The following is a 230,686-nucleotide window of genomic DNA, read 5'->3' on the forward strand; positions in this document are numbered from 1 at the left end:
TCAATTTAAAGTTTTTGATTCCCTAAATAAATAGGGAGAGGCTCAACGAATACTGACTTCAAAACTCATCCTTACTCGAAAGTAAGAAGTAATTTTAAAGCTATTATCATTCCAACAGAATGATAATGAATTGACTGTGCCAAGTCCGAAGACTTGATTGGTCACTCAGTTCATTGAAACCTAATTTGAAACCGCTCTTTATTAAGAGAAATTTCTAATTGGATTATCATCAACGAGTGCCCACACAGATTGATAGGTCTATATTTTTAAAGAGCTTGCTTCGTAAGCTTTGCTATCGAAGCGGAGGCGTATTCTAAGGAATTAATTCTTAGTGTCAAACACTTTTTCAAATTAATTTTTAGAAACTTTTCTTTCGCCTCATTGCCAACCACTTTTGCGTTTCCGCTTTGCCCTGACAACGGAGGCGCATTATAGGGAGATGATTTTTCTTGGCAACCCTTTTTTAGAAAAAAACTTAAAAAAAAGCGTCGAGTGATGAAATCTCACTCAAACGCTTATTTTTAGCACTTAGTTGTTAACTTAACGTAGCAAATAGGCAATCAATATGTGTCTATCCAAGACTCTTCAAAGCTTGTGATATCAAGATCCAGAGACTTCGCCGCTTCGATTTGCTCAATAGCCTCTAATTCTTTATTTACACTGCTCATCGTCAATGTGTTGTTATCTAGCTCAAACACCTGACTTTGAGTCGTATAGTAGAACTTAAGTATCGTCAGTGCTTTTACATCGTGCTCAGTAGAAGCGGCTTTAATACTTTTCAGTTTGCGAAAGATCTTGTTGTGCAGCTGCTTGAGTTTCCAGACATACAACACTTCTTCCATATAAGGGCGTGTTTTGAATTGGTTCAGCAAAGACAGTGAAGTGACTAAGGCGAGCACAACACCAATTAAGTTCCAATGAAAGTTCCCCGTCGACTGTTCAGGTACTACATCTGTATTACCGAACAAGACAATTAATAAAGTACTAAAAGCAAGAGAAGAAATAGCAAGCAAGGCAACAAAGCAACCAATCACTAAGTTGACCTTCTTTCTATAAACTTGTTTGTTTATTTTTTTGATTTCCATATACCGCTCCTAACAGGTTGCCTCTATTCTAACCAGCACACTCCGCACGACAATCGAAGCTTTGTAAGTAAGTTCACATTTGCTATTAAACTCGCATCCCTTCCCTGCTTGGGTATATACTTCCGCGCATTCACTCTTCCTATATAGAGGCTAAATTCATGCGCTCTTTTGTTTTACGAGCTCGCGCGGCACCAACCACCAGCAAAGCACTGTTAGAAGGTGTTGGTAATGAAGCGCATACAGAGATTCTTGCTCATACCATGATGAACACTATGTTCGTTGCTCAATCGCACCGTGAAGATGTGGTTGTGCACTTGGTTTTAGAAAGCACAAAAGATTTCTCACGCACCATTACTATTCGCTCCAACGACATCACCAACATTGGAGGCTTTCATGAGTCAACCTTGATTGCAGCAGTGGCTCGCGCTTTGGATGCTTCGGTTGGTATGGGCAAAGAGCAACTTCGTGAAGTCGAACCTGGTATCACCGTTCGTACCGTCAGTTTTGAACGCCTAGTGCAAGAACTGGCAGAAGATCACCAACTATATATGTTGGATAAAAAAGGCGAATTTGTTCGTGATGCAGAAATCGGTGGAAACCCATGTTTCTTGCTAACTGACCATATTCCTATGCCGAAGAAGTCTTTTAACAGCTTGAAACGCCTTGGCACAGAGAAGATCAGCTTAGGTCCTAAGATGCTTTTCGCTTCTCAGTGTGTGGTATTGATCCACAATGAACTGGACATCCGCGAATTTTAATTCTCACGAGTTAATCACTCCATAGTAAGAAAGAGGACTCGATTGAGTCCTCTTTTTGTTTCTATAGGAATGCTGGGGTTATTTACCACCAATGCTCAAGCGAGCAAAACGCACGTCTGGAGCAAAGAAGGTGCGACTATCGCTAATAAGCTGAGTATCACCTACCGCCTCAACTTCTTGCAGCATCTTGTAGAAGTTACCCGCTACAGTGATACCACGCACTGGTTGAATGCGCTCACCATCACGGCACAAGAAGCCACTCGCACCAAATGAGAAATCACCACTCACTGCATCCGCACCAGAATGGACACCTTGAAGTTCGACTAACTCTAGGTACTCACCCGCTTTTACTTCTGATGCACTGCTGCCGCCGGTCGAAATCACTTTATGATTCGCTGAAACGTCTAGACTCGATTTTGCACCGCGAGCGGCACTTGCTGTCGAGACTGCGCCCAAATAACTCGCAGTCTGGCTGTTGTGTAGCAAGGTTTTCAATTCACCATTGGCAATCATTACATTGTCTTGAGTAGCAAAACCTTCACTATCAAAGCCCGAAATTGCCATACCATTTGGCATGTAAGCCGTATCAGTAAAGGTAATCAAGTCACTCGCAACACGTTGACCAAACTTGTCACCCAGTGGCGTAATGCCTTTCATCGCGCTTACGCCGGAGAAAGCACTGCCAAAAGCACCGAACAAACTTGCTAGCGCATTGATATGGAAGATTGCTGGGTAGTTACCCGTAGCCACTGGTGCGCCTTCAAGAAGATCACGAGCAAGGTTGTAACCGCCTTCAATGCAGTAAGTTGGGTTCAACTCATCAAAGCGACGACCCAGTGACATTCTACCCGCCATCGACTGTTTACCGTCTTTTTCAAACAAGGTATAAGCGTAACAAGTAAACGAGCGTTCGAAGTGTTGGCACAACGAGCCTTGTGTATTGGCAATAATTAATTGCGTTTCGCCATCACTATAACCATTGTAAGGTGCGCTAGAAGCGTGAGGTAGCGCTATTACGCCTTGCTCAAGTGCGAGAGACATTTCAATCTTTTCATCAACCGAAGTTGTGTCTTCTTGAGCAATCTCAGCGAAAGCAGTCGTGATTTCGCTGTTCACGCAGCTAATCGTCTGATGTTCATCTTGCTTGGAAAAACGAGCGCTTTGCAGTGCATTAGTCAGCATCAAATCTAAGCTTGGTTGCTCTAAAGACTCAGAGTAGCTCGTTGCAACGCGCGCATCTTTCACAACACGAACACCCAGAACTTGGCTTGAGCTTACTTTGTACTCATCCAGCTTTCCTTGGTTCGCTTTCAAAGAAAAGCTACTGTTGCGGTTTACAATGACGTCCGCTTCTGCACCTTGGCGTTTTGCTTCTGATAGGACGTAATCAACCGCATTAAGAAGTTGTTGTTCTTGGCTCATTAGTTACCGCCTCCTACCAGAATGTTATCTACTTTGAGCGTTGGCTGACCGACTGTTGTTGGTACTGAACCACTGACTGAACCACACATGCCCGGCGCAAGCGCCATGTCTTTGCCGACCATACTGATTTCTTTCAACACTTTTGGCCCCGTACTGATCAGCGTTGCTGTTTTCAGAGGCTTGGTGATTTTACCATTTTCAATGAGGTAAGCTTCACGAACGGCAAAGTTGAACTCGCCCGTTCCCGGTTGAACCGAACCACCGCCCATCTTCTTCGCATAGATGCCGCGTTCGATGCCAGCAAGCATGTCATCAAGAGAATGCTCGCCTTCTTCGATAAATGTGTTACGCATACGCGAGGTTGGTGCGAACTTGTAGTTTTGACGACGACCTGACCCCGTAGGCTCATAACCTGTTTTCATACCACCCATTTTATCGACCATGAAGCTAGTTAGCTTACCGTCTTTGATCAATTGAGTGCGCTGAGTCTTCATGCCTTCGTCATCAACATGAATCGAGCCCCATTCGTTGGTCATGGTGCCATCATCGACTGCATTCACTGCGGTGTGAGCAACCATTTCGCCCATCTTGTCGTGGAAGACTGATGCTTTCTTCGCAACTGAAGTAGTTTCTAGCAAGTGGCCACAAGCTTCATGGAAGATTACGCCACCAAAGCCGTTACCAATTACCACTGGCATTTCACCCGATGGACAAGCATCTGCGCCAAGTTTTACCAACGCTTGTTGCGCGATAGTTTGACCTAGCTCTTTCGCATCAAGCTGCTCACTGAACTCCCAACCAGCAAGAGCGCCAGGACCTTCCATACCAGAAGACTGCTCATTACCTTTTTGAGCGACAGTATTACCAGCAACTCGGATGTAGTGACGAGTATCGTCAACGTGTAGACCTTCTGAGTTGAAGATAGACACTTGCTGCTCGCGCTGAAGCACGCTGCCGATGAACTGGCTGATATGTTCACTCTCAGCACGTGCTGCTTGGTCAACTTGCAATAGGAAAGCAATTTTAGAATCTAGGTTAGCGTCTTTGCCAAGTGGCATACGACAACCATGTTGAATTGGGTAGCGGTTCAGGTTGAGAGAACCTGCTGAGGCGATTTGCTCACGCTTGTCTTTTGCTGCAAGCAGTGAGGTTACGCGTTTTAGTTCCGTTTCATTCGTGCTGTTGGTGTAACCGTAAAGCACTTTATGACCGAAGAAGAGACGAATACCGATACCAAAATCGATACCCGAGTTAACCTTATCCACTTCACCAGATGCGACCTGGACAGTGTTGGTTTGATGGTGTTCAACGAATAGCTCGGCGAAATCAGCCCCTAAAAAGAGGGCATGATCGATCACCGCTTTCGCTGTTACAGAATTAAGCATGAAATCTCCTTGCTCGTTGATCGTCCTAGCCTTCCCCACCTTTGAGTTAGACCCTGTTTATTAAAGTCATGACCTAAATCGAATGACTCAAAGACATATTGGCAACGCGTTAAATATTAACACTTTTTTAACCTTGTTTTGTGCTAATCCTTGCTAAATCAAAGAACGATTCGTTACGTATTATGTCGATATCTCACTATTAGATAGTGTCTTGAACTACTACTTTCAATGCAGCACGTCATTTATACCCAAGTGACTTCAAGATGCAGGATTCAGAGCGTTGTCATTGATTCGAGTGCAAGGAAAACAACGAAGCGGAATAGCACGCTCTTTCCAAGTTGTTTGACGTAGCAATCGGGTCAATGACACGCTCCCAGAGGGCACTCTTTGCAAATAGTAAGGGCCTTGGCTTGTATACTTTGTTGCCGATTCTTGATTTAGACCCACTAAGCCTTCAAATCGCCGCCGCGTCTACAAACCAAGTCATTCTCGCTGAACCAAGCATCTCGAGGTTACTTGGGTATACACTAAATTCTGTTCTCTCATTACCGCTATCAAGTCTCATATTTAAACGATTACTATCCCTTTACAGGAAAAAACACGTGCACCGTAACTGAGTGAACTGCTATTATCTTGGCGAAATAGTCGGGGGGCCCATGCATTGAATGCGTCGGCTGAGATCGAAATCGAGACCCGTTGAACCTGATTCAGTTAGCACTGACGTAGGGAACTATCATCACTTTGCCACTAGCCTGCTTGAGTCTCTATTAGTACAGCTAGTCTCAACGGATCCGATCACCGATCTTCCCTTGCGATGGCCAAGTCAGTTCCTGTACGTCTGTAATAGGAGCGACCATGGCGCAGCAGTCAAACCAAGAAAAACCATCAACACAGCCAAAAGCAGCAACTTCAATAGACACACCGATTGTGTTGACGATTGCAGGTTCTGATAGCGGTGGCGGCGCAGGCATTCAAGCCGACATCAAAGCGATGTCCGCAACTGGCAGTTATGCTTGTTCGGTAATCACGGCGATTACTTCGCAAAATACCCAAGGCGTTTCTGCGATTTTCCCAATTCCTCTCGACCACGTAGAGAGCCAACTCGATGCGGTATTTACCGACCTTAACATCGTTGCAGTCAAAGTGGGCATGTTGGCCGATTCCAACATCATTAAGGTCGTTGCCAACAAAATTAAACAATACCAGCCAAAACACCTCGTGATTGACCCTGTAATGGTGGCCACCAGCGGCGATCTATTACTGGAACAGTCAGCAATCAGCACTTTAAAAGAAGAATTGATTCCGCTCGCAGACATCATTACCCCTAACCTACCAGAAGGCGCAGCCTTGACGGGTAAGCCAGTGCCTCAATCAGAATCTGAAATGAACGATATGATTGCTGATTTACGCGCGCTCGGTGCAAAAGCGGTGCTGTTAAAAGGCGGCCACTTAGAAAAAGACGAAAACAGCAACGATCTGCTGATCATGCAAGACAGCGCCGAGTTAATCAGCGCTAAACGCTTTCCAACCAAAAACACCCATGGCACAGGCTGCACGCTGTCTTCTGCTATCGCGTCTTACCTTGGCCAAGGCAACAACCTGCACAAAGCGGTGCACCTTGGTAAGCAGTACATCAGCCAAGCTATCGCGCACGCTGACGAATTGGATGTCGGTAAAGGTCACGGCCCTGTGAACCACTTTTTTGCAGGTCACACGCATGTGCGCTAACGCACTCGGCATTCAGCTTACCGAAGCAAGTCTGCAATACAAAGACAGCCAAACGCCAACATTAGCAGGGTTGAGTATGACCATCCCTGCCAATCAATGGACTGTGTTACTTGGCCGTAGTGGTTGCGGAAAAACGACGATCCTTCGTTATCTAGCGGGCTTGTTAGACGACAAAGTCGAATGGCATGGTGAATTAACCACCACGGATGGCATCGCCCTACACGAACGTATTGCCTACATGGCACAACAAGACTTGTTGCTACCATGGCTAAATGTGTTAGACAACGTCTGTCTCAGTTCTCGATTTTCTCAAGACCAAGCACCAGAACAAGATAAACAACGTGCACTGACTTTACTCAACCAAGTGGGACTCGCCGATTACGCGGATGCTAAGCCAGCTCAGCTCTCTGGCGGCATGAGACAACGTGTTGCCCTTGCTCGCACTCTGATGCAAGACAAGCCTCTGGTTCTGATGGATGAGCCCTTCTCTGCGCTGGACGCGGTTACTCGCCATAAGTTGCAAACCTTGTCTGCCGAGTTACTGAAAGATAAAACCGTTGTTCTTATTACCCACGACCCACAAGAAGCGGTGCGATTAGCCCACCAACTCTATGTACTGCAAGGCACGCCTGCGCAAGCCCAGCACTTAGTCGTTCCGAATTCCAAGCCGCCGCGAGTTCTCGATGGAGAGTGCGCGGCGCTACAACAAGCGATTTTGGATCAATTGGAGAAAGACTATGAGTGATATGACTCAGTACAACTCCGTTTCGGCACGCATTAGTAAAAAAGAACGCGTGACCCATCCGGCTCTGCGCTTGGTCATTAGCACAGCGGTGATCTTGGGATTGTGGCAGTTGGTTGTTGTGGTATTCGACATGCCAAGCTTCATCTTACCTTCACCAATTGAAGTGCTGGATAGATTGGCCACTCGTTACGATGTCTTGCTCAAACATACTTGGGTTACTGCGCAAGAGATTTTACTTGGCTTGGCGCTTGGATTATCAATGGGTTTGCTGTTCGCACTGCAAATGCTGATGTTCGAGCCGCTGAAGCGTTGGTTATTGCCAATTCTGATTGCTAGCCAAGCGATCCCTGTGTTCGCCATCGCGCCAGTACTGATGCTTTGGCTGGGTTACGGCATTGCATCGAAAGTCGTCATGGCGGCGATCATCATCTTTTTCCCCGTCACGACATGTTGCTACGACGGTTTGCGCAATACACCAACAGGTTACCTAGATCTTGCCAAGACTATGGGTGCGTCTAAATGGCAGCTACTTCGTCATATTCAATTGCCAGCCGCACTACCAACTTTAGCCTCAGGTATTCGTGTTGCCGTCGTTATTGCGCCAATTGGAGCAGTGGTCGGTGAGTGGGTAGGTTCAAGTGAAGGCTTGGGTTATCTGATGCTCCAAGCCAACGCTCGCATGATCATTGATGAGATGTTTGCAGCGCTGTTTATCCTCGCTGTGCTGTCTATCTCACTCTACTTCATCACCGATAAATTATTGAAAAAAGCCATCCCTTGGGAAAGCAAGTAATTGCCGAAAATAACCAAAGGAAATTGGGAAAGAAAAGGAAGAACCCCGTGAATAAAAACAAACTTATGAGCGCTGCTGCTCTACTCGCTTCAGTGGTATCAACCAACGTACTTGCTGCTGAAAAAGAGATGACACTGATGTTGGATTGGTTCGTCAATCCAAACCATGGTCCTATCGTTATTGCCAAAGAGCGTGGTTACTTCAAAGAGCAAGGTTTGAAGGTCAACATTCAAGAGCCGGCAGATCCAAGTACACCACCTAAGTTGGTCGCGGCGGGTAAAGTCGACATGGCGATTTCTTACCAACCAAGCCTGACCATCGATGTCGCGGCTGGTTTGCCACTAATCCGCTCTGCGACTTTGATTGCTACGCCACTCAACACGCTGATGGTGTTGGACAACGGTAAGAATGAAAACCTTGGCGACTTAAAAGGCAAGAAGATCGGTATTGCGATCGCAGGCAACGAAGAAGCGACAATCGGCACCATGCTTGCGCAAGAGAACGTGAAGTTTTCTGACGTACAAATCATCAACGTAGGTTGGGCGCTGTCTTCGTCCCTTGCGTCTGGCAAGGTGGATGCGATTTGGGGCGGTCTACGTAACTTCGAAACCAATCAACTGGCACTAGAAGGTTATAAAGCTAAAGCCTTCTTCCCTGAAGAACACGGCGTGCCAACGTATGACGAGTTAGTCTTCGTAGCCAATGCAAAAACCTACGACAAAGAAGCTATCAAGGCATTCAACAAAGCGCTAGAGCAAGCAACCACTTACATCGTTAACCATCCAAAAGAGTCGTGGAAAGAGTTCGTGGCTTATTCACCAGACACCCTCAACAACGAGCTTAACCAACGCGCTTGGAACGACACGCTAACTCGTTTCGCTCTTCGCCCATCTGCAGTAGATCTGAAACGCTACGATGATTATGCCGAATTCATGTATTCACAAAAAATCATCGAAACACTACCAAAAGCGAAAGATTACGTACCGAACTTTGACTAATGCTACTGACCTTAGGATCTAAGCCTAGGGTCTTTTGATAACGAGATACTCATAATGAAATACCAAGATTTGATCGACGCTTGCCGCCAAGATTGGCAAGAATACACTGAGCATGCTTTCGTGCAGCAATTGGCACAAGGCACTCTGGCTCAGCCTTGTTTTCTGCATTACCTAAAGCAGGATTTTCTTTTCCTAAAACAGTACGCACGAGCTTACGCATTAGCGATCTACAAAGCACGTACTTTGGATGACATGCGCCGTGCCCTACCAAGCGTACATGCATTGCTAGATTCTGAAATCGCCCACCACGTGACTTACTGTGAGCAATGGGGGTTGACAGAATCCGACTTAGAAAACGAGCCAGAAGACTTCGGCACGGTAGCTTATACCCGTTACGTATTAGATGCTGGCATGACCGGCGATCTTGTTGATCTATACGCGGCACTGGCGCCATGCTCTATCGGCTATGCTGTTATCGGTAAGATGCTGATTGAAGATGAAAAGACAGTAATCGAAGGCAACCCATACGCAAGTTGGATCAACCTCTACGGTGGTGAGGAGTTCCAATCTGGTGTCGCAAAAGGTGCAGAACACTTTAACCAGTTATTGGCGGAAATCGACATCAATAGCCAGCGTGGTCAAAACCTGATTCAGGTATTCAAAACTGCAACGCGTATGGAAGTAGCATTCTGGCAACAAGGTCTGAATGCTCAGCAAGATTAATCGGAGAGTCTCATGTTAATTGAACAAATCACCCAAGCATTAACCGCAGTACGCCAGCAAAAGCCATTAGTCGTTAACATCACTAACTACGTGGTGATGAACAACACGGCAAACGCGCTATTGGCTATCGGCGCTTCTCCAATCATGGCGCACTCCAAACAAGAGATGGCAGAGATGATGTCGTTCGCGGGCTCACTGGTTATCAACATTGGTACCTTAGACAGCGTTTGGACACCGCGTATGAGCTATGCCGTAGAGCAAGCCAATGCCAATGGTAAAATCGTTATACTCGACCCAGTCGGTTGCGGAGCAAGCTCACTACGTACAGAGACATCACGTGAAATCGCACGCCTTGCAGATAAGTTGATCATTCGTGGTAACGCCTCAGAAATCATTGCACTCGCTGGCGAGCAAGCACAAAGCAAAGGCGTCGATGCGTTAGACAGCAGTGACGCAGCACTTGGCGCAGCGAACTTCTTAGTCGCAGAGTATGGTGCAAGTGTGGTGATTTCTGGCGAGACTGATTACATCGTCACTAAAGAGCAAACTGTACAGCTAAACAACGGTCACGAGATGATGCCATACGTAACCGGAATGGGTTGTACGCTAACGGCTCTTACAGGCGCTTTTGCTGCTGTTGGTGATAACACCGGACTTGCTGCAGCGGCGGTACTAGGCGTTGTTGGCGAGATTGCAGCGGAACAAGCTCGCGGCCCAGGTAGCCTGCAAATGAACTTGTTGGATGAGCTTTACCAGTTGGATGACGAAACGCTGGCCAAACGCCTAAAACTGCAAGTGAGCTAAGCTTTTCTCTAACAAATACCGGCCTCTCATTCCATCTAGATGAGAGGCCCAAAGGAAACAAAATGAACGCCTATCGTTTATATTTGGTCACCGATGACCAACAAGATTTAGCCACACTAAAGCGTGTTGTGAGAAAAGCCGTGGAAGGTGGCGTGAGCATGGTACAAGTCCGCGAAAAACACGGCGATGTGCGTGCGTTTATCGAACGTGCTCAAGCCGTCAAAGACATCCTTAAAGATACCGATGTGCCTTTGATCATCAATGACCGCGTTGACGTCGCACTAGCTGTCGATGCTGACGGGGTTCACCTCGGGCAATCAGACATGCCCGCAACTATCGCTCGTGAGTTGATTGGACCAAACAAAATCCTCGGCTTATCTATCGAAAATGAAGAGCAGCTTGCAGAAGCAGACTCTCTTCCGATTGATTACATCGGTTTGAGCGCAATCTTCGCGACGCCGACCAAAACCAACACCAAAAAACATTGGGGTATTGATGGTTTGAAGGTGGCGTTAGAGACAACTTCACTGCCGATTGTTGCCATTGGCGGCATTAACGAAAATAACATTCCGCTGCTCAGCGCCACTGGTGTTCACGGCTTGGCTTTGGTTTCAGCGATTTGCCACGCAGAAGATCCCAAAGCGGCATCGGAATATTTATTAGGGTTGATGAGCTAACCTTGCTCACTCCAGAATAAAGCGCTTATGGATGAGCACTTTGATCTCGTATTTCGCTACGCTAAAAGACCGAGTGAAAACCAAAGCAGAAGTGGACTCTTCTCCTGCACCGAGATATTCATCACACTAATCATTCTGACAGAATCTCACACTTTCCCTATTCTGCACCTGAACGTCAAAACCTTGCTCCCTAAAGGAAATACTTTCCTTCACCTCCAGAGTCATACTGCGCCAAACAACAAAATAAAAGGCAATAACGATGAAAACCTCTGGAAAAAACCTCTTAGTCTTTGCGCTGCCTCCCCTACTCATTAGCGGTTGCGGATCAGATTCAGAACAACTCACTATACCAACATTGGAAACCAAAACGCTCAATCTTCTCACGGTCGATGGGCTAACCTTTAAGGATCATAATAAGAATGGCGAATTAGACGCTTATGAGGATTGGCGACTGAGCCCAAAACAACGCGCAGAGAATCTTACTCAACAAATGAACAACGCCGAAAAGGCAGGCTTGATGATGCACGGAACATTCGTACTCAGCAGCGATAGCTCAAGACTCGTTTTTAAAGGCGATGGCATAACCAACACCACATTAATTCAAGAACGTTTCCTCAATACCTTTATAACTCGCCAAGAAGGCGATGCCACTCTGATGGCAGAAGATAATAATCACGCTCAAGAATTAGCGGAGCACACTCGCTTAGGAATTCCCGTTTCTATTTCAACCGACCCACGCAACCACTTTAATGCCGCATTAGGAACTTCAGTCTCTTCTGGCGATTTTTCACAATGGTCGGAAACACTCGGCTTAGCCGCGATTGGCGATGCTGAGTTCACTAAAACCTTCGCCGATGTCATTCGTCAAGAGTACCTAGCCGTCGGCATCAACCAAGCACTCCATCCAACCGCTGACCTCGCTACTGAACCAAGGTGGGGGCGAGTGAACAGTACATTCGGTGAAAACGCTGAGTTATCACGAGAAATGACCAAAGCCTATGTCCAAGGTTTACAACACAACAATACCGAGCTGACGAAAGATGGAGTCTGGGCAGTCGTAAAACATTTTGCAGGTGGTGGTCCGCAAGAAAATGGCGCGGATGCACACTACTTCGCTGGCCGCTATCAGATTTATCCGGGCAACAACTTTGACTACCACCGCATTCCATTTAAAGGTGCTTTTGAGGCTGGCGTTGCGGGCGTGATGCCTTATTACGGAATTCCCTATGAGCAACTACCGGAAAGTGAAGGTAATGTTGGCTTTGGTTACAGCAAATACATCATGACAGATATTCTTCGAGGCGAAGAAAACTTCGAAGGCGTGTTGCTATCAGATTGGTTAGTCGCTAACGATTGTGTCGATACATGTCGAACCGGGATCATCACACATGAAGATGCAGAGAAGAATCCGTTCACTTACTTAGGTATGCCTTGGGGTAAAGAAGACGAAGACTCAACAGAGCGTTTCGCTGCTTCTGTCGATGCGGGTATTGACCAATTTGGGGGTATCGATGACCCTGCTTTATTGCTTACGAATATTGAGAGCGGGCGTCTTACCCAAGAGCGCATCGACTTATCGGTAAATCGAATCCTGACGAATAAGTTCAAACAAGGTTTGTTTGAAGACCCATTTGTTGATGTCGCCAAGGTCAATGATGTGGTCGGTAAAACAGAGTTCCAAGAGCTGGGTATTGAATCTCAAGGACGCTCCGTTACCTTGTTGAAAAACGACAACAACACATTGCCTTTATCAGTAGAGGAGTTAGGTAACGTGTATGTCTACGCCAACTATGGCGGTACAGAGCAACCAAGTATTGTCGACAACGCACAACAATATGGCTTAAACGTCGCAGAAAACATGGCAGATGCTGACACCATCATTATTCGTACGCAAACCCCCGCCACTCTCGCCACGGCATGGTTCCCATTTGGGGTCGCTATGCCGTCTGGCGAGCTTGGTTTTGTAGCACAGGAAGACTTCCAATTACGTCCTTACGAAACGCAACCTGACCGTGAACCGGGAGAATCTGCACAACTTTGTTATGAGGGTTTGACCGACAACCTAGGAGCTTGTATTTACAATAGTGGCAATGTCTATAGTGTCATTAATCAGGCTATCAACTCAGGTAAGCGAGTAATTTTTGATGTATTCATGATTCGTCCAGCAGCCCTAGGTAATATCAACGATCAGTTGCCAATCATTCTGGCGAACTTCGGTACATCGGACGCTGTCTTTTTTGATGTCATCACCGGTAAAGTGAAACCAGAAGGTAAGTTACCTTTCGGCCTTCCAAAGTCGACCGATGAGGTGGTTGCCAAAGGTAAAGAAGATGTTCCTTCTTATGAAGAAGATCCGTCAATCACGCTATACCCATTTGGATATGGTCTTAGCTACTAACTTTCGTTGCTACACTAACGTCATGAATAGGTAGCAACGCAATAAACACAGCATGGCTTGCGATCAAATTACGCGCCAAGCCATGCTGCATTGAACTGTATGAAATATATCCACCATCATGTTTACACTCGGCTCTACACTTATCTCGCGCAACACAAACATATTGAAGGGATAAGTGATGAATTATCCAAATTAAATCATCGCTTGGATAAGGTTCAGCACGTCTCAGAGAAGCACTTTCAAGAGCTGTGTTATATTGTCGCGAAATATGAAATTCCTCTTCCCGCTCATGATATTTCAATCTCTGAACTATTGAGCACTTATCCCGAATTTGCCTACGTCCTCAATGCACCAAACGCAATAGAAGTCATCCATCGCCACGTCCAATTTAAACCCGTCATGGGCTCCCGTGATCGGTTGTATTATCGGATAGCACCGCAAGGTGATGTTGTTGTCCATTACGTACAGGATGATGGCGTCGTCGATATTTATGGCCCTATTCTTAATCTATGCTTTGTTGCTAAAGCATTAACGGCATTGGCGATTCCCGCCGAGTCCATGCAAATTCAATCCAACAAGTTCATCCCTAATATCAAAGACTTTGAACAAACGAGTGGTATCTCTATCTACACCGGCCCACAAAACTTACTCATATTGAAAGCTCCCTTTGCTCAGCGCCAACTCAACACCAACAACCCCTTGTTAGATCAGCACCTCAAACGTCAACTACAACACTCTCTTTCTCAATTGGAGCTGTTGAATGATTTAAGCACCACAGAACTCGTGATGCTGACATTGGAGCGCCTGTATCATCATGATTCTCTGGTCCGTGCATCGAACAAGCTACTCAATCTAATGGGTTACTCTCGTTGGACGCTTGCCCGCAAACTCAAACAAGAAGGGCAAACTTTTGATGAATTGCTAAACCAATTCAAACAAAAGAAGTGTTACGAGGTCTTGTCCTACACCTCCATTCCTCTTGTTACTTTGTCTGAGCGGTTAGGCTTTCAATCTCAATCCTCACTCAATCGTTTCACGATGCGCAACTTCGGCCTCTCCCCAATGGAGATCAGAAGTAAAATAAACAAGACCGAATTGACAGAGCGTTGATAAGTTTTTCACATCGATTGTCGTAAGATAGCCGCCTATTTTCGACTGCTGTATGACTTTTCATGAAAACTAAAAAATACGGTTTGATGATGCTCGCCTTGTTCATTCTTGGCATCATCCCACTTTCGCTGTTTGCCTCGTATCACGATCTTACTTCTCACGTTTCTGATGGCACTGGTATTCTCTTTACTCTGCTAACCGATTCTGCGGGCAGTAAAGGCTTTTTGATCACTCTCACGCTGTTGGTGTTGTCGCTTTACCGCTACAAACCTAGCCAGTCTGATTGGATGCAAAAACTCTCCATGCTGGGATTGTTACTGGTGATTGGTTTTGCCAGCAAAACAGGCTTGAAGCTAATGACAGAAAGCCCACGTCCCTACACCGAATTGCTTGCTGCAGAGCAATTGATTGAGCATCCAGAAGCGTTTTATCAACTAGAAACAGCTCAGCAAGCGAGTGTGATTGGTGAGATCTCCGAAAAAGTCAGTGAATGGCGCACTCGCCACTGGCAAGGTGAAAAAGACTATTCCTTTCCATCTGGGCATACGATTTTCGTTTCTATCTGCTTAGCTTTCTTTGGTGGTTTGTTTTTGCAGAATAAGTGCTACTTCTCTGCCGCTACTCTATGGGTCTGGGCAATGGGCGTGGCGTACAGTCGTTTGTGGTTAGGTATGCACAGGATTGAGGATTTGATTGGTTCAGTGGTATTTGTCGCCATCGTGTTTACTTTGCTGCCAACATTTCAAATTACTAAAAAAGCGCCTTTCGTTGCCTTAGCGACCAAGTAAAGATCTGAAAAATAGATAAAAGAGAAGCCAGCAACTTGCTGGCTTCTTTAGTTTTGTATCTTAGGTTCTAGACCATGCTTAACCGTTCTTAGGCGGTGTGAATGCCGTTAGTTCTAGCACTGGACCTTCGTACTTCTCGATACGAACCAATGCAGAGTTAGCCGCACAACCGTTCGCAAGGCGAGAGGTTGGAATATCGAGCGTTAGAACGTTACAGCCACCGTTTTTACAGATGCCTGTTTTCGGGTCTAGATCTGGCCAACCACCTTCGTGAATACAAACAGAACCTTGCTTGATGCCATCGGTAACCAATGCACCAACCAGAACTTGACCACGGCCATTGAAGGCACGAACAAGATCGCCGGTCTTAATGCCACGCGCTTTTGCGTCTTCTGGGTGGATAGAAATCGGCTCACGGTCAGCAATCGCGTACTCTTCACGAATCTTCGCGTAGTTGAACTGGCTGTGCAGACGGTGTGCTGCGTGTGCTGTCATTAGCTGAAGCTCGCCATCCGTTGCATTACCTGTGTACTCTGTTGGCTCCATCCATGTTGGGTGTGGAGGACAGTCTTCTAGCTGGTAGCCTTCAATCGTCTTAGAGAAGATCTCGAACTTGCCACTTGGCGTACCTAGTGGGCTCATGATTGGGTTTTCACGGAATTCTGCGTAACGAACGAACTGAGCGTTCTTCTCGTTCCACTTCATTTCGATCAACTGGTTATCTTCCCAGAATTTGCTGAAGTTTGGCATTGCGATGCGTTGGCCACGACCGCCTTGTTGCGCCGCTTTGTAGAAGCCGTACAACCATTCCATTTCAGTCTTGCCTTCGGTGTAAACATCACGACCACCCGGAGCTAGAAGCTCTGACATATCCGCAAACACATCAAAGTCGTTACGCGCCTCGCCCTGAGGCTCAACCACTTGCTTCATTGGCACTAGGTGTTGGTTACTGTAGTCACCTGTCATGGTCATATCGTTACGCTCGAACGATGTGGTGATCGGTAGAACAATATCCGCGTGCTTCGCTGCCGCTGTCCAGTATGGTTCAGAGATAACGATAAGCTCTGGTTTTTGCCACGCTTTGATCAGACGGTTAGTGTCTTGGTGGTGAGTAAAGTTCGCACCGCCTGCCCACCAAATCATCTTGATCTCAGGGAACGTTAAGTCATGGCCATTGTGGTGGTAGCTCATGCCCGGATTTTCTAGTGCTTCAACAATACGTGCCACAGGGAACGCGTTAACAGAACCAGAAACAGCCCAGTCGTTACCTGCAGAAGAACCGCCGCCTAGAGACGCAGAAATAGCAGGAAGTACACCCGCATCACGTGAAGGGTTACCGCCGTTTGAGTAGTGGTAAGAGAAACCAAAACCACCACCCGGCAGACCAACTTGACCCAGCATGGTTGCTAGTGTTACCAGCATCCAGTGACGTTGCTCACCGTATTGCTGGCGCTGCATACCCCAGCCCGCCATTAGCATTGTGCGGTTTTTGCTGAAGATGTCTGCAAGCAGCTCAAGTTGCTTAACTGGCACGCCACAAATCTTAGATGCCCACTCTGCTGATTTCTCAACGCCGTCTTCTTTACCCATTAGGTAAGCTTCGAATACGTCGTAACCTGTGGTGTATTTTGCTAGGAATTCTTTGTCGTGCTTACCTTGTTTCACAAGCGTATGCGCGATACCCATCATCATCGCCACGTCCGTCATTGGGTGCGGAGCAATCCACTGTGCGTTGTCACCGAAGAACTCGATGGTTTCTGAACGCATTGGGTCGATAGCAATAACCGTCTTACCTGACTTCTTAAGCTGATGGAAGAACTCAAGGCCCGCACAGTCTGTTGAGCTCCAAGCGATTTTCAGTGTGTTGATTGGGTTAAGACCCCAAAGCACCACAACGTCACTGTGCTCAAGAACCACAGGGTAAGTCGTTTGCTGTTCGTAAACTTCAATAGAACCTACCACGTGCGGCATGATGACCTGTGCAGCACCTGTAGAGTAATCACCAAGGTGACCTGAGTAACCGCCCGCCATACTCATGTAACGTTGTAGAAGCGTTTGTGCTTTGTGCAACACACCACTTGAACGCCAGCCGTAAGAACCAGCAAACACAGATTCAGCACCGTGCTCTTTACGAATGCGCATGTGTTGTTCGTGAATCAGTTTGTAAACTTCATCCCAAGACACGCGAACGAATTCATCGCTACCACGCACGCCTTCTGGCGCTGATGGGTTTGCCAAGTAGCCTTTACGTACCATTGGGTACTTAACACGAGCTTTAGTATGAACTTGGTCAGGGCCCGTAGTTTGAAGACTGTTTGGTACCGTTTGTGGCAATGCGTTCGTGGTTGAAACCAGCTTACCGTCTTTTACTTCACACAGCATTGGACCCATGCGACCCGCTGTAAGTACACCTGAACCACGCTTATCAGACGCTAGTGCGCTCATTGGCGTCAATGAAGTGAAAGCCAGAGCACCAGCAGTTAGACCAGTGCCTTTTAGAAATCCGCGACGAGTTAAATTAGTCATAATCTTATCCTTCTATTTCTCTATTAGTGACCAACCACATCTTTCGCGTGGTGCTGGAAGAACTTAGTCAAAATTTCTAGGTTTTCTGCTGAAATATCAGTGCGATCACCCATACTCTTCGCTACAGGACCCCATGCGTTCACAGTAAAGTGATTTGAAGGAATTTTCGCGTGACAAGTTGCACAGTAAACATTGTCCAACTCTTCTGCGTATGACCAAACCGGCTCTAGCGTATCAACCACCGGAGAATCGATCGTTGCCGTTAGAGAAACAGGACGCCACTCGTTGCCGTATACGTCTGCTTTGAACTCGCCAGCTTCAACTGCTTGTTGGCCTTGTTCAGATAGTGTTGCAACAATCGCGCGTTGACCTTCACCCATGTAAAGCACTTGCTCAGCGCCTTTCATTTGGAATGCATTGATCTTAACGGTGCGGTTGTCACCTTCCGCTTTCACAACGTTCAGTTTGGTTGTTGGGTTCACTGTACCAAAATCACCCATGCTGATAGACGTCACTGGGTAAACCACTTTCGCGTCGGCTGCTGTTTTGGTTGTGAAGCTCATCAGTGTTTCAAACGCTTTGCTATCAAGTTCCGCTTCTGGAGCGAAGTGCGCTACACCTTTGTGACAGTCGATACACGTTTGGTCATTCGCTTTGCCGTATGCGTGCATCTTCGCCGCATCACGTGATTGCTCGAACTCTTCCATTGCATCGAAGTCGTGACAAGAACGACAGGTTGCCGAATCGTTTTCACGGAACTGCTCCCAAACCATCTCTGCAAGTTCAGTACGGTGTGCTTCGTACTTCTCTGGAGTGTCGATCTTACCTGTTACAAACTCATGGTAGATGTCTTTTGAAGCGCGGATCTTAGTGACCAAGTAATCCATTGGCTCTTTCGGAATGTGACAGTCCGAACATTCTGCGCGAATACCTTTGGCGTTACTGAAGTGCACTGAGCCTTGGTACTCTTTGTAAGGGATTTCCATAGAGTGACAAGAGAGACAGAACTCAGTGTCGGATGTGTAATGCATCACTGCTGCGGTGCCACCTAAAGTTAGCCAGCCCACACCAATACCCACTGCCACCATTGCGGCGATATAACGTTTTTTAATTGACATAATTAGAAATAAATACTCACAAATTCACATGCTTTGTCGCATATTTACCTCTTTAGTAGTATCTGGTAATTGATCTGAGTCATACGTACACCCTAGGTGGTGACTTATTTTTCGTTATTGAGAGACTCCTTGGCATATTCCATTTTTCTGAAAAATCTTTCTTGACCGAACCTATTCGCCATAACGATAGATGTTGTTTATCAAAGCACTTTTGATATGTTTGTGTGAGATATGAAAACTTGATCACATGGAGGCGATTCAAACGTGTTATCTCTACCCATTTCTACCCCAAGAACTGAGCTTAAACCGCTAACGAAAAGTGATTGGGATCTGTATCGCCGCTTAAGTAGCGAACCACAAATCATTGCACTTTGTTTTGACCCGCCGACCGAAGACGAAATGCGCCAAAAGTTCGAATCACGGCTACCTACATGGACACCGCAAAGCGAGCATTGGTTGTGTTTGGTGATTTATGAAAAACAAAGTGCACGACCAATCGGCATCACTGGCTTTGTATTGCAAAATGGTATTGCAGAAGTCGGGTATTTATTACTGCCAGAATTTTATGGCCAACAGTTTGGTACGGAATCCCTTACCGGTGTGATTGAGTGGGCGTTTGAGCAGCACAAGATTTCTCAGTTTTCCGCCACGGTCACAGAGGGCAATATTGGCTCTGAACGAGTGCTGGAAAAATGTGGCTTCACACTCACCGAGACCATCCCCGAAGCCTATGAAATAGGTGGGAGAAAGTACGCAGATAAGCTCTATTCATTACAAAAATAATATTCACGACAAAAATAAGGACGTGTTTTGCAGAAAGTAGTCATCATCACAGGCGCAAGCCGAGGCATCGGAGCCGCAACCGCCAAATTACTCGCCAAGCAAGGCTATGCCGTATGCGTTAACTATCGCGCGCAAACCAAGGCTGCCGCGCAAGTTGTTCGTGAGATTGAGGAGGTTAGCGGTAATGCCATCGCCATCAAAGCGGATGTTTCCGATGAGCAGCAGGTACTCTCATTGTTTGAACAAACCGAACAAGCTCTCGGAAAGGTCACTCATCTCGTCAACAATGTTGGCATCTTATTCACCCAATCTCGTCTTGCGGACATGAGCCTTGAGCGATTCCAAACTGTTATGAACGCTAATGTGACGAGCTGTTTTCTTTGTTGCCGAGAAGCAGCAAAACGATTTGAATCTGGCAATGCAATTGTTAATGTTTCTTCTGCTGCATCCCGCTCTGGTGCGCCATTTGAGTATGTTGATTACGCAGCCTCGAAAGGCGCAATGGATTCGCTCACCAAGGGATTATCTTTGGAGTTAGCAGAGCAAAACATCCGCGTAAACGGGGTTCGCCCCGGCTGCATTTATACCGATATCCATGCCGATGGCGGTGAGCCGAATCGAGTCGACAGGCTCAGTGAAAAAATCCCTCTTAAGCGAGGAGGCACGGTAGATGAAGTGGCCAATGCCATCGCGTGGCTACTCAGTGATGAAGCATCTTATGTCACAGGTTCGTTTATCGATCTAGCTGGCGGAAATTAAGGAACAGTAATGAAAATTAGATCAGCGACACCCGACGATCTCAATGCGCTCTTTGTATTAAACACGCAAATTAGCGAACTTCACTTTCGTCATGCGCCACACACTTTTGTTCCACCTTCTGAAGAAGACAGAGCCTTTCTCGCAGATGCGCTGGCCGATGATGCTCGATTGGTGCTCATAGCCGAAGAAGGTCAACAGGCACTTGGCTTTATCACTGCGACCATTACCCAAAATGAAACTATCAGCTTTTTAATCAAAGACCCGATTTGCCGTATTGGCACCATCGTCGTCGATGAAAATCAGAAGTCAAAAGGTGTTGGCCGAGCCTTAATGACGGCCGTTGAGCAGTGGGCACGCGAGTCAGGTGCAACTCAAGTCCGCTTGGAAGTCATGGAGTTTAACCACAATGCGCAGCAGTTTTACGACAAACTGGGCTTTGTTCCCAACTCCCGTCTTATGATGAAATGTTTGTAACGATCACGGCATTTAAGCGAATTTCACCGTTAAAGCTAACGTGAATCGCATTTATCTTTCGCGCTTCCCTTCCCTTTTCGAAAAGACGATATGATGTACGGATATACCCAAGTGACTTCAAGATGCAGGATTCAGAGCGAGTTGACTTGGGTATAAAGGAGATTCGAACATGATTTATCTTTTCGATTGGGGAAACACCTTGATGGTCGATTTTCCTCACGCACATGGAAAAATGTGCGATTGGGAACACGTTGAAACCGTTCCTCAAGCCAAAGAGACTCTGGCTCAACTCACACAACATCACCAAGTTTATATCGCGACCAGCGCATCAGATTCCGCGATGGAAGATGTGCAAAAAGCCTTTCAACGAGTCGGGCTCGACCAATACCTTTCTGGCTACTTTTGCTTTGCCAACCTTGGGATTGCCAAGAATCAGCCTGGTTTTTATCTTGCGGTCGCAAAACAATTGGGCGTTGAGCCGAGCCAACTTACTATGGTTGGCGACTTGCCAGAAAAAGACATTTACCCAGCAATGGACGCAGGGTTAAACGTCATTTGGTTCAACCCTAAAAACCTCCCTGCGCCAAGTAAACCAATCCCAAATCAAATACGTTGTTTGTCCGAGTTGCTAAGCACCTAACCGACATACGCACAAATACACTTGAGCCACTAAACTTTATGCACCAATCAAGGAAGATGAATGCAGATTAGACCGATTACCGTCAACGACATTGACCACTTTATTTCGCTCTGGAATCGCGTTTATGAGGAAGGAGAATACTTACGCTCGCCAGCGCCAGACAAAACGATGCTGAGTGAGGTGATCACTCGTGTAGAAAAAGAATCCATTCCCCAGTTTGTGGCCTTCGATGGAAAACGCCTAGTTGGCAGCGTTGAAATCTTTCCAGCCGAAATGTGTGGCTATGAAGGAGGAGAATTCGCTAAGACGGGCATTCTTGGCATCCATATTGACCGCCACTATCGAAACCAAGGGTTAGGAAAGAAGCTACTTACCACCGCCATTCAAAGCGGTTGGCAATATGGCTATGACACTATTGCGTTGAATGTTTACAAGACCAACCACCCTGCGATTGCTCTGTATGAGAAGTTTGGCTTCGGGCATTGTGGCGAATTAGGTGAAGTGCTGCTGCCCAATGGGAAATATCTAATGAGCCAAAAAATGGTGTTGAAACGCACATAGACTGACAGAAAATTCTTTTTCATCTAACCGTTCGCTATACTAAATAAGTTGACCAATTTCACTGAGCCGATGATGATTACATTCCAAACTTTAGCGCCCAACCAAATTCCAATGGCTTTATTGCTAGAGGCCGATCCAGACCAAGATAACGTCAAGCATTATCTAGAAGAATCACTGGGATTTGTCGCGTTAGAAGGAAAAAAGATCATTGGTGCTTGTGTCGTTTTGCCTTTATCTGGATCTTCTATTCAAGCTGAAATCATGAATGTATCTGTAGAACCAACACATCAACAGCAAGGGATTGGCACTCAATTATTGCGTACTGTGATTGATGAACTGAAGATGCAATCATACGAAAAGTTGGTGCTGGGCACAGGAACCTTTGGTTATCAACTGACTTACTATCAACGCTTGGGTTTCAGGGTAGAGAGCGTGGATAAAGATCACTTCTTACTCCACTACCCAGAACCAATTTGGGAAAACGGTATCCAGCACAAAGACATGCTACGTCTGTATCTAGACCTTTAAACATAAAGGCTTAGTTAGCTTTTCATATCCAACTTTTTACCCAAGTATTCAATTTCAAAAATCGCATACCCAAGCTGTACCGCTTCAAAAGAGTACATAAGGTTTTGCGCCTGCTGGGCATCTTTCGCCAATACGGCAACGGAGTAAATCGGACGCTCAACACCATTCTCCAACACTTGGGTATTGATGTAAGACGACGTGACTAAGCCAGAGTTGTTCAAGCTGATCACTCGCTGCAAATCGACACCCAATACACGGTCCATTTCTAACGCCTCAATGCCCTCTTTCCAACGTAACGTCACACTGTAGTTATCACTTTCTGGCGTGTTATCTAACCATTTGGCACCTAGTGGTTGAATGCTCGCGATCTTCACCAAGTCTTGCTGGTACATAGGTAAGTCCTGCAATTTAGTGGCAACTTCCGCTTCGTTATCTGCCGACAACACGAAACGCAGGATCTGTACTGGTTTACCATCAATACTGCTTGGTAAAACAAACATGTCTTTCACATCACCTTGTTCGATCAGTTGGCTAAAAGCGGCTTTCTGCTCTGGCAGTGTTTTGAGAACCTGTTCCGAATCATTAGTGTTCCAAGCCAGTTCCACACCGTAATCAGCAGCAAAGCTAGAGAAAGAAGCCACAGTCAGCGTGCTTAATAGAATGAGTTTTTTCATAAGGTTACCTTTTCACTTAACGATTTTCTTTTTTGCTTCAATATAAATTCAATGTTGTGGATCGCTTGATTACCAACGACTGCGGTATGCACGATGGCAGCTTCGGCAAGTGCTCTGAGCCTGCTTAAGTCCTGCCTCAGCCGATGAAATTTGTTGGTTCTGCGCAGCTTGATACAACTGTGCAAACCCTTCATCCATTTGAAGCATCAAGCGATTGAAGTTATCTGGTTTGCTCCACACTTCTTTCTTCGCTTTGCTCTCAGCTTGGCTTCCCTCTGGAAACGCTTGTTGCAGCTGTACGCTATGACGAGTGAGTTCAAGACCAATCTGCTCTAGTGCGTGCCAATCGGTATTGCTGCCTTTCAATGTCTTGCCGGCTTGTTTCGACAGGGACTCTATTTGCTCAAATGCATTCTGACGCGATTCAATTTGAGCGCTGAAGTCTTGGGCAAGCACTGTTGTTGATACAAAGATGGTCGGTAAAAGTGCAATCAGTGCCAATGTCTTTTTCATTTCATACTCCTGGTTTTTCGTTCTTGCTGTGTGGCTGCGAATAAATTTACACAACAATCATTGCGTGCGCAACTGTTGTTGTGTAAGTTACTGTAAAGAAGATCATCACACCGAGAAAAGATCGAGGTAATTATGAAAATTTGGGATTTAGCAACGCGACTTTATCACTGGGCTCAAGCCTTACTGTTTATAGCCTTGATGGCATCTGGATTGTCTGGCAATGGGCCCCATGTTCAATTGGGGTTAGCGTTATTCACTTTGTTGTTATGGCGATTGACTTGGGGAGTTATCGGCAGCGAAACCAGTTTGTTTCGACAGTTTCTCCGCTCGCCTAAAGGTGTCATTACTTACTTAAAAGGTAAATCGGCGGCGACTGTGGGTCATAACCCTGCTGGCGGCTGGATGGTGGCAGCACTGCTGACGACATTGCTGCTTCAATGCATCTCGGGAATGGCGCTTGGCGGCTTATTCGATACGTGGCCGTATTCCGATGTTTGGCTTAACGACAACATCTTTGCAGGGCTCGAGTGGTTACACCTGACCTTGGCCGATCTTTTGCCTTTACTGATCGCCTTACATGTTGGTGCGATCCTTTTCTATAAACTAAGAGGTAAACCCTTGTTGAAAGCGATGATCACAGGTAAACAAACCCAAATGAACAAGCAGGCGCTCATCACCGAACAGAAAATTATCTATCTCGCGCCGCAAAGCCGTGCTTTAGGGGTGCTAGTTGCTGCAACATTGGTTACCATGGCAATCGTTGCTTTATCATAAGAGTAAGAAAATGAGCGAACAGTTTGACAGACAAGACAGCTTTGGCTGGATGATCAATGTCGTTGCACATGATGCAGCGAAGCGATTTGAAGCCGAGCTCAAAAAGCACGGACTTACCGTTGCACTTTGGCCGACCATGATGTGTTTGTGGGAAGAAGAAGGCGTGACGCAGCGCGATATCGCAGCGAAATCTAAGGTAGAAAACTCGACCACGACTCGTACCTTAGACAAGTTGGAGAAGTTAGGTTTGGTAGAGCGCCATCCCGATCCAAACAGCCGCCGCTCGTTCCGTATTTATCTAACGGAAGAGGGACGAAGCCTCAAAGAAACCTTGTTGCCAATTCCACTGGCCGTCAACAAAGAGTTGATGAGTCCATTAGAGCCAGCAGAGCAAAAAGAGATGCTTCGCTTGCTAAAAAAGTTGGTCGCAGATATTTAGCGCTTCGCTAAGTTTTTCCAACCTAAAAATAAACAAAGCCCTAAGTTCTGCACTTGGGGCTTTGTACTTTTCTGCTCGCGTCAGTTTGCTTGATGTCTAGCAACCTTCTGTAACATGGCCTCGTATCACCGACTGCGTCGACGCTTGATTAACATAATAGAAATAGCACGCTTCACGTTTCAAGGTGTACCCTTGCGGCCAAATATACACCACACGATCTAATCCCGAATGATCAGCGAACTGATACTCCGGAATCGCGACAAAATGGGCACTGTTTGGGAATTGATTCCCCATGATGCAAAAATCGCTGCCTTTACACGGCTTATCAATAGGTGAATTGCCTTTGGCAGGCAGACCAACCTCTAACAACGCTCGTATGCTATTTGCACTGGCTTCTGGCATCCCACCGAGCATGTTCACTTGATGATCAATGTACGTCATTTGTCGGCGCTCCTGCGCATCATCAATCATCACTTTGGCATGGAAGAACTTAAGAGACGTCCCCAGAGAAGACTGCGAACTGTGCAGCATAGAAACGTAAGCTTGGCGGTGAATATCGAGCAGAATTGGCAAGGCAGCGAGAGCGATGGAACCTAAGGTTGCTAAGACGATGGTGATTTCCATCAACGTAAATCCTTTTGTTTTCACTTTCGACTCTCAGCATACAGACAGATTATAGGGGTTCGCTCCCACATCCATGTGAGAACCGAGCCAATATATCGCTGAAATTACGCAGAGAAACGCACAAATGATAAGAAAAAACGGGGGAATCAAGAACTTGAGAGTGACCGCCAAATTACATTGAAACGAGCGGCTAAAGTAACGTAAAAATTCGACTGAATTCAAAACCTTGAAGCACACCAAAAACCAATAAGTGTCTGTTTCTAAAATAAGAATTCAGCTCAGTTAATACTTTTTATGTATTCAAAAATGTCATTTACTTGCTTTTCACTCAGCACAGATTTGAATGGTGGCATTGCACCGCTTTGACCATTCTCCCCTTCCAATACCATCCCTATTAACTCCACTTTTGTTCCGAATGGATTGGTCAGTTCATCAAAAATATTATCAGGTTTGATGTTCATCGCCTTAGCCACCAATCCATCACCATGCCCTTTATCACCATGACAAGAGACACAGTAAGATTCAAAGTGCTGCTTACCCGCAGCAAGATCCTCTTAGCCATATTGGTGGTCAGCAAACCATTTGTAACCCGCAAAACCAGAACAGGAAGCCAGTAATAACAAAGCTGCAGAGAAAAAGAATTTGCGCATGAGAGCCCCTTGCCTTCGTTTAATCAATGAAGACAAGGTAACGAGGGAGATGTCGAAAAAGTGTTGATTAGGCGTTGAGCAACGGCACGTTATTGCGGATTAAACCTCGGCGTACGCTGGTGCACATTTTGCCAAATCGACGGATTTCATCAAATTGAGGCGTGATACCACGGTCCATTGCAGATTCCCAATAGCTCAGTTCAGAATCGACCATTTCCAACAGTTTTTTAGGGCAACCAATGCATTTACCCTCAGGGCCGCAAACAAAGGTCTCCGATTCATAAATCGGCAATTCTGCTTTCACTTGTTCAATGATATTGCGCATCGCGCTCATTCGATCTGGCTTGACGGTCATCATCCGACTCCACAAACATTTAAGGAGCCGGATTGTACTCTCTGGCACGCAAATATCCCTACCTAATTTAGGTATATTTTACGTTTCTGCTTTGCAACCTTTGATTTAAACATTGGTAGCTCAGGCTTTTTCACCACTAAGTAGACCGCCGTCGCCGCTAATACAAAGCCAATAATGCCCATCCAATCAAACGACTCACCGAAGGCAAACCAAGCTTGAAGCGCCGTGGTCGGAGGCACAAGGTAGAACACAGAAGCAACACTCGATGCCGCGCCATTCTTCACCATGTACAGCAGCAACAGAATCGCCACACAAGACAGCACGACCACAAGCCAGATTAAGGTGAGAATGAATTCCGTCGTCCATTGCACCTGCATGGTTTCAAACTGTATCGCGATTGGCAGGAACATGGCCAATGCCGCTAAATACTGCACGGTCGCGCCGCCTACCATATCCACTTGTTGGCAATATTTCTTTTGATACAAAGTGCCAAGCGTAATACCAAACAATGACGACAAGCACACACCAATCGCTAAGGTTTTGTGCAAATCGGATTGCCACTCCATCTTACCCATAAGCACCATAGCAATACCGACAAAACCCAAGGACAAACCAATCCACTGTGATGGTTTGAACTGCTCAGAAGCAAACGCCACCAGCAATACGGCCGTCAAAATAGGTTGTATCCCGACGAGTAGCGAACTTAAGCCCGCAGGCATTCCCAAACTGATGGCGAAGTACGTTCCACCGAGGTAAAAGCCGTGAATCAATATCCCGACAACGCAGCTGTGCCAAAAGTCTTTTCCCGTTGGAATACGACGGCGCAGAAAGGCAACAATCACCAGAAACAGCAGGACATTAAACGCCATGCGAATCGACAACAAGGTCGCAGGCTCGGCATACTGCAAACCAAATCGCGCACCAACAAATCCAGAAGCCCAAAGGATCACGAACACAAAAGGAATGGCTCTGATTAACATGATTCGCCCTCACTCTACTTACTTTTAAATCTTGAATGTTTTTAATCTCGAATGTTGCTAATGTAGTTAGGTACAGTGTTTTCAAAAAGTGACAGATGGAAGTGTTTTTATGGGTACAGATTTAGCAAGTACACTTGATGCCAATAAGTATTTGATCGTCGAGAAGCATCTCAAACAAGCGATCAGCAATGGGGTTTATCAGCCAGACGACAAGTTGCCCTCCATCCGTCAATTGAGCACTGAACTCAAGGTAAGCAAGAACACGGTGATCCGCGCTTATCAGGAACTAGAAGCACAAAGCATGGTTTACTCGGTGCCAAAATCCGGTTATCGAGTAAAGCCAACCGAGCGACATGAAGCCAAGATTGCTAAGCCTACGCGTGTGGATTTGCTCTCGGTGTGCAAACAAATCCTTACCTATCCCGAGTATCAAGAGCTGCTTCCGACTGGCTCAGCACACCCGAACATCGACGCGCCAGCCATCAAAAGCCTGTATGCCGAAATTGGCCGCCAGAGCCGCCAACAAAGTCATATTTCCAGTCATTATCAACTGCCACCGGGTGATGACTTGTTGGTCAAACAGCTGGCGAAGATCACCCAAGATCTGGGAACGCCGGCAAACGTGGATGATCTTTTGGTTACCCATGGAGCACAGCAAGCGATCAGTCTTGCCCTTAGAGCAACAACACAGACTGGAGATATTGTGGCGGTAGAATCGCCCTGCTATTTCGGCAACTTGTTGATGCTCGAATCTCTCGGTTTACAAGTGGTCGAGATCCCTAGCTGCCCTCGTGATGGTATGGATCCAGACGCGCTGGAAAAAGCCATGGCAACGTGGGAGATCAAAGTCATTATTGTCACGCCAAACTTCACCAACCCAACAGGCTCAATGATGCCCCTTGAAAGGCGAGAGCGACTGCTTAAGGTTTCTGGAGATATTCCAATCATTGAAGATGACGTGTTTGGCGCGTTGAGTTACGACGAACCCTTGCCAAGCTTGCGCAAATTGGACGAGAAACAACGGGTGATTTACGTCAACTCGTTATCGAAAACGCTCGATTCACGCCTTCGTATTGGTTGGATGCTAGCGGGACGTTATCGCGCTCAAGTCGAGCAATACCTGTTATGTGAAAACATGGGCAGTTTGAACTTGATGCAATCGGCGGTGGGCACTTTCCTAACCTCAGGCAAATACCGCACTCACACTTCGCGTATGTGCCGTGTTTACCAAGCCAACGTGAGACGATATTTGCAGATGCTCAACCAATGCTTAGATGCACACTTTGAACTAAAAAACCGCTACCAAATCAATGCAGTACAAGGTTCATTCTTGCTTTGGTTACGCTTGCCACCCAAAACTGACAGCTATGCGCTTTATCAAGCCTGTAACGAACACAAAATCAGTATCCTGCCCGGCTCGGTATTTGGCACTCAGGGACAGTATCAAAACTGCATTCGTCTCAGCGTCGCGAACTTTGGAGCGGAGAAAAACTGGATCCCTGCGATGGAAACGCTAGCAACACTGATTGCTCAACACGCTAAATAGTCGCTCCAGACAATTCGTTCCAAGCATTCCGTTCCAAACATTCAGCACCAGAAACAACAAAGCCTCCGCAATTGGGAGGCTTTGATTTGAGTTCTCTGAGCTAGTTGCTCAACCAAACACAGAGTGTTAGCGAGGTAATTGCCACAATCTGGCTACGTTTTCAGCCAAGTTCGCAAGGTTCACGTCGGCTTCTTCCATAGCTTCTGGCAAACTCATTGCGCGTGGTACACATACAAATACTGCGTCAATGCCGCACTCGTAGACTGCTTGGAAGTTATCACCTGTGCAACCAGCTAGGGCAATGACAGGCAAACCATATTCTTTCGCCACTTTCGCCACACCCATTGGTGTCTTGCCATGCACAGTTTGGTGATCAATACGGCCTTCGCCAGTAAAGACAATATCAGCGTCTGCTACGTGCTCTGCGAGCTTTACGGTTTCTAGCACAATCTCAATACCCGGCTTAAGTCGTGCAGGTAGGTAACCAAGTAACGCCGCGCCCATACCACCGGCGGCTCCTGCGCCTTTTTGAGTCAGCACATGCTTGCCTGTCACTTGCTCTGTCAGTTCACCGTATTTGCTTAGAGCAGAATCTAACAGCTCCACATCCGCCGGCGTCGCACCCTTCTGTGGGCCAAAAATCGCTGACGCGCCTTTCTCGCCACACAATGGGTTGTCCACATCGCATGCCACCAGCACTTCGCAGTCCGCTAAGCGAGCGTCAAGCCCAGACACATCAATGCTTGCTAGCGCAACTAAACCGCCACCGTTAGGAGTGATTGGCTGACCTGCACTGTCTAGAAACTTAACACCTAAAGCCGCCAGCATACCCGTGCCGCCGTCATTGGTTGCGCTGCCACCCAAGCCGATGATCAAGCGTTGAATACCGCGATCAAGCGCATTTAGAATTAACTGACCGGTACCAAAGCTGCTGGTGTTTTTCGGGTCACGTTGCTCACTTGGCACAAGGTGCAAACCACTTGCCTCTGCCATTTCGATTACTGCGGTTTCACCGTCACCTAGAATGCCATAAAACGCCTCGACATCATTGCCAAGTGGGCCTTTTACGGTCACGAAAACCTGCTCGCCCTCAGTCGCATCAATCAAAGATTGAACTGTCCCTTCACCGCCATCAGCAACAGGTACCGTAACGAATTCTGCATCGTGCCAAACACGAGACAAACCGCTCTTGATCGCGTCACTCACTTGTTTGGCGGTCAAGCTCTCTTTAAACGAATCTGGGGCAATCACAACTTTCATTTCATTCTCCTGAAAACAGCACGCTGCGAGCGACAAGTCGCAGGTCATCAATGTGGCTATTCTCACTTAAAAACTTGGCATATTCTTTAGTCAAACATCCAAACAATACTGACTATGCTTGAATTATTTTGTGCATTTGCACAACTAGCTAATTTAGCTTTCTTAACTGGCTTGCGATATACAGCTCGGTCAATCCCGTAAAATCTTGCGTCGAGATACCCGTCACTTCACTGATTCTATCCAGACGATATCTCAGGGTATTTCTATGAATATACAATGCCTTAGCGCAGTCATTGGCGTTACCATTGGCTTGAAAATACGCCTCTAAGGTTTTTATCAACTGTCCAGATTTGTCTGCCGAAACCAAAGCTGCCATCGCTTGAGCGAGTTGTTCACCTTGCCAAGAATCGGCTAAAGGGGCGAGTAACACAGGTAAGCGATATTCAGAGAAGCTAAGCATAGTTTTTTCTGGATGAGAGCGACGACCGACAGCAAGCACCTGCTTGGCACTTTGGTAAGAGAGAGGAAGCTGCTGTGCGCCATCAAAACGTTGCCCAATCGCGAGACGGACATCATCAATCTGATTGGCCGTTAAGCGGCGCTGAATACTCTCCAGCACACTTTGGTCGCTATTCGAAGAAGAGGAACGTAAAGACTTGAGAACAACAATTTCATTCATCGACATGATCGCCACCAACGGCTTATCTTCAGAGCGATACAACACGTCAACAACGCCGCGCACGCTGTTCAAACTAACAGGAGCATTCTCTGCTTTAAGCTCGATCACGACAGCAACTCGTGGTGTTGTTAAATCGATGGAAAGACGCTGCGCCCAATCGTGGTGCTCAGAATCACTAAGTTGTTGGTTCAACCATGCTGAGACACACTCTTCTTGATGGCGGCGGTCCCATTGCAATTGCTCCACCAGCGAAGCTTGTTCAATCGTCAGTTCTGCTGTCATCTTCACTAACTGAGCGAACGCTCGGATGTGTTCAGGGTTGCCAGTCACACCCACCACGCCCACCACTTCACCTTTAAAGTGCAGCAGCATATTGATGCCCGGTTTCACGCCTTGTAATGATTGGCAACTTTGCTCATCCAACTCTAACGAGTCACCATGATTCAGCGCCAGCACTGCACCATCGTGCTTTTGACCAATACGCTCAGCATCGCCGCTGCCAATAATGGTTCCTGCCGCGTTCATTACATTGATGTTATGACCAATGATCGACATGGTGCGATCGACGATTTGCTGCGCGAGTGTGTGGTCGAGAATCACCATTTCCGTTCCTAAAATCTCCACGATTAAGGCGTCAATAAATCACACTTTGTCTTCTATCGCCATGATATTGAACTGATATCGACGCCAAAGTGTTATACCGACCAATTAACCTTAAATAAACTATGGTTATTAACCCAAAAAGTCCTTCATCACTGCTTATACTTATAACCGAGCCACCCAAGTTTTTGTGCTTGGCGCGACTTGAACCGACAACCAAACAGTGACCGGAGGGAAACCATGGAACTGCGGAACAAGGCGGGCGACATTGCCAAAATTGCTGACAACCTCACCCTGAAAGAAATTACCGAGATGGGCTACACCGTTGATCTATGCGATGAAGCTTTTGACCCAGGCGAGCATTGGAAAGCAGAAGGGCAAACGCAAGGTATGGGCGAATACCCTGAGCAATAGTCTCTAAATACGCTTCAAAAAGACAATATACCCAAATGACTTCAAGATGCAGGATTCAGAGCGTTGTCACTGATTCCCTATTTACCGAAAGCAAGCAAGGAAAACAACGCAGCGTAATAGCAAGTTGTTTGACGATGAAATTGCGTCAGTGACACGATCCCAAAGGGCGAGTTGCCTTGGTTCGTATGCTTCGTTAACAATTTTTGATTTAGAACCACTAGATCTTCAAATTGTTGCCTCGCCTTCAAACCAAGTCATTCTCGCTGAACCTAACACCTTGAAGCTACTTGGGTATAACCTTTCAGCCGAGTGAGTCATCGCTCGGCTTATTCATCATCTAGTTGCTCGTAGACCACTTCCCCTCTCAACACCGTCATGAGGACGCGACCTTGGGCGATGTCTTCCGCTTTCAGTTGGGTGATGTCTTGATCCAATACAGCAAAGTCTGCCGATTTCCCGATATCGATTGAGCCAATTTCCTTTTCTAAACCCAAGCTGTAAGCCGGATGAATCGTGTAGGCATCAATCGCAGCTGAGACGTTTGGCAATCCGGTTTCGCCCATCACCAAGCTATTGGAGATGCCAACCAATGGATTCAAATCATGCACATTCCAATCGCTGCTTAACGTCACGTTAGCTTTGGCATTGTAAAGCGCACGCAGGTTCATTAAGGCTCTGGCTCGCTTACCGCCTAAGAAGGCTTCTGCCCATTGGTGATCGTGATAAGCCACATAATCGGAGCCAACTTGAAAGTCTGCCGTGACACCTAACTTGGCGAACCTTGGCACGTCTTTGCTGTTGACCAATTCGACATGCGTCAAAGTGTAACGTCTCTGATTGCCCTGACTGCGCACCTTCTCAATTGCATCGAGTGATTCACGAATACCACCATCACCGATAGCATGAATGTGCGCGCTGTAACCGAGTTTATCGAGCTTGCTTAGCCATTCGGGCATTGCTTGTGGCGAAATGTAATTCAGCCCATAGGGAGAATCTGGCAGGTAAGTATCAAGATAAGGCGCAAGGGTTTTTGCTGTACCATTGATGAAGATGCCATCACTGTACATTTTGACTTGGTTCACCAGCAATAAGCGAGAAGTATCGTCGGACTGAATGCCTTTCAAATACGACAGCTGAGAGTCCATGCTGTCAGTCGGATAAATCCATGGTCGCAAAGAGACGCGAGCGGTCAGATCACCTCGTTTTTCACTCTCCTTCCACACTTCATACCAACCTCGCTTCCAGTACATTCGCCCATCACCAATTGTGGTAATGCCGTAAAGCGCGGCTTCTTCTAAACCAGTCAACAAACCTTGGTAGCTCACCGCAAATTGCGCACTCATGCTGTTCCAAGCCAGTTCCATCACTACATCACCGGCGTTATCCAACAAGATTCCATTCAACTCGTCTGTATCCGGATCTTTGAGAATACGACCGCCTTGCGGATCGGGTGTGCTTTTATCAATATTCGCCGCTTTCAGCGCAGCCGAGTTCACCCACATCGAATGAGAGGTTTGCTCCATTAACACCACCGGCGTCTCAGGAAATACCTCATCGATCACTTCGAGAGGCGTGCGTTGGTTTTCTTCCGATAAGGTCGCATCAAGCGTAAAACCGTATCCCATCAACCATTCGCCATCTTGGACAAACTCTTTACAGTCTTGCAGTTGTGGGATTTGCTCATCCAACAAGGTGCCAGCTTGCAATAAGCACGTACCGCCTGCTTCGGAAGCCGCCTCAAACACATGATTGTGGTTATCGACAAAACCTGGCAACAAGTAGGTATCAGTCAAATCCACCACTTCCGTGCCTTCACCAACCCACATTTGTGCCTTAGCTTTATCGCCAACAAAAGCAATCCGTCCATGATGCACGGCAACAGCGTCTGCTTTTGGATGACCATAAATACCAGCGTTGATGTACACCACGTCTGCGGTTTGCTCAGCAGCATTCGCCCACGCGCTAAATACAGGCAGCAACGCAGCACCAAGAATCAGTCTATGAGGAGTTAACATGACACCTTCCGTTGTATTCGCTAACACATTGAGTATATGCAAATTGGTTTAGTTTGCTGATGATGTCGTAATTTCTGCGGGGTTGGTTTAAAAGTACAAAACAACAGACCGTATAATGAAAAGGTGAACAATGCGACGATACGACCAAGGCGATTTATGTCCTCATTGTGGTTTGATCATCATGATGCCAACCGACCTCTCAAACCAATGTTTAGGGTGTGGTAAAGAGATCAATCAGCATCAAGAATCGGATGAAGACGAGTAAGGCGCAGGTCTTACTCTGATTTGCTCGCTTGTGTTTCCTTCACAAATAAGTACATCTCTTCAAGGTAATTGCCATTTGCGCAGCCCCAGTCACTCACTTCAATAAATTCTTTGAGTAACTGATGACTCTCATCGCGAATCAGTTTTTGGCGAAATGAGTTCCATCGAGCCAATTCCAAGCGGTTCTTATCAGATACATAGTGGTCGCCATAGCTTTCAATAAGCTTGTTGTAGGCGCTCCAACGTTCTTCTGGCGTCACTCCTTCACTCATAATGACGGCGCAGTTTTCCTCGATATTAAAAACTTGGTCATTGGTTGGTGTTGTCGCTGAACATCCCACCAAGGTTAGCCCCATTGTTAGAGCTGCGATTCTTGTTTTCATTATTGTTTTCCTTACTTTCAGCACCACTGCGAAAGACCGAATTTTATAAATAGAGAACGGCCATTACTAATCAAAAACGGAAAAATTTTGTGACTGACGTCTGCACATGTAAAAAGTGCGGTAAATTCCTGTTTACAAGCCATAAACATGACAAATGGATTTCGCATTCCTTTCTGCTGCTCATGCGTGCCATAATCAATGACGATAAAAACCTCAATAAAGCAAACATTTGAAGGATCAAAATGACTGCAACGGAATACCTAAACGACCTAAACCAACGTTACCTCGCTATCCATCGCACCAAAGAAGATTTCTTTTGGGAGACGTACATGGGCATCAGCGACGACCACGATGGTTCGACAAAAGCACAAACCGCTTGGACCAATTTCTTAAGCAACGCCGAACAAATCTCAGCTATCAAAGCGCAACTTGAAGCAGCTGAAACAATCACAGATCCACAAGAGAAACAGCAAACGCAAATTGGTCTGCAAGGCTGGTTAGCAACGTTTGAGTCGCATGCAATTGAAGGCGAACAAGCTCAAGCGCAAAAAAATGATCTGATTGCATTTGAAGCCGAGTTGTTCGAGAAAAAGCAAAATCACGTTCTGACGTTTACCAATGAAAACGGTGAACAAACCGAGGGCTCTTTGCCAGTATTGTCGTCGACCATTCGCGCCAATAATCACGAAGAAGTGCGTCAGTCCGCGCACCAAACGCTGCTCGACCTTGAGCAATGGTTGCTACAAAACGGCTTTATTGAGCTGATCAAACTGCGTAACCAATTCGCACGTTCTTTGGGCTACGAAACCTTCTTTGACTACTCAGTGAAGAAGACAGAAAAGATGAGCTCAGAGCAACTGTTCAGCATCTTGGATGACTTTGAACAACGCACGCGTGATGCCCACCTAAGCAGCTTGGCAAACCTTGCTGAGCAGAAAGGTCAAAGCGCACTGACTGGCTACAACTTTGTGTACTCGTTCGCGGGTGATGTCATGCGTGACTTAGACCCGTACGTACCGTTCTCAAAGTCGCTACGTCGCTGGGTGGAATCATTCGGTCGTCTTAACATCGAATACTCAGGCGCAGAGCTGACGCTAGACCTACTTGACCGCAAAGGCAAATACCCGAACGGTTTCTGCCATGGTCCTATCCCATCGTTCTACAACCAAGGCGAATGGGTTGCCGCGCAGGTGAACTTCACCAGTAACGCGAAACCAGACCAAGTGGGCAGCGGCTACGATGGCATCAATACTCTGTTCCACGAAGGCGGTCACGCTGCGCACTTCGCTAACGTTAAGATGAACGCGCCGTGTTTCTCTCAAGAATTCGCACCAACTTCCATGGCATACGCAGAAACACAATCTATGTTCTGTGACAGCCTGTTGACCGATGCCGATTGGCTAAAACAATACGCGTTGGACGCAGAAGGTAATCCAGTACCAGATGAGATCATTCAAGCGATGATCAACAGCCGTCAGCCATTCAAAGCGTACGAAGAACGCAGCATTTTGGTTGTGCCGTATTTTGAACGTGCACTTTACCAATTAAGCGATGAAGAACTGACGCCAGAGCGCATCACTAAGCTGGCACGCGATTGTGAAAAGCAAATTCTTGGTTTGGAATGCAGCCCACGCCCATTGATGGCGATTCCACACCTTCTGTCTGATGAAGCAGCATGTGCCTACCACGGTTACTTGCTAGCACACATGGCGGTTTACCAGACTCGCGCTTACTTCCTCGACAAGTTTGGCTACCTGACTGACAACCCAGAGATTGGTCCGCTACTGGCGAAACATTACTGGCATGCGGGTAACCACCTATCGCATAACGAAACTATCGTTAGCCTAACGGGTGAAGGCTTTAACGCTAAGTATCTGGCAGACGTGTGTAACCTATCGCCAGAACAAGCATGGGAAGTTCAGCAGAAGAAAATTGCCTCGCTGCAAACTCGTGAACGTGCTCCGGTAGCGTCTTTAAATGCCAGCATCAAGGTGGTAGATGGCAGCAAAGAGCTTGCGAGCAATACGGTCTCAGACGAGCAGATGTGTGAGCAGTTTGAGCGCTACATCCAAGAGACTTACGGTCGATAAGCGAAACCGAGAGCTGGGGGTATTATATACTCCTAGCTCTTTTTCTATCAGGGAAGCAACCATGTACCAAGATATCCTGACTTTCTGGTTTGAAGAACTGGAACCAAAAGACTGGTTTGTGAGTAATGCCGACGTCGATAAACAAATCGAAACACGCTTTCTCACCACCTTAGAACAAGCCGCTCAATCTGAATTGTTTGACTGGCGAGACACAGCGCAAGGCCGTCTGGCGGAGATCATCGTGCTCGACCAATTCTCTCGCAACGTTTACCGCAATACGCCAAAAGCTTTTGCTCAAGATGCCCTCGCACTTGCTTTGGCACAAGAGGCAATTCGTCTAGGCTTAGACCAAGAATTGACCGACGTTGAACGCAGCTTTTTGTACATGCCATTTATGCACAGTGAATCTAAGCGGATTCATGAAGAGGCAGAGAAGCTGTTCAAAGCACTAGGGCGAGAATCGAACTACGAGTTCGAACTAAAGCATAAAGTGATCATCGACCGCTTTGGTCGCTACCCACACCGTAATGCGATTTTAGGCCGTGATAACACCGCAGAAGAAGTGGAATTCTTACAACAACCGGGTTCCAGTTTTTAAACACAGCTAGCACAAGACTGAAGTTCGATTATCAATTTATATTTGATAATAAATCAATCATTGTGCTGTTTATCATTTAGTGATTCGCGACTAATCTTTACCTCGTCAACACGATACATCACGATCAACAGAGGATTTCCATCATGGCTAAATTGACTATCGTCGCTAACATCATCGCCAAAGCAGACCAAGTAGAATTGGTAAAAGCCGAGCTACTTAAACTGATTGATGTCACTCGTGCCGAAGAAGGTTGCATCAACTACGACCTTCACCAAGATAACGAAAACCCAGCGCATTTTACTTTCTACGAAAACTGGGAATCACGCGAATTATGGCGCACACACATGGACAACGAGCACCTAGCGCAATACATGAAAGCAACTGAAGGCGCGGTAGACACCTTCACTCTAAACGAGATGTCGCACATCGCTTAACGCCTTGTAAAACACAGCACGCACTAGAAAGCCAGCAACCATCACCTTGCTGGCTTTTTGTTATTCTCTCGCTTGTTCTCTCTTCCTTCCCCTCCGTTCGATTCAAAGCAAGCTTATGAAAACATGAGCAAGATCTGATTATCTCCCCACTAACACTGGCAAGATTTAAAGCTACTCACCCTCTGCTGTATCAAAAGGTTTTGTATGAAGTTAGACGCCGTATTGTGGGATTACGATGGCACCCTAGTAAATTCTATTCCGAAAAATATCGACATCACCAAAGCGATATTGTCCGTTGTAGCACCGCACCTGACCGGGGATAACTTACCGAAATACCTACGCAGTGAAATGGATTATCATCATGCCAATCACGCAGCGAAAAACTGGCAAGAACTGTACGTAAACTACTATGGTCTATCCCATGATGAAATGCTCGTCGCGGGCACCATGTGGGCAGAGCACCAAGAGCAAAACCAAACACCAGTGAATCTGTTCAGTGGCATTGTCGATGTGGTTAATGCGTTCGAACACCTGCCACACGGAGTCTGCTCTCAGAACTCGCAATCCAACATTCGTAACGTACTCAGCGCAAACCAAATCAATGCACTGTTTAAAGCCGTCGTGGGCTACGATGATGTGTCTAACGGGCATCAAAAACCGGACCCTTTTGGTGGCATTAAATGCATCGAGACCATCTTTGGACACTCCGATAAACAACTGCTGATGTACATTGGTGACCACGAGGCAGACACGCAGTTTGCACGTAATATCGAGCATCACTTAGGTGGCAGCTGCAAAGTGATCGCCGTAGCAGCGGCGTACAGCGGCGCTCAACCAGAGCACTGGAACGCCCAGCCAGATTATGTGGCGCATCAAGTGGACGACTTAATCGACATCATTGGTAAGTACGCTTAGCCCCTCTCTATCAACGCGAAACTAAAGCGCTTTAAATACACAGCAAGACACAAAGCCTTTTGCTCTCTTTAGGCTTTGTGTATCGTACTTGCCTTACACCGCTAATTTAGCGCGTAGACGATTTTAAATGACCCACTCCAATACTAAGGTAACGCAATGATCACATGGCCTTGTTTGCTCAAACTCGATGGCGACGACGAACTGGTGTATTTGGCTTCGCCAGAGCAGTTAAACGCCGAGTGCCAAGCCTTAATTTGGGGTCAGGATGACATTGTGATTGATACACAAGGTCACTGCTTTGCGTTAAAAACGGGTCGCAATAACACGGTGGAATTGGGTCTATTGCCACAAACCTTGAACGTGCAGCAAGTGACAGAGCTGATTCAAAAACACGAGTTTGCTCAAGCACAGCGCTGCATCATCAAAATCCATTTCACTTCCGTCCAACAAGCGATTGAGGCCTTAGCTGATTAACAATTGCGCCTTTGCTTTCGTACAACAAAAAATCGCTCCAATAACCGTTGTCAGCATCTAGAACCGTGCGTATACTCCGCGCCGGTTAGATAGGTTCCCGACTCAAATAGTTAGGAATCGAACCAGCTTTCAATCGGCTGCAAAATGGAAACTTGCCCCACGGAACAGGGCCCAGCGTAACTGTCAGCGTTTACGGGCTTTGAATTCGACTTCGGGTAAAGACAACATTTTGCACTCTCCGCAATGTTGCCTCTGCACGCGTGCGCCTAATTCTTAGCTCGCTCATTAACAGATACATAAGCAAGGTAACATAATGCAAATCATCTTCAGCTTGGCCGGCGTATTGGCCTTGTTGGCGTGTGCTTACGCACTTTCTGATAGTCGTCGCGACATCAACTGGCGCACCGTAATCGGCGCATTCTCTCTTCAAGCCGGTTTTGCGGCACTGGTGCTCTACTTCCCTCTCGGGCAATCCATGTTAGGCTCCATCAGCAACGGCGTATCCGGGCTCCTCTCATTCGCAGACGAAGGCATCGGGTTTGTTTTTGGCGAACTCGCAACGGGCAATTTCATCTTCGCAATTCGCGTTCTTCCTCTGATTATCTTCCTTTCTGCCATTATTTCATTGCTCTACTACTTGGGCGTGATGCAAGCTCTTATCAAAGTCATCGGTGGTGCTATCCATCGCCTACTGGGTACTTCTCAAGTCGAATCTCTTGCTGCAACCAGCAACATCTTCCTATCCATGTGTGAAGCCTCTTTGGTGGTTCGTCCGTTCTTAGCCAACATGACTCGCTCTGAACTGTTCGCTGTAATGGTTGGTGGTATGGCGTCTGTGGCAGGTTCCGTACTAGGCGGATACGCAGCACTGGGTATTGAACTGAAATACCTTATCGCGGCGAGCTTTATGGCGGCTCCGGGTGGCTTGTTGATGGCGAAGATCTTAGTGCCAGAACGTGAAGTATCGGCACATCAAGGCGCAATTCAGCTAGAGAAAAGCGAAGATTCCAACATCGTTGATGCCTTAGCATCTGGTGCGATGAACGGCGTGAAAGTGGCAGTTGCAGTAGGTACCATGCTGATTGCTTTTGTCAGCGTCATCGCGATGGTCAACGCAGGTTTTGAAACCGTGGGCAACTGGTTTGGTTACGAAGACGTTACGCTGCAATTGATCTTTGGCTACCTGTTCGCTCCACTGGCGTTTTTTGCTGGTATCCCGATGAATGAAATCCTAACCGCTGGCTCACTGATCGGTCAGAAAACGATTCTGAATGAGTTCGTGGCCTTCCTTGATTTCGTCAACGTGAAAGAAACCCTTTCAGCACATAGCCAAATCATCATCACTTTCGCACTGTGTGGTTTTGCTAACATCGGCTCTATCGCGATTCAGCTGGGTTCAATTAACGCGATGGCACCAGAGCGACGCCAAGAAGTGGCAAAACTTGGCTTCCGTGCCGTGATTGCTGCGACCCTTGCCAACATGATGAGTGCAGCGCTGGCAGGCTTGTTTATCGCCCTGTAATCCCCCTCTCATTCCAATTGAAGCCCACCATCGCGTGGGCTAATTATATGGTCCGCCTCACTCTCAAGCCCTACGCTTAGAGTAGGCTCTCAGAACGAGGTGAAACATATGTCTACCATTCACATCTTAGGTATCGATTTAGGCAAGCACTGCTTTCATGCGGTTGGCAACAATCACACTGGCAAAGACGTTATTCGCCGTAAGTTTAGTCGAAGCCAACTACTCCGTTTCTTATCTGTACTTGAACCTACCATCATCGCTTTTGAAGCCTGTGGTGGTGCTCACTGGCTTGCGAGAAAGTGTGAAGCCTATGGGCATCGAGTTCGACTTATCCCGCCTCAATATGTAAAACCTTACGTCAAAGGTAATAAGAACGACTTTATTGATGCGGCTGCGATAGCAGAAGCAGCGAGTCGACCAAGCATGAGATTTGTCTCTGCCAAGTCAGAGGAAGCTCAGGTAATCGCAGCTATCCATCGAGTGAGGGATGGTTATATCAAAGAACGAACGGCTTGTATGAGCCGAATTGGAGCAATACTACTTGAGTTTGGGCTGAGTTTTCCTAAAGGCCATGCCAAGATGAAAGCGCTATTTCAGTGGTTGGCCGAGCAAGATATAAAGTTACCACCGAGTCTGGTCGCTGAGTTGCTCTCGATTCATGAGCACTATAAATACCTAAATGAGCAAGTATCTACTCAAGATAGAAAACTGAAAGCGATTACTGAAAATAATGAAAATGCCGAACTTTTGAAGAGTATTCCTGGTATTGGTGATTTAACAGCAACGTTGTGTGTGGCCAATATCAGTTCTCCTTCAAACTTTGGTGGAGGTCGCGAGATGGCAGCATGGCTAGGGCTCGTTCCAAGGCAGTATTCAACGGGTGGCAAATCAAAGTTATTAGGCATGAGTAAACGAGGGAACAAACACCTTCGCGCTCTATTTATACATGGAGCGAGGTCCGTGCTATCTAGGATAGAAACAACAGGAAAAGTGTTTGGAGATTGGTTAGTCAATTTACGAGCAACAAAGCCGTTTAATGTAGTGGTAGTCGCACTTGCCAATAAGCTAGCAAGAATAGCTTGGGCGGTGTTGTACCACCGCCAAGCTTTTAAGGCTGTATAGCCATAACCAAGTTTGCAACGCCAATGAACGTGATGACAAAAACGGTCTATCGGCCAGATTAGTAACCTGATACAAAAAATAGCACCTAGTTGCTTTGGGGCTTTTAAGGATAATCTGGCGCGGATATCATCGTGGAGCTGGGAAGCTAGTGCTCCCAACAAGGACTCCGAATACATTAGCGCAAACCAACTCCGTTATTACTAAATTGTAGTTGCAATAACGGGGCGGACCATACATTTTTTGTATGACTCACCGAATACAGAACTTAAAATTCCGGGTTTATCCCATTATTCCTGAGCGTATTTTTGCTAGCCTGTTGGTGAGTGCAATTGGGATAAGGGGATGTGATGAACAAGGTCGTATTGGTATTTGGTGGATTGGGGAACGCTAAATCGTCTGTGGTTGGTTTATATGAGAACCTTCTGCACACCTTAAGCTCTCGCTTTGATGTCGTCGCCATTGACCCTGCAGTTCAACATCCCAATTCCTGTGCATCGCAGTTCCAATTCCCTTACTCCGCTCGCTACGCCGATCTTGATGCGTTTTTACATGCTCACTCACACACTGATGTTGCTGCGACCTTCATCCTAACACCAGTTGGCACACACCTCTCCATCATTGAACAAGTGAGTAGTGCACTCGACATTCAAAACCTGTTGTTTGTGGTTGAGAAACCGTCTTTTTCCTTGGCTGAAATCGACAGAGGATTTAACCAAATCATCCCAGAGCTTAAACGTCGCGGAGCGCAATTTTACTTTATTGATACTGCTTTGGTTTCTCCTTCGTTGGAAGCGCTCTTTGCTGATTCATCTGTCGCACTACCTGACTCAGCCCCGCGCAAGATCATCGCGATTGCGGGCGACAACCCTATCGACAGTCATGAAGCTATCCAAGACTTCCGTTTTGAAAACCGAATTGCGTTACTCAACGCGAGAAAGCTACTTAACTTAGCCACCAGCGGCGGCGGAGGTTATGGCTTTGATATGGGCATCCACGCGATTGCTGGGCTAGTTCGCTACCTGCATAAATTCGGCATAGAAGACTCACAGATTGAACTTAAACAAGTCCGTGCCGAACGTATTGACGAATCGCAATTGGAGTACACACAAGGCGCTGAAACTCATCTCTATGTCGAAGGCGAACTCACATCGACCGAGGGCAATATTGAAGTAGTGATTGAGGCAGGAAAAGCCTGTGATACCTGGGACAGAAGGTTGGAGCTGCACTATCCAGAGCGCGTCATTGCAATTGGTTTTGGTACACTCAAGCATCCGCCGTATCTGTGGGAGAGAAGCCCAAATGGCATCAAAAGCACCACATTTGATGTCTCTGGCTCAGGTTATGCGATGCACTTTAACGACATTCTCTACGCGCTTGGTTTTGACGCGGAGCCTTTACTCTCACAACAAGAAAGCGAAGCCTTGATGTCGCACTCCATGAACTTGCTGCGCAGCGTATTTGACACCATCGGCGATACCCATCAAGTTCGCGAACAAAACATTGCCGAGGTTGATGCACACACACCCAAATACCTATCAGAAGCAGAGCTAGAGATTCGGGCAGAGCTTAGCCAATACCTCAACAGTTTGATTGTTTAAGTGGGCAACGAGTCAGTATTTCTGGCTCAATTCAGTTAAGTGATATAGTTTCTATTCATACCCTTCAATTTGTAAGTTGAATGATAGGAATATCATGATAAATCTATCCCACTTAATCAAAAATGATATGAACCTGCTTATTTGTCTGTACGTCTTACTGCAAGAACGCAGCGTGAGCAGAACCGCAGAGAAACTATTCTTATCTCAATCGGCCGTCAGTAAACAGCTTACTAAATTGCGCCAAGAGTTTGATGACCCTTTATTCGAGCGAGAATCCAAAGGTTTATTGCCGACCCCAAAAGCGCTGGCATTAGAAAGCAAGCTGCAACAAATCCTGATGCAAATTGATCAGCTTCGTGAACCAGAAGAGTTTGACCCAGAACGCTCGACTCGCGTTTTCAGTATCGACCTTATCGAAACCGCCTACTCCACGATTTACCCGCGTTTTCTGCCTCAAGCGTTGTCTAGTGCGCCAAAGATAACCATCAAAAGTGCAGATTGGAGTAACAGCAGCATTACTCGATTACAGAGAAGAGAGATCGATTTTGGTGTCGGTATCTTTGAGTTTGATGATCGTTCGAAAACCCATGTCGATACCATCCCTGACACTCTAAATTACGCAGAACTGATGCGTGACACCTCGGCGTGCATCTTGCGAAAAGGACACCCAGCATTAGAGGAAGAATGGAATCTCGACGCATTCTTGAAGTACCGCCATATCCAAGTCATCACTGGCGGTGTGTCTAGCTGGCTATTACATGAGGTGCTCGACATACAACGCCTGCGCATCGACAACGCCGTCAACATGTCTGATATTTCCAGCGCGGTGAAACTGTGTGAGAAGAGCGACTTGATACTGACTTATCCTTACAAAAGCATCCGCGAGTTCGAAGGTAAATCAGACATTGTGATCAAACCGCTCCCAATAAAAATGGAACCTGGCGGGTTCTTTCTACTTTGGAACAAGCAACTCGACAATGACCCAAGCCACAAATGGCTAAGAGAGCTCATCGTCAGTCAGTCTTATGCCTAACTGAAAATAAAACGAGTGATGCCTAAGAAATAATGATAATAAAAAATTATTATCTTCAAAATTATTGATAATTTCATATAATCAGAATTTCTCCATATACTCACCTCCATCGAAACGAAACACGAATTAAACATCACAGTTTTTTGGAGCAGAATTATGAAAATGAATCACGTAGGCATCATGGTTGGCGATATGGACAAAGCAGTAGAGTTCTACACTAAGGCGCTTGGTCTTCGCATCGTAATGAACAACACAAAAGTTATCGAAGAGCGCGAATCAGCAATCGGTCGTATGTGTATCGCTGTATTCGGTGAGGGCTTCAAAGGCTTCAACATCGCTCACCTAGTGACATCTGACGGCATCGGTGTTGAGCTGTTCGAAATGGTTGACCGTGAAGAGCGTCATAACGTTGACTTTTCTCGTCTAGGTATCTTCCATTTCTGTCTACAACTACCAAAAGAGCAGTTTGCTTCAGCAATCGAGCGTGTAGAAGAATTCGGCGGTAAAGTACGTATGGATATCATGCGCTACCACCCAGAAGACGAGCTAAAGCAAGCACAAATGGTTTACCTAGAAGACCCGTTTGGCAACCTATTTGAGTTCTACTCACACTCTTACGAAGACACTTACGCGTCTGATTACGAATAATTGAATGCTTAAGAACCAGAAAGGGTTGGCCTAGTGCCAACCCTTTTTTGTTTATTAAACTCATTTCTTATGATCTTAATCGACATACAGAACGGCAGCCCGTTATATTATTATTGTTTTTTAGCTATTAAATATAAACAGAGGCTTAATCGTGGAATTCTTATACTTGCCACATTTCTTAATTGGCTCAATTGCAGCTCTATTCATTGTAATACTCCTTTTGATAAAGAGAGGCAGCAACGCCAAAAATCAACTTAGACTGACTCAATCTGAGCTTTCTCAAGCTAACTCTATAATTGATAACTATCGCCAAACGACTTCCGAACAAAAGAAAACCATTGAAAACAACACAATCCAGATCACCGAGGCAACCGAACGTCTTGATGAGTACAAGATAAGATTCTCGAAAATTTTTGATACTGAGGCTGAATGTCACAATATAAAAAATGCTCTGGAAATTGCTAAAGAGGAAATCGAAGCTCGAGCGAGAAAGACTCTTGAAAACTTAGAGTCTAAAAAGAATCAAACCGTTGAGGAGCAGCGATTAACTGAATTAAAAATAAATGAGTTACGTACTGACTACAAAAGCAAAAAGCTAACCTATGATGCTTTGAGCAGGCAGATTGCTATTTTTAGAGACGATATTGAACTAATAGAACTTGGCTTCTATGAACCAAAATTTGACTTCGATGCCTCAGAGAAATTCAAAGAAGAAATCAAAAAGTGCAAAGACCGACAAAAAGCTTTGATGAGAGAAAAATCATCTAGCGGTGCTATTTTTTGCTATAGAGAATGGACCGTCGACGGTTCACGTTCTGAAGGCAAGAAGATGACGGATAAGAGCATTCGACTTAGTGCTAGAGCCTTTAACAACGAATGTGAAGCAGCAATTGCTAACTGTACATGGAAGAACGTCGTCAAAATGCAAGAGCGTATTAGAAAGGCTTTTACTGCAATCAACCAGCTTAACGAGCCGAATGCCATTTCCATCACAGACAAGTACTTAAAAGAAAAGCTCAAAGAACTTCAACTGACCTATGAATATCGCGAGAAAAAACAACAAGAGAAAGTTGAACAAGCAGAGATAAAGGCACAAATGCGAGAAGAGGCTAAGGTTGAAGCCGAAATTAAAAAAGCTGAAGCAGAAGCCATAAAGGAAGAAAAACGCTTCCAAAAAGCTCTCGACACCGCGAGAAAAGAACTAGAGCAAGCCAGTGACGAACTAAAGCTAGAGCTTGAACAACAGATAGCAGAACTACAAGCCAACCTGAAGGAAGCAGAGCTCAAGCACCAACGTGCTCAATCAATGGCAGAGCAGACAAAACAAGGGCATGTTTACGTTATTTCAAATATCGGCTCTTTTGGCGAAGATATATATAAAATCGGTATGACACGTCGACTTGAACCAATGGATCGCGTCAAAGAACTCGGGGATGCTTCTGTACCATTCACGTTTGATGTACACGCAATGATTCATACTGATGATGCTCCGACATTAGAGAGGAAGCTACATGAAGTCTTCGATTCTCGCCGATTAAACATGATTAACAGACGAAAAGAGTTCTTCAATGCCACACTAAACGAAATACAGGAAGCTGCGCAATCCTTCTCAAACCATGAGATAGAGTTCGTGAAGACTGCCGTTGCTCAAGAGTATTATGAAACTCAAGCAATGAAGAAGCAGGAACAAGTGAAGGAGCACGGTGCTTCAGAAGAAGCAGAACGCGCAAACAACTTACCAAGTTTCGCCGATGCTATTTAAGTAAGCACTCTATAACATCAACCCCATCTAACCTTTCCTTGGTCTCAGCTTCGGCGATCAAAATACATCGAGAGCAAAGGGGAGGAACTGTCGGAGCGTGTTAAAACGAGATTCTTGATGTAGCCTAGGCTCGTCGAAATGACACCAAAGGACAGCCCTCCCCCTTGGACAAGAAATGCAAATGCTGAGCAAACCATGTCAATACAAGGGGGAGTTGGAGGGGGTTGCTAGTGAGAAACACATAACCCCAAGAGACTACATCAGAAAAATCCCAAGATAAGTGATAGCAACAACGCCAAGTAAAAACTCAGAAAATGGCTCTCTAACGATTGGCAATTGAATGAAACGGCTCAATCGATTCGATATTGCGAATTCACTTCCTCCCCAATCTAAACTCTTTAAGTTGAAACACAGGCTGAGGAAAAGAAGGTGACTGGCTGTCGCGATGCGGGCGTGGAAGAAATCCTCAGCACCAATTGCAATAACAAAAGACGCAATGTGGCAGATAGCCAACGTCAGTTTTGGCAACACAGAACGATATTCGACAAGCAGTAATTGCGTCAGCCACAAACCGTAAATCACTTTTAATTGCCAAGGAACAGGCTCTCCAAATAAAACGATCCTCCCCTCTCCTTGCAGTGTGGTTTGTATCCCTGAATGTACCCAGTAGGCGATCGCTGCAGCCAGTACCATCGATATAAACATCGACAAATAAGCCCGCTTTTTAAACTGCACCAATAAAAACCCCGCGGACTGGAGAACGAAAAATACGACCAAACCCTTATCAACATGTTCGATGCTGACCCATTTACTCGCCGCTAAAAAACACAACACGTTAAAACCAGTTTCTAAACAGAGGATTCGCTTTATTTCTCCTGAATTTTCGACCGGTTGCGTTAACGGCCAGAACACCACAGGTAACAGCACTGTCAATGCTAACGCGAGCCAAATCGAACTTTGCACTAGTAGATAAAAACCACTGCTGTACACCAAACACAGCAACAGAAAGAGCCCCGATGACAAGGGTGAATAAATTCGGGACTTCATTGGCACATCTCATGTTCAGAGTCTGCATACTCGGCTAAATCCGCCGAGCATAAATTAGCGGTTTCTATACATCGCTCCAACGTAACCGGTACTCGCCAAGTTTGGCGGGGATCAGATAAATACTCACCGCTTAAAAAGACGTTAGAAAAGTTTTTCACTGTTGTTGTGAGCGTATTCTGAGTGGTAGGTTGAGTGAGGGCGTGTTGCAAAACCCACTGTCGAGGCTGCCCACGCTCATTGATAAAAACATCACCATGAAAGTACTCTGAGTACAAAGTGTCTAGCTCTTGAGGTGTGACTATTTTTGCCCCAAGGCCAACTCTAAATCCTTTGTAAGCCGAATGTTCGAGTAGATCCAGTTGCCCAAAAAGCTGAAACAATAATTCATCTTTTACTTGCTCTTCAGTACAAGACAGCATTGGCTTTTGATACAAAAGCCCAAGTGCATCATCAAGCTTAGTCGCGGTTACCGATAAGCACGTCACCTCACCTCGAGATGTGTTTCTGGTGGTGACGTGATAGCTCAATCCCCAGGGAGAATCGAGGACTAAGCCAACCGTTCTATTTTTGAGTTCAGCAGGGATACGAGAAAAATAAAACTGAAAACCGTGGCTCAAGACGTAATCATAACTTAATGCTGAACTGGTTTCTGAAAGTAAAGAGTGAGTAACATGGGCCGGAAGCGCAAAGACATAATAATCGGCGAGAACGGTACAGTCATTGTGTAGTCGCACACCATCCACTCGGGTCCGTGCTTTGTTGGGATAGATGGCCTTCGCTTTGTAGCCTAAGTGAAACTGAACACCCTGCTTTTGGAGATGGTGAGTCAACGGGTTAATAAGCGCGTCACTAATGGGTTTGCGCATTCCCAAGCTGTAGGCGTCTGGTGCCAAAGTATGCAACTCGCCTTCTTTATTGTTGAGTAAATCCAAAATCGCCAATGCTGGCGTATCATCAGTCGCTCCAATCCAACCTAGCAAGACTGAACGAAGGAAAGCGGCAAGGTGTGGCCTTGAGTCGTAGCAGAAGAAATCTCTAACGGAAACACCGAGTAATTCCTCTGTAGAATACGTTTGCTGCAATCGTTGCTTAAACCAAAACGTATCCGTTAGAGGAACTTGAGCATAATGCATTGAATAGGCGGACTTTGCGTCATCCCACAGTTTTTCTAAACGCGTAAAATAACCACGCTGAAACTGTATGGTTTTGCTACTTTGTGCCCAAGAAAATTGCACGATATTCTGAGGGTAAAGCGAGTCTAAACAAGAGCCAGCCCCTGAAGGAATTTCTTTAAGAAAATTAATGAGGTTGTGGTTTTTTGCGAAGAACTGCCGATGAGTAAGTTCATGAACCCTCCCCCCTTCATCTACCGTTCCGATACACTTTCCTCCGGTGTATAGCTCCTTGTCGTAAACAGAAACCTCAAAACCTCGTTTTATGCAGTTATGAGCCACAGTTAAGCCAGAAATTCCAGCACCGAAAATCGCCACTTTGGGACGCGAAAAGCCCGTGCAAGCACAGGCCTTCTCCCCCCTTTTATTCGAAGAGTAAAAAGTCATGTTCTCTCCTCGAACTATCGATGAAAGTTGACATGATTCGCGATCTCTAATCGATATAGATCGTGGTTCGGAAGTTGATTCAACACCGTACTGATGTCGAGCTCAAATGGACTATTCGCCAGTGAACGACACATAATCAGATCGTCGCCCACAATCATCACTTTAGGTGTCGCACCTTCCCACACAAGCTGGGCTGAGAGGTTTAAGTCACTGATATTAATCCCACAGTCGTAAGTGCGAGAACGCAAAACACCATTTTCTACTTCGTACCCACCAACCAACACAATGGGATTCTGCACAGTAGGAAAGACAATCGCGTCATTTCCTCCAGCAGCTTGCTCGGTTGGGAAAGTAATCGCGTCTTCAGCGTGAACAAAAGAAGCAGCAAGAAGGGTCACGAAGCCAAGAACGTTTTTCATTATAATTTCTCCATTTTTATATTTATAGCGGGAATGTTCCCAAACGAGAATGTATATCAACTCCGCACTTACGACCATTGGCTTAAGGATTTTAATTTTGTAAGAAATACGCCATAGTCCAAAAATGCTAAATAAAAGATAAACTTAATAATTATCAGCACCTTGAATAAACAAAATTAATACTAAACAGAGAATTTTAGAAGCTAAGACAACAAATATAGAAAGCCAGATATTGGAAAGGTTTTCGAAGGTTGGACAAAAATAAAAATAAACCTGATTAATTACATAACCTTTAAATGATAAATGACACAAATAGTTGTTCAATGAGTTTACTTAGTAACACATTGAATATTAAAACTTTATAAAATAAGACAATCTCTCACCTAAACTTACGATAAGGTAACTTGACCTAAACTTTCGAAGTAGTTTTTACGAAGAAGAAAAGAGGGTGCTAGAGGCGGATTTGTTCGATGTGGATTGACCCAGAAAGGGAAGCTGCAACCGTATTGCCACAGAAAACATATGACCACCATACAAAGCGTGAAAAAAAAGGCTTGGTATCAACCAAGCCTTTTGAATTTAACGATTACTTCGTCACGCGACATGCACTTTGGGATATCTCGTTGACGATCAAAATCGCTTCGTCACCTTTGGTGTGCAGAACTAACATTTGGTCATCAGACATATATTTTGCGCCAGAGGCAGAGCGAACTTGTTTGAGTTCAATCTCTCTCCCGTCATCAACAGTGATCAGCGCTTTTTCCTGATCAAAGCTAGCAGCGAACTGATGGCCATCATCACACTGGTATCGATACTCTGGCGCGGTAGAGGCACAGCCACCAAGCGCAAGCAAACCAACTAATGTCAGTGCGATTTTTGCCTGCTTAGCAATCATTCTTCAGGTGCCCAAACGCGAATGTTCACGTCCAAATCCGCTGGCGCGTAAACCACAACAGGTAGCTTGCTGTTGTAACGGTAAAGGTCGCGTGTTGGCATTTGAACGAAAGTCTCTACCTTCTCCATGTCTTCAGGACAAGCCATTAGTGTAGAGATGCCACCTGCTGGAGAAGCGTCAACTTGGTAGTAAGTGTAACCCCAACCTTCTAGCGAGTGCGCGCTCACACTGCCGCCCAGAGAAACGCGGTTACAGTCTGTTTCCATCATTTTGCCTACCACAAGCTCAACGCGCTTATCTGCTTCGTTGCTTGCTGGGTCTACATAGAAAACGTGCTTCGTCATGTTCTCCATCTCTGGGAACATCTCTGCCGATGGGCGAGATGCATCATTTGCTGAGTTCATTGTCGAACATCCGCTCAGTGCCAATGCACCTGCGGCCAACCAAACTGCTTTCATCGTTTTTTCCTTTTTCATATGGATGGGCATATTGTAATGGGGAACGCCAGCTTATTGTGAAAGTGCGGTTTAAATTGAGGTCTACTCTCACAATTACGACGTCAATATCTTATTAGGTCATTCTAGCAAGGCTTCTCCGCAACCCTTGCAGACTATTTTCAACAAAGTTATGGTTTGAAGCCTTATTTGGTCGATGTTCAAGGAAGAGAGAATGACCACCTACCTTGCTGGCTTTACGCTTGGCATATCACTGATTCTTGCTATCGGAGCGCAAAACGCCTTTGTGCTGAAACAAGGCATCAAACAGCATCATGTCTTTCTGGTGTGCTTTATTTGTGCACTGTCAGATGCGATCTTGATTTCCCTTGGTGTGGCGGGTTTTGGCTACTTAGTGAAGCAGTTTCCGTTGATTGAAACCATCGCACGATATGCTGGTGCTGCCTTCCTAACTTGGTATGGTCTCAGCAGTTTACGCTCGGCATTGACGCAAAAACACGTGATGAATCCTGAAGGTGATGCCTCCAAAAGTGCATGGCAAACGGCTCTGATCTGCTTGGCATTCACCTGGTTAAATCCGCATGTTTACCTTGATACCGTTGTGCTTTTAGGATCAATTTCTACTCAATATGAACCGCACAAATGGCAATTTGCCGTGGGTGCGGTATCAGCTTCCTTCGTGTTCTTTTTCAGCCTAGGCTATGGCGCTAAGTTATTGATCCCCATCTTTAAGCATGCTCGCTCTTGGCAGGTTCTTGAGTTCATTATTGGCTTTGTCATGCTGGCTCTGGCGATCAGCTTGCTGGTTTAGTGCGTATACTTTTCTCAATGCTCGAAAAAGGAACACGTCATGGCAAACCAGCGCAATCCCATTGAAATCAAAGCCCTCGACCATGTGGTGTTAAGAACGGATAATCTCGATGCGATGCTCCGTTTCTATCGAGATCTATTGGGGTGTCCTATCGAGCGGGAGTTGCCCGACTTAGGGCTGACGCAGTTACGTGCAGGCACAGCCATCATTGATTTGGTGACGGTTGAAAGTAAACTCGGCAAGTTAGGCGGCAAATCGCCAAGCCAAGATGGCCGCAACCTTGACCATTTCTGCCTGCAAATTGCGCCTTTTGAAGAGTCTGAGTTGCTTGAATATCTTCATCAACATAATGTCCACGTCGAAGAGTTTGCCGAACGATATGGTGCTCAGGGCTTCGGTCGCTCCGTGTATTTAGAAGATCCAGAAGGCAATGTGGTCGAGCTTAAACCACAGAAATAACTCGTTGCTATTCCAAACTTTATTTCCTTGCCTTATCGGCTAAAAACGACTTCCAATTAAACCGTTCCGCCGTAGATTACGTATGTGTGTTCCTAAGCTTAAATAGGCATCCCTAATTAGGAACACACCATGACACTCAGCGACGACGCACTATCCAGAATCATAGAAATGGCATGGGAAGACCGAACCCCGTTTGAAGCCATTGAGCATCAATTCGGCCTGAACGAAAATGGCATTATCAGCCTGATGCGTCGCCACCTCAAACCCCGCAGTTTCAAGCTTTGGCGACAACGCGTCTCTGGGCGCAACACCAAGCACTTAAAACTACGCTCACCGGACGTCAACAGAGGCTATTGCCCAACGCAGTACAAACAACGTTGAGCCCCTCATAGAGCCTTCAATTTCAAACGCTATGTGCTTAAACCATAAAGTAAGGCGCACTGTCTCGCATAAATTCCGTCATGGAGGCAAGGTAATCCCACGTTTCTCGGTAGGTGTGGTTCATGCATTGCGTGAAGGCTTGGCACAGTGATGGATCTTCTTCCAACCACTGGCTGACGTGTTGCGCCGTGTAGGAAACTTGCCTCACCTCATCATCTAAAATCTGCTGAATGGTCGGTCGCATCTCTTTCAGATACGGGATATCCGATTGGTCGATAAAACTCAGTTGAGAAACCAATAAACACCAAGAACGAAGTTCGACGGAGTGAGCTCGGAAAAGGTGGATTTTAATGTCGTCGTAAAAGTGGCTCACATTGCTGAAATCACTCGACTTTTCTTCTTGATATACCTCAGTTTGGTAACCCGTTAATGGTATCAAACTGGCGTACATGGCTGAGTGATTTCTGTCGTTTTGGCAGTGATGCATGATTTGCTGCTTCATTTCCCCTTGCGCATAACGATTGGCGATCATTTTGAGTCGCTCTGCGCCTTCTTCTTCGTTGATGGCATTGTGCAGCAAGTAATACGCCATGGTTTGTTTGCTCTGGAATATTTCTCCGGTGAGCTTACCCATCGCTTGAGGTGTAAGTGAGGAATCGGAATGTAGGTAGCTTGCAATCGAGGCTTTGTACTCTTTAGAGGGTACAAAGTTATTGTCTTCTAGCAAGTTATAAAGGCTGGTCTGTAAACAGTTCATGTCACCTTCCTTGATGGTGCTGCATCGCAACACGTCATGCTGACTACTAAGAAAGTGAGGTATTTATCAATACGCTCCTTGGAATGAGGTGGCTTCAAGCGGAAGAGTAGAGTTTGGGAATGATTTCGGCTCGGAGCGGCTGGCCAGCGGCGAGGTTAGGACAACTCTTAATGCTTTCGTATGAATATTTAACGACCTCATTGATTTATGAAGCATATATTTTGTTACAAAACAGTTAAATGATCATTTTATAAATGTTATGTATTGAAAATAGACAGAACGAAATGCGGTGTTATTAATGATTGTTTTATAAGGAAAATCAGCGTTGTCGCGCATTTTTCCCTGCATACAAATTTTAGGAAATTACAGAAAAGTAGTGTGATAACTCTATAAAAACCGGACAGTTTTCACTACCCGGCTTGATATTATTGAGCCTAATTTGAAGAAGATTAAGCGATTGCAGATGCTAGGGGGGTCATCTGCAACGCTTAATATTTGACCGTGTTAGTGACTCACCAACAGGTGTTACTTGCCCACAAAGCCGTTGTACAGCATGTAAAGGTGCGCAGCACTCCAAGAGAAGTTGTTTGCGCCCTGCACTGCACCCGTTTCAGGATTGTAGTTTTCCTGAATTGGCGTCGTTTCCGTTAGACCTTGTGCATTTTGGAACAGCTTATCAACCATTTGACGCGCTTCTACACCGTAACCGTAGTTGTCCATGCCACGAACGCCGAAGTAGAACTGATCCAGCCATACACGGCCACGCCAGTAAATGTCTGGTCCGTAAGCAGGGTTGTCCATCGACGCCGTGCCAAGTGGGATCTTCGGTGAGTTAAACTTGCTGGTATCAAGCATGTTTTTCACCACTTTATCTGCGTGTTCTTGCGTTGCTGCGTTGTTAAATAGTGGAGACCAACCTTCCGGACCCATACCGCGCTTCACCAACATTGGACCTGCACACTGATTGCTAAGGCCATTTGGTACCACTTCAATATCGTAATAGAAGCCAGTTGTGTCGTCGTACATACAACGGTTGATGTACTCTTTGGTATCAGCGGCTTTCGCTGCGAACTCTGCCGCTTTGTCAGCTTTACCCAATACATCGGCAATTTGCGATAGGTACAGGTTGTCTGAATACCAGTACGACGCTTGGTCTACCGACTCTTGCATGAGTGAGTAACCAGACAAGTTGTTTGAGTCGTCGGTGTTCTCGTTGAACTTCACTTCCCAGTCTTTCTTCGCTTGAGCCAGTTTGTCCATGTTCTCAACCGAATCATTACGGTAAGTCACGACAGAACCGTCTTCACCCATCATCATGTCGTAGGTGTTGTCGAAGCCGTTGGTGTTATGAGCGTATCGCCCCATTTGGTCAATCACTTCCGCTTCTTCTTGCGTTGGTTGCTCAGCCATACCTTGTAGATTGTCAATCGTATCAATGAAGCCAAACACGCCTGCGTTGTCACGACCTGACTCCCAACCCGCTGCGACTTTTGCAGGGATGCTCATTGCCGTGTAGTCACCAGAAGTCAACAATTCGTTGTATTTCTCGATGCCCGTTTCTTTGATCCACTTGTCGCCATTCGCTTCGTCTTTGTATTGGAACTTCATGTCATCGACAGACGCATCTGGTCCCCAAGAACCGTCATTCACGTCACCTTCGAAAACCGTGTGGATTGGATCTTTCGCTGCACCGTATTCTGGGATACCGTTCTTATTCGTATCACGAGCACGTAACCACCAGTCGTGGAACGCAACCAGCTTCGGATACATTTCTTCTAACCATTTTTGCGCTTCTTCTGGACGGTTATGCTCATCTTTCAGTGCGGTATACACTTCCCATACCGCCCAAGCAGCAAGTGATGGCTTAGTATTACGCTCATTCCAGTTCAGACCATCCGTCGCTTGAGGGAACACTTTTTTGTATTCCGCAGACATGCCTTCCCAACGTTCTGCCGGCAAGTTGTAGGTAACTACATCAAGCAAGTAACCTTCGTCCCAAGGGCGAACAGGATCGTCAGACTGCACTTGGTATTGGAATACAGTACGAATGTTTTCCATCGCCACATCTGGGTTGAAGTGAGACATCGCATAAGCTTGTTTCCACGTATCCCACGGCCATGTCATGTTGCCCGAGAAGTAAGGCGCCGTAACCGAAGGCGTAACAGTATCATGATCAATCGCACCCGCTGCACCACGCCAGTTTGCGTTTAGTGTTTCCATCGCTTTTACTGCAACGAATTCATGCTCTTTTGAAGCAGCATCGTTCGTAAGGCCGTTTGCTAGATACTCTTCCCAACGCATTGCTGAATCGTGCATGTAGCCTTTTGGATCGGCCATTACGTCATCCAATTTTGCAAATTCAGACGTTTGTTCTTCAGTGTTTTGAACGTGCGTGTACGCCGTGTAGAGCGTGATTTCTTCGCCATCACCTAGCTCTGCCGTTTGGACGAAGCCTTTCTTGTCATCATCGATGGTAGACGTTTCTGGTTTGATAGAACGCGTCACTTCAAACTTAGAATCGCCCGAAGTTAATAACGACCAAGAGTCACGAACCGCACCAAAAGACACTTCTACGCCGTTTTCTGTCGCGGCGATTTCACGTGAGTAAGTAGGGTATGCATCTTCAACACTGCGAACAGTGCTGTCGTTGTTCTTGTAAAGTTGACCATCGTCAGCGCGGTAATCTTGCATCAACTCGCCGTCCCATTCGCCTTGAATAGCCAGCTTGTTCGGGTTCTTGATGGTGGTTTTAACAAGAGAAGTACGGTCTGTCACAAAGCGCATTTCGAGCTCCGCTTCGATGCCGTTATCGCCCGTGTATTTTTGAATCAATGCGCCGGGTTGTGAGTAAGCTTCTGTCAATTTGAGTGGCATAGGTTGGCCATCAACCGTTAGTGCCAAACGGTCAAAACGTGCAGCCATGAATGACACGTATTCTTCCGTTAGTAACGCTGTACCACCTAAAGTGATTTCACCACCTTTAGTGTCTAGTGTGTGACCATGCCACGAGCCGTTATCGAACATAGGAATGTAGCGAAGGTGACCACCATGAAGATCACGCAGTGCCACTGGCACACCCGCACGATCGATCGTGTTATGGAATTCAGCCGCTTTCAGTGGCGCATCCACATTCGAGTCATTATCACTACTGTTGCATCCACTAAGTGTTAGAGCAACCCCGACAGCAATCGCACATAAAGAAGTCTTAAAGTGCATGTTATATCCCTCATTTATTGGCTTTTGGTCCTGATCAGGAGAAAAAAGGTCGAGACGTGCCCTGCCGATTTTCGATGATGAAGACTCAGCCTTATTTATTTCACTTTTGGATGTGAGAAGAGATCGGTTAATTTGTCTCTTCTTCGTTTGACCTATTTAAATAACAGGTCATTAATTTTGGATAATAGTGGGGCTTTGATGTATTCATTATCAAACACACCCACTTAATATAAATTCTTTATTTTGTGATTAAATAATCACTATTTTTCATTCGCCATCGAGATGGCTTTTAATAATTCACCGTCAATATTCGGTATCGTATCCGAAAGGAATATCTGGTTGCCAGGCGTGTAAGTCATTAAGACGTTTCTCAGTCGCTTACTGCCTTCTCCGCTCTTGTTTTGAACATCAAACTCTATCAGTTTGTTGTAAACCTCATTCGCCAGTTTCTCTTCCTGCTCTTCAGTGATAGCAATGCGTCCCATGCAAATCGGTGGTCGCACATCATGGCTAAACACTTCATCTCGAAAGCGCTTAGCAAACAAAGTATCGAGCTTGGAGCCTTCTTCGAAAATAAAGCGACCTTGGTCTTTAAAGCGGTATTGGTCATCACCTTTTAGCTCGATGTAATCCATCATTTCCAATGCCCGGAAATAAAGGGTGATCGAGGTATGGGTCAATTGGTATTTGCTCGCAATATCTTGCGGAGACCATTCCTTCCGACGTAATAAATACAAGAAATCAAACAGGTACGGATACTGGTGAAATATTTCACTGTTAATGTCGGTGATAAATTGCTCGTTTTCTTGTTGCAGCTGTTTACCACGCATGGACAATTCGACTAAGTCAGTATCTAAATGAGTGGCATACGAGAGTATTTTGTCCAACCCTAAAGACGTATTGTGCAACTGTCTCTTAATGGTTGATAGAGGAATCCCCATTCCGACAGAGAGATCGGAATAACAAATCCCTTTCTCTTTAATTTTTTCTCGTAAAGCAGCAAGTAAATACGTTGCAGAATTATTCATCTAACAATGCCTGTTTTAATTTCTTCAGCATCCCTGATGATATATTCAAGAGAATCCTACTCTTGTGATGCTGGTTCCAATTATCACCAGCATTCTTTATCAATTAAATCGATTTCAATGATGAGACTTTTACTTATTGTCAACTGATCAAGTTTTACTCATTAAGTTCACACTTTGACCAGTTATTTTAAGCCTTATCAGTATGGCGACGAGTATAATTGTTTTGATGCGTAAAATTAAGTTCACTTAGATTTTTAGTAAAAGTTTTCTACCGAGAGATTAATTTCTTAGGTGGGAAGTATCAAAAAACTGTACTTAAAAATTTAGTCTCGCTTGAGATCACAGAATATTCGCGAGTGACTGGTATTTCATCGAGTTAGTGACCAGTAAAAAGCTTGTTATAAGGAGCAAGAAAGTTGGTTAAATTAACCGAGGTATTATTGAAGCGCCGTCATATTATACCCGTATTTTTCTAGCTTGCTCACATAATTTATTGGCCTGCCACCAACATTTATTTTTATATTCTTTTGCCACATAAAAACTCTCTCCCGCCATCGGAGTAATAAGTTCAATGTGATCGGCTTGGCAATGTTCAATCAAGTCCTCAATGGGTTCATCCCATTTGTGCGTAAACAACTCATACGTTGCCCAGTGTACAGGTAGCAACTTCTTCGCTTGCAGATCTTTGAATGCGCGTACGGTGTGATGCGCTTGCATGTGTCCCCAATTCTCAACCGGATAACCTTGGTTGCCTTTCACATCTGCCGCGACTTCCAAACAGGCGATATCAACCGGACCGCAACGCTGGGCGATTTGTGCAAAGTGACTATCGTACGCACTGTCGCCGCTGAAATAGAGGGTCTCTTGCTGACCTTTTACTACCCAAGAAGCCCATAAGGTCGAATTCTTATCCAGATAAGTGCGCCCTGAGTTGTGATTGGCTGGCGTGCATATCAACTCAACGTTGGCGTAATGAACGCTCTCCCACCAATCAAATTCCACCACGTTATCAGGTCTAACGCCCCAACGAATAAGATGCTTACCGACACCGAGTGGCACGTAAAATGTTACGGATTTATCAGAATAGTAACGTATGGTCGAAGCTTCGAGGTGATCGTAATGATCATGAGAGATCACAATGACATCCGGAATCGGCAAGTTATCACGTACGGCTGTATTGGGGATATTGCGCTCAAACCATGCCTTAGCAATCAAAGGCGACGCATAGTCGAATACAGGGTCAGTCAGAATGCGCACGCCATCTGTCTCAATCATCAAAGTGGAATGCCCGAGCCAAGTGACTCGCATCGCTTGTTGTCGCTGCTCAAACCGCGTCGAATCTATCGATGAATAAGGCAACTGGTTATCGGGACTGAGCGGCGAACGTCCGCCCATGTAGGCCCAGCACACTTGCCAAAAAGACTGAGGGCTTGGCACATTTGGCATCTTGTCTTTGACGCGTCCATGTTCAAATTGAGGTGAGAGGTTAATGCGATGCGCCAACTGCGCGTAGTAAGTGTGAGGAGTAATCAGTGATTGCGTTGCGCGCTCACGAGCCAAGTACGTGTTTTTAAGTGTCGTTTCAGACATGTCCTATCTACGTCTTGTTCACTAAACTATGGTTTTAGTTAAACCTGCTTGTATGTCTTTTTCATGACCAAAATAGGGCGTAAGATGAAGATTAGGTTTCAGAGAAGTATTTCTGTCCTTTATCGGTCTTGATAAGGAAGAGAGAAGGAGAAAAGTTATGGTGACCTGCAGCCAATACGATTTTATTGAAGTCGCCTGTATGTTTAATCTGCCCGTAGAGATCACTCTCAAAAACAGTGAAAAACATCAAGGCAGCGCATTTGATACAGGCTACGATATTGAACGACAAGAGTGCTTATTTTTGGATATCGATGGCGAGCACATTTCGTTCCCAACCGAACAATTGATTGCGATGAGAGCACTCAAAGACAATCCGCATTTCAGTGAAGTGACCTTTGGTTAATTGCTCAAAAACCGATAGAAAAGTCAGAGACAAAAAAGCGCCCTTAACTGGCTGAGTTAAGGGCGCTTTTGTTTGGCTTTAGAGGTTTACCTTGAGCGGATAAATATCAGCATCGGCATCATGATAACGAACATCACCCCGACCAACTGGAAGGTGTGCACAAAGGCCACCATTTGCGATTGCTGATGGAGCATGTTCTGGTATTGCTCCAATGCCGCAGGATCGGTAATCGACAATCCCTGCTTCGCAGCCCAGTCATGCAGCACTGGGTTATAAGGGTTAAAGCCTTCTCCCAAAGCGTGCCATTGCTGTTGGCTGTCGCGGTATTGGTATGTAGTCGCAATCGAGATACCAAACGAACTACCAATGGTGCGGAACAGGTTAAAAATACTCGCCCCTGCCACCGACTGTTCTTTTGGCAATGTCATGTACGCCAGTGTCGATAAGGTCGAGAAGGTCAAACCTAAGCCCATACCTTGAATCATACTTGGCATCACGATCCAGAACGTATCGATTTCCATGGAGTACAAGGTCATGAGGTAACTACCAATACCGATACAGGTTAGGCCAAAGACAATCTTCAACCTTGGATCGAATTGCGGGTTAATCACAATCACCAATATCAGCATACAGGCAGATGCCAAACCTCGTGGGGCCATTAACATGCCTGTGGTGGACACTGGGTAGTTCAATAAGCTTTCGAGCAGCATCGGTTGTTGAGTGGTCAAGCCGAACATGGCCATCGACACCACCGCCATCATTAAGGACGAGACCATGAGGTTTTTGTCCTTGAGGAGCCATAGAGGCGCGATGGGGCTCTTGGTCTTCCAACTGCGGTAGATCCACATGATTAAGCCCATGATCGCCAGCAGCACTGCGGTTTGGATCATGCGAGAGTTGAACCAGTCTTCGTCGTTACCTTTGTCGAGCACGAACTGCAACGCACCGACCCCTAGGGCCATATAACCAATGATCCACCAGTCGAAGTTCGGTTTGGATTTGTTGCTGATGTGGATGTAGCGATAAATCAGCGCAGTACACACTAAGCCAAATGGCAAGTTGACGTAGAAGATCCAACGCCAGTTGATGTTGTCCGTAATCACACCGCCCACTACCGGGCCTAAAATCGGACCAAGCAAGATACCGATGGAGAAGATCGCCATCGCCTTGCCTTTTTGCTCGGAAGGGTAAATCTGAACCAATGTAGATTGCGCCAGTGGAATCACCGAGGCACCAAACGCACCTTGGATAATACGGAACACTACCATCTCTTCGAGTGAACCCGCTTGTCCACAGAAAGCACTGGCAATCACAAAGCCGATGACCGCCACCAGCATGACTTTGCGCTCACCAAATCGCGATACCCAGAAACTGGTCATCGGAATGAAGATCGCCTCAGCCATGCTGTAGCCAGTTAGCACCCATGTGATTTGGTCTGCCGTTGCGCCCAACGCGCCCATCATGTGTGAAAGCGACACGTTAGCAACGGTCATGTCTATCAGCACCATGATGGCCGAAAGCATCACGGCGACGGTGGCTATTCCCCGTTTGTCGGCCGTAATCTCGTTACTCATTGTGCGTTACTTTTCAGATCAACAGTCACTTCAGAACTTGCACCCACACGTAATTGTGGTGCACCTTCAGGCACTTCAAGCGTCAAACGCACAGGGAAGCGTTGTTTGATTTTCACCCAGTTACCGGTTGCGTTTTCTGGTGGCATCAATGAGAAAGAGGTACCACTTGCTGGCGACAACTCTTCTACTTTCGCATCCCACACTACGTCTGGGTACATGTCGATCACGACTTCAGCGTGCATGCCTGCTTTGATGTGCGTTAGGTCAGTTTCTTTAAAGTTTGCGCGTACCCAGTAGCTGTCTTTCACAATCACAGGGAACAGAGTTTGGCCAATACCGACAACAGAACCAGTATGTGTGTTGATTTCACCCGCGATACCATCGACAGGAGAAGTGATGTCGGTGTAGCTAAGGTTCAACTCAGCCTGTGCGAGTTGCGCCGCCGCTTGTTGAACAACCGCAGCTTCTGCGCCTTCTTCACCGCGGTTTGCGATTGCTTTTTCAACCGTTGCACGTGCTTGTTCTAAGCTTGCTTGAGCGTTCGCGAGTTTGTTCTTCGCAGTATCCAAATCTTGGTCAGACGCTAATTTGCGCTTCACTAGCGAGTTAGTACGTTTGTACTCCAACTGCGCTTCGGTCAGGTTCGAGCGTGCTGCATCTAAACCAGCGACCGCTTCTGTGACCTGTTTATCGGCCACATCATGCTGTTGAACCGCCAATTGGTAAGCCGCTTTCGCTTGTTTGACCGCGAGCAGATAAGGACGAGAATCAATCTTTAATAGCAGATCGCCTTTGTTCACCACTTGGAAGTCTTTGGCTTCTACTGAGATGACTTGGCCTTGAACCTGAGGAGCGACAGACAGGATTTTTGCTCTTACGTATGCATCTTCGGTACTTGGGTGACCATCAGAATATTGCCAAGACCAGTACATCGCACCGAAGCCGATAGCACAAACGAGAAGGAAAAGGATTTTGGTCAGTTTGGATTTCGAAGAGGATTTCTTCGCGATATCGTCGCTCATTTATATTGTCCAAGTGTTCAATTATGTGATCAGTGTAGGATTTTTCCGCTTTCGAACAACAAGATGATCTGAAAGGTTAAGATCCGATTTTGAGCGTTGATAATTTGTTCAAATGATGCGCAAAGATATTCACACTCTTTGGTACCCAAGTAACCTCGAGATGCTTGGGTATAAATGTGCATAAAGTATAGAAGACGCTAATCATTCCGCGACTTAGACAATCACATTGGCGAATATTCCAGACAGAAAAAAGCCCCGTTAGACTTAACTCTAACGGGGCTTTATGGTTATTTATCTTTAACTATCAATGTGCTGCAGAAAGCTGCGCGGTTACTCTTCGACGTTGTAGCCAAATCACAACACCAAACAGCAACATTGCCGGAATCCACATCCACTCTTTACGATAACGCTCAACAGGCACACGAACATCGACAATTTGTTGGTCGAACTGCAATCCTGCTACCTCTGCTGGGCTAGCAAAGCTGACGATATCAATCAGGGTTTGTTCACCTTGCTGATAGGTCGCCATACCCAATGCGTCCAGCTTGTCTTGTCCGGTTTCCCCTTCAGGAACCGAAAGCAGCACCGAGAATTCACGCATCTTACCGACCGCATCTTCACCGCTGATACGCATTCTAAGCACACCGCCCTCTTCTAACGGCTCAAGCGTTTGTGCCAACTGGGCAGGATTACTCGATTGATAAGGGTCAACCACCATGTCGATCCAGAACCCTGGACGGAACAGAGTAAAGGCCACCAGCAATAACAGAACGCCTTCGTACCAACGGTTACGAGTCAGGAACCAACCTTGCGTCGCCGCTGCGAATATCAACATCGCAATGGTAGAGATAACAAAGATGGCAATGCCGTGCGCCCAATCGACATCAATCAACAACAAATCCGTATTGAAGATAAACAGGAACGGCAAAGCTGCGGTTCTTAGACTGTAGTAAAACGCGGTTAAGCCCGTCTTGATTGGATCGCCTTTCGACACCGCTGCTGCAGCAAACGAAGCCAGACCCACCGGCGGCGTTACATCCGCCATGATGCCGAAATAAAACACAAACAAGTGCACCGCAATTAACGGCACAATCAAACCGTGTTGTTGACCCAGCGTGACGATAACAGGTGCCAGCAAGCTCGATACCACGATGTAGTTAGCCGTAGTTGGTAAGCCCATGCCTAGAATCAAGCTCAATACGGCGGTGAGCATCAGCATTAGTAGCAAGTTGCCCATCGACAGCATCTCAACCAAATCAGCCAATACTAAGCCAACTCCTGTTTGCGATACCGCACCAACGATTACGCCTGCGGTAGCGGTCGCGATACCAATACCGATCATGTTACGCGCACCAGCAATTAAGCCTTCACGCAAATCAATACAACCGTCTTTGAAGTTGCCGTAATCGTGTTTGCCATCTTTACGCATCCAAGTCAGCAGAGGACGTTGAGTCAGAACGATCACCACCAGAATCACGCTGCCCCAAAAAGCAGACAACCCCGGAGACAAACGCTCGACCATCAAACACCACACCAAGACCACCACAGGCAGTAGGTAGTGCAAGCCAGATAGCAAGACCGCGCGCGTATTTGGTAACTGTTCTAACGGAGCATCTGGGTCCTCTTCTGGTAACGGCTCATTGCTTGCCGCCACTTTTAGCAGCGCCAAGTACACCACCGCAAGAATCAATGCCATTCCCGGTAGGACAAAGTCACCCAATACTGGCTTCAGCCATCCTAAGCCATAGTAGACCGCCATCGACAATCCAGAAATCAACGCCGCACCAAATACAAAACCCGTGAGTCTTGCTAACCAAGGTTTTGAGCGTGCAGCATCAATTGGCTGCATGCCCAATTTGAGTGCTTCTAAATGAACAATATAAAGCAGTGCGATATAAGAAATTGCGGCAGGTAAGAAGGCGTGCTTGATGATCTCAACATAAGGAATGCCGACGTATTCCACCATCAAAAACGCCGCAGCGCCCATAACAGGTGGCATGATTTGCCCATTCACCGATGACGCCACTTCCACTGCACCGGCTTTCTCTGGAGAGAAACCAACTTTACGCATCATAGGAATAGTGAACGTACCCGTGGTCACTACGTTGGCGATAGACGAGCCAGAAATCAAACCCGTTAAGCCCGAGGCAACGACGGCCGCTTTTGCAGGGCCACCACGCAAGTGCCCCAACATGCTAAATGCCAATTGAATGAAGTAGTGCCCTGCTCCAGCACGTTCCAACAACGCACCAAACAGAACAAACAAGAATACAAAGCTGGTCGATACGCCAAGCGCAATACCAAACACACCTTCTGTAGTGATCCACTGGTGGTTAGCTAGCGCATCCAACTGCACGCCACGGTGGGACAACAAACCCGGCATGTATGGGCCTGCCAAGCTGTAGCCGATAAACACCAACGCAATCACAGGCAAAGCTGGGCCCAATACTCGACGCGCCGCTTCTAAAAGCAGAGGCAAACCAATCAATGCGGTAATAAAGTCTTCAGTGGTTAAGCTGCCCGGACGTTGTGCTAGTGCTTCGTACATAACAAACAAGTACAGCGAAGAGGCACAAGCAATCAAACCCAACATGATGTCGAAGGCAGGAACACGGTCGCGCGGGGAGCGCTTAAAAGCGGGGAAGACAAGGAAGGCAAGCAACAAGGCAAAGCCAAGGTGAATGGCGCGCGTTTCGGTGTCGTTCATTACACCGAAGCCAACAATAAAGGGCAGCGGAGACGCTATCCAAAGTTGAAACAGAGACCAAAGTAACGCCAAACCCGCAATCAGTTTTTCCATGATTCCGGTTGGCAGGCGAGCACCCACATCTTGGGCAATCAGTTCTTCTGCCGACAGCTCACTCGGATGCGTATCAGCATGGGACGTGGAGATCGTCTTATCCATAATTTTCTCACAAACAACAGAGAAGCAAGCGCTGCGAACCGATCACAGCGCTTGCTAAAAATTGAAGGTTCTAAGAATTACAACCAGCCGCGCTCTTTGTAGTAGCGCACCGCACCTTCATGCAGTGGTGCAGACAGGCCCACTTCAATCATTTCTGATTCTTTCAGGTCTTTAAATGCTGGGTGCAGACGCTTGAAGCGGTCTAGGTTGTCGAACACAGATTTCGTCAGTTGGTACACCAACTCAGGAGCCGTCTCTGCTGTGGTTGAGAGCACCGCTTTGCCGCCAATAGATTGCGTATCGTTCGGGTTGCCACGGTACATTCCGCCTGGAATGGTTGCTTTGGTGAAGTAAGCACGCTCGGCAAGTAGCTTGTCGATTTCAGGACCAGTCACTGGTACTAGCACCGCATCCGTTGTGGTTGAGGCTTCTTGAATCGCGCCGTTTGGGTGGCCGACGAAGTAACTCATTGCATCGATGTTGTTGTCACTCATTGCGGAAGCTTGTTCTGCTGGCTTCAAATCCGACACCAAGCTGAACACATCCTGCGACCAACCTTTAGCTTGCATCACTTGCTCAAACGTGTCGCGTTGACCAGAGCCAGGGTTACCAATGTTGACGCGCTTGCCTTTCAAATCGTCGAAATTGGTGATGCCCGCGTCTTTACGCGCAAGAATGGTGAACACTTCACTTTGTAGTGAGAAAACGGCACGAATGTCCGTCATTGGTTGGTTATTTTGGAAAGGAGCCACACCTTCTAGGGCTTTGTATTGGTGATCTGACTGCATAATGCCGAAGTTGTATTCGCCACTGCGCAAACCATTGACGTTTGCCACGCCACCACCACTGGCTGGTGCATTACATTTAATGCTGTGGTCTGCCGCACCACGGTTTACAAAACGACAAACCGATTGGCCTGCTACGTAATAAACACCCGTTTGACCACCCGTGCCGATAGTAATAAATTTCTCTGCCGCACTTATTTTCTCACTGTATGAGAACAATGATACTGCCGAAGCAAATACTGCAATGAGTGTGGTTCCTTTCATTTTAAGTTCTTCCTGTCTATCGATTGAAAAATAAAGACATTTTTCTCAGCTAACGACAGCAAAACTGAAAAATACTCGCGTAAAAATTCCACGCTTTACGAGTAATTTTCCTTAGTCAGCCAATCCTTAGCTTCATTTTGTAATATTTATTTTGACGTTCGATTAATAATTAACCGAATGCTTGTCATCGAATTTATCAGAACAATTTCAAAACCTAGCTATTGTAATTTCTCGCTTTTCTCAGCAATCGAGAATTAACAGAAAATTCATTTTTTAATCGATGCGTTTACAAATAGAAAAATCCTAGATATAGGAAGAGAAAGGAGAGATTAGTAGAAGAAGAACATGAAATAAAAAAGAGGGGCAATCCCCGCAACTGCCCCTAAAAGTCATGCCAATAATATTGTTGTTCTTTTGCTACTGCTTTTTCTTAGAACTTGTAACCACCGCTGATCATGAATACCCAAGGGTTGATTTCAACGTCAGTTTTTTGTTTCGCGCCACCCGCTTTGTAGGTCGCTTCTGTTTCAATGTTTGCGTACCACGCTGATGCGTTTAGGAACCATTTATCGTTGATCATGTAGTCAACACCAACGTTTGCAGCTAGACCGAATGAATCATCCAATTTCAGATCAGAAAGGCCAGCACCTTTACCCGTACCGTTAAAGCCTTCATCAAAGAAGATGGTGTAGTTTAGACCCGCACCCACGTATGGGCGGAATTTGCTTTGTGAGTCACCAAAGTAGTACTGAACCATCACTGTTGGTGGCAGGTGTTTGGTCTCGCCGATGTCACCAAGGCCAAGTAGATCTGTAGAAATATCATGGCTAAACGGCGTTGCAGCTAGCACTTCTAAGCTGATGTTGTCGGTAAACATGTAACCGAACGTCAAGCCCAGCTGCGTGTTGGAATCCACTTTAAGCTCTTCTTGAGAACCTAGGATTTTGTCACTGCTGTCATTGGGTACAACGGATGCCGCACCAACACGTAGAATGAAGTCACCTTCACTGTGAGCGAAGACACTTGGAGACACTAACGCAGCAACCACTGCTAAACTGCAGATTGTTTTTTTCATTGTTATTTCCTTTTGTAGGGCTTTGTTTCTTTTTGTACTCAGCTGCACTCTTCCCTTTCGGGCAGTTCCTTAATGAATCCAAAACCTTGAAGCACGCGAGTATCACTATTTTCTTGAGCTGCGCGCAATCTAGCATATAGAAACCCTACTATTTTGATGGAAATCAATTTGTGAAAAATATAGCTTTTACGTATACAAAAACGCCAAATTGATCAACAAATTATGCAAATAGGACACAATCCTGTAATGCAAACTGTGCGTGTGAGAAGCGTGCGTCGCAGTTCTCATTCCGCCTCTTCTGAGAGCCTCTGTGCTCAACAAAACTTTTTTCTCGATATGCTCGGGTTATTTTCAAAAAACACCCACTTCAAATCGCCAGTTTGACCGCTTAAATTGGCGATTTTCGGCCTTTGTAAGCCACTGAAATACAACAAGTTATATTTCTGGAAAATCAGCCACTTAGGGTGTTAGTCTGCTTCCAACCGAACAAGGAAAAGATAAAAAGCCATGATTAAGAACGATCTCACTTTCGAACAAGAAGACTTTTCTCATCACGATTTGCAAAACACCACCTTTGAAAACTGTCGTTTTTATCAGTGTAATTTCGACCACGCCGATCTGAGTGATGCAAAGTTTATTGATTGCCGTTTTATCCAACCGAGCGACATAGAAGGCTGCAGTTTCCGTTATGCCAAACTGAAAGATGCCAGCTTTAGCAACTGCATGTTGGCCATGTCTCAGTTCAATGGCGCGGATTGCGTCGGCATCGAACTGCGCAAATGCGATTTGAAGGGCGCAAACTTTCAAAGTGCCAACTTCGCTAATCGCGTCAGCAACACGGTGTTCTTTTGTATCGCCTATATCACGGGCTGCAACTTGGCTTACACCAATTTTGAGCGCGCACTGCTAGAGAAATGTGATCTATTTGAAAACCGATGGAACGGTGCCAATTTGATGGGCGCGAGCTTTAAAGGCTCTGACTTATCGAGAGGAGAATTCAGTCGAGAACAATGGGGCAGCTTTAATATAGAAGAGAGCGATCTTACCCACGTCGACTTAGAAGGCTTGGACATTCGCCGCGTCTCTTTATACGGTGTTAAGATCTGCGACTGGCAACAAGAACAACTGCTCGCACCATTTGGACTGATCGTTATTTAGGAAGCATTATGAATCTGTTTAAAGACCTACCCAGTGATCTGAGTGAAGAAGTGTTCGAAGACTTACTCACACATAAACAACTGCGTATCGAGCGTATTGTCTCAAAAGGGCAAACCACGCCAGAGGGCGAATGGTACGATCAAGAAGAACATGAGTGGGTGTTGGTACTGCAAGGCGCAGGCGAACTGACTTATGAAGATGGCTCTGTAAAACGTTTAGAAGCCGGTGACCACATCAAAATTCCAGCGCATACGAAGCATCGCGTCAGTTGGACAGCCCCAGAACAAGAGACGATTTGGTTGGCAGTTTTTTATCAATAACCATCTATCATTTTAGAAATAAAAAAGGGGAAGGTATGCTCACCATTCCCCAAAAAGATACAAGTGGAATCGCTCTAGACTTGTATCAAAGCAGCCCCGATAAGAGCCTTCCTAGCTATTTTTTTTCTTTTGACGTTGTTGTTTCCTTTTCATGCTTGTAACCCATGGTGCGGATGTGCTCTCCGTGAATGGTGTTCTTCATCAACTCCCAAAGCGCCGCAAGAAAGCGCTTGTGCATCGCATGGTGGCGAATGTATTTCACGTGAATAAATAAATAGATCATTACGAACACAAGCACGGCGATGGTCACACCATAAGCTTCATAAACACTGAGTAAGTTCATTACTATTACCCTTCTTTAACCAAACAATTCATCCACTTGCGACTACGAAAGCGGTACAAACACGCTACCCACTTAAATAAGGTTTCTAAGAAGAACATCGCAAATACGACCGGTGCAGAAAAGCTGAACACAAGAGCACCAAGAGCCGCTAATGGAATACCAAACAACCATTGAGTGCATAAGTCTTGGTAAAGGCAAAATTTAACATCCCCACCAGCTCGCAACACTCCCACGACCATTAACGTAGGCAAAGAACGCAGCAAAATACCAACACACAAAATCATGTAAAACTGCTCTGCCATTCGTCTTGTTTCTGCAGATAACGCCGTAAACAGATCTAACACCGAGGATTGCAGGAACCACAAAGAAATCGACACAACCAGAGTCACACCAATGGCAATAACAGTAAATCCTTTCGCTTGGGCATAGGCTAGTTCAGGCTTATTCGCTCCAAGTTGATTCCCAACGATGACGGCAGAAGCATTCGCAATACCCGTCAAAAAACTGAGAGAAAAAGCCTCTATCGGTGTAATCACAGAAAGCACCACCAAGCCTGCCTCTCCGGTTTGCCCCATAATGGCGGTATAAGCAAACAAACCACCTGACCACGCTAAGAAATTAAGTGTTGTCGGGGTTGATAGAGCGAAAAACGATCGAACATAGCGCCACTGAACTGCATCTTTGAGTGCTTGAGTGCCAAATCTTAGAGGATGCGCCTTAACCTTTAAGAACACATAAATCACAGCCACTTCCAGCATGGAGCTCAGGACCGTTGCTATCGCAGCACCTTTTAAGCCAAGCTGAGGAAACCCTAGGTGACCAAAAATCAGCACCCAGTTAAACAACACATTTAACGCAATGCCGAGGCCACTAAACCAGGTACTTAACGCAGCTTGGTGCATAGCTCGTAAACCAGCAGCAACACTACCGACAAAGGCGACAGCGAGCAGGCTCCAACTCGATACCTGCAAGTACTGATGGCCCAACGCGATGATTTCCGGCGATTTGGTCGACAGCCCTATGATGTCATCACCATAAAAGTGAAAAGCAAACAATGGGATGAACGACGCCAATGTCGCCATTATCCAAGTCAATGCAGTACTTCGTGTCACCCCCTTCTGGTCTTTGGCCCCAAAATATTGCGCAGTCAGCATCGCTCCACCCGCGGTGACACCAGCTAAAAATATTGTTACCACAAATAGTGCGCGGCTCGCCACACCAATTGCTGCGATATTTTGTTCAGTAAGCTGCCCAATCATGACGAGATCAATCAACCCTTTGCTTGAGAACAAAATGGTTTGCAGTGTGACTGGGATTGCTACGGTCACAATAACTTTGAATAGATCAGCGCTAAATATTGGTGGCTGCACTTTGGCGTAAGATGTGGAGTTAAAGGACATCTCTCTCGCAAATTTAATAACAGAATTTGCACCAATTATGGATGGATAATTACTATCTTAAAAACCACTTATGTGGGGATATTACGTTCATAATGTAAGGAAATTCATTTGCACTCTCTCGATCAACTCTACGCTTTTGTCTCCGTTTATGAACACCATTCATATAGCGCCGCTGGACGTCACCTAGGAAAAGACCGAACGACGGTTCGTGAACTGGTAAAAGCTTATGAAGATGACTTAGGGTTCGAGTTATTCATTATTGAAGGGCGTAAAGCCCTTGCGACTCCAAGAGCTGAGCACCTATACCCACAAACCCGTCTAGTGCTTCGTCAAAATCAAAAGCTGCAAGAATTTAGTCAAGCCATGTTTGATGAGCCGAAAATGGAAATGAAGTTGGGGTACGACATGGACTTTCCAATTGAGCTTATCGCAGAGCTGGAACGGCGAAGCCTAGAGCAATTCCCTCAAATGCGTATACATTGGCTAGAGACAAATAGAGAACAAGCAATAAAAGCGGTTTCAGAGCATAAATTAGATTTCGCGATACTTCCTGCAAAAGGAAGCATTGAACCCGAGTATCCATGCGCTTATAAACATCTTGGTTATGTTGCCTATGGTCTGTTCGTCAATCCAAATAGCGACCTAGCATACAAAACTGATTTTGGCCTCGAAGATGCACAGCTTGAGGTGCAGTACCTTATGCATAACCATGTCAACGGAGAGGGGATGATTCAAGCTTTCTCGACACATACTCGAGTCGTAAGCAGCCACGCTTTATTAGTCAGATTACTAGAAAATGGTGGATGGACTCTTCTTCCACTGTCCGTTGGTCAACGCTATGCCCACAAAAAAAAGTTAAAAAAGATTAATACTTCACTTCTCGCGAATAACATAAAGGTGCCGTTTAGCCTATTTCACCCTATCGGAATGGAGCATCAAATCACGACAAAAGCGCTCGTAACATGGTGTTCAGAATTGGCAACATCTTATTTTCGCTAAAGAAAAACGGGGAAAGAAACCCTAACTTTCCCCATGTGCGCATAAAGGGTCTAGGTGAAGCGCAAAAGAAATTGAAGCCATGACTCCGAGTCAGTCTCCCAACCGTTGCTCAGAAATGAACCTAACCATCACTTCAATATTCGAGAAGATAATATGTTCAATAAATGATTATTGAATGGAGAGTGTGTTTTGCTTGCGGTTGTATTCGAATCGATGGCTTTGCTCAATGCTGTCTTTGACTTCCAATCCTTCCATCGTCGTTGTGCCTTTCTCCAGCCGAACTTGATCACTGTTCAAGTCCACTATCAGCTCATCATATTGGCTTTTTTCACCATTATCGTCGTACTGCAAACGCACCTTGTACGTGCCTTTGCTTGCATCATATTCAGCTTGATAACCTTGGTTGAATGCCTCAATCGCGATGCCTTCTGGATACACCACCATGTCAACACGCGTTGGTGCTTCGGTGAATTTATAGGTTGAGATACCAAAACGGGTTTCAGTGATCTCCGCTTCATAAAAGAAGTGTTCAATCTCGTTCGATGAGCTGACCATCACCATTTCAGGTGTTAACCGCATCAAGTGAAACTCAAAAATCAGAGAGGTTTTGTTGTCACCAACATTCGGGACTAATGCTTCTAACTCCGCGAGGGTACTCACATTAAAGTCACGCAAAATGTTTAATGAGAGTCGATCGAGCGTGTAAGTCACTTTGCGAGACAAGTTTTCAGCCTCAAAGCCCAGTAAGTCATCGCTGATGGTGTCGGTAATCGAACGATGCAGCAGATCGATACCGTCCACCTCATAGTTCGCTCTGTGATCTTTAAACTTAGGCACAGAGTCTGTCGTTATTCCTTCGCCACCACAGCCACTCAGTGCAAACATCACCGCAATACTCGCTATTGCTTTATGCATCTATACACGCTCCTTTTCCAAGACGGCGGCAGTGTAACGATTGCGGCAACGAGTTGATGTAAGCGTATGTAAGACAGGCTTATTATTACAACTAAGTAAAAGTCATTTGAATTTTTATGGGATTATCATTTTATTCGACATCAATATACTAGCCCTATTCCAAATTAACCGATGACGAACGATAACAATGAGCTGGTTTTTCTTACTTTTAGGCGTGGGCGCAGAAGCCCTTTCACACGTTGCACTTAAAGCCACTGATGGCTTTAGCAAACCGCTGCCTGCAACCCTTGTACTAGTTGGCCACTTAGCTGCCTTTGTCTGTTTGGCGCAGGCGATGAAAGGCGGCATGCCAGTTGGCATTGTTCACGCCCTTTGGGCAGGTTTGGCAATTGTATCGGTGACTTTGATCTCGCAATTGGTTTACCGCCAGCACATGGATACTAGCCTTTGGATTGGCATGGCACTTATCGCAGCGGGCGTGATGGTGATAAACTTCTCTCACGGACACGCACACTAAACCATAAGGCAGCGGATTGTCAGATAGCCAAAAGCCCTCTCTCGCACTGTTTGATTTTGATGGCACCATCACCAATGAGGATATGTTTAGCGCCTTCCTCCACTATTCTGTTTTTGGCCTGCGCAAGTGGGTCGGAAACGTTGTGATTCTGCCGTTTTATGCGCTCTACAAGGCAGGCGCCCTTCCTGCTAAGCGAATGCGCCCTATCGCCAGTTTCATCGCCTTTGCAGGAAGGGGAACGCAAGAAGTTGAAGCGCTAGGAACCCAATTTGCAAAAGAGGTGATTGAGAAACACATTCGCCCAGAAGCGCAAGCGAAACTGGAATGGCACCAAGCGCGAGGCGACACCATTGTCGTGGTCTCAGCATCACTTAACGCCTACTTAAAACCATGGAGCCAAACACACGGCTACCAATTACTATGTAGTGAATTACTCAGCGAAAGCGAACACATTAGTGGTCGTTACCAAAGTGGTGATTGCAGTTTGGAAAGAAAGGTCGAGCGTGTGCAACGTGCTTTCGACCTGAACCAATACGAAACAATTTATGCTTACGGCGATACCCACGAAGACATTCCGATGCTCAAATTGGCCGATCATGCGATGATGAACTGGCAACCTTGGCAAGGCGAAAACGGCCTGAATTAAAACAAGAAACCCTTCTCAATTGAGAAGGGTTTTGCGTATTTGGAAAGAATGAAGCTTAACGCCAAACACCCCACTCACCTGTAGTTCCAGGCTCCTCACCACGCGTCCACCACTGCGCTGTCCATTCACGGCCGTTGTGTGTCACGACGTCACCTTGGTTGTACACCGCATCTTTACTCCAAAGGTTGGTCGGCTCAACCGGCGGTGTAGTATCACCTTTAATTAATGACAACGCGTAGCTAAAGTTAGCGTTCGGAGCCAACACTTGGTTTGCGTAGATGTTGTTGGTATCGAACATATAGTGGTTCATTGCTTCGTGCCAAATACCTACGTACCAATCGCCCGTTTGCTGCGAGTTAAATTGGTCAGCTAACTCCGCAGCCCACGTTGTGGTGTTGTTTGCACTGATTGGTAGTGACAGATCGACGATCTCGCTGCCCGTTGCATTAAACGTGCGGAATCGTACCGTGTCGCCTGACTCTACCGGACCAAACCCTTGTGGGACAAAGTAACCCAGAGCAGTCAGGTTGTTTGCCGGATCGGTTGGGTCTACTGGATCGGTTGGAGGCGTTGTACCATTGCCGTTCAAGGTAATGTCACTACAGTTGTAGAAGCCCTCACCTGCCACATCAATACGTTGCCAACGAGTATAGAGAATCGCATCACCTGAACGATCGGCTGGGAAGGTTACCTGCATACGGTAGCGTTTTTCTGCATCCACATACACATCGCCAGCAGTATCAATCAGCTCTAAATCATCCCAAGTCAGTGGTTGCGCATCATCATATGTTGGCTTAGAAAGATAGAACTCCCAGTAAGACGGGTTATGCGGTGCTTTGCCGAAGAACACCAATTCGATTTGATTGTTTGCATCTGGCGTCACGTTAGTACGTTGCCAATTTGGAGATGGGATATTCAAACCTTTCTTAGCAGCATCACCCGCTGAACAAAGTTCACCGTCACGAACAATCGCTTTCACATGCGCCATATCGCGGTAGTTCGGCACGTTTGCAGCAATCTCGCTACGCTGTACGAAGGGATATGCGCCCGACTCGTCATAAGCGGCCTGACAAGCTTGATTTGGGATTTCATTGGTCCAAAAGCCGCCATCTAAATAACAAGTGTTTTGGCGAGCGCTCGGAAACTCGACCCAGCCGTGGGCACTGACATTAAAAGAGCTTAAAGCTGCAAGTGCGCCCAAGCTTGCAAGAGGAAGGGTTACGTATGATTTCATCATTCATCCTTAAATTTTCAGATCCACTGCACGCGAACCGGGCAGCGACGTAGAAAAACTAGCAGGATGAGATTATTTAGAAGGTGAGAATAAATACTGGAATTGTCAGATTGCAGACTGCTTTCCAGCATTTTATGTGGACTTTACTCATACTCGACTGACTCTTTCGAGTCACTTCAAATTGATGTGCCACAAAACAATGTTCTCTATACGAGCTATCGCTCATCTTTTGGCGTGTCCATCACCACCATGGTTGTAATGGCTTTTACGTGTTCGCATTCCCCAAGAACATCGGCATGAAACGCTTTGTACGCCGCTAGGTCTTGAGTTTCGACTCTTAATAGATACTCGTTAGAACCCGTAATGTTGTGGCACTCGACAACTTGGTCGACAAATCGAACGTGCTCTTCAAAGCCTAGTTGCGCGTGTTTAGAATGCGATGCCAAGCCTATTGACACATACGCGACAAAACCGACGCCCATTTGTTGATTATCCAGCACCGCTCTATAGCCTTTAATCACGCCTTTTCGCTCCAAATCTTGCACTCGACGCAAGGTCGCGGATGGCGATAATCCAACTCGTTCAGACAGCTCCACATTGGAGATTCTTCCGTCTGATTTCAGCGCTTGCAATATTCTTTCGTCAAATCTATCCATGATGCTCTTTTGTTGTTTAGTGAGTGAGTATTCGTCAAATAAAAGCACAAAATTGATGGCGCTTCTACCTATCATTGTTCTCGACCGGTCAGAAAACGTAATCCTTTGCCTGCTGATTCGCAGGCAAAACAGAAATGCAGGAACACATTATGGAATATCATCAACTTGGTGCGTTGGCACTGTTTGCGTTTGTCTCGACCTTCACTCCAGGGCCGAACAACATCATGCTTATGACGTCTGGCGCTAACGTCGGCTTTAAGCGCACTATCCCACACATGTTAGGCATCACACTGGGTTTCGCTGCGATGCTGATTTTGGTTGGCATTGGTCTTATGGGCTTGTTTCACGCGTATCCGATCACGCATAGCGTCCTGAAGGTAATGAGCCTGACTTACTTGTTGTACCTCACGTACAAAATAGCAACCAGCAGCAAAACGGAAGTCAAAGATGATTACCGACCAATGAGTTTTTTGGGTGCAGTGGCGTTTCAGTGGGTGAATCCTAAAGGCTGGTCAATGGCACTCACTGCCATCACCGTATACAGTAGCGGCGGATCTTGGCTAGAACTGGCTTTTATCGCCGGTATCTTCTGCTTAGCAAACCTGCCTTCTGTGACTTTTTGGACGGCGGCAGGCATGCAACTTCAACGTTGGTTGACCACGTCTAAACGCGTAAAAGGCTTCAACTATAGCATGGCGGCGCTTCTGCTTTTGTCGACTATCCCAATGATATAAATGACAAAACAATGAAAGATAAGTGTGACTTATACCAAGTTTTAGCTAATCCTTTGTTCGGTAAGTACAAATAATCGCCACTTCCACGGATGGATTGGGTCATAGTAGCAACAGCAGTGACTAAAACATGAAAACTTAATAAGCATCCGCCTGAGCTAATTTAGTGATTAGGCGCACCTCGTCACTGCTTTGTCACGACGTTGTATTTTGCCGCGACAATCGATTCACTCTGACCGACAAGCACGATGCTGACAGGTCTGTCACACAAGGAGCGTTACACAATGCGTACTCGCAAGCTCATTCTTGCTACCGCTTTTGGCTTACTCGTTTCGGGTTGTAGCCAAACCTCGACCACCACGACCGCAGAGGTCATTCCGCCAGAATATCCGGTGGAATATTTCTTCCGTAATTCAGAAGTATCGAGCTACCAAATCTCCCCTGCTGGCGATTACATTTCGATGATGAAACCGTGGCAAGATCGTAAAAACGTCTTTGTTCATCCAGTGGGCAAAGCCGATCAAGTCAAGCGCATCACATCCATAGCCGATCGCGACATCGCTTACTACTACTGGGTTGGCGATGACACCATCATCTACTCTCGCGACACGGGTGGTGATGAAAACTTCTACCTCGTTACGGTAAACGTAAAAACGGGCGAAGAGAAAACCATCACACCAACGTCCGATGTCGTGGCTTATGTTATCGACACCTTAGAAAGTCAGCCTGACGACATTCTTATCACGACTAACGAACGTAACCCGCAAGTGTTTGATGTTTATCGTCATAACTTGAAAACAGGTGAAAACACGCTGGTTGCGCAAAACCCAGGCAACGTGCGTTACTGGGGTACGGACCACGATGGTAACATTCGCGTGATTTCGACGTCAGACGGCGTAAACACCGCAGTCCTCTATCGTGACACTGTGGATGAAGAGTTCCGTCCATTGAAGAATCTCACCTTTAAAGAAGACTTCTCGCCAATCTCATTTACACCAGATAACAAGAACCTGTACGTCGCTTCACGTATCACTCGCGATAAATCAGCGATCATCGAATATGATGTGAAGGCTAACAAAGAAGTGCGCGAGATCTTCTCTCACCCAGAAGTGGACGTCACCAGTGCAAATTACTCAAACGCACTCAACAAGCTCACAACGATCTCTTATGTGACGGACAAGCGTCAGTACCATTTCCTTGATAAAGGTTATGAAGAGACTTTTGAGCGTCTGCAAGGAAAGCTTCCGGGCGTTGAAATCTCGGTGAACAACACGACTCGCGACGAGAGAAAAATGATTGTCGTGACCTACAGCGACACCGACCGTCCAAATTACTACTACTACGATCGCGATTCAGACCAACTTGAAAAGTTAGCTGCAAACGCACCTTGGCATAAGCCAGAAGACATGGCGAAGATGAAGCCAATCACTTATACCGCTCGTGATGGTGAAACCATCCATGGCTACTTAACGTTACCAAAAGGTCGTGAAGCGAAAGACTTGCCACTGCTTGTTCTTCCGCACGGCGGTCCTTGGGCTCGCGATCACTGGGGCTTCCAACCAGAAGTTCAGTTGTTTGCCAACCGTGGTATCGCAGTACTGCAAATGAACTTCCGTGGCTCAACGGGTTATGGCCGTGAGTTTTGGGAGAAGTCGTTCAAGCAATGGGGCCAATCGATGCAAAACGACATTACGGACGGCGTAAAATGGGCGATTGACCAAGGTTACGCACAAGATGGCGAAGTGTGTATCTATGGCGCATCTTACGGTGGTTACGCGACATTGGCTGGTGTGACGTTTACACCAGACCTGTACAAATGTGGCATCGACTACGTTGGCGTGTCTAACCTATTCACCTTCATGGATTCTATCCCACCATACTGGGCACCTTTCCTAGCTATGCTGCATGAGCAAGTGGGCAATCCGGAAGATCCAGAAGACGCGAAGATGATGAAAGCCTACTCACCGGTGTTCCACGTAGACCAAATCAAAGCACCACTGTTGGTTCTGCAAGGCGCGAAAGACCCACGAGTGGTGAAGAGTGAATCTGACCAAATCGTTAATGCTCTGCGCGACCGCGGCGTTGAAGTGGAGTACATCGTTAAGGAGAACGAAGGTCACGGCTTCCGTTCACTAGAAAACCGTCTCGATGGTTACCAAGCGATGGATCGATTCCTGAAGACGCATTTGTTAGAACAAACGCAGTAAACAAGCTCCATTCTTCTCTCAAGGGCACTTCGGTGCCCTTTTTTATTGTCCAGTAACTATCTTATAAAGCGGGACGACGAAGTGTTCATTTGAGCGAGGCGTACCGAAATTAAATCGCCGATTCTCAGATCAGAGTGTAAATTTAGATAAAGACACTATCTGCCTTATTGAGATGCTGTTAATCTTAGATGAGAAAGAGAATAGTTATCAAACGTAGTGAAATGTGAATTAAAATGAAAAAGAAACCACAACCAAAAAGCCTCGTTGTCATCAACACACAAGTCGTAACACCGAACATGCAGCGCATTACCCTGCAAGATGACGCGCTAGGCAACTTTCCACAAGATTGCGAAGGCAGCTACATCAAGCTGTTGTTCAACGAAACCGGCGGCACCGATATTCAAGGCTTCTCAGAAGACAGCCGCCCAGTCATGCGTACTTACACCATTCGTCGCTTCGACCCGCAAGCATGCACGATTGAAGTCGACTTCGTACGTCACATCACCAAGGACCTACAATGTGGCTTTGCGGCGCGTTGGGCGATGTCTGCAAAAGAAGGCGATACCATCAACATCGCAGGCCCGGGCAGCATCTCAAACCTAAATACAGAAGCTGATTGGTTCTTTATGGCGGCGGACATGACTGCACTGCCAGCACTGTCTGCAAAGATTCGCACTCTGCCAGAAGACGCAACAGGCTATGCCGTGATCAGTGTGATCTCGGAAGCGGATATCCAAGCTCTCGAAGCACCAGCAGGTATGGAAATCCATTGGATCACCGAGCAATCACTCGAAGATAAAGTTCGCTCGCTGGAATGGAAAACAGGTGAAGCAGCAGTGTGGTGTGCTTGTGAGTTCGACTCAATGCGCGCGCTACGCCAATACTTCCGTAACGAAAAAGAAGTGGAGCGTGAAAACCTTTACCTCAGCAGTTACTGGAAACAAGGCGTATCAGAAGACGGCCACAAGGTCATCAAGCGCGAAGATGCAGAATTAAACGAACAGTAAATGTAACTTTATATTACTTTTACTATAGATAACGCTGAGTTTGTTGGTCAAAAGCTCAGCGTTTATTTCTTATACCCTATAAATATCAATAAATTACAACCAAACTCATTTCTTCTCTCTAAAAAACCACTTCAATCACTATAACAAATCCATATAGAGTCTATCTTTTAACCTCGTTAAGCTGTCGATAATCTACCCACCATAACGACGAGGCAAGCATGAACACCGATAAAGTAAAAGCCTTTGTAAATGCCGCTGAGCTTGGTTCCTTTTCTGCCGCAGCGCGAAAGCAGGGTAAAGCGCAGTCTTGGATTAGCAATGCCATCAGTGATTTAGAGATCGATTTATCGGTCGAGTTATTCTCACGTGACGGCTATAAACCAAAGCTCACCGCAGAAGGCGATAATTTACTCGGTTACGCCAAAAGCGTGCTCGCAGCAGAGAGAAAATTTTTGCGCCATGCGGAACACTTGGCTCAAGGTGTTGAGGATAAAGTCGTGGTCGCCATTGATGACTGGTTACTGGATGACAAGATGCGACAAATCATCATTGGGTTTCAGCAACAGTTTCCTCAAGTGGAATTAGTGCTCCATAAACGCCCAACCCAAGATGTGGTTGCCATGCTCGAAGAGGATGAAGTAGACCTAGCATTGATTGTCGGAAGGCATTTTTTCGATAGTACGATCCAGTATCAAACTATTGATCACGTGAAGACCTGTTTAATTTGCGCGCCGGGTAACCCTTTGAAAAATAAAGTTGTCGTACCAAGTGATTTGGTAGGCACCACCCAAATAACGCGAAGTAGTGTATTCAATTTGGACAATCGCTTCCTCGACCTCGAAGAAGTCAACAAGATCAGAATTGACGATATTGAAACAAGCATAGAGCTTGTAAGCCAAGATATAGGTTGGGCTATCATCCCACTGGCGTTAGCGAACCAAAACTCACACAAAGTAGCTATTGCTCAAACGAGCCTTGGGGAAAAAGGGCATTTGTTTCGAGTGGACATGATTACATCAGAAATTCGAGCCAATGGTATTGCCACCGATTGGCTGAAAAAGACATTAATCACTGAATACGCATAAAGGCAGTTTAGAAAAAGAGGAGGTAATATACGAATATAGTTCTATCGTAAATCTGAAGTTTACTTTTTTATTCTGTTTATATCTAAACATCAGTTGGCTTAAATAATATTAGGAAAGGCATTAACCGTAATGTCAGGAATCACTCTTCTCTTTAAATTAAAAAATAATAAAGAGGATAATGGAATAGTAATTGAGTGTTCTTATTTTTCATCAAAACGAATTTATAATGACTAGGTAAAAATATGAAAAAAACTCTTTTGCTTGCGAGTATATTGCCATTCTTGGTTGCGTGTAATTCCTCAGACACAAGCGGTGATAATGACATTGATACTGGAGTAAGGCCGATTCAACCAATCGAACCCGCTCCTCCAGTTCACCCTATAGAACCGGGTGAGCCTGTTCATCCGATTGAACCGAGCGAACCTGTTCACCCGATTGAGCCAGAAAGACCAGAAGAGCCAGTCCACCCTATTGAACCTGGAATATCAATGTATCAAACTGTCGCCAATCATTTTAATAAAACTTATGATGAGATTTATGATCTCTGTGAATCGGATTACTCTTTAGATAATAAACCTAATGATAAATACAATATTTATTGTAAATGGAATGACCTTCATAAAAAGTTTACTGTCACTTTTGACTCTGAGTCATATAAATCAGAAAGTAAAATACCATATTCAGCTAAAATAGAGTTCGATATAACGGACCACTTCCAGTCTATTGGTTATTTTGGGTATAGAATGAATGTGAGTTTTCCTAACAACGACAGTTACCTTAATGTCTCTGAATTTGTTATTCGTCAATACTACTCTTCACCCGGCGTAGAAGAAGTAGTAGCGGAGCAATTATTTGATCCTTTGGTTTTTCAAAGTAGTGCTCTGCTATCCATTGAGAATGATTTAAGCAATGACGAGCAAAATACTATGATTCCAAAGCAACGTTTCCAAGGCTTGCCTGAAAACTATTTCCAAATAGAAACAACTTTAGAAACCAATCCGAATGGTTCAGTGACTCAGATACATAAATTCCACCAATCGCAGCCGTTCCACAAGCTAGTTACTATTTTCGGAATGTAGCATCCTGCAAGTCCCCGCCTTTGCGAATCAATAACCCCTGATAAGCAAAGTGCTGGGGACACCTTTCCTAGTTCATATTTTCAGCCAAGAAATCAATCAGTAAGCGCACTTTTGGCGACAGATTTCGGTTTTGTGGGTACAGCGCCCAAATACCTTCACGATCGTCGCGGTAATCGGTTAACACTTCCACCAGCTCGCCATTATCTAACGCCTCTTGCACGTAGTAGTCCGGCAGTTGCACCAAACCTAGACCACGTTTTGCCGCATCGACCAAAGCAAAGCCACTGTTGCATTTGATTCGGCCAGAAACACGTAAAGACTTTTCACGCTTTTGCTCTTTAAAGTGCCAGTAATCAGCAGTACCGACCAAACATTGGTGGTGACTCAGCTCAGACAAGGTATGCGGTTCACCCGAGCGATCTAGATATGCTGGACTGGCACACACGTAAAGCTGTCGAGATGACAAACGCTTGGCAATCAAACTGGAGTCTTGCAAACGTCCGAGACGAATCGCCACATCGACACCTTGCTCAATCAAATCTAACTTTTGGTTGGTCAGATTCAAATCCAGATTCACCTGCGGATATTTCTCAATAAACTGGTGTAGCAACGGCGCTAAGTTCATCTCACCATACGTCACAGGAGCGGTTACTTTGAGCAAACCTTTCGGCTCTGCTTGCATTTGCGTGACCGCTAACTCTGCCAACTCTAGACCTTCGACAAGGTGTTTACATTGCTGATAATAGAGCTGCCCCGCTTCTGTCAGTGAGACTTTTCGCGTAGTGCGGTGCAGCAATTTAACGGCTAGACGTTCTTCAAGCGCAGAGACACGACGGCTGATTTGCGCCACCGATGTTTTCAACTTGTTGGCTGCGCCAGTGAAGCTGTTGGTTTCTGCGACAGCAACGAACTCGCTCACGCCTTCCCAATTCGCCATGGTTGTGGTTCCTATGGAATTCTATTTATTGCTTATTCTCACACAAAGTTAAATGCAGAGAAAACCTGTTTAAAAAGGATAGCCGACTAAATGCACCGCTTGTTGTGGCCAAATGATATTTAGGGACAGCACCATGGTGTCTTCTGTGCTCATCCATTCGCGAGGTTTTACTTCCATCTTTAGATTGTCGGTAGGTTGGTATCCGCTCGATTGGTAAACCTGTGTTCGCCCAAACAACACAGAAAAAGCATCACCTCTCTCGAGTGCATCTTGATGAATCACTTTGAGCAACATTTTCACTAACCCTTTGCCGCGATACTCCGGTTGGACGCAAACTTCGGCAATGCCGCTGATCGGAAAAGATTGATCGTCAATCATCACCTGCTTTTCATGTACTGCAATATGAGCCGCAAGTTGAGTGTCATCCCAAATAAGGTAACGATGCCGTGGCATCTCTTGAAAATAGCGCTGAGTTCGGAAGATTTTATCTTGTTCTTTGGTAAAACAAGTAGCGAGTAACGTTCTTAGCTTGGCATCGAGTGCGGGGGTGACGTCATCATCTAATAAGTATTCGAAGCGCATGATTTACCTCATCTATTCTTCATAATTAAAGGTAAACTTTTGGCAAATAACTTACTGAGATATAGCGCAAATAAAGAAAGCGCAGACTGAGCTGCGCTTTACATTTGTTGCATATAGGCAAATCAGTGTTTGAGAATATCTCGCTTCACTTCGCCTTTTAAATCCGTCAATGTTTGCTGCTCAGTATCAATCAAGAAGTGGTCACTGGCTTGTCCCGTTGCAAACTTCTCTAGGATCACAAATAGGCTACCAAAGCGTGAGCGGAAGACTTCACCAACCGAGTATTCACCTAAGTCACCAAGTTCAGAATCGACCGTTCCCGCGAACTCAGCCAGCTCTCGACTTAACAACTCGTATTGCAATAGCTGTGCTTCTTCAATATCGCGGAAAGCCAGTTCATCGGCATTACGCAGGCGGTAGAAATCTGTTGCTAGCTCTTCACCATTCCATGCAGCAAAGTCATCAAGATTAAAGCCTCCCTGTTGAGCAATCGCTTGAGCTTGTTGCGTCGCCGCCTGCCAATCTTTCTGGAATTGCTCATAATCTACGACCGCGTTTTCATCACAATTAACAATGTCGTACCCTAGCTCTTTCGCTAACTGACACACGGTAAATTGAGTAGAAAGCTGAGACATGATCAACATATCATCACCATCCATGTGCAAAAGCATTTCACGCATTTCCAGTGGCCAATCACTTGGTAGGAAGCGCAGACGCGTCAGTTCTCGGATGTGCCAATCAGTCAGAGCATAATAGCTTTCAGCTTCAAGAATCTCTTTATTCCAAATGCTCGCCTTTGCAGTTTCATCATCACCTGCTTGTTCAGTCAGGTGTTCATGCTCACGTGCATAGTGCTCAAACAACTCGTTGTAGCCTTCAACTTTGTCGATCACGACAGTTTCCACTTCGATTTGATGATCAGGACGGATATTCAATAGCTTATAAGCTGGAATGTAGCCCGCCAGAGAAGGGGCTTGAATGTTGAAAAGCGTGTGTTGCACACCGTCAATCACATAGCTCTTCTTACCGGTATCGTTAAAGTGCATGTGGCCACCAACGTGAATGCTCAACCCCGTCGCTGCAAGTGCTTTACTGGTGTCGTCATTTGGCTCACGAGATAACTGATGGCTTCCTTCTCCGAACAAGTCTTCAATGTCTTCGGATGCACCATTATAGAAATCCGTCATTGGAAAATGGCTGAACGACACAAGTGTTTTGTTCTGCTCTTTTGCCGCTTTAACGACCTCACTGATCCACTCAATCACGTGCTGTTTGTGGGTCAGCATCATGTTGTAGCCTGCACTGCTGGAGCCATCGAAGTCATCGCCGCTGATGGAATCTTCTACCAAGGTGTCTTTTGGCTTGTAGACGTTCGCATCTATCGCCAACAACCATAAGCCTTTTACTGGCTCTACCAAGTAGCTGGTATCTGGCACCACCGCACAGTTGGTGTAACCGTCTTGTTTGTATTCACCGCCCGTCCCTTGGTGGCAAATCTCAAACATGCGCTTATCATAAGCGGCTTCTTCGGCGGCAAGTTCATATGAATAGTTGTTACGAGCTTCTTCACTGCTGTAGGGCGTTTCGAAATACAAATAATCTTCTTGAGGATAGAAACCGTGCGTACCAAGGATATCCATGATCTCTTTGTAGCCCCACTCTTGTACCTCTTCCGTACAGATGGTGTCTAAATTGTCGCCTTCACCGGGAATGATCCCCCACTCGCCTTCGTAATCAACACACTCATCCTTACCTCGGCTAAATATGCGTTGTTTCTTGCCGCCCTCACCAAGGTAATCAGATTTGCCCGCTGCCACGGTAAAAGGTTTGTTGGGATCATGGTTGCCCGGTGCAGCAAAAAACTCAAGACCATAAGTCTCACGATAATGGTCAAAGATTTTCACTAACCCACGCATGTGCACAGGTTGGCCGTCATCACTGAAATCCCCTGGTAGCGCAACATATTTAATTCCGCGCTCTACCACGTCATCCAGTGCAGCGATCATCGCGAAATAGTTTTCGTTAAACAACCGCGTCGATTCCATCTGCGACTGCATGGTACGAATCGTCGCATATTTACCGCTGGCATTGGTGTAGAGACCTTGGAAAGAGCCGTCTTGGAAGTCACCATATACATCGTGGAAGTGGATGTCTGGCATAAACGCCACCTGAACTGGCGCTTCGAGCTCGGGTGTATCACTGCTTGAAGAGTCTGAATTACAACCAACTAGAGTAGCTGCAATCAGACCGGAGAGTACGGTCAATGTACTGCGTTTCATTTTTCCCATCCCGATAAAGAGTAATAATTTGAAATCGGGCGAGGAGCTTAGGTGGAAAAAATGACAATTAAGTTGCGACTTTCTTACAACTTATCGTAACTAAATAGAATTTGTGACTCTCGTTCACACTCTTTTTAATCAACAACTTAAACCAATAATCGACGTATCATAGACTGATTTAAACCATTGATGTTCACTATACTTCCAACTAAACATCAATGGCTCAGTCATTCAGAATCGTTATAGCTGAGGTAACGGTTTTAAGTCTTGGTACTCGGCATCTAGCTCAATACCAAAATGCGCTTTTAATGCCGATAGATACTCAGGGCCTCCGTTAAGCTCTACCTCGACCACTTTGTCATTTTCTCGATACTTTAACGTATGATTTGCCAGTGTGATGATCCCCGATTCCGTAGGCAGCGTGGCTACGCGACTAGACGTAAAGCGCGACGTGGGTGACGTAGAAGCAAAGTGATTACCGCAAACAATGTCGCCATCAAACACATGTTCAAAATCCAAGCTATACATATCAAGCCACTGGTTTTCATTGTCATATGGTTGCACTTGCAACATATAGCCAACGCGCTCGTCTTCAATAAAGCGGAATGTTTGAATATCGGTATGAATAGCTTGGTTAAGTACGAATGGCAATGGTGCTCTCGGCGTATTCGAGCCAAAGCCAGCATCGACAATCCATTTTTCATCGCCCATTGTGACCAAAGTAAACTGATGCGTTCTACCTGAGGGCGTACCGGATAAGTGCACGCGACCTAAAAGCGGTCTAGCATCAAATCCCACCTTTTGCAGTACTCTTAAAAGCAATCCATTCAATTCAAAGCAATATCCCCCACGGTTGTGATAGACCAGCTTGTCGATAATGTCTCGCTCAGAGATAGATACGCCTCTCCCCAATGCAATATCAAAGTTCTCAAATGACAAACGGCGATGCTGCGCATTATGCAGTACAAATAGCGTATCAACGCTGACGTCCAATTGCTGCGTTACGCCAATCTTGTTTAAGTAAGCCTGTAAATCTGTGTTGTTCATTGTGATCCTAAATCGATATTTCTTCGCAATGGCCGACACAATAAAACCTCAACCATGCTTGAGGTCAAACCCCAAAACGAATTTTCTCGTCCTTACTTTGTTTTTCTCCAACTTACCCTGTTTCGCTCGCATAAATCATTGCACCTTTTTGTTGATTATTACGTATGCGTAAAAATCATTTTCAATTTAACCGGATTATCATTTTTCGTGAAACGCCTAAAATGGGCACCAACAAAACGACGCAGCGCAGTGAGCAAACCTCAACTACGCTTATGACGTCACTCCATATACTGAGAATATAAAGGAAACATCCAATGTCGCTTGAAATCAAACCTGGTCAAACTCACATTAAATCAAAAGCAATGGTTGCATGGGCTGCTGGCGAGCCACTTAAAATGGAAGAAGTTGATGTACAACTTCCAAAAGCTGGTGAAGTGCTAGTACGCATCGTAGCAACTGGTGTTTGTCACACTGACGCATTCACATTATCAGGTGACGATCCAGAAGGTATCTTCCCTTCAATCCTTGGTCACGAAGGTGGCGGTATCGTTGAAATGGTTGGCGAAGGCGTAACAAGCGTTGAAGTTGGCGACCACGTTATCCCACTTTACACAGCTGAATGTGGTGAGTGTAAGTTCTGTAAATCTGGCAAAACTAACCTATGTCAGGCAGTTCGTGAAACTCAAGGTAAAGGCCTAATGCCAGACGGCACAAGCCGCTTCTCTGTAAACGGTGAGACAATCTTCCACTACATGGGTTGTTCTACTTTCTCTGAGTACACAGTACTTCCAGAAATCTCACTAGCGAAAGTAAACAAAGAAGCACCACTTGAAGAAGTTTGTCTTCTAGGTTGTGGCGTAACCACTGGTATGGGTGCGGTACTTAACACAGCTAAAGTTGAAAAAGGCGACACAGTTGCTGTATTCGGTCTTGGCGGTATCGGTCTTTCTGCAATCATCGGTGCACGTATGGCTGGTGCAAGCAAAATCATCGGTGTCGACATCAACGAAAGCAAGTTCGAGCTAGCAAAACAACTTGGCGCAACTGATTGCATCAACCCAATGAAATTCGACAAACCAATCCAAGACGTTATCGTTGAGATGACCGACGGTGGTGTTGACTACTCATTCGAATGTATCGGTAACGTAAACGTGATGCGTCAAGCTCTTGAGTGTTGTCACAAAGGTTGGGGTGAGTCGGTAATCATCGGCGTTGCGGGCGCAGGTCAAGAGATCTCAACTCGTCCATTCCAACTAGTAACTGGTCGTGTATGGCGTGGCTCTGCTTTCGGTGGTGTTAAAGGCCGCTCTGAGCTTCCAGAAATCGTAAACCGTTACATGGCTGGCGAATTCGGTCTCCAAGAATTCATCACGCACACTATGGGTCTACAAGACGTGAACGAAGCATTCGAATTGATGCACAAAGGTGAATCTATCCGTACTGTTCTTCACATGGATAAATAATCCAAGATACAACTCACGTAATGTGATTGATATTTGAAAATTTGAAATAAGCTCTCTTCTCTCTGGACACGTTTTCCTCGGGAAGAGAGCCATCCACTGTCTTAACGGTCTTGTCCGCCGTTAGAAAATCATTGTTTTAAATACTCACTGTTTTTAAATAAACATTGTTTTATCGAGAGATTATCCATGACCATTGAAAGCCTAAGCCAAGCCAAAGTATTCGGTGGTTGGCATAAACAGTACACGCACGAATCTCGCACACTCAATTGCAACATGCGCTTTGCGATTTTCTTGCCACCTAATGCAACAAAATCAAACCCAGTTCCAGTGGTTTACTGGTTATCTGGCCTGACTTGTACCGACGAGAATTTCATGCAGAAAGCCGGTGCATTTCAAATGGCAGCAGAGTTGGGTATCGCGATTGTAGCGCCAGATACAAGCCCTCGCGGTGACGACGTTGCAGACGACGAAAACTACGATCTGGGTAAAGGCGCAGGTTTCTACCTAAACGCGACGCAAGAACCGTGGTCACGTCATTACCATATGTACGATTACATCACCAAAGAGCTGCCTGCGATCATAGAAAGCAACTTCCCTGTTTCAGATGTGAAGTCGATTTCCGGTCACAGCATGGGTGGTCACGGTGCAATCACGATTGGTTTGAAAAACGCGAGCCAATACCGTTCAATTTCAGCGTTCAGCCCAATCAGTAACCCAATGCAATGTCCTTGGGGCCAAAAAGCGTTTACCGCTTACCTAGGCACGGATATTGAGAGTTGGAAACAATACGATGCGAGCGAATTACTTAAGCAAAACAAATCCCCATTGCCGATTTTAGTCGACCAAGGTGATGCAGATAACTTCCTTGCTGAGCAATTGAAACCAGATGCGTTACTGGCGGCAGCAAAAGCTCATGATTCTGAAGTTGAATTGCGAATGCAATCAGGTTACGACCACAGCTACTTCTTTATTTCGAGCTTTATTGTTGAGCACTTAAACTTCCATGCGAAGCACTTATTTGCGTAGTACTTGCTGGTGATAAAACAAAAAGCGATGAAAAACCAAACGGTTTAATATCTTGTCCTATACAAAGCCACTCATTCATTGGGTGGCTTTTTGTGTTCTAAAAACACTCACCTCCCCTTTACACAGCCCCCATTGCAATTTGCCGAAATGACGTCTAACTTGTAATTGAACATCATTCAATTATCGCTAACACTGTATGAAAAAACCAACGTCAGCCCTGTTAACCTCGACTTGCTTCGGGTTGTTAGCAACCTCTCCTATTGCCGAGGCAATAAGCTTCTTCGATCCCATCGATGGGCAATTAGATATGGGCGAATACCTTGCTGAAAACGCCTATGGCTTTCTACCTGTTCCGATTGTGATTACTGAGCCTGCCGTCGGCTACGGTTTGGGCTTTACTGGCGTGTTCTTGCATGAATCCGATGAGCAACGAGAGAAAAGACGTGAGTTAGCCGAAACGTCTCTCGATGGAGGCGCTCAACTGTTAACACCTGCAATCACCGCGGTAGGTGGGTTCGCGACTGAAAACGGCACTTGGATGGGCTTTCTTGGTCACCGCCGGACCTGGGCGCAAGACTCGGTTCGTTACCTTGGTGGCGTTGGATATGGCGACTTTAATATGACCTTCTATCCACAATCCTCCTTACCTGGGCTAGACAACGTATTTAATGGTAAGGGGTTAGATTTCGAGATTACTGGCGGCGGCATGCTCAACCATCTTCAATACCGAATTATTGATGCCCCGTTGTTTATCGGTGTGAAACAACTCTATTTCGTCACCGATCAGAAAATCACTAACTCCCCTGTTGCAGATAAGCTGCTGCAAACCTTGACCAATACCTCACCCACCACTTCTGGATTGGGCTTAACAGTGGAATGGGACAGCCGAAACAACTTCTTTAGTCCAACCGAGGGCTACAACTACAAAGCGGAGTATCTTTGGTACAACGACGCCATTGGCAGTGATTACGAATACGAGCAGTTGGATGTAGAGGGGATTAATTATTGGGAACTGGCAGACGATTGGTCGTTGGCACTGCGTGGACAATACAAGGCACTCTACACTGACGAGCGCTTTTTACCACCAGCGTCTTACCCAGACATTGAACTGCGTGGCGTGGCGAGAAATCGCTATCAAGGTGACGAAACCTTATCAGTAGAATCTCAGCTGACTTACCAATGGAATACCCGCTGGTCGACCAATATCTTTGGCGGTTTTGGTTACGCATCAACAAATGAGCCGTTATTCGAAAATGATGCCGAATACGCTTATGGCGTCGGCTTTCGTTACCTCATCGCTCGTCGTTATGGGTTACAAGCAGGTATGGACTTTGCCTTCAGCGATGAGGACAGTGCGGTTTATTTCCAAGTGGGCTCAGGCATGTAAACCCACTCGGTTCTCATCATCATGATTGATATTTAGGGTTCGCACCGTATTGGTTCGAGCCTTCTTCACTGTCTTGAATCAAGAAGTACAACAGCACCAAAATACCTATAATTGGAACAAAGGCGATAAGGGCCCACCAACCTGAGCGTCCTGAATCATGTAAGCGACGCACGGTGACCGCTATCGACGGTATCATAATAAACAGCGCATAAATCACACCGAAAAAACCAAAATTATCCATTTGCATCAGGCTACCAATCACCCTATCGATGATAGCCATGACTAAATTGACCAACACATTCACCAACGTAAAGTACCAATACTCTTGGCGTCTTGCTCTACCACTAAAGTTGGTGTAATTGAGGATAACCTTGTAATACCAATCAAACATATCGCATCTCCGATTGAGTTGAATGTGTCGCGAAAGTTAGACAACGTGGTGCAAGTTGCACATAAAATGAACGAAATGATATATTCATCCAATAGTTCTATTTTTAACTCTCTCATTAACCTTGACGTATATTCCACCAACGGTTACTTTTCACCCATAACGTATTATATAAAACCATCAGGTTGGCTCTATTATTAATAAATATATGACCGAGATTTTAACTGGCGATGTTCGCTCTAGTTGCAATGCCGGCAATAAAAATCAAAGGGCACAAGATGAGAAAAACACTAGCACTCGCTTTGCTTTTGTTTGCACCAATACTTTTTGCAAACACAATACAGTTTAGCAGTCCTGAGAAACCCAATGTCGTTGTGGCACTAAAAGACTTAGAGTCCTTGCCTCAAACCACTTACACCACACAACTTCCTTGGCTAGACAGCCCAGCAGAATTTGACGGTGTAAAACTTAGCACCCTCCTACAACATGCCTTTGGCAAAGTACCTGAGCGTGTCGAAGTTCGTGCACTTAATGACTACCATTCAAACCTCTCGCGCGAAGACATCCTGCGCTATCAACCGATCGTGGCGTATAAGCAAAACCATCATTACATTAAAGTAAGAAATAAAGGCCCATACTGGCTGATCTACTCAATGGATGAATATCCGGAAATTGATGTCGCCCTATACCATTCACAAATGGTGTGGCAAATAAACAGGATCAGCGCGAAAGAAGAATAACAATGAAAGCAAAGCCCAATCCCCCTCATCAGGGGCCATTTTCAACCAAGAGCAAGTTACTCTTACTGATATTTGCATCCACACTGCTGTTCGCAAACGTACTACTACTGCAAGAAACTCGAGCGCTCACTAAAACCTATTCGGATCAACAAAACCAAGCCACTTGGTTCTTGTTCCATCTTTCGAAAGAATTATCTGAACTGGTAGGGGAAGCTCGACGCTTGAACGAAAGCGTGATGAACATTGATTCCGCTGAGCTGCAATACGAGCTAGCGTGGAGCCGTTTTGATTTGCTGATTAACAATAAAGAAGCCGATTCTTTTCTCTCACGAGAAGAGGTTCGAGTTTATTTTCTTTCTCTGTTTGACCAATTCCAACAACTCGAACCAATATTAGTAGAAGCGAAAACGGGCAGTAGCGTCGCCGCGAGTCAGTTTTATCGTGAAACTCAAAACCTCTACATGCAAATGATCGATTACGTCACTCTGCATTTTCGTGTTGCCAGTCCCCTCTACAAACATCAACAAGAGAAAGCGTATAACTTGCTGCAAGCGCAATACGTATTGCTCGGTATCTTTGTCCTAACCGTGGCACTGTTGACGTATTTTTATAAACGTGAGTCCAAGTTCCACAAAAAAATGGCATTGAGCGATCCGCTCACCAAGCTTGCTAACCGAAGCGCGCTGTTTATTGATTTACACCGAAAGGAAGAAACCAACTCGCCTTTCTCACTCATGCTGCTCGATTTAAACGGCTTTAAGGACATCAATGACACCTTAGGCCATCAAGCTGGCGATATTGCGCTCATAGAAATCGCAACTCGTCTAAGCCAAATGGCGCTGGATGACTTTGCCGTGTATCGCATGGGCGGCGACGAATTTGCCGTGATCGTCGACTCTATTGATCAAACGAAAATCGATGAAGTCACGCACCATATCAATGTGGTGTTTGAAAAGCCGATTCTCTCCTCTGAGCAAGCCAATGGCCTATCGACAAGTTTGGGGGTCGCTAGCTACCCGCAAGACGCAGACAACATTGACTTCCTGATCAATTTAGCGGATAAGCGCATGTACAAAATGAAATTCCAACGTTAAACGGATAACCATGATGAAAAACTTCATGCGAGCAGTACTATTACTGCTAGTGATCGCGATAGGTGTACTGGCTTGGGTATTTATCCCTTCTCACGAAACCGTAGGTGCACAAACCCTCGAAGAAGCGCTAAACGACAACTACACACTGGTTGGCCATCGCATTCATTCGACAGATCCAGATGCCGGCAATATGTTTGGTTACTTTGTGGTGTACAAAGGCGCAAACACGGATAATTTGGAACCGTTTTTGGTGACTTCTGATCAGTTTATTCGCATGGAGCAAACCGATGATAACACGCTAGCCCTCACCGTGAATGGTCGCATCTACCGCTACCATAATGACCTGTGGGTAGAGAGCCCAGATGGCAAGTTGCAACATTGGTTTGTCAGCGCGACAGCGAAATACGTCCGCTAAGCAGACGCATACTTAGCTTCAGCTACTTAGCTGCAGATACTTAACTTGAGATAAACAAAAGCCCCGCTCATTACGTTGCGGGGCTTTTTATGTTCGAAACTGGCGAGGCAGAGATTAAAGCACTTTCTCTTTGATCACTTTCATTACGCCCGAGTCACGATTGCTTGGTGCGGAGAAACGTGCGATTTTCTTCACCGCTTCGTGCGCGTTTTCCATCGCGTAGGAATGCTCGCTCACTTGCAGCATCTCTAGGTCATTCAGGTAATCACCAAACGTCATGGTCTCTTCTGGACCAAACCCCATGGTATCTTGAAGGTGTTTGATCGCCGCGCCTTTTGATGCTTCTGCATTCATCACGTCTAGCCAAATCTTCGCGCTCACCACAACTTGATGACTGTGACCAAACTTCGCACTCATGGTTGGGAAAACCAACTCTTCAGAACCACCAAAGTGACAAATCGCTACCTTGATAAACTCATCGTCAACGGCCAGTAGATCTGGCACGTATTCACAGCGATGGTAGTACTTCTGGAACTCTTCCAACGCTTTAGGATCTTTAGTTTCAATATAAGCCGAACGCTTACCACACAGCACTAGGTGCGTACCTTCAATCTCACGAGCCGCTTGGATGATCGCATCAATTTCTGTTTTTGGAATGGTGCAGCTGTATAGCTCTTTATCTTGGTACATCACCAAGGTGCCGTTTTCCGCCACATAAATCATACGGTCTTGAATCGGTGCAAACGTATCGCGCAAACTGTAGTACTGACGCCCCGATGCCGCCGAGAATAGAATGCCCTTCTCTTCTAGCTGCAAAAACAGATCAAAGAACTCAGGGTCTAAACGACCGTATTGGTCAAGTAAGGTGCCATCCATATCGGTGGCAATAAATTTGATGCTAGCTTGTGACATGAACTTAAACTCAAATAAAGCAGCGCAGGTCACTCATCGAATGAAAGCAGGCTGCAAAAAATAGTCTTGGTAAGGTACAGGATATTGGGTGAATCTCAAGCTGAAATGATAGGGTATCATTCAGGAATCAGCTTGAGATAATGAGGAAATTAGGCGGTAGCCAAGGTACTAGATTCCGCCATGGGCTGAACCATTGGTTTGGCCAACTCCAGACTGTGAATGGTGCCAATCAAGAAATCGAGTTCGCGATAAATCTCAGCAACGGCTTCAAACTCCCCCGCTGGCTCATCCAATTTTGGCTCAAACAGTTCTTTCCAATGCGAAATGGCAATATAGAGCTTTCCGTTCACTTGAGAAAACGACAAGCGAGAAAACTCGCTCTCACGATGAAAAGTCAGCACACGCTCGATCAATTCATCCGTCAGCAGTTGCTTTGCGGTGTCTAAATCGTCGCTGTACACCTCATACTGTTGGTCAAACTCTGGGTGACCCATTCGCACTCTTTTACCTATCTGAATCTTGAAGAAACGGTCCCACAGCTTTTCACGAAGCGTTGGCCCATCATCGCGGTCACTCAAAACAAAGGTGCAAACGTCGTCATTCATCGGAACGTCTATTTCACAAAACAACCCCGCAAAAAACACGTGATGCTTACTCGAACTATCGCTTCCTGAACTGATGAGCTTCGACGCTTCTATCTCAGACATCACCACCTTCGCCTCTCCAATGGTGCCTGAAATAAAATCATCACTCTCGAAACCATCACAACGGTCTAAATACAAACCACTGCGCTCGAAGGCTTCTTTGGAAAGTTTACGATTTGGGTCCCATGTGAGTGAGGGCTCAATGTGCGCTAACAAGCTCTGCATGATGTGCTGCTTGTAGGTGGTGCGAAACTGATTGTGCTTTTGATTGAAGTACGCCCAACCGCCGAGCATCAATGCCAAAAGAACAAACATCATGGCAGAGGTAGTGAGGTCAAACACGACGGTGCCAAAGAAACCCAGAACCGCCAAACCTAGAAACTTGCGTCGACGCAGTGCTTCTAAACGTAAAGCTTCAAGCGGTTCGAGCTTGTGCCTTAAGTCATTTTCAAACAGTGTTTTGAGCTGATCTGTCGTCATCACTTTCCTTTCATTTTTAGAGTTGAGTCCATTACCAACAACTACAAGATGAATCATTACCACCGCTACACGCATCACTAGGAAGACAGTCCAAAGAGTTGCACCCCATATCTGTCACACAAGATGAGTCTTTGTTCTTACGCCTTTTTCGGTTACGGGAAGAATCCCCATTTTGCAGACGTTGATGCGCATGTCGACAGCGTGTAAACTGCTCTTGAACACTGATATAGCTAGAAAACACGCCTTTGCGTTGAATCATTTTGCTGATGGCAGCAGAACAAGAATCCGTGCCGTAATACACCGCATGAGCGCAGCGGAAGCCTTTGTGTGGAGAAAGATAGCGTTGATAAAATCGTATCAATGCCAACACCAGTTTAGACATGCTTTTCCTTTTGCATCTAATGAGTCATTCGAGAACCATGCTCTCAACTATCAATCAAAACAGTACATCACTCAAATTAATCATTTCAAACGCAACCCTAATTTCTGCGCTCTAAGCGATGAAAATCATTGAGATAGGGAGTGATGGCAAGCCGACAAAGCTAGCCTAGTAGCGCCTTCGAATAGCAATCACTGCCAAAACAGGTACAATCCGTGCTCGATTTTTATTTCGCGCGGACTCACTCTCATGCACTCGCCTGAACAATGCTTTACTCGATTTACTGCTGATATTTCTGGCTACGACTTGCCAGCGCAGTTTACGTTTCCGTTCTACTACACGCCTCACCCATTATGTGTGTTGGCTGCCGGGCAATTGCAGCAGCACCTAATGACACAAACTGACTTCGAACACGATTTTGGTCTTGAGGATGAGCAAAACGGACGCGGCAAGATGTTCGGTGTTTTGCTAGTACGTAACCCGCAAGGTGAGCTTGGTTATTTCAGCGCTTTCTCTGGCAAGATTGCCGATCAAAACTTGCTTCCAGGTTTTGTTCCACCCGTATTCGACATGCTGACAGAAGAAGGTTTCTTCCGAGGTGAGACAGATGCCATCAATGCTGCGAACGCGGAATACAAAGCCTTTGCTGCCAACCCTGAACTGGCACAACTGAAAGCAGAAATCAAAGCCGACCGTGAAGCGTATCAGCAAGAAGAAAATGCCCATCGCCAAGTTATGATTGCCGGCCGTGCAGAACGTAAACAGCAGCGCAAACAAGGCGAACAAACACTGAACCCAGCAGAATTGAAAGTGCTACTGGATGATTTGGGTAAACAAAGTGTGGCTGAGAAGAATGTGCTCAAGTACCTCAAACAAGCTTGGGACGAAAAGCTCGCAATCAAAGAAGCGCACTTAACCGAACTAGAACAAAAACTGGCAGAACTCAAAGAGCAGCGCAAAGACTTGTCTAACGCGCTACAACACAAACTGCATAAGCAATACCGCTTCTTGGACAACCACAGCGCCGAGCGCGATTTGGTAGATATTTTTGCTCCTACCACCAATCCAGTACCACCAGCAGGTGCTGGAGAGTGCGCAGCGCCGAAACTGCTTCAGTTCGCATACAAACATGGCTACCAACCGCTTGCGTTGGCTGAATTTTGGTGGGGCGTCTCACCGAAGTCGGAAGTGCGCCAGCACAAGAAGTTCTACCCATCTTGCAACAGCAAATGCCAACCGATTTTGGGGCACATGCTGCAAGGCTTGGATGTGGAACCAAACCCATTAGCAGAAAACTGGGCAGAAGATAAAGAGCTGGAAATTCTCTTCCAAGATGAAGCCATGGTGATCGTCAACAAGCCTTCGGGTCTGCTTTCCGTTCCGGGGAAAACCATCAAGGATTCGGCGTACACACGCCTGCAAGCGATGTTCCCAGATGTCGAAGGGCCGTTCGTCATTCACCGCCTAGATATGGCGACATCGGGGATTTTAGTGTTTGCTTTAACCAAACGCGCCAACAAGAGCCTGCAAAAGCAATTCATCACACGTGGCGTACAAAAGCGTTATATGGCGCTGTTAGAAGGCGTGTTAACCGAACCTGAAGGTGAAATCTCGCTACCGATGCGTGGCGATCCAGATGACCGTCCACGTCAACTGGTGTGCTTTGAACACGGTAAGCCCGCTGAAACTTACTGGCAACTGATTGAAGTGAAAGACGGACGCAGCAAGGTATACATGTACCCGAAAACAGGACGAACCCATCAGTTACGTGTACACAGCGCCCACCACATGGGATTGAACATGGCAATGGTTGGTGACGGCTTGTATGGCGAAAAAGCCAACCGCCTGCATTTGCACGCTGAGATGTTGGAGTTAGACCATCCATACAGCAAAGAGCGTATGTGTTTCCAAGCAGAGTGTGAGTTTTAAAACGACTTATCAATGCAGAATAGATAGCAAAAAGGCACTGAATTTCAGTGCCTTTTTTACGTTTAGAGCGAGATAAGGTTAACTCACCTTAAACTTCGTCCACACTTGAGAGCGCCAGCGTCTTGCCATGATGATACCGCGTACCCATTCATCCAGCGCAATCGCCATCCAAGCACCAATCACGCCGTAACCCAAATGAATACCGAAGAGGTAAGAAAACACCACACCCAAGCCCCACATGCTCAGAATACCCATCTGTACTGGGAACTTGATATCTCCAGCGCCTTTCAGTGCCGAGATGAAGATAAGGTTAAACACGCGGCCCGCTTCTAGCACGATTGAGCCCATCACCAATGCGCCTGCCAATGCCAAGATTTCAGGCTGATCGGTAAATACACTCAAAATCTCTTCGTGGAACAGGTAGATCAAACACGTTGCCGCCGTTGATGCAGCAAAGCCAACTAAGAAATAAATCTGCACGCGTTTCAGAATACTGGTTACCCAACCTTTACCTATGTAATAGCCAGTCTGAATTTGAGCCGCCTGTCCAATGGCCAACGCAAAGGCGAACGAGAAACGCGCGATGTTTTGCGCATAAGTAAACGCCGCAAGTGATGACGTCCCCATTTGCACTACAAAATACACGATACAGATCTGCGCCATGTTGTAAGACAGCACCTCACCCGCGTTCATTCCACCGATTTTTAAGATCTTCTTGAACACGTCTTTCGGCACTTGTTTTACCTTGGACATAGGCAGTTCAATGCTGCTGCGTTTCAAAATCACGCCCAACAATAACGTACCGATTACTTGGCTGACCACTGTCGCTACTGCAACACCTTCAACGCCATAAACAGGCAAGCCAAATGGCTGATAAAGTGCAATGTAGTTACCGATGATGTTGAACACACCAGAAATCAGGTTCACTACCATTGGTGAGCGTGAATAACCGTGGCTACGCAGAATCGTGGTAAAGACGATACCGATGGTGACGTTGAACGTCATCGCACCGCTGATCAGCAGGTACTCGCGCGCATATTGCTCAACCTGAGCTTCTAAGCCGTAATACGGTAAGAAGAAAACCGCGCCAATCACGGCGAGTACACTTAAGAACGCACCAACAATGACCGATAACGCAACACTGCCGACACCGACATCGACCGACTCTCTTTCACGCCCTGCACCGTTATATTGCGCAATCAAAATGCCCGTGCCACTACTGACAAAGGTGGATACGATGATCAGGAAAAACGTTAATTGAGTGATAACGCCGACCGCAGACACGGCTTTGTCTGAGTAACCACTCAACATGAATACGTCACTGGTTCCTAAAGCCGTCCGTAGCAAAATTTCGACAAGTATCGGCCAAGCCAATGCCACGATGGACATACGTTGGTTGATATTCTGGCTTTTAGGCATGTGTTTGGGACCTTTCCTACAACTAAAACTGCCCCACAGAAAACTGTGAGGCAGTTCAAAAAATTAGATTTCTTAGAATTTGGCTATGTTTGTTGATTGTGTATTTAATCAACAAAATGCAGGCGCGAATTCTAGACGGACTTTGGTCACAAATACAGCGATATTTCGCCTGTTTCGCAAAATATTTTCTAATGGGTTAGAGACGCACTTTAACTCGGAGAACGAAACTTAGACACAGTCGATTGACGGACAATCAGATCAATCGGTGGCAGACGAACTTCGTGCCTATCTCCGCTCAACAAATTGAGAATGGACTCAGCACAAACTGCACCAACTTCTTCAATCGGTTGACGCATTGTGGTAAGCGCAGGTGTGAAATATTGCGAAGTTGGCAAGTCATCAAAACCAATCACAGAGACATCTTGAGGCACACGAATACCATGATCATGCAATGCCTTTATCGCCCCATAGGCCGTTTGGTCATTGGCAGCAAACAGTGCTGAAAAGTGCACTTTCGATTCAATCAACTCAACGGTTTTTTCATAACCGGTTTCACTGCTGAAATCGCCTTGCTTGACCAATTTTGGCAACACTTTAATACCTGCTTCTTGCAGGGCATTTTTGTATCCCACAAAACGAGCCACCGCATCCGGTTGATTCAATAACCCTTTGATATGGGCGATATTCACATGGCCCTGTTGCATTAGATGCAGCGTCGCCATGTATCCGCCCAATACATTATCTATATTTATCGATCGAACCTTGTCACCTATCACGTCATATCCAACAGCAACGACGGGAATTCGCTGGGCATAATCGAGAATCTGCTCTTCCGTTAAACTGCCCGTCACGATGATTACACCGTCTACATTACTCTTTGCCAAATACTCCAAAGCATGAGATTCCAGTGAACGCTGCCAATGCCCTGTAGCAATCACAAGTGAATACCCCTGTGCATTGAGCCCCTTTTCCATGTCATTCAAGATACGACTGGAATGTGGACTTTCAGGATGCTGGATCAGCACACCTATCGTCATTGAACGCGTATTGGTGCCCTGTCCCATTTGATAGTTCGGTTTGTAACCGAGTGATTTGATCGCCTTTTCAATATTCTGACTTTTCTCGTCAGAGACATACGTCGTGCGATTGAGGAAACGTGAAACGGTACTCGGGGAAACCCCCGCCAACTTTGCCACATCATAAATGGATGCCGCTTTTTTATTTTTTTTCATTGTAGGAATTTTCCCAGCAAGCTAATAATAAAAATATAAGTTGCGACGGGGAGCGCGACAACGTTTTGATAAGGGAAATGAGAACTAGATAAGTCGCCAGTACGCAAACGCGCACTGGCTTTCATATCGGGGATTTAGAATGTTGCGAGCGAGTTTTCACTCAGCGCATCAAATAGATGAATAGCATCCAAATCTAAGTAAAGTGTGAGTGTGTCCACATCCACTTCTGCGGCTTGAGTTTCCACCATCAAAGGCTGGCCCGCGATTTCAGTCTTCAATAGAATGCTGGCGCCTAGTAGCTCCTTGTCTTTAATTTTGACAGGGAATGGCAGTACGCGATCGTGATCGACCTGTTCTGCACGCAGATGGATATCCGTTGGACGAACACCAAAGTGCAAAGCTAAGTTCTTAGACGCATGCGCTTTAAAACGTTCTGGCAACGGAATACGAACCTCGCCCAATTCCACTTCCCAGTTGCCTTCCTCACCCACTAGCTTCGCATCCAGCATGTTCATTGATGGGTTACCAATAAACTGAGCCACAAATTTGTTTGCCGGGCGTTGGAACACTTCTGTTGGTGTACCGACCTGAGCCACATAACCATCTTTTAGAATCACGATGCGATCCGCCAATGTCATGGCTTCAATCTGATCATGTGTCACGTAAATGGTAGTGGTCTTCAGTTCACGGTGAAGGTGTTTGATCTCTTCACGCATGACGCCACGTAACTTGGCATCTAGGTTCGACAACGGCTCATCAAACAGGAATACTTTTGGCGTACGTACCATTGCACGACCCATTGCCACGCGTTGACGTTGACCACCAGACAACTCTTTTGGCTTACGTTCTAATAACGCGTCAAGCTCAAGCATTTTCGCAGCTTTGCGTACTTCGACATCGATTTGGTCTTTTGGCATCCCTTTTAGCTTAAGGGCAAAAGCGATGTTCTCGTAAACCGTCATATGTGGGTACAGTGCATAACTTTGGAACACCATCGCAAGGTCACGGTCTTTGGCATCGACTTTGTTCATCAACTTGTCACCGACGTAAATCTCACCACCAGTGATGCTTTCCAACCCCGCAAGCATACGTAGTGTAGTCGACTTACCACAGCCCGAAGGACCGAGAAAAACCACAAACTCGCCATCTTGAACCGTAAAGTCGAAGTGTTTCACAACCTCAACATCATCGTAGGATTTCTTGATGTTTTTGAATTCGACTTTTGCCATTACTGGTTCTCCTCTGCTCGATCTAGCAGCATGTTGCGATAAGCAATTGCGCTCGCTTTTAAGGTGCGTTTTTGCGTTTGGTAATCCACGTGAACAATGCCAAAGCGCTGCTTATAACCATAAGCCCACTCAAAGTTATCCATTAGGCTCCAAGCGAAGTAACCATCGACCTTCACACCAGCCTTAATAGCAGCATCTAGCGCTTCTAGGTGCTGCTGGAAGTAACGCACACGTTGCTCATCATTCACTTCGCCGTCAATGCAATGGTCATCACCAGCCGCGCCGTTTTCAGTGATGTAAAGTGGTGGTAGGTTCGGGTAACGGTCCTTCAAACGCAGGAGTAAATCCGTCAGCGCTTGTGGGTGAATTTCCCAACCAATGAATGTGTGCTCTTGCTCCGGTTGAGGTACTGTTTCAATATCGCCATGTTCGTTGTAGCGCACCACACAACGGGTGTAGAAGTTAATGCCAATAAAGTCCAAGTCAGTTTGAATAATATCGAGGTCACCTTCCAGAATCATAGGTAGGTTATGCGCCTGACGATCCAACACAATTTGAGGGTATTCCCCCTTCAGTACTGGGTCCATAAACCAATGGTAGCCTTCTGCATCACTGTATTCTGCCGCACCAATGTCTGCGTCACTGTATGGGTAAGCAGGTGTCGCATTGAAGACACAACCGTGCATCGCATTGGGTGCATTCTTACGCATGTGTGGAATCGCAAGACCATGGGCCAACATCAAGTGGTGCGCAGACAAGAAACCTTCACGTTCCCCCTTAAGACCCGGAGCATGTTCACCCCAGCGGTAACCTAAGTAAGCAGAGCAGAACGGTTCGTTTAATGTCGCGTATGAATCAATCTTATCACCGAAGTAAGCACTAACTACCTTCGCGTATTCCTCAAACTTGTAAGCTGTTTCTCGGTTTAGCCAACCGCCTTTGTCTTCTAGGTATTGAGGTAGGTCCCAGTGGTAAAGCGTAACGAAAACCTTCAAACCGCGAGCGTGACACTCATCGATGATTTGCTCGTAAAACTTCAAACCTTCTTCATTCACTTTGCCATCTTCAGGAATGATGCGCGGCCACGCCATCGATAGACGGTAAGCGCCCACACCCAAACCTTGGATCATCTCGATGTCTTGTTTCCACAAATGGAAGTGATCACATGCAACGTCGCCATTGTCTGCGTTATCAACTGCGCCTGGCTTATTGCAAAACGTGTCCCAAATCGAAGGTGTACGACCACCTAGCTGCGCACCGCCTTCAATCTGATAAGAAGAGGTTGCGACACCAAATAAGAACTCTGGGCTACGTAATTTTGAATCTTGTGGTAGTTGGAATTTATTCATTGTTATAAAACCTTTTATTTCGCTTAGCCCTTGACGGCACCAGAGGTCAAGCCGCTGATCATCTGTTTTGAGGCAAATAAGTAAGTAATCACTAACGGTAAAATGGAGATGGTGGTTCCGAGCATCACCGCTCCCCACGGCGTATTCGGAATGCCCTGCACACTTCGCAGTGCCTGCGTAATCACGTAGTTTTCTGGCGTTGTCAGAACCACAAGTGGCTGCATAAACATGTTCCAGAAGAAGACAAACTGCACGATTGCTAGGGTTGCGAGCGCCGGTTTCATCAGTGGCAATACCACGCTCCAGTAAGTACGGAATTCACCTGCGCCATCTAACTTCGCCGCTTCTAACAGCTCTTTAGGAATCGATGCCACGACGTGTTGGCGCATCAAGAAAATACCAAATGGTGTGGTCGTGAACGGCAACCAAACCGCTAAGTGGTTATCGAGTAAGCCAAGAAACTTCACGATCATGAAGTACGGGATCAAGCTCAATACAGGTGGAATCATCATCGAACCAACCAGCATGCCAAACAGCAGGTTTTTTCCCTTGAACTTGTACACCGCAAAGGCGTAACCACCCATGCTACAAAACAACAATGAAATCGTGGTACCTAGGAACGCGATGTATATAGAGTTAAACATCGCCTGCCAAAAAGGCATGATTTCCAGCAACTTGGCGTAGTTCACCGCGAGGCTGTCGCCAATCGCAAAGCTGATGCCTGTGCCGAAGATTTCAGTGCGGTCACGCGTCGATAGCAACGCCGACCAAATGAATGGGAATACAGTCATGATGGCAGACACCACCAACACAGTGCCGAGCATCACCATTAATATCTTGGTAAAGATCTCGATGCTGCGATCGCTTGGACACCAACGCTGCGCCGCAGGTAAGGTAGTTGTAGTCATCTTATTGCTCCCCTAGACCTTTCTTACCGAAGAAGAAGAATTGAATCGCCGTACAGCCTGCAATCAAGGTAAACAGTAACCATGAAATCGCTGACGCAGTCCCCATCTCTAACCACTCCCAGCCCACTTTGTAGAGGTACATAGAGATGGTTAAACCAGACTGACCTGTACCACCCGTACCGCGCGTTAGGACGAAAGGTTCTTCGAACAGCTGCAAGTTACCGATGATGGTCATGGTGACCGCAAAGAAGATGAATGGACGAATCATTGGCAGCGAAATGCTCCAGAAACGACGCCATGCGTTTGCACCGTCCATGCGTGCCGCTTCTAGGATGTCTTTAGGAATCGTCATCAAGCCCGTGGTGTAAAGCACGATGTTGAAACCGGTGTATTTCCAGAACACCATGATGGCGATAGAAGGCTTTACCATAGTTGCATCATCTAACCAACGGATTGGTTGGAAATCGTTAACCCAAGAGAATGCCCAGCCGAACAGCGTGCTATCTGCCAACGCCATCAAGCTTTGGTTGATAATCCCTGAGTTTGGCGAATACATGTTGAAGAAGATGAGCGATGCAGCCACCGTTGAAGTGATGAACGGTAGGAAGTAAGCCGACGTTAACCAGTGGCGGAAACGGTCACCCAAAGACACCAAAATGTACGCAACAGGCAATGCCACCAAGTGTTGCGCGACACCAGAAGTTACAGCTAGCCAGAGTGTGTTCTTTAATGAACGCCAAAGCCACGGGTCGGTCAGTGCAATGTGGTAATTCTCAAAACCCACATAATCCATCGCCCCCAAACCTTCAACAGGGTTCCACTCATGGAAGGAAAGAAAAATAGAAAACAGTAACGGGAAAATCCCAAACACGGAAAAAATAATCAAAAACGGCAGTAGGAATCCATACGGTGTAAGCGCTTTCAAATTTAGACGAGAAAAAATACTCTCACGCTCTGATGTTTCCATTACCTTGCTCGCTGCCTGATTCATAGTAACGACCTCTCATCAGGAGGGCGTGGTGCCCTCCTTGCTTACCAAATAGCAAATTGCTTACATGTTGCGAGTACGGCGCTTGATCATGCGCTCTGCATCTTTCAATGCCGTTTCAATGTCTTTGCCTTCATCCAACACTTCCATCAGTGCATTTTCTAAGATGATAGAGCGAGCAACGTGGTCGCCTTTAGCTGGTGCCACTGGTTTGATGTTTTGTGCTACTTCTGCAAACAGTAAGCGCGCCTGCTGACCACCTAAGAATTCAATTTTCTCTTCAAACATAGGGTCGTCGTAAGTTGTGGTGTTTGCAGGGAACGCTGCAATAGTGTCGAAGTGTTTAAGTTGAATCTCACGCTTAGTTGTCATGTATTCGATCAGCTTCCAAGCGTCATCTTGGTGCTTAGATTGCGTAGGAATCGATAGGAATGAGCCGCCCCAGCTTCCGTAAATACCATCAGGAAGGTTAGATACGCCCCAGCTGCCTGCTGTTTCTGGCGCAATCCAGTTGTTTAGGTGACCAAGTAGCCAAGCACCAGAAAGCTGTGTTGCAAATGTGCCGTTACGGAAGCCTTCGTACCATTCGTTTGACCACGCAAGAATGCGACCGTCCAAGCCTTTATCACGGATCTCTTTCGCTACTTCAAAAGCGTGAACAAAGCGCTCTGACGTCACTACTGGGTTGCCGTCTTTATCAAAGTAAAGACCTTCCCCCTCGGGTACTGTGGTGAAGATGATCGCTTGCGCCACATCTGCTGCAGAAGCAATCAATTGAACATTCTGTTGTTTAAGTTTTTCACCTGCTGCAATGTAAGAATCCCAATCTTTGATTGCCTCATTGATATCAATACCCGCTTTTTCAAAAATGTCAGTGCGGTAATACATCACACCTGGACCAAGGTCGACAGGCATACCGTACACATCACCGTCTGCGCCTTTACCTTGCGCCCATGCATAAGGTGCGAAGCTCTCTGCATATTTATCAGCGCCGTATTTTTCAGACAGGTTAACCAAACCACCCGATGCCACAAATGGGCCTATTTTTTCTACATCAACAACAATCACATCACCCGCACCAGAGCCCGTTGCTAGGTTGGTTGTTAGCTTTGTATGGTGATCACCGTGGTTATTCATCAGGTAATCAACCTTAATCCCTGTTTCTTTCTCGAAATCCGGTAGCAGCACTTTCAAACTGCTGTCGAAATCTGGGAAGCCATCAAAGCGAATTTTGGATTCATCAGCTGCGTTTACCGTCACAGCCACACCCAATGCAGCGGTCATCGCAAGCGTCAAAGTTTTCAGTTTCATGTTGTTGTCCTTAATTATCGTTTTATAGGGTATGCAGTTCCTTGACCGAACTTCTTGGCACTAAGGCCGGTGATAATTTGAAGTTCACATCTCGTTTGTTTTTATTGAGGATTTGAATCACGAGCTGGACAGCTTCAGCACTCATTTGCTCAATAGGGAAGTTAACTGTGGTAAGGGCTGGCGTGAGGTAGCGCGCAAACAAAATGTCATCAAATCCAACCAGAGATACTTGCTCAGGAACATCAACGCCATGGGCTTTAAGCACTTCATAAGCACCAAAGGCCATGTGATCATTACAAGCAAATACGGCAGTAAAATGACAATCGCGCTTCAACAACTTGCGCATTGCGCTTTCCCCAGACTCTTCGGTAAAACCGGCCTCTGAGACCAATGCTTCGTCATACTCAATTCCCGCTTCTTCAAGAGCCTTGCGGTAACCTTGTAGACGCCCCCGTGCATCGGACTTGTCCAGAGGGCCGGTGATACACGCTATGTTGCGATGCCCCATACGCAACAAGTATTCGCTCGCCAACTGGCCACCAAATTCGTTGTCGATCTCAATACAGCTTTGTGCCATTTCAGGGATGAAGCGGTTAACTAACACCACCGGCATACCTTTTTCTTTAAGATCGATTAAATAATCATCTGTTAGGTTTTGTGCGTGCAAAATCATGGCATCAACGCGTCGACCAAGCAGAAACTCCACCGATTCACGCTGACTTTGTTCTGAGTTAGAACCCGCTGTAACAATCACGTGGTAGCCAAAACGACGTAGACGCTCTTCCATGCTGTGTAAGATGCCAGAGTAAAATGGACCACCAAGCTCCGGCACTATGATGCCAATGCTGCCCGTACGGCTTGATGCCAATGCCTGCGCAATAGAATTAGGACGATAGCCAAGTGTTTGAATCGCTTTTTCGACTTTCAGCTTTTTATCATGACTCACTCGGCTGGTGCCGTTGATCACACGAGAAACCGTAGCCTGAGAAACACCAGCGTATTCAGATACATCTTTAATCGTCGCCACAAGAAACCTCTTCCACTTGAACCTCAAGATTCAATCTTGCTTCGAGACAAGCTCCTCGAAACCGCTTTCATGGCAGCTAGTATTTCGGATTCACTGAGGTGTTATCGTGAGAGAAATCACACCGAAATCCCTTTAAATTCGGGCAATGTTTGAAAGAATGAGGCGCGTGGCAGTTTGCTTTCATTTCATGAAACCGTTTCATGAAATGGTTATTTCACGCTCAAATGAAACCAAGCAAAGGCATTGATTTCACAACTCTTTAATATCGATCCATGAATCAAAAACGGCGAGTAAGAAAAAAAAGAGCCGCAAATGCGGCTCAAAATAGGGTTAAGAATGGACAGTTTGGCACTCAACTGGCTGCAATGAGCGCCATGACAAAATAGAGAGAGTTAAGAGTGTAGTTTGAGATGGCTTACCACCAAGCTTCCCACATCGCACCTAGGCTAACCGTATCTTGCTTAGGATCGTTGATGCCAGTCGCTTTGTTGTCCACCTCACCGACTGTTGCGTAGAAGCGCAGCATTGGTCGAGCACCAGCGCCCCAATCAAACGAGATGTTTTGTGATAGGGTGACTTTCCAACCTGTGTTGTCATCGTCAGCACGTGCGTAGTCTACCATCTGGTAGCCTGCTTCTAACCACGTAGAGTGTGCATCGTTCCAAAAGTACATCGGGCGTACGATAGCACTGTAGTTGGTGCGCTCATCTTCCACCGCACTTGAACCATCAACGGAATAATCGTGGTAAGCCAATAGGTATTCAATCGCGGCTTTTTCACCGAGATCGGCATTACCTTCGAAACTTGCATAAATCGTAGTGAGATCTTCTGTTTTCCAGAATACGCCGTTATCGGCATTGTCTGAATAACGCAATACTAAACGGTTTGAACCACTATCGTGTGCACGAGAAATCACCGCACCCAATTGGTACGCGTCTATGTGCTCAGAGCTATCAATCGCTTCGGAATCAAAGCCGTAGTTTGCGTACAACTCTAGATCTGCAAAACCCATGTCGATACCATGCAATTTAGAAGTGAAAGCGTATGCGCCGCTGTCACCCGTTCCTGCACCACCCGTACATGAGATAGAAGGGTTTGAACCTGGATCGACAATTTCTGGGCTACAATTTTCTACCGCTGCAACCACACCGAAATCCAGCTTCACAGAGCCAAGCTCAAGGTTATTGATACCACCACCTTGACCATCATGCATCATCCAAAAGTAGTCATTGATGCCTTGTTGTGGACGTTGATGGAAATCACGACCCGCCCAAATGTAAGCATTCGGCTGGCTTTCGAAAACATTCGTTACCCCTGCGTAAGCCTTTTTCAGGTTTACTTCATCACCCCAGTGATCGAACATCACAACCACATCCCAGATCGCACCGCTGTCATTCTTGAACGCTTTCGCTAACTGGAATTCACCGCCGTTGCCTTCGTTACCTAATCGACCAATTGCTGATGACCCATTAAATGAACCATCAACCATCACGTATTTCTGGTCGCCAGCTTGATAATGTGCGCCGTAGCGAGCATAGCCGGAGAAGACAACACCATAAGGAATCTCAATATCCGGAGTCAGTACAGCCGGTTGTTGATCATCAACATAATTAGGATCGATGCGATTCTCCAGTTCTTGAATGCGTTTTTCCAGAGCTTCTACATCAGAATCGGCAGCAAAAGTAGAGAGAGAAGCAAGCGAAGCGGCCACTGCAAGCGCGAGAGGTAAAACCTTTAAGTTTTTCATGTGATTTCCCTAAGTTTTTAGTAGGTGTAATTATTTCAATAGGGATCTTAAGGAATGAAACGTTTGAAAAGCCGCTACGGCTTCACATGGCCATCGTGTTCAAAATGACATGAAACAACGCGTGAAACTCAAAATATTTATTAGCGCGTAAAATCAGACAGTTAAAATAGTGCTTGTTAGATTTTACATTTTGAAATCGCTTTCATTTCACAGGATTGTTTAATTTCTATCACGTTAATTTGTGCAAAATAAGAGCAATCCACTCATGATGACATGAAACATTTCATAATCATGAAACATTTCATACTTCGTAAATTTCTTACAAATTCAACAAGTCACGTAAATAACAAACATGCTTCATATCACAATTAAGGGCTTTGCTATTCCATGTACTACTTAATTACGACCTAGAATAGGCATTAAGTAAGTCTAAAGTAGGGATACACAATGTCGAAATTGGCCGGAGCACGCCTAGAAGAAATGGCGGATATCCGATCGACAAGAAAAAAGAAGATAGTTTTTCTCTGTTCTAGCATCGCCACTGCATTTCTAACCTATGGCTCTGTCCTACACTACCTTGAAGGAAATTGGGGGCTCAGTTTACTCATTGGTTTATGTGCTTTGGCATGCTTAACCATCAGCTATCTGATCAAAGTCCGTGGTCACCACCAATACGCAGATCTGTTGCTCACAGGCGTATTGATGTTTGATGGACTGTTGCTACTGCTTTATAACGACGCCCCTTCAGGTCGACTGCTTTGGCTCTACCCGATAGTGGCCGCCATTATCTTGATCAACGAATTCAAAGTCGGTCTGCTGTTTAGCGTGACGTACTCCCTCATCATCTTTTTCGGTTTAACCTTTTTAGAGAGTGTACCCACCGCCAGTGACATGACCGAACGCCGCTTTATGTTCACCCTTGTGGCGATCTGCTTTGTTTGTCATACCTTTTCTTACTATTACTCTAAAGTCGTGAACTACATTCAAACCCTTTATCGCGAAGGGATTGAAGAACTCGCCTATCTCGACCAATTAACGGGCCTTGCTAATCGTTGGAGCTTTGAAACCTGGGCACGTGCCAAGTTAGAAGAGTTGGAACAAGTTGAGACCAAAAGTGTCACAGCTTTAGTCTTTTTAGATATCGATAACTTCAAGCACATCAACGACAACTATGGCCACGATGTCGGCGACCGTGTGTTAAAACACTTTGCGACTCGCTTAAAAAACAACATTCGTAATAAAGACAGAAAAACGGACAAGCATGACTACTCGATTGCTCGCTTTGCTGGTGACGAGTTTGTCTTAATGCTTTACGACGTGCGCGGTAAGAAAGACCTAGACAATATTTTGGAGCGTATCGTCAACCTGTTCCAAAAAGGCTATCAAACGGACGACAACATCAATGAGTTAACCATGAGTGTGGGAGCGGCCATTTACGGCCAAGATGCAACAGATTTATCTGAACTGACTCGTTGCGCAGACAAAGCTATGTACGCTGCGAAGCACACTGGCAAAAACCAGTACGCATATTACGAGCATTGCTCACATGCAGAAGAGTTGCGTCATCAAAGACACTCGTTGGTTGGCGCAATGGGAAATGTGACTTCATTGCAGCGTGACGCCAGCTTATAAACCAAACTGTAGAGCCTAAGTTAGGCGTACATATACATGGCCCATAAGCCAACAAGTAAAAACGTGACAAGCCAGATCACTTGGCCGATTTTGCTTGGTTTATCATCTCGTGGGACAAGAACAGGTTTGAGCGCTCGCTCTTTCATTTTGCCGACAAGGCTTTTCTCAATCGCTCGCTTATAGAAAGCACGTCGTTTTTGAGCCGCGTTGGCCACCTTAGTAAAGCGGTGACGTTGCTCATTAGTAAAATCCGTTGCCTCATAGCGAGGAGGAAGATCGGAATGTTTAGGTTGTACTGCCATCTCATCCTCCTTGGTCGATGGGTGCACCTGTTTTAAGTATATACATAATTAACGCTTTATTGCCAAAAACCGTTGCATCTGAATAACATGCATAAAAAAAGCCACCCGCAGGTAGCTTCTATATAAATCAGTCTTCAATCACTTGTCAGAGATGGCGCTGTGCTTATAAGTACTCACATAGGTAAGCCGTTGCGTCTTTAACTTGAAGCTCAAATGATGAGTTACCTTCGACTTCAAAAAACTCACCGCTGTTGTAAGTCACCCAATCAACCTCTCCAGCTTTCTTTACGATCAGTGCACCTTTGACGACACTCATACGTTCAGGAGCTTGTGTACCAAACGTGTATTCACCTGGCAACATCACACCGACACTGACATCCTGTCCTTGTTGGCTAAAACCCAGTGACTTTACGCCACCAGCAAAATAACTGTTTTCCTTAATACTCATTCTTTGGTTTCCTTATCAAAAATCAGCTCTTTTTTACCCTGTTTCGGTTTACGACTCAAGTCTCTAAATTGACCTTTTTTGAGCTATCGAATACTCAATAACTGTGTTTCGGAATGTAAAAGTGGACATCAGATCATAGTTTAGGTGTCGCAAAGGCGAGATTGTTTGTTTTTGCAGCGTAAGCTTCTCACCATATTAAAAAAGGAAAACAAGCAGGGATCATGACGACCACACCGAGCCGAAAACGCCAGAAGAAACCAGGACCGCAACCTTCATTTTGGGCTCGTCATCAGTTCAGAATCATCAAAGGAGGATTTGCGACGTTTGGCTGCGCGCTGTTGAGCTTTCTCGGCTACCAACTTTACGCTTCTTATCTCGACTATATCGATCCAGATAAAGTGTATGGCGAATGGATTGAAATTGGTGCGCCGCCTTATCAGACCGAACAACTTTCCTTTACGCCCGACGGGGTCTTTCGCAACCATCGCCTCGTCGCTACCCAGTTTGAGTTCGATGGCAAAGTTGTCACCCTAAACACCGGACTAGGTAAAACAGCCTACCAACTGTCTGGTTCTCACCTCTCTCCCCAAATACGTCGCGTAGAACCAAAGCTACCTGACCAACGCTTTGTGCTTAAAGGATTCGAGCACACCGTACAAGGTTCAGAAATTGGTGCCGCGTCCAAACGCCGAGCCGCATTGAGCGAGCACTTCAATCGCAAGTAATCTTGTTATCGACCTCATCAATCATACGTATCTTTCCCCAAATTCAACGGGGCCGTTACTGGCAATTTCTAACGTAACTTGCTCTGTTACATAATAAAAATTTAATTTCACTCGCAAAATAACACCGCCAGACTGAGTAGATAATTAATTAAACGCATGCAAAATATTTATAAATTATTGGCTCAATATTGTATTTTCTATGCAAAACAATGTTTCTTGTAGTGAGATTTGTGTAACAGAGTCGAATCTTGATTTATTTTTTTTTGAAAAAAAAAAAAGCTTCTGAAATGCTGAATGTGATGCTTTTGCACAGTGTGTGAATCGGTTGTCTTTTCTGTCGCAAGAGCAGCTTGTGTTCGTGAATGAACATAAAATCAAGGATTGAGAGAGAAGTTATGATTCGATTTAACCTATGTGCAGCTGGGGTTGCCCTAGCTCTTTCTGGCGCTGCAAATGCGGCTCCAACAGCACCAAGTATCGACATGTATGGTTCTAATAACCTGCAATTTTCTAAAATTGAACTGGCAATGGAAACCACATCTGGCTACAACGACATGGTTAAGTACCATGAGCTAGCTAAGATCAACGTGAAATTTAACCAGTGGAGTGGTACTTCTGGTGACACTTACAACATCTACTTTGATGGAGTTCAAGTCGCAACAGGCCCTATCACTGGTAGCCAAACTACTGCGTCGTTTGAATACGGCCAAGGTGGTTTGTACCAAATGGAAATCGAAGCGTGTGACGCAACAGGCTGTGCGAAAAGCGCACCAGTAGAGATTACGATTGCGGATACAGACGGTTCTCATTTACCGCCGCTAACTATGAACGTTGACCCGAACAACAAAACCTACAACACCGACCCAAGTGTTGTCATGGGTACTTACTTTGTTGAGTGGGGCATCTATGGCCGTGACTACACGGTTGATAATATGCCGGTCGACAACCTGACTCACATACTTTACGGCTTCATCCCAATTTGTGGTCCAAATGAATCAGTGAAATCGGTTGGTGGCAATAGCTTCAACGCACTGCAAACCGCTTGTCGTGGTGTGAACGACTACGAAGTGGTTATCCATGACCCATGGGCAGCTTATCAAAAGAGTTTCGCGCAAGCTGGTCACGAATACAGCACGCCGATCAAGGGTAACTACGCGATGTTAATGGCATTGAAGCAACGTAACCCTGATCTAAAAATCATCCCATCGATCGGTGGTTGGACACTGTCTGACCCATTCTTCGATTTCGTTGATAAGATCAACCGTGACACGTTTGTCGCATCTGTGAAGAAATTCCTAAAAACATGGAAATTCTACGACGGTGTTGATATCGACTGGGAATTCCCTGGTGGTGGCGGTGCCGCAGCAGATAAAGGTGACCCAGTAAACGATGGCCCTGCTTACATCGCATTGATGCGTGAACTACGTGCAATGTTGGATGAGCTAGAAGCAGAAACAGGCCGTACTTACGAGCTAACGTCTGCAATCGGTGTAGGTTACGACAAAATTGAAGATGTTGATTACGCAGACGCTGTTCAGTACATGGACTACATCTTCGCAATGACTTACGACTTCTACGGCGGTTGGAACAACGTACCTGGTCACCAAACGGCACTTTACTGTGGTTCATTTATGCGCCCAGGTCAGTGTGACGGCAGCGGTGTAGATGAGAACGGTGAAGCGTACAAAGGTCCTGCATATACAGCCGACAACGGTATCCAACTTCTTCTAGCTCAAGGTGTTCCTGCGAACAAACTTGTACTAGGTACAGCAATGTATGGCCGTGGCTGGGAAGGCGTAACACCTGATACGCTAACCGATCCAAATGACCCAATGACAGGTACTGCAACAGGCAAACTGAAAGGCAGCACGACTCAAGGCGTCTGGGAAGATGGCGTGATTGACTACAAAGGCATTAAGTCATTCATGCTTGGTGCAAACAATAATGGTATCAACGGCTTTGAATACGGCTACGATGCACAAGCAGAAGCACCATGGGTGTGGAACCGTTCAACAGGTGAGCTGATCACATTTGATGACCACCGCTCTATTCTTGCGAAAGGTAACTACGCGAAGTCGCTAGGTCTTGCAGGTCTGTTCTCTTGGGAAATTGACGCAGATAACGGCGACATCCTGAATGCAATGCACGAAGGTATGGCGGGTGGTGTCGTTGTTCCACCAAACCGTAAACCAACGGCAGCAGCAGGTGCGGACCAAGCAGTAACAGGCCCTGCAAGTGTTGTGCTTGATGGCAGCAACTCAACAGACTCTGATGGCACAATCGCAAGCTACGCTTGGGAGCAAGTATCAGGTACAGCAGTGGCTCTATCTGGCGCAAACACTGCGACAGCAAGCTTTGATGCAGCAGAAGTGACTGCAGAAGAACAGCTAACGTTCAAGCTAACCGTGACAGACAATGACGGCGCAAGCGCTTCTGATCTTGTTGTGGTAACGGTTAAGCCTGCTGGCGTGATTGATCCACCAAATACAGCACCTGTTGCGCAGGTCTCTGCACCTGCAAGTGCGAAAGCTGGTGACATGGTTGTAATTGACGCTTCCGCTTCTAGCGATGCTGACAACGACACACTCACGTTCGATTGGACGCTACCTCAAGGTCTAAACGCAACAGTTAACGGCGCGAAAGTGACGTTCACAGCAGCAGAATACCCGCAAGACACTAGCCTAAGCTTCACAGTAAGCGTAAGCGATGGCCAAGCAGCATCTTCAGCAAGTGCAACCGTTGTTGTATCTAAGCACAGCACAGGTGGTGACACTTGTACTAACGCATGGGATTCAACAGCTGTTTACACTGGCGGTGACCAAGTGACTTACGCAGGTAAGACTTGGGAAGCGAAGTGGTGGACACAAGGACAAGATCCTAGTAAGTCTGGCGAATGGGGTGTTTGGAAAGAAGTTGGCCCAGCTAACTGTAACTAAGCACTGATAAAAGCGTTGTGATTCAACATCACTCGCTTTCAATAGAGTTGTAAAAGAAAAGGACAGCTTCGGCTGTCCTTTGTTGTTCTAACAGAATCTATTAAGTGCTTTTCAATAATCAGCTAGCTTCAATTAAACGGTCGAAACTCTGGAACACCTCTTCACACTTCATCACGCGACCGTGACCTTGGCCTTGAGTCGTCACTAATTCAACCCGTGCCATCTCACTCGCTGCTTGCGCAGAGACACTGTGCTTAGTGAACTTGTCTTGCTCATCATGAACAATGATGGTTTTTGCTTCGCGCTCTGCTAGACGCTTTTCTGGGTCAATCGACTGCAGTGGATAGCCAAACTGGTCCTCAACCTCAGACACCACCGCTTTGAATAACTTCATGGAGTATCCTGAGCGTGCAATGCTACCAAACAGGTTTTCTACATAATTCAGAACCGGAGCTATCAACAATAGAGGTTTGTTCTCTAGTTTACTGTGGCGACATTCCAGCGCCGACGCAGTGCCCATACTGTGCCCAACTAAACCTGCTACGTCTTCCACCGAATCCAATACATCCTCTAAGCCACGAACAAACGCAGGGATGTGTCCGTACTGACCATCACTCTCACCATGTGCAGGATGGTCGTACGCTAATGCGGTGTAACCAGATGCCGCAATGTGCTCCATCAACGGATAGAACTGACTGGCAGTTCCAGACCAACCGTGAGTAAGAATCCATACCGGACCGCTTCCAAGCTGATAGATTTTAATTGCCCCGGCATGACCTTGGATTTCACTTTTGATCAGTCCCTGTGGCTCAGCGTTTTTTGGCTGAGTACGCGCAGGGGTAAGCAGCAATTTACGCGCGGTATTTTTTGCGTGTGAGGGCGCTAGCGTGTGATGTAAACGCGTACTGATGTTGATCAGACTGCGCTTAACACTGAATTTCTGCGAAGTATTGAAGTAAATTTTCTCACTCATGATCGTTTCCTTAACTATCAGCTTTGCACAAAATAGAACGGTCGTGCTTTTTAAGCTGATAAGAAAGAGCGCTCTGTGTCGCTCTTTGTTATGAATCTCTTACTATGCCCGTTACCGCGGGGCTAGCGCTTCCATCGAGTAAACAAGTTATCGATGCCTTGCCAAAACAGTCTCTGGCTTTCTTCTTCCCCTTTGATCGAATAAAACACGTGTGCACTTAAGTACTGTCCGTATAAATCAAAGGTCGCTTGTCGCGTGTCTAAATCCACAACAAACTCTTGGTTTTCTTTGCCTTTCTTGATCTGAATTTCGAGATAATTCAACCAAGTATCAATCGATTTGCGCAATGCTGCTTGCAATGCACAACCTTCTTCCGCGGTGTCGTTCCAAGCATCAAGGAACATGCAACTGCCTTGAAAAGAGTGGTTCCACGTCATCCAAGTGTCTAGTAAGCCACGTACTTTACGTTCAATATTGCTGTCACCTAACTCACGTGCAGGCGCAATCACACGCTCAGCAAATACTAGATTGGCGTGTTCCAATACTGACAGCTGAAGATTTAACTTCGAGTTAAAGTGGGCAAATAAACCACTTTTCGACATCCCGCACTGCTTCGCTAACTCACCAATGGTAAGACTTTCCAATCCATTTTCGCTCGCCAGTTGGAATGCACGTTGCAGAATAAGTTCTTTGGTTACTTTTCCTTTTTTCATAACTGCATTTTTAGCACGACCGTACTTTTTTGCAATATTAAGTTTACTGGTCAAACCAACCATCATGATCAGACACAGCCTCGATCTCAATACATTGAAAGAAGTAATGAATCTTGATTTTAGAAATTAGAGATGGGTCTGAATTTCGCAAACTGGTTGCCGTCAATTGCACATGAGTTGATTTTTTACCGCGAGAACTGAATCGTTAACTGCTAATTTCGCAGCGATTTTTCACTTTTTTAGGTAAGCACTTATGGCAACAACAAAGAAAATTGCCAGTTTAGAATTTGCCCGCATCATCGCAATGTTTGCGATCATTGGGCTTCACTGTCAGATGGCTCTCACGTATTGGCAATGGGATGAAGTACCTTGGGTTGGGTACATGCTTAACCAATTGGCTCGCTTTGCTGTACCACTGTTTTTTCTCATCTCCGGATATCTACTCCAGCCTAAACTCAGCACAAATCCCGTTGAGACACTGAAAAACTACGCCAAGCCTCTGCTCAAAATATGGCTGATTTGGAGTCTGATTTGTCTGTTAATGCCGTTTCGCTGGCAAGTAGTTGCAGAAGCAGGTTACCTCGTCGAGCGACAGGGTTATTGGGGTTACCTGATGTCGAACCCAGTGAACTCGCTCTTAGAAGGTGGCTTGGTGCATTTGTGGTTCATTCCTGCACTTGTCATCGCCGTGGCTATTATTGCGTTGCTGGTTCGCATTAACATGGTACAACTGTTGCTTCCTGCGGCGGTATTACTTTACGTCTACGGTGTGTTTGCAGGCAGCTACGTCACACTCACTGAACTACCAACGCCCTTCTTTACACGTAATGGTCCGTTATTCAGTACTTTATTGGTGGTGCTTGGTTACTTAGCAAGACAACATCAGTGGCAATGGTCGCGCAATAACACCATTCGCTTAATACTGATCGGTATGGCACTGCATTTTGGCGAAGCCTATTACCTTATGAATTATGAAATCGCATTTAACTCACACGACTTCTTGTTTGGTACCGTAATTTGGTCGTTGGGTGCATTCATGTGGCTTCTTGCTCACCCAAACTTCGGCAATATGCCATGGGTATTTAAATGGTCACCGAGTATTCTAGGCATCTACGTGAGCCACCTATTGGTGATCATCATCATGATGAACATCGCAGGTATGTTGGGGCTAGAAAACCTAGCTAAAGACGCCTTTATTTACCCAGCAACGATTGTGGTCACTCTGCTCCTTGTGAAAGGCATCGAAGCCACTCCACTGAAAAAACTATTGCTGCGCTAAATCCATTCAGCACTATGTATGGCTTGCTCTAACACTTTGGGGTTAAAGCAAGCCTCTCAAAAATGAGAGCTCTCTCTCACTCGCCAACATTATCACTTCTAATGCTACGTAATTTGCTTTCACTCACAAAAAACATTGTTCATTTACTTTAGATTTATTCGACATCAACAAAATGCTCATTAAACGGAGGCGGTATGTGGGCAGGTCAAGGACTCGTTCCTTTTTTAGAAATTAGCCATTGGCTAACTTACGGTTTATACGCTGCAGTATTCCTATTTGGCGCTGCAAGTATTGCGTCACTCAGAAAGTAGTGGCGCAAGCTACATCAATTCAAAACTCCTACCGTTAATTCGAGCTTTCTCACACTTAACTTATTAATTTGTGGCTAAAATTTCTCCAGTCAGACAAGGAGAAATGTCTATGTCAATCTATCCAATTGTCGCTTTCTGCTGCTTACTCTTTTCAAGCCCCAGTTTTGCAGCGTCCACCAGTGACCTCAACCTCGTCAATTCTGCCGTCGGCTATGCCGCACTGATTCTCTTCACCATTGCTTACATTCTGGTGATGCTGGAAGAATACCTGCATATGCGAAAATCCAAACCAGTACTGCTCGCCGCGGGATTAATCTGGATTTTGATTGGGTACACCTTTGCCCAACACAACCAAGCTGACGTCGCTAAAGCCGCACTGGAACACAACCTTCTGGAATACGCCGAACTTTTATTGTTCCTACTAGTAGCGATGACTTACATCAATGCAATGGAAGAGCGGAGGCTGTTTGATGCTCTGCAAGCATGGATGGTCGGTAAAGGTTTCGATTTCAAACAGCTATTTTGGCTTACAGGCGGCTTGGCATTTGTCATTTCACCTATCGCGGATAACTTAACCACGGCCCTGTTAATGTGTGCGGTGGTGATGAAAGTTTCTGGCGATAATCCAAGGTTTGTGAACCTTGCCTGTATTAACATCGTCATTGCGGCGAACGCTGGCGGCGCATTCAGTCCATTTGGTGATATAACGACCCTGATGGTTTGGCAGGCAGGACACGTCAGTTTTGCTGAATTTATGCCGTTGTTTGTTCCGTCATTGATCAACTACGTCATTCCTGCGTTCATCATGTCGTTGTTTGTACCAAACACTAAGCCAGATACGGTCCATGAACATATTGAATTGAAACGTGGAGCAAGACGAATTGTAGGCTTGTTTATTCTCACTATCGCGACGGCGGTATCTTTCCACGCGGTACTTCACTTCCCGCCAGTAATCGGAATGATGATGGGCTTGGCGTACCTGCAGTTTTTCGGTTATTTCCTGCGTCGAACACTAAAACATTCACTTGCTAAAAAAGCGGCCGAAGCGATTGCCAATGGCGATGATTATGCCTTAAAGCGTTTAGGTTCAGTGGTGCCGTTTGATGTATTCCACCGTGTATCACGTGCAGAGTGGGATACTTTACTGTTCTTCTATGGTGTCGTCATGTGTGTCGGCGGTTTGAGTTTGCTCGGTTATCTTGGGTTAGTTTCCAACGTGATGTACACCGAATGGAGCCCAATCTGGGCTAACGTCATGGTGGGGATTCTCTCTGCTATCGTGGATAACATTCCAGTGATGTTTGCTGTATTAACGATGGAGCCAACCATGTCGATGGGGAACTGGCTGTTAGTCACGCTGACTGCAGGCGTGGGTGGTAGCTTGCTTTCGATTGGTTCAGCGGCTGGCGTGGCATTAATGGGGGCAGCAAGGGGACAATACACCTTCTTTGGCCATTTAAAATGGGCACCGGTGATTGCGCTAGGTTATGCCGCAAGTATTGCGGCGCACCTTTGGATGAATGGCAGTTTGTTCACTTAACCTACCTTGATCAATATTAAATATTCTTACCGGTCTGATGGGTGGTTCACGCCATCCATCACCTCAATATCTCCCAGCTCATAAGGATTTACATCTTCTAAGCAACCAACGTTATAACCGTATTCACTCGGGTCAGAACGGCGCTGATGATGCGTGTAGATACCGCATTCACCACAGAAAAAATGCTTAGCCGTGCTGGTATTAAACTGATACAGCTTGAGTGCCTCCTCACCTTGGATGATGCGAATCCCATTCAAAGGTACTGATGCCACAATCGCGCCACGACGTCGGCACATAGAACAATCACAACGTCTAGGCTTCTCGATTCCATTTGGTAATGACAGTTCGATTTGTACTTTTCCGCAATGACAAGAGAGCTTATGCAAAGGCTGAATTGTGGTACTACCCACTTGTTTAATCATGACTTTTCCTTGTTGCTTCAGTGTTCATCTAGCTTAATGTGTAAAGTCTGTTAAACAGTTAACATCCGCGCAATCTAGGTCAAAAACTCGACATCAATCACTTTTCACGACATTTTATTCATCGATTTATCACTATTTGGTTGGCGTTTTGCCAACCGCATCCGTTTTGGTTGTGCGCTTGCAGTTAAAACGGTTTTAAAACCAAGGAAAATACTTTTATGGATAAAGATCATAGCCTTAGAGAGAACCTCTTGGCTCTGACGCTCAGTAGTGCGTTGGTGTCACTTGGGGTTATCTTTTTTAGCAAAGTGGGACTGCTGACAGGTGGCACTGCTGGTCTTGCTATCTTCCTCACTAAAGTGAGTGATTTTAGCTTTGGTCAGATCTTCTTTGCACTGAACCTACCTTTCTACATTTTGTCTGTGATGCGCATGGGTTGGCGTTTTACCATCAACACTTTTATTGCGGTTTCGATCGTGTCCTTTGCGGTAGACCACCTGCACCATGTGATTGAAATTTCTCGTATTGAACCCGTTTACGCCGCCCTCCTCGGTGGAGGCCTGATTGGTATGGGAATGCTGGTAATTTTCCGCCACAAGATGAGCTTGGGCGGTTTCAACATATTGGCACTTTACCTTCAGGAACGCTTTGGCATTCGTGCAGGCAAAGTTCAAATGGCGCTCGACTGCACCATCGTGGTGATGTCTCTATTTATCGTCGATATTCACTTGATCGCCCTATCTATACTTGGCGCGGTGGCGACCAACTTAATCTTGGCAATGAACCACAAACCAGGGCGATATCAGCCAACGCCACAATCGGCATAATCTTCTAACACATGACAAAAACCAAAGCCCCGAGATAAATTCTCGGGGCTTTTCCTTGTCCGCAACATAAGACTACACTAGAGGCGAATTCTCACAGTATTGTTGGTCCCCTTCAGCCAGCTTGAGCTTATTTTGTTGGCTTAAGTGATAATGCACCAGCATCAATAAATCATTCGCGTAGAAGAGCTCAAAAGCATCTTCTCCATTTTGTCGACAGATTGCCTCACAGCGATCAGCGTGCACTTTGGCTTGGAGTAGGTATCCTGCTTTAAGTAGGCTCATGGCTAAACGATATTCTGCGCGCTCTTCTTGCATCCAACCACCAGCAACCTTCCAATTCTCAAGCGCCAATGTTGCAGCCTCTAGCATTCGCTCTACCTGGGCTTCAGAGCGCGTTTCAAGCTCTTCATATTGGCAGGCAAGGTTGTTGCCCGTAATGGCAATTGAACGTGCCAACGGCTCGGCAGTTTGGTCTGAATCTATCCCGTTGGCTGCTTTTGCTAACCATGTGCTAGCTTGCTCTAGCTCGTTCATCGCAGATAGCTCGTTGGCAATCTGAGCAAAAACGCGGCGCTGATCGACATCTTCCAAGTCAACGATATGGTCCGTCGTTTGATCCACAAAGTACTGCGCGACAATTTTGGCTCTCTGACGCACCATACACTGACTCGCTACGCCATTTTCGAGCTTATCTAAACTGGTGAGAAACTGCTTCGGGTCGTGCAGATGACCGATGGAAGTGTGCAGCATCAAGGGTAAGATGCGCTCAGCATGGTTAGTGTCTTCCACCTCACTAAGCGCTTGTTCTAATTGAGTGTATGTTTGTTGTGGCTGCGCTTCATGCTGCTGCCAACTTTGGTTTATGAATGCATCAAAATCCGTTTTGAAAGACATATCCTTATTTTCCTTTTTCATTGCTCTGGATTGCTCTTTAGCTCAACAACCCTACACAAAATCGAAGCAAATAAGGTAAACCTTGCCGGATTCTGAGAATGGCCTCACTTAAAGTGGCGAGCCCTTCTCCAAAGCCAATAATCGCTGTTTGCGCTCTACCCCGCCCGCATAACCAGTGAGCTTGCCACTTTTTCCAATCACACGATGGCACGGCACCACAATCGAAATAGGATTCTTACCGTTCGCCAGTCCCACCGCTCGTACCGCCTTCGGATTGCCGATGGCATTCGCCAAGTCTTGGTAGCTCCATGTTTCACCATAAGGAATGGTCGTTAGCGCATGCCAAACTTGAGTTTGGAAATCAGTGCCTGTCGCTGCAAGTGGCAAGTCAAATTCGTTACGCAGCCCAGCAAAGTATTCTTCCAATTGAGTAACAGTCTGACTGAGCACTGCATGTTGATCATTACGCTCACCCAAATCATCTGGTTTGGTGGTACACGTTTCAAACCAAATTCCGAGCAAACCTTGATCGTTCGCTTGAATGGTCACAGCGCCTAACGGACTTGGCATTACCGTATAAAGTGATTTCATGATTGATTCCATAAGTGAAAAGTCGCGTAACTGCCCCAAGGCGATGCAGTATGAGCATTCAATGACGGATAGTTTGGCATGGCTTTCTTCACCACCAAGTCTTTATCTAAAAAACAATCGGGCTGAGATTGGCCACGCAATTGCGCATAGCTCACCGTCCACGGACCAATGCCTTTTAATTCCAGCCATTGCTGCGGATCGGCTTCTGGGTTTTGCTGCATGTACTGAGCAAATCGCACGAGCGTGTCTTTACGGCTTTGCGGCATACGCAAGAAGCTAACATCGGCATTAGCAATCGCTTCTGGCGTTGGAAAGTGACGCGCATGCTGATCGCTGCTGAGTGTTTCAACCAACAAGTTAAGTTGTCCAATAGCCGCTTTGACCGACACTTGTTGCCCCAACACGGCACGTACACCAGCTTCCCACGCACTCCAGACGCCCGGAATCCGAATCCCGTGGGTTTTCACCAATCCAGGCGCAATGTATTCCAGGTGCTGCTCGACGGTGCAAATATCCGCATCGAGATCGAACATTCGACGCACGCCAGACACAAGGTTTTGCAGCTTAGTAACATCTTCAATATCAAACTCTATCTCAAGGTAGCCCTCCCCTTGAGTAGCCTTGAATCGTGCATGGCAATCATCCAGCACAACATTGCGCTGGTAGGTGTTTTGCGTAACTTGCTCCATCCCCTCAATCGCACGCAGACGATAAAAATCGAGCATGTGTTGCCAGTTCAAAGCACCGCGATAAGGGAGCACGATTCGATTCGTCCCCACGCCATCAAACTCCTTTCTGCGCACTTGAGAAGGCGTTAGCTGAAGGATCTTTTGAAACGCATCATTGAAGCGTCGAGTGCTGTTAAAACCTGCTGCAAAGCCGACTTCAGTGACTGACATCGAACTCGAATGCAGAAGCTGCTTAGCAAACATCAACTGCTGATACTGCGCATATTGCTTAGGTGACATCCCCAAATATTGCTCGAACAGCATGCGCAAATAACGATCTGAGATCCCGAGACGATCGGAGAGATCCGCGAGGGACCTATGGTGCAACTCACCACGATCGATCATTTTGATCGCACGTTGAAATGTGGTTTCAACCCCTTTCCAAGCCCATGATCCTGGCGCACTGTCTGGGCGGCAACGTAAGCAAGGGCGGTATCCGGCCTTCAGTGCCTGCGTCTTGTCAGTGAAGTACTCAACGTTTTCCTCTTTGGGTAGATTGGCTGGACAAATTGGTCGACAAAAAATCCCAGTGGTTTTGACTGCAACGTAGAAACGACCGTCAAAACGGCTGTCACGTGCCATGCGCGCTTTTTGGCACTGCTCGAACGTCAACAATGTATGGGGATGGATAAGCATGATGCTGTCCTTGCTTTCGCATTGGGTGCTCTATAGAGCCGCATGTTAGGTTACAACTCAAACGGTATAACTTCATTGTAGAACGAAGGGTTACTGTAAATTAGCCATTTTCGGAACTCAATATTGAGAATTTTTGGCATTAGTAAATTTGTGCACTAGAGTTAAATCAGAACAACACAACAACGTCGGCTAAAGGGAATTGGCATGGACTTACATACGTGCGTGATTGTACTTAGAAATCACAAGGTTATTACCAGTAAATCAGTCGAGCACTCTATAGGGATTATTGAGCGCGACTCTGATAACGAGATTTCAGAAATTCAAATCAATGCGTCGGATGGTGTGAGTATACGCACCTACCACTACCATAGCGTAGAGGACTCGCTTGAAAGCTTAATGAATCTTTAAACACTCCTTTCTCCCTTGTTAATCGTAAAAACAAAAGAGCACAGAAATGTGCTCTTTTTTTGCTCAGTATTTACGACATTCTTATTTCAAAATACAAAACACGATTGGAAAGTTATTCGAAATGTTGCGACTTCCATAAACAAAAACACCATAGTAACGAACAATAAACAGATCCTAAAATTAGCCTAAAACCCTGTATTTGTTACGTTAAAAATGTTCCATCAAATTTCTCGAACGAGAGCATCAAATTGTCCCGATTTTTTCTTCTGAACCCACTACCTAAACTTGCTCCAACAACAAAGGGGCGATCACCCCAAATAAGTAGAGTTTCCGAGGAAGGATAAAATCATGAAAGCACTGCTACACAAAATCACGACTTCAAATGCAGGTTACAGCGCACTCACCCTTCGCATTCCGGTTGGCATTATCTTTATGGCGCACGGTGCACAAAAACTTTTCGGCTGGTTTGGCGGATACGGCCTTGAAGCAACAGGTCAGTGGATGGCATCGGTCGGTTTAGGCCCAGGCATGTTGATGGCACTCCTTGCGGGCAGCGCAGAATTCTTTGGCGGCTTATTCATCTTGCTTGGTCTTCTAACTCGACCAGCGGCTGTGGCTCTAGCATTCACCATGGTGATTGCGATTTTCTCGGTTCATTTCGAGAATGGTTTGTTCATGTCGAACAACGGTTACGAATTTGGTCTCGCATTACTGGCAGCTTGTGTTTCTCTCGCATTTTCTGGCGCAGGCAAAGCGGCACTGGATGGCACACTTCATCAAAAACTGGCGTAAAGCAGGTTCTTCATGAGCCTAAATTCTGCCATGACTCTCGCTTCAAGCATCACGCTGAATTTATAAACATCTGTAAATTTACGCAAACCAATACAAAAAGCCCCTTGGTTTATACCAAAGGGCTTTCGTTTAAATTTGCGCTGGATCGCAAAAGAAGAAATTACTCGTCTGCCGGAATGTCCGCAATTTGCTGCAAGCTGTACGCCGTTAACGGGTCAATCTCTTTCACGATTTCTTCAACCTGCTTAATCGCTTCTACAGACGTGCTGGCTTTGCGATAGCTCAAATAGATAGGACGGTACCAATCTTCTACGCCAGATACCTTGTGAAGCTGCCCGCTTGCAATGAACGGCTCAACCAGAGACACCGGTAGGTAAGCACTGCCGCCCTTCTCCAAAACGAAGTCTAACGCGATACGCGCGGTAGAAGTGCGAAGGTAAGGCGCTGGGATTTTAGGGTGGCGCTCTGCATGCTCAGACGCAAAGCGTGTGCCCCAATCTACGTAAACGTATTTCTGCTCAAATACGGTTTCTAAACAATCTGGCTTAGTTGAAACCAACACAAGCACCACATCAGCGACTTTTTTACAGTTCAGCTCATCCGCTTTGATTTGGTCGAAAGCAAACGCCATATCTAGCGTGCGCTCAAGCAGGCTGCGGCTTAGCATCTCACGGCCCATGACTTCCGCCATAAAGCCATAACCACCGAAAGAGTCAGTAACAACACTTAGACAGTTTTGTAAGTAAGCATCCCAAATGTTTGGTGTTCCCCCCATGGTCAGCTGTAACGCTTTACCATCTTCGAGGGATAATTCGAGCTTGGCTTGCTGCAAAGTGGTGACCATCACCTCTGCATAGCCTATTAAACGCTCACCTGCGGAGGTCAACTTTATGTTATTTCGATCACGAATAAACAACTGCGTATCGAAATAACTTTCCAATTGTTTGATGCGTGCGCTCACCGCAGCTTGTGTAATATACAAGTTCTCAGCAGCTCGTCCGAAGTGACGAACCTTTGCCAGCTCTAAAAATGTTCGAAAGACCTTTACATCCATAAACCATCTCCTGGTCAATATAAAACCAGATTAACAACTAATTAAAATTTTGACGACAAAAAAGTTTTGTTTTTCTTTTGTTAGCTTTGCGCCTAATTTTCGCCGTAATTCATCACATTCATCAATAACGGTTACAGAGGCTGTTGATATGTCTGACACTGAATTTCGTCATGGCAAAAAACGTTTTTACGACAACGTAAAATTCCCACGCGGCTTTGCAAAGTCTGGCGATTTTACTCTTTCAGAAGAGGAAATCCTAACAATTTATGGGGATACTATGCTTGGCTTAGAGTCAGGCGAGTTGACACCTGAGAACAGCGAAGAAAAACACTTCGTAAAAGTTCTCGAAAACCCAGGCAAAGCGAAAACTAAGATCGAGCGCACTTGGCTAAAATACGTACAGCTAGCTCGTGGTCGCAAGCGCTTCCACACGCTAAATGGACGTAACAAACAAGAAGCGACAGATGATTATGCGGAAGAGAGCCTAGCAGAAGACGATTAATCGAATAGCCGAGCTATAATGCTTGGCTAAGCCGCCAAAAAATACAACTTGGTGGTGTTGCAAAACCATTTCTTTTCCAAAAGCCCGAAGGTGACATTCCTAAGGGCTTTTCATTTTTTCCGAACAACTATTTGGCGAGCGATTATTTCGCCAACATGGCTACCTTCTTCAAGAAGCTGTCTTTCAGATGCTCTTGGTCATATTCCAAATGATAGGTGTTGTGGAACCCCACCGTAAGCTCCACACCATTGCCCCTCAGAAACACGTTATACCCATCGTAATCAGAACAGGCCTCTATCCCTTCATACATCTTGCCAAACTCAGTAGGCGTGCCATTGTTCATCACACATTCGTATGCTTGGAGCACTTTGGTTGCGTCTAATTCGTTTTTCATTGCGATTCCCTCAGCAATAAACACACTTAAAGTATGGATAAGGAAGAAACGCCGTGCCACACCATAGATTGCGTGAGATCATAACTTCGGCATTTTTCTTCCCTTTCTCCTACGCAACTCCATTCAATTCGGCTCGCTCGTTCAGCCAAAAAACTTAATTTCAGTCATAAATTTTACATGCTAATCAACTAGGCTTGCTTCACGGCTTTGCATAGATTCAACTCGAAGCAAACGTAAAAATCGCCCAGAAAAGCAACATTGGTTAAAGAAAAAGCAAATTTTTGACCTAAAACAATAGCAGTTCAATATTACTTATTTTATAATGCGAATTAATGTTTCAGAACATCTTAAATTCCAATAACTAGGGGCACAAAATGAGACTTATCCCGTTAGCTCAAGCAGCACAAGTAGGCAAGTGGGCAGCAGCACACATCGCTAAGCGCATCAACGACTTCAAACCAACTGCTGAGCGTCCGTTCGTTCTGGGTCTACCTACAGGTGGCACTCCTCTAGCAACTTACAAAGCATTGATTGAACTTTACCAAGCTGGTGAAGTGAGCTTCGAACACGTAGTGACTTTCAACATGGACGAATACATCGGTATCCCTGCGGATCACCCAGAATCATACCGTTCATTCATGTACACCAACTTCTTCAACCACGTAAACATCCAAGAAGCGAACATCAACCTTCTTAACGGTAACGCGGAAGATCACGAAGCGGAATGCCAACGCTACGAAGACAAAATCAAGTCTTACGGCAAGATCAACCTATTCATGGGCGGCGTAGGTAACGACGGTCACATCGCATTCAACGAGCCAGCATCTTCTCTGTCTTCTCGCACTCGCATCAAGACACTAACTGAAGACACTCGTATCGCGAACTCTCGTTTCTTCGATGGCGACATCAACCAAGTTCCTAAGTACGCACTAACTATCGGTGTTGGTACGCTACTAGACGCTCAAGAAGTGATGATCCTAGTAACAGGTCACAACAAAGCACTTGCTCTACAAGCAGCAGTAGAAGGCAGCGTAAACCACCTATGGACGGTTTCTGCACTTCAACTACACCCTAAAGCAGTGATCGTTTGTGATGAGCCGTCACAACAAGAGCTTAAAGTGAAGACAGTTAAGTACTTCTCTGAGCTAGAAGCGGAAAACATCAAAGGTTTCTAATCCTTCGGGTAACAACCAAAGATAAACGCTGAATACACAAAACCCGTGAGTCATCACGGGTTTTTTCGTTTTTAAAGACTGGCAGGTTTGAAGGTGTAGGAATTTAAACAACCGTTAGCGAGGCGTTTAATAAGCTTGAATACCAAACTGGCGCAGACGTTTCGGCAATACCTCATCGAGCTTATCTAACTCACTCAGTTCGACCTCAATGAGGTTGAAGTTATGCTGCTCGTAAACCGCACGAATCTTCTCTCGCTCCGCTTCTAACATCTCGCCAGAATCGCTGCCCCAAAACTGCAAATAGACTTTGCCGCCTGGTAGGTAGAAATCGCTTGTCACGTCTTGGTCGATCGGCAGTTGGCGCTCGTAAGCATGCACCACACCAGCCAAATACAGCCAGTTATCGATAAGCAGTTCTCCTTTAGAACGAACATAATGCCCATCTAAAGTGCGGTGCTTAGCTTCAAACTTCTGGCGAAAACTAGAAAACGACTTATCTGTGGAATGGGACTCGGCATCTTGTCCTAAAAACTCAATCACAGACTGCTTGAGTCGCTTGTTACGCAGCACTACGTCGTGCCACACCACAAAGGTGTTCTGCGACTCTTTATCGGCTCTCTGTTGACCACCTGCGCGGATTCCGGCTTCGGTTAAACTCCAACCTTCTTCGGATTTGCTGATCCAGCCTAATTCACTTAACAGCTGGTTCATGCGCTTGGCATTGAGCTTCAGCTTCTCGCCCAACTGGGTTGCGCTGTAGGTTTTGCCAGACGTTGCAGCAAGCTCGATGTGCAAGTTGGTCGGCCAAACAATAAATTGCCCGAATTTAGGGTGATCGACATACTCACCGCCGAACTTGGCGCCCTCTTCGGTCAAAATCCATTTCTCGTCTTGGCGAACGATGTAGCCTGCACGTTTCAGATCAGCAAACAGCAGCTTGGCTTCTATCTGACGCATTTTTGCCAGCGCCGACGTCGATATTTTTTCAGACACGATTCATGCCTCCTGCTACTGTTTGAAATAAGGTAATGACTTGGATATTAACGCATTGATTTCATTGCTTGAAGTAAGAATAGTTGGGATTTTCTATCCACAACAAAAAAGGAGCACTTTGGCTCCTTTCTCTACATCGAATTGAATCGGCTTAATTATTCGCGAGTTTGGCAAATTTACTGTAGGTGCTGATTTTGCCGTTGATGTATTCGATACCGCTGTGGACATTGTTTTCGGTGTGACCAACGATTTGGTATTCGACGATGAATTCACCGCTGATGACTTTGATGAACAAGAAGCCGTCGCTGACCTTCCATAAACCCTGCAAACCACGCTCGCTGAACAAGTCTTTTTCCACCAGCGTACCATTTGGTTTAAGCTCTAAAATCGACGAGAAACCGTCTACATTCACTTTTACCCAAGGCTGTTGATGCACTTCGTAGCTGAGGATTTTGCGGCGTGTTTTCGCCCACTCACGCAGTTCTTGTTCTTGAGCTAGGGTGAGAATTGGCAGGTCTTCCATCTCCAATAGGGTGTGATGTTTTTCGTACCAGAAAAGTTGCAGATGGAGTAATTTCATTCAGATTAACGGGGTTTCATAACGACAAAGCGCAACTTTGCGCCAACCCTGATGGTAAGTCAACCAATGAAACGAAAGAGTGCAGTTTTCACGAGGGTTAAAAACTGCACGTTCCCACGATGGGAAAACGGTGCCCAATAACGAGCACCGGAGCATGTAAGTGTCTATACGACCCAGAAAGAATTATGCGGCAAACAACCTTGGTAATTCCGCATGATCACACGCTTGATTTAAGCGCTGCTGGGCAGTTTGAATGTGCGCACGCCAATGTTCATCTTGCGCCCACATCTCAATCACCAATGGCACGACGCAGTCTGTCTCTTTGAGTGTGCGGAAGATGGCATCGAAGTTCACTTCACCATCGCCAATCACCAGATCGCGGAACTGACCTTTGTATTCCGGCGTCACGCGATACGTGTCTTTAAGGTGGATTTGGGTAATGTGTGGCTTACTCAATTTCAGCTCAGTACACACGTCATAGTTCCAACCAGAGATATTGCCCACGTCTGGATAAGCAGTGAAATACGGCGAATTCACTTCGCGATTGAGCACTTCGAACTTACTCAATGAGTTGAGGTAATCGGTGTCCATGATTTCAACAGCAAGCATCACACCTGCGCGCTCTGCCAGTTTCGCCGCTTCCTTCATACCTTCAATAAAACGCAAATGCGTGGCACGGTTTGCTGGCTCGTAATACACATCGTAGCCAGCTAATTGAATGGTACGGATGCCAAGTTTGTACGCCAATGCGATCGCCTTTTCCATGTGCAGCACAGCTTGGTCTCGGATCTTCGGATCAGCCGAGCCAAACGGGAACTTGCGGTGCGCGCTCAAACACATCGACTGCAATGGCATGCCGTATCGTTCACACTGGTGACGCAGAGTGTAAATCGTCTCGTCATCCCAATCTAAGCGGCTGCGGCGCTCGTCAGATTCGTCCACCGAGATCTCAAGAAAGTCGAAGCCCAACTCTTTGGTCACGCTGAGCTTTTCTTCCCAACTCAACTCGTTCGGTAACGCTTTCTCATACAAGCCAACACGATGACGTTGTAGGTTCTGATACATGTCGCCCCCTAGTTCCAGTAACGGTCGATTTGCGCTTTCAATGCTTCTGCGCTCTCTTGTCCTCTGTCGCCCGCCAATGCGCGACCTGCGATAAAGGTTTTCGCTTTGATGCCTTCAAACAGATAGATATCTTCTGGCACGATGCCACCAGTGATAGAGAGCTCGATACCTAGCTCAGAGAGTTGACGCATCTTGTTGATGTCAGCGTCTGTCCAACCAATCCCTGCCAACTCTGCATCGCGAGAACGGTGGTAAATCGCTTGAGTGATACCGAGATCCACCCACGCTTGCGCATCTTCCATCGTCCAGTTGCCGTAGATTTCGATTTGGATTTCGCCGCTAAACTCATCCGCGACTTTCTTACACGCTTCGATGGTCGCAATGTGCGCTGCGGCTGAAACCGTAATCCAATCAGCGCCAGCTTCAAACGCCATGCGAGACAAAATCGTGCCACCATCAGTGGTTTTCATATCACACACCAGAATATGGTCTGGGTGGTTCTTACGCAGCGTCGAGACCGCATTCATCCCTTCTGCGAACGCGAGAATGGTGCCCACTTCAATCACATCGACGTAGCTGTGTACATTGCTTGCAACCGCCACGGCGTCAGTTAAGTTAGTTTGGTCTAGAGCGATTTGAATCATTGGTTTAGTCATGATGCTTATCCTTGAATTTTTTCACGTATCAGACGAGCTAAGCCGTCGTTATTGTTATCGGTTTCGCACACCAAACGGGCGCTTGAACGTACCGTCTCGTCTGCGTTATTCATGGCAACGCCTAATCCGGCGTAACGGAGCATGGAAATATCATTGTGGTTATCGCCCACGGCAATGACATGATTCGGGTGATAACCCAGCTCAGAAACGTATTCCGCCAGTCTTAAGCCTTTGCTGTTGCCTTTTGCTGCGAAGTCGATGCGATTCGACCACGAGCGTTCGCCGTTAAATTTCTCTTTCACCCATGGGTTTTCAATCAAGCGTTCTACCGAGCTTGGTAAGCCTTCCACCACGAATTTCCACACGAACTCGGTATTGCGCACTTCTTCGCTGAACGAGTCGATTTTGTAGATCTTTGGTTGGAGATGCTCAGGCGCGGTTTTCGCCCACTTTTCCAACGCTTCCATGTAGTGAATTGGGTTGTAGTTTGAGTACGTCATGGCATCGGTTACGTACATCACCATCTTGACCTGAAACTCCTTCGCCAAGGCGATGAACGTCAGCGCGTCTTCCTTATCGATGGAGTTGTGCTTGAGCACTCGGTCATTGTGGTAGTCATAAACATAAGTGCCGTTGCAGCAGATGATAGGCGTGGTAAGACCCAACTCATCGTAATACGGGCGTGCCGCGGTGTGATGGCGTCCGGTGACAATCACCACGTGACACTTCTGCTGCGCTTCTTGAATCGCTTTTTTCACCTCAGGGTGAATGCTGTGGTCATCGGTGAGGACGGTTCCGTCTAAATCTAAAGCAAGCACTTTGTACATGTCGTTACCTCTGCCCGTAGTAGGCGTTTTCACCGTGCTTACGCAGGTAGTGTTTGTCTGAAAGCTCAGGCTGGATCTTGATGCCACTGTTGAGTGAACGTGTTGCTAATGCCATGGCAGAAATCTCTTCCAATACCACTGCGTTGTGCACGGCATCATCGGCGTTAGTGCCCCAAGAGAAAGGCGCATGCCCTGCTACAATCACGCTTGGCACTGCCATTGGATCGATGCGGCGTTGACGAAACTCTTCCACTATCACTAAGCCAGTGTTCTTCTCGTACTCTTCGGCAATTTCGCGTTGTGAGAGCTTGCGAGTACATGGAATGTCACCGTAGAAGTAGTCGGCATGAGTCGTGCCCAGCGCAGGAATATCAATCCCTGCTTGCGCCCAAATCGTTGCGCTGCGTGAGTGGGTGTGCACCACGCCGCCCACTTGTGGGAACGCTTTGTAGATCTCAATGTGGGTCGCGGTATCGCTGGATGGATTCATGTTGCCTTCCACCACATTGCCGTCTAAATCGACCACCACAATGTGCTCAGCGCGCATGCCATCGTATTCCACCCCCGACGGTTTAATCGCAATCACGCCGCGCTCGCGGTCAATCTCAGACACGTTGCCCCAAGTGAAGGTCACCAAGCCGTATTTCGGCAGTTTGAGGTTGGCTTCGAGCACACGTTGTTTCAGTTCGCTGTACATGATTCCTCCTTAAGCAGTAACAGCCAGAGCTTCATCAATCACTTTGAATACATCGGTTTTGCTGCGGCAACGGCGAAGCTTGTCCAAATCCACGCCCGTTTCGCTGTCTTCATCATCCAACACTTGGGTCACTTCCATCAGACCTTCCATGTGCTCATCGGAAGAGCTGCCCGCTAGCGTGATTAGCACATCAACTGGCTCGTCTTCGCCTTCAAAGTAGATTGGCTCTTCTAGCGTAACCAGTGCGAAAGCAGTACGAATCACGCCGTTTTCTGGTCGTGCGTGTGGCAGTGCCAAGTTAGGCGCGATGCAGATGTAAGGACCTAACTCTTCCACGCTGCTGATGATGGCGTCGTGGTAAGAAGGCTGAATCGCACCAGAGGCAATCAACATGTCCGTACCAATCTTGATGGCTTCACGCCAATTCGACGCCTGCGCTTGCAGTTTGATTGAGTTGTTGTCGATCAGTGATTGTTTTAATCCCATTGTTCTATCTCCAGTTTGGGTGCCGTGACTTTGGCTTTCCGAAGCCCGGCACCGCTGTTGTTATCCGTTGTTTGTTATTGGTTTCTTATCTCTTCATTGAGAGAAGTATTTGGTCATGTTGTTTTATTTTGCTGGTACAAAGTTTTTATTGATGATGTCGAGTAGCTCGTCCCCGAAGGAGTTAGGGTTAAGCATGTTTTGCACCCCGAGTACAAACTTGCCTTCGCCTGGTTCCATCTCTGCAGACAGGTGCTTCGACGATACGATGATGTCTGTGCTCGCAAGCTTCGACTTGTAGTCCGACACTGCGCATGAGTCCATCACGTGAGGAATGCCTTTCTTCTCTAGGTATTTGCCGATCTTCATTTTCATCATCATCGATGAGCCTTGACCGTTACCACATACCGCTAGGATGCTGACTGGGCGCAGACCGTCACTCGCTTTGATTGCTTGCTCTACCGCTTCAATCACTTCTGGTTCTTCACTGATTTCTACTGTGCCTTGCGCGTCTTCTTCAGCACGTAGCTTGCGAGAAGCGAAGAACATGTAAACCAGAGACAGACCAACAAGAACGAAGAAGAACATTTTCGATGCAGACAGACCTTGCATGATTGGTGGGAATACAAGCGCCCAGTCCGCCATGCCCATCCAGCCGTTGAATTCTGTGCCGTGTTGGCTAAATAGGTGGATAGCCCAAGCAGAACCTAGTACCTCGATGATGCCCATCACGAAACAGATCTTCATCACCGCTTTCCAGCCACCGAAGTGGTTAGCAAATACGCCGATGGTCGCGTTAGAGAAGAACATTGGAATGAAGCCAGGGATGATCATGATTGGCGCATCGAATGCCAACATCGCCAGTACTGCAGCGAACTGACCCAGCGCGCCCCACATGAAACCAAATACCATTGCGTTTGGAGAGAATGCGTAGATAGCCGCACAGTCAATCGCCAATACCGCATTTGGAATCACGCGCTCAGAGATGCCTTTGAACGCTTCAGACAGCTCAGCAACGAACATACGTACACCGGCAACAATCACCTGAATCGCCACAGCGAATTTCAGACCCGTTTCTAAGATGTAGATAGTCCAGTGTGTGGTGCCCGCCATTTCTTGAAGGTTATCAAGACCGAATGAAAGCAGAATAATGCCGAAGAACACCGTCATGACGATCGCCGTTGCTGCGATGCTGTCGTGGAAGATGTGTAGCCATTTAGGCAGTTCTAGGTGGTCAACGCTGTCGTTCTTATCACCCAGTTTTGGCGCGACTTTTGTTGCAATCCAAGACGCGACCTGTTGTTGGTGACCAATAGAGAAACCCGCCCCGCCGGTGACTTCTTCAGTTGGCTTGAACATGATGTTGGAGGAGATACCCCAGTACAGCGCCATTAACACCGCAGAGTAAATGATGGTTTCCCACATGCTTGCGCCAAGCACAAAGTAGAACACGGCAATCAGACCTGCTTGCTGGAACATGATGTGACCAGTCAGCATGATGGTGCGGATACCCGTGTAGCGGCGGAACAGTACCAAGAGGATGTTGATACCTAATGCCAATAGAACGGCGTAACCCACCCAAGAGTAGTTGTCGCCCATCGCTTCCATGGTAGACATCATGGAGGTGTAAGGGTCAATGACCGAGCCGGTTAGCCCGTGGTATTCGGAAAGTTTGGAGATCACAGGTTTGAAGCCAGCAACTAGGGTGCCCGCACCCACTTGAACCAGCATGAAACCCACGATCGTTTTGATGGAACCTTTAATGATGGTGGTGGCGTCTCTTCTCAGCAACCAATAGCCAATGCATGTTACCAAACCCAGCAGTAGTGGGGCTTTGGTCATAACTTGGCTGTAAAAAATATAGAAGATGTCGTACAAGAACTCCATATCTTTACCCCTAGAGTGTTTTTTATTTGTAATCGTATGTAGGTCAGAGTGATTCCATCTGATGTCGTAGAATCTACTCAGTTTTTGCTCACGAAATAAACTCTAACAATCAAAAGTAATCACGCAATGCTCATTTGTGATTATTTTGATATTTATCAATTTTGCTCTCCAAAAAACCCTACAAATGGTAAGCGGATCACACATGAAAATTAAATAATTAATAAATACAACAACTTATAAATTCTTGTGATGAGGTTCAGATTTTCATCAGTCTTGAATTTGACAATCAAGAGCGTGATTAATAGAATCAAAACAAATCACAAGTAATCACCAAATAATCACTAGATACACATTTCGGTGAATTTGAATCAAATAGGGTGATGGGTATGAATGAAGTACAAAGACACAATGGCATTCTGTCTTTACTAGAAGAAAATCAGACGATTAACGTCTCACACATTATTGAGAGCTTTAACGTCTCTCCAGCTACGGCTCGCCGTGATATATCTAAGCTGGATGAGCTAGGCAAACTACGCAAAGTACGCAACGGCGCAGAACGCGTCGAAGCAGAAAAGAAAAAATGGTCACCGCTGAACATCAACAGCACTGAGTATTACGAAGAAAAATCCTTGATTGCGATGCAAGCCGCTGAGCTTTGTCAGCCTGGCGACAGCGTGGTCATTAACTGCGGTTCGACCGCTTTCCTACTTGGGCAGAAGTTGTGTGGGCAAGACGTGCAGATCGTCACCAACTACTTCCCATTGGCAAGCTACCTGATCAATGAAGACCATGACGATGTGATCATCATTGGCGGTCAATACAACCGTTCACAAAAACTGTTCTTAAATCCGGCGCCCAACTCGCTTGGCAGTTACGCAGGCAATTGGATGTTCACCTCGGGTAAAGGGTTAACCGAAGCCGGACTCTACAAAGCCGACATGTTAACTGCAGTGGCAGAGCAGCAAATGCTTGAGCAAATCGACAAGCTCGTCGTCGTGGTAGACAGCTCCAAAGTGGGTCACAGAACGGGCATGTTGTTCTGTCCTACCGAGAAAATCGACATTCTGATCACAGGCAAAAACGCCAACCCAGAGGTCATCAAAGCGATAGAAGCAAAAGGGACACAGGTCATTCTGGTCTAACGCGCCCTAGCCTCTTTCTCAAATAAATAAAAATAATTCAGCTCAGTGCCTTAACCACAAATTAAGGCGCTCGGCTCCCTACATCCCAAATTTAATAAAAATTGTGAAACAAAAAGGTGTTGCTATGAGTAAAGTAAATGAAATCACTCGTGAATCTTGGATCCTAAATACATTCCCTGAGTGGGGTACCTGGTTAAACGAAGAGATCGAAAATACGGTGGTAGAACCAAATACATTCTCGATGTGGTGGCTAGGTTGTACAGGTATCTGGTTGAAGAGTGAGGGCAACACCAACATCTCTATCGACTTCTGGTGTGGTACGGGTAAAAAGACGCAAAAGAATGCCTTCATGAAGAACCAGCACCAAATGATGCGTATGGGCGGTGTCGAAGCGCTGCAACCAAACTTACGTACTGCTATCTTCCCGCTTGACCCATTTGCTATCAAAGAGATCGACGCTGTGATGGCATCCCATGACCATGCTGACCATATCGACGTGAACGTCGCGGCAGCGGTACTGCAAAACTGTGGTGACCACGTGAAGTTCATCGGCCCACAAGCGTGTGTCGATTTATGGATGGGCTGGGGCGTGCCAGAAGAGCGTTGTATAGTCGCAAAAGTGGGCGATGTACTTGAAGTCGGCGACATGAAGATCCGCGTACTGGATTCATTCGACCGCACTGCACTTGTAACGCTGCCAGAGGGCACTTCGTCTTACGATAAAGAAATCCTCGACGGCATGGACAAACGCGCGGTGAACTACCTGATTGAAACGTCAGGGGGCTCGATTTACCACTCTGGTGACTCACACTACTCAAACTACTACGCAGCGCACGGCAACGAATACCAAATCGACGTGGCACTGTTGTCATTCGGTGAAAACCCACGCGGCGTGACTGACAAGATGACATCTTCTGACATCCTACGCGCAGCAGAATCGTTGAATTGTGATGTCGTGATGCCATTCCACCACGATATTTGGGCTAACTTCCAAAACGACCCACGCGAAATCGAAGTGTTGTGGAACATGAAGAAAGACCGTCTGCAATACAAGTTCGCACCGTTCTTTTGGCAAGTTGGGGGCAAATACACCTTCCCAACCGATAAAGGTCGCATGCACTACCAACACTTCCGTGGCTTTAGCGATATCTTCAAAAACGAACCAGAATTGCCATACAAAGCGTTCTTGTAATTCCGTCGCAACGTCAGACAGCGAAAACCAAAAGGGCTCTCAATTGAGTCCTTTTTTATTGCAGAAACTTCAGATTATACAGAGCGCATTTTATGCGACGATTAACATTCGCTATCTATAAGTAGGAGAGCTTTCAGAGAGACTAACGCTCTCAAAAACCCCAGACGCTAGCGTACATCTACAAGCATTCTAATAAATGCCAACTTCGCTCTAACTTACGCTCAATATCCACAATATCCATCTAAAACCTCGAAGATAAACCACTTAAAATTTAGCTACTTAGACATCTTTAATCGACAAAAATCATTTGATGTACTGCTTACAAGTCCAATGTTAAATTGGTTTCGGTTAGTACATCCGAGTGCAATGTGTGACTGCGTTCGATGTCGCTTAAGTGTCAAATCTCCAAGGATGGAGTACCCATCAGACACTTGAGTTCCACTTGATGTATGCTCTTATTTTTAATATCAAAAAGGACTCACTAAGAGTCCTTTTTTCGTTTAGACAACCGTTAATCTCAGATAGCACGCAAACTGCGTCAAACTTCGGTTCGTCATTAATGGGTTAGTTGATAATGAGTCGAGCGTTAATCGGCTGGATAGGGCGATTGTTCTTACCCATGATGTCCATAAACGCTTTCACTTGCGCTGCAGATACCGTTTGAACCTCTTTTAGTACCAACCAACGAACACCTTCAGAACACGGAGGTGTCGTTAACGAACCATTGAATCGGTAGTAGCTGTGCTTAGAAGGAACAAGAGACTTGATGCTCACGGGTTCAAAGCTGGTTGTTTTGCCTTTTTTAAAGTCATGGTTTAGCAACTTCTCCAGTGTTGGGTTTTCATCTCCTAGCTTATAGAAGACTGCCACAACCGCTAGATTGCCATCCTTATCGGCATGAACAAAGTGCGCCTCTAGCGGGTACTCTTCTCCGTTGATGTGGTTTTCAGATGGCGTATGGAAGTGAAATTGAGAAAGCGTGTACTTTTTATCGTCAACCAGTAGCGTATTATTGCCCTCAACACTGGCTTGCAGAGTATGACCATTATCAATAGCTGAAACGGCATGACCTAAATAGTTGATGTGTATTTCATCCATAATACCCAACACGGTTGATTGGATATTAACAGGACTTTGGTTCTTACCTTGCTGACAATCTTCAGAGAATTTACCCCAAAACTCAGGCCCATTCTCGCCTTCGTATCCCCAATGCTCAGCATGTGCTGCAGAACTTAATAAAAGGCCAATCGCTAACAGTGATTTCTTCATCTTATCCTCATTTAATAAATTATTAAAAATCAGATAATTAGTAAAACCTCAAAGTCATTGCAGTGTCAGATAAATGCAAGCACACCCATATTCAACATTTATAAAAACAAATTAAACAAATATTTAAATCACTTTGGGACAGAACTAATAGTGAGATTTGTATTTCACCATCAGACTAGATTATTTCAACATACAAGAATCACAGCAAAACTGCTTGAAGCCTTATTCTTATACCTTAATAATCCAAACGCAAAACGAACATCGTCTAAAACGACATCAATTTACCTCGTCATAAAAAACCAAACTCTAATTCAGGGTTTATTGCCAACTAAAACTATCATTTAAAAGGACATACGATTATGAGTGAATATATCTACGTTTATGATGAAAAAATCTTGGATGAATACCTAGATAAAGTGAATGCTCGTAAAGATATGGTTAATCGATCGACATTAAGATTACTTGCCAATGAGCTTAAAATTGAACTTTCAGTCGGTAGGCTTAAAGCAAAAGAGTTTTATGACTATATAAGAAGGCCCAAGAACATCATTAGGCTATTGAAGTAGGGACTATTTAATAATCTGCTCCAGGTATTTAGATTCAGCTTCAACCACAGCTGAACACATTGAAACAGAACGTGAGTCATATACTATAGCTTTCATCAAACGTTACTACACAATTGTTTGGTTTCACTTTGTTTCCGTAGATGTAATCATCTACTTTTCCTGCTATTGATTCTTTGCAGCTTTAATCATTTAAAGCTGCTTTTTTTCAGTATCGACTTATTGTGAGTATTAGGCATAGAAACGACTGCGAATAAACATAATTCTTCATGCATCATGGTACGCAGCAGTTTCTTTGGCGTACTTCGATGCTATCTCTTTTCAAGCATACCTTTATCGACAATGAAGTCTATGATTTCCTGCAGCCCCTTACCTTCTTTTAGGTTGGTAAACACATAAGGTTTTTCTGGACGCATTCGAGCGGTATCCGCTTCCATGACCTCTAATGATGCTCCAACATAAGGCGCAAGGTCTATTTTGTTGATAACAAGCAAATCAGAGCGTGTAATGCCAGGTCCGCCTTTGCGTGGAATTTTCTCCCCTTCCGATACATCAATCACATAGATCATCAAGTCAGCCAGTTCAGGGCTAAACGTGGCACTGAGATTGTCACCACCACTTTCGATAAATACCACGTCTAGGTTTTTGTGCCGCATAGAGAGTTCCTCCACCGCAGCGAGGTTCATCGAGGCGTCTTCTCTAATCGCGGTATGCGGGCAACCACCAGTCTCGACCCCAATAATACGCTCTGCATCTAAGGCTTCTGCCTGAGTGAGTATCTTTGCATCTTCTTGCGTATAGATATCGTTAGTGACGACAGCGATCTGATAAAGATCTCGGAGAGTTTTGCACAGAACCTCTAGCAATGCCGTTTTACCAGACCCAACAGGTCCACCAACGCCAATTCGCAAAGGTTGTTTGTAGTTTTCTTGCATAAGAGTTGTCCAAATTATGGATGGAGTTAAAATTCGATGTGTAATTATTTAATGGCTAATAATGAAAAAGCCGAACGTTATTGAAAGTCACCAATTAAGAGGATGATTTTGAATGGCAGTCATCAAGGAACAGATGATGTTTTTTTAGTGAGTATTGGAGTATTAAATAAGGCACTGAGTTGTGAATGGTTTGAGAGTGATTAGGCAAACTCATTGGCGAAGTTTTTGACTAACTAACCCGTAAATATTGATAACGAAGGTTTGCAATTTTTATCATCAACAATGTCTACATGATTCGACTGGTAGGTTATGTCTCCTAACCACTCTCGAAGCAAAATATACAATAAAAGCCTCACCATTCCATTCCGATATCAGCCCATAAAATTTAGAATTAGAATTCAGGCTAAATTATCTGAACATTGTGACTTCATATCTACATCCTAAGATGTTCAAAATACTTCAAGCACCATATCTGCATTAAGAACACTATTACTAGGTGTGCTATTGATCCTCAATTCAGCTATCTGACTCGTAATCTTAATTTTCATGATTGATAAAAACAAAAACATTATTCATTACTTTCAATAAGTTAAATAAAAAATCAATAGCGCCTATTTAGATTTGAGCTCAAATTACTGAGATAAGACACTTTCTTTGATGAATTTATGAAAAGAACAAAGGAGTAGCGTTATACTGTGCGTTGTACTGTCGCATGGATGCTTTTCTTTTAGCCCAACTTACTGCCTGTAGTAAGCCCAATTATGAGATAAGCAATAGTGGAATATAGATATATTGAAATGTTCAAACCAGTGAAGCTTGAGGAGTTTTACGTAGAGTATCACTACATTGTCAACATCGCCTTCGCAAAAGGCACCGTTTACATCAATGAACAACAAATCACCATCGATGGCCCGTCAACCTTAATCATCCCTCAATTTACCTGTTTGTCGTGTAATTTGACTCAGAAATCGTCGTTCTCACCATTACAGATTCAATTGTTAATCGTGACCGATGACATGTTAGAAGGCTTGCTACTTCAACTTCCTCAAAAGCGTAGGTTCATCAAAAATACCGTAGCTCATCAACTCCCAACACCAGTGGATGTGGACAATAACTTTCAACTACTCAAAGAAGTGTATGACTCATTAAGTAGAGATGCTTTGAAAATCATGCTTTTAGAACAAACGCTATATTTCATACTGCTCTCTCTTTGCGAATCTGGTATCGATGTTTTCAATGTCTTTCAGTTCAATTACGAAGAAAGCAAACGTGAAGTCATCGCACGAATGATCACAAAGGAACCACAAAGAAAGTGGCAAATTCAAGATGTCGCCAAGCAGCTGTTTACCTCTACCTCAACATTAAGAAGGCATTTGCAGAAAGAGAACCTGTCGTTTAGCCAGCTATTGGTAGATGTAAGAATGGGGCTTGCATTGAACATGCTAACGTTCACTTCCTACAATGTTTCACAGATCAGCAACCGCTGTGGATTTGGTAGCGCCGCTTATTTTTGTGATGCCTTCAAGAGAAAATATCACTTAACGCCATCACAGTTCCGAGCTCAGTCTAAGAAGACCAGTGATGCGTCACTTGTCTCCACAAGAAGTGACGATGTGAGCTAACAACGCTCTAGTGGATGACGGATCGAGCGTAAAGCCTTGCGCTTTCTGCTCACTCTATTTTGCTTTTCATTTAAATCACCAATCATTGCGTCCAGGTAACGTTTTCTCTCGTCCTTCAGGAGTATGGTGTTTCGCTTTATGCACTAGAAAACTTCACGATATACCCAAGCCATCTCAAAGGCTGGGTCATAAAAATTAGATTTAAGGAAATATTATGTCTAATTCGATCACCGTTACATCTGATGACTACAACAATATCTGTCGATTACTTGATAACATTCCGAATTTCACCGACGAGCTGCTTAAATTAGAAGATGAAATTGACCGCGCATTGATTGTCGATGCACACGAGATCGACAACAATATTGTCACGATGAACTCTAAGGTGACGTTCAAATTCCTTGGTGAGGAAGAGCATATTCAGAAAGAGCTCGTTTACCCAAACCAAGTGAAAGATAACTCTCACATCTCCATACTCGCGCCGATTGGCATGGCACTTATCGGGCTGTCTGTCGGTCAACGCATCGATTGGATACTGCCAAATGGCAACAAGAAAACCATTGAGATCTTGGATGTCGTTTTTCAACCAGAAAGAAATATAGAGTAGAGATAATCCAACGAATAAACTCAATCATCAGCCATCACTCTTAACCAGAGTGATGGCTTTATGTTTTGATTACACTTGTGGCGGTGTGCCTTCTGCGTTTGACAGAACACAATCCATTTGAACTTTGGCACCTAGCGCGATGTTAGACACAGCAATCACGGTTCTTGCTGGCAAATCGCCATCAAAGAAAGTGGCGTACACCTCGTTGATTGCATCAATATCAGCGATGTCAGTCACTTGAATATTGACCTTAACCGCGTCATTCATCACGTGACCGATGCTCTCAACGATCGCTTTAATGTTTTTCAAACATTGCTCAGCTTGCTCTTTAGCTCCACCTTGAACCAGCTCATGGTTCAGTGCATCCATCGGTAGTTGTGCGGAAATGTGGTTATAGTGAGAAAACGCCACAGTTTGCGTTGCAAGCGCATCAAGAGGTGCATTCAGCGTGTTGTTTGCCTTAATCACAATGCCATGGCGATCTTCAACTTCTTGAGGAGGCGTACCGTCACCATGAGAAATCACGGCATCAATTTGCACTGCTGCGCCCATTGGTAGCGCTGAAGCCTGAATAACCGAGCGAGCAGGCATGTAAGCCACGGCTCTTGCGATCGCCGAATCTGGGAAGAATGTACGGTACACTTCGTTCACTGATTCAATATCTGCTAGATCTTGCAGGTAAACGGTCGTTTTTACGATGTCATCTAGCGGAACATCAATGCTCTCTAGAATGTTCTTGATGTTTTGCAGACATTGATGAGTTTGTTCTTTTACACCACCTTCGACCAAGTCTCCTGTCGCTGCATCTACCGGCAACTGTGCGGAGATGTTGTTGTAGTGCGAGAATGCGACCGTTTGTGTAGAAATCGGATTGGTCGGTGCTAGATCAGTATCACGCGACACCTTGATCAAGTCACATGGCTTTTGGGGTATTGTCCCCTCTCCATTAGAAATAAGCGCATCCATTTGTAGTAACGCTCCTTCAAAAGGCACCGCCTCAATCGCCAGCACTGTGCGTGTTGGTAGAAGGTTAGTAAAGAAAGTCGCATACACCTTGTTTACTTCTTCAACGTCATGAATGTTGGTCAAGTAGACATTTATCTTAACGACATCATCCATTACATGATCAATGCTCTCTACAATTCTTTTAATGTTCAAAAGACATTGTTTGGCTTGCTCCTGAATACCACCGTCAACAAGCTGGTTGGTTTGAGGATCAATCGGAAGTTGAGCGGAGATATTGTTGTAGTGAGAAAACGCAACACTTTGCGTTGAATGGCTGTTAAGTGGTGCAGTTTCTGTGTTTCTAGAGCATTTAATAATGGTGCCAGTCATTTTAATGTTACCTTTAATTAATGATAAAAGTATTTAACTTACGTAAACATCATTGAGGCTAGAAAGGAGAGCTATCAGCTATATTTCATTGCAATTTAATATAGAATAATAATAGAGTTAACCGCTTCTGTTATATCCATCTTTTAAACCATAGATAAATAGAGCTAAGATCAACAAAGAAGCGGTGATAATCAGAATAGTTCCTAATATATCGATTTTATTTAAAGAGAAAGTAATCATCCCGGATAGGACCCCAACAAGGATGACTAAATCAATTAATATGCCTCTAAATATTTTCATACCTCTCCTTTCACAAACAATCACATCGTAAGTAAAACTATAAGATTATGCTGATTATTTAGACGCAATTCATTACAACATGCGCGCATTATGTTTAATTTTTACACGCTTTACATTTCAAGTTTCCCATTGCCTTGATGCAGCTTTTCCTACTCAAAATTTCATCTCTAATATCATTAATAAAATGAAACCAAGAAGAACAGAAAAAGGCTTGCATTTGATTTTATAAATTAAACAATTAAGTCATAATATTTTGAAATAATAAGAAATATTTCACACCCACTTGTCGATATAAACTCCTATTTGATAGAGTCCACTCGCTCATATGAATTGAGTAACCTACTCACAAATAACTTTATTCCGCTCTTGCACAACTTAGCCCTATCCAATTTTGGTTAGGGCTTTTTTTGAGGTAGAAAATGAACTTAGAAAGGATTGACTATTCATCGATTGAGGACTTTGAGATTAGGTTAAAGCCCTTCAATGCCACATACTGGAACAAGATATTAAGTTTTCTCAATTCTATTGATGATGTCACCTCCTTTTCTTGCGATTCAGAAGACAACGTCTTTGTCGAATTAGACTCAAGCTTACTCTTCTACAACTGTGAAAATTCAAATAAATACAAGTTTAATTTCGATAACGTTTTTATTTGTCAGTTTAAGTCTATCGCCAGTGATGGGTATAACATCCGCTTATATTCGAATGGTGTTAATTTTTTATCTATTTAACGGATAGTAAGCCAAAAAAAATATGTACGAGAAAACAGATAAGTTATGTCCAAATTGCTTTCGTTGGCTACTAAGAAATACAGCCAAAGGTGAGATATATTGCCCCGACACTATCTCATGCAGAGTGAAGGGGTCACTGAACGTCCCTCCATTAGAAGTCACTAAAGCGAGGCTAAGGAAAACCTTAGTTAACGAAATTAGAAAAGACAGACAGCACCAGAACCTAACGGTGATCAACCGAATTAATAAGCTCTTGAGCTAGAAAATAACAAAAGAAGTGCTTTCACTTTGAAGCACTCACTAAAACTTGGATAAAGCGAGCAATCTCGCCCAAACCAATATAGATGCACACGACCACCACCGAGTATGCACATGCTCGGTGGTGCTACTTTATTTAAGCCCTAACAACGTAGAAAACAAAAGGACAAACAACAGATGAAAACTGTTATTCATGAAACCCTACTACGCTTATCTTCAGCCCCACAAGAGTCTCATGTTCAAATTAGGCAGGAGCTTTACAACACTCTAAAACTGCCATTCGAGAAGCAGTTAGCACTATATACCCATGTTCTTGGTCCAGTAAGTTCCGGTCAACTGTCCAGCAACCAAAGCTTAACCAGAGCGGTAGGCGATGCGGAAAGAATCATCCTAAGCAACAAATAATCGATAACGAGGAATAAGCTTTCTCACGCCCTTAACCAAAAAAGTCGGCCTCACCACTTTAAACGGTGAGGCCGACTTATATAGCAGAGTTATCTCCATGACCTTGGGATTCTATCTCGCCTTATTTCTTTCTAAGTACGAAAAACAGAATAAACATAGATCCAATTGCTGAAGTCATCAGACCTATGGGTAACTCCTGACCGGGGATCAGCACTCGGCTCATTAAGTCACTGGCTGAGAGCAGCATCGCGCCAATAAAAGCACATAAAGGCAATAGATAACGATGACTTGGTCCGGAAAATGGTTTCGCAAGATGCGGCACGATGAGTCCAACAAAGCCAATCACGCCGCTTAAAGAGACAAAGATCGCTGTAGAGAGTGCCGATAAGATAAACACGGTCACGCGGAGGAATTTTACGCTTACACCCAGTGAGTTACTGGTGTCCTCATCCACCAACATGGCATCAAGCGAACGCCAGCGCAACATGGTAAACAGTGCGAGCAAAATAACCCCAACAGAGGCAAACGGCAGATTTTCCCATTTTGCCAGCCCTAAGCCTCCCATCGACCAAAAGAGAATATTACTCGCCGAACGTTGATCGCCGGTATAAATCAAATATCCAGTAATGGCACTGAACAGGAACGAAACCGCCAATCCAGATAAAATCAGGCGCTCAACTCCTTGAGACTTTTGCAGAAAGAACACTAGGATGACCGAAGCCGCCGATAAGGTTGCCCCAGCAAATGCTGCCACAGGTAAAGACCATTGACCTAACGCCAAATCGAAATGGCTAATAACCGCAACAACGCCAGCCGATGCACCTGCAGATAACCCGAACAAGAATGGATCAGCCAAGTCGTTCTTAGTCACGGTCTGCAATAGCGCCCCCACCATAGCAAGCCCAGCACCAACTAAAATCGCGAGAAGAAATCTAGGAATTCTAATCTCACTCAAAATAACGTTGGTCATTGCAGGTAGCGAGGCGTGGTCAAAGGTAAAAAACTGATAAACCGAGGAAAAGGGTATGTTTATTGTTCCGTAAGAGAGCGAAAGGAACAGTATGACCGATAGCAACATCAGGCTTGCCACGATAGCAAGCCAAAACTTTACATTCGAATTACTCATTAATCACGATACCAGCCTCGGGATGGAGCTTGGCTGCAATCTTCTTGATAGCAACCACATTGTTGGGACCTGGCGTCAGCTCACTGTACTTCAACCGCAAAAATTGACCATTTTTCACCGCATTCGTTTGGCGCATTAGAGGGTTATCACTCAGAGCTTTTATCGAGCTGTTGATCGCTGCATCATCTGAGCTGCCATAATCCACCAAAATAATCATATCGGGATTATGAATGGCGACTTTTTCCCATGGCGCGGTGCCCCAACTAAAGTTTTCGTTGCCCATCACGTTGACGCCACCAGCCGCTTTGATCAGCGCATGAGGCATGGCAAAGCGCCCACTGGTAAAGGGCTGATCAATGCCTGAATCGTAGAGGAACACTTTCTTGGTTGGATAAGCGGCTACCTTTGACTCTATGTCTTTGAGGTCTTTCTTCCAGCCCTCGACTAAGCTCTGTGCTTTATCACTCTTATCAAAGACTTTGCCCAGCTTAAGGACATCGCCGTAAAGCAGTTCCATAGAAGCTTCTTGTTTCTTCTTAGTGATGTGAGCGCAGCTTTCGCTGAGGACCAGCGTCTTTACAGCAAAGTGCGCCAAGTTTTGTGGCGTCAGATCCGAGCCAAATTTAAGACCGTAGTTCCAACCAGCAAACAGGAAGTCTGGATTCTTTTCTAGTAAAGGTTCTAGCGTTAAGTAACGCCCAGAGATTTCGGGAATATCACCTAAGTCTGCCTTGAACTGATCGGATACTTGATACCAACCTGTAATACCATTTACCGCCACCATGTTAGGTTGTAGCCCCAATGCAAACGCCATTTCCGTCATATTGAGGTCTTGGAATACCGCGCGTTTTGGTGCTTGTTCAAACGTCAACACGTCCCCGCAGCTTTCAACACTGACTGGGTAATGTGGTTCCGTCGGTGCATTGGTGTTTGCGTAAACAGAGACAGATAAAAACAACGGCATCAAGCATATTTTTTTCACGGTAACTCCTTAATCTATTTCAAAAAAACGGATCGCTTTTCCTGTTGTAGGATGTAAGAAATGAAGGGTATTCAAATCAAAAGTATCTTTTATCCAGTGAGCGTTGAGCGTGTTTTCGACCGTATCGCACACCTGCATTTTGCCTCGATTAATGATCATCACTTGGTCGGCAAAGTATTCGGCAAGGTTTAAATCATGTAACACGGCAATCGTTGTAATCTGCTTATCCTTAACGATTTTGAGGAGCTCTATTCTCGCTTTAGGGTCTAAGTGATTCGTCGGCTCATCTAAAAGCAGCAACTTGGGCTCTTGCACCAACACTCGCGCTAAGTTGACGCGCTGAAACTCTCCACCAGAAAGCTGCCCAACTTTTTGCTCTCTTAACGTCTCCAGTCCAAGCTCAGCGATCACACGGGTAATGCATTCGTTGTCGTATTGGCGTGTGGAATAGTGAAAATGAGGAAATCGCCCCAGAGAAATATAATCAAGCACTCTCATTTGTGGGTCGACGGTATTATTCTGCCCCATAAATGCAATATATCTTGAACGCATTTTATGGTTATAACTCGAAAGTGGTTTTCCCAGAAAAATCAATTCACCAGAGAATATATTCACCGTTCCCATAATGGTGCGAATAAAGGTCGATTTTCCGCACCCATTAGGACCAACAACCGCTAAGAACTCTTTCTCTTTTAGACTAAAGCTAATATCCCTAACTAACTCCGTTTTAATGCCCAGTGACAATCCCTTAATGGTTAACACTTCTTTCACATTAATAAGCCTTGCTAGTTAATATTTAGCCATTATCAAATAAAAAAAACCTTAGTCAATAAAAACAGAAAATAAAAAATATGTTTTTAATTATGATTTAGAAATATATTCATTTTACTTAGAAATAGAGCCCTATCCTTTATTCATGTGAAACGAATAGCAAAGTTAATTGAAAAACTACTATATCAAATAGCTAAATTTTCAATCGTGATAATAGATATGAAGTATAGAAAAGTAATTGACTGTAAAACGATAACGCTCAGAGAGTTTTATGTGGAACATCATTACATAATATATCTCTCTGAAGCCAAAGGACTTGTGTCCATCAATGACAGTAAGATCGCCATTACCTCCCCAACTATCTTGATGATTCCTCAATACAGCCGAGTTTGGTGTGACTTACGCAGCGAGAGCCCGACACAGTGCATTGAGGTTCAAATACTGACTGTATCAAACCATACGATCGACTCTCTGATTGCTAAAGTTCCACAGCGGGCATTTGGTGCCAATAAGATCTCTTACACTATCAGTGACAACTTCGAGATAAAGGACAGATTCAAAATATTAAAAGAGGGGCATGACACCTTAAGTAACCACGTTTTAAAGACGTTACTGGTTGAGGAGACTCTGTTTTTTATATTCTTAACAATGAGTTACTATGAAATGGATATTGTTCGAATGTTCAAATCCGATCATTACCAATCAAAGCGAGAAGTCATCACTCGGATGATAAGCCAAGATCCGACTCATAAGTGGCAAATTGAGGAAGTCGCCAGCAAGCTGTTCATCTCCTCTTCCACGCTAAGAAGACACTTGAATAAAGAAGACGTCTCTTTCAGCCAATTGCTGTTAGACGTAAGAATGGGCATTGCACTCAATATGCTGACGTTCACTTCCTACAATGTCAGTGAGATCAGCCATCGTTGCGGCTTTGGTAGCTCGGCTTATTTCTGTGATGCATTCAAACGAAAGTACAATCTTACGCCCTCAAAGTTCAGACAATATTCTAGAGAAAACAACGGTTCATCACTGCTGACACTCAAGTACTAATCACTCCCTCATAGCCAAACAAACACAATCGAAGCTCATAATCCACAAAACCTAAAAAAGCCCAATATTGGCGTTAATATTGGGCTTTCTATTATGTTTATAAGAACTGAAGCTTAGCCTTCCACTTTCGCTGGCTCGCCTTTGAACTTGTTTAGCACGGCAGTATGCAGACCATTCTGATATGCCACCGCAACGAGTACAATCACCACACCGATTGACTGCAATAGCGTCACCGACTCACCGCTTGTAAATGGTGCAACAAGAACGGTAGTAATTGGGCTTAATAGCAATAGACCTGCAACAACGGTTGGGTCCAAGTTTACCGAACCAATTTGTACAAATACCCAAGCAACCGCATGACCAACAACACCTAAGATCACAATCCAGATCCAGTTGCTCATATTAATCGCATCACCCGCAATCGAACCATCAGCCGCTGATAGTGGCAGTTTGCCGTCGACAAGAACACCCGTGGTAATGTTGAAACCGTGCGTCGTCGCCATAACAATCGCAGCAGGGATAAGCTGAGCAAGGAATACCCACATCAGTGGCTGGAAGTAGCGACCTGCGTTCAGTGTGCCCGACTTACGGCTAGTGTAGAGGTATAGCGCGTAACAAATACCCGATTTAATACCCAGAATCGTACCCACTAGCGCAATTGGATAGCCCCACATGGTGCTTGGACCTTCGGATGGACCGCCTTCTAGAACACCACCCGCTAGAACAATACCGAACAACATAATCGGTACTAGGAACCAGAAGCTTTTCTCCGGCTTAAACTTATCAAACGTCATGGCAAGCAATGGCATGATGATGATCTGTAGGTTAAGCAAGATAGATGAGATGCCCGCACCAATAAAGAAGATCGCAAAGTTCCAAGAGGTCATATCAAGACCAAGGAAAATACCAGCGACGATAGCGAGTGCAAAACCTGATTTGTTAATTAAGCCTTTCTTTTTAATTTCAGAGACAGCAAAAGGAATTAAAACTAAGAAACCTACTAAACAACGTAAAAACGCGTTGGTTGCTGGTTCAAAGTTGGCCTCTTTTACCATGATGGCAGAAAATGCTAACGCAATAATACCAATCATAATAAACATATAAGCAAGTGGTTTGCTCATTTTATTTTCTGGTCCAGATGTGGACGCGGTTCTAACTTCAGACATAAATAGCCCCAGAATGTAAATAAAAGTAATATTGGATTTTTTAATTAACGCACATTGTTATTTAGCAAAATAAAAATATGCATTAATAAGCCATACCAGTACTCAATGACTGGTATGGCTTAATTAATACAGAGTTAAATAATTTTCGTAGGGAGACGCTAGGGTAAATATCGTTTTTATATTAAAAGAAGATTGATGCTATCTACGGTCAGGCAGCATGCCTTCTTTCAAAATAAAGCGAATAATATCTTCTAAACCAACACCGTCATGTAAGTTCGCGAAAATAAATGGACGATCGCCACGCATCTTCTTCGCATCACGGTCCATAATATCGAGAGACGCGTGTACATATTCAGCAATGTCGATTTTATTAATGATCAATAGATCTGACTTAGTGATACCCGGACCACCTTTACGTGGGATCTTGTCGCCTGCAGACACATCAATAACGTAAATCGTTAGGTCAGACAGCTCTGGGCTGAATGTCGCAGCCAAGTTATCACCACCAGATTCGATCATCACTAGCTCAAGGTCTGGATGACGCGATTGTAAGTCGTTCACCGCCGCTAGGTTCATCGAAGCGTCTTCACGGATCGCAGTATGTGGGCAGCCGCCTGTTTCTACGCCAAGAATACGATCCGATGGCAGCGCGTCATGCTTGAGCAAGAAGTCCGCATCTTCACGGGTGTAAATATCGTTCGTTACAACCGCGATGTTGTAATGATCTTTAAGTGCTTTACACAATTTACGTAGCAGCGCTGTTTTACCAGAACCAACAGGACCGCCTACACCAACACGTAAACACTGTGTCATATTAATTTTCCTTTTGTTCTTTAAAGCAAATTAGCTTCGAAATAGTCTTGAATATTGCGTTTCATGTTTTGCACTTCCTAGCGCTAAGCCAGGAAGCGTTGGACCTAGCTCCCAATCCTCTAAACAGAGGGCTGATTCGACCGCTTCAACAAGCTTAGGTTGCAGTCGAATACACAGACGCTGTGCTGCGGTATGCCCCAGCGGTAGTGCTTTACATGCCACCGCCAATTGGTTTTCTAACCATCCCCATGCAAAGCCAAGCAGGCTTTGTCGAACAGGAATATGGTTAAGCTGTGTAACCCAAGCAAACATGGTCACGTATCCAGGTTCTTGAAGCTGTTTTGCCCCTTCAGCATGCAGCTGAGGGTGCATTTCAAGATTGGTCAGTAAGTCTATTAATGCTTGACCAAGACGAATGTCTTCTTCGCATAACTCAGAGGTTTCGCGATTCGCTAACAACCAATCGTTCCAAAACGTCACTTCTTGGCAATCACGATTCGCCCACGAGTGATACAAGCGCGCTAGCACAGGTAATTCGCAACGCGATAAACCGTCATCAAGCACGCCTTCTAGCCACGCACCAAGCTCTTCTTCGTTTTTCACCCAACCAAGTTCAAAAGCGCTTTCTAACCCTTGTGACCAAGCAAACGCACCAATAGGAAGTGCTGGGCTAATAAATTGCATCAAACCAAGTAGTGCTAGATCACCGACTTCACGAACAGAAGTATTAGTGTTCATGCTGATGCCCGTGGTGGTGACCATGAGAGTGATCATGAGCTTGCTCACGACCAACATGTGCGTATGCACCCGATTCTGGGTCAAAAGGCGCTTGATGATGCGTCAATGTCGCACCAAGCAGCAGTGCCAGTTCTTCAAGCACATGGTCCGGCGTCATTCGTACCCAGCTACGTCCGTCTTCATCCTGACCAACCGCGATCAATGTGTGGCGATTGCCTAGGTGATAACAAAGGCGAGCGAGAGGAAGCGTACCATTGATGTAAGCCGTCGTGACAGGTTCGTTCGCAGCATGGATACGAATCACTTCACCCGTTTTCGCTTCTAGCAGGTCGCCATCACGTAATACTGGTCCACGATCGAGAAACAAACCGACATCATGTCCCTTTTCCGTCACTCCTTTAAGGCGTCCTCGGATACGCAGCTCATAAGGAAGAATAAGACTATCGAATACCTCACATTCCGTATTGGCATCTAATCGTTTTGTTAGTTCAAGCATTGCAAGCCCTTACTGTTAATTAGAACAAATGGTAGCGTTGAGCCAACGGAACTTCTGTTGCTGGTTCACACGTCAATAGAACGCCGTCTGCACTTACTTCATAAGTTTGTGGATCTACGGTCAGTTCAGGACACACGTCGTTGTGCTTCATGTCTTGTTTGGTCTTGTTACGAACGTCTTTACACGCAACAAGCGGGCTGTTCAGACCCAGTTTTTCTTCTAGACCTGTGTTCATCGCAGCTTGGCTAACAAACGTCATGCGCGTCGCTGATACTGCGCGACCTAATGAGCCAAACATGTTGCGGTAGTGAACTGGCTGAGGCGTTGAGATCGCCGCGTTTGGATCGCCCATCGCAGCGCCTGCGATCATGCCACCTTTCAAGATGATGGATGGCTTAACGCCGAAGAATGCTGGTTTCCAAAGCACCAAGTCAGCGAATTTACCTACTTCAATCGAGCCCACTTCGTGTGCGATACCGTGAGTGATGGCTGGGTTAATGGTGTATTTCGCGATGTAGCGCTTCGCACGGAAGTTATCTGCGCCAAGATCTTGGTCTTCAGGAAGTAGACCGCGCTGGACTCGCATCTTGTTTGCTGTCTGCCAAGTACGACATACCACTTCACCCACACGTCCCATTGCTTGTGAATCTGATGACATCATCGAGATCACGCCCATATCGTGAAGAATGTCTTCTGCGGCAATACTTTCGCGACGAATACGAGAGTCTGCAAACGCAACGTCTTCAGGGATGTTTGGATCTAGGTGGTGGCACTCCATCAACATATCCAAGTGCTCATCAACGGTATTAATGGTGTACGGACGCGTTGGGTTTGTTGAAGACGGCAGTACATTTGGTAGTGCACAAGCGGCAATGATGTCTGGAGCGTGACCACCACCCGCACCTTCCGTGTGGTAGGTATGGATACAACGATCTTTAAATGCAGCTAGCGTATCTTGCAGGAAGCCAGATTCGTTCAAGCTATCTGAGTGAAGCGCAACCTGAACGTCGTAGCGATCTGCAACATTCAAGGCGTTGTGAATACATGCAGCAGTCGCACCAAAGTCTTCGTGGATCTTCAGACTCATTGCGCCCGCTTTAACTTGTTGCTCAAGCGCTTCAGGCGTACTTGCACTGCCTTTGCCCAATAGACCAATGTTCATTGGTAGATCATCGACCGCTTGCATCATCTTGCCAATGTGCCAAGGACCCGATGTGCTGGTTGTCGCTAGGCTGCCTGTTGCAGGACCCGTACCGCCACCAATCATGGTCGTTACACCGCTCATCAGCGCTTCATCAATCTGTTGCGGACAGATAAAGTGGATGTGTGTATCGATACCACCTGCGGTTAGGATTTGGTTCTCACCTGCGATGATTTCAGTACCCGGACCAATGATGATATCAACATTAGGTTGTACATCTGGGTTACCCGCTTTACCGATTGCCGCGATACGACCTTGCTTAAGACCAACGTCAGCTTTAACGATGCCCCAGTAATCCATGATGATAACGTTAGTAATAACCGTATCCATCACTGCGTCATCACAACGCTGGCTCTGACCCATACCGTCGCGAATAACTTTACCGCCACCAAATACGACTTCTTCACCGTAGTGCGTGTGGTCTTTTTCAATCTCAATCCATAGCTCTGTATCACCCAGACGGACTTTGTCGCCCGTTGTAGGACCGTACATGTCTACATACGCTTGTCTAGAAATCTTCATTACTGTTACCTTTACTTAGAATTGTTATCTAGTGAGCCCATCACGTCGCCACGGAAACCGTAGACTTGACGTAAGCCAGCGAACGGAATCAGCTCCACTTCGCGGGTTTGACCTGGTTCGAATCGGATTGACATGCCAGCGGCGATCGCTAGGCGGTGACCGTAAGCAAGCTCTCGGTCAAAAGACAAAGCACGATTCGCTTCAGCAAAGTGGTAGTGCGAGCCAACCTGAACAGGGCGGTCACCCGTATTAGAAACTTTCACTGGAATCGTTGTGCGGTCAGTACACAGCTCAATGTCATCTGCTTTTAGTTGGTATTCACCTGCAAACATGGCGGTCTCCTTAAATAATCGGGTTGTGCACAGTCACTAGCTTTGTGCCGTCAGGGAAAGTTGCTTCTACTTGTACTGTTTCAATCATTTCAGCAATGCCAGGCTGAACATCAGCACGAGTTAAGATTTCACGACCTGCACTCATCATTTCTGCAACGGTGCGCCCTTCACGTGCACCTTCCATGATTGCGCAGCTGATCAGCGCAACAGATTCTGGGTAATTCAGCTTGATGCCTTTTTCTTTGCGTCTTTCAGCAAGCAGACCTGCAGTGAACAAAAGTAATTTGTCTTTATCTCTAGGTGTTAATTCCATCGTTTACTCCGTTTCATGATTATCAATATAAAATCGCGTTATTAGATGTTTAATAAGGCGTTATAATTCGAGTTTGATTAAGTCAGCCAGATTCTTGGTATCACCGGTTCCATGCCAATGAGCATCGGACGCAATACTTCTCTCGCTTGTTGGAATAAGTCCCAAACTTCGTTTCTTTCGGTACCGAGATAGCGGATGACCAACACGCCACGACGCTCACTCACCGCCCAACGGTCGGACGCTGGCATATGCTCTCGAAGTACTAAAATGGCTTGTTTTGGATCGTCCAGGCCCACCGCCCACATATTGGCGTGAACCGTTGAACCACCTTGCCCCCACTTACCAGTAAAACGCGGATGAGCCGGGTCGACCGTTTGTCTTTCAAGCCACAGCGGTTTGCCATTTTGGTAGAGGTTAAATTGTTGAGTGATGCATCCACTGTTGAATGGCAACTCACTGGCAGGTCGCCCTAGAACGGTAATTTCCCAGCCAAGACACTTGGCATTTGTACCCAAGTTGATCGTGCAAGTTTGGTCACCAATAGAACCATCAAAAGCAATCGACTCTTGAGGAAGCCACTCTAAAATGGCGTTATCCTCAACAACCAAGTTGGTGTGTTGTTTCCACGGCACCAAGTTGCGGTCGGCTTTGTACAGCTTGTTTGCGGCAGGGGTTGTCACTAAAGCGTGAGCGTCACTTTGTACACCAATGTTGAAGTTCAGCTCGTCGCCACTCACCAAGCCACCAGGCGGGTGCAGAATGTAGACATGGCAACAGCCATCTTTGCCCTCAGGATAGAAAGGTCTTTGGACAATCAAGGGACCAAAGTGTCGTAGGGTATTTAATCGCGTGACACTGGAATTACCTTCAGCATGAGCACCAAATTTTAATGTCAAAGACGCTAACCACTGACGATTGAGACCAAAACCTTGTTCAACACGAGGTGTATTGGTTTTGTCAGTCGTTGCCGTTTGGAAATCTGTCATATGAACATACCTTTCTACCTACCTTTAAATAAAAAATTAGGATTAAAATGCTTATTACCGTTTCATTGGTAACGAGTGAAATAGGTCAAACTTCAACGAATAATGCTGAATAGAAATAAAATTCACGAGTAATAGATAATGCCTAGTTAAAAGAGACATTTAATAATTCTCTTCTTTAATTTCACCCATAGCGTCACTATTAATAAACTTACACAATCACATGGATTTCTATATCGATGCTGTAACGAATGGACACAATATACAGGAATCAAGCGGAGTCTAAATTAGACATTTTGCCCAAAAGATTACAATATAAATGTCAGCATCAATTCATTATTAATGGAATGTTTAAAACTATTTCTGAGTTACTAAATAAAAAATATAAACAGTGAATTTACTCACAATTTCTATCATTGCTAAACGATGAGATAAGAGTGAACTACCGGAAACCGATAAACTTAAACAATGGATTTTCTGAAGCGGCTTCTGAACTGCTGAGGTGTGGTAAGTTTATTTTTTTTAAACACAGTGCAGAAATAGGCGGAGCTCTTAAATCCACTCAGGTTGCTTATCTTCAATATGCTGAAGTTACTAAACTTCAGATACCGAATCGCGACATTGAGCCTCACCTCGTTGAGGATGCAAGAGAAAGACTTCTGCTCTGCTGATAATCCTCTCCTCAAGGTAGAAATGCTGGTCGCCATAGACAAAGCCGCCGCCTCAAGCGTCCAATGCTTCCTCGGTTCACGCATAAGCAGATTGGACAATCTCTCAGAAACCGACAGATCAGTTTTCATGTTTAAGACGATATTGATGTCTTTGTTTTCCAGATGTAGGTGAATCAGAAGGTCAACCACACTCTGTCTAAGCAGCGCTTTGTTCAACCGCCCCATACAACGGTGCCCATCAACGACCCGATTCATTAAAAAGACATCACAAAAATCTTTGTTATGAGCTTTTAAGAAATTTCCGCCATCACTCGAACGACACAATTTTCGATTTCTCTTATCAAAGATAAACTTGTTTAACTCGTAAAGGTCTCGCTTAATAAAGCCAATATCAAAATCATTTAAGCTAATGAAGTCTAATTCAGACTGCTCAGTTAACTTTGATATATTAACGTGAACAAACGAGTTTTTTGGAATGATAATTAAGCTATTGTTAAACTCCTGAATGGGAGAACCATTAATAGTAATGTCTCCTTGATAACCTGAGACTCTGACAAATATGGTCTTTTTAGTTCTGTAATTGTGTAGCCTAAAATTGCTGGCATTAATATTATGAAAAAACATTGCTATCAAATAATTAACATCTATATACTGTCAAGCATACTAGCAAGATAGTCGATTCTTTGTGCGACATGTATAGATAATCAATCCATAAATGAAGTTATATGACTTCAAATCTAAATCACTCCCCTACCCTTATAGAAAACTGGTCGCAGTGCCATCGTGAAGATGGCGTGATTTGATAGGAAAAGATGACCGCTCCGCTAAAAGCACGAAACTCAACTAGCATAGCAAGTACTTCTTGGTGTTAGCCTCAGTTAGGCTTTTGACCACCCCTTCTTCTTCAAGCAGAGTGAGCGCTTTTTCAATAGGCAGTCTTAACAACCCTAGCTTTATCATTAACGTATCGACCGATACCGAAGTGTCGCCGATGGATGACAAGCACTGAACAATGCAATTTCTGGTCTTACGCTTTGACTCGTAGTTGCTGATAAATCGCCTTTTGACGGCAACCTCCTCTTGCTTGCTCTTACATTGATTACCCAAATCCATACGAAACCAATTTAAGTCTTCCAATAACACGTTATATGGGTCGCCCAAGTTATCAATGACAACGAACTGATCATCCGTTGAGTTGATCACGGTGTAATCCACACCTTCCGATATTCTTGTCTCGCTCGGTGTTTTAATACTCGAGTAAAAGCGAATGGTGTCACCAAGCAAGCTATCACTCTCTTTCTCCAACTTTCCCGCAGCGACAGCCAAGCCAGCATCAATCAACTTATAGAACTCACGCACGATTTTGTGTTTTGGCTGATAGGCACAGTCCAAGTTCAGCTCGCAGGTTGCACAGTGATAATGACATTTACATTGGACGTAGGATTGGTTGGAACCATCATAGACCCAGTTATTGCGATAATTAATGTAATACATACTGCCCAGAGCCGTGTGGATCACATTCACCTTGTTATTTTTTACCAACCGACTCATGGTGGTAACGAGCATCTCTTGGTCATAAACACCCTTGATATAGAGGTTTTGAGAAAGCTCTTTTAGGCTCACCTTCTGCTCAGAGTTAAATAAATAACCAATAACTTGGTTCTCTAAAGCATCAAAGGCATCGTTTTCTTTTTCCTCGAATTCTTTTTTGAACTTTCGGACTAAGATTTTCAGTTTATCTTTAGCAAGACGTATCACTTGAGCCTTGGAGATATCATGTGTTGGTTCTAACAAGGAATAGAGCTCAAACCCCGCGCCTTCAAACTGTAGGGTGCGACATAAGCCTTGCCTTAACGTTCTAATTTCTTTCTTTTTTCTCCCATCCACAGCATGAATACGCAAGATAAAGTGATGAATCTCTTTCGCAAAAAATACCAATTTCATAATCATAATTTAAAAATAAAGACCTGAAGAGCTCACTAGCATTTCAAGTGAGTGTTAGAAAAATCGGCGAGGTTAAATACGCCAGAAACAAGGAGACAAAACGACCACAATGGTTAGGATCTCCAAGCGTCCCATCAGCATTCCGAGGCTCAAAATCCACTTTGCTGCATCTGGTAGTGTCGAGAAATTGCCAGTAGGACCAATAATGGAACCAAGACCAGGACCGACATTCGCCACCGAAGTAATGGCACCGGACAAGCTAGTGACAGGGTCTAAGCCTATGATTGCCAATAACATTGCGATAAAAATAATGGTTAATGCATAAACAAAAGCGAATGCCGTTACACCTTGCACAATACTGTCTGACAAACGCGCTTTGTTGTAACGCAAGGTAAAGACGCCAGAAGGGTGTACCAGTTGGAAAACCTGCTTTTTAAGGAGTGAAGTCGCTATCTGAATTCGGAAGATTTTGAAGCCCCCTGACGTTGAGCCAGAGCACGCACCCATCAACAGAACGAAGCAAAACAAAATGGTTGGTAAACTCCCCCAACTGGAGAAATCGTCTAATGCAAAACCCGTGGTGGTCATCACCGTAACGATATTAAAGGTCGCAATACGAATCGCGTCGATAAACGGGTAATCGAGCTTCAATGCCAACCAGCAAGCAACAACCAAACTCAACGCAACCACCAACTTAAAATAGGCTCTGATTTGCGCGTCTTTCACTAAACACGACAGACTCTTTTGGTTGATTGCTGCCACAAACTGAATGAATGGCATGCCACCCGCAAACATAAAGATGATCGCCACCCAATGAGCCATTGGCGAGAAGCCGTTCATGGAGGCATCGGTCGTTGAATACCCTCCGGTAGATACAGTGGTCAGTGCGTGGTTTATCGCATCAAATACAGTCATGCCAGATAGCAAGTAGCTCATCACACAAAGAAAAGTCAGCAGCAGATAAACAGACAGGATACTCTTGGCAACACTCTTCATTCGAGGTGCACTTTTTGTTGACCAATCAGAGGATTCGGTTTGGAAGAGTCGCATCCCACCAACATTGATCATGGGTAGAATAGCGATAGCCATCACGATGAACCCTACGCCACCAAACCACTGGAGCAGCGAACGCCAAAGCAATATGCTGGGTGCCATGTTATCAAGACCAGCAAGAACCGTAGACCCAGTCGTGGTGATACCAGACATGGTTTCAAAATAAGCGTTGGTGAAGCTGATTTCATTGATGAATACAAAGGGAAGTGAAGCAAACGCGCTGCCTAGAACCCAGACTAGCGTGGTGACCAAAAATGCATCTTTTACCTTGAGAGCGATTGATGTTTTCCCGCCAATCGCCACGCACACTAACCCACCGATATGGGTAATGATTGCTGATAAACCAAAATCTAACGCCCCTTGAGTCCCTGTCACTACAGCCATCAAAAATGGGATATACATAAACAATGCGAGTTTAGATAACAGGAATCCCAAAACGAGAAACACTGGTTTATAGCTAATCATTAAAAATCAGTTCATTTATTCTTACCAACAACTTTATTATTTATTCAATTTTCCCAATTAAATTCAATTGATATATAAGGTTAAATCAATGACCGATATAATATGAGCAAAAATATAAATAATGCTATTTATTAGGGAGAAACATCAAAACACAATAGGCAGATCGCGCAATGACTTATTCTTATCGTTTCGTTACATTGAGATAAACAACTGACTAAAAACAATCTGACTTAATATTTATAACTTTATGTTTCTTCCTAAAAAGATCCCTCTATTGCCTAGTTATTCGATGTCGAGTAACTGCTACATAAACACAGACTTTTCATCCCCCTTGAACAATTGCAGTGAAAAGATTCAAATTACATCATGTTTAACAACGGTTTATGTCAGGTTATACAAAACCACCACTGATTTATATCTCTCGAAGTTTTGTTTGCCATTAAGCTCCATCATGAGCAATGGACTCATCAATTCACTCGACATTCTGCTCAAGAAAAATGACGATACTCTATCTTCCATGGATAAAGATTTACTAACCCATGCCATCTACTTTTTTAGGTCTCAGTTCTCAAACTCACGTTGAGCTACCATATAACCATCGCCATTAGGCATTGTTTTCTTTGGAGTTTTTCCTGAACTCCTGAGGCGTCACACCATACTTCTTCTTAAAGATCGTACAAAAATACGCCGAGCTATTGAAGCCACTGAGTTCACTGATTTTTAAAACGTTGTATGAAGTGAACGTTAAGTAGTTGATGGAGATACCTAACCTTACATCATTGAGAATGTGCGAGAAGGCTCCCCCTTCCTTCGAGAGGTTTCTCCGTAACGTAGAAGGGCTGGTAAACATACAACTCGCCGCCAAGTCTAACGTCCACTTCTTCGTTGGTTCAGACATAAACAGCTTGGCTAAACGAGAAGACAGCGATATGTGATAATCACTGTTAAACAATATGCTGACATCCACACCTTTTTTATACAGCAGTAATACCAAGTGAAAGATACTCTGCTTCAATGCGATATTTTTAATGCTTTTCAGCTTTTGGCAATTATTAAGTTGTCTATTTGAGTAAAAAATTTCGCACAGCTCTTTACTCTTATACAGAATAAATGACTCATTCTTGTTTTTGTTTAAGATGAGATCATTAAGCTTTTCGAGCTTCACCTTCATCTTTTTGATGTCAGTCTTGTTGAGAGTCACGACCTCAAATGAGCTTTCATCCCCCTGCCTAAGCAGATCGCACTCCACCATCGCCCCTTCTGGGATAACCAGTAAGCTATTGTTAAACAATGACACTTCGTTTCCGTTGATGGCGATGAACCCTTGGTAATTGGAGATCCGAACGAGTAAGCTCCTTTTCGAACGGTAGGGCTTCAGTGTGACTTTCTTTGATTGAACTTGATGGAAAAACATATGCGAATAACCCGATGCTTTTTTCTGAGAGTATCACTCCTCCCACTGAAAACATCATGAGCCATAATCAATGAGATATTTTCAAAATAATATGATGGTATTTCTACATTTCGTATTTATTGGTGTATTTTCTGGTAAAAAAACGCAGTTAACATGATAAGCGGCTGTTTATTATAGAAAACAGACAGAAAATCCTGCCCTTGTTATTTAATACCACATAATAACAACCATTTAATTATTCGCTCATTCGATATAACACAGCTAGGTTGTTACACTATCCGGGTTTCTGTTTGTATTTTTTAAATCACCTGAGATATACCACTATTTTCGAAGGAATTAAGGAGCGAATTATTCGATTTTTTACTTTCGGTCTTTGGGGAACGAAAGAAGAGCGACACCTTTCAAGAAAGATCAATCATTCTTACACATCATTAAAAGTCGTTGGCAGAGGGACCGTGTTTATATCTGCTAAAGAGGTTCATCAAGACCTAATGACGAACAATATTTATGAAAGAGCTCGGTTACTCGTTGAGGAGAAATAGTTGTTTTTGTTGCTAATCTTACCAATCTTGGTAAGTGGTTTTTTGGTTTGTCATATCCATCCGTTCTATCGATACAAGGTGCACCGTTATGAAGGACAGTACCTGTACTTAAAAAGCGCAAACCTAGGCATGATGTGTTTGTTTATCGCCTTAGGCTTAGTCTTGATCATTAATCGCTACGCGTATTTTTTCACAGCCATCACACATGTCGCTCCGATAAAATGGTTGCCTGACGCATTATTTGCACAGACGCCTTATGAGTTCACATCGAACCTACTCTATGAACTGGATGCCTTTACCAATCAAGAGGTAATCAATCTCACCTGGGTAACCATGATTACGTTTTCGATGTTGCTTGTGCCTGTGTTCTGGTCTCTACTCGCCTACATCAAATATTGCGTTCGCTACATGATGTTAAGCCCAAAAGAACGGCTTAATGCGAGAGTCTTTTCCGACAGCTCACTGGATGACTTTCTCTTTAAGTCTGCGTTAGAAAAAGGGGACAAAATGGTCATGCTGACACTGTCGGATAGAAGGTTATATGTGGGGAAAGTACTCAGCTTAGGCGAGCCCAACGAAGCGGAAGGACTCAACCAAGAGATATCGATAAAGCCGGTAATGAGTGGGTATCGAGACAAGGGTACGCTAGAAGTCCATTTTACTAAGCACTACGCCAACACTGATGCCAATGCCGTCACCATCATAAAGCAAGATCTGATCTCCTCAGCTTGCGCTTTTAGCTTTGCAACCTATGAGAAATTGCATCGAAAAGGCTAAAACTTGTGAAAGCGTATCACCACACCTTTGGTTGATACGCTTATCATGCATCTACGCCAGCTTTACGTTTAAAAGAAATTGCTCTAGTGAACCGATTCCCGCCAGCTCAAAAATCTGATTAAGCACGTTCTGATGGTAATTGTGCATATCAAGGATTTCCTCAATCACCTCTCGATCCAAACTCCCCAGAAAAATGCCCGCTAATATCGTGTCAAACTAGCGGAAAGTACACCGAGCGACAACGTTTTTTACGTTAAGTTCATTTGCCCTAATCGTAATGTCTAGCAGCAGTTGGTACTTATAAAAATACAGCTCACTGCCATATTCCTCCGTAATAGGGAACGCCTCCGCTTCCTCGCCAAATATCAACAAGCGATCTTCTACCATTTCTTGATGCTTGGTTTGCACATTGCGTTTGAAATTACTGACTTCCACACCCAACCATGAACCGACCAGCAAGATGTAGCTGTCCATACCTTGGAGGCTCTCAAGTGCTTTCTGCTGCTTTTCACAGATGGCCTTTCTCACCGCTGGCACTTTAGCCTTCGGGCATAAACCACGCCAAGCAAGGTCCAATAAAGTCACAAGCTCATTGGGATCTTCCTGATCCGAGTAATAAAAAGTAGAACGGTTGATGAAGCGATCTGCCAAACGTTGATGTTTATCCCTGTAGAGGTGAATCAGACAAGCATCCGTCGTTTTACAATAAGCTTCACAAGGTATAGAAACATAGTGTGATTGGACACGGTTGACTTGGTAATGCGTGTTCTCGCACGAGTGTCCCAAAATACGTTTTAAGAGGCCCATAAATCTCCTAAAGACCTACAAGAGGTTGATATCCTTAACAAACAAACTTAATGGTGACTCTGCACCCTAGCACGTTCGTTTTTTATTTGGGTCTCATACCGGAAGTTGACGGTTTTTCACTGTAACTTGCTTGAGAATCTAAAGGAGAGAAGCCTTGCGCCACAACTCATTCAAGAGAAGAAGTACGTCAGATCAAAAAAGCCAGTCTCTCGGGACTGGCTTTGTTTTGTGGAGCACGGCTGGTTACTTAATAAATGAAATACAGCCTTGCAGAATCACTAGGTTAACGATGTCGATAAAGAATGCGCCAACGATAGGCACCACCATAAAGGCTTGTGGTGATGGACCGAAGCGATTAACGATGGAGCCCATGTTCATGACTGCGGTTGGGGTTGCGCCCAGACCAAAGCCACAGTGACCACTTGCGATGACTGCTGCATCGTAGTTGCTGCCCATCACACGGAACGTTACGTAGTAAGCGAAGACCGCCAGAATCACCGATTGCACTGCCAAAATGATGAGGAACGGGATTGCCAAATCAAAGATGTTCCACAGTTTTAGGCTCATTAGCGCCATCGCTAGGAACAAAGACAGCGAAACCGTACCAAGAATATCAACCGTCTCGACATCTACTTTGCGAAGTTTGGTCACTTCCATGATGTTGGTGATCACCACACCAATAAACAGCGCGTAAACAAAGTCCGGAATCATCAACCATTTGATGCCAAAGCTGCTCACCCAACCTTCTAAGTAGCCAGCACCAGTGACACACAGCAGGATGATCGACAAGCTCTCGACCACTTTCTTCGCCGTCACGCGGTCTTCTTCGTGCTCGTTATAAGTCACCAATTCAGGGAAACGCTCGTGAGTCTGGTTGGTGCGCCCGTATTCAGATTCAAGGTTGTGCTTATCAATTAAGCGCTGCGCTACTGGGCTGCCGATGATGCCACCAATCACCAAACCAAAGGTAGCGGATGCCATTGCCACTTCTAAAACGTTGTGCAAGCCGTACATGTCTTGGAAGGTTTGCGACCATGCTGCGCCCGTACCGTGACCGCCCGATAGTGTTATAGAACCGGCAATCAAGCCCATTAGCGGGTCTAAGCCGAGCGCGGTTGCCAAAGAGACACCGACCGCGTTTTGGATAAGAATGTACACCGATGCCACGGCTAAGAAGATAAACACCTTAGCGCCGCCTTTGATCAACTGGGTGTAGTTCGCCGCTAAGCCAACGGTGGCGAAAAACATCAACATGAAAGTGTTTTGCAGCGGTAAATCGAAAACTAAATCCACGCCATTGAAGTGCATCGCGGTGATCGCACATGCGACAATCAAACCACCCACGATTGGCTCGGGAATATTGAATTTCTTTAAGATCGGTAATTTAGCGTTAACGAATTGTCCCAAGAACAACACACAAATAGCGACGAGAAACGACTCTTGTGGACCGACAGAAATGACCTGATTCATAAAACCTCTTTGCCTCCTTTTTTCTCATCCTTTGAGTAACAACTCGCCGGCTGAGCGGTATTTAGGCAGGTCAGAGTGCCTACTGAACGTGTGGTTTTCTAGGGTCCAAACCCACTAAATTCTCATTAAATAAGAAAGCAACAACTCGAATATTCCCCCAATTCTCACTCAGTGAAAAAACACACTTTTTCACCAAGTTTTGTAGCGCAATTTTCTCGTTTTTTTGGCACTTCTCAACTTATGAGAAGTGAACAATTTTTTACCGGTTTTTGAAGGCAAAAACGTATGCGATTGCGTGCAAATTTTGCGTGAAACTCTGGTGTAAACTTTGTCGAATTTTCATCAACAAAAGTGATTGAGAAAACAGCGCAAGAAGATTGGCGCTTTCTATCCCACCGCCAAGGTGTTATACATATATATAACACCAACTCAGCCAAGGAAACCAATCATGACGCATTGGCATGATCGCCAACCGATTTTCCGTCAGTTGGCTGACCAGATCACCCAGCAAATTTTGCAAGGCATCTGGCAAGAGGGCGAAGCTTTGCCTTCGGTACGCAGTGTCTCTGCGGATATGAAGATTAATCACCTGACGGTCATGAAGGGCTATCAGTTATTGGTTGATGAAGGATTGGTTGAGAAGAAACGTGGGCAAGGCATGTTTGTCGCCCAAGGTGCAAAAAAACAGCTGCTTGCTGATGAAAAAGCCCGTTTCCTTGAACAACAAATTCCGCAGATCGCCGACACACTACAACGTCTGGATATGTCTCTTGATGAATTTATCCAACAAATCCAAACACATATTGAAGGTGACCAATGAGCGCATTAGTCAGTGTAAAACACGTCTCCAAGCAATATCGTCAGCAGGGTGAAGCGCTGCATGACGTGAGCTTTGATCTACAAGCGGGTCAGGTGCTTGGATTGCTAGGTCATAACGGTGCGGGTAAATCGACTCTCATTAACGCCCTACTCGGTGCACACGAATATCAGGGCACCATTCGCATCAACGGCTTTGAGCCAATCATGCAACGCGACAAAATCATGCAGAGCTTGTCTTACATCTCGGATGTGAACGTGTTGCCAAACTGGATGACGGTTGCTCAGCTGCTCGATTACACCGAGGGCGTACACCCAGGTTTTAATCGCAGCAAAGCCGATAGCATGCTTCGTCAAACCGACATTAAGCCGCGTGCACGCATCAAATCCCTATCGAAGGGCATGAAGGTGCAATTGCACTTAGCTGTCGTCATCACGACCAATACACAAATTCTGATTCTGGACGAGCCAACGCTTGGTTTGGATTTGGTTTATCGCGATACCTTCTATCGCCATTTGCTGGAATGGTTCCACGATGGCGAGCGTGTGCTGATCATTGCGAGCCATGAAGTATCGGAAATCGAACACCTACTGACGGACGTACTGATCCTTAAACACGGTCGACCTGTTCTGCAAACTTCAATGGACAGCATCAGCGAAGATTACTTCATTCTTGATGCCAGTGATGAGCATCGCGCACAAATCGAAGCGCTGAAACCACTGTCATCGCAAAAGGGCTTAGGCACAACTAAATGGTTGCTGTCGTCTCAATACGCAGAGCAAGTCGCTGGGCTAGGTGATGTGTATGGCGTCAAGCTTGCGGATCTGTTCTTGGCATTGCAGAAGGAGGCAGCATAATGAAATCGATTATCGCGATGTTGCGTAAAGAGTGGTTAGAGAACCCGTTAGTTACGCGCGTGCCGTTATTTATGTTTGCCTGTGGTGTGCTGCTGTTCGTCAGCTTAATGAGCAGCTCTACACTGCAACACAATATGTTCTTCCAAATGAGCTTTGGCGGTGATGTCAGTGACATCCACAAAGAGCTCGGCGATGACGTCAACATGCTGATCACCGGTGGCATTGGTTTATTGTCTATCCTACTTTGCACTCAATACTTTCCAAGAACGCTGCGTAAAGAGCGCTCAGAGGGCAGTATCATGTTTTGGCGCAGTATGCCTGTCAGTGACGTGAAAACCCATCTGGTGAAGCTGACGTTTGGTTTATTGGTGATTCCACTGGTGTGTTCGGTATTGGTTTTCGCTGCCGACTTTATGTTGTGGATGTTGAATGTTTCAACCGACCACCAGCTGGCGTTATTGTATCGCCAGGCATCATTGGGCTTCGTGCTGCTGAACTGGATTGAATTTTTGCTTCGAATGGCAGTGGCTGGCGTGTTGTTATTGCCGCTCGCACTAACAGCAATGGCAATCTCACAGAAAGTGAACTCACCCCTGTTGGTGATCTTTATTGGTATTTACGCACTGCGCTGGATGCCGATTGCGATGTTCAACTACTATGGTCTGGATGATTTCTTCTCAGCGATTTTCTATCTACCACTGCATGCGATTCTTGCGCCAAACCCATTCAGCGCGATTCCAGATGCAGGTTGGATGAATGTCGGTATTTATGCGTTCATCGGCGTACTTGCTTGGACAGCGAGCATCAAATTCAGCCGCACCGTGAACTAGCAAACACAGGCAAAATAAACCCATCAAAAGCGAGGTACTGTCCTCGCTTTTTTATTTCCGCGCCCATTTTATTTCCGCACCCAAGCAGCATTTGCGCTAAACCACTTTGACTAAACTAGGCAGCAGAGCGTCGATGTTTTTCACTTCATCGAACTGAGCCAACTTTCGCTTTATCTGTTCTGCTGGCAGCGCTTGTGCTCTTGCGATATAGCGATTTTTCAACAGACACGCCACTTGGTCCCACTGTTGTATATGCGCATGGGCCATCAGCAGGTATTGTGAAATGACGTCTTGCTGCGCGTGACTTCCCCCCAGCTTGCTGTGCAAATCTCTCACCTGGTTAATCAACTCAATGCAATGACGGTAGTTCGAACTGTGGTACGCCTTGATGGCCTGCATCAACTTGCTGCCTGTCATAAACTCCACTTCCTGAGTTTGTAGTGGCGAACTGATAATTTGCGTTATATTGGCATCTAACTGGTCATGATGATCGGTTTTCGCTAACACCATGGCATTGTGAATTTCAGTAAACATGATAGTGCTGTCGGCAGAAATCTCTAGTGCTCCGGCACTCAATCGATGCCAACGTTCTCCAACATCAGCTCCCATTAACTCCAAGCGAGCCAATAACGAAGCTGCGTTTTGGATATCAAGGTATATCGAAGACTCTGCAGGGTAGATGTACTGATCAAACAAAACCAAGGCGCCATCAATATTGCCTTGCTCAAGATGGAACAACGCAAGGTGCCACCAAAGATGGCCGCGAAACGCATTGTGATTTGAAAACGTATTCGCATGACCTTGTAAGAACTCGATGCCCTCTTTCGCCTCGCCTTGCATCTCAAAAATATGAGCCATCGTATGCTTGGCAATTAGGTCTTGATGGTTCAACACTAACGTCTGGCGCGCAAACGCTTCTGCCAATTCATATTCCCCCGCCTCTTCGAGTGCAAAGGCATGAGCGGCGGCAAACATCCAATATCCTGGCGTCAGCTCATCCCAATAGGGTAAGACTTGCAAAGAAACGTGCAGTGCCCGTTGCTTTTGGCCAAACCAAAATGTTTGCCCCGTAAATTGGCGATAGGCAATGATATCCAAAGGCCAAAGACTCAGAATATGTTGCCATGTATCCAGAGCCCCCTTCAGATTGCTTTGGCTCCATTGTTTCAACGCATGCATGTGCAGCGCTTCACGCTTGGTGGCCGATTGCGCGAACTGATCCAACTGCGTAACCATTTTAGCCACGATGGGTAAAGTAGAACGACGCCCATCACTCGCATGGCTGTACGCCTTAAAAATCCATCCCATCATAAAGTCCGGATAGAGCAGTAGCAGTTGATCGAGATCGCTCATTGCACTGGGAAGAAAGGTCAACGTATCTTCGAGAATCCGTTCAAATTGTTCTGCGCCTGCGGCATCAATGCCGTTCATCTCTAGCGTTCTCTTGTCTTTAATCATTACATACCTACTAGTAGATAGTCATTAAATTTAAAATAATACCCGCACTTATCGCGGGCAGTATTATGAATAATATTAGCGTTTAAGGAGTGCGAGACAACTCGCCTTCACGCTGCGAATGTAATCGGCATCTTTAAACTGAGAAAGTAACATACTGCCTTCCAGCGCAACAAAGATTAGCCTTGCAACTTGGGCTGATTCCACTCGTAAGTCGAACTCTCCGTTCTCTACACCCTGATCAATGATTTTTTGTAGCCATTGCTCATTCGTTTGCACAAAACGCGACAGCAGCCCTTCGAGGCCATCTGCCAAAGAGTAAAAGTCAGAAGCGTACATACCACACAAACACAACTTATCTTGCTCGCGTACGCCAATAAAAATATCAGCCAGCGCTTCAATTTTTTCCTCGGCACTGCTTGGTTGGCTCTCGATCTGAATTAACGCCGCTTCGTAGTTTGCGAGATAGCGTTCAAACACCGCTTCAGCCAAGTCTTGCTTGGTTTTAAAATGGTAATGAATACTCGCGGTCTTAATACCCAGCTCATTTTGGATGTCGCGAAAGCTAAAACCATTAAAACCTCGGCTTTGTATGTAGCTTTCAGCAAGGTCGGCAATCTTTGCAGCCGTCGGGCTAAGTTCTTTCATGTGGCTTCCACCTTAAACATTTTTGCAAAAGATAGCATGCCCTCACAAACCTGTCTACCTACTGGTAGGTATTGTTTCTTTTTCAAAAAAGGCTTAACCTACCTACCAGTAGATAACTAGCATTAAAGGCAAACAATGAAATACGATTTTATTATTATCGGAGGCGGTTTGAGCGGTCTCTACACCGCAGCGTACCTAGAAAAAGCGGGGCATAACTACTTGCTACTTGAGGCGAGAAGCAGACTCGGAGGTCGAATTCTTTCTTCTGCGAGCTTGGCAGCAAACAGTCAACACGACCAATTTGACCTCGGCCCATCGTGGTTTTGGCCCAAGATGAATCATCGCGTCATGAGGCTTGTCGACAACTTATCGCTTCCCATCGTAGAACAGTATGAAACTGGAGATATGTTAATCGAACAAGCTGGGCAGGCTGGTATTCGTCAAGTGTCGAATCAATTATTTTCTTCTCCTCAATCCATGAGAGTATCGGGTGGCATAGCGCAATTGGTGGCAGGAGTAGCAAAGTTACTCAACCCAGAAAACATCAAATATGAGCATCAAGTGCACGCAGTGAGTCATACTGAAAGCCAAGGATATAGCGTCGATGTTATCCACCAAGCAGAGCGGCTGACCTTAGAGAGTGAGAACATCATCTTTGCGCTCCCTCATCGTTTGATTGCTAATAACATCCGCTTTACGCCAACCCTTCCAGAAACGGCGTTAAATGCGCTGGACAAAACGCCCACATGGATGGCCGCTCACGCGAAATTCTTAGCCATTTATGACCGACCTTTCTGGCGTGCAAACGGTTTGTCCGGTTACGCAAACAGCCAAATTGGCCCATTAGTGGAAATTCATGACGCCAGTGCTGAAAATGGCCATGCCGCCCTGTTCGGTTTTATCGGTTACGATGCTCAAGCTCGCGCACAGCTAGGCGCCACCGAACTGAAAACCATGGCAGTTGAGCAACTAGCGAGACTCTTTGGCCCCGAGGCGTATAACGTCACTGAAGTAAAGCTGCTCGACTGGTCGAAAGAGGCATACACGGCGGTTGAAAAGGATCACACCATGCCAACTCATCACCCGCGTTATGGGCTCAACGCATCACTGGAGCAATTAAGCCAACAGGGCATGTACTTTGCGGGAACAGAATCAGCACAAGAGTTCGGTGGATTTATTGAGGGCGCGTTAGAAGCAGCAGAGAGTGTTATTGAAAAGCTTGCCGCTCGTTAAATTGCTCTATCCATTCATTTATGGGGAGGTTGTTGCTCCCCGTAACCCACTCGTCCCTTAGTTCTACTTCTACTTCTAAAAAATATTGTGATAGTACTTCTGGCGGGTTAAGTCCATAATCCCACGAGCAACGAGCATCAAGCTCTTATCTTGAAACCATTAAGTAGAACAACAGCAATGACAGCACAGTCAACGGTCATTCTTGGACTGTATAACCCGAAAGATCCAACCAATGTGGGAGCGGTAATGCGCGCAGCAGGTTGTTATGACGCCACACAAGTTCGTTATAACGGTACTCGCTATAATCGTGCGGTAAAATTCCGAACCGACACGAAGAACATGCACGAACGTATCAATTTGATCGAAATGGACGATCTCACAGCTCACCTTGCTGAAGACGTGAAAGTGGTGTGTGTTGAGTTGGCAGTTGGCGCTACGGCGTTGCCTCTTTTTACTCACCCTGAAAACGCGGTGTATGTATTTGGCCCAGAAGATGGCTCACTGCCGCAAGAGGTTGTCGATAAGGCTGACCACGTAGTGTATGTTCCCACCAATGGCTGCATGAACTTGGCGGCAACGGTCAATGTTGTCTTGTATGATCGTTTGGCTAAAAATCTGGGCACGATTGACGACCATCAACAAGTGATTACCAACCGAGACAACAAAAATCGATTGAAGGTCAAAGACTGCGTATCAGCGCAATAATTTGTGCTCGGTACTGCTTAATAAAAAAAGAGCCTATATCGAAATATAGGCTCAAAGCAGTGAAAAAGTGTGCGTGATTTTGATTAATATTTTAGTTATGCAACGATGGCTGAAACTTTGACCGCATCGCTAATGGTGCGATAGTTTGGAGAGAACTGCTGTACGCTCGCAATGACTTCGTCATAATCAGCCTGAGTCCCCTCACCTTTTACTTCAAATTGAAATTGGATTTCATCAAAGCCAACCGGCGCTTCTTCACTCACATTTAGGAAGCCACGTAAATCTAGGGCACCTTTGATGGTTAGTTTCACAGCGTCTAGCTTGATACCACGAGCACTCGCACCCGCAACAAAACCCACCATCATGCAACCAGCCATACCGCCCAATAGGTAATCTTGAGGTGTTGGGTATGCATTGTTGCCCAATAGCTCTTCTGGCTCACCAACTTCAAAGCTGAAGTCTTTGACGATTTCTTTTCCGCCAACCTTTTGATTCAAAGTACGGATTTCACTGTGAACGCCGCCTTTCCATTCAGCAACAATGCCGTATTCAGAGATCGCCTGCGTTGCGTCTTCAGTGATCACTTGAGTGTAAGCCGCTAGGTCATCGAGTTTAATGCCGTTTAGTGGTGAGTTATCCATGATATGTCCTTGTTATTATTTGATGTCGTGTTTACTACTGAATTTCTAATTGGAGCCTTTAGGGATGGAGTGAAAGGCCCCAATTCGCACGTTTAATGAGGTTAGTTACGGCCAGCCATTACGCCGCCGTCGACGTTAAGCACAGTGCCAGTCACCCAAGATGATTTGTCTGACAGTAAGTACTCAATCGCGTCTGCCACATCTTCTGTTGAACCGATACGGCCAATCGGGTGGAAATCATTGAAGCCTTGCAGTGCTGATTCGATTTCTTCTTCCGCGATAAATGACTTGTAAATCGTCGACATCACAACAGCTGGTGCTACAGCATTTACGCGTACGCCGTGATCACCAAGTTCAATTGCTAGGTTTTTCGTCAGAGCATGAAGACCCGCTTTTTGCATTGAGTACGCTGATGATGGCGTTGCTTTAATTGCTTGGTGAGCCCACATAGAACCGATATTTACGATCGCACCGCCGCCGTGCTCTTTCATGTTTTTCGCCACAGCCTGAGTGATGAAGAAAAACGCGCGGTTCATGTCTAGTTGTAGGTCGTAATCACGCTCTGAGTGGTCAAGGAAATCGACCGGTTTGAAGAAGCCAGCAGCATTAACCAAGTAACCAATATGACGTTTTTCAGCATTCAATTGTTCGATAAAGCTTTTCACTGCACTTGGGTCATACAGATCAACTTGAGCGGTTTCTACCTGGCCTTTGGTCACACTTTCTAAATCCTGCTTTGCTTCAGCAAGGTTGTTTTTATCGTGCGAAAGAATCATGACGGATACACCAGCTTTAAGAAGTCGCTCTGCTGTCGCTTTACCCATACCTGATGAGCCGCCTACGATAAGTGCAATTGAAGATGTGATGAACATAATACGTTTCCTTTCTCTTATTAGCCTACCTACTAGTAAGTAGGTAGTGTTTTTATTAAAAAAGGAGGTGGTTTGGGAACCAGCTCCTCGTCAGTGGTTGTTACTCTAAGATCATATTAATTTCACGTCAACAACTTTATCTACCTACCAATAGGTACATTTGGTTATTTACTTATTATTCAAATATTTATTTAGAATATTTTTTTTATTCTACCCGTTCACATCATCAATAAATACAAAAAAAAGGCCACAGATAAACTGTGGCCTCTATAAGTATTTTTTATCAATCTAGCCAAGGAACGAAATGTAGCCTTGCAGAATGATCAAGTTAACGATGTCGATGAAGAAGGCACCAACAATCGGTACAACCATGAAAGCTTGTGGCGACGGACCAAAGCGGTTAACGATAGAACCCATGTTCATTACCGCTGTTGGGGTTGCCCCCAAACCAAAACCACAGTGACCACCAGAGATAACCGCTGCATCATAGTTGCTACCCATCACCTTGAACGTTACGTAGTAGGTAAAGATAGCCAGAATCACCGATTGCACGCCCAGAATCACCAAGAATGGGATCGCTAGGTCGAAAATGTTCCACAGTTTCAGGCTCATCAATGCCATTGCCAAGAACAGAGACAACGATACCGTACCTAGCATATCGACCGTTTCTGTATCTAACTTACGGACTTTAGTTACTTCCAAGAAATTAGTGATGATCACACCAATGAACAATGCGTAGACGAAGTCTGGAATCATCAGCCATTGAATATCGTAAGTGCTCACCCATTGCTCTACGTACTTAGCGCCTGTCACACAGATCAATAGGAAGAACAATTTCTCAACCACTTTTTTCGCGGTTACTTTGTCTTCTTCGTATTCGTTGTACGTCACCAATTCTGGGAATTTTTCGTGGGTTTTAGCATCTCGGCCACCAGGACCATACTCAGATTCGATCTTGTTCTTTTCGATCAATCGCTGAGCAACCGGACTACCGATGATACCACCGATGATCAAACCGAATGTTGCGGACGCCATCGCGATTTCCAACACGTTATTTAATCCATACACGTCTTGGAACGTTTGTGACCATGCCGCACCTGTGCCGTGGCCACCTGAAAGAGTAATCGAACCTGCGATAAGCCCCATCAGCGGATCTAAACCCAATGCCGCCGCTAATGAAACACCGACACCGTTTTGTATGATGATGTAGAACGACGCGACCGCTAAGAAGATAAAGACCTTCGCGCCCCCTTTCATCAACTGAGTGTAGTTTGCTGCTAAACCAACAGTAGCAAAGAACATCAGCATAAATGTGTTCTGCAACGGCAAATCGAATTCCAGATCGATACCGTTGAAATGAAGAGCAGTAATGGCGCAGGCGACTATCAAGCCCCCTACAATCGGCTCAGGTATGTTGAATTTCTTTAAGATCGGTAGCTTAGCATTAATGAAATGCCCCAAAAAAAGCACACTGATCGCAACCAAAAAGGACTCCAGTGCACCTACAGATATCAAATGATTCATATCGCCTCTTATTATTGTTCTCTTCATCCTCCGTAATGATTGAGTGTTAGTTTAACCTTCGCTCAATAGCAAATTTTCTCGCTATATTTTTTCGAAAATACTCAAAAGGTTGTGTTAAATGCGCCTTAGGCTAGTTTAAGGGACGGTCGTTAAGCGATGTTCTGATTTATGCGCTATTCGCAAGCCCTAAAATGTAAAAGGAGCCGATTAAGCCCCTTCTTATCCGGTTCACATTCAAAGCAAAAATGACTGCTTGATGTGGATGGACATATAGTGTTGTGAGTATTGTCCGAGAGAGACTTTCTGAACCGCTATCGGGCTCCCTTACTTAAACAGAAAGTCATCCTCACTATTGGGCAAAGTTCCTTCCCGTTATAACGAATAGAGCGCCGTGGTGGCGCTCTAACATCTGGGTTTGCTTGTATCCTATCGTAGTTCAATAACTCTGACTCATGATGATTAAAACGAGCCGAATCCAAGGAAATTCTCAAGCTTGCAACAAGTGTTCTCGTTACAACGGAGCGAGATTATAACATATCGCTGAAAATTTTCCTCATTTCAGTGCTATTCGCCACTTTTATACTTTTCTTCTGCAATGATTAACTGTTCTATATCATTGTTGCAGACGAAAGAGCGAAGCGCCTCAAACTTATCTTCATCCCACGTGTAGATTTGCAGCGCGAGCAGCTTATCGATGGTGTCTTGCTCAAAGCGAAGCTTGATGGGTTTTGCGGGCGATCCTGCCACCACGGTATAAGGCGGGATATCTTTAGTCACCACACTGTTTGCCGCGATCACTGCACCTTCCCCAATGGTGACACCAGGCATGATCATCGCACGCATACCAATCCAAGCCGCGTCACCAATCACGGTATCGCCTTTGCCTTGGTAAGATTGCTCAATGTCATCAAGAAACGGATACAGACAGAACCAGTCCGTCCTGTGATTGTGGTTGCCGCCCATCAAAATCATCGCTTCAGCCGCAATACAAACGTAATCACCGATGTAGAGCTGATCGACTTCCCACCTCGGCTGCCACGCTTTACTGATTTCATCACCATGCAGATAACGCACGACTGAACCTTCAAAGCCGTTATCCCAACAATCGCTGTAATAACTGTGGGTGCCTTTGATGTGGATGTTTTGGTTTTGCACCACTTGGTGCAGGTACTGAAATTTGGACCAATGTTTTTTCATGACAATTACCTCAATAGAGTAAATGTATGCCACGGAACGATTTCTCGTGGCGTTGTTGCTGCGTTCTCAGTCAACGACGCCTATTGGATGCGGGGTTGCAGTAGCAATGGATTATTCATGAATGTGCCCTCCAGCGCGCACACTATAAAAAGCATGTATAATTTTCAAGCAAACCAAACAAATAACAAGATTCCGAAAATGAAAAGTCACTCTGCCTTTGCCTCTCTGCTGCTGTTTGCTGCCACAGCGTCTGCGAGCGAAAACATTAAAATCGAATACCTCCCAGCGGAAACTTCCGATGATCGCTTTGCTGCGCAAGTGATTGAAAGCAGTGAAGTGAACGACATCTTTGTCCAGCTTTCTGATGATTACTTCCCGTTTGATAACCCACTAATACTGACCTACGGTGGCGAAGACGGTCCACTTTACGATCCAGAAACCCACACCATCCATATTCCCTACACCTTCTATCTGGAATCATTCAACTACTTCACCAACAACAAATACCAAGAACGTTACGGTAAATCACCGAAAACGGGCGCGCTCGATACTTTGCTGCACACGCTATTGCACGAAGCCGGACACGCTTACATTGCCGATCAAAACATTCCGGTACTGGGTAAAGAGGAAGATGCGGTCGATAACTTCGCTACCATTTTGTTGATTGACTACGTTGATGACGGTGCCGATGTGGCGATCAGTGCTGCAGACATGTTCGCATTCGAATCCGACGACAGACCGGACTACTACGATTTTGGCGAATACATTGACGAGCACAGTTTCGATCTGCAGCGTTACTTCTCTACCCTGTGTCTGGTCTACGGCAGCGATCCAGAGCAATACAAAGCCTTGTTAGATGAAGTAGAAAAAGATTACTTACGCGATCGTAAAGAGTTCTGCCAATTCAATTACGGCAACATTCGCGATAATTGGCTGCATTACTTGCAAGACAATGGACTAAAAGAAAAATAATCGCGTAAAAGGGATAAGAACCGCCAATAATGAGCTCAATCATGACCAAACTGACCGTATTTTACGATGGCACTTGTCCCTTGTGCGCCAAAGAGATGAAGGCGTTAAAACAACGCGATGCCAAGCAACAAATCAAAACCGTCGACATCTACAGCGAGGCGTTCGTCGCTTATCCGCAGATCGATCCGGAGCAAGCCAACACCATTTTGCACGCCCTCAACGATAAGGGTGAGCTGCTGCTTGGGTTGGACGTGACTCATCGTGCATGGCAACTGGTCGGTCGCGGTTGGTTGTATGCACCGCTGCGTTGGCGCGCTGTCAAACCTGTTGCGGATTGGCTTTACCTCAAATTTGCCAAAAACCGTTACCGCGTCTCCTACTGGTTAACGGGCACTTCTCGCTGCAATAACGGTTCGTGTTCACGTTAATTGTGATCCTGCTTAAAAATGCTACGACCTTAGTCTAAATTTATAAACTTCCAGTACTTCTGATTGATTAACTCGGTTAATCTCTAAGCATTACAACAATAAGTATTAATAATTTTATCAGGCAAGCTTATTCGGCTTGTCACTTGTAACGCTGCGCCGAGAGAAGGACGTCTCTATGAATCTGACGATCAGAAAACGACTATATATCCTTTCAATAATTCCAATTCTAACCATGGCAATAGGCATGATGTGGTTCACCTACCTACAAACCACAGCCTACAACGAACACGAGATTGAGCAGACTCGAAGTCAAATGATGGAGATGAAAAAAGCCGAGCTCAAAAACTACGTCCAAATGGCGCGCTCCGCCGTCGAGCCACTACTCGCTCAAAATGCCTCGCTTGAAGAAGCACTGCCTATCTTGAAACAGTTGGAGTTTGGCCAATCCGGCTACATCTTTGGCTACGATTCAAAAGGCGTGCGTGTCGTGGTGGGTAAAAACACCAAAGGCATCGGGGAGAACTTCTATAACTTGCAGGACAAGAAAGGCAATTACCTGATTCAGGATTTGATCAAAAACTCCAAAACAGGTGCGTTCACGACTTATTATTTCCCGAAACTCGGTCAGAACGAAGCGCTACCAAAATTGAGCTACTCGGTCTTTATTCCTGAATGGGATTTGATGTTAGGTACGGGCTTCTACACTGACGATATCGACGCCATTGTGGCAAACATGGAAGAAGCCGCGCATCAGGCCCTCAACACCACACTGACGGCAATTACTCTGTTCTGTGTCTCGATTGCAGCCATCGTTGCGGTCTTCGCGGTGTTTGTTAACCGCAGTATCATGAAGCCTATTGAGCAGTTTGATGCCTCAATTCACTCTTTCGCGCAAGGCGATGCAGACTTAACCGCGCGGATGGAAGAATCAAGCGTGCCGGAGTTCACTCAGTTGAGCCGTAACTTCAATATCTTCGTTGAAAGCCTGCAAGGCATCATCAAGAGCGTTAGCCATGTCGGGCAAGAAGTGGTTTCAGAGACCAACGACATGTCACAGCGAGCATCGCAAGTGGACGAATTGGCTTCAGGTCAGCGTGAAGAAACCGAACAGGTCGCTGCGGCAATGACCGAGATGACAGCAACGGCGCACGAGATTTCCAGCAACGCTAACCAAGCGGCGCAATCCGCCAAAGACGCCGATGAAAATTCACAGCAAGCGAAACACATTGTTGATTCCGCAGCAAACTCTGTCGAAGCGCTCGCGCTAGAGGTGTCGGAAGCCAGCACGGTGATTTCTCGCTTAGAAAGCGATGTACAAAACATTTCTTCTTCGCTAGAAGTGATTCAAGACATCGCCGAGCAAACCAACCTATTGGCACTGAACGCAGCCATTGAAGCAGCCCGTGCAGGCGAACAAGGCCGCGGCTTCGCAGTCGTTGCCGATGAGGTTCGTAAACTGGCGAGTCGCACTCAAGACAGTACAGGCGAAATTCACCAAATGATTGAGCAATTGAAGTCTGGTTCGGATGCGGCAGTGAAAGCCATGGGTTCAAGCCAAGCGCGTGGTGAAGCAACGGTTGAGGAAGCACGAGCTGCCTCTGCCGCATTGCAAGAAATCCAAGCCGCAATTGCTAACATCATGGACATGAACACCTTGATCGCAACGGCAACCGAAGAGCAAAGCCAAGTTGGGCAAGAGATTTCACAACGCATCGAAGTCATCTCTCAACAAAGCAGCCAATCAGCGCACCTTGCCAACCAAAACCGTGCAGGCAGTGGCAACCTTAACCACAAAGCTAACGAGCTGTACGACTTGGTCGGTCGCTTTACGGTTTAACGCTTTCCTCACCCTTACATCATGCAAACAGCGACGACAAAACGTCGCTGTTTTTATTTCTGCTATCCTCAGAAGTCTTAGCTATAATGCCGCCAACTAAGCACCTACAAGGGCAAACCAGATGATTATTATGACCACCAATTTCGGTGACATCGAGATTGAACTGAACCTAGAACGAGCGCCGGTTAGCTCAAAGAACTTCAAAAAATACTGTGAAGATGGCTTCTACAACGGCACCATTTTTCACCGCGTTATCGACGGCTTTATGATCCAAGGTGGCGGTCACACCGAAGACATGGCAGAAAAGCCAACGCGCGCGCCGATCGCGAACGAAGCAAACCGTGGTCTTAAGAACCTTGTTGGCACTATCGCAATGGCGCGTACCGATGCACCGCACTCTGCAACGGCACAGTTCTTCATTAACTTGGAAGACAATGATTTCCTAGACCACACCGCAACTACCAATCTAGGCTGGGGCTACGCGGTGTTTGGTAAAGTGACCGCAGGTATGGATGTCGTAAACCGCATCACGAAAGTAAAAACGACCTCTAAGCTTGGTCACGATGATGTGCCGTGCGAGCCAATCATTATTGAGAAAGTGACGATCAGCGAATAAACCCATTCACCTCTGCAGAGAAATCGTCGCTATAAAACGAAGAAAGCGCCTAACGTCTGATGACTTAGGCGCTTTTTGTTTTTATGACTCAGCCGATTAGTTTGGCTTGTGCCGGAGTTATTGATAGAAAAGCTCGGCTTTTGCTCCGACTAAATCAAGCTCAGAGCCTTGAAAGTCAGCCAGATATTCAGCAACAAGGTTGTACCCAACCCAATACCCCATGTATTTAGGCCAGCGGCTTTCATCGCTACCAAGAAAGTAAGCGTCGAAGTTGTAATCTAAGCTGGTCAGCTTGTCTTTCATCTCAGCATAGAAAGGGCGCCAATCTTGATCTTTGATGTTCTCAAACAAGCTCGGAGTGACGCCGCCATTCACCTTACGTTCGAAATGACAAGCTAACCCTTCCATAATCAGCACATCACCAAGTGCAACGCCATTCTCTCCTGCTCGCATACGGGACAGGTGATGCAACTCATGCGCTAACACCGCCGCTAGTTCTTTCTCAATAACGTTTTTAATATCAGTACGTTGAGTATCAAGCAGAATCTCTACACGATAGGCACTTAAGCAATAGCCACCAATCCCCGTCTGCGGTACGTCATTGCGATCAAACGGGCTAATGGTGAGGTCAATGTTACTTAAATCGTTGTTACTCAAATCAAAGTAACTAGAAAGTTGTGAGCTCAGGTCATCAAGTTTCTGATGCAAATACTCAGAGATTGGAGACAGTTCTCCCGTCGCATTTAACAGGGTTACGCGATAACTCATTTATCTTCCTTGATAATGTGGGTTAAGAGCAGCGAGTTTACAGTGTAAAGAGTGAGCAGTTCTAACGATTACATCCCTTTGAACAAACTTTGAGATGCACGGCTCACAGGTAGCTTAGTTTCTCCAACGTGCACAAACATTCTGCCAGCAAAGTCTTTGTTTACTTTGCTAATTTTGCACACTTGCACCACGCTTGAACGGTGCACTTGCCAGAACTGTTCTGGGTTAAGCTGCCCTATCAACTCTTTCAACGAGGTGCGAATCAAATACTCCTGCACTTTACCTTGTCCTTGTTGGGCATACACAGAAACGTATTTTTCTTCCGCTTTGAAATACAGCACATCAGACGTGGCGATCAGATGAATATCTTCCCCCTGCGTCGCTTTAATCCACTGAAGATATTGCGGCGTTTGTGGCGCGGATAATTGCTGCAGTTGCTCTAATAGGCTGCTCATCTGCACATTACTGCTTTCTTGCTCTCGCTTGGCAAGGCGTGCTTTCACTCTTTCACACGTCGTCAGGAGGCGCTCATCTGAAATAGGCTTGAGTAAATAATCGGCGGCATTTTGTTCAAAGGCTTTGATGGCGTAATCATCGTACGCAGTGACAAACACAATCAAAGGTGGATTGGCGAGTTGATTGAGTTTTTGCGCTAGTGTCATGCCATCCAGAACTGGCATACGAATATCAAGAAACGCAATGTCAGGTTGGTTTTGCTCAATGGCTTGCAACGCTTGTTCACCATCGGCGACTTTGGCTATTACCTCTAGCTCTGGCCACACTTCAGCTAGGCTTTTATCAAGATGACGCCTCAATAGCGGCTCATCATCAGCAATAATGGCAGTAAACCCTGTATTCATTCCTTTCTTCCTTGATTACGATTCCATTGGCCAGCTCAGGCGAACACAAACGCCACCCTGAACAGACTCACTGATAGAGACCTCTCCTTGCCCTGCGAACAAAGCTTCAACTCGCTGCTTGAGATTACTTAGACCCACGCCAGAGCCCATGTGCCCACTAACGTGATTCAAGCCAACACCCGTGTCTCTGACTTCAATCTTCAAGTTCTGTTGTTCGCGCTTAATGAGTAAGCTGACTTCGCCACCTTCTCGCTTCGGCTCAATACCATGGATGATGGCGTTTTCGATTAAAGGTTGGAGCATCATCGGCGGTAATTCGGTTCTGCCTAACCCCTCTTCCACCTCAATCTTGTAACTGAGTCGATCACCCAAACGAGTTTGTTGGATGCCTAAGTAAGCCTCAAGTAACGCCGTTTCATTGTCTATGGTAGTGTGCTCTTCGCGTGAGCTTTTGAGCGTTGCTCGCAGCAGCGCGGTTAACTGTTCTAGCATCAGCTTGGCTTTATCGACATCTTGCGACATGAGTGCACTGATATTGGCCAAGGTATTGAATAGGAAATGCGGTTCAATCTGGCTTTGCATCTGCTTGAGCTGACTCAGCAACAGCGCACGATCTTGCTCTGCTTTCTCGCGTTTGATGGCTTCCAACTCTCGCTGAGCGATTGCATGTTGCTCGCGTGAGTAGAAATAGAAAAAGCACATGGCGCTGAATAACAATCCCATCAGACCAACCGACAGCATACTTGAGATACCGAAGTATTCCCCAAGCCAAAGCTGGGCGTTCACCACACCAAACAATAGGCATGCCGTCAGCGAGATAGCCACTTCCGCCAAACGAGGAATGGTAGGAAACAGGCGGTCGACAAGCCATGAGAAGAAGATAGCCGAATAGCCAAATCCAAAGCTAACCGCCACATGAATGTAAAATGGACCGCCCCAAACCGAGAGCGTCATTGCTGCGATAAAGAGACAAAATGCCGTGGTCACTAATAAGCTACGCGGCCATCCACTTTTCACCACTGATTTTGCTGAACACATTTAGAATTTCCCTTTGATGTTAAATACAATCATATGCTTATCATTGATTTGTGCGTAAGCAGATTGGTCGTCTCCGGTTAAAAAGCGTGCGGCAACTTCCACTTCTACACTTTGATCACCAGTATCAATCCATTGGTAGTTAAGCCACTGCGTGACAATCACACCACCATCTTGTGGCGACAGCATCAGATCCAACGTAGGGGTTACATCACTTAGCCAGCCCATATCCGCTTTACCGTTCCATGCAGCCCACGCTTCCACATCCCAACTCCAGTGCAGCATTACGTTATGCTGAACGATATTGGCATGCTGAAACCCTTGGGCGTAGCTTGTTGCAAGCAGAGACGTTTGGGGATTAAGGGGTTGAGAGAGTAGCTCACCACGTTCTATTGCTTGTTGCCATTCGTTTTTCGACCATGCTCGGCTGTCGTACCAATATTCAGCAATCACGTTGTGTCCGGCTTGGTTTGCCCAGTTCAATCCAATTAAGGCTTGGAATGCACTGCCCTGCTCCTCAACCGAAACGGGTCGGTAAAGATCATCCTGCTGAAACTGATAGCCAACACTTTGCTTTTGCCACAGCATTGATCCGTGCATGGCGATGGATTCATCCCACACAGCAATGACACTGGCGCCAAGCAAACCTCTGCGTACATCATCGTAATAACCAATAAGTTGATATTCGGTGTCACCCACCAGCGCATAACGACGAATACCGATACCTTGTTGCTCTGCTGCTTGATCAAGTGCACTTTGGTCTTGCTGCCCCCAACTTGAATCCGTTGCAATCACCGTCCATTCGCCTGACAAATCGTAATGTGAAAGTGAAAACACACCCGCGCCCTCTTCTGCGACTAAGCCAACAGGGTTTTGTCGATAAGGCTTAAACAGATCCAAAGGTCGGTAGCCATAACCCACGCCCCAATCCACGCGCAACTTACCCAAACTCACATCAAGTGTGGTGTCACCGACTTGCCACTCCCCTAGCCAAGCCAGCTCTCGAATCAGCAATTGGTTATCAGCTTCACTCCACCAATCACCCTTTCCTTGTTGATTGAGGTACAAACCTTGGCTGTACAGAGCAAACAAGCCACTGAAGTTCTGATAGTTCACCTGTACATCCAACAGTGCATTAAGTGAATCACGAGAACTACCCTGCGCCTGCATAAATGCGCTGTCACGCTGCTTGGCAGTTTCGTAACTGACAGCCCAATCCCACTCAAAACTCAGTTCATCATTGGCAAAAGCAGGGGCTGACGCGCCCACACACAATGAGGCAGCAATCAACAAACTGGTGCTTTTGTTAAGGTTAGGCTGGTGCGGTTTCATGTGACTTCCTTGCTCGTTTTCATACTTCTATTTGCAAAGCTCAGACTAAAGCTGAGTCGTGTTGGCTTTCGGCAAATAACTTGGGTTGTAGAACTTGTTATCCAGCTGCCAAGGTACGATTTCTTGATACTCGATAACGGTCTTTTTGCTCGGCTGAATGCTATCAAGCAAGGTCATCTCACTGACGTAGTCTTCACCGTTGTCGCTTGCACGTCCGTATTGCGCTTGCTTGGCGAGTTTGCCAGAGCGCAAGTAGAGATCGGCTTTGATTGGAAACGCATCTTGCTCAGACAACCACAAGTCGATCTTCTGATAGCTCGCCCCTTTGGTTTTCGCGGTTAAAGCAAGGTGATAAGCAGCCACACTTTCTCCGTTCACCGAGACGGTTTCTGTCGCTTTCCATTCACCTTGATAATCTTGGCTCCAAGTCAGGGTTGAGATGTCGCCGATAGACGCTTCACCAAGCAGCTTCTGCATTGGCGTAATGCGAATCGGACGGCGGCTCTTTGGCATTTGCAGCCAGTAGTTGTCGCCCATCATCAGCATCTTTTGCCCGGCTTCAACTGCCGATTTGAACACCACCAACGATTCACGATTTGGACGCGTGTACACGTGGTAAAGGCGGGTTTTATCTAACTCTTGGTCTTGATATAAGCGCACCAGAGACACCACTTTGGAGGAATCATCTTGCAAGCGGTAGCTGTCGGCTTTTTCAATCAATTGCGCGACTTGTTTTGCATCTAACGCTGTTTCATTCGCACTGGCATTCATGCTTGTCATGCAGCTTACCGTCAGCAGTGCAATTGGTAATAGTGATTTGAAATTAAACATAAATCAGTGCCTCCGTAATTGGCTTGTTCACCCCTTTGCGCGCCGAGAAAAACGCCGCAACCAAACAAATCATCAATACTGCGAATCCTGCGACAGCCACCAGCTCCCAAGAGAAGTAAATCGTCAATGGGTAACCTTCCGTGCGTCCTGGTGGTGGCGGCATTTGCACATCCACGACCATCAGTAAGACGGTAACTAACGCAGTAAACAAAGCGCCGATTAAGCTGCCAATCACCGCAAGCAACCCTGCTTCGCGCAAGAACCCAGCAATGATTTCGCGAGGGTAGCTACCAAGAGCTGACAAGGTGCCGATTTCACGTGTCCTCTCGGTGACCGACATAGTCATGGTGTTGAACAGCGCGACAAAAACCACCAACGCCATTACTGCGCCCATGATGCCGAAGATACGGTCGTACAAATCTTTCACTTTGAGATAGAAGAACGCGCGCTCTTGCCAAGGCGTAATTTCAATATCTTGATCGCCAAAGTTCTGCTTTTGCTTACTCAGAACCGAAGCCACTTGTTGCTCGACTTGGCTCGTTAAACTGGTATCGAACAGAAAGACCGACAACGCACTGACTTTATCGGAGCTCAACAACGATTGCGCGCTGTTGATGTGCACGTACAGTTGGCGTTTATCAAGCTCAGGTACGCCAGTTGAATAGATGCCACGAACTTTGAAGTCATACGCGTTCAATGCACCGTCGGTTGTGGTCGCCAGCAAGGTAATCCAATCGCCAACGTGCACGCTTAGATTGTTCGCCAAATCAACACCGAGCATCACCTCTGGCTCTGCTGGGTCATAACGCGATGCATGAATATTGGACAGCGTCTGCCCTTCGCGCACATCCAAAAACGGTCCTTTCATATCGAATTCGCGCTCGTTCACACCAATGCCGATAAAGATCGAGGATTTGTTGCCGTTGGAAATCAAACCGCTGAACTCAACTCGTGGCTGCACGCCTCGCACTTCATTCAACCCAATCAATTGCTTGGTAATGTCGTCTGCATGAGTTAACCCGTTACTCAGCGGCATCTCTTCTTCTTTAGCGAAGTAACCTGGCGTGGTTAACGTCAGATGCCCCGTGTCACGCGCTGTCGATTCTTTCAAACTGTCGTAGGTGTACAGACCAAAACCGCCCGCACTGGTTAAGGCAAACACGGCAATGGCGATGATCAGCATCGACAACAAACTGCGGCGGCGATTGCGTTGCAGGTTCAACCAAGCAAGGCGAACGGAAACTGGAATTAGCTTGCCCATGAAACCTCCTCCACACTTGCGTGCGTTTGGGTGATTTTGCCATCCACCAATTCAATGGTTCGATCGCAGCGAGATGCCATGCGAGGGTCGTGAGTGGCGACAATGAAAGTGGTACCAAGCTCGTGTCCAAGTCCTTTCATAATGTCGATGACCTTGTTGGCAGTTTGGCTATCAAGACTTGCGGTTGGCTCATCAGCAATCACCAATGCAGGTTTGTGCACTAAGGCTCGTGCAATTGCCACGCGTTGCTGCTGACCGCCAGACAGGTTATCGGGCATATGATGAATAAACTCGCCCAAGCCAACGTGTTCTAGCATTTGTGTGGCGAGCTCGGTTTGCTCTGCTTTTGAAAAGCCGTTGAGGTGTAACGGATACGCCACGTTCTCTAACGCCGTCATCACGGGAACAAGGTTGAATTTTTGGAACACAAAGCCAAGCTTCTCACGACGCATTTTCGCCGCTTGCATTTGTCCGGTTGGGTATGGGCTGCCTGCAAATGTCACCTGACCTTGATATTGAGTATCCAGCATGCCAAGCACGTTAAGTAAGGTGCTTTTGCCTGAGCCCGACGGTCCACACAATGCCACCATTTCGCCGGCAAATACTTCTCCAGACACGTCTCGCAATGCACGCACGGTTTGGCTGCCAAGGGCGTAATCGCGACTAAGTTGATTAAAAACGATCATGACGCCTCCCTAATATTTCGCTAGCAGCGCTTTCGCGGTTTGCGTTTCTAAATTGCTGTCGCCCAACTGCTCCATTTGCGCTAACCATGTTTTGGCTTGTTGAACATCTTCAGCTCGTAGTGCTGCTTCAATGGCGTAGCGATAAATCCAAGACGTTGCGGCGAAAGGTTGCTGACTAAAACTCGGTTCATCGAGCAGAGAAAGGTACAGCTCGTAGCCACGCTCAAAGTGATTGAACATGTCTGGCAGAGAGGTAAACGTAGTAGCTGCCATGGCGGTGGCTAATTGGTATTCCGGCAAGCCTTGTAAGCGTTGTTGCTCTTGCAGTGGTACTGGCTGATTCGCCATTAAATCCAAACCTTTTTGGATTGTGGCAAGACCGCGCTCGGTGAACTTCATCTTGTTCCAAGGCATAAACGCCTCACGACCTTGCAACGTCTCCGCACTGCCCAAGTAAACCAAGGTCACCGGCGTTGCGCCCTGCTCTTCGAGTTGTTTGGATAATTCACCGTAAACGGTATCAACTAAACCAGAGTCACCCTGCGCCGCTTGGTTGAATTGACTGAGTGTGCGCTCGCTTGGGTTAGCCAGAGCCAGATTGCTGCTGAGTGCAAATGCGGCGATAAACGTACTTGCCAGTTTAAGAGCTTTAATTGAGCGAGATTGAGAAACCATCATGTACTGTCCTTAGTTGAACGTGATTGGATGGTTTCAGATTAAGGGAGAAGATCGCACGCTGCTTTTGCATGCGACCAATGGCAGTTATATGGAGTGAATGGTATTGAGAGAGGATGAATGGTTTCGCTCCTCTGAAGCCTGCAAAATCGCTTCGACCATTAAGGTCAGCGCTTTAGGCTGATAGTTACGCTGACGATAAACCAAATAGGCTTCGCGATCCCCGCGGCTATAAGATGGCGCAACGCGCACCAGATTCAATTCAGGCTTAACGTGGCGTAATGGGATTGACGCAATTCCCAAACCGTTTTCCACCGCTTTGATCACCGCGGTGATGTCATTGACCACTAAGCGCGGCTTGCAGTTGAGCATGTCCACCAGCTTATCTTGCTGATAGATAGGCACTTGTGTGGTGTGTGTGCTGGCTACCCAATCCTGCTTAGCTAAGTCTTGTAAGGTTTCAATATTGCCGCCCGCTTGTGCTAGATATTCAGGGCTAACAAAGAAAGCATGCTCTACTTTAAACAACGGGCGCGCGATCATATCGTCCAAACCATCCAAATCGAACGTCACCACTAGATCACGATCGGTTTCTGGAATCGAATTCACTTGGCTAAGCAGCAGATCAATGGTCACTTTTGGATAGGTTTTGATGTAATCCTCAACCACCTTATCGACTAAGTCATTGTAAAAGCGGCTTGGCATCACCAATCGAATTCGCCCCTCCACTTCTTGGCTTTGCTGATTGAGCTGCAAGATGCCGGATTCAATCTGAGACATCGCACTGCTGAGCTGATCAAACGCCTGTAAGCCTGTCTCGGTTGCCACCAACTCACGTCCTTTCTTCTCCAGCAATCTCAATCCTAGGCGCGCTTCCAGCGCCGATAAACGACGAGACATAGTAGAGACCGGCAGTTCGAGCTTTTTCGCTGCAGCGAGCAGAGAGCCTTGCTCAACCACTGAGCAAAACAGGTACAGATCATCAACGTTTCCAAATATGGAATTCATACTTCTTCCATTGGTTATTTTTTCCAATTTTAGATGAGTATAACCTAGCCCACGTAGAAAAGAGACCCGAATATGCCGTGAACGCGGCGCTTAATAACGAATGAATACTAGGTACAGACGTGAAAGAAAATTTTTATAAATACGCGATATACACTGTTTTTTCAGCGGCAGCTTTGTTCTCCGCTTTTTTAGTCACCTCAGATAATGTGTCCCCTTTCACCACCCAAGCGACACTGCATCGCAATGTCGCAACCATTGCGCCGGAGGTATCTGGCGTGATCACAGATGTGATGGTGAATAACGGTGAATTGGTTGAAAAAGGTCAGCCACTTTTTGCTATCGATGCCAGCAGTTACCAATTGAAAGTGGCACAAGCGAAAGCCGAACTGCGCCAAGCACGTGAATCCGATTCCGCGAAATGGCAACAATTGGCAGCAGCGAAACAAACCCAAAGCCAACGCGAGTTCGAATACCACAACGCGAAGCAAAAACTGGCGCGTAACCAGAAGCTACGCAATAAAGGGTTGGCAACTGAGCAAGAGCTTGATGACGCGATCACCAATACACAAGTCGCCAGCAGCGCGGTTGAAGCAGCGAACGCGGAAGTGAAACGCATTGAGGCAGAGCTTTCTACTCAAGACCGCACAGCGGCTATTGAACTAGCAGAAGCAAAACTTGCCAGTGCAGAGCTCGACTTAAGCCACACCCAAATCGTGGCGCAAACCGAAGGCGTGGTAACTAACTTGCAACTGCAATCAGGCAGCTACATTACACAAGGCACAGCGTCTTTGATGCTAGTGGACGAAGCTCATGCGTGGATCAGTGCAGACTTCAACGAAAAAGGCATTGATAAGCTAACTAATGGTCGCGAAGTGTTGGTGTCCTTCGATGCACTACCAGGCAAAGTGTTTACTGGTGAAGTCAGCAGCCAAGAGCGTGCGATTTACGATACCAACAATGCCAACGGCCAGCTTTCTAGCGTGACCAATGATACTCGCTGGATCCGTGAGCAACAGAAAGTGCGTACCCGCATTACGGTTAACGAGTTGGATCCTTCAATGATTTCTGGTTCACGAGCAAGTGTGATCGTTGAAAGCGGCAATCCTGTTATGGATGTCATTAGCTCGGCTTGGATTCACTTGGTGGCGATGTTCCGCTACATCTACTAGGGGGTGAACCATGTGGACCTTCGAAAGCCTGTTTCAAAGTCGTTCTGAGCGCAATGAAGCACTGCGTGTCGCCCTTACTGTGACGATTTGTATGATGCTAGGCAAACTGCTGAACCTGGATTCTCCAGTTTATCTGGCGCTGTACCCAACCATCATCATGACCAAGAACAAAGACTACTCTTGGCTTGGTCTGCTTCGCACCTTGCTACCTACGTTATTAGCAGCAAGTACAGCGTTGGTGGTGACCGAAGTGTTTTCACAGCATCCATTTGTGGTATGGACCATTAGCTTGTTCTTCTTCGACTTTATGCGCCGCAGAGCGACCACGCCGCCGAAGAAAGGTCAGATGCTAATGCCAACCTTCAACTGGATTCTGATTGTGGTGTTTGCTCAGCACACCACCATGGACATGCCAATGCGCATTCATGAAATCCTACTATCGATGCTGATTACCATGGTCGTCGCAAAAACCATGGTGACTCTGTTCCCTGTTGAACGTGGCGGCAAACCACCAGCATTTGAAGAAGAACCTGTTACGTTTGAGAACCGAGCGATTTCACTCGCATTGATTGGTCTTGGTGTGGCGTTCTTGATGATTGTCGACATCATTTCAGCAACGTTTTGTTTGGTGCCTGTGATTGCCGCAGCAACACAAACCACACACAAAAGCTTTATCGACGTGGTTGACCGCCGTTTTCAAACTCAGGTGGGCGGCTGTGCATTAGCTGTAGTGTTCACCTTACTGATGGCTGGGCATCAATCCACGTTCGGTTACTACACCATCGTATTGGGTTTGCTTGCTTTTATGATCACCGCATCAATGGCAAAAGCGAAAGGCCCAGCAAAAGACGTCCATGCCGACGCGCTATTGGCGACCATGTTGCCGATTCAGCTGTACATGACCAGCAATGAACTGGGCTTGGAGAGCACCTTCCTCCGAGCTTGGGAGCTTACTGTGACTTTGTTTGTGCTGTGGGCGTTGTACCATTTCACGCACAAACCAGAAAAAGCCCAAGCCTAATCACGCCATCGCCTTAAGTACCCAATACTTAAGGCGTTTCCCTTTCCTATTTGGCTCATTTCATTGCGTTTTCTGTACCAATTTCCATTTCAATCTTATAAAAAATGTGGCGCAAAACCTCAGCCTGGTGTATTTATCCTTCCCACGACTTTCCAAGTCAGCTTACCCATAACAGGCGTCGTCGCACACTCCTCTCTTGCACACCTTTGCGTGGTGTCTGTTATTTCCAAATAGGATTCTTAGCATCGGAATGTTTGAGCTCGCAGAGTTCTGGTTGTTTTCGCCCCGCATTGGGGCGTTTTTAGGTTGTAGAAGATGAACAAGCGTTTCTTCCCTAGGATTGATTTGCCATTGCTGATGGCGATCATTCCGATCATGCTATTGAGCTCGCTCACTCTCTGGAGTGCCAGTGGATTCAATGAAGCTATGCTCTTTAAACACCTCGCTCGATGCGGTTTGACGCTGGTGTGTATTTTGGTCATGTCGTCGATTCCAGCGTCCAGCTATCAACGTGCAGCGCCTTATTTGTATCTGGTTGCGGTTTCGCTCTTGGCGGCAGTTGCCCTATTTGGCGATAGCACCAATGGCTCGCAGCGTTGGCTCGACATCGGCTTCTTCCGCTTCCAGCCTTCGGAACTTATCAAGCTTTCAATCCCCATTATGATCGCGTGGATGCTGCATCTAGAAGGTGGCCGACCAGACATTCGCAAAATTGCTTTCTGTTTGCTGATCACCTTTGTGCCTGCTGGCTTGATTGCCTTACAACCAGACTTGGACGGCGCTATCTTCACCGTGATTTACGCGTTGTTTGTGCTGTTCTTTGCAGGCATGAGCTGGAAGATAATTGGCGGCTTTTTGGTGAGCATTCTAACGCTGGCACCAATACTTTGGTTCTTTGTGATGGAAGCGTATCAAAAAAGCCGTGTAACGCAGTTCTTGCACCCTGAATCGGATCCATTGGGTTCGGGCTACCAAATCATCCAATCATTGATTGCGATTGGTTCTGGCGGCATGAAAGGTAAAGGCTGGATGAATGCCACTCAAGGTACACTAGGCTTTATCCCTGAAAGCCATACTGACTTCATCTTCTCGACCTACGCAGAAGAATGGGGCTTTATTGGTTGTGTGGTGTTGTTAGCGCTGTATTTGTTCATTACGGCACGTGTGATGCTGCTGGCGTGCCAATCTGAGCATTTCTTCAGTCGCTTAGTGAGTGGCGCATTGGCAATGAGCTTCTTCCTTTATGCCTTCATCAACACAGGTATGGTCAGTGGTTTATTGCCAGTAATGGGGAGTCCACTGCCATTCTTTAGCTATGGTGGTACGGCGATGCTGACTCAAGGCATCTGTTTTGGCGTGATCATGTCGCTGTGTTATTCCAAGTACCGAAACACCTAAACGCTAGTCACAATAGAAAAGACAAACAACACGATCAAAAAAGGCTTCCCTCGGGGAAGCCTTTTTTACAACTGGAGAACCGAATTACAGTTCGCCGTTGTGGTATACCTGCTGAACGTCGTCACAGTCATCTAGAAGGTCTAGGAACTTCTGGAATTTCTCTGCATCTTCACCCGCTACTGGCGTGTGAGTTTGCGGAACGAATGTGATTTCTTCAACGTCGATCACGAGATCTGGGAATGCTGCGTTAAGTGCAGTTTTCGTTTTGAAGAACTCTGTATGAGGAGCGAATACAGTGATCACGCCGTCTTCTAGTTCAACGTCAGTAACATCAACGTCGTCCATCATTAGCGTTTCAAGAATGACTTCATCATCTTCGCCTTTGAACTGGAATACTGCTTGGTGATCGAACATGTGAGAAACTGAACCTTCAACACCGATCTTCGCGCCTGTTTTAACGAAACATTGGCGAACGTCTTGGAAAGTACGGTTACCGTTGTCTGTCAGACAGTCAACAATCACACTTGTGCCGCCAGGGCCAAAACCTTCGTAACGTGCTGGTGCGTAATCTTCACCGCCACCGCCGTTCGCTTTATCGATCGCTTTATCGATAACGTGTGCAGGTACTTGGTCTCTTTTCGCTTTACTGATCAGGTGCTTCAGAGACAAGTTCATGTCTGGATCACCGCCACCGTTTTTAGCGCACATGTAAATTTCTTTACCGTATTTGGAATAAACTTTAATTTTTGCGCCTGCAGTTTTCGCCATAGAGGCTTTGCGCACTTCAAAACTTCTTCCCATCGGGATGTCTCTCTAAATTCAAATTTAATGCGAAGGATTTTAGCAAAAAGCGAAACTTTTTCCATTTCGCCCTGCAAAGGAATGGGGAGGTCACCTCTTCCGCCGCGGTAATTTCATTTACCGCCACGATTCGCTTTACGCGACACCCATTACTCGTTTGTACTTATCGACTGCCTGTTGAAAAAACACTTTTTCGCCAGCGTCGTTAATCTTAGACAATTGTTCTTCTATCGCCTCAGGACCAGATTTGGCCTCTTTGAGTTTCCAAACTAAAAACGACGCTTGTTTATCAAGTTCGATTTTATTTTTCTCGTCAGGCGGCAACAAGGATAGATTGAACGACATTCACAGCCTCAAGGTACTTTAAATACTAGCCGCGCACTATAACATACAGAATTACCATTTAAGAATAGAAACGCGCTTATCTTGATCAATTTCAAGTTGCTTCTTTAGGTTTATCCCGAGTTTGCAGCTCTTGTGGTAAGTGCTGCTCAAAAATTTGCTGCAACCGCTCCTTCGTCACAGGCTTAGAGACAAATTCATTCATTCCGACATCAAAACAACGTTTTTGGTCTTCTTTTATGACATTCGCACTCAAAGCAATGATTGGCACTTGTTTGCCCCATTCGCTCATCTGTCTAATATTTTCTGTGGCAATAAAGCCATCCATGACGGGCATCTGACAGTCCATGAGAATGAGATCAAAATGGTTTGCTTCGCATAGTTCTAACGCTTCTTCACCGTGCTCAGCCACACTGACTTGCATACCCAATTTTTCCAACATGATACGTACAACTTTCTGATTCACAGCCGTATCTTCGACCACTAGTATCCAAGGTTTACTTTCATCTCTTGGGGAGGAAGGCGCGCTCTGCGTTTTACTTTCTCCGTTCGGAAAATCGAGAATATTGGGAATGTTGGGCGTGCTCGGAGAGATAGGCTTATCACTGACGACAATCAAAGGGATGGTGAACTCAAAACAACTACCAAGTCCGGGCTCACTCGTGAGACGAATTTGCCCTCCCATCACTTCAACTAACTTCGCACAAATGGCTAATCCTAATCCAGTGCCGCCATATTTACGTGTGGTGCTGCCATCTGCTTGCTGAAACTTCTCAAACACCGCTTGCTGGTTTTCTTTGGCGATACCGATCCCAGAGTCCACAACTCGAAAGTGCACTTGTGCAAGCTTATCTTCTTTGCTCACAAGGGAAACCATTAGTTTAACGTGGCCTCGTTCTGTAAATTTCACGGCGTTGCTGAGTAAGTTACTCAAGACTTGCTTCAGTCGGCCAACATCCCCTTCCACCTCAGACGGCAGTTGCGGATCAATATCGCACACTAACTGTAAATGTTTTTGCTGTGCTTTTACTGTGTGCAAGCTGCCTACTTCATTAAGCAACTGCAGCAGATTGTAGGTCGCCGCTTCGAGTTCGATCTTACCCGCTTCAATCTTGGAGAAATCAAGAATATCATCGATGATCACCATTAGTGAGCCGGATGAACTGTTGATGATGTCGACATATTCGTGCTGCTGATCATCTAACTTAGTATCACCGAGTAATGATGCCACTCCAATGATACCGTTCATCGGCGTACGTATTTCGTGACTCATTGTGGCAAGGAATTCACTCTTCTTGCGATTGGCCACTTCGGCTTTTTCACGTGCGTCTTCAATTTCACTTTGGTGTTCACGAACTCGTTCAACGCTTCGATTATATTTGTGTTCTAGTAACCCTACTTCATCAAAGAACCAACGCTGAGGCAGTTGCAATTTGCTTGGCACATGCCCACCACTGAAATCGCTCACTGCTCCAGAGAGTAATTGCAATGGTTTCACCATCAAACGAAAGGTAACCCAAAGCACCCCAAGAATGAGCAAGAAGATCTTGATCGCCTCGGCGATCACAAGGAAAAAGAAAGTTTGCCATAATCCTTGGTAGATCGGACTCAGATCCGATTGCACCGTAACCTCTGCAAGATCATAAGTTTTGACGCCCATGTCATACTGTAATGGCCACTGGCGCTTGATACTGTCGGATCCTAATGGCGATCCTAATTCCACGATCACTTCATCCGGCGTAGCAATGAGTAAATAGTCGACCGAAGGTAAACGCATCGCTCCTTCAGCCTGTGTCAATAATAGCTCTCGATCTTCCACCCATAAGCTGGCAGAAAAACCAGACAAGTAGCTGGTTTCAACCTGCTTCAACTCCATATCTAAACGAGCAAGGTCATCATTGAAATCACGATACAAACTCAAAGAAGAGATAATCACGGTAAAGATAAAACTCAACGCAAAAATCGCCAACATAAGCTGGTTGCCGATGCTAAACCGACGTTGAGTTCGCTCTTTTTTTTCCATATGAAATCACTCCCTTAATCTTGCGCTACTATAAATATAGTCTGGTCACGACAATAATCGAGGTTAGGATGAAAGGACTCTTACGGACATTGGGCTTTAGTTTCATAGCCCTAAGCACGCACAGTATGGCAAGTGAAGTGAACTACTACGTGATTTCTGAACAAGCCAGACCATTTCAAATAGAACAACAGGGTGAACAGCATTCCGGAATTGTGACGGATATCGTCAGTGAAATTTTTGCCGAGTCCAATTATGAAGTGAAATACCATACTTATCCGTTTAAACGCATGATCTCCGTTTTGGAAGCGGGCGGAGAAGAGAATTGGGTGACTTACGGCAGCCCAAACTGGGGCAAGGTACAATCAGAAAATTTGTCAGAGCAACCTATTTACACTGTAAAACATGTATTGGTTTCCAGCAGTAAAGCACCATTTAAATTCAGCGATATGGAGCACATGCAAGGCCGCTCAATCGTACTTCTACTCGGCTTTGATTACCCAAACCTCAGCCCGTTTTTTGATAACGGCACCGTGAATGAAATGCGCGTCAAAGATTACGATGCAGCGTATCGAGTTCTGCAAAGAACCCCTGGCGATACCGCATTTGTTGAAATGGAATCGCGGGTGGTATACAACATCAAACGTTTAGAGCTTCCGATGAGCGATTTCCAGATCCAATCTTTTAGTAATGTGATCCCAGATTACTCTATCTATCTAGCCTTCTCTCCGAACATGAAGCCGGAAGTACAGAGCTTCATCAATAAGCGCCTAGCAGAGCTCAAAAGTTCGGGGCAAATCGACAACATCATCAAAAAATACATCTAACCACTCATACCTAACCAATCATGAAAAAACCGCCAGCTTCGATAAGCTGGCGGTTTCATTTTTATATCTTCTCTGTGATTAATCTTGTTCGACAAATTTGGGATCGAACATGTGGCCGAGCTTATTGGCTTTGGTTTGTAAGTAGTGTTGGTTGTTTGGGTTATTGCCCTCTTGCAGTGGCACTCTTTCTATCACGTTGATGTTCACCTTCGTCAGCGCTGCAAGCTTACGTGGATTGTTGGTCATCAAACGTACTTCATCGATTCCAAGATGCTCCAGCATCCCTTTGCAAAACGCGTAGTCACGCATATCTGCGGCAAAGCCAAGACGCTCATTGGCTTCGACCGTGTCTGCACCTTCGTCTTGCAAGTGATACGCACGAATCTTGTTGATTAAGCCAATCCCCCTACCCTCTTGGCGCAGATAAAGCAGCACACCGCAGCCTTCTTCGACAATGTTTTGCAATGCACGGTTAAGCTGGAAGCCGCAATCACAACGCGTACTGAACAGCGCATCACCAGTTAAGCATTCTGAATGCAGGCGAATCAGCGGCGCTTTAGTGTTTGCAGGGTCGCCATACACCAAGGCGAGATGTTCTTTTCCTGTCGCGTTCTCGATAAAACCATGCATGATAAACGTGCCCCATTGAGTTGGCAGTTTGGCTTTATCGACAAAGCGAACCAGACTATATGGCTCTACATGTTTTAGTTCAGCACGTACGTTCATCAGAATCTCCCCTAAATGGTTTTGACCAGAGCCATCTCCCCCATCTCCCCAAAAACCATCTTTGTGTGAGTGCTCTGTTAGACAGGCATTACCCGTTTTCATCAGTTGCTTGGCTAATTGAGGGTTTTGCAAAAACTTCTCACGCACAACAAACGCCATCACAGAGAGTTTGTCGTCATCCCAGTCTTCACGCACGAAGTGTTGATATTGACGACTGAGGGCGAAAGCTTCATCAGGCGTCTTCGCTGATTGGATTTTACTTTGCAGTTTGAGGTCGTTGAACTTTTGGGCTTGGTAGTAGTGTTCGCTGGTGGGCCAAGATTGAGCTGAGACTTGAATCGGGGCATGACAGAAATTAGAAAGAAAGCCGTGAGATTCATCGGGCTCATAGAAAAGGATCTGATCAACCATAATCGTACTCCTGACGTTGCTGTTTTAATAGTCAACAAAAAGCATATTGCTATTGATATAATCTTTAGTAACGCTGTAGGAGAAAGTCAAACAATTGGTTGTAAAACAAAAAATGAAAAGGGCAGTCTTATGACTACCCCATGATTGGTATTACCGTAGTGCGAGAATTAGTGAATCAAGCCAAGTTCCCTTGCTTCTTCGATGCTCAAACCGCTTTCACGGATTTCACGAAGTGCTTCAATGCGTCGTCTTGCTTCTGCTGACTTCACGATTTTCTCAGGTCTCACAACGGATTCTTCTTCTGGGAGTTCCCATTTGTGAGCGATGTTGCTCATCTCTTCATGGTCGATAGAATTAATGGACATATTTCCTCCGAACACACCATGTTTTCGATGGGTAATCTATAGCAAACCCCCAATGCAGAGGTAAGAAAAACAGTGGGGAAATGTGACCCCTCCCGACCTTTCATCAACTCGTTAATAGATTCATCATTTAGTTTTTGCAAACCACAGTATTAGCGATTAAATTTGAAGAATTCCCCCTACGAAAAGTGAGCTGATCCAGCTCTCATTTTTCCCGTGATTCTTCACACTTCTATAAACGAAAAAATTCTTTTTATTACACTCAACTTTCGAGTCACTTCACTTATTAGACGGTTCTGTCTTTCGTAAAACTCACACACCTGATAATGATAATAATTATCTTTTGTATTGGTAAGGTGTTTTTATGAGTGACATAAACCTGATTCAGGCATACCACTCTGATCCGGTCATCCAGATCAGAGACTTATGTGTGGACTACATCACCGATCACGGCGACTTTAACGCAGTGAAATCGGTAAGCTTCGATATTGGCAAAGGCGAGATATTTGGCCTCGCTGGTGAGTCTGGCTGTGGTAAAAGTACCATTGCTTTCTCTATCAACCGTTTACACAAGCCGCCAGCGTTTATCTCAGGAGGCCAAATTCTATTTGAAGGCAAAGATATTCTGAGTCTATCCGACAGTGAATTAAACACACTGCGTTGGAGCGAGATTGCGATGGTGTTCCAAAGTGCCATGAACTCCCTCAATCCAGTATTAACCATTCAGGAGCAATTTGCCGACGTACTGCGCCATCACAAAGGCATGACCAATGAACAAGCCAAGGACCGCGCAGAAAAGTTGCTCGACTTGGTCAACATTCCCCGCGATCGACTTGGCGAGTACCCACACCAGTTCTCCGGGGGCATGCGCCAACGTTTGGTGATAGCCATCGCCCTTTCTCTCAACCCAAAGATGATCATCATGGATGAGCCAACCACAGCGCTTGATGTCGTGGTACAGCGTGAAATCTTACAGCAAATCTATCAACTGCGTGATGAGTTCGGTTTCTCTGTGCTGTTTATCACTCACGATTTGGCACTCATGAGCCAGTTGTGCGACCGCATAGCCATCATGCGTCACGGTAAGATTGTCGAAGTAAACAGTTCATACGAAATTCGCAATAACCCTCAGCATTCTTACACTCAAAAACTATGGGCTTCATTCCCGAATATCCACGACGTGCATAAAGAATCAGCCACTGAAGGAGCGTTATCATGAGCGAACCAATCATCCAAATGAAAAACGTGATCAAAGAATTTAAAGTCGGTGGTGGTTTCGCGAAAGAAGAAACCTTCCGTGCGCTTCAAGGCGTGAGCTTTGACCTTTATGCAGGCAAAACTCTCGCGCTGGTTGGCGAATCAGGTTGCGGTAAAAGCACCTGTGCGCGATTAATTACCAAGGTGTATCCGGCCAGCGATGGTGAAATCCTTTTTAATGGAAAAAACATCAACGATATTACCGCTCGCGCAGAAATTCAGGACTATCGCAGCAAGGTACAAATGGTGTTCCAGGACCCATTTGGCTCTTTGAACCCAACCCACACGATTCGTCATCACCTGACTCGCCCACTTAAGATTCATAAGCAAGTTAAAAACGATAAAGAGATCCCAGGCAAACTACTCGAACTCTTGGATCTAGTGGAGCTACCAGAAGAAACATTAAATAAGTTCCCACATGAACTGAGTGGTGGACAACGTCAGCGCGTTAACTTGGCTCGCGCATTGGCAGTAGGCTCCCAAATCATTCTTGCCGATGAACCAACATCAATGTTGGACGTTTCAATTCGTCTGGGCGTGTTAAACCTGATGCAGCGAATGAAACAAGACTTGGGCATCGGTTTCTTGTACATCACCCACGATCTGGCAACCGCTCATTACATCGCCGAAGAAACCGCCGTGATGTATAAGGGCCAGATTGTTGAGTGGGGTGACACGCAAGCGATCTTGAAAAATCCGCAGCATCCATACACTAAGTTATTGATCTCTGCGGTACCAGATCCTGATCTGCCATTTGGCAATCTCGTGGAAAGTGAACCAAACTATTCAGTAAATGCAGATGAGATCCGAAACCGCAGCAGTATTGTGGTAGAAGACTTTGATCAAATTGGACCAAACCACTTTGTAAAACAATGGACTAAGGCAGCTTAATGGACTTGAATACTTGGCAAGATCTTATTTCGGATTGGTACGAAAACCGGAAGCATGATCAAGTTGAAAGATTGGAAGCGATCCTGTATCAGGCACCGGAATCAGTGTTTGGTCCTGAATTGACTGACGAGCAGAGCAAAGCGATCGCTTGTTGGCTCGATGGCTGCTTAAGAGTATTTCAATATGCCAGGTATCAAAACCATCAAAAAGCCTATCAGACCTTGCAATACACGAGTGCCAAGCTCGAACAAGCTGCATGTCAACCAATGACAGACATTCTGATTAAAGATTGGAGCTTAAAACGCTTACAACATTTAACGGTATTAGCGTTGGAATTTTGCAATCAGCAACAAGATCAAAGCGAATGGCAACAACAAGCGAATTGCTTGATAGAGTCGCATGTAGCGTTGATGCGATCGTTGAATTGGAATGAGAGCTATCTGAAAGTCTGAAAGTCTGAAAGTCTGAAAGTCTGAAAGTCTGAAAGTCTGAAAGTCTGAAAGTCTGAAAGTCTGAAAGTCTGAAAGTCTGAAAGTCTGAAAGTCTGAAAGTCTGAAAGTCTGAAAAAGAGAGGGAAGTCCCCTCTCTTACGAAGCTATAACTGTTGGAGGCAGTGTTAGCTTCTTGTTTCATGAAATTGTAGAAAGGCAAGCTAACTACAAGACAAATTTTATAAAAACTAATAATTACTTTGTCATGACTAAGTCATTAAAATGTAAACTATCAAGTATAATGTACAAATCTTACACATACAAACAATTATAAAAATATGAACTAACAATATTATTAGTTATATTTATAAAACTAGTTGAAATGAAACGAATGTAATCGCAATAAACCATACGCAACTCATATGTTATATTCTAAAAACTAACTATTACGGTCATAATTTATTTATTTCCATTATTTGTAGTTTCTTTAGTCACTTCTAAATCTCACAATACCCTTCCCCTGACCGACCTGTCTTGATATGGTTTGACTCTTTTAATTAAAATTCTAAATGACATTCATCGAGCGTTTTGTATTTTAAAGCGGAGTCTGGTCGCTATTCATTATAGAGTTTCACCAACTCACAACTACTTTCTTATCTTCAATCAAGTCTTTCTTCAGCTAGAACGTTTTGATAACGATTATATCGATCTGTCATAGAGCAATCACGTGATACTTTTTGTGTAATAACTGATATTCCTAAGAGTAGTATTGAATTCCTCGATCAGAGTAATGGATAAACTCACACTCACATAGTATATTTTTCAAAGCCTTAAGGAACGCACGCTTAACTGTTTCGTCTTCATATTATCGTTGATGATGGTACCCAACTATCTTCCCAAAATAAACGTCAATGATTAAGCTGATGTAGGTATTTCTCGCTCGCATTGCCAAGTGAGTAATATCAACGACCCACAGTAAATCCGGTTTATTTGTAACGATACCTTCTTTGATTCGGTTTGGATGACAGTAGAACCGAGGATGGCTGTTTGTCGTTCGATACTAAGCCCTACGGTTGAAGACCAATAGACGATGTTGTGTTAACAATAAAAACAAACTGTCTCGTCCGATATACACATTATTTTTACCGAATAAGTATTTAAGCTTTCGAGCTCCCAAACGAGGATATCGAATCCTTTACTTTTTGACGAAGTCAATGATATACGGCTCTTTCCGGGTTCGCTTAAGCGCTAGCGCACAGGGCTTACCTAACAATACCAATGAAGTGACAAGTGTTAGTTGCTGTGAGCCTTTTGATCGTTTTTCCTTAATAACTCGGCTTTGCACTTCTTTGAGATTCGAGCACCGAAGTCTCTATCCATTACCTTTACAACAACCTCAAAGAAGTCCGCTTCCATCTGAGTTTCCTCAAATTGCTGCTGGAGTATTTTTATCTGTTGTTCTGGAATTTGATTAGAGGAAGAGTCAGGCATACCACTACCTACTGTGTTTGGTTTATCTATTCCTTAAGACCGACCTAGCTAACCGTACTTACGAAGACAAACTAAGACAGTAGACCGCCTTTATCCCACATAGCTCTTGGGATTATATGGGTCATTTGATCGTTCTCTACTTGGTCAACAACCGTCAATTTAAAAGCGCGGGAATAATCTTGTTAGGTTCGTTGATTTCATTATACAGCCCAATTTCACGTTGGAAATACGTTAACATTATTTAGGACGGCCACAAAAAAGAGGGGATAGTATAGTTGTTTGCTTCTTCTATTACTATGTCGTTAAAAATCATTAGAAAATACATTTCAGGGAAAATATTAAATATAAATTCATTCCAAAATAACGAATATAATAAGGTGAGGTTTTATATAAATATTATTTACGTTACTGATTTAAATTTATAAAAAATGAATAACTTGTAGTTCTAGTTTGTAAATAATGAAAATGATATCCTATGTAATTATTGCCTATCTGAAGTTATGGTGAAAAAGTAAGCTTGTTTCCCCAATCAACTTTAAAGTGCTAACTTGATCGCCTGAAAGTTATCGTTGATTCGAGATATCATAGATCCTGTTAATTCTGGAAGATTCACAGTATAAAATTGATCTATTGCCTCCTTGAAATTTCGTTTATTTTCAAAGTAAATAGTATTTCTCGACTTCTCGTTCATTACCTTCCTAAGCCGCTCAATTGGATTGAGGATTGAGGTTTGAGCTGTAAGGTCAGAGTTAAATACTAAGAAAACATGCTGCTTTTCTGAAAAATCACTACGGTTATATCCTGCTCCATCTAAGATGGTATGGATCTAATGGTTTGATGAGTAGCTATCTCTAATCTTGCATAAAAATCAAACAATGTTCTCTCAGTCAATGCTTTCGTAATCGCTCTATCCGAAAGGTTCAGCGCACCAAAAATATTCAGGCGACTACGATTACCTGTCTCTTCTAGCACTTTATCTTGTCTTGATCTTTGCGTATCCAACCATAGAAAATTTTGGTCGACAGTGTTAGACGAGCAAAACACGATAGAGAGGTTTCGAGAGCCTAGTCAAAGATTGGAGCTTAAAACGCTTACAACATTTAACGGTATTAGCGTTGGAATTTTGCAATCAGCAACAAGATCAAAGTGAATGGCAACAACAAGCGAATTGTTTGATAGAGTCGCATGTAGCGTTGATGCGATCGTTGAATTGGAATGAATCAAGGAAACATGATCAAGGCTTACGTCATTAATTCGGAAGAATGATCAAGGTGTTGATGACTATAAATTAGGTTTTGAGCGGAATTTTAGATAAAAAAAAGCGAGTTTCTTGAGGAGAAACTCGCGAAGTCTATTCAGAATGAATGTAACAATATGAGCCAATCTATTAATCATCAGAAAGGACAAAAGGTTGTCTATTCGGGATAAATCTTAGTCCGCCATCCGCTCATCAATGTCAGTGATTTGTAAGAGTTAAGTCTGATTTCCATCAGTGCAATTCATTGTTACATTCTGAATCAATTGGTCATGCTTATTACTTAAAAAACATCGACCCAACACATGTTAAATGGCCATTTCATCAAGTGCTCTGAATACCATCTCGTCCATGTGCCCATCAAAAATCTGACGACATACCTTCCGACGAACGGCCAAGCCCGCAATCAAACGTTCAATGGTCAAATGCTTTATATCATTTTGGCTGTTGAACAGCTCCACCGTCTTACTCAGTGTCTCGTATGGCAGAGGAGCATCCCCTACTCTCAAGAAATCAAGCTTCTCAATGAAGTCAGAACACTCTTCTTTGATTGAGGCATACGAATGCCCTGTCATAGCTGACAAAGCCGTTACACTGCGTTCTAGAGCCTCTGGAGAGGTATATTTGGATAGAGTAATGGTGATCTCGTCAGCATTGATCTCAACCAAGTGCTTTTTCTGCTTCACTCGGCGGCCTAAATTGCCACGAGGGGACGGTGCTTTACGCTGAATAGGCTCAAATTCGCCGTCTATGATGCCTGAGAGCTCGTCTAGCTGCTGCCTTGTCACCATCTCATTGCGAAGTGGATTTGGCAGTGTAGGCGCCATATTGCGCTTACCAGCGTTGGTTGTACGTGCTCGTGAGTAACGTAAGACCTCTTCGACATCACATTTGATGTCGATTTGGTAATCCATCACCTTACCGTTCTCGATCATCGTTTCGATCGTTAGGTGATAGCCCCAAAGATTGACGACAAAAAGATCTTCCGTCCCCTTGCCGTCTGACAAACGCTTCAACTCGCGGATCAAATCCATTGAGAATCGGCGCCATTCGATATTACGTGCCAATTTCTGGTTTAACTCGCTCAACAGCATGCAATCAGTATGCTTGCGTACTAGGCGACTACGGAAGAATGAGTACATCTGGAATACCAGCGTATGCTGCTTCAGAATTTCTGGCGGGAATAGGAAGAAGTAATCACGAGTGAGCAATTCTTCGTAGAACGAAGGCTCCCAAACCAAGATGTAAAGATTAGGTTTGATTCGAATCTCGCCATCCAGACCTTCTGTAGGCGCTTCTTCAGAGGCAGTAATGGTTCGAGCGATAAACCGGAAACGATCACTCTTAAAACCTTCAGGCATGTTCTCACTCAGCCAACGGCCAGTCAGTTCATGCAACTGGAAATCGGTAAATTCAATACGATCAATACTGTCACGAATAGAATCTCGAGCAGGCCCACTGTCTTTTTTGCCACGCAAAGACAGAATATCGGTAATGTACAACGGCGTCTTGTTAGGGACATGCGCTGCATCCATGTGGTACTGATCTTTGTGATGATCATGGTATTGAACTGTAAGCGTAAACAACGCAAACAAGGTCATCAGATCATCAACGGTCATGATGTTTTTAGAAGATCGCGTTTCAATCACGGCTTTGGTGCCAGAGATCGATACCATCGATTTCTGATAACTCTTACGAGTACGAGGTGGTGCGAGGGCTTGGTCAATGATCCCTGCCCAATTGGTCGGTGATACGATGAATTGATCCGCTTCATCTTTCATCATTGGAGGTGTGTTAAGACCGTGCTCATTGAGCAAGCGTTTGTTCACTTGTGTTTGTGCTAACGCTTTGGAACGCTTTTGCTTCTCGCTTTGACGAACCTTTTCTGTCACCAGGCTGGTGGCTCCCAATGCCGAAATTAATTGGTTCGGGTTTACGAACTTATGCAGCATGGTTTTACCAGCAAGGCCTTCTTCAAAACGGACTGGTGTTTGCGTAAATAAACCAATATTCACCGCTGCTCGTAAACGTTGCTGTAATGCAGCACGCGTAAGTTGACCGTCGGTAGCACCAACAATTTCTGTTGTTGAAACTAATCCATCTTTGCTGCTGAATCCACGCAGTGAAATAAGATTAAGCAGTTCTAAGATGCTTTTGGTTACCCCTTTGAAATGTTGGTATTGTTCTACCCAATCTGCAGAAGATTCGTGTACCTCAAAAAGGTGCCCATCCTTATGGCTTCTTGGCGCTTTAATCAGAATTTTTTCATCAGCCGTCATTTTAGATCCAGATCACACTAGCCGTAGTTTCGCTATGGTTCCGAAGAATAAAGAAAAACAGATCATAAATAAAGAAAAAATCTTTGTTTTTTAAATAACTGATCTTTTTGATTAATCTGATCTTAATTGATTATATGATCTAATGATCTGGACATTTTTATCGTCGTAAGTAGCTGTTTAATTTAGATATTTTTAATCACCATTTCGGAACTATGATCATGTAACTATCGAAAGTATGATCATCGAAAGTCAGAAAGCATGATCACAACTCTCCGTAAGCATGATCATTAAGTTTATGAAAAGATGATCAAAATAGGGCTGAAACGATGATCATGATGTTTATACAACTTATCCACAGAAGCTAGGGCTTCACTTGGAAAACTCATCGTGTGTTATTGCTTATTTGTCTTCATATTAACGTCGGATCGATGATCAAGAGAGAAGATTTTCGTCGTTCTGCTCTCAATATCGCGCGGAAATTATTCAATTGATGAAAACTCCACCATTTTGGTTGAATCTCGCTACTTAACAGGGCTTAAGATGAAATCAACGGAAGCATGATCATGATTGTCTTGTCTACATTTTACATGATGCTTTAATTCATCGTTCCGGATTTTACGCTCTGGTTTTCTCTCTATCCCCCAGTCTATCTACATTCTTCCGTAAATTAGAGGGAAAAATACATGCTTCCGTGTTAAAAACGTTCTTGATCATTTTTCCGATAAATTGATCTGATTGAAAAATTAACCCGATATGTAAATAGAAGCATGGTTTCCTTGATCATGCTTTCAGTTTTGATGCTTACCTCGGAAGAATGATCATTTACAGTCCTTGATCATTCTTCCAATAGAAACCTCATTCCCTACAAAAAATAGCACTGGACGCATGATCAAGGGTTAGTTGGGAAGAACTCTTTTGACTTAAAGCCACATAAACACTCCAATACCTGATTGATCTCACAGTGCCCGTAAGTTAGGGCTGTTTTATAATCGTTCCGAGATAAATGCTAGATTTACATTGTAAATACGTGACGATGTAACATTTTTAATTTCATCGAGTTTGAATCTCTTTATTGGCAAGTATTTGATTAAATTTTGTGATGTTTTCATGGGAGAATCATAAAAGTGGCGTTTGTGAGTGTTTTTTTATGTGATGGTTATTCAAAATGTTTGTTCACCTTTTTGTTGTTTTAGAATGCTAGTGCTGTACAATTAAAATCAGATATCCTTCCAACGGAATTTGGCATGAAAAGAGAAAAAACGATTGAAAATCTCCAGGAGTTAGCGGAACTGACGCAGCAGGTTCAAGCTGACCGTATTGAGATTGTTTTGGAAGAGCGAAGTGACAATTACTTCCCACCAATGTCTAAAGCGATGATGGAAACCCGCTCTGGTTTAACTCGTCGTAAGCTGGATGAAGCTATTGGTAAAATGGAGGCAGACGGCCATCAATTTACTAAGAATAATGCTAACCATTATTCAATCACTTTAGATGAAGCGCACATGCTAATGGACGCGGCAGAAGTGCCAAAATTCCATGAGCGTAAAAAGAATTCAGAAAATAAACCGTGGATTATCAACGTACAGAACCAAAAGGGTGGTACGGGTAAATCAATGACTGCGGTTCATTTGGCTGCATGCCTAGCACTAAACTTAGATAATCGTTACCGCATTTGTTTGATTGACCTTGACCCTCAAGGTTCATTACGTTTGTTCTTAAATCCACAAATCAGTGTGGCAGAACATGACAACATTTACTCTGCGGTTGATATCATGCTTGGTAACGTGCCAGATGGTGTGGAAATCGATCGAGAATTCCTACATAAGAACGTACTGCTACCGACGCAATACCCGAACTTGAAGTCGATTTCTGCTTTCCCAGAAGACGCAATGTTCAACGCAGAAGCATGGCAAACACTCTCTGAAGACCCATCGCTAGACATCGTTCGTCTGTTGAAAGAGCAGTTGATTGACAAGATTGCGAATGACTTCGACGTGATTATGATTGATACCGGTCCACACGTTGACCCGCTAGTATGGAACGCAATGTACGCATCAAATGCGCTATTGATTCCTTGTGCAGCGAAGCGTCTTGACTGGGCTTCAACAGTAAACTTCTTCCAACACCTTCCAACGGTTTATGAGATGTTCCCAGAAGATTGGAACGGTCTTGAGTTTGTTCGTCTGATGCCAACCATGTTCGAAGACGACAACAAGAAGCAAGTTTCTGTTCTAACTGAAATGAACTATCTTCTAGGTGACCAAGTTATGATGGCCACTATTCCTCGTAGTCGTGCATTCGAAACGTGTGCTGACACCTACAGCACAGTGTTTGATTTGACCGTAGGCGACTTCGAAGGTGGTAAGAAAACGCTCGCTACTGCACAAGATGCGGTACATAAGAGTGCACTAGAACTAGAGCGCGTACTGCACTCTAACTGGCCGTCATTGAATCAGGGGTAATGAATAAATGGCATTGAAAACGTCTGAATTAAACGCGAAATTATTTGGTAAAACCAATAAGCGTCGTGTTGCGACACCTCAAGAAGCGCAAACGGCGGCAAAAGACAAAGCACAAACTATCGAACTTGCTGTAGCAGGCGAGAACACCGTTCAGTTTGAATTGGTGCGCATTCCTGCGGATAAAGTGGCGACTGACACTAGCGTATTTGCAGAGAACGCTCGTGAGCAATCTTTCCTAAACGAACACGCTTTATCGGATGTGTTGGTGACGTTGAAAGAACGTGGTCAACAGTATCCAGCGGTTGGTCGTCGCACTGAAGATGGCAAGATTGAAGTATTAGACGGTAGCCGCCGTCGTATGTCTTGTATCTTAGCAGGGCAGGATTTCTTAGTTTACGTTGGTGACGGCATCAACACAGACCACGCGAAATTCCTCTCTGATGTTGCAAACGCGCACAAGCCACTGTCTCTATACGAAAAAGGTAAAGAGATGCAGGCGAAGCTTGAAAGTGGCGAAGCTGAAGACCAAAAAGCACTAGCAAAAATGTTCCAGTGCAGTGAAGCCTTGGTGAGTGGCGCATTAAAAGCTGCGGCACTTCCGCTTGAACTTCTGCAAGCTTACCCGAATGTTGGTGATTTAGGTCGTCCAACGATTGTTAAGCTGCATAAGCAGTTCTCGACATTGAACGGCGAACAGCAACAAAACTTGTTGGATAAGTGTCGTACGTCGGAAGGTTATTTGTGGCAGCGCAGTACAGCTCAAGGTGTGGCTCGTCTTACTAAAGAAGTGACAGAGAGCATTGAAAGTTGGATTGCAGAACTTGCACCAGCGAAGCCAGCTAAGAAAGCGGAAAAAGTTGATCTAGTTAAAGGTCGTGCAAGCTACAGCCGTAAAGGTAACAACCTTGCTCTTAACTTGAAGAAAGTTGACGACAGCTTGATGGAAGAAATTCTTGCTTTCGTTGAGAGCAAAATGAAGTAAAACTGTTCTTGTTTGAAACCGCCTTCGGGCGGTTTTTTTTATGTCTGTAATTTGGCAAAGTCTCCATGAATCGAGATGTGATAACATGGTGTCAGTTTAATGCTCGGACATACGTAATGCTCGCACAACCTGGATTCCTCTCTCAGCTTCAACGCCAATCTTACAATGCCTTTCAACGCAACGGCGTAGTGATTTATGGTGATGCCGATTGGCAAAACACCTTGATTGCCGACTTTCATCAAAAGCAACAAAATCAAACGTGGTTCTGTGTTGGGGATTGGCAACTAGAAAATGCCCTCTGCATAAATTCAAAGCAAGGCAATATGTTGCTCGGTCGTGAATGTGACGTGCTGCTGTTTGACGCGAGAAAAGAGTTTGACGCCAACAGTTTTACCTCGGCTCTTGGTGCACTCGTCGGCGGTGGGCTATTGATTGTGGTTGCCAATAGAGACCAAGACGCGGATGACGCCGAACTGTGGCTGCAAACGCAATGGCAACAACTCACCGTTATCGAGGAGAATTTACCATTACCTCCGTTGCCAGATTTCATCCAAGCGGAAAAAGCACAACAGTATAGTGAGCAAACTGAAGCGGTTTCTTTTATCGAAAAAGTGGTAACAGGGCATCGCAAACGTCCTTTAGTATTAACCGCCGATCGTGGTCGAGGAAAAACCAGTGCGTTAGGTATTGCGTGCGCGCAGCTTCTAGAGCAAAAGCCATTACGAATTCTCGTCACAGCGCCAAGCATCAAAGCGGTTGAACCTGTTTATCAGCACTCGCTCAGATTGTTATCAACAGCAGAGCGCGTTAAGAAAGACCGATTGGAAGCGGGGCAGGGCTACATTCAGTTCATCGCACCGGATGAATTACTCTCTACTTTACCTGAGTGTGATTTGTTGTTGGTTGATGAAGCTGCTGCGATTCCGGTTCCTATGCTTAAGCAGATTACTGAGCAATATCATCGTCTCGTGTTCTCAACCACCATTCATGGCTATGAAGGTTGTGGCCGTGGCTTCACGCTTAAGTTTGTTGATTGGCTACAAAAGCAAAGACCAGGAATGAAGCTTTGTCATCTTCAACAACCTATTCGATGGGCGACAAACGATAATTTAGAAGCATGGCTCTACCAAGCATTTTTACTGGATGCAGAACTCACTCCGAGTCAGCCTGTCGAGCTTGGCGATATTTCATTAATCAACCTCCGTAAGTCAGCGTTGATTTCTAATCCTTCCGTATTGAAAACGTGCTTTGCGTTACTTGTGAATGCGCATTATCAAACCTCGCCAAATGATTTGCTGCATCTTCTGCAAGATGAACATTGCCAGATCTACGTGGCTCAGAATAACAATGAAGTCGTCGGGGTGATGTTAACTGTGGAGGAGGGCAACCTCGATTCGAATCTCGTTAAAGATATTCAGCTTGGGAAACGTCGTCCGAAAGGGCACCTGACGCCAGTGACTATTATCAATCAACTTGGTTACGCCGATGTGGGTGCGCTTTCTACTTTGCGAGTCATGCGAATTGCGGTGCATCCAGATTTGCAAGGGCAGGGTATTGGCCAACAAATGTTAAAGCAGTTGGCACAAACTACGCCGCCTCATATCTCTTATTTGTCCACCAGCTTTGGTGCAACAGAAGAACTGATTACGTTTTGGAACCAATCTGGTTTTGAATCCATTCGTCTTGGAAGTATGCGAGATGCGGCAAGTGGGTGTTACTCATTGTTGATGGTTCGTCAGTGTGGCTCACAACAGGCTTGGATAAACGAAGCCAAATCGCTATTCGAAGAACTGTTGCCATTGAGTGCGGCGTCTACTTATCCTAAGTTAGAGCCAAGTTTGCTTCGTGCGCTATTGCCAGCCTCGGTATCTACCTGTCAGTCCCATTTAACGAAGCGCACTTTAATCGAGTGTTATGCTCAAGGTGGGAACAACTTTGAATCGGTCTCTGTTTGGATTCAGCAATGGTTACTGCAATGTGGTTTGGCTGATGTGTCTGACTTGATGATCAGTAAATTATTCTTAAACAAAGACTGGAGTGCGTGCGCTAAGCAATATGGCTTGCCGGGACGTAAGCAAGTTGAAGCGCAGATAAGAAAAGAGCTACAAGTTTTGATTGCTAAATTTACAGTGTAAACGGAGCAAGCAATTTACACTGTAAAAGTGGTTAACGGGAGGAGAGGGTTTACACTGTAAATCCTCTCCTTTTTTGTTTGCCACCTTAACCACGGTTTTCGGTTAGGATGTAAAGCCAATCTCGATTTACACTGTAAACACAAGTTGTGTGCAATGAGCTATCTGTGACGTGAGCTAAATAATAAATTGTTAATAAAGTTAGATTGTTCATTAAGGAGGCTTTCCCATATATTCAAATAAAGATCGTGATGCTTTGGTTATGAAGGGACAGTTCCGCCCAAAAATGAATCCTAACGTGATTTAGAAATTCTGTGCCTGTCTACCTCAACCTCAGAAAAAGCGGGGCTTCCTTTAGTGATGTGAGCCTGATTCTGAGAAGTGAGAGGTTTGTTCAGAAAATGAATTTGGTTAGACTGAATTGGGTGATGGGTAGTAGATGGATTGGTTATGTGGAAGATATGCCTTGAATGGTCGGAAGACAAAACGAGGATTTTAGCTCGCCTATCGGGAGATATTGAACTCGGAGGTGAGCTAAATCAGAAGGAGTTACCTGAACAGCTTCAAGCAATGAATGCCAGTCAGGCGTTCGTTGATGACGCTGAAGTGGTTCGATTCATTAACTGTGCTCGTGAGCGTAAAGCAGAAGCATACGAAGGTATTGTCGTTGCGCAGATTAAGAATGCTCTGGTAGAAGTTGAACTGTCGAACAACGACATGCTCGCGAGCATGAAGATTGTAGGTGCTTATGGTGGCCGTGGTTTGCGTGGCCCTGAAATCGTTCAAGCACTTGCTCATGCGAGAGTATCGAAAGGCATTAATAAGTTGGCGCTTAAAAAAGTAATGGTCGTCAGCAATCAACTCAAACCCGGAGAAACCTTCACTCAACCGGTCGCCGTTGGTAAACAACCAGTCAAAGGTAAAGACGCCATCTTTACGCCTCTCGTTAAAGACATCACCAAACGTATCCTCAAACCAAAAGAAGGCCAAACCACTAGCGACAAAATTGATTTACGAAACTTAGGTGAAACCATTGCCGTGGACGTGGGTGATGAGGTCATGCGTCGAACACCTGCTACCAAGGGCGTTCCGGGTTTTACTGTCCAAGGGCGAGTGATTCCTCCTCAAGCCGGTAAAGACAGTCCTATTAAACCGGGTAAGGGCACAGAAATTAGCAAAGCCGATCCTAATCTTCTGATTGCTTCTGTATCTGGTACGCCTCTCATCAAAGATAAAACCATCGAAGTTGATAGCGCTCTGTGTTTAAACAGTGTGGGTGTGAACACAGGGCACGTTAAGTTTAAAGGCAATGTCATCATCGGCGGCAACATTGAATCTGGCATGATCGTCAAAGCGACAGGCTCTATTACCGTTGGTGGGTTTATTGAATCCGCGGACGTGCAAGCTGAAGGCGACATCCAAGTCGCGAAAGGCATTATTGGCCACACAGTGAGTGATGGTCAGCCGAAAAGCTGCCACGTTCGAACCAAAACATCGATTCGTGCTAGTTACGCCCAGTATTGTGAATTGCAGTCTGGCGAAGACATAGAGCTGGCTGTGCATAGTATGAATAACGACATTGTGTGTGGACGCAACCTGACGGTACTTGATGCCAGCGGTAAAAACGGCACTTTAAGCAGTGGTGATGCCAAAGTAGGAAGTAAGGTACTTTGCTCTCAGCTTGGTGTAGAAGGCGATACCGTAACGAAAGTCGAGGCTTTTGCCTGTTACGCTGTATTCAAAGAGCGTATCGCCAACTTAAAAGAAGAATACAAATCCGCCCAAGAAGGCACGATGGATGTGATTCGTAAGGAACTTGAATTTAAGAAGCGTCCTAAAGAAGAGCGTACCGATGAAGAGCAAGCTCAAATCGAAGTAATGAAAGCGCAAAACAATGCTCGCCTTGAAGAAGTTAAACAGAAGCTAGAACACACTGAGCAGGAGTTTGAAGTCTCGCTGGAAGAGAATATCGTCGAAGCCAAAGATCGCGTGTTTACGCGCGTTACAGTGCAATTTGGAGACGAACAGGTGACTACCAAACGTACTCATGGTGGTTGTGTGTTTAGCTTTAACCAATACGAAATCAAAGTGGCGGCAAATTTAGAGGAAGAAGACGTCGTCGCGATTTAACTCTTTCATCGGAAGAATGAAAAAGCCCGTGTATTGAGAGGTACACGGGCTTTTGTTTTTAAACATCAGGCGATGTGTTCTTGGTAGTAAGCACCAAGCGCACGTACATCACTGCTGCACATGATCTTCATTGCTTGTTTAATATGGTTAATGGGCCAATCCCACCATTTGATTTCTGACAGCATGGCGACACATTCTTCGTTAAAGCGCTGACGAACAATATGATTGTGACCAACGACAATCGAGTAGGGCGGAACATCTTTAGTGATGACTGAGCGCGCACCAATCACTGCACCATCTCCAATCTTCACGCCCGGCATGATCATCGCTTCGCTACCAATCCACACTTCATTACCCACTACAGTATCACCTGCGCGCTCAAAGCCGCTTTGTACATCTGCTCCAAACTCTTCAGGAGAAAATGGAAAGGTAGAAATCCAATCTACTCGGTGGCCTTGATTGCCAGCCATCATAAAGGTCGCGCCAGAAGCGATTGAACAGAACTTGCCAATGATCAGCTTGTCCACTTCGCCATAAGCACCATCTTGCCACTCTTGTTGAGTAACGCTGTCGCCCATCAAATAACGAACGGCTTGATCTTCAAATGTGTTACCGTGATAAAACCCTGAATAATAACTGTAATCTCCCACCTCGATATTCGGGTTAGTGACATGGTCTTTGATCACTTGCCCTTTTAACCAAGTATCGAATGCGTTCATTCGTGATTCTCCGTTCCAATTTTAAGTTGTAAGCAGTGTAGAGCCTTTCTATTATTTCCAGTAGATTGTTTTTAGAGATTCATAATTACCATATGGAAATAAAGTGGCTAAGTTACGTGCCGATGTACATCGCTCTATGTGAAGAGAAGAGTATTGCCGGCGCGGCGAAAAAACTGCGTTGCTCAAACGCGCACGCGAGCCGTCAATTGAGGCAGTTAGAAGAGATTCTTTCAGTACAGTTGATTCAACGTACAACAAGACAATTTAATCTTACTTACGATGGATTGCGCTTCTATCAGCAAGTAAAAGGCTTGATGGAAGGAGCGGAGCAGATTAATGAACAAGTGATGGAAAGTGACCGAGTCGCTGGGCATTTGCGCATCGCGGCGTCGGCATCATTTGGTGCGGCGTTATTGAACCGAGCATTGATCGAGTTTCGCCAGTTATATCCGAAAGTGATGTTTGAAGTGATCTTTTCTGAAACGCCTTTGGATCTTATTGAGTCTGGCTTTGATGTGGCGTTTTTCTTCACGAACAATCCACCCGAGGGTTATATCGGTCACCATTTGCGCTCTTTACACTGTAAACCGTTCGCACATAAAGCGTACTTGTCCAACAAACCAAAAATAGCAATGCCAGAAGATCTTCATCTGCTTGACCATATTGTGTATCGCAATGAAGTGTTAAACCTCGATACGTGGCACTTTCATCATATCGAAACCAAGCAGAAAGTTTCAGTGGTTTTGCAAAGTGTACTCAGCTTTAATTTGGTTCAATCCATGCTTGAAGCCACTCTTGCGGGATGCGGCGTTGCAATGTTGGATGAATTCGCATTGGAGAAACTTAGCGGTGAAGAGCGATCGCAACTCGTGCCGTTACTCCCTGAATGGAAAACGGATGCGATCCTACCGCTCTATATTCTTTATCCTAAACGTGAGCATTTACCAAAGCGAACGCAGGCGTTTATTGAGCATTTCAAACAGCAATCATTTTAAGCTGTAATCATTTTAAACTGACAGGTTGTCTTGAGCATTTAGGTCTTTAATCTCTGCTGTGCCTTGAAAGTGTTGATTACAAGTGCGGCAGTAGAATTGAGGCGTTAACTCGTGATAGTGGTTACCGGTAAAACAGCGTGATACCAACACCATTAAACGGGCTGTTTTGCCGTTGATGTTTTCTGGTGGAGTATTGATGCGTTTCATCACGCGTTTGTGTTCAGTAGGTTTGTTGCAGTGTGAGCAGAATTTTACAGGCATAAGGCTCTCATATTGATTAAGCGTTTATTAATTGACGAGAGAGTACTTTGCTTAATGATGAAAAAGTAAACATGCATGTAATGATAATTGACAGCAATGCCTACTGGGGATTTCATAAAATGGCTAGTCATTGAAAAGAAGGAAGATTTCACTCCTCGACATTTTAAAGGCAGGAAAAATATCGAGGAGGAAATCTTAGCTAACTAAAACGAGTATATGGACATTTACAGCTCGTAACGTAGCCCGAAGTGGTAGTAGCTTTCATCTGCATGTGCACCACCAAACGAGACTTCTTGTGCGTTGTCGTAACCGCGCGAGCCATTACGGTCAACGTAACTGGTGTAGATAGAAGAGCGAGGGGTCAGTTTGTATTGCACTTCAACGGTTGTGTCTTTCAGCTCAAGCTCGTCGCCGTCGCTGTTTTCTAGAGAGCGGTAACCTGCACGTAGCGCCCATTTGTCATTTACACTGTAAACTGCGGTCAGCTCCACGACTTTATCGGTACTGGTTTCAGAGAAGTAACCTTCTAGCTCATCTTCTGAGTAAAGCGCACCTAACATCAAATCACCCAAGTAGTAACGCGTACCCGCACCCCAAAAGGTGTAATCGGTATTGTTGTTTTCACGTGCATCGCCTTTACTTTTTTGCATTGCGACTACTGGGGCTAATGTACCCAAATCGCCCATTTCAAGGGTGTAACGTAATGCGGCGTTGTAGCCGTAATCGAGTTCAGACGTGTTGTTACCTAGGATGTAAGCCACAGATGCATCAAAGTTGCCAATACGGTTCTGGTATTGCAGCGTACCGTCTTGACGGAAAACTTGTGTCGCGGTTTTATCCACTTTATTTGCTTGGCGCGCCATAGAAACGTCTGATGACGCGAACACATCACCAATGTCGGTGAACATGATCAATCCTGATGCAACACGGCCACCTGTGATTCGACCGTAATCTTGCGCATCAATACCGGCCCAAACGTAACGCGCTGTCAGAGAAGGCTTGTCGTTCACTTGGTTGGCGTATTCTGCTGCGCCTACTTGGTATTGCGCTTGGCCAATCACAGAAGCATGTTCGTTGATGGTTTGTGAGCCATTTAAACCAATACGACCATCAAACTCGCCGTTTGTGTCGCCATGCTCGTCATTCTTATTGGTGACGTTAAAGCCAAGACGTGAGTAAAGGTTTAAAACTGAACCGTCTTCTGCTTGATAAAGTTGAGCGGCCATCGCTGCGTTCGATGCCATTAAAGTAGGGAGAAGTAGAGTTAAAATGTGCTTTTTCATGTGAACGACCTTTTCGTTTCTATTGTTTTTAAGCACGACAAAGCCCCTTCCGAATAACGGAATAAAATCAATGTCGTGAGAAGTAGAGAGAGGGTGCGCCCTTGAAAGCTCAAGGACGCGAGCTAGTCCATTCCTATAGGGGTTAGAATGATTTAGCTTAAATCAACGTCTTTGCAGCCAAAGAAATAGGTAGCTAGGAAGCCGACAATGTAAGAGATAAGCAGTCCAACGATGAACACCATCATGCCAGCAAAGATGCCACTGTCTGATGTCATCAGAGGAATCGCAACGATACCTGATGGACCGAATACGGTATTAAGGCCAACAGGTAAACCAAGGTAAGAGACTAAGCCGATAAAGAAACCACCTGCAGCACCACCAATACAAGCGGTTACGAACGGTTTAACACGCGGTAGCGTCACGCCGTAAATCAGTGGCTCACCGATGCCAAGTAGACCTGGAATGATGGCACCTTTTACTTGTGTGCGTAGCAGCGCGTCTTTTTTAGCTTTGAAGTACAGCGCCATAGATGCACCCACTTGACCGCCACCCGCCATTGCTAGGATAGGAAACAGCGAGTTAAAGCCTTGTGCTTCCATCAGGGCAAAGTACACTGGCACAAAGCCTTGGTGGATACCAAATACCACGGAAATCAAGAATAAACCTGCCAGAATCGCTGCGCCTAATGGGTTGTCATTCAAGTTTAGGAACAACCAAGACATTCCTTTGAATAGCTCACCACCGATTGGCATGATGATCAAGAAGGTGACCGCGCCCATGATCAAAAGAGTAACAACAGAAGTTAAGATCATGTCCAGATCGTCAGGCATATACTGACGCACTTTTTTCTCGACCTGAGCACCAACGATCGCTGCCATCAACACGCCAATAATGTTGCCCCGAGGATCAATCGCAAAGCCAAAGAACTCGTTCATTCCGGCGTAAATACCTGAGGTTGCATCGGGGTTGTAACCCAAAACAAATAGGGAGGCGAGTATGGCACCATTGACGCCGGAGCCACCAAACGCTTGCTGTGCGTTATAGCCAATCAAAATACTTAAGAAAGCGAACAGACCTTTGCCAAAGACCTTCATGTAGGCAATCAAATCCAACATAAACTGGCTTGGCGTTTGGTCGAGCACGAAGATTTGTTCCAATAATGTGGCAAAGCCGAGCAGCAAACCCGCAGCAATAAAGCCGGGAATCAGTGGTGTAAATATGGTGGCAAACTTACTCAGAAAACGCTGAACCGCACTGGTTTGCTTACTCTTCATCTGTTTTTTCTGCTCTGCAGCGACAGCAGAAAGATCCTGTTGTGGTGCGTCAGGCTCTTCGCTGTCACCAGAGATTAAGCTGTCGATCAACTTATTCATCATATCGGCGGCTTGCTGAGCTTTACCGGGACCAAGAATGATCTGGAATTGCTCGTCGCTTTCTACCACACCCATTACGCCGGGAATTTGTTTAATGACGGATTGGTCCGCCAAGCTGTTATTCGCGAGAGATAAACGCAAACGCGTCATACAGTTACCGCATTTACTTACGTTGTTACTGCCACCCACTGCGGCGAGCAATTGCGATACTGTGTTAGAGGTAATTTTGGCCATAGGGACTATCCTTCAGGACTAGGGCTATTTAGTTATTATTTAGTGCTGCACGAATAAAACCGTTGTGCTCGACGAGGCGAGATTTAGCTTGCTCTGCATCCAAATCAGCAAGAATCATTAAAATTGCGGTCTTACAGTGACGTTCACACGCTTCAAGGGCTTTTTCTGCTTCTTCTTTTGGTGCACCGGTTGCTTCAACTACGATGTTGGTTTGACGCTGAATCAGCTTGGCGTTGGTAGCTTCTACATCCACCATTAAATTGCCAAACACTTTACCGCTGCGAATCATTGCGCCAGAAGTCAGCATGTTCAGCACCAATTTTTGTGCTGTGCCCGCTTTCATGCGTGAAGAGCCGGTGACTACTTCTGCGCCCACTACCGGAAGAATCGCGATGTCTGCAGCTTCTGCCATCGCGCATGCTGGGTTACAAGCGATTGATGCCGTTGTAGCACCGACAGATTTTGCGTAATCCAAACCACCTAAAACATAAGGCGTACGGCCGCTGGCGGCGATGCCAACCACAACATCATACTGAGTCAGATTCAGCGTCTTTAAATCGTCTTGGCCCATTTGAGCGTTGTCTTCTGCGTTTTCTACCGCTTTCAAAATCGCTTGATGGCCACCAGCAATTAAACCGATAACCATATCTGGGTGTGTGCCATAGGTTGGAGGACATTCACTCGCATCAAGAATACCAAGGCGGCCAGATGTACCTGCGCCCATGTAAATCAGACGGCCACCATTGGCGAACGCTGCAGTAATGGCATCGACGGTTTGCGCGATTTGTGGCAATACTGCTTGTACTGCTATAGCGACTTTCTGATCTTCTTGGTTGATGACTTGCAGCATCTCGATGGTAGAAAGCGTATCGATCTCTGCGCTCGCTGGATTGCGGCTTTCTGTCACCAATCGGCTTAAATCAATTTTCATGTTCTGTGTACTCTTGTAAATGTTCAATCTGAGGGCGATTCTATGGAATAAAATATTCAATTTAGGTGATAAAAATCACACTTGAGGTTATTCTTTGTTCAGTGAAAGTTTGGAATAATGGCTGGAAATACTGACGCAATATCTTACGTAGATATAAGGGTTGTTAAGTTAATCAGTCAGTTAAAGAAAAGTGCGATTATTTCTGTTTTGGAATAATTTATTTAAAGTTTTTGGAATTTTGTCGTGTCCGTTATCAATAAAATCGTCGCAAGACGTACTCAGCTCTCTCACAGTGGTCGTCTGGTTGGCGATTGGATTGTCGAAAATGCAGAAAAAGCCGCGCAATTGACCAGTCAAGAGCTTGCTGAACAAGTGCAAGTGAGCCAGTCGAGCATTGTTAAATTCACCCAGAGGATTGGCTATAAAGGCTATAGCGAGTTCAAACTGGCGTTGAACGAAGATATTGGCCGCAAACAAGCGATGCAATCTACGCCACTCCACAGTGATATTTTGGCGGATGACCCGATTGCGGTTATTTCGCAAAAACTGGTTAAAGCGAAAACCGACGCTATGTTCCAAACGACCAATGCGCTCTCTTATGAGGCGTGTCATCAAGCGGTGAAGTGGTTAAGTGAAGCGCGCCGTGTGCAAGTGGTGGGCATTGGCGGCTCTGCGCTTACGGCAAAAGATTTGAGTTTTAAGCTGCTTAAGCTTGGGATTACCGCGCTATCAGAACAAGACAGTCACGTACAAATTGCAGTTGCGCGTACGCTTTCTTCAGAGGATGTGCAGATCGCGATTTCTTTTTCAGGAGAACGAAAAGAGATTCTAGTGGCTGCGGAAGCAGCGAAAGAGCAGGGAGCAAAGGTGATTGCTTTGTCAGCTCCGGGGAGAAGCCGCTTGAGAGACATTGCCGATATCACGTTTGATACCATCGCCAATGAAACAGAGCATCGCAGCTCTTCCATTGCTTCGCGCACAGCACAAAACGTGATTACGGATCTGTTGTTTATAATTTTGGTACAACAAAGAGACGAAAGCGCACGTCAGTTGATCAGTGACATCAGTACCGATATCAAGCAGATCCTTACTTAATCGCCTGTTAAAAGATCCGGATGTTTAAATGGCAGGATCGTGTTGCAGCAGCGCAATAAACGCATCTAAGTGTTCTTCAATCGTCAGATCGGCTGAAATCGGGGGCAATTCGACAGTAATGCATGGCAATTGACGTTCATTACACCACGTTCCGAAAGACCCTGGCGTTTCGTAATCAACATCGTCAACGATAGGTAGATTGAATTGCTTGCCGAGCCATTTGGCCAAATCAGAATGAGCAGGGTCGTCGACAAACGCTAATGGTTCATGAAACGAGACCACAAATTTTGGTCTGCGCAGTTCAATCAAACTAATTAGTGCTTCAACTTCTGGCTCTAGCTGTTCTTTGCTGCCTGTTTTTACTTTCACGTCTCGAACAGGTGTATGCGAGCTCCAGCGATAGACTGTGCCGTGCTCTGTCCAATTCTGCGTAGGAAACGCACGGTTTAGATCGACTTGATTGGCGTTGGCTCGCGTCCCCAGTTGGTTTGCGTCTGGGTTCATCGATAAAATCACATCGTGCTTCAGACACTCCGCTGGCAAGCTTCTTAACGCGCACGACAATCCGGCGATTGAGGCTGTCTCGTCACCGTGTGTCCCAGCGAGAATAAGGCCTCGCGAGTCATTTTCTACTTGTGCTGGGAAGTACAACAACGGCGCACCTAGTACCGATCTTCCATATGATGTTGGCGTAATTAAAAATGCCGCTCTTTCCGTTCTTGGAATTAGACTCACCGTAATCTCCTGATTGTTCCAGTAGTATCTATATATAACTCAAGTCATAGCCGTTGAACTTAGCATTTTGAGATTACTCGGATATAAACTGAACACTTAAAGTTCGTCAATGCTTGTATGATTATTTGTGGTACTTGCTTCAAAAGACGTGTTAGGAGAACAAAAATCGATATGGAATTTAAAAAACACTCAACAGCCTTACTAATATCCTCTCTATTGACCCCATTTATATCCGCTTCTGCTTTAGCTGACTCTTTACCTGATGGTGTGCAACTCGTGCCGGAACAACATCTAGTGCGAGCAAACGACGCCGAAGCGGCAACGCTAGATCCTGCAAAAGCCGAAGGCTTGCCAGAAATGCACGTGATTCGTGATTTGTTTGAGGGATTAGTCATTCAAGACCGCGATGGCAATATCGTTCCTGGTGTTGCGGAATCTTGGCAAACCGAAGACAACCAAACCTTTGTGTTCCAGCTGCGTAAAGACGCAAAATGGTCGAACGGCGATCCTGTGACAGCGGATGATTTTGTCTATTCACTGCGTCGTGCAGTGGACCCGAAAACGGCTTCTCCCAATGTTTGGTATCTAAAACTTACTAAGATCAAAAACATCGCCGACGTAGCAGAAGGTAAAAAGCCACTGGATGATCTTGGTATCACCGCCGTCGATAAACATACTCTACGCTTCGAACTTGATAGCAAGGTGCCGTACTTTGTCGCAATGACAGGCCACACTTCGATGATGCCGGTACACAAAGCAACGGTTGAGAACAGCGAAAAGCCGTGGAGTGACCCACAGCAGTTTGTTGGCAACGGTGCATTTGTTTTGGATAAATGGGTGGTGAATGAACGCATTGAACTGAAAAAGAACCCAAACTACTGGGATAGTGCGGATACTCATCTCACAGAGGTGACATACATTCCGTTTGAGAACCAAAATGCATCGATCAATCGTTATGCGGTGGGCGAAGTGGACATCACCTCAGATGTACCAACCCATATGGCGCAAAAGCTGAAGAAAGATTACGAGCAAGCGTATACCGCGGTTCCGCTACTCTGTACTTACTACTACGCGTTTAACACCACGCGTCCTCCGTTCGATGATGAGCGAGTTCGTAAAGCTGTGTCTTATTCGATGATGCGTGATGTGATCACGAATGGTGTCACACAAGTGGGTAATCTGCCTGCTTATACGTTTGCACACCAGTACACGGCTGGCTTTGATGCGACTCAGCCAGAATACAGCACATGGACGCAAAAACAGCGTGATGAAAAGGCGCGTGAACTGCTTAAAGAAGCAGGCTACGGTGACGGCAAATCTTTAGATTTCAAATTGCTGTACAACACCAGTGAATCGAACAAAGCCATTGCTGTGGCCATTGCCTCCATGTTGAAGAAGAACTTAGGTGCGAAGGTCGAGTTAGAAAACCAAGAGTGGAAATCTTATCTTGTTTCGCGCAGACAAGGTGATTTCGATGTCATGCGTGCCTCTTGGTGTGGCGATTACAACGAAGCGTCTACCTTCTTGAGTCTGTTACGTTCTGGTTCGTCAGGTAACTTTGCTCGTTACAGCAGTGAAGCCTACGACAATGCGATGAACGGTGCATTGGCGGCAACCGATGAGAAAGCGCGTCAAGGTTTTTATGATCAAGCCGAGCAATTGTTGGCGGCGGATATGCCAATCGCACCGATTTACTACTACATGCAAGCGCGTTTGGTTCGCCCTACGGTTGGCGGCTTTGCCAAAAACAACGTAGAGGGTCGTATTTACTCGAAAGACCTCTACATCAAGAAGTAGCGCTCAAACAAGCGATGAATACGAAGCCCCGAAGACGTATCTTACGGGGCTTCTTTTTATTGCTAGCGAGTGGAGAGCTTATTCACGAGCGCGGCGACTCGTCTGCCAAGATACTCCGCTGTTGCAACGTCTGAGGTATGCAACTGGCCGTCTTCACCACCTTGTGCAACAATGCCACTTTGCACGCCGTAGCGATTCAGATGTAGCTCGCCAGAATTGCTGATCTTATCTAATCCGACCCATATCATGCCGTGCTGGTTAGTGAGTGTTTGTAGATACTGCAATGTCATTGACTGATCGCCATTCATTGCCCCACCACTAGTAAAGCCAGCCGCGATTTTGCCCGCCCATTTTTGGTAATACCAAGATTCACTGCTTGCATCTGCAAATGCTTTAAACTGCGCTGCTACGCCGCCCATATAGGTCGGTGAGCCAAAGATAATCGCATCACATTCAGCAAGCTCATCCATTAGGCTAGGGTTCACAAAACGTCCCTCAATAATCTCACTGCCTTCAATACGGTGAGAGAGAATTTCAAATCCACCTTGCTGCTTAATGCCTTGTTGTTCAACGCCAGCGGCAATCGCGCGAGCAAGCTGACCAGTAACGTCGGTTTTAGAGAAATAAATAATCGCAATTTTGGACACAATGGTTCCTTTTTCATTGTTGATGTTGAATCGTGCGAATAAGGCTAAAACCTCAAGCTTAGTTGAGGTCAAGAAGTGATTTGAAATGGCTTAAAGGATGGAAATTTTATTTTGATCTATCGAGCAGTTTTCATAGTGAAAGGAGAAGTTCGTGACTTTACGGGTGCCTCTTATGCTCAATAAGAGATAACATTTGTTCAAATAATACTGGAGACCAAGCTTTGAACATTTTGTCTAACGTGTTTTTCTCTATGTGACAGTTAATGGAAGAGCGAGGTCAATCAGATCCAGACTTGAATGCTAGATTGCTTTTCTCAATTTTGTTTGCAGTGAATTTGGTTGGTATAAAAGGCTTACTAGAATTAGCTTTTGGTGGACTTCCTGCAATACCTAGCAACATACGAGAGTACTATAAGGTTTACTTCGTTATATCTATTGGTCTGATTTTTATTTTTTGCCCTCGTATTGTTGGTGTCGACAGAAGGAAGAAGAAAGGTACTGGATTAGCTATATTCTATTTGGTTTTCTCAATTTTTTTTGCTCCCACAGCTTTGATATGTTTTAGATAAAAATAACAGATAAACAGGTTGTTATAGCTAAGGTTATTCATGACGATTTTTTTCTTTGCTTGCACCATCTCTATTTGCAGCATCTATTTAAGGTTCGTAAAGAAGAAGCTTCCTCTGGTTAAAGTGGCGCTATTGGTTTCGGCGATGTGTCATGTTTTTATCATGAAAGAATACAGTGGCGACCTTCAGCTTATACGTTTTGTCTCTTCACTGTTTTTCGCCATTAACTTTGGATTATTTGTGACCACCAAGTGATACTAAAAAGCCGATGTATCTACATCGGCTTTTTAGTGGGCTATTTCTTTCTGCGGGTATAAATGCGTGAGGTGGTTTTTGGCTCCTCAGGCTTGGCTTTTTCTTTTGCCAGTTTTAAGACCGCTTTTTGAAGCATCAAGTTGTTCGGGTAAGTGATTAGGTTGCCGTTGTCGTGCTTGATCAACACATGGAACATACGAATTTCCTGAATCTCACCACTGATGTCTTCGTCTTTATCTACCACTTTAATTCGGTCACCGACACGGTATGGGAAGACAAAGAAAATCAGAAAGCTTGCTGTAATGTTACTAAGAATCGACCATTGCGCGATGAAAGCCACACCTAATACTGCGAAAATCGATGATAGGAACAGCGACACATCGCCATAGCCAATACCAGTAACGATCGCGAAAATCGACACAAACACGAACAAAAAAGCGACGTTGAAGCAACGCTGTATAAAGCTCAGGCGTGCTTTTTTAACCCCTTTGGATTCTGCTAAATTCAGAATGGCACGGTTAGCGATTTTCTTCAGTACACGATAAGCAATCAGAATGATGACGCCCATCAACACTTTATAGCCAATAGAGCCAGCCGTGAAATACTGGCTGATTTGCTCTAGATGCATCCAATGATTCATTTCTTCAACTCGAGAATATTAAGAAGGCGCGTGTTATAGCCGATTTTGTCTCTCAAGTAATTATAAATTTCGTTTCCGCATGAGATTTGTTTTGAACAAATTTTGAGCTATATCTCAGTTCCGAATTGAGAATAGACGAACTCTGATATCTGGTGTGTTGGCTGCTGCTAATCTAGAAACGGAGCTTACGATCGTTATGGAAAATGGTAGGGATGCGATGGAAGAAGATGAAAGGGCAATCATGGGATTAGTGGTTATTGTTGGTTTTGTGCTGCTTTGGATATTCCTTGAAGAGTTTGGATACTTTGGATTACTGACTATCAATAAATAAGCCCCGCGAAACGCTGTGTTCAACGGGGCTTTGATTTTCTGTTTGTGCGGTTTTAGCTCACGGCACGAACTTTACCTTGCTTCAAGTCGTTCAGTACTTGCGCTTTCGGACCATCAGCAATCACGCTGCCTTTTTCCATCACTATTACGCGATCAACAATATCGAGCATTGAAGTTTTGTGAGTAATCAAAATCAGCGTTTCGCTCGGTTTTAGCTGTGCTAACTGATGTTTGATGTGCATTTCTGAACGGTTATCCATTGCACTGGTTGGTTCATCCATTAAGAGCACTGGAGGACGCCCCAAGAACGCTCGTGCAATTGTCACAGCTTGACGTTGACCACCAGATAACATGCCGCCACCTTCGCCCACTTGACGCTCTAGACCCGCTGGATCTGATTGAGTAAAGGCGGTGACACCTGCACGGTTTGCGGCGTCTAATACGTCGCGGTCATCGGTGAGCGGACGACCTAGGGTAATATTGTCGCGAATAGAACCGAAGAACAGATTCGAATCTTGCGGTACACAGCCAATATTGCGTCGTACGTCCACATGGTGAAGCTGTTCGATGTCAGTGTCATCAATACGCACGTGACCCTCTGTTGGCTTGTACAGACCCATTATCAAGCGTTCTAGCGTGGTTTTACCCGAACCAATACGACCGATGATTGCGACTTTTTCACCTGGATTAATCGTTAGGCTTAAATCACGAATCGATGCCACTGGCGCATCTGGGTAATGGAAGGTCACACGGTCAATCTCAATCTTACCTTGAACGATAGGACGATGAATGTAGCGTTTACCTTCTTCTTGCTCGTCTGGCATTTCCATCACTTGATTAATGATGGTCATCGAAGACTTCGCTTGGTTATAGCGTGTAGACAACAATGAAAGCTGAACCATAGGGCCAATCGCACGACCACTCAACATGGTTGCTGCAATCAAGCCACCCATCGTCAAATCGCCGTTTGAAATGAGATAAACACCCAGAATGATCATGCCGACGTTACTACTTTGTTGAACAAAGCCCGCTGCGTTTTGAATGCTGTCGGTAATACGACGGCTCTTGATGTTCCAGTTTGCCATGTGTGCAACGGCTTCTTCCCAACGGTATTGGAATTGGCTTTGTGCACTCAGCATTTTCACCGTTTCTAAGCCAGATAAGCTCTCAATCAAGTTAGCGTATTTCTGTGAAGCAAGACGAGAGCCTTCTTCAATCGAGCGGCGCAGTGGACCTTGAATCAGCGCCGAGTGAATCATCAGAATCACCACACCGATCATAGGTACGTAAACCAGATCGCCCGCCATCAGCCAGATGATGACTAGGAACAAAATCGCGAAAGGTAAGTCGATCAGAGCACTCACGGTTGCAGAGGTGAAGAACTCACGAATCGATTCGAACTCTTGCAAGTGGCGAGCAAACGCACCCACTGAAGGTGGTTTGGACTCCATTCGGATGCCCATCACTTTGCTGAAAAGCTTTGAAGAAATCAGGATGTCGGATTTCTTACCCGCAACATCAATAAAGTAGTTACGCAGTGATTTGAGCAAGAAATCGAACAAGAACACTACGAAGATACCACTTGCCAGCACCCATAGAGTTTCAAATGCGAGGTTAGGGACTACTTTGTCGTACACCAAGCGAGTGAACATTGGTGCGGCAATGGCGAAGATGTTGATGAGGATAGAAGCGATAAGTACATCGCGGTAGATGCGTTTAGACTGCCATAAGGTTGACCAGAACCAGTGGCCTTCTTTGGTTTTGAGCACTTCGGGAGAGCGCTCATCATATCGAAATTGTTTTTTAACTAAAAAGTAGCGACCAGTGTACTGCTCAAGTAGTTCTTCTAGAGGGATGGAGATGGGCACCAAACCGCTTTCTAGGGTGGTGATCTCTGCTTCTTGTGTCTCCAAATTAATACTATTGAGAACGCAAGAGTCGCCACCTTTAAGAAGTAAGATAGCCGGCAGAATTAGGCTTGAGATTTTGTCTAATTCTGCACGGTTTTCCTTGGCAACCAATCCGGCCCTTTCCGCCGCTCTCGGTAGCAGAAACGGTGTGAGCTTACCCTCAGAGAGTGGAAGCCCATTAATTAGCGCTTCCGGAGAGTTGGCTAAACCGTAATAACGGCTAACGTAAATCAGCGAGTTCAGTAAAGGGTCTTTCATCCTTGGTATACCTTTTCTTTATTCCTTGTCGACGATGAAACCTTGGAAGACCTCGACGAAGTGCTCGGTGAGGAAGTCCAACTGAATCTGCGTTTCTACACGTGATGCAATCGTCGTGATACCCAAGTTGTGAGCGGTTCGCGAGATCGAAGTCAGCGTGAATTTCTGTTTTTCGTCATGCAAGTTGTGCGTGAACAGGTAATCCAGTTTTACGTAATTCGGGCGGAACTCCTGAATGTACTCAAGTGACTGGAAGTTACGACCATAGTTATCAACACCGAATTCTGCACCTGACTGACGAATGGCATTACACAGTAGTGCTGTATGGTGTGGATGGTCGATGAAACACGCTTCTGGAACCTCAAAGTGCAGCATTGGCGCAACTTTCGAGTGCTTCTCTAGCATGCTGGTGGTCCAGCGAATGAACGAAGGTTGCGACAGACTGCTTTGTGCAATGTTGATGGCAACAGGCTCGTTCAACTCACCGCTTTCTAGCATTTTAATCATCGACTCAATGACGTATTGGTCGAAGATGTTGGTGGCATCAAGCTGCTCTAAAGCAAACAGGTATTGGTTGGCACGGAAGGTCTCGCCATCTTTTTCGATACTAGAGAACACCTCGTTGTGGAATACCTTGCCCCATGTGTTTTTCGCAGATTGAAAACGGAATTTAATCCAATCACCGTGAATCGCTTCTTCAACCAGCGCTTTCCATTGCTGTTTACCCATTAGGTTAGAAGAGTTTTCACCACCCACGAAGCCGTAAGCTCTGTCTGGTTGCGCTTTTGCTTTCGATAGTGCGTTATCCACCATGGAAAGCACTTCTGAGCGTGTTTTCTGATCTTTACTGTGTGCCACGCCGAGCGAAGCTTTTGGTTTAGCAAGACCTGTTGGGTCTGTGTTCAGACCATTCACACAGTTGACGATGCTATCCGCTAGGATGCGAAGTTCGCTTTCATCCATGTGTGGGAATAACAGACCGAATTCGTCGCTTGATAGACGAGCAATGGTTGCTCCTGGTACATCGATAGTGTTTTTAAGACGTTGAGACAACTCTTTCACGTGGGCATCAGCGCGTTGGTAGTCTTTCGTTTCGTAGATGTCACCAATGTACTCTGCATGGAGTAGCGCGATACCCCCTTGCGTTTGTTCTGCCAACCATTGGTCAACTTGGTTGATGTAGAACGAGCGGTTACCCAGTTTGGAGATCGGATCTAGGTAAGCTTGTGCACGTAGACGCTGCGCTTCTTTCGCTTGTTCTTTGAATGACAGTTCAATCTGAGCCGACATCATATTGATACCGTCTACGACTGCAATGAGGTCTTTGGTCTTTGGACGAGCAAGCGGGTCACCAAATTGGTTGTTGGCGATTTCGTGCATTTTCTTAACGATGGCTGCTAAAGGTTTGAGTGAGCGACGTAGGATGTAAGAAATCGCGACTAAACCCGCTAGGAAGATAACGCCAAATGCCGATAGCAGGCGAATAAAGCCTTGCCACAACTGTTCGTAAGCAGCACCTGGGTGGCTGATGATTTCTACTTCAGCCAGTTGCATCCAACCACTAGTTACGACGCGTTTATCGTGAATCGCTTTAAATAGATTCAGGTCGATAAACCACTGCGGGACATGGCTTGGCTTTACTGGGTACGAGCGCACGATCTGGTAATCCGAATCTAACGCGGTGAGACGTACGACAGAATAAGTACTGCCGTCAAACAACGCATTAATCACGGACTCGACTGCCACCTTATCTTTATCTTTTAGATACGGTGCCAATGCTAAACCAACGGTGTTAATGGTGTTGTTGACCTCTGAACGTTGCTGCTGCTCTAAGCTGTCTCGAGTAGTGTTGAACTGGATTACGAATACTGATGCCATCAAAAGTAAAAAGACCGTAACCATTCCCACTACAAGCTTCTTATATAGGGTCATGTTTTTCACTCGTCATAGTTAATTTTAGGTTTCTTTAACTGCAACTTACGTTCGCGCGAGCGTAAGTCATTCCAAAGACTCAAACGTGAGGCTTTTCCTGCTAACTCTCCAGTGCCAGCAGAAGACTTCATTAGCCATAGGTTTGAACCATTAAAACTGTAAATCGGTAGCAAGTCGCTACGTTTGGAGGCTCGAACAATGTCTGGGTTGATATTGTCGAGAATGAGCGGCTCAGAGCTTGGGGTCGGGTAGTAAGCCAATACCATGTGGAATTGATCCAGTTCGATGGCTTTAACATAGATCAAGCGCATCTTAGAATCGGGTATGCCTAGCTCCAGCAGTGAGAAGTACTTAGCAATAGTGAAATCTTCACAATCGCCCGCATTACTGCCCAAAAATTCGAGCGGTGTTGCCCAGTAGTCTTTCTTTCCCCAAAGTTTGATGTCGTCAACGAAGTAAAGTTGGTTGAAAAAGTCGTTAACGCCTGCAAGCTTCTCATGAGTCTCCAGTGTTTTAAAAAAGTCGATGTTTTCCCGCCATGTTTTCACGCGCATTCCTGCCCGCTCACCATAAACTGAAGTGACCGTATCGACCCATCGCTGTTCCTTGCTGTTGAGCGCCCCAATTTGGAACGAAAAACAACTGATGCTGATTAATAATGTAACTTTACGCTTCAATTTGGGTGGCATATTCGACTCACATCACAAGTGTACCTTTGAAATGCGTTCGTGGGTGAGAAAAGTGCTTTTTATTTAACCACTTGTCGTCACTTAAGAACACATTATTTGTACCTTGCAGATACTTACTCCTTCAGTGCGTTGGTTTTGGCGCTCAAAATCGGTTTAAGCAAGTATTCCAAAACGGTTCGTTTCCCTGTGATGATATCGACCGATGCTGTCATTCCGGGAATGATTGGTAAGTCAGCATCCTGTCCAAAATTGGTTTTATCGGTACGGACTCGAACAATGTAGAAGCTGTTGCCTTCTTCATCTTGTGTGGTGTCCGCACTGATGTGTTCTAGTTCACCCTCTAGACCGCCATATTTGGTGAAATCATACGCGGTAAACTTCACGATGGCGTGAAGGTCTGGACGCAAGAAGGCGATGTCTTTTGGGGCAATCTTTGCTTCGACCAATAAAGTGTCTTCGGTTGGAACGATTTCAACAATGTCCATACCAGGCTGAATAACACCACCAACGGTGTTCACGTTGAGAGTTTTGATGGTGCCGGTTACTGGAGAAACCACCACGGTGCGGTTTACTCGGTCTTCTAGGCCTACCGCGGATTCTACGAGTGCGGACAGTTGGTCTTGAGTGCTATTGAGCTTTTCTTGTTGTTCAGAGCGGAATTTCAATGCCACATCAATACGGTTAAGCATGGATTCTCGTATCGCAGAACGAAGCACTGGAATTTTCAGTTCACTAGAGGTCATCTCACGGCGAGTATCATTTACTTGGCGTTGAAGTTTGAGTAGCTCAATACGAGGTACGACACCTTCGTCTGCCAGTGGCTTCGTGATATCTAGCTCTTTCTTTGCGAATCGGTAGCTTTGGCGCAAGTTGTTAACTCGCGCCCTAATTTCAACCAAATCTTGTTGTTTCTGCTTAACTTGCTGATCGATAACTGACAGCTGGTTGCGTAAGTTGTCGAGATCTTCACGGTACTCTGCTTTTTGGCGTTGGGTGAGGCGAGGTTGGTTCTCTTCAAGCGTCGGTGGGAACGTTAATTTACCGTAATCGAGTAAGACACTTTGTTCCCA

At 45.5% G+C, this 230,686-nt stretch carries 219 protein-coding genes, 3 pseudogenes and 1 riboswitch (1 of these 223 cut by a window edge); of the genes and pseudogenes, 98 read left to right on the forward strand and 124 right to left on the reverse strand.

Features of this window, described 5'->3' with window-relative positions; translation table 11 throughout:
• Nucleotides 1–560 precede the first annotated feature (560 nt).
• Nucleotides 561–1,085 carry a DUF3087 domain-containing protein gene (locus tag C1S73_RS17535; protein ID WP_038868217.1) on the reverse strand — a complete coding sequence of 175 codons (525 nt, stop codon included), beginning with the start codon at nt 1,083–1,085 and terminating at the stop codon, nt 561–563.
• 158 nt (nt 1,086–1,243) lie between these two features.
• Between C1S73_RS17535 and trmY the strand changes: the two genes are divergently transcribed.
• Complete coding sequence (trmY, locus tag C1S73_RS17540) at nt 1,244–1,843, forward strand: tRNA (pseudouridine(54)-N(1))-methyltransferase TrmY (protein ID WP_005374282.1); 600 nt, start codon at nt 1,244–1,246, stop codon at nt 1,841–1,843.
• Between the two features lie 78 nt (nt 1,844–1,921).
• On the opposite strand, the gene C1S73_RS17545 is transcribed toward trmY, so the two are convergent.
• Complete coding sequence (locus C1S73_RS17545; protein WP_038868214.1) at nt 1,922–3,265, reverse strand: TldD/PmbA family protein; 1,344 nt, start codon at nt 3,263–3,265, stop codon at nt 1,922–1,924.
• Nucleotides 3,265–4,650 carry a TldD/PmbA family protein gene (locus C1S73_RS17550; protein ID WP_038868212.1) on the reverse strand — a complete coding sequence of 462 codons (1,386 nt, stop codon included), beginning with the start codon at nt 4,648–4,650 and terminating at the stop codon, nt 3,265–3,267. The genes C1S73_RS17545 and C1S73_RS17550 overlap by 1 nt, the downstream gene beginning before the upstream one ends.
• 636 nt (nt 4,651–5,286) lie before the next feature.
• A riboswitch (TPP riboswitch) is annotated at nt 5,287–5,396 on the forward strand.
• Between the two features lie 109 nt (nt 5,397–5,505).
• On the opposite strand from C1S73_RS17550, the gene thiD reads away from it, so the two are divergent.
• From thiD to C1S73_RS17600, 10 genes are all read left to right on the forward strand, one after another.
• The gene (thiD, locus tag C1S73_RS17555) at nt 5,506–6,378 is read left to right on the forward strand and encodes a bifunctional hydroxymethylpyrimidine kinase/phosphomethylpyrimidine kinase (protein ID WP_038868210.1); all 873 of its coding nucleotides are present in this window, start codon (nt 5,506–5,508) and stop codon (nt 6,376–6,378) included.
• Complete coding sequence (locus tag C1S73_RS17560) at nt 6,368–7,123, forward strand: ABC transporter ATP-binding protein (protein ID WP_038868208.1); 756 nt, start codon at nt 6,368–6,370, stop codon at nt 7,121–7,123. Before thiD ends, C1S73_RS17560 begins: the two co-directional genes overlap by 11 nt.
• Complete coding sequence (locus C1S73_RS17565; protein ID WP_038868206.1) at nt 7,116–7,916, forward strand: ABC transporter permease; 801 nt, start codon at nt 7,116–7,118, stop codon at nt 7,914–7,916. The genes C1S73_RS17560 and C1S73_RS17565 overlap by 8 nt, the downstream gene beginning before the upstream one ends.
• Before the next feature lie 47 nt (nt 7,917–7,963).
• A complete protein-coding gene (locus C1S73_RS17570) occupies nt 7,964–8,914 on the forward strand; it encodes an ABC transporter substrate-binding protein (protein ID WP_095760815.1) in 951 nt (316 codons plus the stop codon).
• 54 nt (nt 8,915–8,968) lie between these two features.
• The gene (tenA, locus tag C1S73_RS17575) at nt 8,969–9,637 is read left to right on the forward strand and encodes a thiaminase II (protein ID WP_020195160.1); all 669 of its coding nucleotides are present in this window, start codon (nt 8,969–8,971) and stop codon (nt 9,635–9,637) included.
• A 12-nt stretch (nt 9,638–9,649) separates the two neighbouring features.
• The gene (thiM, locus tag C1S73_RS17580; protein WP_038868204.1) at nt 9,650–10,441 is read left to right on the forward strand and encodes a hydroxyethylthiazole kinase; all 792 of its coding nucleotides are present in this window, start codon (nt 9,650–9,652) and stop codon (nt 10,439–10,441) included.
• 62 nt (nt 10,442–10,503) lie between these two features.
• Complete coding sequence (thiE, locus tag C1S73_RS17585; protein WP_038868201.1) at nt 10,504–11,118, forward strand: thiamine phosphate synthase; 615 nt, start codon at nt 10,504–10,506, stop codon at nt 11,116–11,118.
• A 259-nt stretch (nt 11,119–11,377) separates the two neighbouring features.
• Nucleotides 11,378–13,516, forward strand: coding sequence for a glycoside hydrolase family 3 protein (locus C1S73_RS17590; RefSeq protein ID WP_038868199.1), 2,139 nt, complete (start codon nt 11,378–11,380; stop codon nt 13,514–13,516).
• 99 nt (nt 13,517–13,615) lie between these two features.
• Nucleotides 13,616–14,626, forward strand: coding sequence for a helix-turn-helix domain-containing protein (locus tag C1S73_RS17595; protein ID WP_050566686.1), 1,011 nt, complete (start codon nt 13,616–13,618; stop codon nt 14,624–14,626).
• Nucleotides 14,627–14,688: 62 nt separating this feature from the next.
• Nucleotides 14,689–15,414 carry a phosphatase PAP2 family protein gene (locus tag C1S73_RS17600; protein ID WP_038868197.1) on the forward strand — a complete coding sequence of 242 codons (726 nt, stop codon included), beginning with the start codon at nt 14,689–14,691 and terminating at the stop codon, nt 15,412–15,414.
• 78 nt (nt 15,415–15,492) lie between these two features.
• Here the strand turns inward: C1S73_RS17600 and C1S73_RS17605 are convergent, their stop codons facing one another.
• Entirely contained in the window at nt 15,493–17,940 is a 2,448-nt protein-coding gene (locus C1S73_RS17605; protein ID WP_038868196.1) for a molybdopterin guanine dinucleotide-containing S/N-oxide reductase, read from the reverse strand.
• A 23-nt stretch (nt 17,941–17,963) separates the two neighbouring features.
• On the reverse strand, nt 17,964–19,058 hold the full coding sequence (locus C1S73_RS17610) for a NapC/NirT family cytochrome c (protein WP_009706835.1): 1,095 nt from the start codon (nt 19,056–19,058) through the stop codon (nt 17,964–17,966).
• 264 nt (nt 19,059–19,322) lie between these two features.
• Between C1S73_RS17610 and C1S73_RS17615 the strand changes: the two genes are divergently transcribed.
• From C1S73_RS17615 to C1S73_RS17640, 6 genes are all read left to right on the forward strand, one after another.
• Nucleotides 19,323–19,841: a GNAT family N-acetyltransferase gene (locus C1S73_RS17615; RefSeq protein WP_038868194.1), complete on the forward strand. Its 519-nt coding sequence runs from the start codon at nt 19,323–19,325 to the stop codon at nt 19,839–19,841.
• A gap of 27 nt (nt 19,842–19,868) precedes the next feature.
• A complete protein-coding gene (locus C1S73_RS17620) occupies nt 19,869–20,600 on the forward strand; it encodes an SDR family oxidoreductase (protein ID WP_038868193.1) in 732 nt (243 codons plus the stop codon).
• A 9-nt stretch (nt 20,601–20,609) separates the two neighbouring features.
• Nucleotides 20,610–21,074 carry a GNAT family N-acetyltransferase gene (locus C1S73_RS17625; RefSeq protein ID WP_038868191.1) on the forward strand — a complete coding sequence of 155 codons (465 nt, stop codon included), beginning with the start codon at nt 20,610–20,612 and terminating at the stop codon, nt 21,072–21,074.
• A 169-nt stretch (nt 21,075–21,243) separates the two neighbouring features.
• A complete protein-coding gene (locus tag C1S73_RS17630; RefSeq protein ID WP_038868189.1) occupies nt 21,244–21,714 on the forward strand; it encodes an HAD family hydrolase in 471 nt (156 codons plus the stop codon).
• A gap of 60 nt (nt 21,715–21,774) precedes the next feature.
• The gene (locus tag C1S73_RS17635) at nt 21,775–22,275 is read left to right on the forward strand and encodes a GNAT family N-acetyltransferase (protein WP_038868187.1); all 501 of its coding nucleotides are present in this window, start codon (nt 21,775–21,777) and stop codon (nt 22,273–22,275) included.
• Nucleotides 22,276–22,347: 72 nt separating this feature from the next.
• Nucleotides 22,348–22,803, forward strand: coding sequence for a GNAT family N-acetyltransferase (locus C1S73_RS17640; protein ID WP_038868185.1), 456 nt, complete (start codon nt 22,348–22,350; stop codon nt 22,801–22,803).
• Between the two features lie 14 nt (nt 22,804–22,817).
• Here C1S73_RS17640 and C1S73_RS17645 read toward each other — a convergent pair whose 3' ends face one another.
• Nucleotides 22,818–23,477: a hypothetical protein gene (locus C1S73_RS17645; protein ID WP_038868182.1), complete on the reverse strand. Its 660-nt coding sequence runs from the start codon at nt 23,475–23,477 to the stop codon at nt 22,818–22,820.
• Between the two features lie 69 nt (nt 23,478–23,546).
• Nucleotides 23,547–23,990: a c-type cytochrome gene (locus tag C1S73_RS17650; protein ID WP_038868181.1), complete on the reverse strand. Its 444-nt coding sequence runs from the start codon at nt 23,988–23,990 to the stop codon at nt 23,547–23,549.
• A gap of 132 nt (nt 23,991–24,122) precedes the next feature.
• Here C1S73_RS17650 and C1S73_RS17655 point away from each other — a divergent pair, with 132 nt between their 5' ends.
• Together C1S73_RS17655 and C1S73_RS17660 are read left to right on the forward strand one after the other, a co-directional pair.
• A complete protein-coding gene (locus C1S73_RS17655; protein ID WP_038868179.1) occupies nt 24,123–24,764 on the forward strand; it encodes a cytochrome b/b6 domain-containing protein in 642 nt (213 codons plus the stop codon).
• 10 nt (nt 24,765–24,774) lie between these two features.
• The gene (locus C1S73_RS17660) at nt 24,775–25,203 is read left to right on the forward strand and encodes a MarR family winged helix-turn-helix transcriptional regulator (RefSeq protein WP_038868177.1); all 429 of its coding nucleotides are present in this window, start codon (nt 24,775–24,777) and stop codon (nt 25,201–25,203) included.
• 96 nt (nt 25,204–25,299) lie between these two features.
• Here C1S73_RS17660 and C1S73_RS17665 read toward each other — a convergent pair whose 3' ends face one another.
• From C1S73_RS17665 to C1S73_RS17680, 4 genes and pseudogenes are all read right to left on the reverse strand, one after another.
• Nucleotides 25,300–25,827, reverse strand: coding sequence for a hypothetical protein (locus tag C1S73_RS17665; RefSeq protein WP_038868175.1), 528 nt, complete (start codon nt 25,825–25,827; stop codon nt 25,300–25,302).
• 278 nt (nt 25,828–26,105) lie between these two features.
• A pseudogene (locus C1S73_RS28145) lies at nt 26,106–26,366 on the reverse strand (c-type cytochrome); the annotation flags it as partial.
• Between the two features lie 178 nt (nt 26,367–26,544).
• On the reverse strand, nt 26,545–26,832 hold the full coding sequence (locus C1S73_RS17675) for a hypothetical protein (RefSeq protein WP_009706824.1): 288 nt from the start codon (nt 26,830–26,832) through the stop codon (nt 26,545–26,547).
• Between the two features lie 62 nt (nt 26,833–26,894).
• Nucleotides 26,895–27,812, reverse strand: coding sequence for a DMT family transporter (locus tag C1S73_RS17680; RefSeq protein WP_038868173.1), 918 nt, complete (start codon nt 27,810–27,812; stop codon nt 26,895–26,897).
• Nucleotides 27,813–27,921: 109 nt separating this feature from the next.
• On the opposite strand from C1S73_RS17680, the gene C1S73_RS17685 reads away from it, so the two are divergent.
• Entirely contained in the window at nt 27,922–29,358 is a 1,437-nt protein-coding gene (locus tag C1S73_RS17685; protein WP_038868171.1) for an aminotransferase-like domain-containing protein, read from the forward strand.
• 126 nt (nt 29,359–29,484) lie between these two features.
• Here C1S73_RS17685 and C1S73_RS17690 read toward each other — a convergent pair whose 3' ends face one another.
• Together C1S73_RS17690 and C1S73_RS17695 are read right to left on the reverse strand one after the other, a co-directional pair.
• Nucleotides 29,485–30,618: a glycerate kinase gene (locus tag C1S73_RS17690; protein ID WP_038868169.1), complete on the reverse strand. Its 1,134-nt coding sequence runs from the start codon at nt 30,616–30,618 to the stop codon at nt 29,485–29,487.
• A 148-nt stretch (nt 30,619–30,766) separates the two neighbouring features.
• Nucleotides 30,767–31,900: a sugar diacid recognition domain-containing protein gene (locus C1S73_RS17695; protein WP_038868167.1), complete on the reverse strand. Its 1,134-nt coding sequence runs from the start codon at nt 31,898–31,900 to the stop codon at nt 30,767–30,769.
• A gap of 237 nt (nt 31,901–32,137) precedes the next feature.
• Here C1S73_RS17695 and C1S73_RS17700 point away from each other — a divergent pair, with 237 nt between their 5' ends.
• Complete coding sequence (locus tag C1S73_RS17700) at nt 32,138–32,311, forward strand: hypothetical protein (RefSeq protein WP_009706819.1); 174 nt, start codon at nt 32,138–32,140, stop codon at nt 32,309–32,311.
• Nucleotides 32,312–32,637: 326 nt separating this feature from the next.
• Here the strand turns inward: C1S73_RS17700 and C1S73_RS17705 are convergent, their stop codons facing one another.
• Nucleotides 32,638–34,326 carry an amidohydrolase gene (locus C1S73_RS17705; protein ID WP_038868164.1) on the reverse strand — a complete coding sequence of 563 codons (1,689 nt, stop codon included), beginning with the start codon at nt 34,324–34,326 and terminating at the stop codon, nt 32,638–32,640.
• Nucleotides 34,327–34,456: 130 nt separating this feature from the next.
• Here C1S73_RS17705 and C1S73_RS28215 point away from each other — a divergent pair, with 130 nt between their 5' ends.
• Nucleotides 34,457–34,591 carry a hypothetical protein gene (locus C1S73_RS28215; protein WP_258070912.1) on the forward strand — a complete coding sequence of 45 codons (135 nt, stop codon included), beginning with the start codon at nt 34,457–34,459 and terminating at the stop codon, nt 34,589–34,591.
• 10 nt (nt 34,592–34,601) lie between these two features.
• Here the strand turns inward: C1S73_RS28215 and C1S73_RS17710 are convergent, their stop codons facing one another.
• Nucleotides 34,602–34,973, reverse strand: a complete 372-nt coding sequence (locus tag C1S73_RS17710) for a hypothetical protein (protein ID WP_033005074.1) — start codon at nt 34,971–34,973, stop codon at nt 34,602–34,604.
• Between the two features lie 242 nt (nt 34,974–35,215).
• Here C1S73_RS17710 and C1S73_RS17715 point away from each other — a divergent pair, with 242 nt between their 5' ends.
• The 11 genes from C1S73_RS17715 to C1S73_RS17765 all read left to right on the forward strand — a co-directional run bounded on the left by C1S73_RS17715 (nt 35,216) and on the right by C1S73_RS17765 (nt 47,169).
• Nucleotides 35,216–37,063 (forward strand): M3 family metallopeptidase, encoded by a 1,848-nt coding sequence (locus C1S73_RS17715; protein ID WP_038868159.1) that lies wholly within the window; start codon nt 35,216–35,218, stop codon nt 37,061–37,063.
• Between the two features lie 61 nt (nt 37,064–37,124).
• Nucleotides 37,125–37,661, forward strand: a complete 537-nt coding sequence (locus tag C1S73_RS17720; RefSeq protein WP_038868156.1) for a DUF924 family protein — start codon at nt 37,125–37,127, stop codon at nt 37,659–37,661.
• Between the two features lie 143 nt (nt 37,662–37,804).
• The gene (locus tag C1S73_RS17725; RefSeq protein WP_005435368.1) at nt 37,805–38,095 is read left to right on the forward strand and encodes a putative quinol monooxygenase; all 291 of its coding nucleotides are present in this window, start codon (nt 37,805–37,807) and stop codon (nt 38,093–38,095) included.
• Between the two features lie 204 nt (nt 38,096–38,299).
• Entirely contained in the window at nt 38,300–39,010 is a 711-nt protein-coding gene (locus C1S73_RS17730) for an HAD family hydrolase (protein ID WP_038868154.1), read from the forward strand.
• Between the two features lie 156 nt (nt 39,011–39,166).
• Nucleotides 39,167–39,484, forward strand: a complete 318-nt coding sequence (locus tag C1S73_RS17735; RefSeq protein ID WP_038868152.1) for a DUF4144 family protein — start codon at nt 39,167–39,169, stop codon at nt 39,482–39,484.
• 313 nt (nt 39,485–39,797) lie between these two features.
• Nucleotides 39,798–41,006 carry a NupC/NupG family nucleoside CNT transporter gene (locus C1S73_RS17740; protein WP_038868149.1) on the forward strand — a complete coding sequence of 403 codons (1,209 nt, stop codon included), beginning with the start codon at nt 39,798–39,800 and terminating at the stop codon, nt 41,004–41,006.
• Nucleotides 41,007–41,114: 108 nt separating this feature from the next.
• Nucleotides 41,115–42,128, forward strand: coding sequence for an IS110 family RNA-guided transposase (locus C1S73_RS17745; RefSeq protein WP_102778931.1), 1,014 nt, complete (start codon nt 41,115–41,117; stop codon nt 42,126–42,128).
• A gap of 347 nt (nt 42,129–42,475) precedes the next feature.
• Nucleotides 42,476–43,726, forward strand: coding sequence for a hypothetical protein (locus tag C1S73_RS17750; RefSeq protein ID WP_038869677.1), 1,251 nt, complete (start codon nt 42,476–42,478; stop codon nt 43,724–43,726).
• Nucleotides 43,727–43,820: 94 nt separating this feature from the next.
• Nucleotides 43,821–44,759, forward strand: a complete 939-nt coding sequence (locus tag C1S73_RS17755; protein WP_038869679.1) for a LysR family transcriptional regulator — start codon at nt 43,821–43,823, stop codon at nt 44,757–44,759.
• Between the two features lie 156 nt (nt 44,760–44,915).
• Nucleotides 44,916–45,407, forward strand: coding sequence for a VOC family protein (locus C1S73_RS17760; RefSeq protein ID WP_038869680.1), 492 nt, complete (start codon nt 44,916–44,918; stop codon nt 45,405–45,407).
• Nucleotides 45,408–45,558: 151 nt separating this feature from the next.
• Entirely contained in the window at nt 45,559–47,169 is a 1,611-nt protein-coding gene (locus tag C1S73_RS17765; protein WP_227740548.1) for an SNIPE associated domain-containing protein, read from the forward strand.
• 255 nt (nt 47,170–47,424) lie between these two features.
• Here the strand turns inward: C1S73_RS17765 and C1S73_RS17770 are convergent, their stop codons facing one another.
• From C1S73_RS17770 to C1S73_RS17790, 5 genes are all read right to left on the reverse strand, one after another.
• The gene (locus C1S73_RS17770; RefSeq protein ID WP_038869682.1) at nt 47,425–48,216 is read right to left on the reverse strand and encodes a hypothetical protein; all 792 of its coding nucleotides are present in this window, start codon (nt 48,214–48,216) and stop codon (nt 47,425–47,427) included.
• The gene (locus C1S73_RS17775) at nt 48,213–49,775 is read right to left on the reverse strand and encodes an NAD(P)-binding protein (RefSeq protein ID WP_038869684.1); all 1,563 of its coding nucleotides are present in this window, start codon (nt 49,773–49,775) and stop codon (nt 48,213–48,215) included. The genes C1S73_RS17770 and C1S73_RS17775 overlap by 4 nt, the downstream gene beginning before the upstream one ends.
• A 14-nt stretch (nt 49,776–49,789) precedes the next feature.
• Nucleotides 49,790–50,194 carry a hypothetical protein gene (locus C1S73_RS17780; RefSeq protein WP_038869686.1) on the reverse strand — a complete coding sequence of 135 codons (405 nt, stop codon included), beginning with the start codon at nt 50,192–50,194 and terminating at the stop codon, nt 49,790–49,792.
• Between the two features lie 586 nt (nt 50,195–50,780).
• A complete protein-coding gene (locus C1S73_RS17785; protein ID WP_038869688.1) occupies nt 50,781–51,089 on the reverse strand; it encodes an MliC family protein in 309 nt (102 codons plus the stop codon).
• A complete protein-coding gene (locus C1S73_RS17790; RefSeq protein ID WP_038869690.1) occupies nt 51,086–51,547 on the reverse strand; it encodes an ecotin family protein in 462 nt (153 codons plus the stop codon). The genes C1S73_RS17785 and C1S73_RS17790 overlap by 4 nt, the downstream gene beginning before the upstream one ends.
• Before the next feature lie 211 nt (nt 51,548–51,758).
• Between C1S73_RS17790 and C1S73_RS17795 the strand changes: the two genes are divergently transcribed.
• The 3 genes from C1S73_RS17795 to C1S73_RS17805 all read left to right on the forward strand — a co-directional run bounded on the left by C1S73_RS17795 (nt 51,759) and on the right by C1S73_RS17805 (nt 53,195).
• Nucleotides 51,759–52,355, forward strand: a complete 597-nt coding sequence (locus C1S73_RS17795; protein WP_005434851.1) for a LysE/ArgO family amino acid transporter — start codon at nt 51,759–51,761, stop codon at nt 52,353–52,355.
• Between the two features lie 39 nt (nt 52,356–52,394).
• Nucleotides 52,395–52,814 (forward strand): VOC family protein, encoded by a 420-nt coding sequence (locus tag C1S73_RS17800; RefSeq protein WP_038869691.1) that lies wholly within the window; start codon nt 52,395–52,397, stop codon nt 52,812–52,814.
• Between the two features lie 129 nt (nt 52,815–52,943).
• Entirely contained in the window at nt 52,944–53,195 is a 252-nt protein-coding gene (locus tag C1S73_RS17805; RefSeq protein ID WP_038869693.1) for a TIGR03643 family protein, read from the forward strand.
• 37 nt (nt 53,196–53,232) lie between these two features.
• Here C1S73_RS17805 and C1S73_RS17810 read toward each other — a convergent pair whose 3' ends face one another.
• The 4 genes from C1S73_RS17810 to C1S73_RS17825 form a co-directional block, all read right to left on the reverse strand.
• A complete protein-coding gene (locus C1S73_RS17810) occupies nt 53,233–53,952 on the reverse strand; it encodes a hypothetical protein (RefSeq protein ID WP_038869695.1) in 720 nt (239 codons plus the stop codon).
• 525 nt (nt 53,953–54,477) lie between these two features.
• Nucleotides 54,478–57,168, reverse strand: a complete 2,691-nt coding sequence (gene ygjK, locus C1S73_RS17815; RefSeq protein WP_038869697.1) for an alpha-glucosidase — start codon at nt 57,166–57,168, stop codon at nt 54,478–54,480.
• Nucleotides 57,169–57,428: 260 nt separating this feature from the next.
• Nucleotides 57,429–58,196: a hypothetical protein gene (locus C1S73_RS17820; protein WP_038869699.1), complete on the reverse strand. Its 768-nt coding sequence runs from the start codon at nt 58,194–58,196 to the stop codon at nt 57,429–57,431.
• A 456-nt stretch (nt 58,197–58,652) separates the two neighbouring features.
• Nucleotides 58,653–59,786 (reverse strand): MBL fold metallo-hydrolase, encoded by a 1,134-nt coding sequence (locus C1S73_RS17825; RefSeq protein ID WP_038869700.1) that lies wholly within the window; start codon nt 59,784–59,786, stop codon nt 58,653–58,655.
• A gap of 157 nt (nt 59,787–59,943) precedes the next feature.
• Between C1S73_RS17825 and C1S73_RS17830 the strand changes: the two genes are divergently transcribed.
• Nucleotides 59,944–60,189, forward strand: a complete 246-nt coding sequence (locus C1S73_RS17830; RefSeq protein ID WP_038869703.1) for a Rho-binding antiterminator — start codon at nt 59,944–59,946, stop codon at nt 60,187–60,189.
• Between the two features lie 86 nt (nt 60,190–60,275).
• Here C1S73_RS17830 and C1S73_RS17835 read toward each other — a convergent pair whose 3' ends face one another.
• The 5 genes from C1S73_RS17835 to ompW all read right to left on the reverse strand — a co-directional run bounded on the left by C1S73_RS17835 (nt 60,276) and on the right by ompW (nt 67,814).
• Nucleotides 60,276–61,763 (reverse strand): MDR family MFS transporter, encoded by a 1,488-nt coding sequence (locus tag C1S73_RS17835; protein ID WP_038869705.1) that lies wholly within the window; start codon nt 61,761–61,763, stop codon nt 60,276–60,278.
• A complete protein-coding gene (locus tag C1S73_RS17840; protein ID WP_038869708.1) occupies nt 61,760–62,785 on the reverse strand; it encodes an HlyD family secretion protein in 1,026 nt (341 codons plus the stop codon). The genes C1S73_RS17835 and C1S73_RS17840 overlap by 4 nt, the downstream gene beginning before the upstream one ends.
• 304 nt (nt 62,786–63,089) lie before the next feature.
• On the reverse strand, nt 63,090–65,690 hold the full coding sequence (locus tag C1S73_RS17845) for a TRAP transporter permease (protein WP_050566708.1): 2,601 nt from the start codon (nt 65,688–65,690) through the stop codon (nt 63,090–63,092).
• A gap of 77 nt (nt 65,691–65,767) precedes the next feature.
• Nucleotides 65,768–66,739: a TAXI family TRAP transporter solute-binding subunit gene (locus C1S73_RS17850; RefSeq protein WP_038869710.1), complete on the reverse strand. Its 972-nt coding sequence runs from the start codon at nt 66,737–66,739 to the stop codon at nt 65,768–65,770.
• A gap of 430 nt (nt 66,740–67,169) precedes the next feature.
• Nucleotides 67,170–67,814 carry an outer membrane protein OmpW gene (gene ompW / locus C1S73_RS17855; RefSeq protein WP_005434835.1) on the reverse strand — a complete coding sequence of 215 codons (645 nt, stop codon included), beginning with the start codon at nt 67,812–67,814 and terminating at the stop codon, nt 67,170–67,172.
• 507 nt (nt 67,815–68,321) lie between these two features.
• Between ompW and C1S73_RS17860 the strand changes: the two genes are divergently transcribed.
• Together C1S73_RS17860 and C1S73_RS17865 are read left to right on the forward strand one after the other, a co-directional pair.
• Nucleotides 68,322–68,972 (forward strand): Qnr family pentapeptide repeat protein, encoded by a 651-nt coding sequence (locus C1S73_RS17860; protein ID WP_038869711.1) that lies wholly within the window; start codon nt 68,322–68,324, stop codon nt 68,970–68,972.
• Between the two features lie 8 nt (nt 68,973–68,980).
• The gene (locus C1S73_RS17865; protein WP_038869714.1) at nt 68,981–69,292 is read left to right on the forward strand and encodes a cupin domain-containing protein; all 312 of its coding nucleotides are present in this window, start codon (nt 68,981–68,983) and stop codon (nt 69,290–69,292) included.
• Nucleotides 69,293–69,407: 115 nt separating this feature from the next.
• Here C1S73_RS17865 and C1S73_RS17870 read toward each other — a convergent pair whose 3' ends face one another.
• On the reverse strand, nt 69,408–69,635 hold the full coding sequence (locus C1S73_RS17870) for a hypothetical protein (protein ID WP_102778976.1): 228 nt from the start codon (nt 69,633–69,635) through the stop codon (nt 69,408–69,410).
• Between the two features lie 5 nt (nt 69,636–69,640).
• On the reverse strand, nt 69,641–71,035 hold the full coding sequence (locus C1S73_RS17875) for an MATE family efflux transporter (RefSeq protein ID WP_050566709.1): 1,395 nt from the start codon (nt 71,033–71,035) through the stop codon (nt 69,641–69,643).
• Between the two features lie 108 nt (nt 71,036–71,143).
• Between C1S73_RS17875 and C1S73_RS17880 the strand changes: the two genes are divergently transcribed.
• Complete coding sequence (locus C1S73_RS17880; RefSeq protein WP_038869717.1) at nt 71,144–72,034, forward strand: LysR family transcriptional regulator; 891 nt, start codon at nt 71,144–71,146, stop codon at nt 72,032–72,034.
• 168 nt (nt 72,035–72,202) lie between these two features.
• On the opposite strand, the gene C1S73_RS17885 is transcribed toward C1S73_RS17880, so the two are convergent.
• Nucleotides 72,203–72,949, reverse strand: a complete 747-nt coding sequence (locus tag C1S73_RS17885) for a hypothetical protein (protein WP_038869719.1) — start codon at nt 72,947–72,949, stop codon at nt 72,203–72,205.
• 187 nt (nt 72,950–73,136) lie between these two features.
• On the opposite strand from C1S73_RS17885, the gene C1S73_RS17890 reads away from it, so the two are divergent.
• Together C1S73_RS17890 and C1S73_RS17895 are read left to right on the forward strand one after the other, a co-directional pair.
• Nucleotides 73,137–73,466: a DMT family transporter gene (locus C1S73_RS17890; protein ID WP_005434828.1), complete on the forward strand. Its 330-nt coding sequence runs from the start codon at nt 73,137–73,139 to the stop codon at nt 73,464–73,466.
• Between the two features lie 16 nt (nt 73,467–73,482).
• Nucleotides 73,483–74,112 carry an HAD family hydrolase gene (locus C1S73_RS17895; RefSeq protein ID WP_038869721.1) on the forward strand — a complete coding sequence of 210 codons (630 nt, stop codon included), beginning with the start codon at nt 73,483–73,485 and terminating at the stop codon, nt 74,110–74,112.
• Nucleotides 74,113–74,167: 55 nt separating this feature from the next.
• Here C1S73_RS17895 and C1S73_RS17900 read toward each other — a convergent pair whose 3' ends face one another.
• Together C1S73_RS17900 and C1S73_RS17905 are read right to left on the reverse strand one after the other, a co-directional pair.
• Nucleotides 74,168–75,346 carry a lytic polysaccharide monooxygenase gene (locus C1S73_RS17900; RefSeq protein ID WP_038869723.1) on the reverse strand — a complete coding sequence of 393 codons (1,179 nt, stop codon included), beginning with the start codon at nt 75,344–75,346 and terminating at the stop codon, nt 74,168–74,170.
• Nucleotides 75,347–75,561: 215 nt separating this feature from the next.
• A complete protein-coding gene (locus C1S73_RS17905) occupies nt 75,562–76,002 on the reverse strand; it encodes an Lrp/AsnC family transcriptional regulator (RefSeq protein ID WP_027726611.1) in 441 nt (146 codons plus the stop codon).
• Nucleotides 76,003–76,151: 149 nt separating this feature from the next.
• Between C1S73_RS17905 and C1S73_RS17910 the strand changes: the two genes are divergently transcribed.
• From C1S73_RS17910 to C1S73_RS17930, 5 genes are all read left to right on the forward strand, one after another.
• On the forward strand, nt 76,152–76,736 hold the full coding sequence (locus C1S73_RS17910) for a LysE family translocator (protein WP_038869727.1): 585 nt from the start codon (nt 76,152–76,154) through the stop codon (nt 76,734–76,736).
• A gap of 281 nt (nt 76,737–77,017) precedes the next feature.
• Nucleotides 77,018–78,940, forward strand: coding sequence for a S9 family peptidase (locus C1S73_RS17915; protein ID WP_038869729.1), 1,923 nt, complete (start codon nt 77,018–77,020; stop codon nt 78,938–78,940).
• 233 nt (nt 78,941–79,173) lie between these two features.
• On the forward strand, nt 79,174–79,947 hold the full coding sequence (locus tag C1S73_RS17920; protein ID WP_038869731.1) for a siderophore-interacting protein: 774 nt from the start codon (nt 79,174–79,176) through the stop codon (nt 79,945–79,947).
• Between the two features lie 218 nt (nt 79,948–80,165).
• Nucleotides 80,166–81,032: a LysR family transcriptional regulator gene (locus C1S73_RS17925; protein ID WP_050566710.1), complete on the forward strand. Its 867-nt coding sequence runs from the start codon at nt 80,166–80,168 to the stop codon at nt 81,030–81,032.
• Nucleotides 81,033–81,274: 242 nt separating this feature from the next.
• Nucleotides 81,275–82,111 (forward strand): hypothetical protein, encoded by an 837-nt coding sequence (locus C1S73_RS17930; protein ID WP_038869732.1) that lies wholly within the window; start codon nt 81,275–81,277, stop codon nt 82,109–82,111.
• Between the two features lie 67 nt (nt 82,112–82,178).
• Here the strand turns inward: C1S73_RS17930 and C1S73_RS17935 are convergent, their stop codons facing one another.
• The 4 genes from C1S73_RS17935 to C1S73_RS17950 form a co-directional block, all read right to left on the reverse strand.
• The gene (locus C1S73_RS17935) at nt 82,179–83,048 is read right to left on the reverse strand and encodes a LysR family transcriptional regulator (protein WP_038869734.1); all 870 of its coding nucleotides are present in this window, start codon (nt 83,046–83,048) and stop codon (nt 82,179–82,181) included.
• A gap of 69 nt (nt 83,049–83,117) precedes the next feature.
• Nucleotides 83,118–83,630 carry a GNAT family N-acetyltransferase gene (locus C1S73_RS17940; RefSeq protein WP_038869736.1) on the reverse strand — a complete coding sequence of 171 codons (513 nt, stop codon included), beginning with the start codon at nt 83,628–83,630 and terminating at the stop codon, nt 83,118–83,120.
• A 122-nt stretch (nt 83,631–83,752) separates the two neighbouring features.
• Nucleotides 83,753–85,909, reverse strand: coding sequence for a metallophosphoesterase (locus tag C1S73_RS17945; RefSeq protein WP_038869738.1), 2,157 nt, complete (start codon nt 85,907–85,909; stop codon nt 83,753–83,755).
• A gap of 240 nt (nt 85,910–86,149) precedes the next feature.
• On the reverse strand, nt 86,150–86,956 hold the full coding sequence (locus C1S73_RS17950) for an arylamine N-acetyltransferase family protein (RefSeq protein ID WP_038869740.1): 807 nt from the start codon (nt 86,954–86,956) through the stop codon (nt 86,150–86,152).
• Nucleotides 86,957–87,270: 314 nt separating this feature from the next.
• On the opposite strand from C1S73_RS17950, the gene C1S73_RS17955 reads away from it, so the two are divergent.
• From C1S73_RS17955 to C1S73_RS17965, 3 genes are all read left to right on the forward strand, one after another.
• Nucleotides 87,271–88,419: an S-(hydroxymethyl)glutathione dehydrogenase/class III alcohol dehydrogenase gene (locus C1S73_RS17955; protein ID WP_038869742.1), complete on the forward strand. Its 1,149-nt coding sequence runs from the start codon at nt 87,271–87,273 to the stop codon at nt 88,417–88,419.
• A gap of 186 nt (nt 88,420–88,605) precedes the next feature.
• Complete coding sequence (gene fghA, locus C1S73_RS17960; RefSeq protein WP_038869743.1) at nt 88,606–89,445, forward strand: S-formylglutathione hydrolase; 840 nt, start codon at nt 88,606–88,608, stop codon at nt 89,443–89,445.
• A 196-nt stretch (nt 89,446–89,641) separates the two neighbouring features.
• On the forward strand, nt 89,642–90,832 hold the full coding sequence (locus C1S73_RS17965) for a BamA/TamA family outer membrane protein (RefSeq protein ID WP_038869744.1): 1,191 nt from the start codon (nt 89,642–89,644) through the stop codon (nt 90,830–90,832).
• A 19-nt stretch (nt 90,833–90,851) separates the two neighbouring features.
• On the opposite strand, the gene C1S73_RS17970 is transcribed toward C1S73_RS17965, so the two are convergent.
• Complete coding sequence (locus C1S73_RS17970) at nt 90,852–91,223, reverse strand: DUF805 domain-containing protein (RefSeq protein WP_038869746.1); 372 nt, start codon at nt 91,221–91,223, stop codon at nt 90,852–90,854.
• Nucleotides 91,224–91,498: 275 nt separating this feature from the next.
• On the opposite strand from C1S73_RS17970, the gene C1S73_RS17975 reads away from it, so the two are divergent.
• The 3 genes from C1S73_RS17975 to C1S73_RS17985 are packed head-to-tail and all read left to right on the forward strand — an operon-like array spanning nt 91,499 to nt 93,469.
• The gene (locus C1S73_RS17975) at nt 91,499–91,960 is read left to right on the forward strand and encodes a putative pterin-binding protein (RefSeq protein ID WP_038869748.1); all 462 of its coding nucleotides are present in this window, start codon (nt 91,499–91,501) and stop codon (nt 91,958–91,960) included.
• 2 nt (nt 91,961–91,962) lie between these two features.
• Nucleotides 91,963–93,054, forward strand: coding sequence for a GGDEF domain-containing protein (locus C1S73_RS17980; protein ID WP_038869750.1), 1,092 nt, complete (start codon nt 91,963–91,965; stop codon nt 93,052–93,054).
• Between the two features lie 10 nt (nt 93,055–93,064).
• Nucleotides 93,065–93,469, forward strand: a complete 405-nt coding sequence (locus C1S73_RS17985) for a hypothetical protein (RefSeq protein WP_038869753.1) — start codon at nt 93,065–93,067, stop codon at nt 93,467–93,469.
• 114 nt (nt 93,470–93,583) lie between these two features.
• Here the strand turns inward: C1S73_RS17985 and C1S73_RS17990 are convergent, their stop codons facing one another.
• From C1S73_RS17990 to yidD, 3 genes are all read right to left on the reverse strand, one after another.
• Nucleotides 93,584–94,381, reverse strand: a complete 798-nt coding sequence (locus C1S73_RS17990; protein ID WP_038869755.1) for a Cof-type HAD-IIB family hydrolase — start codon at nt 94,379–94,381, stop codon at nt 93,584–93,586.
• Between the two features lie 149 nt (nt 94,382–94,530).
• The gene (locus C1S73_RS17995) at nt 94,531–95,505 is read right to left on the reverse strand and encodes a DUF3137 domain-containing protein (protein ID WP_038869757.1); all 975 of its coding nucleotides are present in this window, start codon (nt 95,503–95,505) and stop codon (nt 94,531–94,533) included.
• Between the two features lie 31 nt (nt 95,506–95,536).
• Entirely contained in the window at nt 95,537–95,887 is a 351-nt protein-coding gene (gene yidD, locus C1S73_RS18000; RefSeq protein ID WP_081634775.1) for a membrane protein insertion efficiency factor YidD, read from the reverse strand.
• Between the two features lie 246 nt (nt 95,888–96,133).
• Between yidD and C1S73_RS18005 the strand changes: the two genes are divergently transcribed.
• Nucleotides 96,134–97,813 (forward strand): pseudouridine synthase, encoded by a 1,680-nt coding sequence (locus tag C1S73_RS18005; protein ID WP_038869759.1) that lies wholly within the window; start codon nt 96,134–96,136, stop codon nt 97,811–97,813.
• Between the two features lie 78 nt (nt 97,814–97,891).
• On the opposite strand, the gene C1S73_RS18010 is transcribed toward C1S73_RS18005, so the two are convergent.
• The 9 genes from C1S73_RS18010 to C1S73_RS18050 form a co-directional block, all read right to left on the reverse strand.
• Nucleotides 97,892–99,232, reverse strand: a complete 1,341-nt coding sequence (locus C1S73_RS18010; protein ID WP_038869762.1) for an MATE family efflux transporter — start codon at nt 99,230–99,232, stop codon at nt 97,892–97,894.
• Nucleotides 99,233–99,441: 209 nt separating this feature from the next.
• Nucleotides 99,442–100,464, reverse strand: coding sequence for a LacI family DNA-binding transcriptional regulator (locus C1S73_RS18015; protein ID WP_038869764.1), 1,023 nt, complete (start codon nt 100,462–100,464; stop codon nt 99,442–99,444).
• A gap of 134 nt (nt 100,465–100,598) precedes the next feature.
• A complete protein-coding gene (locus C1S73_RS18020) occupies nt 100,599–101,693 on the reverse strand; it encodes an ABC transporter ATP-binding protein (RefSeq protein WP_038869766.1) in 1,095 nt (364 codons plus the stop codon).
• Nucleotides 101,693–103,042 (reverse strand): GH1 family beta-glucosidase, encoded by a 1,350-nt coding sequence (locus C1S73_RS18025; RefSeq protein ID WP_038869767.1) that lies wholly within the window; start codon nt 103,040–103,042, stop codon nt 101,693–101,695. The genes C1S73_RS18020 and C1S73_RS18025 overlap by 1 nt, the downstream gene beginning before the upstream one ends.
• 23 nt (nt 103,043–103,065) lie before the next feature.
• Nucleotides 103,066–103,950: a carbohydrate ABC transporter permease gene (locus tag C1S73_RS18030; protein ID WP_038869769.1), complete on the reverse strand. Its 885-nt coding sequence runs from the start codon at nt 103,948–103,950 to the stop codon at nt 103,066–103,068.
• A gap of 1 nt (nt 103,951) precedes the next feature.
• Complete coding sequence (locus C1S73_RS18035) at nt 103,952–104,941, reverse strand: carbohydrate ABC transporter permease (RefSeq protein WP_038869770.1); 990 nt, start codon at nt 104,939–104,941, stop codon at nt 103,952–103,954.
• A gap of 60 nt (nt 104,942–105,001) precedes the next feature.
• Entirely contained in the window at nt 105,002–106,249 is a 1,248-nt protein-coding gene (locus tag C1S73_RS18040; RefSeq protein WP_038869771.1) for an ABC transporter substrate-binding protein, read from the reverse strand.
• A gap of 22 nt (nt 106,250–106,271) precedes the next feature.
• The gene (locus tag C1S73_RS18045; protein ID WP_038869773.1) at nt 106,272–107,276 is read right to left on the reverse strand and encodes a LacI family DNA-binding transcriptional regulator; all 1,005 of its coding nucleotides are present in this window, start codon (nt 107,274–107,276) and stop codon (nt 106,272–106,274) included.
• Between the two features lie 415 nt (nt 107,277–107,691).
• The gene (locus C1S73_RS18050; protein ID WP_038869775.1) at nt 107,692–109,023 is read right to left on the reverse strand and encodes a carbohydrate porin; all 1,332 of its coding nucleotides are present in this window, start codon (nt 109,021–109,023) and stop codon (nt 107,692–107,694) included.
• 447 nt (nt 109,024–109,470) lie between these two features.
• Here C1S73_RS18050 and C1S73_RS18055 point away from each other — a divergent pair, with 447 nt between their 5' ends.
• Nucleotides 109,471–110,655 carry a GGDEF domain-containing protein gene (locus tag C1S73_RS18055; protein ID WP_038869777.1) on the forward strand — a complete coding sequence of 395 codons (1,185 nt, stop codon included), beginning with the start codon at nt 109,471–109,473 and terminating at the stop codon, nt 110,653–110,655.
• Nucleotides 110,656–110,675: 20 nt separating this feature from the next.
• Here the strand turns inward: C1S73_RS18055 and C1S73_RS18060 are convergent, their stop codons facing one another.
• Both C1S73_RS18060 and ppnP read right to left on the reverse strand, forming a co-directional pair.
• Nucleotides 110,676–110,957, reverse strand: coding sequence for a hypothetical protein (locus tag C1S73_RS18060; RefSeq protein WP_038869778.1), 282 nt, complete (start codon nt 110,955–110,957; stop codon nt 110,676–110,678).
• Nucleotides 110,958–111,120: 163 nt separating this feature from the next.
• Nucleotides 111,121–111,405: a pyrimidine/purine nucleoside phosphorylase gene (gene ppnP / locus C1S73_RS18065; RefSeq protein ID WP_005448986.1), complete on the reverse strand. Its 285-nt coding sequence runs from the start codon at nt 111,403–111,405 to the stop codon at nt 111,121–111,123.
• Nucleotides 111,406–111,626: 221 nt separating this feature from the next.
• On the opposite strand from ppnP, the gene C1S73_RS18070 reads away from it, so the two are divergent.
• On the forward strand, nt 111,627–112,130 hold the full coding sequence (locus C1S73_RS18070) for a DUF2850 domain-containing protein (RefSeq protein ID WP_038869780.1): 504 nt from the start codon (nt 111,627–111,629) through the stop codon (nt 112,128–112,130).
• Nucleotides 112,131–112,525: 395 nt separating this feature from the next.
• The gene (locus tag C1S73_RS18075; protein ID WP_038869782.1) at nt 112,526–115,066 is read left to right on the forward strand and encodes a glycosyl hydrolase family 18 protein; all 2,541 of its coding nucleotides are present in this window, start codon (nt 112,526–112,528) and stop codon (nt 115,064–115,066) included.
• Nucleotides 115,067–115,184: 118 nt separating this feature from the next.
• Here the strand turns inward: C1S73_RS18075 and C1S73_RS18080 are convergent, their stop codons facing one another.
• A complete protein-coding gene (locus tag C1S73_RS18080) occupies nt 115,185–116,039 on the reverse strand; it encodes an alpha/beta fold hydrolase (RefSeq protein WP_038869784.1) in 855 nt (284 codons plus the stop codon).
• 122 nt (nt 116,040–116,161) lie between these two features.
• On the reverse strand, nt 116,162–116,752 hold the full coding sequence (locus tag C1S73_RS18085) for a TetR/AcrR family transcriptional regulator (RefSeq protein WP_038869909.1): 591 nt from the start codon (nt 116,750–116,752) through the stop codon (nt 116,162–116,164).
• 253 nt (nt 116,753–117,005) lie between these two features.
• On the opposite strand from C1S73_RS18085, the gene C1S73_RS18090 reads away from it, so the two are divergent.
• Entirely contained in the window at nt 117,006–118,031 is a 1,026-nt protein-coding gene (locus tag C1S73_RS18090; protein WP_038869786.1) for an acyltransferase, read from the forward strand.
• Nucleotides 118,032–118,451: 420 nt separating this feature from the next.
• Nucleotides 118,452–119,882 (forward strand): sodium:proton antiporter NhaD, encoded by a 1,431-nt coding sequence (gene nhaD / locus C1S73_RS18095; protein WP_038869787.1) that lies wholly within the window; start codon nt 118,452–118,454, stop codon nt 119,880–119,882.
• Nucleotides 119,883–119,908: 26 nt separating this feature from the next.
• Here nhaD and C1S73_RS18100 read toward each other — a convergent pair whose 3' ends face one another.
• Complete coding sequence (locus tag C1S73_RS18100; RefSeq protein WP_038869788.1) at nt 119,909–120,304, reverse strand: GFA family protein; 396 nt, start codon at nt 120,302–120,304, stop codon at nt 119,909–119,911.
• 218 nt (nt 120,305–120,522) lie between these two features.
• Between C1S73_RS18100 and C1S73_RS18105 the strand changes: the two genes are divergently transcribed.
• Nucleotides 120,523–121,131, forward strand: a complete 609-nt coding sequence (locus C1S73_RS18105) for a DUF6198 family protein (RefSeq protein WP_038869790.1) — start codon at nt 120,523–120,525, stop codon at nt 121,129–121,131.
• Nucleotides 121,132–121,203: 72 nt separating this feature from the next.
• Here C1S73_RS18105 and C1S73_RS18110 read toward each other — a convergent pair whose 3' ends face one another.
• The 3 genes from C1S73_RS18110 to C1S73_RS18120 form a co-directional block, all read right to left on the reverse strand.
• Nucleotides 121,204–122,025, reverse strand: coding sequence for a hypothetical protein (locus C1S73_RS18110; protein WP_038869792.1), 822 nt, complete (start codon nt 122,023–122,025; stop codon nt 121,204–121,206).
• A 108-nt stretch (nt 122,026–122,133) separates the two neighbouring features.
• Nucleotides 122,134–122,616, reverse strand: coding sequence for a methylated-DNA--[protein]-cysteine S-methyltransferase (locus C1S73_RS18115; protein WP_038869793.1), 483 nt, complete (start codon nt 122,614–122,616; stop codon nt 122,134–122,136).
• A complete protein-coding gene (locus C1S73_RS18120; RefSeq protein WP_038869794.1) occupies nt 122,613–123,980 on the reverse strand; it encodes a DNA-3-methyladenine glycosylase 2 family protein in 1,368 nt (455 codons plus the stop codon). Before C1S73_RS18120 ends, C1S73_RS18115 begins: the two co-directional genes overlap by 4 nt.
• A gap of 204 nt (nt 123,981–124,184) precedes the next feature.
• Here C1S73_RS18120 and C1S73_RS18125 point away from each other — a divergent pair, with 204 nt between their 5' ends.
• Nucleotides 124,185–124,388, forward strand: a complete 204-nt coding sequence (locus C1S73_RS18125) for a hypothetical protein (RefSeq protein WP_038869796.1) — start codon at nt 124,185–124,187, stop codon at nt 124,386–124,388.
• A 348-nt stretch (nt 124,389–124,736) separates the two neighbouring features.
• A complete protein-coding gene (locus tag C1S73_RS18130) occupies nt 124,737–125,180 on the forward strand; it encodes a DoxX family protein (protein WP_038869797.1) in 444 nt (147 codons plus the stop codon).
• Between the two features lie 160 nt (nt 125,181–125,340).
• Here C1S73_RS18130 and C1S73_RS18135 read toward each other — a convergent pair whose 3' ends face one another.
• A complete protein-coding gene (locus C1S73_RS18135) occupies nt 125,341–126,234 on the reverse strand; it encodes a LysR family transcriptional regulator (RefSeq protein WP_038869799.1) in 894 nt (297 codons plus the stop codon).
• Between the two features lie 148 nt (nt 126,235–126,382).
• Between C1S73_RS18135 and C1S73_RS18140 the strand changes: the two genes are divergently transcribed.
• Complete coding sequence (locus C1S73_RS18140; RefSeq protein WP_038869800.1) at nt 126,383–126,736, forward strand: MaoP family protein; 354 nt, start codon at nt 126,383–126,385, stop codon at nt 126,734–126,736.
• Between the two features lie 142 nt (nt 126,737–126,878).
• On the opposite strand, the gene C1S73_RS18145 is transcribed toward C1S73_RS18140, so the two are convergent.
• Complete coding sequence (locus tag C1S73_RS18145) at nt 126,879–127,130, reverse strand: DUF3081 domain-containing protein (RefSeq protein WP_038869801.1); 252 nt, start codon at nt 127,128–127,130, stop codon at nt 126,879–126,881.
• Nucleotides 127,131–127,504: 374 nt separating this feature from the next.
• Between C1S73_RS18145 and nagB the strand changes: the two genes are divergently transcribed.
• Nucleotides 127,505–128,305: a glucosamine-6-phosphate deaminase gene (nagB, locus tag C1S73_RS18150; protein WP_038869802.1), complete on the forward strand. Its 801-nt coding sequence runs from the start codon at nt 127,505–127,507 to the stop codon at nt 128,303–128,305.
• Nucleotides 128,306–128,431: 126 nt separating this feature from the next.
• Here the strand turns inward: nagB and C1S73_RS18160 are convergent, their stop codons facing one another.
• The 8 genes from C1S73_RS18160 to C1S73_RS18195 form a co-directional block, all read right to left on the reverse strand.
• The gene (locus C1S73_RS18160) at nt 128,432–129,298 is read right to left on the reverse strand and encodes a glycerol kinase (RefSeq protein WP_038869803.1); all 867 of its coding nucleotides are present in this window, start codon (nt 129,296–129,298) and stop codon (nt 128,432–128,434) included.
• A gap of 151 nt (nt 129,299–129,449) precedes the next feature.
• On the reverse strand, nt 129,450–129,878 hold the full coding sequence (locus C1S73_RS18165; protein ID WP_038869804.1) for a hypothetical protein: 429 nt from the start codon (nt 129,876–129,878) through the stop codon (nt 129,450–129,452).
• A gap of 183 nt (nt 129,879–130,061) precedes the next feature.
• Nucleotides 130,062–130,943: an L-ribulose-5-phosphate 3-epimerase gene (locus C1S73_RS18170; protein ID WP_038869805.1), complete on the reverse strand. Its 882-nt coding sequence runs from the start codon at nt 130,941–130,943 to the stop codon at nt 130,062–130,064.
• 8 nt (nt 130,944–130,951) lie between these two features.
• On the reverse strand, nt 130,952–131,599 hold the full coding sequence (locus tag C1S73_RS18175; protein WP_038869806.1) for a 3-keto-L-gulonate-6-phosphate decarboxylase UlaD: 648 nt from the start codon (nt 131,597–131,599) through the stop codon (nt 130,952–130,954).
• Between the two features lie 5 nt (nt 131,600–131,604).
• Nucleotides 131,605–132,426 (reverse strand): Cof-type HAD-IIB family hydrolase, encoded by an 822-nt coding sequence (locus C1S73_RS18180; RefSeq protein ID WP_005434688.1) that lies wholly within the window; start codon nt 132,424–132,426, stop codon nt 131,605–131,607.
• A gap of 4 nt (nt 132,427–132,430) precedes the next feature.
• Nucleotides 132,431–133,123, reverse strand: coding sequence for an L-ribulose-5-phosphate 4-epimerase (locus C1S73_RS18185; protein WP_009696581.1), 693 nt, complete (start codon nt 133,121–133,123; stop codon nt 132,431–132,433).
• A 9-nt stretch (nt 133,124–133,132) separates the two neighbouring features.
• Nucleotides 133,133–133,609 (reverse strand): PTS sugar transporter subunit IIA, encoded by a 477-nt coding sequence (locus C1S73_RS18190; RefSeq protein ID WP_038869807.1) that lies wholly within the window; start codon nt 133,607–133,609, stop codon nt 133,133–133,135.
• A gap of 123 nt (nt 133,610–133,732) precedes the next feature.
• Entirely contained in the window at nt 133,733–135,493 is a 1,761-nt protein-coding gene (locus tag C1S73_RS18195; RefSeq protein ID WP_005434683.1) for a PTS ascorbate-specific subunit IIBC, read from the reverse strand.
• A gap of 386 nt (nt 135,494–135,879) precedes the next feature.
• Between C1S73_RS18195 and ulaR the strand changes: the two genes are divergently transcribed.
• The gene (ulaR, locus tag C1S73_RS18200; RefSeq protein ID WP_038869808.1) at nt 135,880–136,635 is read left to right on the forward strand and encodes an HTH-type transcriptional regulator UlaR; all 756 of its coding nucleotides are present in this window, start codon (nt 135,880–135,882) and stop codon (nt 136,633–136,635) included.
• A 124-nt stretch (nt 136,636–136,759) separates the two neighbouring features.
• Complete coding sequence (gene ulaG / locus C1S73_RS18205; protein ID WP_038869810.1) at nt 136,760–137,827, forward strand: L-ascorbate 6-phosphate lactonase; 1,068 nt, start codon at nt 136,760–136,762, stop codon at nt 137,825–137,827.
• Between the two features lie 564 nt (nt 137,828–138,391).
• On the opposite strand, the gene C1S73_RS18210 is transcribed toward ulaG, so the two are convergent.
• Nucleotides 138,392–139,096: a carbonic anhydrase gene (locus C1S73_RS18210; RefSeq protein WP_038869811.1), complete on the reverse strand. Its 705-nt coding sequence runs from the start codon at nt 139,094–139,096 to the stop codon at nt 138,392–138,394.
• Nucleotides 139,097–139,455: 359 nt separating this feature from the next.
• Between C1S73_RS18210 and C1S73_RS18215 the strand changes: the two genes are divergently transcribed.
• Entirely contained in the window at nt 139,456–139,662 is a 207-nt protein-coding gene (locus C1S73_RS18215) for a hypothetical protein (protein WP_038869812.1), read from the forward strand.
• 308 nt (nt 139,663–139,970) lie between these two features.
• Here the strand turns inward: C1S73_RS18215 and ureG (C1S73_RS18220) are convergent, their stop codons facing one another.
• Nucleotides 139,971–140,594, reverse strand: coding sequence for an urease accessory protein UreG (gene ureG / locus C1S73_RS18220; protein ID WP_038869813.1), 624 nt, complete (start codon nt 140,592–140,594; stop codon nt 139,971–139,973).
• 776 nt (nt 140,595–141,370) lie between these two features.
• On the opposite strand from ureG (C1S73_RS18220), the gene C1S73_RS18225 reads away from it, so the two are divergent.
• On the forward strand, nt 141,371–142,216 hold the full coding sequence (locus C1S73_RS18225; protein ID WP_038869815.1) for an AraC family transcriptional regulator: 846 nt from the start codon (nt 141,371–141,373) through the stop codon (nt 142,214–142,216).
• 214 nt (nt 142,217–142,430) lie between these two features.
• Complete coding sequence (rnk, locus tag C1S73_RS18230) at nt 142,431–142,823, forward strand: nucleoside diphosphate kinase regulator (RefSeq protein WP_038869817.1); 393 nt, start codon at nt 142,431–142,433, stop codon at nt 142,821–142,823.
• A 69-nt stretch (nt 142,824–142,892) separates the two neighbouring features.
• Here the strand turns inward: rnk and C1S73_RS18235 are convergent, their stop codons facing one another.
• Nucleotides 142,893–144,158, reverse strand: coding sequence for a RidA family protein (locus tag C1S73_RS18235; protein WP_038869819.1), 1,266 nt, complete (start codon nt 144,156–144,158; stop codon nt 142,893–142,895).
• A gap of 117 nt (nt 144,159–144,275) precedes the next feature.
• Nucleotides 144,276–144,458 (reverse strand): hypothetical protein, encoded by a 183-nt coding sequence (locus C1S73_RS18240; RefSeq protein WP_038869821.1) that lies wholly within the window; start codon nt 144,456–144,458, stop codon nt 144,276–144,278.
• A gap of 1,166 nt (nt 144,459–145,624) precedes the next feature.
• Between C1S73_RS18240 and C1S73_RS18250 the strand changes: the two genes are divergently transcribed.
• Nucleotides 145,625–145,852, forward strand: a complete 228-nt coding sequence (locus C1S73_RS18250; protein ID WP_038869823.1) for a PAS factor family protein — start codon at nt 145,625–145,627, stop codon at nt 145,850–145,852.
• 121 nt (nt 145,853–145,973) lie between these two features.
• Here the strand turns inward: C1S73_RS18250 and C1S73_RS18255 are convergent, their stop codons facing one another.
• The 3 genes from C1S73_RS18255 to C1S73_RS18265 are packed head-to-tail and all read right to left on the reverse strand — an operon-like array spanning nt 145,974 to nt 148,731.
• Nucleotides 145,974–146,978 (reverse strand): FecCD family ABC transporter permease, encoded by a 1,005-nt coding sequence (locus C1S73_RS18255; RefSeq protein ID WP_038869825.1) that lies wholly within the window; start codon nt 146,976–146,978, stop codon nt 145,974–145,976.
• Nucleotides 146,971–147,960: an ABC transporter substrate-binding protein gene (locus C1S73_RS18260; protein WP_102778978.1), complete on the reverse strand. Its 990-nt coding sequence runs from the start codon at nt 147,958–147,960 to the stop codon at nt 146,971–146,973. The genes C1S73_RS18255 and C1S73_RS18260 overlap by 8 nt, the downstream gene beginning before the upstream one ends.
• Before the next feature lie 9 nt (nt 147,961–147,969).
• Entirely contained in the window at nt 147,970–148,731 is a 762-nt protein-coding gene (locus C1S73_RS18265) for an ABC transporter ATP-binding protein (RefSeq protein ID WP_038869828.1), read from the reverse strand.
• A gap of 273 nt (nt 148,732–149,004) precedes the next feature.
• Here C1S73_RS18265 and C1S73_RS18270 point away from each other — a divergent pair, with 273 nt between their 5' ends.
• Nucleotides 149,005–149,781 carry a helix-turn-helix transcriptional regulator gene (locus tag C1S73_RS18270; protein ID WP_227740549.1) on the forward strand — a complete coding sequence of 259 codons (777 nt, stop codon included), beginning with the start codon at nt 149,005–149,007 and terminating at the stop codon, nt 149,779–149,781.
• 113 nt (nt 149,782–149,894) lie between these two features.
• Here C1S73_RS18270 and C1S73_RS18275 read toward each other — a convergent pair whose 3' ends face one another.
• The 12 genes from C1S73_RS18275 to C1S73_RS18330 form a co-directional block, all read right to left on the reverse strand.
• Nucleotides 149,895–150,947 (reverse strand): DMT family transporter, encoded by a 1,053-nt coding sequence (locus C1S73_RS18275; RefSeq protein ID WP_038869830.1) that lies wholly within the window; start codon nt 150,945–150,947, stop codon nt 149,895–149,897.
• Nucleotides 150,948–151,145: 198 nt separating this feature from the next.
• Nucleotides 151,146–151,760 carry an urease accessory protein UreG gene (gene ureG, locus C1S73_RS18280; RefSeq protein WP_038869832.1) on the reverse strand — a complete coding sequence of 205 codons (615 nt, stop codon included), beginning with the start codon at nt 151,758–151,760 and terminating at the stop codon, nt 151,146–151,148.
• Between the two features lie 30 nt (nt 151,761–151,790).
• A complete protein-coding gene (locus C1S73_RS18285) occupies nt 151,791–152,498 on the reverse strand; it encodes an urease accessory protein UreF (RefSeq protein ID WP_038869834.1) in 708 nt (235 codons plus the stop codon).
• Nucleotides 152,488–152,994, reverse strand: coding sequence for an urease accessory protein UreE (gene ureE, locus C1S73_RS18290; RefSeq protein ID WP_038869836.1), 507 nt, complete (start codon nt 152,992–152,994; stop codon nt 152,488–152,490). The genes C1S73_RS18285 and ureE overlap by 11 nt, the downstream gene beginning before the upstream one ends.
• 19 nt (nt 152,995–153,013) lie before the next feature.
• Entirely contained in the window at nt 153,014–154,717 is a 1,704-nt protein-coding gene (ureC, locus tag C1S73_RS18295; RefSeq protein WP_038869838.1) for an urease subunit alpha, read from the reverse strand.
• Between the two features lie 11 nt (nt 154,718–154,728).
• Nucleotides 154,729–155,049 (reverse strand): urease subunit beta, encoded by a 321-nt coding sequence (locus C1S73_RS18300; RefSeq protein ID WP_009696560.1) that lies wholly within the window; start codon nt 155,047–155,049, stop codon nt 154,729–154,731.
• A 10-nt stretch (nt 155,050–155,059) separates the two neighbouring features.
• Nucleotides 155,060–155,362: an urease subunit gamma gene (ureA, locus tag C1S73_RS18305; RefSeq protein WP_009696559.1), complete on the reverse strand. Its 303-nt coding sequence runs from the start codon at nt 155,360–155,362 to the stop codon at nt 155,060–155,062.
• 77 nt (nt 155,363–155,439) lie between these two features.
• Nucleotides 155,440–156,348: an urease accessory protein UreD gene (locus C1S73_RS18310; protein WP_038869840.1), complete on the reverse strand. Its 909-nt coding sequence runs from the start codon at nt 156,346–156,348 to the stop codon at nt 155,440–155,442.
• A 458-nt stretch (nt 156,349–156,806) separates the two neighbouring features.
• On the reverse strand, nt 156,807–157,640 hold the full coding sequence (locus tag C1S73_RS18315) for a helix-turn-helix transcriptional regulator (RefSeq protein ID WP_038869842.1): 834 nt from the start codon (nt 157,638–157,640) through the stop codon (nt 156,807–156,809).
• Nucleotides 157,641–157,859: 219 nt separating this feature from the next.
• Entirely contained in the window at nt 157,860–158,960 is a 1,101-nt protein-coding gene (locus C1S73_RS18320; RefSeq protein ID WP_227740551.1) for a hypothetical protein, read from the reverse strand.
• 72 nt (nt 158,961–159,032) lie between these two features.
• Entirely contained in the window at nt 159,033–160,478 is a 1,446-nt protein-coding gene (locus C1S73_RS18325; RefSeq protein WP_038869846.1) for a TrkH family potassium uptake protein, read from the reverse strand.
• Nucleotides 160,479–161,082: 604 nt separating this feature from the next.
• On the reverse strand, nt 161,083–161,775 hold the full coding sequence (locus tag C1S73_RS18330; protein ID WP_227740552.1) for a helix-turn-helix domain-containing protein: 693 nt from the start codon (nt 161,773–161,775) through the stop codon (nt 161,083–161,085).
• Nucleotides 161,776–162,434: 659 nt separating this feature from the next.
• On the opposite strand from C1S73_RS18330, the gene C1S73_RS18340 reads away from it, so the two are divergent.
• Nucleotides 162,435–163,211 (forward strand): hypothetical protein, encoded by a 777-nt coding sequence (locus tag C1S73_RS18340; protein ID WP_038869849.1) that lies wholly within the window; start codon nt 162,435–162,437, stop codon nt 163,209–163,211.
• Between the two features lie 216 nt (nt 163,212–163,427).
• Here C1S73_RS18340 and C1S73_RS18345 read toward each other — a convergent pair whose 3' ends face one another.
• Both C1S73_RS18345 and gltS (C1S73_RS18350) read right to left on the reverse strand, forming a co-directional pair.
• The gene (locus C1S73_RS18345; RefSeq protein WP_227740553.1) at nt 163,428–164,018 is read right to left on the reverse strand and encodes a hypothetical protein; all 591 of its coding nucleotides are present in this window, start codon (nt 164,016–164,018) and stop codon (nt 163,428–163,430) included.
• 243 nt (nt 164,019–164,261) lie between these two features.
• On the reverse strand, nt 164,262–165,488 hold the full coding sequence (gene gltS / locus C1S73_RS18350; RefSeq protein ID WP_038869851.1) for a sodium/glutamate symporter: 1,227 nt from the start codon (nt 165,486–165,488) through the stop codon (nt 164,262–164,264).
• A gap of 448 nt (nt 165,489–165,936) precedes the next feature.
• Here gltS (C1S73_RS18350) and C1S73_RS18355 point away from each other — a divergent pair, with 448 nt between their 5' ends.
• Genes C1S73_RS18355 through C1S73_RS18365 form a run of 3 tightly spaced genes read left to right on the forward strand, consistent with a single transcriptional unit; the run spans nt 165,937 to nt 167,992 of the window.
• Entirely contained in the window at nt 165,937–166,308 is a 372-nt protein-coding gene (locus C1S73_RS18355) for a GntR family transcriptional regulator (protein ID WP_005428840.1), read from the forward strand.
• On the forward strand, nt 166,305–167,162 hold the full coding sequence (locus C1S73_RS18360) for an ABC transporter ATP-binding protein (RefSeq protein WP_038869853.1): 858 nt from the start codon (nt 166,305–166,307) through the stop codon (nt 167,160–167,162). The genes C1S73_RS18355 and C1S73_RS18360 overlap by 4 nt, the downstream gene beginning before the upstream one ends.
• Complete coding sequence (locus C1S73_RS18365) at nt 167,162–167,992, forward strand: membrane protein (RefSeq protein WP_038869854.1); 831 nt, start codon at nt 167,162–167,164, stop codon at nt 167,990–167,992. Before C1S73_RS18360 ends, C1S73_RS18365 begins: the two co-directional genes overlap by 1 nt.
• A gap of 96 nt (nt 167,993–168,088) precedes the next feature.
• Here the strand turns inward: C1S73_RS18365 and C1S73_RS18370 are convergent, their stop codons facing one another.
• Both C1S73_RS18370 and C1S73_RS18375 read right to left on the reverse strand, forming a co-directional pair.
• Nucleotides 168,089–169,450, reverse strand: a complete 1,362-nt coding sequence (locus C1S73_RS18370) for a tetratricopeptide repeat protein (RefSeq protein WP_038869856.1) — start codon at nt 169,448–169,450, stop codon at nt 168,089–168,091.
• A 75-nt stretch (nt 169,451–169,525) separates the two neighbouring features.
• A complete protein-coding gene (locus C1S73_RS18375) occupies nt 169,526–170,095 on the reverse strand; it encodes a TetR/AcrR family transcriptional regulator (RefSeq protein WP_010644408.1) in 570 nt (189 codons plus the stop codon).
• A 135-nt stretch (nt 170,096–170,230) separates the two neighbouring features.
• Here C1S73_RS18375 and C1S73_RS18380 point away from each other — a divergent pair, with 135 nt between their 5' ends.
• Nucleotides 170,231–171,328, forward strand: a complete 1,098-nt coding sequence (locus C1S73_RS18380) for a flavin monoamine oxidase family protein (RefSeq protein ID WP_038869858.1) — start codon at nt 170,231–170,233, stop codon at nt 171,326–171,328.
• 177 nt (nt 171,329–171,505) lie between these two features.
• Entirely contained in the window at nt 171,506–172,033 is a 528-nt protein-coding gene (locus tag C1S73_RS18385) for an RNA methyltransferase (RefSeq protein ID WP_038869860.1), read from the forward strand.
• Between the two features lie 95 nt (nt 172,034–172,128).
• On the opposite strand, the gene C1S73_RS18390 is transcribed toward C1S73_RS18385, so the two are convergent.
• From C1S73_RS18390 to C1S73_RS18405, 4 genes are all read right to left on the reverse strand, one after another.
• On the reverse strand, nt 172,129–172,674 hold the full coding sequence (locus tag C1S73_RS18390; RefSeq protein ID WP_038869862.1) for an OsmC family protein: 546 nt from the start codon (nt 172,672–172,674) through the stop codon (nt 172,129–172,131).
• Nucleotides 172,675–172,775: 101 nt separating this feature from the next.
• The gene (locus C1S73_RS18395; RefSeq protein WP_038869863.1) at nt 172,776–173,546 is read right to left on the reverse strand and encodes an SDR family NAD(P)-dependent oxidoreductase; all 771 of its coding nucleotides are present in this window, start codon (nt 173,544–173,546) and stop codon (nt 172,776–172,778) included.
• 288 nt (nt 173,547–173,834) lie between these two features.
• Nucleotides 173,835–175,070, reverse strand: coding sequence for a sodium/glutamate symporter (gene gltS / locus C1S73_RS18400; RefSeq protein ID WP_038869865.1), 1,236 nt, complete (start codon nt 175,068–175,070; stop codon nt 173,835–173,837).
• 564 nt (nt 175,071–175,634) lie between these two features.
• Complete coding sequence (locus C1S73_RS18405) at nt 175,635–176,267, reverse strand: CatB-related O-acetyltransferase (protein ID WP_038869867.1); 633 nt, start codon at nt 176,265–176,267, stop codon at nt 175,635–175,637.
• A gap of 198 nt (nt 176,268–176,465) precedes the next feature.
• Between C1S73_RS18405 and C1S73_RS18410 the strand changes: the two genes are divergently transcribed.
• From C1S73_RS18410 to C1S73_RS18425, 4 genes are all read left to right on the forward strand, one after another.
• Nucleotides 176,466–177,239, forward strand: coding sequence for a DUF4344 domain-containing metallopeptidase (locus tag C1S73_RS18410; RefSeq protein WP_038869913.1), 774 nt, complete (start codon nt 176,466–176,468; stop codon nt 177,237–177,239).
• 41 nt (nt 177,240–177,280) lie between these two features.
• Nucleotides 177,281–177,667, forward strand: a complete 387-nt coding sequence (locus C1S73_RS18415) for a thiol-disulfide oxidoreductase DCC family protein (RefSeq protein WP_038869868.1) — start codon at nt 177,281–177,283, stop codon at nt 177,665–177,667.
• A gap of 175 nt (nt 177,668–177,842) precedes the next feature.
• A complete protein-coding gene (locus C1S73_RS18420) occupies nt 177,843–179,504 on the forward strand; it encodes a methyl-accepting chemotaxis protein (RefSeq protein WP_038869870.1) in 1,662 nt (553 codons plus the stop codon).
• A gap of 121 nt (nt 179,505–179,625) precedes the next feature.
• Nucleotides 179,626–180,120, forward strand: coding sequence for a peptidylprolyl isomerase (locus C1S73_RS18425; protein ID WP_038869872.1), 495 nt, complete (start codon nt 179,626–179,628; stop codon nt 180,118–180,120).
• Between the two features lie 117 nt (nt 180,121–180,237).
• Here the strand turns inward: C1S73_RS18425 and C1S73_RS18430 are convergent, their stop codons facing one another.
• From C1S73_RS18430 to C1S73_RS18470, 9 genes are all read right to left on the reverse strand, one after another.
• Entirely contained in the window at nt 180,238–180,888 is a 651-nt protein-coding gene (locus C1S73_RS18430; protein WP_038869873.1) for a DUF2268 domain-containing putative Zn-dependent protease, read from the reverse strand.
• Between the two features lie 68 nt (nt 180,889–180,956).
• Nucleotides 180,957–181,748, reverse strand: a complete 792-nt coding sequence (locus C1S73_RS18435) for a LytR/AlgR family response regulator transcription factor (RefSeq protein WP_038869875.1) — start codon at nt 181,746–181,748, stop codon at nt 180,957–180,959.
• Between the two features lie 15 nt (nt 181,749–181,763).
• Nucleotides 181,764–182,786: a sensor histidine kinase gene (locus C1S73_RS18440; protein WP_038869876.1), complete on the reverse strand. Its 1,023-nt coding sequence runs from the start codon at nt 182,784–182,786 to the stop codon at nt 181,764–181,766.
• Nucleotides 182,787–184,115 carry a DUF1302 domain-containing protein gene (locus C1S73_RS18445; protein WP_038869878.1) on the reverse strand — a complete coding sequence of 443 codons (1,329 nt, stop codon included), beginning with the start codon at nt 184,113–184,115 and terminating at the stop codon, nt 182,787–182,789.
• Between the two features lie 45 nt (nt 184,116–184,160).
• Nucleotides 184,161–184,946 carry an outer membrane lipoprotein-sorting protein gene (locus C1S73_RS18450; protein ID WP_038869879.1) on the reverse strand — a complete coding sequence of 262 codons (786 nt, stop codon included), beginning with the start codon at nt 184,944–184,946 and terminating at the stop codon, nt 184,161–184,163.
• The gene (locus C1S73_RS18455) at nt 184,939–186,207 is read right to left on the reverse strand and encodes an ABC transporter permease (protein WP_038869880.1); all 1,269 of its coding nucleotides are present in this window, start codon (nt 186,205–186,207) and stop codon (nt 184,939–184,941) included. Before C1S73_RS18455 ends, C1S73_RS18450 begins: the two co-directional genes overlap by 8 nt.
• On the reverse strand, nt 186,195–186,893 hold the full coding sequence (locus C1S73_RS18460; protein WP_005374479.1) for an ABC transporter ATP-binding protein: 699 nt from the start codon (nt 186,891–186,893) through the stop codon (nt 186,195–186,197). Before C1S73_RS18460 ends, C1S73_RS18455 begins: the two co-directional genes overlap by 13 nt.
• Nucleotides 186,894–186,902: 9 nt before the next feature.
• Entirely contained in the window at nt 186,903–187,571 is a 669-nt protein-coding gene (locus C1S73_RS18465; protein ID WP_017189795.1) for a hypothetical protein, read from the reverse strand.
• A gap of 84 nt (nt 187,572–187,655) precedes the next feature.
• Nucleotides 187,656–188,576: a LysR family transcriptional regulator gene (locus tag C1S73_RS18470; protein ID WP_038869882.1), complete on the reverse strand. Its 921-nt coding sequence runs from the start codon at nt 188,574–188,576 to the stop codon at nt 187,656–187,658.
• A gap of 119 nt (nt 188,577–188,695) precedes the next feature.
• Between C1S73_RS18470 and C1S73_RS18475 the strand changes: the two genes are divergently transcribed.
• The 3 genes from C1S73_RS18475 to rodA all read left to right on the forward strand — a co-directional run bounded on the left by C1S73_RS18475 (nt 188,696) and on the right by rodA (nt 192,164).
• Nucleotides 188,696–189,745: an HlyD family secretion protein gene (locus tag C1S73_RS18475; protein WP_038869884.1), complete on the forward strand. Its 1,050-nt coding sequence runs from the start codon at nt 188,696–188,698 to the stop codon at nt 189,743–189,745.
• 10 nt (nt 189,746–189,755) lie between these two features.
• Nucleotides 189,756–190,766 (forward strand): DUF2955 domain-containing protein, encoded by a 1,011-nt coding sequence (locus tag C1S73_RS18480; protein WP_038869885.1) that lies wholly within the window; start codon nt 189,756–189,758, stop codon nt 190,764–190,766.
• A 315-nt stretch (nt 190,767–191,081) separates the two neighbouring features.
• Nucleotides 191,082–192,164, forward strand: a complete 1,083-nt coding sequence (rodA, locus tag C1S73_RS18485) for a rod shape-determining protein RodA (RefSeq protein ID WP_038869887.1) — start codon at nt 191,082–191,084, stop codon at nt 192,162–192,164.
• Between the two features lie 84 nt (nt 192,165–192,248).
• Here the strand turns inward: rodA and C1S73_RS18490 are convergent, their stop codons facing one another.
• The 3 genes from C1S73_RS18490 to C1S73_RS18500 form a co-directional block, all read right to left on the reverse strand.
• Nucleotides 192,249–192,965, reverse strand: coding sequence for a YebC/PmpR family DNA-binding transcriptional regulator (locus C1S73_RS18490; protein WP_038869888.1), 717 nt, complete (start codon nt 192,963–192,965; stop codon nt 192,249–192,251).
• Nucleotides 192,966–193,100: 135 nt separating this feature from the next.
• A complete protein-coding gene (locus C1S73_RS18495; RefSeq protein WP_038869889.1) occupies nt 193,101–193,310 on the reverse strand; it encodes a DUF3283 family protein in 210 nt (69 codons plus the stop codon).
• A 91-nt stretch (nt 193,311–193,401) separates the two neighbouring features.
• Entirely contained in the window at nt 193,402–195,330 is a 1,929-nt protein-coding gene (locus C1S73_RS18500; RefSeq protein WP_038869890.1) for an ATP-binding protein, read from the reverse strand.
• Between the two features lie 68 nt (nt 195,331–195,398).
• On the opposite strand from C1S73_RS18500, the gene C1S73_RS18505 reads away from it, so the two are divergent.
• Nucleotides 195,399–196,154 carry a substrate-binding periplasmic protein gene (locus C1S73_RS18505; protein WP_038869892.1) on the forward strand — a complete coding sequence of 252 codons (756 nt, stop codon included), beginning with the start codon at nt 195,399–195,401 and terminating at the stop codon, nt 196,152–196,154.
• Nucleotides 196,155–196,232: 78 nt separating this feature from the next.
• Here C1S73_RS18505 and ribA read toward each other — a convergent pair whose 3' ends face one another.
• Both ribA and C1S73_RS18515 read right to left on the reverse strand, forming a co-directional pair.
• Nucleotides 196,233–197,291 (reverse strand): GTP cyclohydrolase II, encoded by a 1,059-nt coding sequence (gene ribA / locus C1S73_RS18510; RefSeq protein ID WP_081634776.1) that lies wholly within the window; start codon nt 197,289–197,291, stop codon nt 196,233–196,235.
• A gap of 167 nt (nt 197,292–197,458) precedes the next feature.
• The gene (locus tag C1S73_RS18515) at nt 197,459–197,656 is read right to left on the reverse strand and encodes a hypothetical protein (RefSeq protein WP_038869893.1); all 198 of its coding nucleotides are present in this window, start codon (nt 197,654–197,656) and stop codon (nt 197,459–197,461) included.
• Nucleotides 197,657–198,017: 361 nt separating this feature from the next.
• Between C1S73_RS18515 and C1S73_RS18520 the strand changes: the two genes are divergently transcribed.
• Genes C1S73_RS18520 through C1S73_RS18530 form a run of 3 tightly spaced genes read left to right on the forward strand, consistent with a single transcriptional unit; the run spans nt 198,018 to nt 200,253 of the window.
• On the forward strand, nt 198,018–198,872 hold the full coding sequence (locus C1S73_RS18520; RefSeq protein ID WP_038869895.1) for an ABC transporter ATP-binding protein: 855 nt from the start codon (nt 198,018–198,020) through the stop codon (nt 198,870–198,872).
• Nucleotides 198,869–199,801, forward strand: coding sequence for an ABC transporter ATP-binding protein (locus C1S73_RS18525; protein ID WP_038869897.1), 933 nt, complete (start codon nt 198,869–198,871; stop codon nt 199,799–199,801). Before C1S73_RS18520 ends, C1S73_RS18525 begins: the two co-directional genes overlap by 4 nt.
• The gene (locus C1S73_RS18530; RefSeq protein WP_038869898.1) at nt 199,801–200,253 is read left to right on the forward strand and encodes a hypothetical protein; all 453 of its coding nucleotides are present in this window, start codon (nt 199,801–199,803) and stop codon (nt 200,251–200,253) included. The genes C1S73_RS18525 and C1S73_RS18530 overlap by 1 nt, the downstream gene beginning before the upstream one ends.
• A 593-nt stretch (nt 200,254–200,846) precedes the next feature.
• On the opposite strand, the pseudogene C1S73_RS18535 reads toward C1S73_RS18530, so the two are convergent.
• Nucleotides 200,847–201,881, reverse strand: a pseudogene (locus C1S73_RS18535) (transposase).
• A gap of 906 nt (nt 201,882–202,787) precedes the next feature.
• On the opposite strand from C1S73_RS18535, the pseudogene C1S73_RS28155 reads away from it, so the two are divergent.
• Nucleotides 202,788–202,976 (forward strand): annotated as a pseudogene (locus C1S73_RS28155) (transcriptional regulator); the annotation flags it as partial.
• A 310-nt stretch (nt 202,977–203,286) separates the two neighbouring features.
• On the opposite strand, the gene C1S73_RS18545 reads toward C1S73_RS28155, so the two are convergent.
• Complete coding sequence (locus tag C1S73_RS18545) at nt 203,287–205,257, reverse strand: replication initiator protein RctB domain-containing protein (protein WP_038871608.1); 1,971 nt, start codon at nt 205,255–205,257, stop codon at nt 203,287–203,289.
• A 1,244-nt stretch (nt 205,258–206,501) separates the two neighbouring features.
• Here C1S73_RS18545 and C1S73_RS18550 point away from each other — a divergent pair.
• From C1S73_RS18550 to C1S73_RS18565, 4 genes are all read left to right on the forward strand, one after another.
• On the forward strand, nt 206,502–207,719 hold the full coding sequence (locus C1S73_RS18550; protein WP_038871606.1) for an AAA family ATPase: 1,218 nt from the start codon (nt 206,502–206,504) through the stop codon (nt 207,717–207,719).
• Nucleotides 207,720–207,726: 7 nt separating this feature from the next.
• Nucleotides 207,727–208,701, forward strand: coding sequence for a ParB/RepB/Spo0J family partition protein (locus tag C1S73_RS18555; RefSeq protein WP_012130357.1), 975 nt, complete (start codon nt 207,727–207,729; stop codon nt 208,699–208,701).
• Between the two features lie 116 nt (nt 208,702–208,817).
• Nucleotides 208,818–210,836: a tRNA(Met) cytidine acetyltransferase TmcA gene (locus tag C1S73_RS18560; RefSeq protein WP_038871603.1), complete on the forward strand. Its 2,019-nt coding sequence runs from the start codon at nt 208,818–208,820 to the stop codon at nt 210,834–210,836.
• A 447-nt stretch (nt 210,837–211,283) separates the two neighbouring features.
• Nucleotides 211,284–212,963, forward strand: coding sequence for a DUF342 domain-containing protein (locus C1S73_RS18565; RefSeq protein ID WP_038871601.1), 1,680 nt, complete (start codon nt 211,284–211,286; stop codon nt 212,961–212,963).
• Between the two features lie 65 nt (nt 212,964–213,028).
• On the opposite strand, the gene C1S73_RS18570 is transcribed toward C1S73_RS18565, so the two are convergent.
• Nucleotides 213,029–213,682 carry a CatB-related O-acetyltransferase gene (locus C1S73_RS18570; RefSeq protein WP_038871598.1) on the reverse strand — a complete coding sequence of 218 codons (654 nt, stop codon included), beginning with the start codon at nt 213,680–213,682 and terminating at the stop codon, nt 213,029–213,031.
• 92 nt (nt 213,683–213,774) lie between these two features.
• On the opposite strand from C1S73_RS18570, the gene C1S73_RS18575 reads away from it, so the two are divergent.
• Nucleotides 213,775–214,677: a LysR family transcriptional regulator gene (locus C1S73_RS18575; protein ID WP_038871595.1), complete on the forward strand. Its 903-nt coding sequence runs from the start codon at nt 213,775–213,777 to the stop codon at nt 214,675–214,677.
• 12 nt (nt 214,678–214,689) lie between these two features.
• On the opposite strand, the gene C1S73_RS18580 is transcribed toward C1S73_RS18575, so the two are convergent.
• From C1S73_RS18580 to murQ, 4 genes are all read right to left on the reverse strand, one after another.
• Complete coding sequence (locus C1S73_RS18580; RefSeq protein ID WP_038871592.1) at nt 214,690–214,938, reverse strand: hypothetical protein; 249 nt, start codon at nt 214,936–214,938, stop codon at nt 214,690–214,692.
• Between the two features lie 224 nt (nt 214,939–215,162).
• Entirely contained in the window at nt 215,163–216,221 is a 1,059-nt protein-coding gene (locus tag C1S73_RS18585; RefSeq protein WP_038871589.1) for a porin, read from the reverse strand.
• 152 nt (nt 216,222–216,373) lie between these two features.
• Nucleotides 216,374–217,828: a PTS N-acetylmuramic acid transporter subunit IIBC gene (gene murP / locus C1S73_RS18590; RefSeq protein WP_038871588.1), complete on the reverse strand. Its 1,455-nt coding sequence runs from the start codon at nt 217,826–217,828 to the stop codon at nt 216,374–216,376.
• 28 nt (nt 217,829–217,856) lie between these two features.
• The gene (murQ, locus tag C1S73_RS18595) at nt 217,857–218,759 is read right to left on the reverse strand and encodes an N-acetylmuramic acid 6-phosphate etherase (RefSeq protein ID WP_038871586.1); all 903 of its coding nucleotides are present in this window, start codon (nt 218,757–218,759) and stop codon (nt 217,857–217,859) included.
• 243 nt (nt 218,760–219,002) lie between these two features.
• Between murQ and C1S73_RS18600 the strand changes: the two genes are divergently transcribed.
• The gene (locus C1S73_RS18600) at nt 219,003–219,854 is read left to right on the forward strand and encodes an SIS domain-containing protein (RefSeq protein ID WP_038871584.1); all 852 of its coding nucleotides are present in this window, start codon (nt 219,003–219,005) and stop codon (nt 219,852–219,854) included.
• Nucleotides 219,855–219,878: 24 nt separating this feature from the next.
• Here the strand turns inward: C1S73_RS18600 and mpaA are convergent, their stop codons facing one another.
• Nucleotides 219,879–220,589 carry a murein tripeptide amidase MpaA gene (gene mpaA, locus C1S73_RS18605; RefSeq protein ID WP_081634794.1) on the reverse strand — a complete coding sequence of 237 codons (711 nt, stop codon included), beginning with the start codon at nt 220,587–220,589 and terminating at the stop codon, nt 219,879–219,881.
• 171 nt (nt 220,590–220,760) lie between these two features.
• On the opposite strand from mpaA, the gene C1S73_RS18610 reads away from it, so the two are divergent.
• On the forward strand, nt 220,761–222,386 hold the full coding sequence (locus C1S73_RS18610) for an ABC transporter substrate-binding protein (RefSeq protein WP_038871582.1): 1,626 nt from the start codon (nt 220,761–220,763) through the stop codon (nt 222,384–222,386).
• Between the two features lie 62 nt (nt 222,387–222,448).
• Here the strand turns inward: C1S73_RS18610 and C1S73_RS18615 are convergent, their stop codons facing one another.
• Nucleotides 222,449–223,033, reverse strand: a complete 585-nt coding sequence (locus C1S73_RS18615; protein ID WP_038871580.1) for a flavodoxin family protein — start codon at nt 223,031–223,033, stop codon at nt 222,449–222,451.
• A gap of 263 nt (nt 223,034–223,296) precedes the next feature.
• Between C1S73_RS18615 and C1S73_RS18620 the strand changes: the two genes are divergently transcribed.
• The gene (locus C1S73_RS18620) at nt 223,297–223,602 is read left to right on the forward strand and encodes a hypothetical protein (protein ID WP_045406539.1); all 306 of its coding nucleotides are present in this window, start codon (nt 223,297–223,299) and stop codon (nt 223,600–223,602) included.
• 295 nt (nt 223,603–223,897) lie between these two features.
• Here C1S73_RS18620 and C1S73_RS18630 read toward each other — a convergent pair whose 3' ends face one another.
• Nucleotides 223,898–224,485, reverse strand: a complete 588-nt coding sequence (locus tag C1S73_RS18630; protein ID WP_038871578.1) for a mechanosensitive ion channel family protein — start codon at nt 224,483–224,485, stop codon at nt 223,898–223,900.
• 208 nt (nt 224,486–224,693) lie between these two features.
• Here C1S73_RS18630 and C1S73_RS28220 point away from each other — a divergent pair, with 208 nt between their 5' ends.
• Complete coding sequence (locus C1S73_RS28220; RefSeq protein WP_009706678.1) at nt 224,694–224,828, forward strand: hypothetical protein; 135 nt, start codon at nt 224,694–224,696, stop codon at nt 224,826–224,828.
• A gap of 52 nt (nt 224,829–224,880) precedes the next feature.
• Here the strand turns inward: C1S73_RS28220 and C1S73_RS18635 are convergent, their stop codons facing one another.
• From C1S73_RS18635 to C1S73_RS18650, 4 genes are all read right to left on the reverse strand, one after another.
• Nucleotides 224,881–226,995, reverse strand: coding sequence for a type I secretion system permease/ATPase (locus tag C1S73_RS18635; RefSeq protein WP_038871576.1), 2,115 nt, complete (start codon nt 226,993–226,995; stop codon nt 224,881–224,883).
• Between the two features lie 18 nt (nt 226,996–227,013).
• Nucleotides 227,014–228,927: a bifunctional diguanylate cyclase/phosphodiesterase gene (locus C1S73_RS18640; protein ID WP_038871616.1), complete on the reverse strand. Its 1,914-nt coding sequence runs from the start codon at nt 228,925–228,927 to the stop codon at nt 227,014–227,016.
• A gap of 5 nt (nt 228,928–228,932) precedes the next feature.
• Nucleotides 228,933–229,616: a transglutaminase-like cysteine peptidase gene (locus tag C1S73_RS18645; RefSeq protein ID WP_038871574.1), complete on the reverse strand. Its 684-nt coding sequence runs from the start codon at nt 229,614–229,616 to the stop codon at nt 228,933–228,935.
• A gap of 113 nt (nt 229,617–229,729) precedes the next feature.
• Nucleotides 229,730–230,686, reverse strand: the 3' portion of a protein-coding gene (locus C1S73_RS18650; RefSeq protein WP_038871570.1) for an HlyD family type I secretion periplasmic adaptor subunit. The gene runs 435 nt beyond the window's last position; 957 of the gene's 1,392 nt are visible here — the last part of the coding sequence; its start codon lies off the right edge, out of view; its stop codon occupies nt 229,730–229,732.

Origin of the sequence: Vibrio jasicida 090810c, assembly GCF_002887615.1 — a bacterium.
In the GTDB taxonomy this organism is placed as follows: Bacteria; Pseudomonadota; Gammaproteobacteria; order Enterobacterales; family Vibrionaceae; genus Vibrio; species Vibrio jasicida.

Coding starts and splice junctions, on each gene's coding strand:
- C1S73_RS17535 (WP_038868217.1), bottom strand. CDS start 1,085: ATGGAAATCAAAAAAATAAACAAACAAGTTTATAGAAAGAAGGTCAAC.
- trmY (WP_005374282.1), top strand. CDS start 1,244: ATGCGCTCTTTTGTTTTACGAGCTCGCGCGGCACCAACCACCAGCAAA.
- C1S73_RS17545 (WP_038868214.1), bottom strand. CDS start 3,265: ATGAGCCAAGAACAACAACTTCTTAATGCGGTTGATTACGTCCTATCA.
- C1S73_RS17550 (WP_038868212.1), bottom strand. CDS start 4,650: ATGCTTAATTCTGTAACAGCGAAAGCGGTGATCGATCATGCCCTCTTT.
- thiD (WP_038868210.1), top strand. CDS start 5,506: ATGGCGCAGCAGTCAAACCAAGAAAAACCATCAACACAGCCAAAAGCA.
- C1S73_RS17560 (WP_038868208.1), top strand. CDS start 6,368: ATGTGCGCTAACGCACTCGGCATTCAGCTTACCGAAGCAAGTCTGCAA.
- C1S73_RS17565 (WP_038868206.1), top strand. CDS start 7,116: ATGAGTGATATGACTCAGTACAACTCCGTTTCGGCACGCATTAGTAAA.
- tenA (WP_020195160.1), top strand. CDS start 8,969: ATGAAATACCAAGATTTGATCGACGCTTGCCGCCAAGATTGGCAAGAA.
- thiM (WP_038868204.1), top strand. CDS start 9,650: ATGTTAATTGAACAAATCACCCAAGCATTAACCGCAGTACGCCAGCAA.
- thiE (WP_038868201.1), top strand. CDS start 10,504: ATGAACGCCTATCGTTTATATTTGGTCACCGATGACCAACAAGATTTA.
- C1S73_RS17590 (WP_038868199.1), top strand. CDS start 11,378: ATGAAAACCTCTGGAAAAAACCTCTTAGTCTTTGCGCTGCCTCCCCTA.
- C1S73_RS17595 (WP_050566686.1), top strand. CDS start 13,616: ATGAAATATATCCACCATCATGTTTACACTCGGCTCTACACTTATCTC.
- C1S73_RS17600 (WP_038868197.1), top strand. CDS start 14,689: ATGAAAACTAAAAAATACGGTTTGATGATGCTCGCCTTGTTCATTCTT.
- C1S73_RS17605 (WP_038868196.1), bottom strand. CDS start 17,940: ATGACTAATTTAACTCGTCGCGGATTTCTAAAAGGCACTGGTCTAACT.
- C1S73_RS17610 (WP_009706835.1), bottom strand. CDS start 19,058: ATGTCAATTAAAAAACGTTATATCGCCGCAATGGTGGCAGTGGGTATT.
- C1S73_RS17625 (WP_038868191.1), top strand. CDS start 20,610: ATGAAAATTAGATCAGCGACACCCGACGATCTCAATGCGCTCTTTGTA.
- C1S73_RS17630 (WP_038868189.1), top strand. CDS start 21,244: ATGATTTATCTTTTCGATTGGGGAAACACCTTGATGGTCGATTTTCCT.
- C1S73_RS17635 (WP_038868187.1), top strand. CDS start 21,775: ATGCAGATTAGACCGATTACCGTCAACGACATTGACCACTTTATTTCG.
- C1S73_RS17640 (WP_038868185.1), top strand. CDS start 22,348: ATGATTACATTCCAAACTTTAGCGCCCAACCAAATTCCAATGGCTTTA.
- C1S73_RS17645 (WP_038868182.1), bottom strand. CDS start 23,477: ATGAAAAAACTCATTCTATTAAGCACGCTGACTGTGGCTTCTTTCTCT.
- C1S73_RS17650 (WP_038868181.1), bottom strand. CDS start 23,990: ATGAAAAAGACATTGGCACTGATTGCACTTTTACCGACCATCTTTGTA.
- C1S73_RS17655 (WP_038868179.1), top strand. CDS start 24,123: ATGAAAATTTGGGATTTAGCAACGCGACTTTATCACTGGGCTCAAGCC.
- C1S73_RS17660 (WP_038868177.1), top strand. CDS start 24,775: ATGAGCGAACAGTTTGACAGACAAGACAGCTTTGGCTGGATGATCAAT.
- C1S73_RS17665 (WP_038868175.1), bottom strand. CDS start 25,827: ATGGAAATCACCATCGTCTTAGCAACCTTAGGTTCCATCGCTCTCGCT.
- C1S73_RS17675 (WP_009706824.1), bottom strand. CDS start 26,832: ATGACCGTCAAGCCAGATCGAATGAGCGCGATGCGCAATATCATTGAA.
- C1S73_RS17680 (WP_038868173.1), bottom strand. CDS start 27,812: ATGTTAATCAGAGCCATTCCTTTTGTGTTCGTGATCCTTTGGGCTTCT.
- C1S73_RS17685 (WP_038868171.1), top strand. CDS start 27,922: ATGGGTACAGATTTAGCAAGTACACTTGATGCCAATAAGTATTTGATC.
- C1S73_RS17690 (WP_038868169.1), bottom strand. CDS start 30,618: ATGAAAGTTGTGATTGCCCCAGATTCGTTTAAAGAGAGCTTGACCGCC.
- C1S73_RS17695 (WP_038868167.1), bottom strand. CDS start 31,900: ATGGTGATTCTCGACCACACACTCGCGCAGCAAATCGTCGATCGCACC.
- C1S73_RS17700 (WP_009706819.1), top strand. CDS start 32,138: ATGGAACTGCGGAACAAGGCGGGCGACATTGCCAAAATTGCTGACAAC.
- C1S73_RS17705 (WP_038868164.1), bottom strand. CDS start 34,326: ATGTTAACTCCTCATAGACTGATTCTTGGTGCTGCGTTGCTGCCTGTA.
- C1S73_RS28215 (WP_258070912.1), top strand. CDS start 34,457: ATGCGACGATACGACCAAGGCGATTTATGTCCTCATTGTGGTTTGATC.
- C1S73_RS17710 (WP_033005074.1), bottom strand. CDS start 34,973: ATGAAAACAAGAATCGCAGCTCTAACAATGGGGCTAACCTTGGTGGGA.
- C1S73_RS17715 (WP_038868159.1), top strand. CDS start 35,216: ATGACTGCAACGGAATACCTAAACGACCTAAACCAACGTTACCTCGCT.
- C1S73_RS17720 (WP_038868156.1), top strand. CDS start 37,125: ATGTACCAAGATATCCTGACTTTCTGGTTTGAAGAACTGGAACCAAAA.
- C1S73_RS17725 (WP_005435368.1), top strand. CDS start 37,805: ATGGCTAAATTGACTATCGTCGCTAACATCATCGCCAAAGCAGACCAA.
- C1S73_RS17730 (WP_038868154.1), top strand. CDS start 38,300: ATGAAGTTAGACGCCGTATTGTGGGATTACGATGGCACCCTAGTAAAT.
- C1S73_RS17735 (WP_038868152.1), top strand. CDS start 39,167: ATGATCACATGGCCTTGTTTGCTCAAACTCGATGGCGACGACGAACTG.
- C1S73_RS17740 (WP_038868149.1), top strand. CDS start 39,798: ATGCAAATCATCTTCAGCTTGGCCGGCGTATTGGCCTTGTTGGCGTGT.
- C1S73_RS17745 (WP_102778931.1), top strand. CDS start 41,115: ATGTCTACCATTCACATCTTAGGTATCGATTTAGGCAAGCACTGCTTT.
- C1S73_RS17750 (WP_038869677.1), top strand. CDS start 42,476: ATGAACAAGGTCGTATTGGTATTTGGTGGATTGGGGAACGCTAAATCG.
- C1S73_RS17755 (WP_038869679.1), top strand. CDS start 43,821: ATGATAAATCTATCCCACTTAATCAAAAATGATATGAACCTGCTTATT.
- C1S73_RS17760 (WP_038869680.1), top strand. CDS start 44,916: ATGAAAATGAATCACGTAGGCATCATGGTTGGCGATATGGACAAAGCA.
- C1S73_RS17770 (WP_038869682.1), bottom strand. CDS start 48,216: ATGAAGTCCCGAATTTATTCACCCTTGTCATCGGGGCTCTTTCTGTTG.
- C1S73_RS17775 (WP_038869684.1), bottom strand. CDS start 49,775: ATGACTTTTTACTCTTCGAATAAAAGGGGGGAGAAGGCCTGTGCTTGC.
- C1S73_RS17780 (WP_038869686.1), bottom strand. CDS start 50,194: ATGAAAAACGTTCTTGGCTTCGTGACCCTTCTTGCTGCTTCTTTTGTT.
- C1S73_RS17785 (WP_038869688.1), bottom strand. CDS start 51,089: ATGATTGCTAAGCAGGCAAAAATCGCACTGACATTAGTTGGTTTGCTT.
- C1S73_RS17790 (WP_038869690.1), bottom strand. CDS start 51,547: ATGAAAGCAGTTTGGTTGGCCGCAGGTGCATTGGCACTGAGCGGATGT.
- C1S73_RS17795 (WP_005434851.1), top strand. CDS start 51,759: ATGACCACCTACCTTGCTGGCTTTACGCTTGGCATATCACTGATTCTT.
- C1S73_RS17800 (WP_038869691.1), top strand. CDS start 52,395: ATGGCAAACCAGCGCAATCCCATTGAAATCAAAGCCCTCGACCATGTG.
- C1S73_RS17805 (WP_038869693.1), top strand. CDS start 52,944: ATGACACTCAGCGACGACGCACTATCCAGAATCATAGAAATGGCATGG.
- C1S73_RS17810 (WP_038869695.1), bottom strand. CDS start 53,952: ATGAACTGTTTACAGACCAGCCTTTATAACTTGCTAGAAGACAATAAC.
- ygjK (WP_038869697.1), bottom strand. CDS start 57,168: ATGCACTTTAAGACTTCTTTATGTGCGATTGCTGTCGGGGTTGCTCTA.
- C1S73_RS17820 (WP_038869699.1), bottom strand. CDS start 58,196: ATGAATAATTCTGCAACGTATTTACTTGCTGCTTTACGAGAAAAAATT.
- C1S73_RS17825 (WP_038869700.1), bottom strand. CDS start 59,786: ATGTCTGAAACGACACTTAAAAACACGTACTTGGCTCGTGAGCGCGCA.
- C1S73_RS17830 (WP_038869703.1), top strand. CDS start 59,944: ATGGTGACCTGCAGCCAATACGATTTTATTGAAGTCGCCTGTATGTTT.
- C1S73_RS17835 (WP_038869705.1), bottom strand. CDS start 61,763: ATGAGTAACGAGATTACGGCCGACAAACGGGGAATAGCCACCGTCGCC.
- C1S73_RS17840 (WP_038869708.1), bottom strand. CDS start 62,785: ATGAGCGACGATATCGCGAAGAAATCCTCTTCGAAATCCAAACTGACC.
- C1S73_RS17845 (WP_050566708.1), bottom strand. CDS start 65,690: ATGGATAAGACGATCTCCACGTCCCATGCTGATACGCATCCGAGTGAG.
- C1S73_RS17850 (WP_038869710.1), bottom strand. CDS start 66,739: ATGAAAGGAACCACACTCATTGCAGTATTTGCTTCGGCAGTATCATTG.
- ompW (WP_005434835.1), bottom strand. CDS start 67,814: ATGAAAAAAACAATCTGCAGTTTAGCAGTGGTTGCTGCGTTAGTGTCT.
- C1S73_RS17860 (WP_038869711.1), top strand. CDS start 68,322: ATGATTAAGAACGATCTCACTTTCGAACAAGAAGACTTTTCTCATCAC.
- C1S73_RS17865 (WP_038869714.1), top strand. CDS start 68,981: ATGAATCTGTTTAAAGACCTACCCAGTGATCTGAGTGAAGAAGTGTTC.
- C1S73_RS17870 (WP_102778976.1), bottom strand. CDS start 69,635: ATGAACTTACTCAGTGTTTATGAAGCTTATGGTGTGACCATCGCCGTG.
- C1S73_RS17875 (WP_050566709.1), bottom strand. CDS start 71,035: ATGTCCTTTAACTCCACATCTTACGCCAAAGTGCAGCCACCAATATTT.
- C1S73_RS17885 (WP_038869719.1), bottom strand. CDS start 72,949: ATGCATAAAGCAATAGCGAGTATTGCGGTGATGTTTGCACTGAGTGGC.
- C1S73_RS17890 (WP_005434828.1), top strand. CDS start 73,137: ATGAGCTGGTTTTTCTTACTTTTAGGCGTGGGCGCAGAAGCCCTTTCA.
- C1S73_RS17900 (WP_038869723.1), bottom strand. CDS start 75,346: ATGAAATCATACGTAACCCTTCCTCTTGCAAGCTTGGGCGCACTTGCA.
- C1S73_RS17905 (WP_027726611.1), bottom strand. CDS start 76,002: ATGGATAGATTTGACGAAAGAATATTGCAAGCGCTGAAATCAGACGGA.
- C1S73_RS17910 (WP_038869727.1), top strand. CDS start 76,152: ATGGAATATCATCAACTTGGTGCGTTGGCACTGTTTGCGTTTGTCTCG.
- C1S73_RS17915 (WP_038869729.1), top strand. CDS start 77,018: ATGCGTACTCGCAAGCTCATTCTTGCTACCGCTTTTGGCTTACTCGTT.
- C1S73_RS17920 (WP_038869731.1), top strand. CDS start 79,174: ATGAAAAAGAAACCACAACCAAAAAGCCTCGTTGTCATCAACACACAA.
- C1S73_RS17925 (WP_050566710.1), top strand. CDS start 80,166: ATGAACACCGATAAAGTAAAAGCCTTTGTAAATGCCGCTGAGCTTGGT.
- C1S73_RS17930 (WP_038869732.1), top strand. CDS start 81,275: ATGAAAAAAACTCTTTTGCTTGCGAGTATATTGCCATTCTTGGTTGCG.
- C1S73_RS17935 (WP_038869734.1), bottom strand. CDS start 83,048: ATGGCGAATTGGGAAGGCGTGAGCGAGTTCGTTGCTGTCGCAGAAACC.
- C1S73_RS17940 (WP_038869736.1), bottom strand. CDS start 83,630: ATGCGCTTCGAATACTTATTAGATGATGACGTCACCCCCGCACTCGAT.
- C1S73_RS17945 (WP_038869738.1), bottom strand. CDS start 85,909: ATGAAACGCAGTACATTGACCGTACTCTCCGGTCTGATTGCAGCTACT.
- C1S73_RS17950 (WP_038869740.1), bottom strand. CDS start 86,956: ATGAACAACACAGATTTACAGGCTTACTTAAACAAGATTGGCGTAACG.
- C1S73_RS17955 (WP_038869742.1), top strand. CDS start 87,271: ATGTCGCTTGAAATCAAACCTGGTCAAACTCACATTAAATCAAAAGCA.
- fghA (WP_038869743.1), top strand. CDS start 88,606: ATGACCATTGAAAGCCTAAGCCAAGCCAAAGTATTCGGTGGTTGGCAT.
- C1S73_RS17965 (WP_038869744.1), top strand. CDS start 89,642: ATGAAAAAACCAACGTCAGCCCTGTTAACCTCGACTTGCTTCGGGTTG.
- C1S73_RS17970 (WP_038869746.1), bottom strand. CDS start 91,223: ATGTTTGATTGGTATTACAAGGTTATCCTCAATTACACCAACTTTAGT.
- C1S73_RS17975 (WP_038869748.1), top strand. CDS start 91,499: ATGAGAAAAACACTAGCACTCGCTTTGCTTTTGTTTGCACCAATACTT.
- C1S73_RS17980 (WP_038869750.1), top strand. CDS start 91,963: ATGAAAGCAAAGCCCAATCCCCCTCATCAGGGGCCATTTTCAACCAAG.
- C1S73_RS17985 (WP_038869753.1), top strand. CDS start 93,065: ATGATGAAAAACTTCATGCGAGCAGTACTATTACTGCTAGTGATCGCG.
- C1S73_RS17990 (WP_038869755.1), bottom strand. CDS start 94,381: ATGTCACAAGCTAGCATCAAATTTATTGCCACCGATATGGATGGCACC.
- C1S73_RS17995 (WP_038869757.1), bottom strand. CDS start 95,505: ATGACGACAGATCAGCTCAAAACACTGTTTGAAAATGACTTAAGGCAC.
- yidD (WP_081634775.1), bottom strand. CDS start 95,887: ATGTCTAAACTGGTGTTGGCATTGATACGATTTTATCAACGCTATCTT.
- C1S73_RS18005 (WP_038869759.1), top strand. CDS start 96,134: ATGCACTCGCCTGAACAATGCTTTACTCGATTTACTGCTGATATTTCT.
- C1S73_RS18010 (WP_038869762.1), bottom strand. CDS start 99,232: ATGCCTAAAAGCCAGAATATCAACCAACGTATGTCCATCGTGGCATTG.
- C1S73_RS18015 (WP_038869764.1), bottom strand. CDS start 100,464: ATGAAAAAAAATAAAAAAGCGGCATCCATTTATGATGTGGCAAAGTTG.
- C1S73_RS18020 (WP_038869766.1), bottom strand. CDS start 101,693: ATGGCAAAAGTCGAATTCAAAAACATCAAGAAATCCTACGATGATGTT.
- C1S73_RS18025 (WP_038869767.1), bottom strand. CDS start 103,042: ATGAATAAATTCCAACTACCACAAGATTCAAAATTACGTAGCCCAGAG.
- C1S73_RS18030 (WP_038869769.1), bottom strand. CDS start 103,950: ATGACTACAACTACCTTACCTGCGGCGCAGCGTTGGTGTCCAAGCGAT.
- C1S73_RS18035 (WP_038869770.1), bottom strand. CDS start 104,941: ATGAATCAGGCAGCGAGCAAGGTAATGGAAACATCAGAGCGTGAGAGT.
- C1S73_RS18040 (WP_038869771.1), bottom strand. CDS start 106,249: ATGAAACTGAAAACTTTGACGCTTGCGATGACCGCTGCATTGGGTGTG.
- C1S73_RS18050 (WP_038869775.1), bottom strand. CDS start 109,023: ATGAAAAACTTAAAGGTTTTACCTCTCGCGCTTGCAGTGGCCGCTTCG.
- C1S73_RS18055 (WP_038869777.1), top strand. CDS start 109,471: ATGTCGAAATTGGCCGGAGCACGCCTAGAAGAAATGGCGGATATCCGA.
- C1S73_RS18060 (WP_038869778.1), bottom strand. CDS start 110,957: ATGGCAGTACAACCTAAACATTCCGATCTTCCTCCTCGCTATGAGGCA.
- ppnP (WP_005448986.1), bottom strand. CDS start 111,405: ATGAGTATTAAGGAAAACAGTTATTTTGCTGGTGGCGTAAAGTCACTG.
- C1S73_RS18070 (WP_038869780.1), top strand. CDS start 111,627: ATGACGACCACACCGAGCCGAAAACGCCAGAAGAAACCAGGACCGCAA.
- C1S73_RS18075 (WP_038869782.1), top strand. CDS start 112,526: ATGATTCGATTTAACCTATGTGCAGCTGGGGTTGCCCTAGCTCTTTCT.
- C1S73_RS18080 (WP_038869784.1), bottom strand. CDS start 116,039: ATGAGTGAGAAAATTTACTTCAATACTTCGCAGAAATTCAGTGTTAAG.
- C1S73_RS18085 (WP_038869909.1), bottom strand. CDS start 116,752: ATGAAAAAAGGAAAAGTAACCAAAGAACTTATTCTGCAACGTGCATTC.
- C1S73_RS18090 (WP_038869786.1), top strand. CDS start 117,006: ATGGCAACAACAAAGAAAATTGCCAGTTTAGAATTTGCCCGCATCATC.
- nhaD (WP_038869787.1), top strand. CDS start 118,452: ATGTCAATCTATCCAATTGTCGCTTTCTGCTGCTTACTCTTTTCAAGC.
- C1S73_RS18100 (WP_038869788.1), bottom strand. CDS start 120,304: ATGATTAAACAAGTGGGTAGTACCACAATTCAGCCTTTGCATAAGCTC.
- C1S73_RS18105 (WP_038869790.1), top strand. CDS start 120,523: ATGGATAAAGATCATAGCCTTAGAGAGAACCTCTTGGCTCTGACGCTC.
- C1S73_RS18110 (WP_038869792.1), bottom strand. CDS start 122,025: ATGTCTTTCAAAACGGATTTTGATGCATTCATAAACCAAAGTTGGCAG.
- C1S73_RS18115 (WP_038869793.1), bottom strand. CDS start 122,616: ATGAAATCACTTTATACGGTAATGCCAAGTCCGTTAGGCGCTGTGACC.
- C1S73_RS18120 (WP_038869794.1), bottom strand. CDS start 123,980: ATGCTTATCCATCCCCATACATTGTTGACGTTCGAGCAGTGCCAAAAA.
- C1S73_RS18125 (WP_038869796.1), top strand. CDS start 124,185: ATGGACTTACATACGTGCGTGATTGTACTTAGAAATCACAAGGTTATT.
- C1S73_RS18130 (WP_038869797.1), top strand. CDS start 124,737: ATGAAAGCACTGCTACACAAAATCACGACTTCAAATGCAGGTTACAGC.
- C1S73_RS18135 (WP_038869799.1), bottom strand. CDS start 126,234: ATGGATGTAAAGGTCTTTCGAACATTTTTAGAGCTGGCAAAGGTTCGT.
- C1S73_RS18140 (WP_038869800.1), top strand. CDS start 126,383: ATGTCTGACACTGAATTTCGTCATGGCAAAAAACGTTTTTACGACAAC.
- C1S73_RS18145 (WP_038869801.1), bottom strand. CDS start 127,130: ATGAAAAACGAATTAGACGCAACCAAAGTGCTCCAAGCATACGAATGT.
- nagB (WP_038869802.1), top strand. CDS start 127,505: ATGAGACTTATCCCGTTAGCTCAAGCAGCACAAGTAGGCAAGTGGGCA.
- C1S73_RS18165 (WP_038869804.1), bottom strand. CDS start 129,878: ATGAAATTACTCCATCTGCAACTTTTCTGGTACGAAAAACATCACACC.
- C1S73_RS18170 (WP_038869805.1), bottom strand. CDS start 130,943: ATGTATCAGAACCTACAACGTCATCGTGTTGGCTTGTATGAGAAAGCG.
- C1S73_RS18175 (WP_038869806.1), bottom strand. CDS start 131,599: ATGACTAAACCAATGATTCAAATCGCTCTAGACCAAACTAACTTAACT.
- C1S73_RS18180 (WP_005434688.1), bottom strand. CDS start 132,426: ATGTACAAAGTGCTTGCTTTAGATTTAGACGGAACCGTCCTCACCGAT.
- C1S73_RS18185 (WP_009696581.1), bottom strand. CDS start 133,123: ATGTACAGCGAACTGAAACAACGTGTGCTCGAAGCCAACCTCAAACTG.
- C1S73_RS18190 (WP_038869807.1), bottom strand. CDS start 133,609: ATGGGATTAAAACAATCACTGATCGACAACAACTCAATCAAACTGCAA.
- C1S73_RS18195 (WP_005434683.1), bottom strand. CDS start 135,493: ATGGAGTTCTTGTACGACATCTTCTATATTTTTTACAGCCAAGTTATG.
- ulaR (WP_038869808.1), top strand. CDS start 135,880: ATGAATGAAGTACAAAGACACAATGGCATTCTGTCTTTACTAGAAGAA.
- ulaG (WP_038869810.1), top strand. CDS start 136,760: ATGAGTAAAGTAAATGAAATCACTCGTGAATCTTGGATCCTAAATACA.
- C1S73_RS18210 (WP_038869811.1), bottom strand. CDS start 139,096: ATGAAGAAATCACTGTTAGCGATTGGCCTTTTATTAAGTTCTGCAGCA.
- C1S73_RS18215 (WP_038869812.1), top strand. CDS start 139,456: ATGAGTGAATATATCTACGTTTATGATGAAAAAATCTTGGATGAATAC.
- ureG (WP_038869813.1), bottom strand. CDS start 140,594: ATGCAAGAAAACTACAAACAACCTTTGCGAATTGGCGTTGGTGGACCT.
- rnk (WP_038869817.1), top strand. CDS start 142,431: ATGTCTAATTCGATCACCGTTACATCTGATGACTACAACAATATCTGT.
- C1S73_RS18235 (WP_038869819.1), bottom strand. CDS start 144,158: ATGACTGGCACCATTATTAAATGCTCTAGAAACACAGAAACTGCACCA.
- C1S73_RS18240 (WP_038869821.1), bottom strand. CDS start 144,458: ATGAAAATATTTAGAGGCATATTAATTGATTTAGTCATCCTTGTTGGG.
- C1S73_RS18250 (WP_038869823.1), top strand. CDS start 145,625: ATGAAAACTGTTATTCATGAAACCCTACTACGCTTATCTTCAGCCCCA.
- C1S73_RS18255 (WP_038869825.1), bottom strand. CDS start 146,978: ATGAGTAATTCGAATGTAAAGTTTTGGCTTGCTATCGTGGCAAGCCTG.
- C1S73_RS18275 (WP_038869830.1), bottom strand. CDS start 150,947: ATGTCTGAAGTTAGAACCGCGTCCACATCTGGACCAGAAAATAAAATG.
- ureG (WP_038869832.1), bottom strand. CDS start 151,760: ATGACACAGTGTTTACGTGTTGGTGTAGGCGGTCCTGTTGGTTCTGGT.
- C1S73_RS18285 (WP_038869834.1), bottom strand. CDS start 152,498: ATGAACACTAATACTTCTGTTCGTGAAGTCGGTGATCTAGCACTACTT.
- ureE (WP_038869836.1), bottom strand. CDS start 152,994: ATGCTTGAACTAACAAAACGATTAGATGCCAATACGGAATGTGAGGTA.
- ureC (WP_038869838.1), bottom strand. CDS start 154,717: ATGAAGATTTCTAGACAAGCGTATGTAGACATGTACGGTCCTACAACG.
- C1S73_RS18300 (WP_009696560.1), bottom strand. CDS start 155,049: ATGTTTGCAGGTGAATACCAACTAAAAGCAGATGACATTGAGCTGTGT.
- ureA (WP_009696559.1), bottom strand. CDS start 155,362: ATGGAATTAACACCTAGAGATAAAGACAAATTACTTTTGTTCACTGCA.
- C1S73_RS18310 (WP_038869840.1), bottom strand. CDS start 156,348: ATGACAGATTTCCAAACGGCAACGACTGACAAAACCAATACACCTCGT.
- C1S73_RS18315 (WP_038869842.1), bottom strand. CDS start 157,640: ATGTTTTTTCATAATATTAATGCCAGCAATTTTAGGCTACACAATTAC.
- C1S73_RS18320 (WP_227740551.1), bottom strand. CDS start 158,960: ATGAAATTGGTATTTTTTGCGAAAGAGATTCATCACTTTATCTTGCGT.
- C1S73_RS18325 (WP_038869846.1), bottom strand. CDS start 160,478: ATGATTAGCTATAAACCAGTGTTTCTCGTTTTGGGATTCCTGTTATCT.
- C1S73_RS18345 (WP_227740553.1), bottom strand. CDS start 164,018: ATGGGCCTCTTAAAACGTATTTTGGGACACTCGTGCGAGAACACGCAT.
- gltS (WP_038869851.1), bottom strand. CDS start 165,488: ATGAATCAGGTCATTTCTGTCGGTCCACAAGAGTCGTTTCTCGTCGCT.
- C1S73_RS18355 (WP_005428840.1), top strand. CDS start 165,937: ATGACGCATTGGCATGATCGCCAACCGATTTTCCGTCAGTTGGCTGAC.
- C1S73_RS18360 (WP_038869853.1), top strand. CDS start 166,305: ATGAGCGCATTAGTCAGTGTAAAACACGTCTCCAAGCAATATCGTCAG.
- C1S73_RS18365 (WP_038869854.1), top strand. CDS start 167,162: ATGAAATCGATTATCGCGATGTTGCGTAAAGAGTGGTTAGAGAACCCG.
- C1S73_RS18370 (WP_038869856.1), bottom strand. CDS start 169,450: ATGATTAAAGACAAGAGAACGCTAGAGATGAACGGCATTGATGCCGCA.
- C1S73_RS18375 (WP_010644408.1), bottom strand. CDS start 170,095: ATGAAAGAACTTAGCCCGACGGCTGCAAAGATTGCCGACCTTGCTGAA.
- C1S73_RS18380 (WP_038869858.1), top strand. CDS start 170,231: ATGAAATACGATTTTATTATTATCGGAGGCGGTTTGAGCGGTCTCTAC.
- C1S73_RS18385 (WP_038869860.1), top strand. CDS start 171,506: ATGACAGCACAGTCAACGGTCATTCTTGGACTGTATAACCCGAAAGAT.
- C1S73_RS18390 (WP_038869862.1), bottom strand. CDS start 172,674: ATGGATAACTCACCACTAAACGGCATTAAACTCGATGACCTAGCGGCT.
- C1S73_RS18395 (WP_038869863.1), bottom strand. CDS start 173,546: ATGTTCATCACATCTTCAATTGCACTTATCGTAGGCGGCTCATCAGGT.
- gltS (WP_038869865.1), bottom strand. CDS start 175,070: ATGAATCATTTGATATCTGTAGGTGCACTGGAGTCCTTTTTGGTTGCG.
- C1S73_RS18405 (WP_038869867.1), bottom strand. CDS start 176,267: ATGAAAAAACATTGGTCCAAATTTCAGTACCTGCACCAAGTGGTGCAA.
- C1S73_RS18410 (WP_038869913.1), top strand. CDS start 176,466: ATGAAAAGTCACTCTGCCTTTGCCTCTCTGCTGCTGTTTGCTGCCACA.
- C1S73_RS18415 (WP_038869868.1), top strand. CDS start 177,281: ATGACCAAACTGACCGTATTTTACGATGGCACTTGTCCCTTGTGCGCC.
- C1S73_RS18420 (WP_038869870.1), top strand. CDS start 177,843: ATGAATCTGACGATCAGAAAACGACTATATATCCTTTCAATAATTCCA.
- C1S73_RS18425 (WP_038869872.1), top strand. CDS start 179,626: ATGATTATTATGACCACCAATTTCGGTGACATCGAGATTGAACTGAAC.
- C1S73_RS18430 (WP_038869873.1), bottom strand. CDS start 180,888: ATGAGTTATCGCGTAACCCTGTTAAATGCGACGGGAGAACTGTCTCCA.
- C1S73_RS18435 (WP_038869875.1), bottom strand. CDS start 181,748: ATGAATACAGGGTTTACTGCCATTATTGCTGATGATGAGCCGCTATTG.
- C1S73_RS18440 (WP_038869876.1), bottom strand. CDS start 182,786: ATGTGTTCAGCAAAATCAGTGGTGAAAAGTGGATGGCCGCGTAGCTTA.
- C1S73_RS18445 (WP_038869878.1), bottom strand. CDS start 184,115: ATGAAACCGCACCAGCCTAACCTTAACAAAAGCACCAGTTTGTTGATT.
- C1S73_RS18450 (WP_038869879.1), bottom strand. CDS start 184,946: ATGTTTAATTTCAAATCACTATTACCAATTGCACTGCTGACGGTAAGC.
- C1S73_RS18455 (WP_038869880.1), bottom strand. CDS start 186,207: ATGGGCAAGCTAATTCCAGTTTCCGTTCGCCTTGCTTGGTTGAACCTG.
- C1S73_RS18460 (WP_005374479.1), bottom strand. CDS start 186,893: ATGATCGTTTTTAATCAACTTAGTCGCGATTACGCCCTTGGCAGCCAA.
- C1S73_RS18465 (WP_017189795.1), bottom strand. CDS start 187,571: ATGATGGTTTCTCAATCTCGCTCAATTAAAGCTCTTAAACTGGCAAGT.
- C1S73_RS18470 (WP_038869882.1), bottom strand. CDS start 188,576: ATGAATTCCATATTTGGAAACGTTGATGATCTGTACCTGTTTTGCTCA.
- C1S73_RS18480 (WP_038869885.1), top strand. CDS start 189,756: ATGTGGACCTTCGAAAGCCTGTTTCAAAGTCGTTCTGAGCGCAATGAA.
- rodA (WP_038869887.1), top strand. CDS start 191,082: ATGAACAAGCGTTTCTTCCCTAGGATTGATTTGCCATTGCTGATGGCG.
- C1S73_RS18490 (WP_038869888.1), bottom strand. CDS start 192,965: ATGGGAAGAAGTTTTGAAGTGCGCAAAGCCTCTATGGCGAAAACTGCA.
- C1S73_RS18495 (WP_038869889.1), bottom strand. CDS start 193,310: ATGTCGTTCAATCTATCCTTGTTGCCGCCTGACGAGAAAAATAAAATC.
- C1S73_RS18500 (WP_038869890.1), bottom strand. CDS start 195,330: ATGGAAAAAAAAGAGCGAACTCAACGTCGGTTTAGCATCGGCAACCAG.
- C1S73_RS18505 (WP_038869892.1), top strand. CDS start 195,399: ATGAAAGGACTCTTACGGACATTGGGCTTTAGTTTCATAGCCCTAAGC.
- ribA (WP_081634776.1), bottom strand. CDS start 197,291: ATGGTTGATCAGATCCTTTTCTATGAGCCCGATGAATCTCACGGCTTT.
- C1S73_RS18515 (WP_038869893.1), bottom strand. CDS start 197,656: ATGTCCATTAATTCTATCGACCATGAAGAGATGAGCAACATCGCTCAC.
- C1S73_RS18520 (WP_038869895.1), top strand. CDS start 198,018: ATGAGTGACATAAACCTGATTCAGGCATACCACTCTGATCCGGTCATC.
- C1S73_RS18525 (WP_038869897.1), top strand. CDS start 198,869: ATGAGCGAACCAATCATCCAAATGAAAAACGTGATCAAAGAATTTAAA.
- C1S73_RS18530 (WP_038869898.1), top strand. CDS start 199,801: ATGGACTTGAATACTTGGCAAGATCTTATTTCGGATTGGTACGAAAAC.
- C1S73_RS18545 (WP_038871608.1), bottom strand. CDS start 205,257: ATGACGGCTGATGAAAAAATTCTGATTAAAGCGCCAAGAAGCCATAAG.
- C1S73_RS18550 (WP_038871606.1), top strand. CDS start 206,502: ATGAAAAGAGAAAAAACGATTGAAAATCTCCAGGAGTTAGCGGAACTG.
- C1S73_RS18555 (WP_012130357.1), top strand. CDS start 207,727: ATGGCATTGAAAACGTCTGAATTAAACGCGAAATTATTTGGTAAAACC.
- C1S73_RS18560 (WP_038871603.1), top strand. CDS start 208,818: ATGCTCGCACAACCTGGATTCCTCTCTCAGCTTCAACGCCAATCTTAC.
- C1S73_RS18565 (WP_038871601.1), top strand. CDS start 211,284: ATGTGGAAGATATGCCTTGAATGGTCGGAAGACAAAACGAGGATTTTA.
- C1S73_RS18570 (WP_038871598.1), bottom strand. CDS start 213,682: ATGAACGCATTCGATACTTGGTTAAAAGGGCAAGTGATCAAAGACCAT.
- C1S73_RS18575 (WP_038871595.1), top strand. CDS start 213,775: ATGGAAATAAAGTGGCTAAGTTACGTGCCGATGTACATCGCTCTATGT.
- C1S73_RS18580 (WP_038871592.1), bottom strand. CDS start 214,938: ATGCCTGTAAAATTCTGCTCACACTGCAACAAACCTACTGAACACAAA.
- C1S73_RS18585 (WP_038871589.1), bottom strand. CDS start 216,221: ATGAAAAAGCACATTTTAACTCTACTTCTCCCTACTTTAATGGCATCG.
- murP (WP_038871588.1), bottom strand. CDS start 217,828: ATGGCCAAAATTACCTCTAACACAGTATCGCAATTGCTCGCCGCAGTG.
- murQ (WP_038871586.1), bottom strand. CDS start 218,759: ATGAAAATTGATTTAAGCCGATTGGTGACAGAAAGCCGCAATCCAGCG.
- C1S73_RS18610 (WP_038871582.1), top strand. CDS start 220,761: ATGGAATTTAAAAAACACTCAACAGCCTTACTAATATCCTCTCTATTG.
- C1S73_RS18620 (WP_045406539.1), top strand. CDS start 223,297: ATGGAAGAGCGAGGTCAATCAGATCCAGACTTGAATGCTAGATTGCTT.
- C1S73_RS18630 (WP_038871578.1), bottom strand. CDS start 224,485: ATGCATCTAGAGCAAATCAGCCAGTATTTCACGGCTGGCTCTATTGGC.
- C1S73_RS28220 (WP_009706678.1), top strand. CDS start 224,694: ATGGAAAATGGTAGGGATGCGATGGAAGAAGATGAAAGGGCAATCATG.
- C1S73_RS18635 (WP_038871576.1), bottom strand. CDS start 226,995: ATGAAAGACCCTTTACTGAACTCGCTGATTTACGTTAGCCGTTATTAC.
- C1S73_RS18640 (WP_038871616.1), bottom strand. CDS start 228,927: ATGACCCTATATAAGAAGCTTGTAGTGGGAATGGTTACGGTCTTTTTA.
- C1S73_RS18645 (WP_038871574.1), bottom strand. CDS start 229,616: ATGCCACCCAAATTGAAGCGTAAAGTTACATTATTAATCAGCATCAGT.